Source organism: Streptomyces syringium (assembly GCF_017876625.1).
In the GTDB taxonomy this organism is placed as follows: Bacteria; Actinomycetota; Actinomycetes; order Streptomycetales; family Streptomycetaceae; genus Streptomyces; species Streptomyces syringius.
Genome location: NZ_JAGIOH010000001.1, coordinates 4,866,890 through 5,096,290, shown reverse-complemented (window position 1 = coordinate 5,096,290; position 229,401 = coordinate 4,866,890). Strand labels below are relative to the sequence as shown.

Here is a 229,401-nt window from a genome sequence, read left to right as displayed (position 1 = left end):
CAACGGCGGGCACGGGCCTGAAAACACCCATGCGGTCACCGCCTACCGTCCGGTAGGCGGTGACCGGGTAGCGGTATCCGGGACTCCCCTTCCCTGTCGACCTGGGAACGTCACGGAGGGCGACCGGCCGATGCGGCGACGGCATGACGGATACGCGCCGCCGACTCCCCCCGCGTTCCGGCCAACTCCGGCTTGATCAAGGTGACTTGATATCGACCACTCCACTTGAACACCTGGACGACAGGCCGAACTCGCCTATCTGGTCAGCGACTTGACCTGATCGGGGGCGCCGCCCATGGAGGGGGCAGTGGAAACCGCGGGTCATGAACCGTTGGGGCGACAGCGGCGTACGTAGTAGGCGTAGGTCGGCACCAGGACCAGCGGGCCCCACAGCATCCCCGGGGTGATGCACACCTTCGCCAGCAGCCCCCTTCCGTGAGCACGCTGAGCCCGAAGACGTAGGGAATGGACACCCACGGCGACGACGGCATCTCCCCCTCGACGTTCAGCCCCATTTCGGAGTGGAAGGCGAACGGCAGCCGCCACAGGCACTGGGGCAGCAGGAGGAGAGGGATCGCGTGGGCGGTGAGGTTCGCCCATCTCGGGACGGGCCGCTCGGTGCGGAGGGGGCCCCGGCCGGCTTGAGTTCGCTGATCGTGGTGGTGGTCGCGGGAACCAGCCTCTCCGGTCTCCGCCGGCCGGGCGTCGACTCCGCGGGCGATCGCCTCACCAGGGGTTCCACCGAAAGCCCTGGTCGTGGACCGCGAGTTGGGGCCGCGCCTGTCGATCACGCCAGCGCGGCCGCGATGACCTCGTCCACCAGGGCCGCCTCCGCCAGTGGGCAGACCGGGGCCCGCCCCTCCCCCGCCGCCGCGACGAAGTCGGCGATCAGCGGGAGGTGCGGGTTGGGCACCGCATCGGCGTCCAGCGGGTCGAGCACGTACGAACGCCCGGCGGCCCGGGCCTCGAAGCGGTCCCGTACCGGCCCCTCCGCCCAGGCGAAGCAGCACTCGGCCGTCACTCCCGACGCCCACTCGAGCGTCAGCCGGGCCCGTCGCTCGCACCCGTCCGGGAACCGGCGGTCCACCCGGCTCTCGACGTGCGACGGGCGCCCCAGCGCCCCGAGCAGCAGGTCCAGCCGGTGGCTGCCCGCGTCCGCGAGGACTCCGCCCCCGGCGACGGCCGGGTCGGTGCGCCAGCGCATGGGGTGCTCCGGCCCCGGGTCGAAGGGGGCACGGAAGTCGAGCCATAGGCGCGAGGCGCCGTCCCGCAGGGCCGACGCCAGCCACCGGGCCGCCGGTCCCAGCCGCCGGTAGTACGCCACCCCCGCGCACCGCCGCGCCGCGCGCGCCCGCTCAGCCAGCGCCGCGCCACCGCCCAGCGCACCGGCGAGGGGCTTCTCGACCAGGACGTGGCAGCCCGCTCCGAGCGCCCGCGCCGCCAGCGGTACGTGCGCGACGACGGGCGTCGCCACGTACACCGCGTCGACGCCCGCGAAGAGCCGGCCGGTGTCGTCACCACCGGCCGCGGCGCCCTGGGCGGCGGCCGTACGGGCCGCCCGCCCGGCGTCGCGCCCCCAGACGTACGCCACCTCCTCGCCCGACTCGCCGAGCGCGGGCAGGACGCGGCGCGTCACCACGTCCCCGTACCCGGCGACGGCCCACCTCACGGGCGGAGCGCGACCTTGAGGACCTTCGGCGGCGGCCCGGCGTACGGGGCGGGATCGCCGTCGGGGTACAAGGCGCGGCTCGCGGAGAGGAGTTCGACGGCCCGGGGCAGTTCGGTCAGCGGCAGGACGTGCGTGAGGATCTCGTCCAGGCGCAGCTCGTCGGCGCGCTCGGCGGCCAGCCGTTCGGCGACGGCCATCGCGCCGGCCCGCGCGGTGTCCGTGGGCTCGGCGGAGCTGTGCACCCGCAGGCCCTTCCGCTCCCATGTCACCAGGTCCACGGTGACCTTCGTGTCGATGTGGTGCGTGCCGAGCATGACGACCAGCCCGTTCTGCCGGACCAGTCCGACGCAGGCGTTCAGCGTCGTGGGCGTGCCGACGGCGTCGATGGCGACGTCGAAGCCCTCCCCGATTCCCGCCAGTTCACCCGCGCTGCCGTCCACCCGTCGGCACGTGTCCGCGCCCAGCCGCCGGGACCGCTCCAGCCGCCAGTCGTCGAGATCGACGGCGGTCAGGGCGGCTGCCCCGCGCGCGGCGGCCATGCGGAGCGCCATGAGGCCCACCGGCCCCTGGCCGATGACGGCGACCCGGTCGCCGAGGGTGACGCCCCTGGTGGCGTGGACGGCCAGCGGCAGCAATTGCAGGATGGCGCCCTGCTCGAAGCAGATCGCGTCCGGCAGCGCGCCGACGCTCACCTCGCGGGCGACGGCGTAGTCGGCGTATCCCGTGGTCAGGGGCGTACGGACGAAGACGCGCTGCCCGGGGCGCACCCGGGTGACGCCGGGGCCGACGCGCTCCACGACGCCGGCGATCTCGTGCCCGAAGCAGCCTTGGGCGCAGTGGTCGCGCAGCCCGTAGTAGTGGTAGTAGGCGAGGTCGCTGCGGTTGCAGACCGTGCAGGCACGCACCTGGACGAGCACTTCCAGCGGCCCGGGGACGGGTACGGGGACGTCGTCGGCGAGCCGGATCTCCCGACGGCCGACCAGGTCATAGCGGCGCATGCTCCTTCTCCTCCGCACAGGGTTCCGAGATGGTCACGGCGGTGACCCGGCCGGCGAGCAGGCACGCGCCCCCGGCCACGGTCGCGGCGACCGCGAAGACGAGGGCGAAGGCGCCCGCGTCGTGCCCGGCCCGGGTGTGCGCGGCGTTGAACGCGGCCCCGCAGGCGCCGACGAGCAGGACGCTGCACAGGTTGTCGGCCAGTTGCAGGGCCGCCGAGTTGGCGCCCTGCCGGTCGGGCGCGGAGCGGTCCAGGGTGAGGACGCCGACGCCGGGCAGCAGCAGCCCCATCCCGAACCCGGCGACGACCAGGCCCACGGCGGCGGTCGCGGCGGGCAGGGCACGCAGCACCCCGGCGATGGTGAGGGCGGCCGCGCAGAAGTGGACGAGAGCACCGATGAGGACGACGCGCTCGCGCGTCACCGGCAGGCGGGGGCGGCCCTGGAGCCAGGCGGCACCGGCCCAGCTGAGGGCGGCCCCGGTCAGCGACATCCCGGCGGCGGTGGGCGAGAGGTCGCGCTCGTTGACGAGCATGAGCGGGATGAACGACTCGACGGTGAAGTACGCGGCGGCCGCCACCCCGCGCAGCAGCACCAGGGACGGGAGCCCGCGCCGGGCGCGCAGGGTGCCGGGCGGCAGGAGGGTCCGTACGCTCACGGCCAGGAGTGCGAGGCCGAGCGCGGCGAGGGGCAGGGCCTGCCATCCCTCGGCCGAACCGGCGTAGCCGATCAGCCCCGCGCCGACGGCGACCGTCACGGCGGCCCGGACCCGCCCGGCCTGACCGTCCCGCCCGGTCGCGTCGTCGTCCGTTGCTCCGGGTGGTCCCACCTTCCGCAGGGGCCGCACCAGCACCACCATGGCCACCACGGAGAGCACGGCGATCGCGTGGAACACCCAGCGCCAGGAGAGCCGTTCGGTGACGGCGCCCGCGACGGGCGGGCCCAGCATGGACGGCAGGATCCAGCAGGCGGTGATCAGCGAGAACATCCTCGGCCGCAGCGACGCCGGGTAGGCCCGGCCGACCACCACGTACAGCGCGACGGTCACGGCGCCGCCGCCGAGGCCCTGGACGCAGCGGCCCAGCAGGAAGGGCGGCATCGCACCGGCGGTTCCGGCGAGCAGCGTGCCGGTGGCGAAGCAGAGCAGCCCGGCGAAGAGGGCGGGGCCCGGGCCGTGCCGGTCGGCGTGGCCGCCGCCGACGACCGTGCCGACGATGGACGCGGCGAGGAAGCCGCCGAACGCGAGGGCGTAGAGGGAGAGCCCGCCCAGTTCCTGCACGGCGACGGGCATGGCGGTGCTGAGGGCGAGCCCGGCGAAGGCCACGAGGACGAAGGTGCCTGCGACGGCGGTCGTACGGGCCCGGTGCGGCCGGGAGAAGAGGCCGTCCACGCACCCCACCCCCGTTGGATCAGACCAATCGGAGACTCGCACAGCCCTTCGGGGGCCGTCAACCGCCTTTGCCTACCGGGGGATGACCTCAAGCGATCTCCAACTGGGGCTCAAGAAAGGCCTATTCGAACAGCTCAGGCGTGCAGTCCGGCCTTGACACCCCCATTGGTACAGTCCAACATCCCGATTGTCCCGTCCCGTTCTCGCGGGCACCGGCACCATCGGAGGTACCCACCCATGCAGTCCCACGGTCGCGGCGAGCCACTGACCCGGCTGACGCACGCGGTGCTCCAGCCCGGCTTCGAGGGCACCGAGGCCCCGGACTGGGTCCGCCGCCGGATCGCCGAGGAGGGCCTGGCCGCCGTCGTACTGTTCGGCCGCAACATCCGAAGCCCCGAGCAGGTCGCCCGGCTGACCTCGGCGCTGCGCGCGGAGAACCCGGACCTGATCATCGCGATCGACGAGGAGGCCGGGGACGTCACCCGCATGGAGGCGTGGACGGGCGCCTCACGCCCCGGCAATCTGGCCCTCGGCGCGGTGGACGACCCGGCGCTGACCGAGTCCGTCGCCCACGACATCGGCCGCGAGCTGCACGCGGCGGGCATCTCCCTCAACTACGCCCCGAGCGCCGACGTCAACTCCAACCCCCGCAACCCCGTCATCGGCGTACGGTCCTTCGGCCCCGCCACCGATCTGGTCGCCCGGCACACCGCCGCCTGGGTCCGGGGCCTGCAGTCCGCCGGGGTCGCCGCCTGCGCCAAGCACTTCCCCGGCCACGGCGACACCGCCGTCGACTCCCACCACGACCTGCCCCGCGTCACGGCCTCCGCCGAGGAGATCGCCGCGACCGCCCTGCCGCCCTTCACCGCCGCGATCGAGGCGGGCGTCCGGGTCGTGATGACCGGCCACCTGCTCGTCCCCGCCCTCGACCCGGAGCTCCCGGCCACCCTCAGCCCCCGCATCCTGGTCGACCTGCTCCGGGGCACGCTCGGCTTCGAGGGCCTGGTGGTCACCGACGGCATCGAGATGAGCGCGGTGACCGGCCGCTACGGCATCGACGGCGCGACCGTACGGGCCGTGGCGGGCGGCGCCGACGCCGTATGCGTCGGCGGCGAGAGCGCGGACGAGACGACCACCGACCTTCTGACGACCGCACTGGCCAAGGCCGTGCACGACGGCACCCTGCCGGAAGAGCGCCTGGCCCGGGCGGCGTCCCGGGTCGCGGAGTTCGCAGCCTGGTCCGGCCGGCGCGCCCGGTCCCGCACGGCGGCCGACGGGGTGCGCTCCGACATCGGCCTGGTGGCGGCCCGGCGTGCCCTGCGCGTCGCCGGCCGCCCGGACGGCACCCTTCCGCTGCCGGCCGACCCGCATGTGGTCGAGCTCGTCCCCACCTCGACCCTGGCCATAGACCGGCAGACCCCGTGGGGCGTGGCGGGCCCCCTGCGCGAGCTGCGCCCCGGCGCCACGTCCGTCCGGCTGGCCCAGCCCGACCTCGCCGCCGACGCGGACCTCCTGGACCGCACCGCCCTGACCCCCGCCACCGGCCGCCCGCTGGTCGTCGTGGTCCGCGACGCCGCCCGGCACGCATGGATGTCGGACGCGCTGACCCACTTGCTGGCCGGCCGCCCGGACGCCGTCGTGATCGAAATGGGCGTCCCCGGCAGCACGTCCCCCGGCGCCGTCCACCTCGCCACCCACGGCGCGACCCGCGTCTCGGGCCAGGCGGCGGCGGAACTCCTCGCCGGAGTAGCCGATGTGACGCCCCCGGCGAATTGACCCGGTCAAGGAATTCCCGCAGCGGAGAGCAAGGGGGCATTACGGAAAGGACCGAATGGAATGCGAATTCGGCCGCCGTGAATCCGGTGCGGAGTGCAGGCGATGAAATGGCTGACGCCATGCGGACGCGAAATCCCGGATGCCGTCGGGCGCGACTCCGAAAGGGTGACACCCCTGCGGGAAACGCGCGCAGCTGAGGCCCGCACCCCGAGGGATGCGGGCCCCAGCTGCAAAGTACGCGCCGGCGTCAGGCGGGAACGATGTTCTCGGCTGTCGGGCCCTTCGGGCTCGGCACGATGTCGAAGGTGACCTTCTGGCCTTCGAGCAGCTCACGGAAGTCCTGAGCTGCGATGTTCGAGAAGTGGGCGAACACGTCGGCACCGCCGTCGTCCTGCTCGATGAAGCCGAAGCCCTTGGCCGGGTTGAACCACTTCACGGTGCCTGACGCCATGCCGTATCTCCTTTGGTGCCGTACGCCGGCACCCGCGATGCGCGGATACCGGGTCGCCGCGATGAAGCCCGCCCAGAAAATGACCGGCAGTACGAAAACGCTTTCCAGTGGCTGAGAGTGCCGACGGAGGCGCTTGAAGTTTGGGAACACAACTGCAACTGAGCTCGACAGTAGCATGCGGCAACAGCCCACGTATGGTACGTAATTCCACTCTTTCAGTGGCGGCAAAAACACTCCCCGCGCGACGCGCTGAACCCTCACCTCGCGGTCATAGATAGTGGTCCACCCGAAGTGCAACCTTTCAGGAAGTGCGGTCGCTCTTCGGGTGCGCACGGCCTCAGACCGCGGGCGGTGGATTCACCGACTCGGCGGCACGCCGGTATTCCGCGTTGAGGCGCTGGGCTTCCTCGAGCTGGTCCTCGAGAATGACGATGCGGCAGGCGGCCTCGATCGGGGTGCCCTGGTCGACGAGTTCGCGGGCGCGGGCGGCGATGCGCAGTTGGTAGCGGGAGTAGCGGCGGTGGCCACCCTTGGAGCGGAGCGGGGTGATCAGGCGGGCTTCGCCGATGGCGCGAAGGAAGCCCTGGGTGGTGCCGAGCAGTTCGGCGGCCCGGCCCATGGTGTAGGCGGGGTAGTCGTCGTCATCGAGACGGCCGAAGGAGTCGTCTGCTGTCATCTGCACCTCTCCGTGGAACGCATGGAGGGGCCCTGGTGCCATACGGCACCAGGGCCCCGAAGGAACTGCTACACCATCTGCCGACCCTAGTACTGCGTCGGCCTTCTGTTTCCGCGGACCCGACCGAGATGCTGTCGGGGGTGCGGGGATCGCGGTTGTCTGACCGGAGACCACCTCACTGACGATGTCCTGCGGTACCCGGGCTCAGCGATCCGCCCGGGCGATCCTGATGGCGCGGGGCTCCTCCGTTCTTCCCTCTGTACGAACCTCTGTACGAACTACTCATCAAACGGGTACTGCGTACTGCCGGCACCGCTGGGTACTGCGAACTACGGTGCTGCTGCCCGGCAGTTCATCTCTGCCGGGCCTTGCTCGATCTCGGCTACAAGAGAAACCATAACCACACCAGCACCCAATGTCTACGCTGACCGACATAGATTTTTGTGTGCTGGTCGGAGAGATAGTCGCCTTCGATCACAGACGGGGCGCGTGGCGACCGCTCCAGCCGAGGCATGACACCGCATACCGATATGCGGACAGGGGGTGACGCCCAGTAGCACCCTCCCCTAGATTTCCTGCGCATCACGCAGTGATCACACAGGGGGGAGTCACCACCATGACGGAACCACCGACCGAACCACCCGCCGAGCCGCCGGCCGGGCCGGCCGCGCGGCTGCCCGAGCAGTCGACGACGTCACCGTCCACGGTGCCGCCGGAGGGCGGCCCCAAGGGTGGGCGTACGGCATCAGCCGTCACCGTGCCCATGGTCGTCGCGGGGGTGTGCCTGGCCATTCCGTTCGGCGCGATGCTGTGGGTCGACTCCTACTCCCGGCTCACCCCCACGTTCATCGGTATGCCGTTCTTCTACTGGTACCAGATGCTGTGGGTGGTCCTCTCGACCGCGCTCACCGTCGTCGCGTACGTCATCGTCAGGCGCCAGGAGCGCGCCCGTAAGGGTGGTGAGCGGCGATGAAGGACGGCGTGAACGGCGTGGCGCTCGCCGTCTTCATCTTCTTCTTCCTGGTCGTCACCGTCATGGGCTTCGTCGCCTCCAGATGGCGGCGCGCGGAGAACGCGAACAATCTCGACGAGTGGGGGCTGGGCGGGCGCTCGTTCGGCACCTGGGTCACCTGGTTCCTGCTGGGCGGCGACCTCTATACCGCGTACACCTTCGTGGCCGTCCCGGCGGCGATCTACGCGGGCGGCGCGGCCGGGTTCTTCGCGGTGCCGTACACGATCCTCTGTTATCCGCTGGTGTTCACCTTCCTGCCCCGGCTGTGGTCGGTCTCGCACAAGCACGGCTACGTCACCTCCTCCGACTTCGTCCGCGGCCGGTTCGGCTCCAAGGGGCTGTCGCTGGCCCTCGCGCTCACCGGCATCCTCGCGACGATGCCGTACATCGCGCTCCAGCTCGTCGGCATCCAGGCCGTCCTGGACGTGATGGGCGTCGGCGGCGGATCGAACTGGTTCATGAAGGACCTGCCGCTGCTGATCGCCTTCGGGGTGCTCGCCGCCTATACCTATTCCTCCGGGCTGCGGGCGCCGGCGCTGATCGCCTTCGTCAAGGACGCGCTGATCTACATCGTGATCATCGTGGCGATCGTCTACATCCCGATCAAGCTCGGCGGCTTCGACGACATCTTCGCGAAGGCGGGCGGGGCGTTCGCGGTCGAGAACCCGGCGACCGGCAAGCCGCGCGGCTCCCTGGTGACCGGACCGGACGCGCAGTGGGCGTACGCGACGCTCGCCCTCGGTTCGGCGATGGCCCTCTTCCTCTATCCCCACTCGGTGACGGCGGTGCTCTCCAGCCGCAGCCGCAACGTCATCCGCCGCAACACCACGATCCTGCCGCTGTACTCGCTGATGCTCGGGCTGCTGGCGATCCTCGGCTTCATGGCGCTCGCCGCCGGGGTCAAGGTCAAGAACGGCCAGCTGGCCATCCCGCAACTCTTCGAGAACATGTTCCCGGACTGGTTCACGGGCGTCGCCTTCGCCGCGATCGGGATCGGCGCGCTCGTCCCGGCGGCCATCATGTCGATTGCCGCCGCGAATCTGTTCACCCGCAACATCTACAAGGACTTCATCAAGCCGGACGCCACGCCCGAGCACGAGGCGAAGGTCTCCAAGCTCTCCTCGCTGCTGGTGAAGGTCGGCGCGCTGGCCTTCGTGCTCACCATGGACAAGACGGTCGCGATCAACTTCCAGCTGCTCGGCGGCATCTGGATCCTGCAGACCGTCCCGGCCCTGGTGGGCGGGCTCTTCACGCGCTGGTGCCACCGCTGGGCGCTGCTCGGCGGCTGGGCGGCCGGAATGATCTACGGCACCTGGCGGGCGTACGACACGCCGAGCGCCACGCAGGACCACTTCGGCAACACCAATCTCATCCCGCTCATCGGTGAGAAGGGTTACATCGGCCTCACGGCCTTCGTCCTCAACGTCATCGTGGTGATCGTCCTCACCTTCGTGCTCAGGAAGCTCGGCGCCCCGGACGGCGTGGACCAGACGAAGGCGTCGGACTACACGGCCGACGCGGGCGACCCGGGCGTGGTGGAGAAGCTCCCGGCGGCCACCGCGGGAGCCCCCGGAGGCCACTGACCCCCACACCCCCGACCGCGCCTCTGAGGCCGCCGCTCCCCGACGAACAGGGGGGCGGCGGCCTTCGCCTTGCGGGCGCCGCCGAGACGCTCGCAGAGGCCCTTCGGAGGCCTTCGCGCGAGCCCCCGGAGGGCCGTGACGGGGGCTCGTACGAGAAGGGAATCGAGGTCCAACACCCGGGCGCTCTAGCACATTCCGCACCCAGCTCATTACCGCGCGACACAACATGTGGGGGCGCGTACGAGTGGCAGCACTAGATGTATGCTCGTCCTCGCTGTCGCCGCAGGGGAATCCGGTGGAAATCCGGAACTGTCCCGCAACGGTGTATGTGTGCGGTTTTACGTACCCAGAGTCCGAGGACCTGCCGACAGCGCGCCCGCTCCGAGCCTCCGCTCGGAACAGGGCGTCAAAATCGTCCGGGTCTCGCGGGTTGGGCCGATGGACGCTGCGTGGCATGCCCTGGTGCAGGGGTGTCCCCGTACGCGCCCGTCGCGCCCGTCCGCCCGGCCCACACCACTGCCGAGCGAGGGAGAGCCCCACGTGACCATCGCGCCCGCCGATCCGGTCTCAGCGACAGCGGAAGCGACCGGCGGCCCCGGGACCGCGCTGCTGCGCACCCTGACCGACCTCACCGCCGATCTGCCCGCCACCGACCCCGGCAAGGTCGCCGCCGCCGCGCTGCGCGGCCGGCACCCGGGCTCGGACGAGGCCGAGTTGCGGTCCCTGGCCACCGAGGCTGCCGCCGGGCTCATCGCCGAGGAGCCGGAGTACTCCCGGCTCGCCGCGCGACTGCTCACGCGTGCGATCGCCGAAGAGGCGGCCGGACAGGGCGCGCTCTCCTTCTCCGCCTCCGTCGCGGTCGGCCACCGCGAGGGCCTGATCGCCGACGAGACGGCCGCGTTCGTCGTGACGCACGCCGAGCGCCTGGACGCCCTCGTGGACGCCGCGCTCGCCGACGGCGCCGACGACCGCTTCGGCTACTTCGGCCTGCGCACCCTGCACAGCCGCTACCTGTTGCGCCACCCCATCACCCGCCAGGTCGTCGAGACCCCGCAGCACTTCCTGCTGCGCGTGGCCTGCGGCCTCGCCGAGGACCACTCGACGCGGGCCCTGGACGACGTGGCCGAGCTGTACCGGCTGACCAGCACGCTCTCCTACCTGCCGTCCTCCCCCACGCTCTTCAACTCCGGCACCCGGCACCCGCAGATGTCCTCGTGCTACCTGCTGGACTCGCCGCTGGACGAGCTGGACTCGATCTACGACCGCTACCACCAGGTGGCGCGGCTGTCGAAGCACGCCGGCGGCATCGGCCTGTCGTACTCGCGCATCCGCTCGCGCGGCTCGCTGATCCGCGGCACCAACGGCCACTCCAACGGCATCGTGCCGTTCCTGCGCACGCTGGACGCCTCCGTCGCCGCCGTCAACCAGGGCGGCCGGCGCAAGGGCGCGGCCTGTGTCTACCTGGAGACCTGGCACGCGGACATCGAGGAGTTCCTGGAGCTCCGCGACAACACCGGTGAGGAGGCCCGCCGCACGCACAACCTCAACACCGCGCACTGGATCCCGGACGAGTTCATGCGCCGCGTCGAGGCGGACTCCGACTGGTCGCTGTTCTCCCCCGCCGACACCCCCGAGCTGGTCGACCTGTGGGGCGACGAGTTCGACGCGGCGTACCGCAAGGCCGAGGCCGACGGCAAGGCGATCAAGACGATCCCCGCGCGCGTGCTGTACTCCCGGATGATGCGCACCCTCGCGCAGACCGGCAACGGCTGGATGACCTTCAAGGACGCGTCCAACCGCACCGCGAACCAGACCGCCGAGCCCGGCAAGGTCGTCCACTCCTCGAACCTCTGCACCGAGATCCTCGAGGTCACCGACGACGGCGAGACGGCCGTCTGCAACCTCGGTTCGGTGAACCTGGCGCAGCACCTGGGCGCCGAGGGCGAGATGGACTGGGAGAAGCTGGACCGCACGGTCCGCACTGCCGTGACCTTCCTCGACCGCGTCGTGGACATCAACTTCTACCCGACCGAGCAGGCCGGGAACTCCAACAGCCGCTGGCGCCCGGTGGGCCTGGGCCTCATGGGTCTCCAGGACGTCTTCTTCCGGCTGCGGCTGCCCTTCGACTCCGCCGAGGCGAAGGAGCTGTCCACCCGGATCTCCGAGCGCATCATGCTCGCGGCGTACGAGGCGTCCGCCGACCTCGCCGAGCGGCACGGCCCGCACCCGGCGTGGTCCGCGACCCGCACCGCGCGCGGCGTGCTGCACCCCGACCACTACCCGAACGCCGAGCAGCGCTGGGCCGACCGCTGGGACGCGCTCCGCGCCCGGATCGCGAAGACGGGCATGCGCAACTCGCTGCTGCTCGCCATCGCGCCGACGGCCACCATCGCCTCCATCGCGGGTGTGTACGAGTGCATCGAGCCGCAGGTCTCCAACCTCTTCAAGCGCGAGACGCTCAGCGGTGAGTTCCTCCAGGTCAACACCTACCTGGTGGAGGACCTGAAGCAGCTCGGCGTGTGGGACCGCACCACGCGTGACGCGATGACGGACGCCAACGGCTCGATCCAGGACATGAACTGGATCCCCAAGGAGGTGCGCGACCTCTACCGCACCGCCTGGGAGATCCCGCAGCGCGCCCTGATCGACATGGCCGCGGCCCGTACGCCGTACCTGGACCAGAGCCAGTCGCTGAACCTCTTCATGGCCTCGCCCACCATCGGCAAGCTCAGCTCGATGTACGCGTACGCCTGGAAGCAGGGCATCAAGACGACGTACTACCTGCGCTCGCGTCCGGCGACCCGGATCGCCCGCTCGGCCGGCGCCGCCGCCACCATCCCCGTACAGCAGGTCGCGACCCCGGACGCCGACGCCGTCGCCTGCTCCCTTGAGAACCCCGAGTCCTGCGAGGCATGCCAGTGACCGCCCCCGTACAGAAGAACCTGCTCGACCCCGGGTTCGAGCTGACCCTGCGCCCGATGCGGTACCCGGACTTCTACGACCGCTACCGCGACGCGATCAAGAACACCTGGACCGTCGAGGAGGTCGACCTCCACTCGGACGTCGCCGACCTCGCCAAGCTGTCCCCGGGCGAGCAGCACATGATCGGCCGCCTCGTCGCGTTCTTCGCGACCGGCGACTCGATCGTGGCGAACAACCTCGTCCTCACGTTGTACAAGCACATCAACTCCCCCGAGGCGCGGCTGTACCTGTCGCGGCAGCTCTTCGAGGAGGCCGTGCACGTCCAGTTCTATCTGACGCTGCTGGACACCTACCTCCCCGACCCGGAGGACCGTGCCGCCGCCTTCGACGCGGTCGAGAACATCCCCTCGATCCGCGAGAAGGCCCAGTTCTGCTTCAAGTGGATCAATGAGGTCGAGAAGCTGGAGCGGCTGGAGACGAAGGCCGACCGCCGTCGCTTCCTGCTGAACCTGATCTGCTTCGCGGCCTGCATCGAGGGCCTGTTCTTCTACGGCGCCTTCGCCTACGTGTACTGGTTCCGCTCGCGCGGTCTGCTGCACGGCCTGGCGACCGGCACCAACTGGGTCTTCCGCGACGAGACCATGCACATGAACTTCGCGTTCGAGGTCGTGGACACCGTCCGCCAGGAGGAGCCCGACCTCTTCGACGACGAGCTCCAGCAGCAGGTCACCGACATGCTGCGGGAAGCCGTCGAGGCGGAGCTGCAGTTCGGCCGCGACCTGTGCGGCGAGGGCCTGCCGGGCATGAACACCGAGTCCATGCGCGAGTACCTCCAGTGCGTCGCCGACCAGCGCCTCCAGCGCCTGGGCTTCGCGCCGGTCTACGGCTCGGAGAACCCTTTCTCCTTCATGGAGCTGCAGAACGTCCAGGAGCTGACCAACTTCTTCGAGCGCCGCGCGTCCGCGTACCAGGTGGCGGTCGAGGGCTCGGTCGCCTTCGACGACGAGTTCTGATCAACGCGACGCGATAGCCGCAAGGCCGCGTAGCCGAAGGGCCCCGCTCCTATCGAGCGGGGCCCTTCGTCGTACGCAGCCGTACGGATCAGTCGTTCGGGACGATCTCGTAGCGCGGCGTGCCCTCGGCCATCTGCTGGAGGGCGTCCTTGCGCTCGCGCTTGGAGAGGCGGTCGATGTAGAGCCGGCCGTAGAGGTGGTCGGTCTCGTGCTGGAGGCAGCGGGCGAAGTAGCCGGTGCCCTCGATCGCGATCGGGTTGCCCTTCGCGTCCTGGCCGCGCACGACCGCGTAGTCGGGGCGGGCCAGCGAGGCGTAGGCGGTGGGGACCGACAGGCAGCCCTCGTTGGAGTCGTCGAGGACGCGGCGGTCGGCCGGCAGCTCGTCCAGGACGGGGTTGCAGATGACACCGGTGTGCCGGACGCCCTCGTCGTCGGGGCAGTCGTAGACGAAGACCTTGAGGTCCACGCCGATCTGGTTCGCGGCGAGGCCCACGCCCTCGGCGGTCCGCTGGCTGGCGAACATGTCGTCGATCAGCTGGGCGAGCTTGTCGTCGAACTCCGTGACGTCCTTGCACTCCCGGTGCAGAACGGGGTTGCCGACGACGGTGATCGGACGGGAGGTGCCGCGCTCGCGGTACGCGAGCTCGCGTACCTCGCAGTCCTCGGTGTCCACGATGAACTCGCCGTTCACCGGCTGCTCGCTCTCTTGCTGCGCCATGTCCGCCGTATGCCTCTCTCAGAACCCGGAAAACTCGTATCCCACAGGATCTGTACAGAGTACGGGGGGCGCGGCGGCCCCAGAGGCCCCCTGGGGACCTCCGGGTCAGCAGACCTCTTCGAGATCCCGCCATTCACGGGAGTCGGGGCTGTCGGCGACCCAGCCGTCCAGCAGGCCCCGGACCAGCCCGGCGGGGGCGGCGATGCCGGCCTCGCGCTCGGGCACCCACAGCGAGCCGGAGCCCGCCGTGCGGTGGCCCAGCGGGCCCGGGTGGCCCGGCTCGCTGTGGTCGTGCGGGTCCAGGTGCTCGCCGTCGCCCTCGTCGCTGGGCATCCGACTCTCCGAACACGTGCGGCACAGCAGCCGCACCGAGGAGGACCAGTCCTCCGCGGCGAAGCCCGCGTCGGCCGCGAGCCGCTCCAGGGCGTCCCGGTCGGCCTCGGTCGCGGCCTCCAGGAGCACCACCCAGGTCGGGACGGGTGAGGGGGCCCACAGCTCGATCTCGTCGAAGACCGGGTACGAGGGGCCCGCCGCGGTGACGCGCTCGCCGTGCGGGACGCCGTCGTGCAGCACGACCTCGCCCCAGCGGCGGCCGGACGACGGCAGCGGGATCGACAGGACCTCCATCCGGGCCGGGTCCAGCCGACGGCCCCAGACGACCTCGGCCTCGCCCTCGGGGGAGAGCCGCACGGCCGCGCTGCCCAGCTCCATGCCGACCGGCTCACCGGCCGGGCTGCCCTCGCCGGGCACCCGCAGCCCGTACGCCTGCCAGGCGCGCCGGGCCAGCGGCCAGTCCTGGAGCGCCGTCGCGGCGATGCCCACGTTCCACCAGTCGGGAGCGCCCGTCTCGCGGTCGAGCAGCGCCACGGCCCGCAGCCCGGCGGCCCGGGCCTGCTCCCAGTCGTGCCGGAACTTATGGAGCAGCGCGAGGTTGAACCAGGACTCGGACAGCCACGGCTCCATGTCGGCGGCCCGCGTCAGCAGCGCGCCCGCGTCCTCGTACCGGCCGTCGCCGATGAGTGTGAACGCGCGGTCGGTGGCCTGCCGCCACGAGGCGGAAGGCCGGTGCCGTACCTTGCCGAAGATCCTCACGATTCCCGCCTGCCGGTTTCTGCGTGCAACCACGCCGGATCGCCCTGGTGGCGGCCGCCGTCCTCCCTGACGACAACCTGCCACACCTCATGTGCTGCGGGGAGCGGCGCCCACCACACCTCCTTGCCGACGGCGGCGCGCACGACACCCCCCGGTTTCCCGCAATTTCTTCGTCTCTCGCATCCAACCATGCCCCTTTGGACGCCCGCTCATTACCCGTGGGTTCAGCGGGCTAGTCAGCGTTTCCCGGACTATCGGGGGCCGGCGGGTGCAGGGGCGCACCGGGAGAGCACCCGGGCGAGCGCCTCCACCACCCGGGGCTCGTGGTCGTACGCGGTGGCCAGCCGGAGCCGCTCCAGCGCGCGCAGGGGCCCGCGCGCCTCCTCACCGGTCGGATCGTCGTAGTCGGCGGGGGTGGCGGACGGGACGGACGTGGCGAAGTCGTCGTAGGCACCGACGGTGGCGACGATCCTGGCGGCGAGCGGCTGGGACCGGTACGGCTCGGCCTGCCGCTCCACCGCCACGGCGACCGCGGCGGGCACCCGGACCCGCCGGGCCACGGCCGCGGCGAGCAGTGCGGCGCGCCGCCGCTCGGCGGGCGGAGCCACGTCGGGCAGGGCGAGCCGGCCGACGTCGCGGAGCAGGGCCGCGTGCTCCACCGCGTCGAGCTCGGCCGCGCTCAGGCCGAGTTCCCGCCCGACGGCCCGGCCGAGCGCCGCGACGCGGTGCGACCGCCCCGCGGGGACGTGGCCCGCGATCTCCGTGGCACGGGCGAGGGCGGCGGCGGTCTGGTGCCGGACGGCCCGTGCCGCCTCCGGGCGACGGGCGCCGAGCTGGACGAACAGCAGTGGCAGGCCGAGGGCCGGCAGCGCCCACAGCCCGGCGGCGCCGACGGCCGGTGCGATCACCACACCGGTGGCGTGGATCGCGGTGCCCGGCCCTTCCACGGCCCGCAGCTCGGTGCGCAGGGCCCGCCCGTACCGGCCGCCGGTGCGGGCCCGGGCGAGCGCGGCGGCGAGCAGCGCGTCCCCCAGGGTGCTGAGCACGAGGAGGGACAGGAGGTAGATCACGTAGTACGGGCCGTGGCCGGGCCACCGGTCCAGGGCGCCGGTGTGGTGCGGTGGCTGGAAACAACCGGCGACGAAGGCGGTGGTCAGCACGCGGCGGGCCAGTTCGTCGAGCGCGGGCGGCCGTCCGATCGCTCCCGCGAGGGTGGCGGCGAACACGACGGCGACGACCTGCGGCACGCCGTGCACGGCCTCCCGGCCCCCGATCCCGCCGAGCAGCGCGTACGCGAGCGCCCCGGCGGCCCCGACGGGCGCGGCCGGCCGGGGCGTCTCCTCGGCCCGCCCGCCGGTGTACGGCCGCCACGTCGCCTCACCGAGTGCGATCAGCGCTCCCCAGGCGAGCGCCACCTGCGGCTGCGCCACCCCCTGCCACGCGGTCCACCCCACCGCCAGCACGGCGACGGCCCCCGCGACGGCGTGCACCCCGCGCACGAACCGCCGGCCGGCGGGGGTGCCGCTCGCGGCGGGGGCGGCGGGCCAGACCCGGTGCCGGGCCCACGGCCCGTCGGCCGGCTTGGCCGGATCACGCCGACTGCCGGCCTCGCCGGGGCGGGGCCCGTACCCCGCGGCCGCGCCGGGGACCCGGTACGGGTCCGGCCACGGTGACGGCCACGGCTTGCCCCCGGCCCACTCCTCGGTGACGGGCCCGGGGCCCGGGGCCACGGGGTGGCCGGGCGGCGCCTTGGTCCCCTCGGCGTCGGCCGGGTGGACACCGGCGCTCGGGCCACGGGCCCCGCGACGGGTCATCGCTCTCCCCCGCGCCCCACGGCCGCCTCCGCACTACAGCCCGAAGGGACGTTTCGGCTGACGGAAACGGCCAGGTCGGAGGCGTCCGCGGGGGCCACGAGGCCCCAGCCCCGGCGGTCCAGGGCGCGCGTCAGGGCGGCGACCATGCGGGGGTCGAAGTGGGAGCCCGCGCACCGGTGGAGTTCGGCGAGGGCGGCGTGGACCGGGCGGGCGCGGCTGTAGCCGCGGTTGGAGGTCATGGCATCGAAGGCGTCCGCGACGGCGACGACGCGGGCGGACTCCGGGATGTGATGTCCCGTCAGGCCGTGCGGGTAGCCCGTGCCGTCCAGCCGCTCGTGATGGTGCAGGATCGCCGCCCGTGCCTCGTCCAGGAAGGCGATGCCGCGCACGATCTCGTGCCCGTATTCCGGGTGGAGCTCGATGACACGGCGCTCCTCGGGGGTCAGCGGCCCGTCCTTGCGCAGCAGCCGGGTGGGGACGCCGATCTTGCCGATGTCGTGCAGCACGCCCGCGAGGCGCATCGTCTCCAGCCGCTCACCGGTCATGCCCAGCTCGCGGGCGATCAGCAGCGAGGCCCGCCCGACGCGCTCGCAGTGCGCCCGCGTGTAGCGGTCCTTGAGATCGACGGCCTGCACCAGCGCCCGCACGGCGGCCTGCTGGGCGGCGCGCTCGCGCCTGCCGCTGTCCAGGAGCCGGCCGGACAGCGCCATGGGCAGCAGCACGAGCAGCGCCGTCGCCGGCCCGTACGCGCCGCGCCACAGGGCCGCGGCCAGCAGCGCGGCCGGCCCGTGGACGAGCGCGGGCCCCAGCAAGCCGGTCGGCAGACCGCTCCAGAGCTCGTGGAAGGGGCGGCGCTCGGCGGCGACCTGGATCGCCCCGTCCAGGGCGGCGAGGACAACAGCGCAGACCAGGGCGGCGACGAGGGCGGCAGGCAGCGCGTGGAGGCCGGGGAACGACGAGAACACGGCGAAGACGTACGAGGCGGCCCAGCCGGCCAGCGACTGCTGGGCCGCGTGCCACAGGCGGCGCGTGGCCACCGGGGGCCGCTCGACCCTGCCGACGAGCGCGCCCGGTACCGCGACGAGCGCGGCGGCGGCCGGTGGCAGCACGAACGCGGCGGTGAGCAGCACGGGAAAGGCGAGGGACCGTCGGGGCAGCCGCTCGGCGGCCACGCCGACCGCGGCGAGCTGGGCGACCGCCGCCCAGGGAACGCCGGCACCGGCCCGCAGCGCGGGGGCCGCGCACAGCGCCGCGGCGAGTACGGCGCCCGTGACCAGGGCGCGCGCCGTCGCCGGAAGTGCCCACATGGCGCGTCCTCCCCGTCCATCTCAGGCTTGCCTGTGGATGGGGAGAATAGGCTCATATACGGCCGGAGAACGGCGCATCGAGGGATTGCCCGGCCCGTATCTGCCGGATGCACACCTTCGGGTGATGATCCCGGGCGCGGTGGTTTGCTTCGGCCCGGTCCGGGCCCGAAGCGGAATGGGCCTCAGTCCCGGGAGACCGCTTCCGCCGCCGCCTCCGCCGCCCTGGCCTCGGCCACGACGTCCTGCTCGGGCAGGGCCTCACCGGCGCGGATCATCTCGATCCGGCCCATGACCTTCGACCGGAGGTCGGCCGGGACGTCGTCGTGGCCGCAGCAGCGCTTGACGAGCTTCTTCACGGCCTGCTCCAGCCCGTACTTCTCCAGGCACGGGGAGCATTCGTCGATGTGCACCTCGAACTTGGCGCAGTCACCGTCGGGCATCTCGTGATCGAGGAACTCGTAAAGATGGTCGAGGACTTCAGAGCAGTCCGTCTCGTGCGGGTCTCCGCAGCTCATGAGTCCGAGCCTTTCCGATTGTGCGACTCGTCGGAGCCCTTCGCTCCGGGGGTGGCCCCGGCCGGAACCAGTCCCCGCTCGCGGGCGTAGTCCTCGAGCATTCCGCGCAGCTGACGACGGCCCCGGTGCAGTCGGGACATGACCGTACCGATGGGCGTACCCATGATGTCCGCGATCTCCTTGTACGCAAAGCCCTCCACGTCCGCGAGGTAGACCGCTATGCGGAATTCCTCGGGGATGGCCTGGAGGGCCTCCTTGACATCGGAGTCGGGGAGATGGTCGAGCGCCTGGGACTCGGCGGAGCGCAGACCGGTCGACATATGCGACTCGGCGCGCGCCAGCTGCCAGTCCTCGATCTCCTCCGAGGCGCTGCGCAGCGGCTCACGCTGCTTCTTGCGGTACGAATTGATGAACGTGTTGGTCAGAATGCGGTACAGCCACGCCTTGAGGTTCGTACCGTCGCGGAACTGGTGGAAGGACGCGTAGGCCTTCGCGTACGTCTCCTGGACCAAGTCCTCCGCGTCAGCGGGATTGCGCGTCATGCGCAGGGCGGCCGAGTACATCTGGTCGAGGAAGGTGAGGGCGTCCCGCTCGAAGCGGGCATTGCGCTCGGCAGCGCTCTCCGTGGGCTGCCGCTCCTGGCTGTCATCCGTCCCCGCGTCGGTCCCAGTGACCGGACCCACCTCCTCCAGCACAGTGGCGGAACCGGATACGGACCCGCTCGAATCGGAGAATAGACGACGATCCGGTGCGCCCGCCGCTCCAGCCAGGGCCGGACGGGCCACGCGCAGCACCGACCATTCGAGGTCGGCCGACTGCGGGCGGGACGGGCAAGCGATCGAACCCATGCGGGGAACTCCCAATCCTCTGCTCTACCGGTACGTGACTACGACTGGCACAACAGCGACAACGGATGTCGCATTCCCCACAGGCCCGCGCATTGTCGATCTTTGAACGATCTTTGCCGATGCCGGCTTGGCCGACCGTGGTTCCGTCAGCCGACGAACAGTCACCGTCCGGCCGTCCGTCAGCGCGGCAGCCCGTCCAGCCATCCGCCGACGGCGTCGGTGATCACCGCGAGCGCGTCCTCCTGTGTGATGTCCGCCTTCTTCGGCACGGCGAAGCCGTGGTCACCGAACGGCACGGCGACCGGCTCGGTGCCCGGCGGGAATTCCTCGGGCCGCCCGAAGGGGTCACGGGCGCCCTGGACGACGAGCGTCGGCAGTCCGGCGCCCGTCAGCTCCTCGGCGCGGGACTTCTCCGGCTTGCCCGGCGGGTGCAGAGGGAAGCTCAGCGCGAGGACGGCGACGGCACCCAGCTCGGCGCCCGTGCGGCAGGCGACGCGGGCCCCGGCGCTCCGGCCGCCCGCGACGACCGGCACACCCGGCGCGGCGAGCGCGGGCCACAGCGCGACCCAGGCCGCGTCGAGCGCCTTCGGGGCGGGGGCCACCTTCTTGCCCGCGACCCGCCACGGCTGCTCGACGAGCGCGACGCCCACTCCACGGCCGGGCAGTGCGGCGGCGAGCGCCCGCAGGTCACGGGCCTCGACGCCACCGCCCGCGCCGTGCCCGAGGGCGAGCGTGAGCCGCGCTCCGGGCGCGGAGTACCAATGGATACGAGCGTCCCCGGCCGGGGTCGGCACCGTCTCGACAGTCGCTTCGGCCACTGGGCCCTCCGTGGTCTCTTCCGTCACCGGATCCGTCACCGAATCGATCATCGAATCGGTCACCGGCCATCCTGCCGCCCTGAGACGAGCTCCTCAGAACAGCCGGCTCCTCAGAACAGCGTCGCCTCCTCCGGCGCCTCCAGCTCGGTGAGCAGCTCCGGCCCGTTGTTGCGGACGTCGCTGACCGCCGTCGCCACCGGGTAGGCCCGTACGAGACCGGCGGGCGGGGGCGCCAGCAGCGAGCGCAGCTCGGCGGGGTCGGTGCGGGCCGGGTCCAGCCACGCGTCCCACCGGTCCGGCGGCAGCACCAGCGGCATCCGGGGGTGGATCTCGGCCAGCGAGCGCGGCCCGGCCCCGTCCTGGGCACCGCCGGTCGCGAACGGCTCCGGTTCGGCCTCGGTCGTGAGCACCGAGCACGTCACCCACCAGGCCTGCGGGTGGTCGCCGGGCAGCGTCGGGTCGCGCCAGAACTCGTACACCCCCGCCAGCGCCATGACCGAGCCGTCCGCCGGGGTGACGAGGTAGGGCTGCTTGCGGGACCGCTTCTTTCGGCCCTTCTCCTCCAGCTCGCGCTCACCGGCCCCGGTGACCCACTCGTAATAGCCGTCGGCCGGGAGCAGACAGCGCCGCGACTCGAAGGCCCGGCGGAAGGACGGCTTCTCGTGGACCGTCTCCGCCCGTGCGTTGATCATCTTCGCGGCACCCTCGGGCGATTTCGCCCACGACGGCACCAGGCCCCAGCGCATCGCCCGCAGCTGACGAACCGGACGCCGGTCTGCGGCGTCCTTCAGGGGACGCTCGAGCACCGCGTGGACGCTCTTGGTCGGCGCCACGTTCCAGTCCGGAGCCAGTGTCTCCGTCGGTTCCCACTTCTCCACCCCGAAGAGCCCGACCAGATCCTCCGGCCGCCGGCTCGCCGCATATCGCCCGCACATGAGTGCCACACTGCCACGAAGACCCAAGGAGCCGCTCGCACATGGACAGCACGCACGCCACCGACCTGTGGGACCGCGTCGTCGGCACCCAGCCCGACCCGTCGACGTGGCTGGTGGTGCTCACCGCTGTCGTGGCGCTCGCGGCGGTCGCCCCCTACGGCCTGTGGCGGGTGACCCGTAACGCGATCACCATCGCCCACGAGGGCGGTCACGGGCTCGTGGCCCTGCTCAGCGGCCGTCGGCTGGACGGCATCCGGCTGCACTCGGACACCTCGGGCCTGACCGTCTCGCGCGGCAAGCCGACCGGCATCGGCATGATCCTGACCGCCGCCGCCGGCTACACCGCCCCCTCGCTGCTCGGCCTCCTCGGTGCCTGGCTGCTGGCCGCCGGGCACATCACCGCACTGCTGTGGGGCGCGACCGCGCTGCTCGCCGCGATGCTGGTGATGATCCGCAATGCCTACGGCGTCCTGACGGTCGTCCTCGCCGGGGCGGCGTTCGTCCTCGTCTCCTGGCTGACCGGCCCGGCGGTGCAGGCAGCGTTCGCGTACGGGGTGGTGTGGTTCCTGCTGCTGGGCGGGGTCCGGCCGGCTTTCGAGCTCCAGCGGAAGCGGCGGCACGGCGGAGCGCCGGATTCCGACGCGGACCAGCTGGCGCGCCTCACGAACGTGCCGCCGGTGATCTGGCTGGGCTTCTTCCACGTGGTGTCGCTGTGCTCGCTGACCGGCGGCGGGCGCTGGCTGCTCGGACTGTGACCCGGACGAGCCACTAAGGTAAAGGCATGACCGAGAGCCCCGCGCACACCGACCTCTGGCCCGCCCCGACCGCGACCGGAGCAGTCCACGCGACCGTCACCGTGCCCGGATCGAAGTCGGTCACCAACCGCGCCCTCGTCCTGGCCGCCCTCGCCTCCGAGCCCGGCTGGGTCCGCCGGCCGCTGCGCTCCCGGGACACCCTGCTGATGGCCGAGGCGCTGCGCGCCATGGGCGTCGGCATCGAGGAGACGGTGTCCTCCGCCTCCGCGGACTCCGAGGGCGAGGCCTGGCGGGTGATCCCCGCCCGGCTGCACGGCCCGGCCACCGTCGACGTCGGCAACGCCGGCACGGTCATGCGCTTCCTGCCGCCCGTCGCCGCCCTCGCCGACGGCCCGATCCGCTTCGACGGCGACCCGCGCAGCTACGAGCGCCCGCTGCACGGTGTGATCGACGCGCTGCGCGCCCTCGGTGCCCGCATCGACGACAACGAACGCGGCGCGCTGCCGCTGACCGTGCACGGCGGCGGTGCCCTGGACGGCGGGCCGGTGGAGATCGACGCGTCTTCGTCCTCGCAGTTCGTCAGCGCCCTGCTGCTGTCCGGGCCGCGCTTCAACCAGGGGGTCGAGGTGCGCCACATCGGTGGCGTACTGCCCTCGATGCCGCACATCCGGATGACCGTGGACATGCTGCGGATGGCCGGGGCCCAGGTGGACACCCCCGAGGCCGGCGGCGAGCCGGACGTCTGGCGGGTCTCCCCCAGCGCCCTCCTCGGCCGGGACATCGTGGTGGAGCCCGACCTGTCCAACGCGGCGCCGTTCCTGGCGGCCGCCCTGGTCACCGGCGGCAAGGTCACCATCCCCGACTGGCCCGAGCACACCACCCAGCCGGGCGACGCGCTGCGCGACATCTTCACCGCCATGGGCGGCAGCTGTGAGCTGACCGAGGCCGGTCTGACCTTCACCGGCACGGGCCGGATCAAGGGCATCGACGCCGATCTGCACGAGGTCGGCGAGCTGTCCCCGGTGATCGCGGCGGTCGCCGCCCTCGCCGACTCCGAGTCCGTCCTGCGCGGCATCGCCCATCTGCGGCTGCACGAGACCGACCGGCTCGCGGCCCTCGCCAAGGAGATCAACGAGCTCGGTGGCGATGTCACCGAGACCGAGGACGGGCTGCACATCCGCCCGCGCGCCCTGCACGGCGGCGTCTTCCACACGTACGAGGACCACCGGCTGGCCACCGCGGCCGCCGTCATCGGCCTGGCCGTCGAGGGCGTCCAGGTGGAGAACGTGGCGACCACCGCCAAGACCCTCCCCGACTTCCCGGCCCTGTGGACCGGCATGCTCGGGCCGGTCGCCGGGGCGGCCCCGGCAGGCAGAGTCTGAGAGAGCGGAAGAGCACCATGCGCCGCTACGGCAAGAATCCCGACGAGGACGACATCCGCGTCCGGCCCAACCGCAAGGGCAACCGTCCCCGCACCAACATCCGCCCCAAGCACGAGGACGCCTCCGAGGGCTTCGTCCTCACCGTCGACCGGGGCCGGCTGCACGTCCTCGTCGAGGACCGCACCATCATCGCGATGAAGGCGCGCGAACTGGGGCGCAAGGGGGCCGTGGTGGGCGACCGGGTCGCCGTCGTGGGCGACCTGAGCGGCGCCAAGGACACCCTGGCGCGGATCGTCCGGGTCGAGGAGCGCTCCTCCGTGCTGCGCCGTACGGCCGACGACGACGACCCCTTCGAGCGGGTCGTCGTCGCCAACGCCGACCAGCTCGCGATCGTCACCGCCCTCGCCGACCCCGAGCCCCGGCCCCGGCTCATCGACCGCTGTCTGGTCGCGGCGTACGACGCGGGGCTGGAGCCGCTGCTCGTGCTGACGAAGTCGGACCTGGCCTCGCCCGACAAGCTCCTGGAGTCCTACGGGGCGCTGGGCGTGCCCTATGTGGTGACCAGCCGTGAAGAGCTGGCCGCCGGTGCCGCCGCCGAGCGCGTCCGGGAGCGGCTGACGGACCGGGTCACCGCGTTCGTCGGGCACTCGGGCGTCGGCAAGACCACCCTGGTCAACGCGCTCGTCGAGCGGCAGCGGGCCACCGGCCACGTCAACGCGGTCACCGGCCGCGGCCGCCACACGACGACCTCGGCGCTGGCCCTGCCCCTCCCGGGCGATACGGGCTGGGTGATCGACACCCCGGGCGTCCGCTCCTTCGGGCTGCACCACGTGGATCCCTCGCGGGTCATCCTCGCCTTCCCCGACCTGGTGCCCGGCACGGAGGACTGCCCGCGCGCGTGCAGCCACGACGAGCCGGACTGCGCGCTGGACCAGTGGGTGACGGACGGTCACGCCGATCCGCAGCGGCTCTACTCCCTGCGGCGGCTGCTCGCGACCCGGGAGCGGCGCGAAGGCGATTGATCGCCTACGTTTGCGAGTGACCGCCCGTGGCAAGGGCAGCATGCAAGGGCACCGGAGAGCCGGGGCGGTCGCGAATACGGGAGGCAATCTGATGGCGTGGCTGCTCGTCGTGGTCGCCGGACTGCTGGAGACCGGCTTCGCCGTCTGCCTCAAGCTCTCCCACGGCTTCACCCGGCTGTGGCCCACGATCGCCTTCGCCTGCTTCGCGCTCGGCAGCTTCGGCCTGCTGACGCTCGCGCTCAGAAGGCTCGACGTGGGCCCGGCCTATGCCGTGTGGACGGGCATCGGCGCGGCCGGCACCGCCATCTACGGCATGGTCTTCCTCGACGACCTGGTCTCCACCCTCAAGCTCGTCTCGATCTCCTTCGTGATCGTGGGCGTGATCGGTCTTCAGCTCTCCGGCTCCTCCCACTGAGAGCTCTCCGGCTCCTCCCACTGAACCGCCGGCTGCTGGCCGCCGGCCGTCACGCGTCGGCGAGGAGGGCGCGGGCGAGGCGTGCGACGTCGACCGCCACCACCTCGTCGGAGTCGCCCGGGGCGAGCACATAGGACAGCGTGAGGCGGACCGCGGCCGCGCAGGCCCGCCGGGCCTCCTCCGGGGCGGCCGGGGTCGTGATCGCACCGGCCACCCGGTCCGTGATCCGGTCGGCCATCGCCGTCGGGGTGGGCGCGCCCCGCAGCACCGGGGTCTCGGGCCGGGCGCGCTGCGCCGGGACGGCGGCGGGCGCGGTGGCCGGGAGCCGCTCGCTGCGGCAGCCGGTGAGCACGGCCCGTACCAGCGGGTTCGTCCGGGCCGTCCGCAGGGTCCACAGGGCCACGGCGGCGCAGTGGTCGCCGGGATCGCCGATGCCACGGGCGGCGGCGTCGGCCAGGGTGCGCTCCACGCCGGCGAGGAACGCGTCCGCCTCGCGGCGCACCAGGGCGCGCCCGAGGCCGTCCTTGCCACCGAATTCGTTGTACAGCGTCTGCCGGGACACCCCGGCGGCGGCCGCGACGTCGACCATCCGGACCCCGCTCCAGGGCCGGGCGGCGAGCGCCACGAAGGCCGCGTCCAGCAAGAGTTCTCGTGCCGCGGGCATCGTCGCCTCCCCGGCCGTGCGGCCGCACGACGGTCTGGGCTCAGAATTGACGCACCGCCAGACGGTGTCAAGACCCGGGCGGGCCGCACGGGGCTGCGGCGTACCCCCGGGTACTGTGCAGTCATGTCCGACTACCACGATGATCTGCGCCTGGCCCACGTCCTGGCGGACGCCGCCGACGCGGCGACCATGGACCGGTTCAAGGCCCTCGACCTCAAGGTCGAGACCAAACCGGACATGACGCCGGTGAGCGAGGCGGACAAGGCCGCCGAGGAGCTGATCCGCGGCCATCTCCAGCGGGCCCGGCCGCGGGACGCCGTGCTGGGCGAGGAGTTCGGGGCCGAGGGCACGGGCCCGCGACGCTGGGTGATCGACCCGATCGACGGGACCAAGAACTACGTCCGCGGGGTGCCGGTCTGGGCCACGCTGATCTCGCTGATGGTGCAGGTCGAGGGTGGTTTCGAGCCGGTCGTCGGCGTGGTGTCGGCGCCGGCGCTGGGCCGCCGCTGGTGGGCGGCGAAGGGCGCGGGGGCCTTCACCGGCCGCAGCCTGCTGTCGGCGACACGGCTGCAGGCCTCGCGGGTGGGCCGGATCGAGGACGCGTCGTTCGCGTACTCCTCGTTGTCCGGCTGGGAGGAGCGCGGCATGCTCCCGGGCTTCCTGGACCTGTCGCGCGACTGCTGGCGCACGCGCGGCTACGGCGACTTCTGGCCGTACATGATGGTCGCCGAGGGCTCGGTGGACATGTGCGCCGAGCCGGAGCTGTCGCTGTGGGACATGGCGGCGAACGTCGTCATCGTCGAGGAGGCGGGCGGGCGCTTCACCGGCCTGGACGGCCGCCCCGGCCCGCACAGCGGGAACGCCGCCGCGTCGAACGGACTGCTCCACGACGAACTTCTGGGCTATTTCAGCAAGTAGGCACACCGCCGGGAGCCGTTCACCGTCAGGGCGCGCTCCCGGTCCAAACCTCGACGCCGAAGCGCGCGGGCCGGTGATTCCACCCCCGCGCGCCCCCTTGTTGTGCCCGCGCGGGCGTGTGACGATGACAGCCCCATGCTTGTGAACTTGTGAATCCTTTCTCGGACTCACGGTCCACCAAGGAGGTGGCTCCGACCATGCTCGTCCGCGACGCCATGAGCACGGTGGTCCTCACCATCGGTCCCGCCCACACCCTCAGGCAGGCCGCGCGGATGATGTCCGCGCGCCGAATAGGAGCGGCCATAGTCCTCGATCCGGACACCAGCGGGCTCGGCATCCTCACCGAGCGCGACATCCTCAACTCGGTCGGCGCCGGCGAGGATCCGGACCGGGAGACCGCGCAGGGCCACACGACGACGGACGTCGTCTTCGCGGCCCCGGAATGGACGCTGGAGGACGCCGCGTGCGCCATGGCGCACGGCGGCTTCCGGCATCTGATCGTCCTCGACGGGCAGGGGCCCGTGGGCATCGTGTCGGTCCGCGACATCATCCGCCGCTGGGCACCCCTGCGCGCCGGACGGCGGCAGCCGGGCGTGCTGGCGGGCTGAGCGGGAAAAGCCGGAGGGACCGGAGCCCATTGGCGTCCGGTCCCTCCGGTGGGTACGGCAAGCGGCTGTTGGGACAAGCCCCGTGGCGGTCGGGCCGCCGCGGGACTCAGCCGCGCAGGGCCTGGACCGCGGCTTCGAGCCGCTTGCCGTAGTCGGGGTCCGCCTGGCGGAAGTTACTGATCGCGCGCTCGGCGATGTCGTCGCGCGAGACCTTGGCGATGAAGCCGGCGAGGTTGTCGATCAGCCGGCCCTTCTCCTCCTCCGACATCAGCCGGTAGAGGTTGCCCGCCTGGACGAAGTCGTTGTCCTCGGCGTGCGAGGGGGCCTCGGTGCTACCGGTGTAGCCGGTGACCTCGACGGGCTGCCACAGCGGCCGGCCGGTCTCCTGCGGTCCGCCGAAGCTGTTGGGCTCGTAGTTCTTGGCGCGCCCGTGCCGGCCGTCGTAGGCGTAGCCGTCACGGCTGTTCGTCCGCGCCTCGGTGGCGTGCGGACGGTTCACCGGCAGGTGGTCGGCGTTGATGCCGACGCGGTAGCGGTGGGCGTCGCCGTAGGCGAAGAGCCGGCCCTGGAGCATCTTGTCCGGGGACGGTCCGATGCCCGGCACGAAGTGCGCCGGAGAGAAGATCGACTGCTCGACCTCGGCGAAGATGTTCTCCGGGTTGCGGTTGAGCTCCAGCTTGCCGATCTCGATCGGCGGGTAGTCCTCGTGCGGCCACACCTTGGTGAGGTCGAACGGGTTGAAGCGGTAGGTCGCCGCGTCGGCCGCCGGCATGATCTGCACCTGCACGGTCCAGCTGGGGAAGTCCCCGCGCTCGATGGCCTCGCGCAGATCGCGCTGGTGGCTGTCGGGGTCCATGCCGGAGAGCTGGTTGGCCTCCGCGGTGGTGAGGTTCTTGATCCCCTGGTCGGTCTTGAAGTGGTACTTGACCCAGAAGACCTCGCCGGCCTCGTTGTTCCACTGGAAGGTGTGGGAGCCGTAGCCGTTCATGTGGCGCAGCGTGGCCGGGATGCCGCGGTCACCGAAGAGCCAGGTCACCTGGTGCGTGGACTCCGGCGACAGACCCCAGAAGTCCCAGACGTTGTCCGCCTCCTGCGAGCCGGTGTAGGGGTCGCGCTTCTGGGTGTGGATGAAGTCGGGGAACTTGATGGCGTCCTTGATGAAGAACACCGGGGTGTTGTTGCCGACGAGGTCGTAGTTCCCCTCTTCGGTGTAGAACTTCAGCGCGAAACCGCGGGGGTCGCGCACCGCGTCGGCCGAGCCGAGGTTGCCCGCGACGGTGGAGAAGCGCAGGAACGTCTCGGTCTGCTTGCCGACCTCGGAGAGGAACTTGGCCCGGGTGTACCGGGTGACGTCCGCCGTCACGGTGAAGGTGCCGTACGCCCCGGCGCCGCGGGCGTGCACCACGCGCTCCGGGATCCGCTCGCGGTTGAAGTGCGCGAGCTTCTCCATCAGCGACTGGTCCTGCACCAGGACGGGGCCGCCGAGGCCCGCGGACTCGCTGTTCTGGTTGTCCGCGACCGGAGCTCCGGACTCCGTGGTCAGCGGACCCGTTCCCGAAATGGCCTCGCCCTGAACCGACACGTGCGCCTCCGTCTTTTTCGTCCTGTCACCGGGCCCGCATCCGCCGTCTCCGGAGGCCCGAGCCGAACTCGATCCTACATTGGACATTGTCTAAGTCAAGATGGATCAGAGATAAATACGCGATCCATTGATGGACGAGGGGCGCTGCTACGCTGGTCCTATCTGACTGATAGGTGATGGCATGAGTGACCTGCTGGAACGGCTCCGGGGACGCGGCTGGCGGCTGACCGCACAGCGACGCGTCGTCGCCGAGGTCCTCGACGGGGACCACGTGCACTACACCGCGGACGAGGTGCACGCCAAGGCGGCCGACCTCCTGCCCGAGATCTCGCGCGCGACGGTGTACAACACCCTCGGCGAGCTGGTCTCCCTGGGCGAGATCCTCGAGGTGAGCACGGACGGGCGCGCCAAGCGCTACGACCCGAACGCCCACCACGCGCACCAGCATCTGGTGTGCTCGCGGTGCGGCACGATCCGCGACGTCCACCCCTCCGGGGACCTGCTCGCCGACCTTCCGGCGCACGAGCGCTTCGGCTTCCAGGTCTCGGCGGTCGAGGTGACGTACCGCGGCATCTGCCCGAACTGCTCGACGGCGTGACGCGCCGCCCGTGACAGACGGCGGCGGCCTGTGGCCGCCGCCGCTTCGCGCGCCCCGCTCCGGGCGGGCGGCGTCCGTCCGGGCACACGACAAAGGCCCGGATCCTTGAAGGATCCGGGCCTTGTCTTCGAGTAGCGGGGACAGGATTTGAACCTGCGACCTCTGGGTTATGAGCCCAGCGAGCTACCGAGCTGCTCCACCCCGCGTCGTTGACCCAACTGTAACCCGGCGGTAGCCCTTCAGGCAAACGGGTGTGCAAACACGCGTGCGAACGGCCTCCGGGCGGCCACGGCCGGGACGCCGCAGCCCCGGGCCGCGGGGCCGGTGGGGGCGCCCGCCGCCCTTACGCCGACAGTTCCTGCTGCAACGCGTCCCGCAGCCGCGCCGCCCGCTCGGCGACCTCGGCCGGGCCGAGCTCGACGGCGCGGGCGCACCAGTGCTGCCCCTCGGCCAGATTGCCGCGCCGGGCCGCCAGCAGGGCGAGCCGGAGCGCGGCCCGCCCGTGACCGGCCTGCGCGGCCCTGGCCCACCACAGCGCCGCCTCCGGCTCGCTGCCCTCGCGCGCGAGCAGCAGCCCGAGGTTGAAGGCGCCGTTACGGCTGCCGGCCTCGGCGGCCTGGCGGTACCAGTGCGCGGCCTCGACCACGTCACCCCGCGCGGCGACGAGCATGCCGAGCCGGACCTGGGCCCGCCGGTGGCCCTGCCGGGCGGCGTGCCCGTACCACTTCTCGCACTCCTCCCACGCCTCGTCGTCGCGGTCGAGCAGCGCGCCCAGCCGGAAGGCCGCCTCGGCGCTGCCGCCGCGCACGGCGACCCGCAGATGGCGCTCCGCCTCCTCGTCCTCGCCGTCCCGCAGCAGGACCATGGCGACCTGGAGGGCCGCGTCGGTGTGTCCGGCGGCCGCGGCGCGCTCGTACCACTCGAAGGCCGAGCGCTCCTCGTCCCGCCCGGCGTAGAGGATGCCCAGGTTGAACGCGGCGTCGACGCTGCCCGCCTCGGCGGCCTTGGAGAACCACGGCTCGGCCCCGGCGGAGTCGCCGCCCTGCAGCAGCAGCACGGCCAGCGCGTTGGCGGCCTCCTGGTGCCCGGCGTAGGCGGCGCGGCGGTACCACTGCTCGGCCTGCGCGGTGCGCCCCTGCTCGGCGCAGAGCAGGCCGAGGTTGTAGGCGCCGTTGACATCACCGGCGTCGAGCGCGGCGCGGTACCAGCGCTCGGCCTGCTGCGACTCGCCCCGGTCGGCGTGCAGGGCGCCCAGGGCGTTGGCGGCGTTGCCGTCGCCGTCCTGGGCGGCGCGGCGCCACCAGATCGCGGCGCTCTCGGTGTCGCCGGCGTCGCGCAGCAGGAAGCCGAGGGCGCACGCGGCGCGCGACTCCCCGTCCTTGGCGGAGGTCAGGTACCAGCGCCCGGCCTCCTGGATCTCGCCGCGCGCCTCCAGCAGCGTGCCCAGGTGCAGGGCGGCGCGCCGGTGGCCGCGGGCGGCGGCCTGCCGGTACCACTGCTCGGCCTCGCCGGCCGCGCTCTCGTCGCGGCGGCCGGCCGCCGCGGCCCGCAGATCACGGACCGAGGTGTCGACGCCGCCGGCCGAGGCGTAGCGGGTGCCGGTGGAGGGGCCGAGGCCGCCGGGGCCGTCCCCGAGGCCGTCCAGCCCGGCGAGGCCGCCGGGGCCCGTGCCGCGGCGCGGCGCCCGGCCGTCGAGGATGCGCGCGAGGCGGTAGGCGGCCTCGCGGTGCCCGCGCTCGGCGGCGGAGCGGAACCAGCGCTCGGCGCCCACGTCGCTGCGGTGCTCCAGCAGATCCGCGAGGGCGTACGCGCCGAGGGCGTGCCCGGACTCGGCGGACTGCCGCAGCCAGTACTCGGCGGCGGGCTCGTCGCCGCGCTCGCGGTGGTAGCGGCCGAGGGCGTGGGCCGCGGCGGCGGAACCGGCGACGGCGGCGACGCGCCACCAGGAGGCGGCCTCGTCCGCGTAGCCGCGCTGGTGCAGCAGGACGCCCAGGTTGTTGGCGGCGGAGCGATCGCCGTCGGCGGTCGCGGCCCTCAGGTGGCGCTCGGCGCCGTCGAGGTCGCCGCGGCGCAGCAACAGCGCGCCGAGCATGCTGAGGGCGGCGGGGTCGCCGGACTCCTCGGCCCGGCGCCGGGCGGTTTCGAGTTCGAGGTCGGCAGCATCGGTGGAGAGGTCGCCCGCGTCGGCGCTCCCGCCGGGGCCGGCCGCCTCCGAGCCGAACGCCTGCGGTTCCTGATCGCTCCCGTCACCGGGAGCCTCCACAAGCCGACGTGTCGCCAACAACCTCGTCCTGTCCCCCATAAGACCCATCGTCGCACCACCCGCAACCCGCGTACACCTGGTATACCGCAGCCGATGAGGTCACTTCAGCGTTTTGTCGACTTCCCGACTTCCCGACACGGCCGTGCTGCAAACTCTATTCAGAAGCCCCGCACACAACCCCCACAGGCCACGGCGCGCCGGGGTACGGGTCAGCAAAATTTCGGGACACCCGCCCCGGACACACGACAAGGCCCGGAGTCCGAGGACTCCGGGCCTTGTCTTTGAGTAGCGGGGACAGGATTTGAACCTGCGACCTCTGGGTTATGAGCCCAGCGAGCTACCGAGCTGCTCCACCCCGCGCCGTTGTGAAACAACCGTACCACGGCGCGGGATGGGGCCTCACCGGACTTCTCAGCTGCCCGGCTTGGCCGTCTTCTCGGCGGCCTTGGCCTCGGCCTTGGCGGCCCGGTCCAGGGCCTCCTTCAGGCTCTGCTGGGCCTTGCCGTAGGCCGTCCAGTCCTTGTCGTCGAGCGCCTTCTGGCTCGCGTCGAAGGCGTCCTGGGCGTCCTTCAGGGCCTGCTTGACCGTGGGGTCCTGGGACGGCGGCTTCGTGGGGGTGTCCGCCGGTGGCTCGGTGCCGGTGTCCGGACTCCTGACCCCGAAGACCACGTCCAGCGCCTTGGTGAGGTCGTCCTCGAAGGCGGTCTTCTCCCCGTAGGTCACCAGGACCTTCTTCAGCCGGGGGAAGTTCGTGCCGGCGCCGCGCACATAGACCGGCTCGACGTACAGCAGCCCGCCGTCGAGCGGCACGGTCAGCAGATTGCCGTACTCGATCTCGGAGTCCCCGCGCTTCAAGATATTGATCTTGTTGGCGATCTCGGGGTCACCGTTGAACTTGCTCTGCACCTGCTGGGGGCCCGACACCGTGGTCTCGGACGGCAGTTTCAGGATTCTGATCTTGCCGTAGCCGGGGCTCTTCGCGTCGGCGTCGACGGCCATGAAGGCACCGAGGTTCTCCCGGCTCTTCGGCGTCAGCGTCGTCGTCAGCGAGAACGACTGCTCCTGCTGGTCCGGCATCTTCATGCTGAGGTAGTACGGCGGCACCGCGTTCTTCGACTTGGTGGTCGGGTCGTTCGGCACCTCCCAGCGCTCACTGCCGGTGTAGAACGTGCCCGGGCTGGTGACGTGGTAGCGGGTGAGCAGCTCGCGCTGGACCTTGAAGAGGTCCTGCGGGTAGCGCATGTGGTCCATCAGGTCCGAGGAGATCTGGCTCTTGGCCTTCACCGTTCCCGGGAAGGCCTTCATCCAGGTCTTGAGCACCGGGTCCTTGGTGTCCCACTGGTACAGCTTCACCGTGCCGTCATAGGCGTCCACGGTCGCCTTCACCGAATTGCGGATGTAGTTGACCTGGTTCTGCTGGGCCACCACCGCCCGCTGTCCGGTGGTCAGCGAGTCCGCCGTCGTGTCACCGAGGGTCGTCCGGGACGCGTACGGATAGCCGTTGGTCGTGGTGTAGGCGTCCACGATCCACTGGATGCGGCCGCCGACGACCGCCGGGTAGGCGTCGCCGTCGATGGTCAGCCACGGGGCGACCGCCTCGACGCGCTCCTTGGGCGTGCGGTTGTACAGGATCCGCGAACCTTCCCCGATGGCACCGGAGTAGAGGATCTGCGGCTCGCCGAAGGCCACCGCGTAGGCGGCCCTGTTGACCGGGTTCGAGAGGTTCACACCGCTCTTGCCCCGGTAGCTGTAGCTCTTCTCGCCCCTGTCGCCGGAGTAGTCCAGCTCCTTCTGCGGCCCGCCGACGATCGAGTACTGCGTCGTCTTCTCGCCGTAGTACACCCGCTGCTCGTACGAGCCGAGCTTGCCGGTGGTCGGCAGGTTCTTCTCGGTGAAGTCCGGGTCGCCCTCACCGACGGTGGCGGTGCCCTTCGCGGTGATGGCGCCGTAGCCGTGGGTGTACTTGAAGTGGTCGTTGATCCAATTGCGCTCGGGGATGCCGTTGATGTTCAGCTCGCGCAGACCGACGACCGTGTCCGTCTCCTTGCCGTCGACCTTGTAGCGGTCGACGTCCAGGGTGGACGGGAACTGGTAGTACCCACGGACCTGCTGGAGCTGCTGGAACGTGGGCGAGACGATGTTCGGGTCGAGCATCCGCAGGCTGGCGGTCGAATCGGCCGCGTCGCGCAGCTTCTGCTTGTCCTTGCCCTTGAGGTCGCTGGTGCCCGCGTAGTCCGTCACCTTCGAGCCGTCGATGCCGTAGGCCTCGCGCGTCGCGGTGATGTTCTTCTTGATGTACGGGGCTTCCTTGGCCTGCTCGTTCGGCTGGACCTGGAACTTCTGCACGATCGCCGGGTAGAGCCCGCCGATCAGGACCGCCGAGAGCACCATCAGACCGAAGCCGATCACCGGCAGCTGCCAGGTGCGCCGCCAGAGCGTCGCGAAGAACAGCACGGCGCAGATCAGCGCGATGATGAAGAGGATGGTCTTGGCCGGCAGATAGGCGTTGGCGTCGACGTACCGCAGACCCGTCCAGCCCTCGGTGGACTTCAGCCCGCTGGACTTCACCGCCAGGCCGTACCGGTCGAGCCAGTAGGCGACGGCCTTGAGCGTGACGAAGATGCCGAGCAGCACCGACAGGTGTCCGGTGGCCGCCGCGGTGGCCCGTGAGCCCGGGCTGGTGGGCCGCAGACCGTTGTAGAGGTAGTGCACCAGGGTCGCGGCGATCAGCGACAGGACCGCGGCCGCGAAGCCGAAGCTCAGCAGGAAGCGGTACCAGGGCAGATCGAACGTGTAGAACGCGATGTCCTTGTGGAACTGCGGGTCCTTCTGACCGAAGGACACGCCGTTGACCCACATGAGCCAGGTGCGCCACTGCCCGGCCGCGGACGCGCCGGCGACCAGGCCGACGAGCGAGGCGATGGCCAGCAGCACCCACTTCTTGTAGGGCGCGATGCTCATCCGGTAGCGGTCGAGGCTCTCCTGCTCCCCCGACATCGCGCTCAGCGGCGGCCGCAGCCGGTGCGCCAGCCAGATGTTGAATCCCACCGCGAGGGCCATCAGCAGTCCGAAGACCGCGAACAGACCGATCTTGGTGCCCAGGGTGGTGGTGAAGACGGAGGAGTAGTGCACGGAGCGGTACCAGAGCCATTGCGTCCAGTACCCCGCGAACATGACGAAGAGCATGGCCAGCACGGCCAGCACTCCCAACGTCATGAGCAGGGTCCGGACACGCCGGGACGGGCGGCCGACTCTCATCCGTGGCCTCGTCGGGCCTCCGCCGCGGTCCGGCATCTGGAAAGCCAAGGTGCGCACCTCGAAGTTCGCTGTCGATGAAGCTGTCGATCAGGCCCAGCGATAGTAGGACCCAGTGTGGCAACTTACCGAGGCTTTACTCAGTTCCCGTTTTTGGTCACTCTCAGGGCACGATTGTGACCATGTCCAGCTTTCCCAGCTTCCCCAGCCCTTCCGAACCCGGCACCCCGATGGCCGCCAGCCCGCTGACCCGAGCCGTGCTCGAAATCGACGAGTACGCCTCCGGCCTCGGCTGGGACCAGCCCGCCCGCCTCTTCGCCCTGGTCGACACCGCGAAACTGCGCGCCCAGGAGCCCGGCCTGGCCGCCCAGCTCGGCCTCGACGAAACCCCCGGCAACGCCACCTCCCTCACCCCGATCGAGCAGGACGAGCTGCCGCGCGGCACCGCCCTCGACAAGTTCCTCGGCACCATCGCCTGGCCCGACGCGGTGGTCGGCTGCGCCCTGACCGTGGAGCGGCTGATGCTGCCGCCGTCCGCCGAGGGGACCGTGCCGAACGGGATGAACGAGAAGCAGCTCGCCAAGTGGGTCGCGGCGCACCCGGACCGCCAGGAGGTCCGGATGACCGTCGCGGTGCTGCGTGACGGCGCGCGCGAGTCGGCGCTGCGCCTGCGGGAGAAGGACTCACCGAACGAGGTGCTGACCGGGGCCGACCTCGTACCGGGCCTGGCCGAGGCCCTCGCGGCCACGTTCGAGGGCTGACGCCCGCCCGTCCGCCTGGGGGGTGACGCCTAGCGGCCCGTCGAGCAGCTCGGCAGGCTCGCCGCGTCACCCTTGCGGATCTTCTCCAGGGCCTTCGTCGCGTCACCTATGGTGTCGACCTTGACGAGCGTGAGGCCCTTGGGGGTGTCCCTGGCGGCCGCCGCGCAATTGTCCTTGGGCGTGAGGAAGAACCGGGCGCCCTTGGCCCGCGCGGCGACCGTCTTCATCTCGATCCCGCCGATCGGCCCGACCTTGCCGGTGTCCTCGATCGTGCCCGTACCGGCGATGAACTTGCCGCCGGTGAGGTCCTCCGGGGTCAGCTTGTCGACTATCCCGAGGGCGAACATCAGCCCGGCGCTCGGCCCGCCGACGTCCGTCAGCTTGATGTTGATGGTGAACGGGAACGTGTGGTCGATCCCGGCCTGGATGCCGACTATGGCCCGCTTGTCGGGTGCCTTGCCCGTGATGAGGCTGACCGTCCGCTCCTGCCTCGGCGCCCGCTTCTCCTTCTCCGCCGCGGCCGCCTCCTTGGCCGGAACGACCAGGAAGGAGACCTCCTGGCCGGGCTGGTGCTTGGTGACGAGCTCGGCCACGTCGCCGGGCTGCTTGATCTCCGTACCGTCGACGGCCTTGATCACATCGCCCGCGTGCAAGGCACCCTCGGCCGGGCTGCCCTTGACGACCTGCGCCACGACGACGCGCGTGCCGACCGGGATCTTCAGCTCCTTGAGCGCCGCCACCTTGGCACTCTCCTGGGACTGGCTGAATTCCTCGGCGGTCTCCTGGTTCAGCTGGTCCGGAGTCTTGTCATCCGGATAGAGCGTGCTGTGCGGGACCACCAGATTGTCGTGCGCGAGCCAGCCGTAGACCGCTTCGACCAGATTCATCCGGTACTGCGAGCCGGTGACGCGGACCGTCGTCATATTGAGATTGCCGCTGGTCGGATACGTCTTGTGGCCCGAGATCTGGAGCACCGGCTCACCGTCGTGCTCACCGAGGGTGTTGTACGTCGGCCCCGGCGACATCTCCGCGTACGGCACGGGGATCAGCACGCCTGCGCAGAGCAGCGCGATCAGCATCAGGAGGGAGGCGAGCATCGTCGCGGTGCGGCGGGGCATGGAACGACAGTACGGGACGGGTCCGACAGTCCACCCCCGGGGCGGTCCGTACGGGGCAGCGCCCGCTAGGCCGCGTCGGAGTCCGGCGAGACGCCGGACTCACGGCGTTCCATGGCGGCGCGGAACCGCTCGTAGCCCGCCAGTTCCGCGACATCGCCGACCTTGCGGTTGCGGGCCGCCCAACTCCCCCACAGGGCGGCGGCGCAGGCCGCGGCCACGGGGATCAGCAACCATGCAAGTGCCGCCATGCCGGCCTCCCGACCCCTTCCGAAGCGCAACTGACTGATGAGCAGATTAAACGTCCGCCGTCTCAACGCTTACGTCAGGGGCCCGGTTACGCAACCCGGGTCAGCCAATAGGGGTCTGGCCTGCGGGGACGAACTAAGCCCCCACCCTCCCCCAGCTACCGCTGGGAGGTGCCCCCATGCCGACGGCGCTACGCGCCGACCCATTCTTCTGTCCCGTCCGTGAACTTCTGGTGCTTCCAGATCGGGACCTCCGCCTTGAGGTCGTCGATCAGCCGGCGGCACGCCGCGAAGGCCTCGGCCCGGTGCGGGCAGGAGACGGCCACCACGACCGCCAGGTCGCCGATGGCGAGCTCCCCCACCCGGTGCACCGCGGCGAGCGCCCGTACCGGGAAGTCCGCCGCGATCTTCTCCGCGACGCGGCGCAGCTCGGCCTCGGCCGTGGGGTGCGCGGAGTAGCCGAGCCCGTCCACGTCCGCACCGCCGTCGTGGTCGCGCACCGTGCCCACGAAGAGCGCGGTGCCCCCCGCGGCGTCGTCGCCGACCGCCGCGAAGACCTCGTCCAGCGACAGCGGGGTGTCACGGACGGCGAGGAGGCGGATCGGATCCAGGGCGGCGAGCTCACCGGGGTGGCCGCCGGAGCGGTCATACGTACGGGCCATACGGTCCATCGTGCCGCACGCGGGGCGGCGGTGGTGAATGGTGTTTCACCAGGCCGCCCGGAACGCCGTATGGAGGGTCCTACAGCGGCCCCGGCGGGGTCTACAGGCGGCGGCGCGCCTTGCGGGCACGGCGGACCAGCGCGGCGGTGCCCACCAGGGCGACGGTCGCCCCCGCGGCGCCCAGCGTGGTGGCGTCCTTGCGGCCGAGCCGGCGGCCCGCGACCGTGTGCCGGCCCGCGACCTCCTCCAGCAGCTCCGCGAGGACCTCCTCGTTGGTCCAGCGCGGCCGCCAGCCGGCGTCGTGCAGCCTGCTGCCGCTGACCACCCACGGGTGCATCGTGTACTCGAGATCACCCGCGGGCGAGGGGGTCAGGCCGAGGCGGTGCAGCCGGGAGGCCGCGCCCAGCGCGACCGCCGAGGGCAGCTCCATGCGCCGGATGCCGGTCAGCTCCTCGACCTCCTCCTGCTCCAGCCAGCCGTCGCAGCCCACCGCGAGATCGCCCTCGGCCTTCTCCAGGGCGGCGAACTCCAGGGCGCTCACCAGGTCCTCCACGTGGCAGAACTGCCAGGTCGGCCGGGATCCGGCGACCACCAGGAGGCGGGGCGACTCGAAGTAGCGGGTGAGGGCGGTGTCGGTGCCGCCGACGAGGACAGCGGGACGCAGCACGGTGACGTTCAGCCCGGGGTGGGCGCGGGGCGCGCGCTTGGCGAGCCGCTCGATCTCCAGCAGGTCACCGACGCCGGTGGCCTCGGCGGTCGCGCGCAGCTCGGCGTCCTCGGCGAGCGGCACGGCGTTGTCCGGCCGGGCCCCGTAGACCATCGCGGAGGTGCACAGCACGACGCGGTGCACCCCGGCGGCCGCGGCGGCGGTCAGCACGGTCTGGGTGCCGCGCACGTTGTAGGCGGTGCGGGCGGCGGGGTCGGTCTCCAGGTCGAGGTCCAGGGCGAGGTGGACGACGACGTCGGCACCGCGCAGCTTCTCCGCGATCGCCGGGTCGCGGACGTCCAGCACATGCCACTGCGCCTCGGTCACATCGCCGCGGCGCTCGTCTATCGCCACGACCTGCTTGATCTCTTCTGATGCGGCCAGCCGCTGCGTGAGCAGCGCGCCGACGCCGCTCGCGGCACCGGTGACGGCGACGACGGGTCGGCGGCCGGGCAGGGCCGTACTGTCTCGCGCGGAACCGTTTCGCGCTGCGCGAACTTCTCGGTCGGGGGAACTCACCGGGCGTCTCCAGCGGTTGTCTTCAGTACGTAAGTGTGATGACGCGTACGTACCAGGTGACGTCCATCCTGCCGCAGGCCCCGGGTCGGCGAAGCACCAAGCCCGGATACCGCAGAGGTGTCTACGCTGGGTAGTGATGTCGGGCATTCGCCGCCGGTTCCACGCCGGCGGCCCTACGAGCCGAGGAAACCCGTGAGTGACAACCCATTCGGATTCGGTCTTCCGCCGGAGGAGCCGGAGAACGGCGACGACGGCAAGAAGAAGGGCGGCAGCCAGGGCGGCGGCCAGGGACCGGCGAATCCGTTCGGGTTCGGCGGGGCCGCGGGCGGTGGGGACAACCCCTTCGCCGCGATGTTCGGCTCCATGAACCCGGGCGATCTGGGCGCCGCGTTCCAGCAGCTGGGCCAGATGCTCTCGTACGAGGGCGGCCCGGTGAACTGGGACATGGCCAAGGACATCGCGCGGCAGACCGTCGCGCAGGGCACCGCCGACGGCGGCAAGGACGCCAGCGTCACGCCGGGCGAGCGGGCCGCCGTCGAGGAGGCCGTGCGCCTGGCCGACCTGTGGCTGGACGGCGTGACGTCGCTGCCGTCGGGCGCGGGCACGGCGGTCGCCTGGAGCCGCGCGGAGTGGGTCGAGGCGACCCTCCCGGTGTGGAAGGACCTGGTCGACCCGGTCGCCGAGCGCGTCGGCGCCGCCATGGGCGACGTGCTTCCCGAGGAGATGCAGGCCATGGCCGGCCCGCTGCTCGGGATGATGCGGCAGATGGGCGGGGCCATGTTCGGCCAGCAGATCGGCCAGGCCGTGGGCGTGCTGGCCGGCGAGGTGGTCGGTTCGACCGACATCGGTCTGCCGCTCGGCCCCGCGGGCAAGGCCGCCCTGCTGCCGGTGAACATCGCGTCGCTCGGCTCCGGGCTCGGGGTGCCGCAGGACGAGGTCCGCCTGTACCTGGCCCTGCGGGAAGCCGCCCACCAGCGGCTCTTCGCCCACGTGCCGTGGCTGCGCTCGCACCTGTTCGGCGCGGTCGAGGGCTACGCCCGGGGCATCAAGGTCGACACCTCCAAGCTGGAGGACGTGGTCGGCCAGCTCGACCCCTCGCACCCGGAGCAGCTGCAGGACGCCCTTCAGCAGGGCATGTTCCAGCCGGAGGACACCCCGGAGCAGAAGGCGGCCCTCGCCCGCCTGGAGACCGCGCTCGCGCTGGTCGAGGGCTGGGTCGACGCGGTCGTGCACGCGGCCGCCTCGCCGCACCTGCCGTCGGCCGGCGCGCTGCGCGAGACGCTGCGCCGCCGCCGCGCGTCCGGCGGTCCGGCGGAGCAGACCTTCGCCACCCTGATCGGCCTGGAGCTGCGGCCGCGCCGCCTGCGGGACGCCTCGCGGCTGTGGGCATCGCTGACCGACGCACGGGGCCTGGAGGGCCGCGACGCCCTGTGGGAGCACCCGGACATGCTGCCGACGGCCGCCGACCTGGACGACCCGGACGGCTTCGTGCACCGCGAGCACCTGGACTTCTCCGAGCTCGACAAGATGCTGGGCGAGGCGGCCGGAAGCGGGTCCGCGAAGCCGGACCTGAAGAAGGACTCCGCCGGGGACTCTCCCAAGGATGACGAAAAGGGCGAGGACAAGGGCGAAGGCGACAAGTGAGCCTCCATGAGAACGCCGTCCTCGTCCTGAAGGAGTACGGGGACCAGGAGGAGCTGCGCGATCTCTATCTGGATCACCTGGCCGAGCACCCGGACGGCACGTGGAAGCCCTGCCGGGCCGGGCACATCACGGCGAGCGCGCTGGTGATCGACCCGGCGCGCGGCAAGGTGCTGCTCACCCTGCACCGCAAGCTGCGGATGTGGCTCCAGATGGGCGGCCACTGCGAGCCGGGCGACAGCACGCTCGCGGAGGCGGCGCTGCGGGAGGCGACCGAGGAGTCCGGCATCAAGGGGCTGACCCTGCTGCCGGTCGGTCCGGTCCGGCTGGACCGGCATCCGATTCCCTCGCCCTGCAATTGGCACCTCGATGTGCAGTACGCGGCGCTGGTGCCGGAGGGCGCGGTGGAGGCCATCAGCGACGAGTCGCTGGACCTGCGCTGGTTCGCGTACCACGAGGTGGCCGCGGTGGCCGACGAGTCGGTCGTCCGGCTGATGGAGCGGACGCTCGCCCACCTGTGAGCGCGCACGCGTAAGGGGCGTCACCCCTGGGGTGACGCCCCTTACGCATCGCTCAGCGGTTGGACCAGATGTTGCCCTGGTTCTGACCGTGCGCGCCCTGCTGGCCGAGGCCGTACTGGGCCAGCGCCCCCTGGCCGATCTCCGCGCCCTGGGGCGGAAGCAGCTCGCTGGGCTGCACGAGGGCGTAGCCGTGGCCCTGGAAGTTCAGCTCCCAGCCCTCTCCCGTGCTGCCGCGCCGACGGAAGACGCTCGACGAGGACGTCGGCGCCTGCATCTGCACGACGAGCGACGTCGACCACGCCACGACGGCGTCCGCGTCGGCGTTGACGTATTTGTCCGGGGTGACCTGGAGCATCAGGGGCTGGCCGGAGGTCATGAGCGCGACCTTGCCCTGCCCGGAGATGACGAGGTTGTACGCGCCCGAACCGGAGATCCCGAACTGGCTGTCCACCGCGATGGTGTCCCAGTGCAGGGTGGAGTCCATCGCGAGGACGTAGGCGGCGTCCACGGTCAGACCGTTGTGGTCCACGTCGACGACGTGGACATACTGCGCGAGGTTGGCGAAATAGACCGTGCCCTGCCCCGAGCAGCGCATCAGGTCCAGGACCTCACCCGTGTGGGCCCGGGCGGTCTGCTGGCCCCGCGTCAGGAACTCGCCGTCGAACTCCATCATGCCCTGGTAGGCGACCATCGAGCCCTTGCGGGCGAGGATGTCGTCGTGGCCGGTGAGCAGCACCCGCAGCAACTGCGGGTTCTGGAGCGCGTAGCGGTCCTGGGACTGGGCCTCGGTGTGGCCGAAAAGCGGGCTCTGCATATGTCTTCGCTCCCCCTCAGCCCCGGGCCCGGAGCCGGTCAGTGCTGTCCTCGCTGGGCTGTACGACCACGAACCCCTGGCCCGAGAAGCCCAGCTGGTACGCCTCGCCGCTGCCCCGGCCGATCATCGAGGAAGCCTTGAAGCTGCGCTTCCCCTTCATCTTGAGGCCCGTGGACCAGGCCACGAGGGCATCGGGGTCCACATAGGTCTCGTCCTCGCCGCGACCGCAGTCGACGACGATCGGGGTGCCGCGCGAGGTGAGCGCGACCCAGCCGGTGCCGGAGATGGCCACGTTGAACAGGCCCTGGCCCGCGAACTTCGCCATGCCCTTCACCCGCTGCACACCCCACTGCAGATGCGCGTCGAAGGCGAGGATGTTGGTGCCGTTGACGGAGAGCGAGTCCCCGTTGAGCTGGAGGCAGACGACGTCCGCCCCGTAGTCGGCGAGGTAGAGCAGCCCGTCACCGTGGCACTTCATGAGCGGCATGCCCTCGCCGGTGACCCACTGGGAGGCCATCTGACGGATGGCGGGCGGATTCGCCTCGTACTGGACGAAGCCCTCGTAGGCGATCATCGAGCCCGTGCGGGCGAACAGGTCGTGGCCGGACTGCATGGCCACCTTGAGCATGCTGCTGCCGTGGTTCTCCATCCGGGCCGCGACGGGCGTCGGGGCGTAGCCCGAGATCGGAGTCTGGTTCATGGTCATTTCGGGCTCCCTCAGACCTCGTAGGGCTGGACGACGATGAAATTGCCGGGCGCGCCGCGGAATTGGAGGTTCACGGTCTCCCCGCTGTGGCCCGGGTAGGCGTTGCGGCGCAGCCGCACCTGGCTGGAGACGACCACCTGGGCGGCGGCGGACCAGGCGACGATGGCGTTGCTGTCGGCGTAGGTGGTCGGGGTGACCGGCAGGACCACGGGAACGCCGTTGGTCTTGACGACCACGGTGCCGTGCCCCTGGAACTGCATGGTGAACAGCGCGCCGCCGGGGATGCCGTGCCCCTCGATCCGGCGCACCTCGTGCTGGAGCGACTCGTCGAAGGCGAGCACCGACTCCGCGGAGACGCAGATGCCGTCGCCCTGGAGCTCGATGGGGTGCACATGGGCGGAGTTCTCCGCCAGGAACACCTGTCCCCGGCCGGTGCAGCGCATCAGCTGCATCTCCTGGCCGGTGGCGTTGCCCATGATCCGGCCGGCGAACCCGGCGCCCTTGTAGCCGAAGTCGACCTTGCCCTGGTAGAGCACCATGCTGCCCTGGCGGGCGAGCACGGGCTGCGGGTCGGTGCCGAGGTCGACGCGGATGAGCCGGGGGTTCTGCAGGGTCCACCGCTGCCCGGTGGGCGCCTCGCGGTACTTCTCGAGCGCGGCCTGGACGCCCACGGGGGTGCCGCCCTGCGGGGGCGTGCCCTGGGGCATGCCGTGCGGGGGCGTGCCCTGGGGCGCCGCGGGCGGGGGCCCGCCGTAGGGCGTCGGCTGACCGGGCTGACCGGGGTACGGCGCCGGCTGGCCGGGGAACGGCTGACCGGGCTGGCCCGGGTGTCCGTAGGGCTGCTGCTGGTTGGGGTGCTGGTTGGGGTGCTGGCCGGGGTGCTGGCCGGGGTGCCCGTAAGGGGCCGGCTGCTGCTGGCCGTACGGGGCCGGCTGACCGGGCACACCGGGCTGGCCGGGCGGCGGCGGGACCGTGCCGCCGGGCGGGGTCTGCTGGCCCGTGCCGGACTGGCCGGCGAAGAAGCCGGGCGGGGCGATCGGCGCGGCGATCGTGGCGGCCGCGTGCACCGCGGGGGCGGCGGGCGGCGGGGTGCTGCCGGGCGGGGGCGCGAAGCCCTGGGCGGGCGGCGGGGTCGGCGCGGCGGGCGCGGGCTGCGGGGTCTGCGGCGGTGCAGGGGCCTGCGGCGCGGCGAAGGCCGGGGGCGCGCTCGCCTGCGCCGCCGGGGGCGCGAAGGCGGGGGCGGGGGCGGCCGCGGCAGGGGCGGGGGCAGAAGCCTGTTCCGGCTCCTCCTCCAGGACCTCGCCGCCGAAGTTGGTGAGCAGCGCTTCCAGACCGCCGTCGAAGCCCTGGCCGACGGCGGCGAACCGCCAGACGTCCTTCATATAGATGTCGCCGAGCATCACCGCGCGCTCGGTACTGAATTCGGCGCCGGTGAAGGAGTACCGCGCGACTTCCGCACCGCCCGCGACGATACGGACGTAACCGGGGCCGATCTGCGACATCTGGCCCGCGCCGTCGAGCGTCGCCGTGAAGGAGAGCTTCCGGATGTGTGCCGGAATGCGGTCGAGCGTGACCCGGAAGGACTCCGTGTCACCGGCCTGCGCGCCGAGCTGCTGAATGGACTCCTCGGGGGACTTCGGCTGATTGAAGAAGATGAAGTACCGGTCGTCGGACAGCCGCTCCTGGGCGTCGAGCCCGAAGCAGCTGATGTCGAAGGACAGCCCGGGCCCGGAGATCTGCACACCGATGTACAGATCGGTCCCCGCTGTCAGGTCACTGATCTTGGCCTTGTGGCCGCGCTGGAATTCCCTGGCCATGCGTTACGACCGTCCCCCATCCGAACCTGCGATGAATGCGTTGCGTCAGGCTAACGGCTGACCCTCACAGCCAGCGATTCCGGGGCGTGCGGGGGCCCGGGGCGGCGCGGAGGCGAGCGGGCCCGCGCCGCCCCGGGCGCGGGCGGCCGGGGGTGTCACCCGGCCGGCGGCGTCATTCGCTGCGGGCGGCAGGGAGATGCGGCAGCCGGTCGGCGGCGACCACACCTTCGAGGTACCCGCGGGCACGCTCGGTGCGCGGATAGGCCTCGAGGAGCTCCCAGAAGCGCGGGCCGTGCCCGGGGACCAACAGATGCGCCAACTCGTGGAGCAGGACGTAGTCCACGACGTACTCGGGCATGCCCTGGAGCCGGTGGGAGAGACGGATGCTGCCCTCGGCGGGGGTGCACGAGCCCCATCGGGTGTTCTGATTGGTGACCCAGCGGACCGTGGCGGGGCGGGCCCGGCCGTCGAGGTACTGGGCGGAGAGCCGCTGCGCCCGGTCGGCCAGCTCGGCGTCGCCGAGCATCCGCTTGCTCTCCTGCGCCGCGAGTCTGTCGAGCATCACGCCCACCCACCGCTTCTCCTCCGCCTCCGACATCCGGGCGGGGATGAGGACGACGGTGCGCTCACCCTCCCGGTAGGCGGAGACCGTTCTGCGGCGGCGCGAACTCCGGCGGACCTCCACCGCGTACGCGTCCGAGCCACTGGAGAGCGGGCTCGGGGCGCTGCGCGGTGGTCTTGCGGCACTGTGCAGTGGGTCGACGGGCACGGCCCCGACGTTACCTGCTGGCGGCGCGTGAAGTCCCGCCCCTCGCTCGGTTGCCGGGGAAACACCCGCAGAGCGCACGGCTTGTATGACAATCACCCCCTGCTTGTGGACAACTTCGCACGGTGATGCGGCGGGGCGCGCATGCTGAAGGCCGACCGAGGGGGAAGCCATGCAGAAGAACTCCGCGCACCGAGCCGCCGTCCGTCACGACGCCGAGGAATTCCCCGCCCCGGGACGGGCCCGGCCCTTCGCCGTACATCCCCGCACCCGCCCGGCCGGCGAGCCGCCCGGCTCCCCCCATCCGATGCTCAAGCCCGCGCTGCGCCGGAGCTGGCGCGACCGCGAGACGGTGCAGTTCGGGGTGGCCCCGGCCCACGCGGTGGTGGTCGGTCCGGTGGACACCGCGACCGGCAGCTTTCTGGGCCTGCTCGACGGGACCCGGGGGCTGCCGCTGCTCCGTGCGGCGGCGCGCGATCTCGGGCTGCCGGACGGGCGGACGGACGCCCTGGTGGAGCGGCTGAGCCAGGCCGGGCTGCTCGACGACCCCCGGGGCGGCGGCGAGGCTGCCGCCGCCCTGCGCGGCCGGGGCGGCGGCCTGGAGCGGCTGCGCCCGGACCTGGCCTCGCTGTCGGTGCTGCATCCCGAACCCGGCGCGGCGGCGCGGCTGATGAGCGCGCGGCAGGCGACGCGGGTTCAGGTGCGGGGCGCGGGGCGGGTGGGGGCGGCCGTCGCGGCACTGCTGTCCGCGTCGGGGGTGGGCCAGGTCGACGTGCTGGACGGCGGCTGTGTCGAGCCGTGGGACGTGGCGCCCGGCGGGGTGGGCGCCGAGCGGGCCGGGGAGCGGCGGGAGGCCGCCGCCCGCCGGGTGGTGCGGCAGGCCGCGCCGCTCCCCCGCCCCCGGGCCCGCGGCGGCGAAGGCCGCGACCGGGACGCCGGTGCGGGCGAGGACGGCGGCCCGCCGGACACCGGCCCGCCACCGCTGGCGCTGGTGGTGTTCGCTCCGCGCGACGGCCTCGCGGCCTACGCCCCGGAGCCCGCCGCGGCCGAGGAGCTCATCGCGTCGGGGACCCCGCATCTGTACGCGGGGGTCCTGGAGGCCACCGGGCTGGTGGGGCCGCTGGTGCTGCCGGGCGGGTCGGCGTGCGCCGGCTGTATCGAGCTGGGTCGCGCCGAGCGGGACGCCGCGTGGCCCCGGATGCTCGCCCAGTGGAGGTCCGGCCGGGGCACGGGGGTACCGTCTTGCGACATGGCACTGGCCACGGTGGTGGCGGGGCTGACCGTGGCGAGGGCTCTGGCCTTTCTCGACGGTGGGTCCCCGGCGAGCGCGGGGGTCCGTCTGGAGCTGGCTCTGCCGGGTCCGGCCTGGTCTCCCCGGCCCGTCGAGCCGCATCCGCGGTGCCCGTGCGGCGCGGCGGGATCTTCGTATCCCGGATATGCCTCGGCCGCGGGGGCGTCGCACGGGACAATGAACGGGTAACCGCCGTCCACGGCGTGGCCGTTCAGCGAGTTGGAGGGGCGCATGTCTGATCTACCCCGCAAGGCGGTCACCCGTACCGCCAAGTTGGCCGCGCTGCCACTGGGGTTCGCGGGGCGCACGGCGCTCGGACTCGGGAAACGCATCGGCGGCCGGCCCGCGGAGCTGATCGCGGCGGAGTTGCAACAGCGCACGGCCGAACAGCTCTTCGCGACCCTCGGTCAGCTGAAGGGGGGTGCGATGAAGCTGGGTCAGGCCCTGTCCGTCTTCGAGTCGGCGCTCCCCGAGCAGATCGCCGGGCCCTACCGGGCGGCGCTCACCAAGCTCCAGGAGGCCGCGCCCCCGCTGCCGGCGAAGTCGGTGCACGCGGCCCTGGCGGAGCGGCTCGGCGAGGACTGGCGGGATCTGTTCGAGGAGTTCGACGACCGGCCCGCGGCGGCGGCGTCGATCGGGCAGGTGCACCGCGCGGTCTGGCACGACGGGCGCGAGGTCGCGGTCAAGGTGCAGTACCCAGGGGCGGGCGAGGCGCTGCTCTCCGATCTGACGCAACTGGGTCGCTTCGCCCGGCTGCTGGGGCCGTTGATCCCCGGCATGGACCTCAAGCCCCTCATCTCCGAGCTGCGCGACCGGGTGTCCGAGGAGCTGGATTACGAGCTGGAGGCCCGCGCCCAGGACGCGCACGCGACGGAGTTCGCGGGCGACCCGGATGTGACGGTGCCGGCCGTGGTGCACCAGAGCGACCAAGTGCTGGTGACGGAGTGGCTGGAGGGGGTGCCGCTGTCCGAGGTGATAGCGGACGGCACTCCGGAGCAGCGGGACCGGGCGGGCCAGCTGCTGGCGCGGTTCCTCTTCTCTGGCGCCGCCCGGACGGGGCTGCTGCACGCCGATCCGCACCCGGGCAACTTCCGTCTGATCACCGGGGACCACCCGGACGGCCCGCCGGAGAAATGGCGGCTGGGCGTGCTGGACTTCGGCACCGTGGACCGGCTGCCGCAGGGGCTGCCGGTCGAGATCGGCACCGCGCTGCGGCTGACGCTGGACGGCGAGGCGGAAGCGGTCCACGAGCTGCTGCGGGAGGAGGGGTTCGTCAAGCCGGAGATCGAGCTGGAGCCCGGCGCGGTGCTGGACTATCTGCTGCCGATCATCGAGCCCGCCCAGGCGGAGGAGTTCACCTTCACCCGGAGCTGGCTGCGCGCCCAGGCGGCCCGGATCGCCGATCACCGCTCCCCCGCGTACCAACTGGCCCGGCAGCTCAATCTGCCCCCGGCGTATCTGTTGATACACCGGGTGACGATGAGCACGATCGGAGTGCTGTGTCAGCTGGGTGCGACCGTGCGACTGCGGGAGGAGATGGAGGCGTGGGTGCCCGGCTTCGCGGCAGCCGACGAGAGCCGGGAAGCGCCCGTCTGACGGGCCGGGCCGGGGCGGGGGTCACCACCAGGAGGAGTCGAGACGGCTCTCGATCGATCTGATGTTGGCGCGAGCGCAGTCGTCGCAGAGATAGCTGCGGCGGCCGTTCTCGACGGAGCAGGTCCAGGTCGGCGGCGTACCGTCGGCGGTGGTACCACAGCGGGCGCACACGGCTTTCTCGGTGGCCTCAGGGTCCGACTGCACTGATTCATGCGTGTTCTGCTGGTCCACCTCCCAGACGATATCCCCGCGAAGAGGCCGCGAGGGCTCAACGCACCCAACGCAGCGCGGGGCCGGTCCGAATGGACCGGCCCCGCGGGTGTCTCGTGGTATAGCGGCCACTGCCGCCGCTCTTACCGCCGACCGGGCTTCCGGTCAGTGCATGACGGCCATGGCGAGGGCCCGGCGGGCGCGCAGCGAGGCGCGCTCGGCGCGCCGCTGCATCCGTCGGGCGGCGACCAGGCGAACGGCACCGCGTTCGGCCTCGGCCTCCCGGAGGCGTTCATGCATATGAGCACGGGCCAGGGCTTCTGGGATGAGTTGCATTTCGAGGTTCCTGTTCTGGCGCGAAGCGGTCGCGCTGGAGGTGTCACGGGTGGGGGTCTTCGAGCCGGCCGGCTCGTGGGACGGGCGCTGCATCGTCGGATCCTGCTTCTTGGGGTCGTGCGTGGTGGGGCGGTCGATGGTGCCGAGGAGGGTGTTCATGCGGCGACCGGGTTCTTGCGCGGACGGCCACGCGGACGCTTGCGGGCCACGACCACGCCCTGGACGAACAGCTCGCCGCCCCAGACGCCCCACGGCTCACGGCGGTCCTTGGCGCCGGCCAGACAGGCCTCGCGCAGCGGGCAGGTCTGGCAGAGCGACTTGGCGTACTCGACGTCGGCCGGGGTCTCGGCGAAGAAGACCTCGGGGTCATAGCTGCGGCACGGGACCGGGACGCCGAGGTTCTCGATGGCGTCGTCGAGCTCGGTGAGGGCGGTGAGGGGAGTCAAGGTGTCCTCCGTGGGGACAGGCGGGGGGATCAGGTCGGTCGCTACTGACGGGGTGTGTGCCTTGAGTTGCACGGGGTTGTTTCCTCGTCTGTTGTTCCGGCTGGTAGCCGGGCTGGCGCCCCGGTTCGGGGCAAACAAAAGGGCCGCGGATCCCGGTGTGGGTTCCGCGGCCCTGGAAGGTGCCGACCTGATCATGCCGATCAGGCTGGATCTCTCCAGGGTTCGAGCCCACGGAAGGCCCACATCGTGTGGTGCTGGTACTGCTGCGCGTTCAGGGATCCGGCGCCATTGATCGTCGCTACGGGGGCATAGGCCTGGGCCTGTGCCGTCCCCGCTGCCTTCATCGCAGACGCCTTGCTCGGTCGCTCCTCAATGACGATGAGTTCCGCGCCGCCGAAGGGCAGACCGGTGCCCCGGAGGGAACCGCCGAGCGGGCAGGTGGCGACGACCGAGCGATCGGTCATTTTGTTGAAGCTCATGAAGCTGATCATTGGTCTCCGCCTCCTCTCGGCGTCTCGGGGGACCGGTGAAAACCCGGTCCGGGACAGTTCAGTACAGCACGGAACCAGCGACTCTTGGAAGAACCGCGGTTTCCCTGCTCGGAAGGCTATGGGTATGCCGTCCGCGCGCGCAAACTATTTTTCGGGAGAGTCTTCGGTCGCGTCCGAAGGCGCGTCCGACGACATCGGCTCACGGCCGGAGCAGAGAGCCAGGACATCGGCACCGAACTTGTCGAGCTTCCGTCCTCCGACACCTGAGATGCAGGAAAGCTCCGATTCGGTTCCCGGAACGGCCTCGGCGATCGCGAGAAGTGTCTTGTCGGTGAAGACGCAGTAGGCAGGCTGGCCCAGCAGCTCGGCCTGTCCGGCCCGCCAGTCGCGCAGCCGCTCGTAGAGCGCCTCGTCGAGCTCCGAGGGACAGTCCTCGCAGCGCATCAGTTTGATCTCGCCCGCATCCGTCAACGTCCGCCCGCAGACCCGGCACAGGGCCGGTCCGCGTCGCTTCCGCCGGGCGGCGGCGCCGCGCTCCACACCCCCCTGGCCCGCCGCTGCGCCGGCCGCTCCCGGGCGGGGTGCGGCGGAGCCCGGCCGCAGCCCGTTCAGGAAGCGGCTGGGGCGCCGGGACGCACGGCCGCCGGGGGCGCGGGAGAGCGCCCAGGAGAGGGAGAGGTGACGGCGGGCCCGGGTGACGCCGACATAGAGGAGCCGACGCTCCTCCTCGACCTGCTCATCGGTCTTGGCGTAAGTGATCGGCATCATGCCTTCGGTGAGCCCGACCAGGAAGACGGCGTCCCACTCCAGGCCCTTGGCCGCGTGAAGTGAGGCGAGAGTCACACCTTCCACGGTCGGCGCGTGCTGGGCGGAGGCCCGCTCGTCCAGCTCGGCCACGAGATCGGCGAGGGTGGCGGCCGGCTTGGCCCGCACGAAGTCCTCGGCGAGCCGCACCAGGGCCGCGAGGGACTCCCAGCGGTCGCGGACCGCGCCCGACCCGGCGGGCGGCTCGGCCGTCCATCCACGGGTGCCGAGCACGGCGCGCACCTGGGAGGGCACGTCATCGGCGTCGGCGATCTGTGCGTCCGCACCGCCTGCGCGGGCCGCGCCGCGCAGCAGCAGCCCGGCCTCGCGCACCTCGGGCCGCTCGAAGAACCGCTCGGCGCCGCGCAGCTGATAGGGCACCCCGGCGTCGGCGAGGGCCTGCTCGTAGACCTCGGACTGGGCGTTGATGCGGTAGAGGATCGCGATCTCGCTCGCGGGCACCCCGGAGTCGATCAGGTCCCGGACCCGGCGGGCGGTGCCCTCGGCCTCGGCCGGCTCGTCCCCGTAGGCGCAGTAGTGGGGCTCGGGGCCGGACTCGCGCTGGGAGACCAGCTCCAAGCGGTGCTCGGCGGCCCGGCCGCGGGCCTGGGCCAGCAGGCCGTTGGCCAGGCGCACCACCTGGGGGGTGGAGCGGTAGTCGCGGATCAGCTTCACGACCGTGGCCTGCGGGTGGCGGACGCGGAAGTCGAGCAGATAGTCCGGGGTGGCGCCGGTGAAGGAGTAGATGGTCTGGCTGGCGTCGCCGACGACGCACAGATTGTCCCGGTCCCCGAGCCACAGCTCCAGGAGCCGCTGCTGGAGCGGGCTCACGTCCTGGTACTCGTCGACGACGAAGTGCTGGTACTGGCGGCGGACCGTCTCGGCGATGTCGTGCCGGTCCTGGAGGACGCCGACGGTCAGCAGCAGCACGTCCTCGAAGTCGATCACTCCGCGGTCGCGCTTGAGCTGCTCGTACATCCCGTAGATCCGGGCGATCTCGGCGGGATCGCGGGGGGCCTCGCGGCCGGTCTTGGCGGCGGCGGCCGGATAGTCCTCGGGGACGGTCTGGGTGACCTTCGACCACTCGATCTCGCCCGTCACATCACGCAGCTCATTGCGGTCGAGGCGGACCCGGCAGCGGGCGGCGGACTCCGCCACGAGCTGGATCTTGCGCTCGACGAGGCGGGGCACCTCACCACCGACGGCCTTCGGCCAGAAGTACTGGAGCTGCCGCAGGGCGGCGGAGTGGAAGGTGCGGGCCTGGACACCGCCCGCGCCGAGCTGGCGCAGCCGGCCGCGCATCTCGCCCGCCGCGCGGTTGGTGAAGGTGACCGCGAGCACACTCGACGGCTGGAGCAGCCCGGAGCGGACGCCGTAAGCGATGCGATGGGTGATCGCCCGGGTCTTGCCCGTACCGGCTCCGGCCAGCACGCACACCGGTCCGCTCAGGGCCGTGGCCACCTCGCGCTGCTCGGGGTCGAGCCCGTCGAGCACCGCGTCGGCAGAGTCAGGGACCTGCGGGAAGAGAGAGGAGTGCGTTGCTGCTGTCACCCCGCCATGCTGCCAGGTCGGCGGAGGCGACCGGGAATGTTGTCCACAGGCGTGACCTGGCAGTCGTACTAATGCCGGGAATGGTCGGGGGTAGGTGCGCGTTCTACCACCGGAAAAGCACCCATGAACGAAGGAGCGCGAGGTCGAATGTCGGGCACCGTGACGATGTACAGCACCACCTGGTGCGGCTACTGCCGCCGGCTGAAGAGCCAGATGGACCGCGAGGGGATCACCTACAACGAGGTCAACATCGAGCTCGACGCCGACTCGGCGGCCTTCGTGGAGAAGGCGAACGGCGGCAACCAGACGGTCCCCACCGTTCTGGTCGTTCCCCCGAACGGTGGCGATCACATCGTCATGACGAACCCGAGCCTCGCCCAGGTGAAGCAGGCCCTCGCGGTCTGACGCCCCGCGCGTCAGCTCCAGCTCTGGCCCTGCGGCAGCGGTTCGCCGTACCAGAGCTCGATCAGGCGGGCCGCGATCGAGATGCCCGTCGGAGGGAGCACCTCCCCGGACTCGAACGCGGCCCGCAGGTCCGCCCGTGAGAACCAGCGGGCCTCGTGGATCTCCTCGCCGTCCACCTGGATGTCGGAGGACGTGGCCCGGGCCATGAAGCCCAGCATCAGGCTGGACGGGAAGGGCCACGGCTGGCTGGCGACGTACTCCACGTCACCGACCACCACGCCCGCCTCCTCGGCGACCTCGCGGCGCACGGCCTCCTCGATGGACTCGCCCGGCTCGACGAAGCCCGCGAGGGTCGAGAAGCGGCCCTCGGGCCAGTGCATCTGCCGGCCCAGCAGCGCCCTGTCCTCCTTGTCCGTGACCAGCATGATCACGGCCGGGTCGGTGCGCGGGTAGTGCTCGGCGCCACAGGCCGGGCAGCGGCGGATGTGGCCCGCGGCCGCGACGACCGTGCGCTCGCCGCAGCGCGAGCAGAAGCGGTGCAGCCGCTGCCAGTTCTCCAGGGCCACCGCGTGCACCAGCAGCCCGGCGTCGCGCTGCGACAGCAGCAGGCCCGCCTCGCGGAGCCCCGCGGCGCGCGCCGACTGGTCCATCCGGCCCGGCAGGGTGTCCTTCTGCAGGGCGAAGTAGGCCACGCCCTTCTCGTCCTGGCCGAGGAAGTAGCGGTGCGTCTCGGTGACCGGCGCCTCGAAGGCCGGGGTCATCACCAGCTCGGTGCGGCCGTCCGGGGTGTCGTCGATCAGGACCTGGCCGCCGGAGACCACGAAGACCCGTGTGGACGGGTGGCTCCACGCGGCGGAGAGCCACGCCTCGTCCAGACGGTGGTGCGCGGCACGGTCGATGCCGCTCGCGCCACTGAGCGTGATGGGCCGGACGGCTGAGAGATCGGTCCAGGTGGTCACTGCTGCTTCCAACTCCCCCTACGAATGGTGGTGTGCATCACGGACGCGAGCGAAAGCCGGAGCTACCGCGCGCGCCCGTGCTCGGCGAGGTCGCCCCACAGGTAGGCGGCGGTCTCGACGCCCTTCATGAGCAGGTCCAGCTCGACCTTCTCGTTCGGCGCGTGCCAGCCGTCCGAGGGCACCGAGATGCCGAGGAACAGCACCGGGACGCCGAGCACGTCCTGGAGGTCGGCGGCCGGTCCGGAGCCGCCCTCGCGCGTGAAACGGACCTGCTGCCCGAAGGCGCGGCCCATGGCGCGGGCGACCGACTGCAGAGCCGGGTGGTCGAGCGGGGTCAGGCAGGGGCGGGTCGCGCCCCAGAAGGTGATCTCGTGCCGGATGCCCTCCGGCAGCCGGCCGGTGACCCAGTCGCGCACGGCCTGCTGGACGCGGTCTCCGTCCTGGCCGGCGACCAGTCGGAAGGACAGCTTGAGCTGTGCGGCGGACGGCACGATCGTCTTGCCGCCGGGGCCCTGGTAGCCACCGCCGATGCCGTTGACCTCGGCGGTGGGCCGGGCCCAGATGCGCTCCAGCGTGGTGTAGCCGCTCTCGCCGAGGGCGCCGTGCGAGTGGGCGGTGCGCAGCCACTGCTTCTCGTCGAAGGGCAGCTCGGCGAAGAGTTCGCGCTCGCGGTCGGTGAGCTCCACGACACCGTCGTAGAAGCCGGGGATCGCCACGCGGCGGTCCTCGTCGTGCAGGGCGGCGACCAGCCGGGCGGCCTCGGTCGCCGGGTTGGGCACGGCGCCGCCGAAGGAACCGGAGTGGATGTCCTGGTCCGGGCCGAAGAGGTCGATCTGGCAGTCCGTGAGGCCGCGCATGCCGGTGCAGACGGTCGGGGTGTCCTCGGACCACATGCCGGTGTCGGAGACGATCACGGCGTCGCAGGCGAGGCGGTCCGCGTGGGCGCGGACGAGGTCGGGGAAGTGCGCCGAACCCGACTCCTCCTCACCCTCGATCAGCAGCTTGAGGTTGACGGCCGGTGCGGTGCGGCCGGTCGCCGCCAGGTGGGCGCGGACGCCCAGGGTGTGGAAGAAGACCTGGCCCTTGTCGTCGGCGGCGCCGCGCGCGTACAGCCTGCCGTCCTTGACGACGGGCTCGAAGGGCTCGGTGTGCCAGCCGTCCTCGACGGCGGCGGGCTGGACGTCGTGGTGGCCGTAGACCAGGACCGTCGGGGCGCCCTCGTCACCGGAGGGCCACTCGGCGTAGACCGCCGGGGCGCCGTCGGTCTCCCAGACCTCGGCGGTGGGGAAGCCGGTCTCGGTGAGCTTCGCGGCCAGCCAGTCCGCGCTGCGGCGGACGTCGGCGGCACGGCCGGGGTCGGCCGACACCGAGGGGATGCGGAGCCATTCGACGAGATCGTCGAGGAAGGCGGCGCGGTGGCCTTCGATGTACGCGCGGACGGCGCTGTCCGGGGTGTAGCTCATGGCATCGAGCCTAACCGGCCACGCGGTGTGGCCATGACCGGGTTTCTCACCCGTCCTCCCCGAGGAGGAGCCGCTCCAGGCCCGCGCGGTCCGGGAGTCCCGCGGGGCGGTGCGTCTCGCCGTCGCGGACGTACACGAAGGCGGCGGCGACGGCGGACAGCGGCAGGCCGTGCTGTTCGGCCCAGGCGAGGCGGTAGATCGCGAGCTGGAGGGGGTCGGCGTCGTGGTCGCGGTTCGTCTTCCAGTCGACGATCTCGTAGGTGTCGCCCTGCGGGCCGCGCTCGCGGTACACCGCGTCAATCCGCCCGCGGATCACTCGGCCCGCGAGGGTGAGCTGCACGGGCACCTCCACGCGGTAGGGGGTGCGCCGGGCGTAGGCGGTGCGCTCGAAGGCCTCCTTGAGCTCGGCGAGGTCGCGCTCGTCAGCGATCTCCGGGGCGAGGCCGTCGGCGTCCTCGTCGTCGGCGCCGCCCGGCAGCTCCTCGGGGCCGAGCAGCGGGAGCGGCAGCTCCTCGAAGCGGGACTCCACCCAGGCGTGGAAGCGGGTGCCGCGGCGCGCGGCGGGCTGCGGCGGGCGCGGCATGGGGCGGGCCAGCTCCCGCGCGAACCCGTCCGGGTCGGCGGCCAGCCTGACCAGCTGCGAGGCGCTCAGCGACGACGGCACGACCACGTCCCGCACGCTCGCGCGGGCCCGCCGCAGCTCGCCCGCGAGCGCGTCCAGGTCGCGGTCCCAGGAGCCGACGAGCCGGGCTTCCTCGGGCAGCAGCCGCGGCGGTCCGCCGCGGCTGGGCGTCTCTTCACCGGCGTCATCTTCGCCGGCGTCACCGTCCGGCTCCGGGTGGGGGCGGCCCCCGGCCGGGTCGGGGCGGGAGGCGGCGTGGTCGGGGCCGCCCGGTGCCCGCCGGGGTCCGGGCAGCACGCCGTGCGCGGCCGGGTCCTCGGAGCCTTCGGCGCCGGACGGCTCGTCGGCCGCCGCCGGGCGCGTGGTGGGCAGCGTGTCCCAGGCCGCGAGGTCGTCGTCAAGAACCTCGTCGAAAGCGGCCTCGTCGAAGGGCTCGTCCTCCGGCGGCGGTGGCCAGTCGGGGTCGTGGGCGGTGGTGGCCGGGTGCGGGGCGTCGTGGACGGCCGCGGCGGGGTGGTCCTCCGGGTGGTCCGCCAGGCGGGCGAGGTGGGCGAGGACCGCGTCCGCGGCGGTGCGGCGGCGGGCGAGGGACGCGGAGTCCAGGGGCAGCGGCCAGGAGCGCTCCGCGGCCGACTCCTCCAGGGCCGGGTTCTCCTCGCCCTCCTCCGGTTCCTGTGCCCAGGCCTCGATCTCGCCGTGGCCCGACTCGCAGTGCTCGCGCAGGGCTTCGAGGAAGGCGGACGGGCCGCGCGGCTTCTTCTGGCTCGGTCCCCACCAGTGGCCGGAGGCCAGGAGCAGCGACCGGGGCCGGGTGAAGGTGACGTAGCCGAGGCGGAGCTCCTCGATGCGCTGGTGTTCCTTCATGGCCGCCTTGAAGGCGGCGAGCCCCTTGGCGTCCCAGGCGCCGACGTCGGGGAGGGTGTCCGCGTCGCCCCGCAGCGCGTGCGGCAGCACCTTCGCCTGGGCCGTCCAGGACTCGCGGGACTGCTCGCTGGGGAAGGTCTTCGTGACGAGGCCGGGGACCGCGACCACGTCCCACTCCAGGCCCTTGGACTTGTGGGCGGTGAGGACCTTGACGGTGTTCTCCCCGCCGGGCAGGGAGCTGTCGAGGCCCTTCTCGTACTGGGCGGCGGTGCGCAGGAAGCCGAGGAAGGCGAGCAGGGTGGCCTCGCCGTCGACGGCGGCGAAGCCCGCGGCGATGTCCAGGAACGAGGAGAGCGTCTCGCGGCGGCGGGCGGCCAGCGCCTGCGGCGACGCGGAGAGCTCGACCTCCAGGCCGGTGGTGGCGAGCACCCGGTGGAGGACGTCCATGAGCGGGTCGGCCAGGGAGCGCCGCAGCTCGCGCAGTTCTCTGGCGAGCCGGGCGAAGCGGACGCGGGCCGCGGCGGAGAACGGCAGTCCGTCGTCCGGGCCGGCGGTCAGGAAGGTGTCGAGGGCGTCGGCGAGCGATACGGCCTCGGCCGGGTCGACGCCTTCGACCGCCTCGGCGAGGCGCCGGTCGGGGTCCGAGCCCGCGCTGCCGTAGGGCACGAGCGTCCGCGCGCGGCGCCCGAGCAGCGCCAGGTCACGGGGGCCGATGCGCCAGCGGGGGCCGACCAGGAGCCGGACGAGCGCGGCGTTGGCCGTGGGGTCCTGGAGCACCTCGCAGACGGCGACGAGGTCGGCGATCTCCGGCAGGTGCAGCAGCCCGGACAGGCCGACGACCTCCACGGGCACGTCCCGCTCGACGAGGGCACCCTGGATCTGCGCGAAGTCGACGGCGGTGCGGCACAGCACCGCGATGTCACCGGGCCGGGTGCCCGTGCGCACCAGATGGGCGAGGGAGTCCGCGAGCCAGTCCAGCTCCTCGGCGTGGGTGGGCAGCAGGGCGCAGCGCACCACGCCGTCGCGCTCGGCGCCGGGGGCGGGCCGCAGGGCCTCGACTCCTTCGTGGCGCTCCCGCAGCGGGGCGGCCAGGCCGTTGGCCAGCTCCAGGAGCCGGCCGCCGCTGCGGCGGTTCTCGCTGAGCGCGAAGCGCTGGGCGGGGCGCCCGTCGGCGTAGGGGAAGTGGTGCGGGAAGTCGTCGAGGTTGGCCACGGAGGCCCCGCGCCAGCCGTAGATGGCCTGGCAGGGGTCGCCGACGGCGGTGACGGCGTGCCCCGTGCCCCCGCCGAACAGGCCCGCGAGCAGCAGCCGCTGGGCCACGGAGGTGTCCTGGTACTCGTCGAGGAGGACGACCGCGAACTGCTCGCGCAGGATCCGGCCGACCTCCGGCCGGGTGCCGGCCAGCTCGGCTGACAGGGCGATCTGGTCGCCGAAGTCGAGGAGGTCGCGGGCCCGCTTCTCCTTGCGGTAGGCGGCCACCAGGCCGAGGAGTTCGAGGCGGGCGCGGGCGGTTCCGGGCACCTGGCGCAGCTCGGCGTTGGAGAGCTTGGCGCTCTCGAGGGCGGTCAGCAGCTCGGTGTCGTACGCCCGGAGCTTCTCGGGGCGTACGAGGTGCTCGGCGAGTTCGCCGTCGAGGGCGAGGAGGTCGGAGACGAGATCGCCGAAGGAGCGGGTGAGCGCGGGGTACGGGCCGGGTGAGGTGCGCAGCACGCGGGCGGCGAGCTGGAAGCGGGTGGCGTCGGCGAGCAGCCGGGAGCTGGGCTCCAGGCCGATGCGCAGGCCGTGCTCCTTCAGGAGCCGGCCGGCGAAGGCGTGGTAGGTGGAGATCTGCGGGTCGCCGGGCGCCCGGTCGGGGTCGCTCGGCTCCGGGTCGGTGACGCCCGCCTCGACGAGGGCCTTGCGCACCCGCTCGGACAGCTCGCCCGCCGCCTTGTTGGTGAAGGTGAGGCCGAGGACCTGCTCGGGTGCGACCTGTCCGGTGCCGACGAGCCAGACCACGCGGGCGGCCATGACGGTGGTCTTGCCCGAACCGGCTCCGGCCACGATGACCTGCGGGGCGGGCGGCGCGGTGATGCAGGCCGTCTGCTCCGGGGTGAACGGAATGCCGAGCAGCTCCTTGAGCTGCTCGGGGTCGGTCAGGCGCGGGGTCACACGAAAACGCTAACGGCCCGCACTGACATCCTTGAACTCCGCAGGTCAGGGCCCTCGCCCCCGCGCTGGACCGTCCTCACCGGCCGCACGTGCCGGACCTCACTCGACGATCTGGCGGCCCTCCGGCCGGGCCGTGCAGGAGGCGCGGAAGGAGCAGTGGGTGCAGTGCCGGCCCGGGCGGGGGGCGAAGCGCTCCTCCAGGACCCGGCCGGCCGCCTCGGCGAGGAGACCGCTGATCCACTCGCCCTCCCCCAGCGGGTCCTGCGCCTGCACCTTGGGCAGGGCGTCGCCGCCTTCCTTCTTCGCGGCCCCCTGCCGCAGCTGTACGAGTTCCGCGCCGCCCGCCGTCGGGCGCACCCCGTCGAAGAGGTCGTCGACGGCGCCCTGCTCGACCGCGAGCTGGTAGACGGCGAGCTGGGGGTGGCGGGCCACGTCGTTCGTGGAGACCGCGCCCTTGCCGGTCTTGAAGTCGACGACGTAGGCGCGGCCGTGCGCGTCCGTCTCCACCCGGTCCATGGAGCCCCGGACGCGCACCCGGTAGTCCCCGGTGGCCTTCAGGGTGACGTCGAAGGAGTGCTCGGTGGCGACGGGGGTGCGGCCGCCGCGCTCCATCACGTGCCAGCGCAGGAAGCGTTCCAGGGCGGCGCGGGCGTTCTCCTTCTCCTGCGTCGACTTCCAGGGCGCGTCGAAGGCCAGCGCGTCCCACACGGAGTCGAGGCGTTCCATGAGGACGTCGAGGTCGGCCGGGGTGCGCCCGGAGGCGACCTCGTCGGCCAGGACGTGCACGACGTTGCCGAAGCCCTGGGCGGCGGTGGCGGGGGCGTCCGCCTTCACCTCGCGGCCGAGGAACCACTGGAGCGAGCAGGTGTTGGCCAGTTGGTCGAGGGCGGAGCCGGACAGGGCGACGGGGTGTTCCCGGTCGCGCAGCGGTGCCTCGCTGTGCGTCGGCTCGTCCAGGCCCCACCAGCGGTAGGGGTGGGCGGCGGGGACGAGGGGCTGGCCCTCGTCGTCGCTCAGCGCCGCGAGCCGGGCGAGCCGCTCGGCCGCCGCGGCCCGCAGGGCGTCCGAGGCGTCGGGGTCGACGGTGGTGGCGCGCAGTTCGGCGACGAGCGCGGCGACGGCCAGGGGGCGGCGCGGGCGCTGGGTGACGTCGACGGGCTCGGTGCCCAGCTCGGCCAGGAACCGGGAGGGCTGGTCACCGTCCTCGGCGGCCGCCTTGACGGCGGTGACGACCACGCGCTCGCGCGCACGCGTGGCGGCCACGTAGAACAGGCGGCGCTCCTCGGCGAGCAGCGCGCCGGGGCTGAGCGGCTCGGCGAGGCCGTCGCGTCCGATGCGGTCGGCCTCCAGGAGCGAGCCCCGGCGCCGCAGGTCCGGCCAGAGGCCTTCCTGGACCCCGGCGACGACGACCACCCGCCACTCCAGGCCCTTGGAGCGGTGCGCGGTCATCAGGCGTACGGCGTCGGGCCGCAGGGCGCGGCGGGTGAGGGTGTCGGCGGCGATGTCCTGGGCGTCGAGCTCGTCCAGGAAGTTCAGGGCGCCCCGGCCGCCGGTGCGCTCCTCCGCGCGGGCAGCCGTCTCGAACAGCGCGCACACCGCGTCCAGGTCGCGGTCCGCGTTCCGCCCACCGGCCCCGCCGCGCCGGGCGGCCCGCTCCAGCCGCTCCGGCCAGGTGGTGCCGTTCCACAGCGCCCAGAGCGCCTCTTCGGCGGTGCCGCCGCCTTCGAGGAGCTCACGGGCGGTGCGCAGGAGCGCGCCCAGGCGCTGCGCGCCCCGCGCGTAGGACGGGTCGTGCGCCACGAGACGCTCCGGTTCCGCGAGCGCCTCCGCGAGGAGGACGTCCGAGGGGCGCGGCACGGCATGGCCCGCGGCGCGTTCCTCGTCCCGCAGGGCGCGGCCCAGCCTGCGCAGGTCCGCGGCGTCCATGCCGCCGAGCGGCGAGGTGAGCAGGGTGAGCGCCGTCTCGGGATCGAGCCGGGCCGGCCGGCGGGAGGTGTGGGAGGCACCGGACGGGCCCGAGGGTTCGGCGACCGCGCGCAGGGCCGTCAGCAGCGGGGAGACCGCGGGTTCGTGGCGCAGCGGCAGGTCGTCGCCGTCGACCTCCACGGGGACGCCCGCCGAGGTCAGGGCGCGGCGCAGGCCCGGTATGGAGCGGGCCCCCGCGCGGACGAGGACGGCCATGTCGTGCCAGGGGACGCCGTCCTCCAGGTGGGCGCGGCGCAGGATGTCGGCGATGTTGTCGACCTCCGCGCCCGGCGTCGGGTAGGTGTACGCCTCCACCCGGCCGCCCTCGCGGACGGCCGTCAGCTCCCGGTGGGCGCGCACGGCCCGGGCCGGCAGGCGGGTCAGCGGCATCCGGCGGGTGAGCAGCCGGGTCGCGGCGAGGAGGGCGGCGCCGGAGCGGCGGGAGACGGTGAGGACCTCGACCGGGGCGGCGGAGCCGTCCCGGCGGGGGAAGGCGTCGGGGAAGTCGAGGATGCCGTTCACGTCGGCGCCCCGGAAGGCGTAGATCGACTGGTCGGGGTCGCCGAAGGCGACCAGGGTGCGCCCGCCGCCCGCGAGCGCGCGCAGCAGGCGCACCTGGGCGGCGTCGGTGTCCTGGTACTCGTCGACGAAGACCGCGTCGTAGCGCAGGGCCAGCTCGGCGGCGACGTCGGGCTGCTCCGCGAGCAGCACGGCCCGGTGCACGAGTTCGGCGTAGTCGAGCACTCCGCGCATGTCGAGCACGTCGAGGTACTCGGCGAGGAAGGACGCGGCGGCCCGCCAGTCGGGGCGGCCGGTGCGGGCGGCGAAGGCGCCGAGGGCCCCGGGGCCGAGTCCCAGCTCGCGGCTGCGCGCGAGGACGGCGCGGACCTCGTCGGCGAAGCCGCGCGTGGTCAGGCACGCGCGAAGCTCGTCGGGCCAGCGCACCGCCTCGCGCCCGGCGCGCTCCAGCTCGGCCTGTCCGGCGAGCAGCTCGCGCACGACGACGTCCTGCTCGGGTCCGGACAGCAGCCGCAGGGGGTCGATGAAGAGGTCGACGTCCTGGTGGGCGCGGACCAGGGCGTAGCAGTACGAGTGGAAGGTCGTGGCCCGCAGGCCGTGGGCGGCGCCCAGCCGGGCGGCCATCCGGTCCCGGAGTTCGACCGCGGCCTTGCGGCTGAAGGTGAGGACGAGGATCCGCTCGGGGTCGGTGCCCCGCCGCACCCGCTCGGCGACCGCCTCGACGAGCGTCGTCGTCTTGCCCGTGCCCGGTCCGGCGAGCACCAGCAGCGGCCCGTCCCGGTGGTCAACCACGGCGCGCTGTCGTGCGTCCAGCTCAGGAGGGCCCACCGGGCCCGGCCGGGTGCGCACGAGGCGGTACGCGCGCGAAGAGGGCCGTCTCAGCTGCTGCTGCGGCGGGCGGGACGATACGGAGGAGCTCACGTGGGTTGCCGGTCCTGGTGGAGGTGCGGGGTGACGTACGGCCGTACGGGCCGGGAAGCGGCCTGGGGGTGAGGCGGGGCAGACGACGGAGGGCGGCCCCCGACGCTACGCCAGGAGGCACCCCGGGCGCAGGGCGTCCCGGGTGCCGCCGAGCCGCCGCAGCCACCTCATCCGTTCGGATTACGCCCAGGCGTCACGGGCTCCGGCGGGGTCGGGCGGTGCCCGGACGGGCGGGGCCGTCAGGTGTGCGGATTCACACCCGGCGCGGCGTCGTCGGCGCCGGTGCCGTCCCAGCGGGCCCGTCGCATGTCGAGCCGGGGCAGATGGCCGTCGGCGCCGCGGCCGGCCTCCCGCAGCGGGGTGCCTTCGTCGCGGTAGTGGTCCAGGGCGCGCAGCTCGTGGCCGGGCAGCAGCGCGCCGTCCGCGCGGACCACCCGCCACCAGGGCACCGGCCCGCCGTAGAGCGCCATGACACGCCCCACCTGCCGGGGCCCGCCCTCCCCGAGCCACTCGGCGACGTCCCCGTAGGTCATCACCCGGCCGGGCGGGATCAGCTCGGCGACGGCCAGCACCCGCTCCGCGTACTCGGGAAGCCCGGCGGCCGGCCCGTGGTCCGTCGTCACGTCCTCGCTCATCCGGTCCATACTGCCGCACCGCACCGACAACGCCGGGGCCCTCTTGCGCGGACCCCACAAGATCACCGAGAGTGCGTCTTTGCACTACAGGGCGTACGATCCGGAGTCCGCGCCCCCGAAATGCACCCTGATGCCCCCTTGCCCGGCGGGGTCATGCCACCATCTTCCGGGCGGTGAACTGGTGATACGAGACCAAGAAGAGACGGACGAGCAGGGCGCGCAGCCTCCCGAGGGGGCCCGCGCCCCCAAAGAGCTGCCCCGCCACGGCGGCGACCCGGGTGACCGCCCCGGCGTGAGCCTCGGCAAAACGCCGCCCTCCGGCCCCTACGGCTGCGAGAGCGGCGAGACCGGCCGCGGCTGCGAGGCGCACATCGACCAGGTCTCCGGCGACGAACCGCTGCTGCCCGCCCGTGTGCACCGGCCCGCCGACCTGGTCCGGCTCTTCCTCGGCATCCTCGGCATCGCCCTGGTGCTCGCCCTCGCCGCCTTCGCCCACGGCACCACCGCCGGCCTGTCGAAGGACATCGGCGACAGCACGGGCCGGGCACCGCAGCTGCTGGCGAACTTCGCGGGGCTCGCCGCCAACATCGCCATCTTCATCGTCCCGGTGGCCTTCGCCATCGAACGACTCATCAAACGGGACGGACTGCGCATCGCCGACGGCGTCCTCGCGGCCGTCCTCGCGCACGGCGTCTCCCTCGCGACCGACCTGTGGGTCGCCGAGACCGCCCCGGAGACCATCCGCGCGGCCCTCACCCGCGCCGCCCCCACCGGCGGCCTCACCGACCCCGTGCACGGCTATCTGGCCCCCGTGATCGCCTATATGACGGCCGTCGGGATGTCCCGCCGGCCGCGCTGGCGGGTCGCGATGTGGGCCGTGCTGCTGCTGGACGCCTTCGCGGTGCTGGTCAACGGCTACACCACGCCGTTCTCGATCGTCACCACCGTGCTGATCGGCTGGACCGTCGCCTACGGCACGCTCTACGCCGTCGGCTCACCGAACGTCCGCCCCACCGGCCAGAACCTCCTCGCCGGGCTGCGCCGCGTCGGCTTCAAGCCGGTCACCGCGCTGCGCTCGGAGGACCCGGCGGACACCGAGCCGGACCGCCACCACGACCGGGGGCGCCGCTACATCGTCACCCTGGAGGACGGCCCGCCCCTCGACGTCACGGTCGTCGACCGCGAGCAGCAGGCGCAGGGCTTCTTCTACCGCCTGTGGCGGCGGCTCGCGGTGCGCGGCATCAACCAGCGCCGCAGCCTCCAGACCCTGCGCCAGGCCCTCGAACAGGAGGCGCTGCTCGCCTACGCGGCCATCGCCGCCGGCGCCAACGCCCCCAAGCTCATCGCCACCTCCGAACTCGGCCCGGACGCCGTGATGCTCGTCTACGAGCACATCGGCGGCCGCACCCTCGACGCCATCCCGGCCGAGGAGATCACCGACGAACTGATGGCCGGGGCCTGGCGTCAGGTCCGGGCGCTGCAGTCGAGGCGGATCGCGCACCGGCGCCTGGACGGTGACGCCCTGCTGGTGGATCGTTCCGGCAACGTCGTCCTGACCGACCTGCGCGGCGGCGAGATCGCCGCCGGCGACGTGGTGCTGCGGATGGACGTGGCACAGCTGCTCGTCACGCTCGGCCTGCGGGTCGGCGCCGAGCGGGCGGTGGCCGCGGGCGTGGCCGTCCTCGGGCCGGACGCCGTCGCGAACAGCCTGCCGCTGCTCCAGCCGCTCGCCCTCACCCGCGTCAGCCGCGCCACCTTGCGGCAGCTGGCGCGCGAGCGCGCCCAGCGGGAACGCGAGAAGGTCCTGGAGGCGGCGCGCGCCGCCAAGGAGAACGCCGCGAACGGGGCCGAGGCCGAGCCCGCCGAGTCCGAGAGCGCGGGCCGCAAGGCGCTCAAGGCCGAGCGGCAGGCGGAGAAGAAGGCGATCGGCGAGGCGCTGGAGGAGGCCCGCGAGGAGGACCTGCTCGCGCAGATCCGCCAACAGGTGCTGCTGATCCGGCCGCAGGCGCCGATAGAGCCCGTGCGCCTGGAGCGGATCAAGCCGCGCACCCTGGTCACCTTCGTGGCGGGCGCGTTCGCCGCGTACTTCCTGCTCTCCCAGCTCACGCACATCCAGTTCGGCGATCTCGTCGACAAGGCCAACTGGGCGTGGGTGGCGGTCGCGGTGGGCTTCCAGGCCCTCACCTACGTCGCCGCGGCGCTGAGCCTGCTGGGCTTCGTCCCGGAGAAGGTGAAGTTCGGGCGGACGGTCCTCGCGCAGGTCGCGGGCTCCTTCGTGAAGCTCGTCGCCCCGGCGGCGGTCGGCGGCGTGGCCCTGAACACCCGCTTCCTGCAGCGCGCGGGCGTCCGCCCGGGCCTGGCCGTGGCGAGCGTCGGCGCGTCCCAGCTCTTCGGCCTGGCCTGCCACATCATGCTGCTGCTGTCCTTCGGCTATGTGACCGGCACCGAGCGGAGCTCGTCGATCGGCCCCTCCCGGACGGTCATCGGCGGGCTGCTGACGGCGGCGGTGCTGGTGCTCGTCGTGGCCGCGATCCCGGTGCTGCGGAAGTTCGTGGCGACGCGGGTGCGGTCGCTGTTCGCGGGCGTCGTACCGCGCATGCTGGACGTGCTCCAGCGCCCGCAGAAGCTCGCCTCCGGCATCGGCGGCATGCTGCTGCTGACGGCGGCGAACGTGATGTGCCTGGACGCCTCGATCCGCGCCTTCGGCGGCGAGCTGAGCTACGCGAGCATCGCGGTGGTCTTCCTGACGGCCAACGCCCTGGGCTCGGCGGCCCCGACCCCCGGCGGCGTCGGCGCGGTGGAATTCGCCCTCACCGGCGCCCTGACCTTCGCCGGCCTCCCGGCGGAACAGGCGGCCCCGGCGGTACTGCTGTTCCGCTTGATGACGCTGTGGCTGCCGGTGCTGCCGGGGTGGGTGTCGTTCTCGCATCTGACCCGCAAGGGAGCGATTTAGCAGGCTGCTGCCCCTGCCACGGGGGGTGGCGGCCTGTTGGCCGAGTGCGGCCCGGCCACCCAGGGGTCGCCCTGCGGGCGGGGTCGCCGGCGCCCGGCGGGCGGGGGCTGTCACGCCGATGGCGGGGCGTTTGCACCCTGCGGGCGGTCGCGGGCCACCACGCCGGAGGGCTTCGTCCTACGGGCGCGTGCAGGCCGCGACCCCGACGGCGTTGGCGCCCTGCGGGCGGGGCCCGTCGCGTTGGCGGCGGGGTGCTTGCGCACCCTGCGGGCGGGCGGGAGAGACGCCCTTGGGGGTTGGCCCCCGGCCTTGAGCGTCGGCCCCGGCCACGGAGTGCCGGCCTGCTGGTCGGGTGCGGGCCGGCACATCGACGGTCGCCCTACGGGCGGATGCGGGGCGTCACGCCGGAGGGCTTCGTCCTACGGGCGCGTACAGGCCGCGACCCCCACGGGCGCCCTGCGGGCGGGGGGTACGGCGCGCACCGACTGCGTCGCGCCGCCGCGCCCGCCGAGCCAGGCGAGACCTCTGCCCCTGGCCCTGACCCCCGACTCCTGTGAGCCAGCCCCGGCCGCTGGCCCTGCGCAGGGCCAGGCGCGCCCGCCCACTGCCGGGGCCACAGCCCCAGGTCGCCGCCCGTGCCGTGTGGCCGGGCCCAGGCCACAGCCGCCCGATCAAGCCCGCCCGGCGATTGAGGGCACACGTACCGCAGCCGACGCGGGGCCCGAGGGCACGGACAACGCCAACCCGCCCAGGCCAGGGCACCGCATCTGCCAGGCAAACGACAAAAACCACCTTGCATCTGCGGGCTGCATGGCCATACCGTGCCGCGTATGCGGTCATACACCATCGGGCGGGCGGCCCGGCTCCTCGGCGTCAGTTCCGATACCGTCCGGCGCTGGGCCGACGCCGGGCGGATTCCCACCCGGAGGGACGACGCGGGCAAGCGGATCATCGACGGCCCCGACCTCGCCGCCTTCTCCGTCGCGCTCGCCGCCGAAGCGCAAACGCACAGCGCCGAGGGCGACGACGGGACGTACACCACCGCCCGTAACGCCTTTCCCGGCATCATCACCGCCGTCAAGCTCGGCGACGTCGCCGCGCAGGTCGAGGTCCAGGCCGGACCGCACCGCCTCGTCTCGCTCCTGACGCGCGAGGCCGTGGAGGAGCTGGGGCTCGTCGTCGGCATGGAGGCCGTGGCCAGGGTGAAGGCCACCAATGTGCACATCGACCGCGTCTGACCGCCCGGCCCGTCTGGAGACCCCGATGCACCGCAGTTTCGTACGCCGCGCCGCCCTGCCCGTTCTGGCCGGTGCACTGCTCGTCCCTCTGGTCACCGCCTGCGGCAGCGGCGACAAGAACAACGACAAGGGCAACGGCGAGAAGAAGCCGGCCACGCTGACCGTGCTCGCCGCCGCCTCCCTCACCGATGTCTTCAAGAAGGCCGGGGCCGCATACGAGAAGGGGCACCCGGGCACGAGGGTGCGGTTCTCCTTCGCCGGGTCCCAGGAGCTGGCGGCGCAGGTGCGCCAGGGCGTGCCCGCCGACGCGCTCGTCACCGCCGACACCAAGACCATGGACGGTCTCAAGGCCGACACCGGCGCCCCCACCGTCATCGCGAAGAACCGGCTCACGATCGCCACCGCCAAGGGCAACCCGAAGAACGTCAAGGGGCTCGCGGACCTCGCCAAGAGCGATCTCAAGGTCGTCCTGGCCGCTCCCGAGGTGCCCGTGGGCCGCTACAGCCGCAAGGTCCTCGACCAGCAGCACGTCACGGTGAAGCCGGTCTCCGAGGAGCCGAACGTCCGGGCGGTGCTCAGCAAGGTCACGCTCGGCGAGGCCGACGCCGGGATCGTGTACCTCACCGACGCGGCCTCGGCCAAGGACAAGATCACCACCGTCACCGTCCCCGACGCGCAGAACGCGGTCGCCTCCTACCCCGCCGCCACCCTCAAGGGCTCCAAGAGCGCCGGGCAGGCCGGTGACTTCGTGAAGTGGCTGGCCTCGGACGAGGCACAGAAGCTGCTGCGGGCAGCGGGATTCCAGCAACCGTGACAGCAACCACGACCGGAGCCCGTACGCGCCGGGGGCGCACGCCCCTGGCGCTCGGGCTGCCCGCCGCGCTGGGGATGGCCTTTCTGCTGCTGCCCCTGGCGGGCATTCTCGCCCGTACCCCTTGGGGCACCCTCCCCTCCCGCCTCGGATCGCACGAGGTCACCGAGGCGCTCGGGCTCTCGCTGCTCGTCTCCGGCTGGGCGCTGCTGCTCTCGCTGGCGCTCGGCGTGCCGCTCGCGTGGCTGCTGGCCCGGGTGAACTTCCCCGGCAAGGCGGCGGTGCGGTGCCTGGTGATGCTGCCGATGGTGCTGCCGCCGACGGTCGCCGGTGTCGCGCTGCTCCAGGGGTTCGGGCGGCGGGGGATCCTCGGGCCGTGGCTGGAGTCCTGGTTCGGCGTCACCCTGCCGTTCTCCACGGCGGGGGCCGTGCTGGCGTCGGCGTTCGTGTCGATGCCGTTCCTCGTGATCAGCCTGGAGGGGGCGCTCGCGGGGCTCCACCCGCGCTACGAGGAGACCGCGACATCACTCGGCGCCGCCCCCTTGCGGGTGTTCCGCACGATCACCCTGCCCATGGTCGGGCCGGGACTGATCGCGGGCGCCGCCCTGTGCTGGGCCCGCGCCCTCGGCGAGTTCGGTGCGACGATCACCTTCGCGGGCAATCTGCCGGGGACGACGCAGACCCTCCCGCTCCAGGTCTATCTGCTGCTGCAGGAGGACCCCGAGGGGGCGACGGCGGTCTCGCTGCTCCTGCTGGCCATCGCCACGGCCGTCCTGCTGGCACTGCGCGGGCGCTGGCTGACGCCCGGACGGGACGACACAGGGCCGGCGGCCGGTGTCCCCGAGCCCACAGCACCGAATGAGCCGCAGGCAACCGCGCCCGCACCGGCGGGCCCGGCGGACGGGCCACGGCCCCTGCGCGCCACCGTGACCGGCGCGACCACCGCGGACCTCGACGCGCCCGCCGGCACCACCATCGCCGTCGTCGGCCCCAACGGCGCCGGCAAGACCACGCTCCTGCGGGCCCTCCTCGGCCTCACCCCCCGCGCCACCGCGGCCGCCTTGACCCTCGGCGGGACGGACGTGTCCGACGTCCCCGCGCACCGGCGCCGCATCGCCTGGGTCCCCCAGGACGGCGCCCTCTTCCCGCATCTGACCGCTCTCGCCAACACCGCCTACGGTCTGCGCGCCCAGGGCGTGCCCAAGAACGAGGCGCGCCGCGAGGCGCGGCGCTGGCTCGACCGGCTGGGCGTCGGACAGCTCGCCCACCGCAAGCCCGGCATGCTCAGCGGCGGCCAGGCGCAGCGAGTGGCATTGGCGCGCGCCCTTGCCGCGCGCCCCCGACTGCTGCTGCTCGACGAGCCGCTGGCCTCGCTCGACCCGTCGACGCGGGCCCATGTCCGGCACACCCTGCGCACCCACCTCGCGGACTTCCCCGGCGTCTGCCTGATGGTCACCCACGACCCGGTGGAGGCCGTGTCGCTCGCCGACCGGATCCTCGTGCTGGAAGACGGCCGGACCGTCCAGTACGCGTCACCGGCCGAGCTGACCCGGCACCCCCGCTCCCCCTGGGTGGCCCGCATGCTCGGGCGCAACGCCTGGCCGGGCAAGTCCACGGGCGGGCCGACGCTGCTGCTCGACGGCGGCGCGAACCTGGTCGTCGCGGACCCGGTGCCCGGGGAGGCCACCGTCGGGCTGGCCGTCGTGGGTCCCGAGGCGGTGTCCCTGCACACCGCCCGGCCCACCGGCAGCCCCCGTAACGTCTGGCGGGGCACGGTCCGGGAGATCACCGCGCAGGGCGGCCGGCTGCGCGTCCTGGTGGACGGCGAGCCGGACGTGGTCGCCGAGATCACCCCGTCCGCCGCCGCCGACCTGTCGTTGGCCGAAGGCGTGCCGGTGTGGGTGAGCGTCAAGGCGACCGAGGTCACGTTCGTCGCACTGTGACGGCGGCAGCCGAGGCCGTACGCCCCGCACCCCTGCCGGCTGAGCCCAGCCGGAACAAGCGGCGTTTGAGGACGTGCCCGCAGGGCGCCCGCCGCCGCAGGCGGCAAGACGGCCCGCAGCCGGCAGGACGAGCAGCCGTCGGCAGGACTACCCGCCGGACACGGCTAACCCGTACGCCCCGCACGCCGCGCGCCCCTCTCACCCCCGGCCGGAGGATGGAAGCACCCGCTTCCCCCGAGCTCCGGGAGTGCCACCGTGTCCAGACCGCTGAGGGCCGGCGCCCTGCTCTGCGCGGTACTCCTGACGGGCGTGGTGACCGGCTGCGACGGCGGCGGCGCCGACCGTGCGGAAGCCGCGTCCGCGTCGGCCGGGCAGCGGCTGGACTGGAAGACCTGCCCGGCGCCCAGCACCAGCCAGGGCACCGGCAAGGCGCCGGGCCCCGACTGGGAGTGCGCGACGCTGCGCGCTCCCCTGGACTACGGCCGCCCCGACAGGGGCAGCCTCGGCATCGCCATGATCCGCGCCAAGGCCACCGACCGGGCCCGCCGCATCGGCTCGCTCGTCTTCAACTTCGGCGGCCCCGGCGGCTCCGGCGTCGCCTCCCTCCCGGCCTTCGCCGACGACTACAAGACGCTGCGCACCCGCTACGACCTGGTGAGCTTCGACCCGCGCGGCGTCGGCCGCAGCGACGGGGTGACCTGCCTGGGCGACAAGGACCTCGACGTCTACTACGCGGCCGACGGCACACCCGACGGCAAGGACGAGGAAAAGGCCCTGGTGGAACGGGTCGGGAGATACGCCTCCGGCTGCGAGAAGAACTCCGGGAAGATCCTGCCGCACGTCGGGACGCAGAACGCGGCCCGCGACATGGACCTGATGCGCCAGGTGCTCGGCGACGACAAGCTGCACTACTTCGGCGTCTCGTACGGGACCGAACTGGGCGGGGTCTACGCCCACTTGTTCCCCAAGAAGGTCGGCCGGGCCGTCCTCGACGCCGTCGTGGATCCGTCCGACGACCCCGTGCAGGGCGCCCTCGGCCAGGCCAAGGGCTTCCAGCTGGCCCTCGGCAACTACATGGACGCCTGCGCGGTGACCTCCGACAACTGCCCCACCGAGGACCAGATCACCGATCTGCTCAAGCGCCTGGACAGCGATCCGGTGCCCGCCGGGGACACCCGCGAGCTGACCGAGTCCCTCGCCACCGGCGGCATCGCCCAGGCGCTGTACTCCAAGGACTTCTGGGACTACCTCACCGAAGGCGTCGAGGACGCCGAGAACGGCGACGGCAAACTCCTGCTCGCCCTCGGTGACTCCATGAACGGCCGGGGCGAGGACGGCCGCTACAGCTCGCTCCAGGCCTCCCTCGCCGCCGTCAACTGCGCCGACTTCGCGCAGCGCTACACGGCCGCCGAGATCGAGGAGAAGGTGCCCGAGTTCCGCAAGGCGTCCCCGGTCTTCGGGGAGTTCATGGCCTGGAGCCTCACCCAGTGCACCGGCTGGCCCGCCAAGGGGACCTGGCAGAACCCCGACGTGAGCGCCAAGGGCTCCGCGCCCGTCCTCGTCGTCGGCAACACCGGCGACCCGGCCACGCCGTACGAGGGGGCACACGAGATGGCGCGCGAACTGGGCCCGGGCGTCGGCGTGGAGATGACCTTCCGCGGCCAGGGGCACGGCGCCTACGACAGCGGCAACGCGTGCGTCACGAGGGTGGTCGACGCGTATCTGCTGGACGGCACGGTGCCCACGTCCGGCACGGTCTGCTCATAGCACACATAGCACATCACACCGGCGCTTCGGACACACCGGATCGAATGTCAGTGGCCCGCACTACGATTCCCCGCACTGAAGTTCCGCACTGGGCAGGCGAGTCGACGAGCGGGGTGACGAGATGCCGTACAGCACGTCACGGACCACCGGGCGCACGACACGGCTGCTCACCGGGGCCCTGGCCATCGCGGCCCTGGTGGCCGCCCTGGTGGCCCTGTGGCAGACGCAGTTCAGACCGATCGCACCGCCCGGGTACTGCTGGGGCACCTGGCCCGGGGATGCACGGGACGGCGGCCTCTTCCAGCGCGGCGTCCGCCACCGTACCGCCGACGAGCGCGCCCCCACGCCCGGACGGCCCAGCGGCCACTGCACCTTGAGCTGGCGCGGCGGCCGGGGCCCGGAGGCGTACCGGCAGCGCGTCACGGTCCGGCTGGACACCGGACCGCGCGGCGCCGACCAGCGGCGGAGCTGGCTGGACGGGCTGTTCGCGGGCGGCGGCACGGCCCTGCCCGGCGGGCTCCCCGGGTTCGCCACGGCGGGATCCGGCGCGCTGGTGCTGCCCGAGAGCTGCGATGTGGGCGGCCGCCCCTCCGTCGTGTCCCTGACCGGCACCTTCACCGGCTCCGCCGCCCGCGTCGGCCACCCCGGCTTCCCCCAGGGCTCGGCACCGGAGATAACCGGAAAACTGCTGATAGAAATAGCCAATCGAGCGATAAACGTGAGCAGTTGCGCTTCCGGACCACCCCTGCGGTTACCGCACGCCACAGCCGAGGACGGACCGGGCGGCGCGGGCGGGGGCGCGGACCCGGGGGCGGGTGACGACTGCGCCATACCCTCGCTCGCGGCCGGGGAGGCCAAGGGCACCGGGCGCCCCGCCAGAGCGGCGGGCGGCTCCCGCGGCACCCTGCGGACCTGCGCCGTCCCCGCCGCCGACGGCCGGCCGGCGATCCGGTGGGCGGCGATCGGCATCCCCCGGCTCGTCACCCTCTTCGACGGCCTCACGGGCGACCGGCCGCCCGCGCCCGGCTGGCGGGCCACCGGCCGTATCGAGGCGACGCGCGCCCTCGTGCGCGCCGACTGCGCCGGCCGACCCACGGTCTTCGCCCTGCGCACCGGCCCGGGCCGCACCCACACCCGGCTCGACGACGCGCGCGTCGCCTTCCCGGCCCTCGTCGAGGGGGCGGCCGAGCGGGCGGGCTGCGCGCGCCTGCGCACCTGACCCGGCTCGCCACCGGTGCCGCGCTCCCCCGCCTGCGGCGTTTCCCGGCGGCCCCGCCACCTCCCCCTCGGCCGGTCCGTAGAGTTTGGGCCATGAGTCCCATACGGCTACGGGCCACCGCCCTCGCCTCCGCCGCCCTCGCGATCGTCCTCGCCGCCACGGGGTGCGAGAACGGCAGGCCCATCGACGGCAAGAACGGCTCGGAGGACCGCGCCTCCGGAAACAGCTCCCTGCGCTGGCAGAAGTGCTCCGCCCCCACCGCCATCCAGGGCGGCGACGGCAAGGCGCCCGGCAGGGCGTGGGAGTGCGCGAAGCTGCCCGTACCGCTGGACTACGCCAAACCGGACGGCGAGAAGATCGACCTGGCGCTGATCCGGATCAAGGCCAAGGACACCTCGCGCCGTATCGGGTCCCTCGTCTTCAACTTCGGCGGCCCCGGTGGCTCCGGCGTGGCGACCCTGCCGGGTTTCGCCGACAGCTACGACAAACTGCGCGGCCGTTACGACCTCGTGAGCTTCGACCCGCGCGGGGTCGGCGAGAGCGCGGGGGTGCGGTGCCAGAGCGACGCGGAGCTGGACGCCGCCGCGCAGCTCGACTTCACCCCCGACGACGACGCCGAACTCCGCACGGCCCTGGCCTCCAACAAGGCCTACGTGGACGCCTGCCGACGTAATTCGGCCAAGGTGCTCCCCCATGTGACCACGACGAACACCGCCCGCGACCTGGACCGGCTGCGGGCCGCCCTCGGTGACGCCAAGCTCCACTACTTCGGTATCTCCTACGGCACGGAACTGGGCGGCGTCTACGCCCACTTGTTCCCGAAGAAGGTCGGCCGCGCCGTCCTCGACGCCGTCGTCGACCCGACGCAGGACCCGGTGGGGGGCGGCCTCGGCCAGACGAAGGGCTTCCAGCTCGCCCTCGGCAATTACCTGAAGGACTGCGCCTCCCAGGGCGCCCCGGGCTGCCCCACGCAGGACCAGATCACCGATCTGCTGAAGAAGCTCGACACGAAGCCGCTGCCCACCTCGCAGGGCGGCCGCAGGCTCACCCAGGACGAGGCCGTGAACGGCATCGCGGCCGCGCTGTACTCCAAGGAGACCTGGAAGTACCTGACAGCCGGGCTCCAGGAGGCCATGGGCAAGGGCACCGGCGACACCCTGCTGCTGCTCTTCGACTCCCTCGCCGGCCGTAACCCCGACGGCCGCTACAGCAACCTCCAGGCGGCCAACAGGGCCATCTCCTGCGCCGACGCCGAGCAGCGCTACACCGTGGACGACGTGAAGGCGAACCTGGCGGAGTTCCGCAAGGCGTCGCCGGTCTTCGGGGAGTCGGCGGCCTGGTCGCTGCTCGGCTGCTCGGACTGGCCGGTCAAGGGGCAGTGGAAGTCGCCGGACGTGCGCGCCGAGGGCGCCGCCCCGATCGTCGTGATCGGCAATACGGGCGACCCGGCCACGCCGTACGAGGGCGCGCGGAAGATGGCGCGGCAGCTCGGCGAGGGGGTCGGCATCGAGGTGACGTACCGGGGCGAGGGCCACGGCGCGTACAACAGCGGCAACGCCTGCATGACGCGCGCGGTCGACGGCTATCTGCTCGACGGCAAGGTCCCGGCCGCCGGCTTGAGCTGTTCGTAAGGACGCGAGCGAAGGGCCGGTCCGCGTCAGCGGACCGGCCCTTCGTCATCAGTGCCTGAGTGCGTCTAGTAGACGGGCTTCTCGGGCTCGATCTGGTGGACCCAGCCGATCACGCCGCCGCCGACGTGGACCGCGTCGGCGAAGCCCGCGGCCTTGAGGACCGCGAGGACCTCCGCGGAGCGGACACCTGTCTTGCAGTGCAGGACAATCTTCTTGTCCTGCGGGAGGCCCTGGAGGGCGCTGCCCATCAGGAACTCGTTCTTCGGGATCAGCCGGGCGCCGGGGATGGAGACGATCTCGTACTCGTTCGGCTCGCGGACGTCGATGATGTCGATGTCGTCGCCCTCGTCGATCCACTCCTTGAGCTGCTTGGGAGTGATCGTGGACCCGGCGGCGGCCTCCTGGGCCTCCTCCGAGACGACGCCGCAGAAGGCCTCGTAGTCGATGAGCTCGGTGACCGTCGGGTTCTCGCCGCAGACCGCGCACTCGGGGTCCTTGCGGATCTTGACCTGGCGGTAGCTCATCTCCAGGGCGTCGTAGATCATCAGTCGGCCGACCAGCGGTTCGCCGATGCCCGCGAGCAGCTTGATGGCCTCGTTGACCTGGATGGAGCCGATCGAGGCGCAGAGCACCCCGAGCACGCCGCCCTCGGCGCAGGAGGGCACCATGCCCGGCGGCGGGGGCTCGGGGTAGAGGCAGCGGTAGCAGGGACCGTGCTCGCTCCAGAACACCGAGGCCTGGCCGTCGAAGCGGTAGATCGAGCCCCACACGTACGGCTTGTTCAGCAGCACGCACGCGTCGTTGACGAGATAGCGGGTGGCGAAGTTGTCGGTGCCGTCCACGATCAGGTCGTACTGGGAGAAGATCTCCTTGACGTTGTCCGCCTCCAGGCGCTCCTGGTGGAGGACGACGTTCACGTACGGGTTGATGCCGAGGACCGAGTCGCGGGCCGACTCCGCCTTGGAACGGCCGATGTCCGCCTGGCTGTGGATGATCTGGCGCTGCAGATTCGACTCGTCGACCTCGTCGAACTCCACGATGCCCAGCGTGCCGACACCGGCCGCGGCGAGGTACATGAGGGCGGGTGAGCCGAGGCCGCCGGCCCCCACGCAGAGCACCTTGGCGTTCTTGAGGCGCTTCTGCCCGTCCATCCCGACGTCCGGGATGATCAGGTGGCGGGAGTACCGACGGACCTCTTCGACGGTGAGCTCGGCAGCCGGCTCGACCAGGGGTGGCAGCGACACGGGGTCTCCAGGGTCATCCCCGCCAAGCGCGGGGAACATGCAGGCGACGTACGTACTTCCCCTGTAACCCTGCCACGCCCCGTCTCATTCCGAGAGACCCGGTCCGATGCGCGAGACGATTTCGTCCCAGTAGCCGGGCATGGACTCCCAGGGGTCCGCTTCGTCGCGATCCGTCCGGTCGGTGAGGTAGACGGTGCCCGCGCCCTGCCAGCGGGCGATCCGCAGGGCCTCGTCCAGGTGCGGGCGCGGCACGCCGTGCACGAGGTGGCAGAAGCGCTCCGGCGGGTGGTCGGCGGTCCACTCGGCGACCTGGGACCAGCGGTAGCGGGACCAGGGCCCGGCGAAGGTGACGAGTTGATCGGCGAGGTTGGCGTAGCCGGAGCACGGGTGCGTGCCGTGGACGAGGACGACGTAGGCGCTCTCGCGCAGGGTGCGCAGGGTGGTGACCACCCGCCGGATGCCGGGGAGGGCGCCGGCCTCGGTCGGCGCGCGGTCCAGCGAGAAGCCGTCGACCTTGTACCAGTTCAGGAAGCGCTGGGCCTCCGACACCAGTTCACCGAAGGGGCGCGAGCCGAACCCCACGTCCAGGTGACCGAGGACGCGGACCCCCGCCTCGCGCAGCCGGGTGGCGGCGGTCAGGCAGTACGGGTCGGGACGGCTGCCGGGGCCGCTCGCGACGTTGAGCACCGTCCAGTCCAAGCGGACCTCGGCGCGGGCCAGTTCACCCCATTCGAGGGGGGCGACCAGGGGGTGGGCGAAGCCGGGGACGCCGAAGCGGAGCGGTGATTCGCCCGGCGGCGCGGAGCGGCGGTGCCCCGAGGAGATCAGATGCGACATGCCGCCTCCATCCAGATGTCGGCGAGCGACTCCTCCAGGCCGATCCGGGGCCGCCAGCCGAGCCGGTCGCGGGCGGTCCGCACGTCGGCCTGCTGCCAGGTGCCGCAGCCGTCGGGATAGGGGTACGCGGGCGGGCTGCCCAGATGCGGGTCGTCCAGCTCGTGGAGGGCGCCGCCGAAGCCCGCGACCCGGGCGAGGAGCGAGGCGGCGTCCCGTAGCCGGACGGCGCGGCCGGTGCCGATGTTGACGGCGCCCTGGGCGGCGGAGAGGGAGGCCGCGTGGACGGCCCGGGCGATGTCGCGGACGTCGACGAAGTCGCGCTGGACGCCGAGGCCGCTGAGCTTGAGTTCGTTGTCGCCGCTCTGCATCGCGCGGCGCATGGACTCGGCGAGCCGGCCCAGCGGCGAACCGGCGGGGGTGCCGGGGCCCACCGGGGAGAAGACCCGCAGCACGATGGCGTCCAGACCGGAGCCGAGCACCAGCTCGGTGGCGGCGAGCTTGCTCACCCCGTACGGGCCGCCGGGGCGCGGCACGGCGTCCTCGGCCGTGGAGGAGCCGGGCTGCGAGGGCCCGTACTCCGAGGAGCACCCCACCTGCACCAGGCGGGCGCCGCAGCCGCTGCGGCGCAGCGACTCGCAGACCGTGGCGACGGCGACGGTGTTGTGCCGCGCCAGGTCGCGGGCGCCGCCGCGGGTGGCGCCCGCGCAGTTGATCACCACGCCGGGGTGGACGGCGTTCAGGAACCGGGTGAGCGCACCGGGGCTGCCGGTGGCCAGGTCGAAGCGGACGTCCGCCTCGTCGCCCCGGCCGAGGGCGGTGAGCTGGACGGCGGGGTCGGCGAGCAGCCGGTCGGCCACGTAGCGGCCGAGGTAGCCGTTGGCGCCGAGAAGAAGGACCCTCATCGGTCGCGCCCTCGCTCTCGCCCGGCGGTGCTGAGGGGGTGAACGGTCATCTTTCTTGCTCCTCTAACGGGGTGTGCGGCGTGCCGCGTGGCGGCGGATCGAAGGTCACCGGGCGAGGGCTCCTGCGCTATGCCTCCGGCGCGGGGGCGTAGGGGGAGGAGCCTGGGCGGATGTGACCCGGCGCGTACGCGAGATCCCCGCGGCCATGGGCGCAGGCGCGGGACAGAGCGGAGAAGGAGTAGGCCAGCAGGGCGAGCGCGGGGACGGCGCACGCCGCGAGGGGGAGGGCGGCGGCCCCGTACGCCTCAGCCGCCCGGGCGACGGGTTCCTCCAGGCCCGCGCAGCCGGGCAGCCGTGCCGCCAGGAGCATGCCGAGCGGGGTGGCCTCCGCCGCGCAGGCGGCGAGCGCGGCGGTGACGGCCGCCCTGCCGAAGCCGTGCGCCGCCAGCAGCCGGCCGACGAAGAGGAGCACGCCGAGGGCGGCCACGGCGCCGTAGGCGACGGCGGGCGGGGTGGTGGGCGCCGGGGCGGCGAGCTGCCCGGCGGACTCCAGGGCGGCGGCGAAGGGGCCGCCCAGCCGGGTGCCCGGCGCCGTGACCCCCGAGGGCACCGCCGTGCGCGCGGCCCACAGGAGCGCGAGCAGCAGGGCGACGAACGCACCGACCGCCGCGAGGAGCAGCGGCCGCACCCGCGCCCCGAACTCCGCCAGCCCCCGGCTGGTCGCGAGCGCGCGGCACGCCCGCGTGCCGAACCAGTAGCCGCACCAGGCCGCCGGGGCGACGGCACAGGCCAGCGCGACGGCGGTCGGCGCGGCGGCCGCGGCGACGCTGGGCGGGGTGAGTCCCCGGTGGCTGCCGAGCAGTTCGATGAGCAGGCGCTCGCCGACGAGGCCGTACGCGACCAGCCAGAGGCAGCAGAGCCAGCCCAGGAAGCCCCAGCCGTACGGGCTGCGGTCGTACGCCCGCCGGTCGAACGCACCGGGGCCGCGGGCGTCCGATCCCTGGACGTCAGATCCGTCGGCGGCCGGTGCCGCGGACTCGACCGGCAGCGGGCCGTCGGCGCGCTCCACGCGTGCGTGGATCTCTTCCGCCAGGGAGAACACATCGCGGTGCCGGCACTCCGCCGCCACCCGGTCCGTGACGCCGCGCGCCTCGAGGGCGGCGGCGAGTTCGACGGGGTCCGCGGCACGGGCGCACAGGAGGTGGTGCCGTTGGATGAGCGTCTTGACCGGATCGGCGGGACCGGCGGGGGCTGCGGGTATGCCGGCGGCGGCGGTCGGGGAGCCGTCGCCGGTGAGGGGATTCGTCATGGGCGGCCCGCCCAGGTGGGTGCGGCGGAACGGCTCCAGGGCAGCGGCGGGTGGGCGTCGGCGGCGTGGGCGAACGGCACGGAGGGGTCCGGGGTCTCCTGCCGCACCGGGGCGCGGGAGAGGACTTCCAGATAGATCCCGTGGTAGGCGGCCACGTTCCGCTCGACGGTGAAGAGTTCGAGCGCCCGGGCCCGGGCGGCGGCCCCGAGCCGCGCCCGCCGCTCGGGGTCGCGCAGCAGCGCGAGAGCGGCCTCGGCGAGCGCCCGGGCGTCGCCCGGCGGGACGACCGGGCCGGTCCCGCCGATGACGTCCCGCACCACGCCGATGTCGGGCGAGACCGTGGCCCGGCCGCAGAGCATCGCCTCCACGAGCGGTGCCGGAAAGCCGTCCGCGGACCCGGCGAGGAGAACGACACTGGCGGAGGCGTAGACGTCCGGGTCGCCGGCTTCGTCGAACGAGGCGGTCTCCTCGAAGGAGACGGCCGGGGCCAGCTCCGCGGGGGGCCTGGAGCCCGGTGGCGGCCCCGGGTCCGGGGGGCCGACGACGCGGAGTCGGACATCGGGCTCGGCCTCGCGCAGCTCGGCGAGCGCCTGCCACAGGGCGGGTTCGGGGCGGCCCCCCACCCAGACCAGGGTGCGGCCGTCGTCCGTGCGGGCCGCGTCGGCCCGGCCCACGCCCTCGCCCACCGTGTCGTAGCGGCTCGGGTCGACGCCGGGGTGGACCGTGCGCAGCCGCTTGCGGTCCGCGCCGCAGTGCTCCTGCCAGCGCCGGTCCCGGACGTCGCCGTGGGTGACCAGCGCGGCCCGGTCGTAGATCTCGGCGGTCAGCCGCCGGTGGAAGGCGGAGAGCAGCGTCCGGACGGCCAGGGACAGACCCGCGCCCCGCTCGCCGGCCGCCTCGCCCGCCCCGTCCGCGGCAGGACCCGCGCCGCCCTCCAGCAGGTAGTACGCCCGGAGCCGGACCCCGTACTCGGTGACGAGGAGCGGGGTCCCGAAGAAGCGTTTGGCCAGCAGGCCCGGCAGCGCGGCGGCGCCGCCCGAGCTCGCGTGGCACAGGTCGACGCCGGCCAGCCCCCGCTCGTCGTCCGCGCCACTGCCGGACGCGCCGTACCAGTCGAGGGACAGCGGTCTCAGGGCCCGCTCCAGGAGCCCGGAGACGAGGAGGAGGTCCGCGACACGGGTGCCGTAGGCGGCGGGGTGCGCGCCCGGTGCCCGGCAGGCTCTCTCCAGGGCGCGCAGGGCCTGTTCGGAGCGGAGCGCGCCCGCCAGGCCGCCGACGTCACGGGCCAGCTCGGCGAGTCCGTACAGACCGTCGGCGAAACGGTACGCCAGATCGGCCGACGAGGGCTCCCCCGGCGAGCTGACCGCCGCGATCAGGTCCCCGAAGTGCGCGTCGAAAGCGCGCCGTTCGCGCCGACCGTACGCTCCGTACGCACGCCCCCCGGCCCGGGGCGCCGGTTCGCCCCACAGCGGGGCCGTCCGTACCCGCCGCACCTGGCCCGGGAGTTCACAGGGCCCGCCCTGTTCCTCGCGCTGTGCCTCACGGGCGCCGCGGCTCAGTGCGTAGATCTCGAAGTCGTGCCCGTCGAGCTCGCGGACCAGTCGCTCGCACCACCGGCCGCCCTCGCCCGCGCCGTACGGGTATCCACCCTCGGTCAGCAGTCCCACGCGCACGAGCGCACCCCCGTCTCTCCCTGATGGCCACGTCGGCAACCGCCGAACGGCAGCGGGAGCACGCTATGCGCGGTCCCCGGTGGCGCGATGGACGGTTGTCCGTCGCGCCACCGGAAGGGGTGAACGCACGTGACTTTCCAGGAGATGCGGCGTTACTCCGCGCTATGCGACGGCTTCCGCCGGTTCGAGCAGGGGTACGGCCGCCAGCAGACCCTGGGTGTAGGGGTGCCGGGGCTGCTCGTAGACGGAGTCGGCGGGGCCCTCCTCGACGATCCGCCCGCCGCGCATCACGACCAGCCGGTCGCTGACCTGCCGCACCACGGCGAGGTCGTGCGCGATGAAGACGAGCGCCAGCCCCAGGTCGCGCTGGAGCTCGCCGAGCAGCCGTACGACCTGCGCCTGGGTGGTGACGTCCAGGGCCGAGACGGGCTCGTCGCAGACGATCAGCCGGGGCTCGGGCGCGAGCGCCCGGGCGATGCCCACGCGCTGGCGCTGGCCACCGCTGAACTCGTGCGGATAGCGGTGGTACGCGCCGGGATCGAGCCCCACCCGCTCCAGCAGTTCCCGCACGCGCGCGACGATCTCCGCGTCGCCCAGCTTCCCGGCGGCCCGCAGCGGGTCGGCGATCGACTCCCCGACGCTGCGCCGGGGGTTGAGCGAGGAGACCGGGTCCTGGAAGACCATTTGCAGCTCGCTGCGGAAGGTCCGCAGCTCCCGCTCGCGCAGCGCCCCGATGTCACGGCCCCGGTAGCGCAGCTCCCCGCCGGTGGGCTCCAGGAGCCGCACCAGCATCCGGCCGAGCGTCGTCTTCCCGCTCCCGGACTCGCCGACGACACCGACCGTCTCCCCGGCGCGCACGGTCAGCGACACACCGTCCACGGCGGTGACGGCCCGCTTGCCGCGCCCGAACTCACGGCGCAGTCCAGTGGCCTCGAGCAGCGGTGTGTCGTCTGAAGAGCCGTCGGAAGGCCCGTCGGCGGACGGCTTGAAAAGGCCCGTCCGCCGTACGTTTATCCGCGGGACGGCGGCCAACAGGTCACGCGTGTACGGCTCGCGCGGCGCGCCCAGCAGCGCGCGGACCGGGCCGCGCTCGACCGCGCGGCCGTCCTTCATCACCAACAGGTCGTCGACGCTCCCGGCCGCCACGCCCAGGTCATGGGTGACGAGGAGCAGGCCCATGCCGGTCTCCTCGCGCAGCTCGCGCAGCAGGCCGAGGATCTGGGCCTGGACGGTGACGTCGAGGGCCGTGGTGGGCTCGTCGGCGACGAGGAGGCGGGGCTCGCAGGCGAGCGCCATGGCGATGAGGGCGCGCTGACGCATGCCGCCGCTGAACTCGTGCGGGCGGGAGCGGGCGCGGCGGGCCGCGTCCGGGATGCCGACCCGGTCCAGCACCTCGGCCGCCCGCGCCCGGGCGTCCCGCCGGGAGGCACCCGGGCGGTGGACGCGGTAGACCTCGGCGATCTGGTCGCCGATGGCCTGGTACGGGTCGAGGGAGGAGAGCGGGTCCTGGAAGACCATGGCCGCCACCCCGCCCCGCACCCGGCGCAGTTCTGCGTCGTCCGCGGCCGACACGTCGTGGCCGGCGACCCGCACCGAGCCGGTGACCTGGGCGCCCGTACCGCGGTGCAGACCGAGCAGCGCGTACGCGGCCGTGCTCTTGCCCGAACCGGACTCGCCGACGATGGCGAGCGCCCCGCCGGGGGCGAGCTCGAAGGAGAGACCGTCGACGGCCCGTACGACGCCGTCCCCGGTGGGGAAGACGATGGACAGGTCGGCCACGGACACCAGGGGCTGGAGGTCGGCGGTCATCGCAGGGCCACCCTTCGGTCGGCGACGGCGTAGAGCACGTCCGCCACGATGTTGGCGATCACGACGGCGGCACCGGTGATCACCACGACGGCCACGACGACCGGCAGGTCGATGGTCTGCGTGGAGCGCACCAGCAGCTGGCCGATGCCGGGCAGGCCGAACATCATCTCGGTCAGCACCGCGCCGCCGAAGATCGACCCGAAGTCGGCGGCGGTCAGGGCGATGACCGGGGCCAGCGCGCCCCGCAGGGCGTGCCGCGCGACCAGCGACCGCTCGCGCACCCCGTAGGCGCGGAAGGTGCGGATGTGGTCCTCGGCCAGCGTCTCCAGGGTGGAGCTGCGGGTGAGGCGCGCGTACTTGGCGGATTCGAGCAGGCCGAGCGCCACCCAGGGCAGCAGCATGTTCCAGGCCCACTGCTCGGGGTCCTCGGTCAGCGGCACGTAGGACGGGAAGGGCAGCCATTCCAGATACGCGCAGAAGATCATCAACAGCACCAGGCCGCTGATGAAGACCGGGGTGGCGGTGCCGGCGAGGGTGAGCCAGGTCAGGACCCGTTCGGTCACCCCGCCGCGCCGCAGCGCGGACAGCAGGCCGGTGCCGATGCCCACCACGAGCCAGACGACCATGGCGCCGACGGCCAGCGAGGCCGTGGCGGGCAGCCGCTCGACGAGCAGGTCGGTGACCTGCTGGTTGTTCTGGTACGAGAGGCCGAAGCAGGGCGCGTCGCAGTGCAGCACGGCGGTGCCGGCGGAGTAGTCCGAGCCGACGAAGACGCCCTGCAGGAAGTGCCAGTACTGCACCAGGAGGGGGTCGTCGAGCGCGAGCTGCTCGCGGACCTGCCGGATCTGCTCGGGGTTGCAGCGCGGGCCGCACGCCAGGCGCGCGGGGTCGCCGGGCGCGACGTAGAACGTCACGTAGACGACGGCCGAGAGCACGAGGACGACGGCGACCGCGCCCAGTGCGCGGCGCAGGAAGTAGGTGATCACGCCGGGCCTCCCGGACGGGTCTTGCGGGAGGTGCGTCCGCCCCTGCCGACCCGCAGCCGGGACGCCTCGCGCGGGTCGAGCGCGACGCGCACGCCGTCGGCGAGCACGGTGAAGGCGAGCGTGGTGACGAACAGCAGCAGCGCGGGCAGCAGCACGTACGCGGGGTCCGAGCGGAACCACGTGGTGGCCGTGGAGAGCATCTGCCCCCAGGAGGGCGTCGGCGGTTTCACGCCCACGCCGAGGAAGGACATGCTCGCCTCGATGACGATGTTGCTCGGCAGCAGGATGGCCGCATAGGTGATCACGGGCGCGGCGAGCGCGGGCAGCAGCTCGCGCCGGGCGACCCGCCAGGACGAACCGCCGGTCAGCCGGGCGGCCGAGACGTAGTCGAGCTTCTTCAGGCTCAGCGTCTGGCCGCGCACGAGCCGCGCCATGGGGCCCCAGGCGAGCAGGCCGATGGCGAAGACGAGCAGCAGCGGCCGCGGGAAGTCCGCCGGCACGACGGCCATCAGGGCGATGGCGAAGACGAGCAGGGGCATCGCGACCATCACATCGGTGAGGTGGCTGAGCGCGCTGTCGACGAACCGGTTGCCGAGCGCGGCGGCCAGGCCCACGGCGAGGCCGATGAGCACCTGGACGACGGTGGCGCCGAGGGCGACGAGCAGCGAGACGCGGGCGCCGTAGAGGAGCCGTACGAACATGTCGCGGCCGGTGCCCGGTTCGACGCCGAGCCAGTGCTCGGCGCTGATGCCGCCGAAGTCACCGAGCGGCACGCCGCCGCGTGCGGAGTCCACGAGCGTGTCGTGGTACGTGTTCGGGTCCTGGCCCTCCAGCGCGGCCAGCAGGGGCGCGGCGAGGGCGAGGAGGACGAGAAGGCCCAGCACGGCGGCGGCCGCGACCGCGGACTTGCGCGCCCTCAGCCGCCGCCAGACCTGCCGGGCGCCGGAGGCGGGAGCGTCTCCCGCCTCCGGTTCCGAGGTGATGAGGAGGTCCGTCACTTGACCGCGACCTGCGAGACGTCGAGGACGCCGGTCCAGTCGCTGATGACGACGTTCTTGACGCTCTTGCCGTAGAGGCGCTTGTAGACCGGGTGGAAGAGCGGCACCGTCAGCGCCTGCTCGCCGATCTTGCGGTCGAGGGCGCCCCAGCGCTCGGCCGCGGCACCGTGGTCGGTGACCTTGTTGATCGCGTCGATCTCGTCGTTGACCTTGGAGTCGTCGAGGCGGGAGGCGTTGTAGTTGCCCGCGCCCTCCTTGACGATCTGCCGGCCGTCGAAGATCGGCGCGAGGAAGGGGCCGCCGGAGGGCCAGTCGGCACCCCAGTGGGCGAGGAAGAGGCCCGGCTGCTTGTCGAGGCTGTGGGTCTTCTCGTCGTAGTCGTTGATCTCCAGACCCTCGAGCTTGACCTTGATGCCTGCCTCCTTGAGCGCGGCCTGGACGGCGGTGGCGATCTCGGGGCTGGTCTCGAAGTCCTGGGCGGTGGAATGCGTCAGCGTGATCTCCAGGCCGTCCTCGTGACCGGCCTCCTTCAGCAGCTCCTTGGCTTTGGCCGCGTTGCCGGTCTTCCCCGCCGGGAAGTGGTCGTAGGGCGTGAAGCCGAAGGACTTCTGGTTCGGCAGGAAGGTCGTCGCCGGCTCGGCCAGCGAGGAGCCGCCCGCCGCGTTCACCACGCTGGTGCGGTTGATCGCGTAGGAGATGGCCTCGCGCACCTTCGGGTCGTCGAAGGGCTTCACCTCGGGGTTGAAGGCCAGGTAGTTGGTGTAGCCGAAGTGGCCGGTGCCGACCCGGCCGGCGAGCTTCTTGTCGCCGGTGACCTGGGCGAGTTCGGCGGGGCCGAGGTTGGTGTCGGTGGTCACGGCGGCGGCGTCCGCGCCCTGGCCGCTGGAGAGGCGCTGGTTGATGACCGCCGAGGACAGACCGGACTTGACCTCGATCCGGTCGGGGTAGGCGTGCCGCTCCTTGTCGGTCTCCTCGGACCAGTGGGTGTTGCGCTCCAGCACCATCTGCTCGCCGTCACCGACGTTCTTCACGACCCTGTAGGGGCCGGAGGAGACGGGGTGCTCGGCGTACTTGACGCCGGTGTCCTTCGCCTTGGGCACGGGGGCGAACTGGGTGGAGGTGGCGAAGTAGGGGAAGTCGCCCACGGACTTGCGCAGCTTGAAGACGAGGGTCTTCGCGTCGGGCGTCTCGATCGAGTCGAGGCCCTTCTTCTCCTTGTACGGACCCTGGTAGGTGTCACCGCCGATCAGCCAGTCGCGCAAGTAGGGCGCGCTGCCGGAGAGTTCGGCCGCGAAGGAGCGCTCGACGCCGTACTTGATGTCGGCGGCGGTGATGGGCGAGCCGTCCTCGTACTTCAGCCCGTCCTTGAGCTTGTACGTCCACGTCTTCGCGTCGTCGCTCGGCGTGCCGGTGTCCGTGGCGAGGTCGGGGACGACCTCGGTGCCCTTGGCGCCGTCCTCGCGGTTGCGGGTGGTGAGGGTGCGGTAGACGAGCGAGGGGATGTTGCCGCCGCCGGAGGTGTAGAGGCGGGCGGGGTCGAACTGCTTCTGCGGCTGCCGGTTGAGGACGGTGAGGGTGCCGCCCTTCTTCGCGGAGCCCTGGGCTCCGCCGTCGCCCTCGGCGCCGTCGTTGCCCTCCGGGCCGCAGGCCGCCGCGCCTCCGATCAGGACCACACTGACGGCGGCCGCGGCCACGCGGCGGGATATGACGGACATGTGACGCATGACGGGGTATGCCTTTCGCGGAAGCGAGAAAAGGAGAGCGGAAAGCACCCACGGAAGGCGGTTGGAAGAGCGCAGCGGAGCGCGGGACCGCCCCCGGCGGGCGCGGCCCCGGAGGGCAACGCGGAAGTACGCGGGGGAAGGGCGGTCTCAGCGACAGAGGATGTCGGCGACTGCGTGCGCGGCCACGCCGATCAGCGCCAGCTCGAAGCCGGCGATCTCGGAGGCGTGGTGGTGCGACATGGCCAGAACACTGAACGAATTTTCGGCCACTGGCAAAGGTGTCTCAGCATCAGAGACCGAATGTCTCACCACGTGAGAAAATAACGGGACGGTATACCTGCCCGCTCCCGGTCACTCCCGGTCCGTCACCCGCCCTTGGGGAAGGGCCAGGCGTTGGGGCGGCACGTCACGCCGTCGGTGGTCAGGAACTTGGTCTGCTGCATCATCACCGGCGCCAGGGCGCCCTGCGTCTCGCAGGACTCGTGGTCGCGCCCGAGGCGGTGACCGACCTCGTGGTTGATCAGCATCTCCCGGTAGGCGTGCATCTGGTCGCCGTACGTCTGTGCGCCCTGCGCCCACCGATAGGCGTTGATCATCACGCGGTCGGTCGCGGCGGAGTCGCAGGAGACGTTGTCCTGCGTGGTGTCCAGGCTCGACTTGGCACACCACGTGTGCGTCGTGCCGGGGCTGGCCAGGGTGATGACGAAATCGACGTCCTTGGAGGGGACGCGCTCGAACGTCCGCTTGCCGCCGTGGCCCCAGCTGCGGTCGTCGTTGAGAGTCCGGTGCACGGCCTCGGCGAAGAGCGCCCCGTCGAGCGGCAGCCCCTTCTCCACGTCAACGCGGTAGCGCAGGACTTCACCCTTACCGGGGCCCCGGTCATGGCCGCCCACGGCCTCGAACGTGCCGGACGCCTTCGCCTTCGCGTCCAGCGGGTACTTCTTCGCCATCTTCTGGTCGTACGAGAGGGGGACGGCCGCGCCGCCGTTCGGCGTGGGCCGGCTGTCGGAGCGCGAGGCTGCCTCGGATCTGTGCCGCTCGACGTCAGCGGACCGCGCCTGGGCCTTGTCCTCCGCCGTGTCCTCGACCTGTCCCCCGACGACGACGGCCAGCACGGCCGTCACCACGGCCGCGGCCACACCGGTCACGGTCCGCGCCGGTCCGCCGGTTCTCGGCGCGGCGACCCGTCGATTGCCGCCGCCACCCGTGCCCCGCGGCGTGGGCAGCGAATTCCGGTCGGGGTCGTCGGAGCCGTAGTCCCCGGAAGGGACGTACACCGGGGGGACGTACGCGGCGGCGGGAGCGGGTGCCTGGCCGGAGGGGCCGTACCCGGAAGTCTCATACACATCTGGATCATGCCCGGAAGATCCATGGCCATGGCCGCCGAACACAGTGGAGCCGTACCCGGGCGGCGCATAGCCGTGCCCCGCGCCCCGGGTGCTCTCCCCGCGCTGCGGGCCGATGAAGCCCCATCCGAGGCCCGGCTCGGCGGGAGCGGGATGCCCGCTTCGGGCGGACGGCCGAATGGCCTCATCCGCCGGGCCGCCGCCGCCCGCCGCACCCTGATCGGGAGCGGCACGGTGGCGCGCCCGGTCCGGGCCCGGCGTCTCCGAGCGCGGGGCCGGCGGGCCCTGGCCGGCCGGTGCGCGCCTGCGGCCCGTACCGGGGCCGGCCGACGCCGCGGGCTCCTGTGCGGCCTGGGGGGCGCGTGCGCTGTGTTTACCCACGGGGCGGGGCGCTCCGTTCAGACGTGCTCGCGGGGACCGCGAGGAGTTCGCGGAAGGCACGGGCCACCGCGTCCGGATCCTCCATCATGGCGACGTGACCCGCGTCCAGCAGCGTCAGCAACCGCGAGTCGCGGAAAGCCTTGGCCGCGCGGTGCGCCATGCGGTAGGAGACGAGCTGGTCGCGCGTTCCGTACACGAGCAGCGTAGGGGCAAGGACCTTCTCCGCCTGGCGCCACAGCGAGTGCTGGCCGCCCAGGGTGTACGCGTCGACGATGCCGCGCGCCGAGCGGGCCATGACGTCCCAGAAGTACGGCAGCTCCAGCCGGCGCTCGTACTCCGCGACCGCCAGGGCGAACCCCTCCGGCGACACCCGCGCGGGGTCGCCGTAACAGAGCGCGAGCACCTCGCGGGTCCGCCGCTCGGGTGTCCAGTCCTTGGTCATCCGGGCGAAGAGCGAGACGATGCCCGGCACCGCGAGCAGCCCGGTGGGCACGGCCGTGCGCTGCGGGCGGAGCTCGGGCAGGGCGGGCGAGACGAGCGTGAGGGTGCGGACGAGGTCCGGTCTGACGGCGGCGACCCGGGTGGTGATCGCGCCGCCCATCGAATTGCCGACCAGGTGCACCGGGCCGCGGCCGGCCGCGTCGAGGTGGCGGATGACCACGCGGGCGTACGCGGTGATGGAGTAGTCGCCGTCGTCCGGCGGTGGCGAGTACCCGAAGCCGGGCAGGTCCAGCGCCTCGCCGTCGACGGTGTCCGTGAGCCGCTCCATGAGGGCGGACCAGTTCTGCGCGGAACCGCCGAGTCCGTGGACGTAGAGCGCGGGCGGCAGCCCCGGCCGTGCGGCGGGCCGGGAGCGCACGGCCAGCGTGGCCCCGGGCAGGGTCACGGTGCGCAGTTCCTCGCCCTCGCTGACCTGCGAGGACCGCGTGGGTGGCACCACGGGTACGGCGCGGGCGTCCGGCGACTGGGTCGATGACATGCGGGCAATGTTACGAGACGATCACGCCCGACCCCCTATGGCGGCCGTCACAGATCGCCTGGCGGCGGGAAGCCGCCTCTCCTAGGCTCATAAGCACAAGGGCATGAGGGACCCTTGAAGGGCACGGCAAGAGCGCGGCAAGAGCACGGCAGGCCACGGAGAAGCAGCAGCGCAGCCCGGAACATCGCACGGGACACCACGAACGACAAGGCTCGATCAGGCAGACCGGGAAAGAGGCTCCGCATGACCATCGACCCGTCCGACCCCGCGACGTTCGAGGACGACGAGGAAGTCACGGAATTCGATGTCGAGGCACCGGAGGCCGACGCCGCGGAACAGCACGCGGACATCGCACCCCGCCGGGACGACCCACAGCCGCCCCCCGACCCCGACTCCGCCAATGAGGCGGACCTCCTGGAGCAGGCGCGGATCGTGGAGGAGGACGAGGACGACTACCGGTGACCGCGACCGCCATACCGCCAGGTAACCCGGGGTCACCTGGGGTGACCTGCACCGATTGTCGGGTATTTGTCGGCTTCCCACAGCGTCCGGTACGTGAAATTCTCCGCTCCGACCACGCACGGCCCGGTTACCCAAAAGTACGATGGCGGGCGCGGTGCACACCGTGCACGGAACAATCATGGGAGGCGGCGTGACAGCCATCGAGCAGACCGAGGCGCGCCCGCGAGGCACGCGCCTGCCGCGCCGAGCCCGACGCAATCAGCTCCTGGGCGCGGCCCAGGAGGTCTTCGTGGCGCAGGGGTACCACGCGGCGGCGATGGACGACATCGCCGAGCGCGCCGGCGTCAGCAAGCCGGTGCTGTACCAGCACTTCCCCGGCAAGCTGGACCTCTACCTGGCCCTGCTGGACCAGCACTGCGAGTCCCTGCTGCACGCGGTACGCACCGCGCTCGCCTCCACCTCGGACAACAAGCTGCGCGTGGCGGCCACCATGGACGCCTACTTCGCGTACGTGGAGGACGAGGGCGGCGCCTTCCGGCTCGTCTTCGAGTCCGATCTGACCAACGAGCCGGCCGTGCGCGAGCGGGTCGACAAGGTCTCCCTGGAGTGCGCGACGGCCATCAGCGAGGTCATCGCCGAGGACACCGGCCTGTCGAAGGACGAGGCCATGCTGCTGGCCGTGGGCCTCGGCGGCGTCTCCCAGGTCGTCGCCCGCTACTGGCTCTCCAGCGAGAGCACGGTCCCGCGCGAGACGGCCGTCCAGCTCCTCACGTCGCTGGCGTGGCGCGGCATCGCGGGCTTCCCCAAGAACGCCCCCGAGCTCTGAGGCGGCTCCGGCCGGTCTTCGGTGATCCACCCCTGTTCGCTGCGAGCGAGCGGAGACCGGCTCGGCTCGTCCTCGTACCGGGCTAATGTGTGGAAGGTACGGCGCGGTTGACCGCGTACCCCTCCCCTGGGCTCTGCCCTGGGGGACCCACATCTTCGGAGGGACATAAGCCGTGGAGGTCAAGATCGGCGTGCAGCACGCACCCCGCGAGATCGTTCTGGAGAGCGGGCAGTCTGCCGAAGAGGTCGAGCGCCTGGTCGCCGACGCCCTCGGCGGCAAGACGCCGCTGCTGAGCCTGGTGGACGACCACGGCCGCAAGGTCCTGGTGCCCTCCGAGCGACTGGCGTACGTGGAGCTCGGCGAGCCGACCGCCCGTCGGGTCGGTTTCAGCGCGCTCTGAGTCCGCAGTCGGACGGCAGTGACGAACGGCGGGGCCCCGGTGCGGAATTCACCGGGGCCCCGCCGTCGTCGTACCCGGCGTCGCAGCCGTCGTCGTACCCCGACGCGGCCACCGGGACGAGGGTTGCCGCGGACGGGCATGGGGTAAGACCGCTACGACCGATTTGCACCTGCTCCTCGGCCCCCGCACGGGAGGGAAGTGACCATGATCCTCTGGGAAGCGCTCGGCTCGGTCCTCATCGGCCTCGCCGTCTCCTACGGAGCCCTGCGCTGGCTGCCCGAGCGTTACGGGCAGTTCCGCTCCCGGCTCCTGGCGCTGACCACCGGACCGGTCTCCGCGCTGTTCGGCGCCCTGCTGACCCATTCGGTCCTCGGGGCCGGCCACGCGGTGGCCACCCTGATCGCCTCCCTCTGCGTGGCCGTCGCCCTGCAGTCCCTGCTGCTGCGCCCGGCGAACCGGGCGCCCCGCCGATCAGCCACTGCTTGAAGCGGAGCCGCCCGGAGCCGCGCGCACCGGCCGGCGCACGCGCACCGGCCCGCGCGCGTGCGCCGATGGCGCGCGAAGCCGCCGCTATGCCGCGAGGCCGAGCGCGGCCATCCGCTTGGTGTGCGCCTCGGTGATGCGGGAGAACATCTTCCCGACCTCCGCGAGGTCGAAGCCGTCGGCCACCCCGCCGACCAGCATCGTGGAGAGCGAGTCACGCTCGGCCACCACGCGCTGCGCCTGCGAGAGCGCCTCGCCCATCAGCCGCCGGGCCCACAGCGCCAGCCGCCCGCCGACCCGCGGCTCGGCCTCGATCGCGGCCCGGACCTTCTCGACCGCGAAGATCGCGTGGCCGGTGTCGTCCAGCACGGTCAGCACCAGGGCGCGGGTGTCGGAGTCCAGCCGGGCCGCCACCTCGCGGTAGAAGTCACTGGCGATCGAGTCGCCGACGTAGGCCTTGACCAGGCCCTCCAGCCAGTCCGAGGGCGCCGTCTGGCGGTGGAACTCGTCCAGGGCCGCCGCGAAGGGCTGCATGGCGCCGGTCGGCTCCACATCGATCGCGGTGAGCCGGTCACGCAGCCGCTGGAAGTGCTGGAACTCGGCGGTGGCCATCTTGGCCAGCTCGGCCTTGTCGTCGAGCGTGGGCGCCAGCTTGGCGTCCTCCGCGAGCCGCTCGAAGGCGGCCAGCTCGCCGTAGGCGAGGGCGCCCAGCAGGTCCACCACGGCGGCGCGGTACTGCGGGTCGGCGGAGGCCTGGGCCCAGTCCTGGGCGGCGATTCCGGTCAGTGCTTCGTCGGCGGGCTCGTTGGCCTTGTCGGGCGTCTCCATGAAAGGCACCCTAGCCCGCCCCGCTACAGGGGGAAGGCCCTGGTCAGCCACTTCATCCACATCCGTCCGAAGGATTGTCCGGACACACATGCGCGTTTCCGGGGTACAGTGGTAATGCGCCTGCCGAGTATTCGGTGGGCTGTTCCAATGCTGTGTCTTCTGGAGACGCCACTCATCAGTCCCCAGAGTTCCAGCGGATGCCCGGTCGGTGGCCCGATCGGCTTCCACAAAACCGACCGCCCTCCGCGCGGTGTGTACGAGACGTACGCACATCTGGAGGGATCCGCTCGCGGCACGAGAGCTCGAGCGAAGGCAGTGGTCCCGCGTCTTCCGGCTTCCCCAGGCCGGACAGTACCCCGGCGCGGTACGTACGACCCCCTTCGCCGCCTCGCGCCGCGTCTCACAGAAGAGGCAATCCGCTGACATCTCAGCCCACTTTCCGAGACCTCGGGATTCTCCCCGAAATCGCCGAAGCCCTCGAAGCCGTCGGCATCGTGCACCCCTTCCCGATCCAGGAGATGACGCTCCCGGTGGCCCTGTCGGGCTCCGACGTCATCGGCCAGGCCAAGACCGGCACCGGCAAGACGCTGGGCTTCGGCCTGCCCCTGCTGGAGCGCGTCGTCGTCCCCGCCGACATCGAGTCGGGCCGGGCCAAGCCCGAGCAGCTGACCGACGCCCCGCAGGCCCTCGTGGTCGTCCCCACCCGCGAGCTGTGCCAGCAGGTCACCAACGACCTCCTCACCGCCGGCAAGGTCCGCAATGTGCGGGTCCTGGCGATCTACGGCGGCCGTGCCTACGAGCCGCAGGTCGAGGCGCTCAAGAAGGGCGTCGACGTGATCGTCGGTACGCCCGGCCGTCTGCTCGACCTCGCCGGCCAGCGCAAGCTCGACCTCTCGCACGTGAAGGCCCTCGTCCTGGACGAGGCCGACGAGATGCTCGACCTGGGCTTCCTGCCCGACGTCGAGCGGATCATCACGATGCTGCCGGCCAAGCGCCAGACGATGCTGTTCTCGGCGACCATGCCGGGCGCGGTCATCAACCTCGCCCGCCGCTACATGACGCAGCCCACGCACATCCGCGCCACCGCGCCGGACGACGAGGGCCAGACCGTCGCCAACATCACGCAGCACGTCTTCCGCGCCCACAACATGGACAAGCCGGAGATGGTCTCGCGCATCCTCCAGTCGGACGGCCGCGCGCTCGCGATGATCTTCTGTCGGACGAAGCGGACGGCGGCGGATATCGCCGACCAGCTCGCGCGTCGCGGCTTCGCCTCCGGCGCGGTCCACGGCGACCTCGGTCAGGGCGCCCGCGAGCAGGCGCTGCGCGCGTTCCGCAACGGCAAGGTCGACGTCCTGGTCTGCACCGACGTCGCCGCCCGCGGTATCGACGTCGACAACGTCACCCATGTGATCAATTACCAGACCCCCGAGGACGAGAAGACCTACCTGCACCGCATCGGCCGCACCGGCCGCGCGGGCAAGTCGGGTACGGCCATCACGCTGGTCGACTGGGACGACATCCCGCGCTGGAAGCTGATCAACAAGGCGCTCGACCTGCCGTTCGACGAGCCGGAGGAGACGTACTCCACCTCCCCGCACCTCTACGAGCTGCTGGGCATCCCGGCCGGCACCAAGGGCATCCTGCCGCGTTCCGAGCGGACGCGCGCCGGGCTCGCGGCCGAGGAGATCGAGGACCTCGGCGAGACCGGCGGCCGTGGTCGCGGCCGCGGCCCGAAGCAGGCGTCGGCGCCGGTGGCGGAAGAGCGCCCGGCCCGTACCCGCACCCCCCGTCAGCGCCGTCGCACCCGCGGTGGCTCGGACGCCGTCGCCGAGACGCCCGCCCCGACGCAGGCCCCGACCTCCACGGAGCAGTCCGCTCCGGAGACGCCCGCGAAGCCGCGCCGTCGCCGTCGCACCCGCAGCGGTTCCGGCTCCGGCTCCCCGGCCGCCGTCACGCCCGTGACGACCGAGGCCGCCTCCGCCCCGTCCACCGAGGCCCCGGCCGCGAAGGCCCCGGCCTCGGAGCAGCAGGCCGACCGTCAGCAGCGCCGTCGTCGTACGCGTGGCACCCGGCCGCAGGGCGCCCTCGCGCCCCTCGCGCCGCTGGAGGCCGTGCGGAAGGACCCCGAGCCCGACTTCCAGACGGTCCAGACCGTGGTCGCGGCGGCCGCCGCCCCGGTCATTCCGGCCCAGGCCACCGAGGCGGCTCCGGTCGCCCCGAAGCGGACCCGCGCCCGTAAGGCCGTCGTGGCCGAGCCCGAGGCCGACTTCCAGACGGTCGCACCGGCACCGGCCGCCGAGGCCGCCCCGGCCAAGCCGGTCCGCCGCACCCGGGCGAAGAAGGCTGCCGCTCCGGTCGAGGCCGCTGCTGTCGTCGAGGCCCCTGTGGCCGAGGAGACCGCCGAGGTCAAGCCGAAGCGCACCCGCGCCAGGAAGGCCGTCGCCCCGGCCGCCGAGGCCGTCGTCGAGACGGCCCCGGTCGCGGAGGCCGTCGAGGTCGCCGAGGTCGCGGAGACCAAGCCCAAGCGCACCCGCGCCAAGAAGGCCGTGGCCGCGGTGGAGACCGTCGCCGCCCCGGCCGTCGAGGTCGCGGAGGTCGCCGAGGTCACGGAGACGAAGCCCAAGCGCACCCGGGCGAAGAAGGCCGCCGCTCCGGTCGAGGCCGCTGCTGTCGTCGAGGCCCCTGTGGCCGAGGAGACCGCCGAGGTCAAGCCGAAGCGCACCCGCGCCAGGAAGGCCGCCGCCCCGGCCGCCGAGGCCGTCGCCGAGACGGTCGAAGCCGCTGAGGCCGAGGTCAAGCCCAAGCGCACGCGTGCCAGGAAGGCCGTCGCCGCCGAGCCCGTCGCCGAGACGGCCCCGGTCGTCGAGGAGAAGCCGAAGCGGACCCGCAAGGCCGCCGCCGCGAAGGCGGAGGCCGTGGTGGAGACCGCCGAGGCGGCCGAGGCCAAGCCCAAGCGGACCCGTGCCAAGAAGGCCGTCGCTCCGGTCGCCGAGGCTGTCGTCGAGGCGGCCGAGGTCACGGAGGCCAAGCCCAAGCGCACCCGCGCGAAGAAGGCCGTCGCCGCCGAGCCCGAGGCCGCCCCGGCCGCCGAGGCGAAGCCGAAGCGCACGCGCGCCACGAAGGCCGCCGCCGCGAAGCCCGCAGCCGAGGTGACGGACGAGGCCCCGGCCAAGCCGAAGCGCACGCGCACCACCAAGCCCAAGGTCACCACCGAGGGCTGACGCACCACCACCGACGGCCGGACACCCCACACGGGGTGGCCGGCCGTCGGCGTATCCGGGGTCGGGCCGGGCATCCCCCGGCCACGGGTCGTCCTCGCGAACCCGCGGGTCCGGCCGCTGTCGGACGTGGCGTTAGCCTCGTGCCATGAGCCGGCCGCCCTTTTTCACCCTCCCCGTGTGCGCACGCGCGTACCGCCTCGCCACCTCGCGCGGAGAGTTCGCCGTGCACGACGCGCAGCCCTCGTCGCGGGCGCGCGGCACGGTGTTGCTCGTCCCCGGATTCACCGGCAGCAAGGAGGACTTCGTCGCACTGCTGGAGCCCCTCGCGGACGCCGGGTACCGTGCCGTCGCCGTCGACGGCCGGGGGCAGCACGAGAGCGGCGGGCCGCGCGCGGAGGGTGCGTACGAGCAGGGCGAGCTGGCCCGGGACGTCCTCGCGCAGGCGGCCGCGTTGGGCGGTGACGTCCATCTGCTCGGGCACTCCCTCGGCGGGCTGATCACGCGCGCCGCCGTGCTCGCGGACGCGTCGCCGTTCCGCTCGCTGACCGTCATGAGCTGCGGTCCCGCCGCGATCTCCGCGGTGCAGCAGGACCGGACCCGGATGCTGATCCACGCCCTGACCACGCTGGACATGGAGGCGGTCTGGCAGGAGATGCGGCGGGTGGACGCGGAGAACGGTCCCGCCGAGGACACGTCGCCGGAGCTGGACGCGTTCTTGCGCCGGCGCTGGATGGGCACGACGCCGGAGCAACTCATCGCGACCGGGCGCCAGTTGATCAGCGAACCGGACCGCACGCAGGAGCTGGCCGGGGTGGCACTGCCCAAGCACGTGATCTCCGGGGCGCTGGACTACGCCTGGCCGGTGCCGTCGATCGACGCGATGGCCAAGGAGCTGTCGGCGGTGCGCACCGTCGTCCAGGGCGCGGGCCACTCCCCCAACGCCGAACGCCCGGCCGCCACGGCGGAGGCGCTCATCCGCTTCTGGGACCTGGCGGACTGAAGGCGCGGTGCCGCCGCGGGCGATGTCTGGCCGTCGTTGCCGCCTGCGGCGGCGAGCGCCCTGCGGGCGCGTCCTCAATCTCCCCCAGCTACCGCTGGGAGGTGCCCCCAGCGGGCTTGTACAAGCCCGTCCGGCGATTGAGGACACAGCACACCAGCCCGTCGGCCTAGCAATCGGCCTGCGCCGTCACCGTGAAGAGTCCGCCCTCCGGGTCGCGCAGGGTCGCCTCGCGGCCCACCGCCGAGCGGCCGGGCTCGGCGGCGACCGTGCCGCCCGCCGCGAGGGCCGCCTCCACGGCCTTCTCGACGTCGTCGACGCAGAAGTAGACGTGCCAGCGCGGCCGGACCCGGGGGTCGGGGGCGGCCTCGACGCCGCCGCCGCGCAGACAGGCCACCGTCTGCCCGCCGGCCAGCACCATGACCGCGTCGTCCTCGTAGCGGACCTCGATGCGGCCCGGCCGGTCCGTGGCCCATTCGAAGACCTCGCCGTAGAACATGGCGGCGGCGAAGGCGTCCCGGGTGCGCAGCTCCAGCCAGGCGGGCGCGCCGCCGTGGCCGATGTGCCACCCGGGCAGGAGCTGGCCCTCCCAGAAGCCGAACACGGCCCCCGCCGGGTCCGCCGCCAGCGCGGCCCGGCCGCGGCCGACGGCGATCGGCCCGACCGCGACGGTCGCGCCGCGCTCGCGGATCCGCGCCGCCACGACGTCGGCGTCGTCGACGGCGAAGTAGGAGGTCCAGGAGACGGGGACGCCCATGGACTTGGCGACGTTGCCGAGACCGGCGACGGGCTTGCCGTCGGCGAGCGCCACCGAGAAGGCCTCGCCCAGGCTGCCCGGCCGGAACGTCCAGCCCATCACCGCACTGTAGAAGTCCTGGGCCGCGGTGAGGTTGCTGGTCAGCAGGCTCACCCAGCAGGGCGCCCCGCGCCCGGCACGGTCGGAGGCCGACATGGCCGATCGCCTCGTTTCTCTTCCGCACTTCGCCGACGGTCATGGGCGGCCGCGACCTCCGCGACCGTGCCCCTAGTCAGGGTTCCACTCGCTTCCCCCGCGCGCATTCCGGCACGCGCGGGCACGCACGGTGATGTCACCGGGCGCGGGCCCTACCTACGACCGTACGACTGTCTCCCGGCGACCGCGGTTCAGTACTGGGTGCGCAGGTGATCCCAGAAGCCGTCCCGCAGCGCCCGGCGCAGATCCGCGTGGCCGCGCAGGGACAGGCCGAGCAGCGCCTCCGCCTCGACCAGCAGCTCCTGGTCGACGGAACCGGGCAGATAGGGGTGGCCGGGCAGCAGCTCGGCGAGCGTGGCCCGGCCGCGCGAGCCGAGCCACTGGGCGGCGACCCGGGCGCCGACGAACCGCACGTCGTCGCGGGTGGGGGCGGGCCCCTGGTGGACGGGGGCGTCGCCGAAGGGCTCGTAGACGGCGCGCCGGGTCACGTAGGGCTTGCAGAAGTCGAGGTCGAAGGTGCGCTGGCTGTCGACTTCCCACAGCAGCGGCTCGGCCTGGTTCCGGCCGCCGACGGCCTCGATGCCCCAGAGGTGGACGCGTGCGCCGTAGCCCTGTGCGGCCTCGACCGCGGAGACGAGGTCCTCGTCGCCCCCGATGAGCGCCGCGTCGCTGATGGCGCGGTGCCGGGCGAGGGATTCGAGGTCGGTGCGGATGAGGGAGTCGACGCCCTTCTGCTGGTTGTTGGCGTTGAGGTTGCCGAGCCGGACCTTGACGTCGGGGAGCTCGGCGATGCTCTGCTGCTCGGTGGTGTGGATCCGGCGGCGGGCCCCGTCGTACCAATAGACGCGCAGCAGCCGGCTGTCGGGGAAGATCGTGCGCGCCCGGTCGATGAAGGCCTCGATCAGCCCTTCCGCGTCGAGGTCGAAGGTGCGCCGGTCCTCGGTGCCGGTGACGAGCCGCCCCGCCGCGGCGTAGACGTAGCCGGCGTCGACGAAGATCGCGTGGGTGGAGGGGGTGGTCGCAACCTCGGCCAGCACCCGGGTGAGCAGCTCGTTCGTCCGCTCGACACCGGCGGCGAGCGCGGCGAGGTCCAGGGGGCCGGGGTGCTCTTGGGGGCCGGTGAGGCCCTGCGTGTCATTCATACACATCTCATTGTCGTGGTGGTCACACAGCGGACACAAGCCGTCACGCTACTGACCGGTAATTAGTCAAGTTAAAAATTTCCTTAGCGTAGGGAATGTTTGCAGGTACCACCTCGTTGGACACATGTAGAACGCGCCGCACTGTCGCCGCGCGCGTCACTACTCATTGAAGTTCTCCTCAGGAGGATCAGACGAAGGGAGAAGCCTTGCGCTTCGAGATCATGCGCCTGGACGACGTCGACGGCTCCGCCGTGGACAGCACCGTCGTGGACGCCGCCTCCGTCAACCGGATCGTGCAGCAGGCCGCCCAGATCGGCCAGCGCATCTACATCCGCCCGGCCAGTACCTCGGTCCGGTAACGCCTTACGTTCGGCAACGGCCGACGCCCCCGTACGCTCGATCGTACGGGGGCGTTTCGTATGTCCGGGGCGGTTCGGCCGAGACGTCAGGTGCCGTTGATGACCTGGGTGACACCGTTGATGATCTGCTGCACGGCGAGCGCGGAGAGCATCATGCCCGCGAGCCGCGTCACGAGCACCACGCCGCCGTCCTTGATGACCCGGATGATCAGCAGCGAGTAGCGCATCACGAGCCAGAGCACGATGTGCATCGCGGCGATCGCCGTCCACACCGACACCTGCCCGGCGAAGCCGTCCGCGTGCTGCACCGCGAGGATCACCGAGACGATCGCACCGGGGCCGGCGAGCAGCGGCATGCCCAGCGGCACGAGCGCGACATTGACGTCCTTGGTCTGCGTCGGCTCCTCCGACTTGCCCGTGAGCAGGTCCAGGGCGATGAGCAGCAGGAGCAGACCACCGGCGATCATCAGCGCGGGCGTCGTGATGTGCAGATAGTCCAGGATCTGCTGACCGCAGATGCCGAAGACGGCGATCACACAGAACGCGACCGCCGCCGCCTGCCAGGCCATCTTCCGCTGGATCTTGGCGGGGCGGCCGGAGGTGAGGGCGAGGAAGATCGGCGTGATGCCGGGCGGGTCCATGATCACGAAAAGCGTGAGGAAGAGGGATCCGAAGACAGCGATGTCGAACACAGTGAGGGCCTTGCAGGAGTGGTGCGAGCGGGGAGGTGGGGAGCGCGAAGGAGCGCGGGTGCCGATGGCGTAGGGGTGGGTACGGGCGTACGGACACGGTCGGGTCCGTACGGGAACCCGGAGGGCAGGAGGGCGGGCCGGGGGGGCGGCGAGGGCCCGGGGTGGGTCAGCCGCCCGCGCCGGGGACGGGGAACGCGCCCGTCGCGCGACGCGTGATCTCGCCGTAGATTTCCGGGTCGGTCGTGTACTCGCCGAGCTCGCAGGTCTTGCGGCTGCCGTGGTAGTCGCTGGAACCGGTGGTCAGCAGACCGAGGTCGGCGGCGAGGCCGCGCAGCCGGGCGCGGGTCGGCTCGTCGTGGTCCATGTGGTCCACCTCGATGCCGTCCAGACCGGCCGAGGCCAGGTCGGCTATCGCGCTCTCCGACACGCACCGGCCGCGCTTGATGGCCAGCGGGTGCGCGAGGACGGTGACCCCGCCTGCCGCCTTGACCAGCCGGATGGCGTCGAAGGGGTCGAGTTCGTGCTTGTCGACGTAGGCCCGGCCGTCATTGGCCAGCCAGTCGGAGGTGAAGGCGTCCGAGACGGTGTCGATCACACCGAGCTCGACCATGGCGGTGGCCACGTGCGGCCGGCCCACGGCGCCGCCGGCGGCGAGCTCCGCCACCCGCTCCCAGGTGACCGGCACGCCCAGCTCACGGAGCTTGGCGACCATGCCGCGCGCGCGGGGCACCCGGTCGTCGCGCACCAGCTCGCGCTCGCGGGCCAGCTCCGGCTCCAGCGGATCGAAGAGGTAGGCCAGCATGTGCACGCCGACGGCGGCTTCCCCGGACGGGGAGGGGGCCAGACGGCAGGAGAGCTCGGCGCCGGTGACGAGGGTGAGGCCCGCGGGGAGGGCCGCGATGGCCTCCGCGTGGCCGCCGACCCCGTCGTGGTCGGTCAGCGCGACGACGTCCAGCCCGGCGGCGGCCGCGTTGCGGACCAGCTCGGCGGGGGTGTCCGTACCGTCCGAGGCCGTGGAGTGGGTGTGCAGATCGATGCGCACGACACGGCTCCCCACGGCAAGCGGTATGGACAGGACCGGTTCAGGATAGCCGTCGTTTGAATACGGCCTGAATACGACCGGGTCCGGCCCGGTCAAGGGACATGCGCGATCACTTACGGAAGCTTGGCGTGCGTCGGGGCGTCCGGACGGATCTCCTCGGCGCGGCCCGGATCGAGCCTCCGGGCCTCAGCGGGGCCCCGGCGACAGGATGCGCGGCGACAGCGCGCCGCACGGCAGCAGATCCACCTCCGCGCCCGCGTCGCGCAGATCGGTGAGCACCAGCTCGTCGTACATCAACAGCCCCGACCGCTCCGGCCAGACGACGGCCCACAGCCACAGCCCGCGCGCCTCGCCCGCGAACACGGCCCGGTCGTGGGGCGCGCCCTCGACGTGCCAGAGGGGGGTGGGACGGCCGGCGGCGTGCACTTTGGCGGCCGGCGGGCGGTCCACACACATATGGGGGCCGGGGTCCGGGCCGTCGATGCCCGCGTAGCGCGCGCCGAGGCCGACGCCCAGCTCCTCGGCGACGAGCAGCAGCTCACCGGGGCCGCCCAGCGGGCCGGGGCCGGAACAGGCGACGGCGGTGGCCCGCCCGCCACTGCGGTCGTCGCCCGCGCACGCCACGCCGGTGAAGAGCCAGCCCACCGGCAGGGGCCAGGGCATCCACACCGGGACCCGGGCCCGGTTGACCACGACGGCCAGTGCCTCGACGCTCGGCGGGACGACGGGCTGCAAGGGGTGCACAGCTCCGTGCACGCCGCACTGCCAGGAGTCGGCGAAGAGACCGGGCGCCCGCACCCGGCCACCGCACTTCGGGCAACTGGGTTCGCCCCTCATAGGGTCCAACGGTCCTCCGCGGTCGGCGCCGCGTCAAGGACGATCACCCGTCCGGGCGGAGTCATGGCGCATTCCCACGGGCGGCCCGTCGCTCCGGTCACGTCCGAGTCATATCCGGCACCGGGGCGGGGCGCGGAAGCCGCCGCGCGCCCCACGGCGGCCGCGGTCGGTCGCGCGTCGCGGAGAGCCTTGATCAGCCCAGCGGGACCCCGGCGCGCAGCGGATCGCGCAGATCGGTCCCGTGCCGAAGCCACCGCTCCTCCAGGGCCGCCGCGCCCTGCACCCGCTTCCACGCCGCCTCATTGGGTGTCATCGGCAGCAGCGGGAGGAAGCGGACCGGCTCCATCGGCTCGTCCAGCTCCAGATCCTCGACCAGCCCGCCGGACTCGGCGACGAGCACGGACGTGAAGGGGGCCTCCGGCCAGAGCGGCTCACCGGTGTCCAGCGACGCGCCCGGCGCCACGATGACGCCCTCCACCTGCGGGGACGCGGCGAGCACGGCGAGCGGACGGAGCACCTTGTCGGTGTCGGCCCGGCCCTTGCGGACCGTGAGGACCAGCTCGGCGCGGGGGCCGCGCAGCGGGTCGACGAGGGTGGCCGTCGGGTCGGCCATGGGCTGGGCGGACATCCCGAGGGTGGCGTAGCGGACGACCTCGCCGCCGGCGTCGGAAGCGGTGAAGCGCAGGACCTCGATGCGGTCCGTGCCCAGGAAGGTGACCGCGGCGCGTGCGTCGGGCTCGCCCAGGGCCGTCCGCAGCCGGGCCTCGACCAGTGCGAGAACGTCTGACATGCAGCGAGCATAGAACGCGTATCGAACGGGCAAAGGCGGGGTCCGGTACGCCACGCGGCTGCTAGCCTTGACCTCTGGTCAGGGAATTACGTTCGTCCCTCAGCGGGGACCGGCCGGAGGAGGTGGGGCTGCGGTGGATCCTAGTCGACCGTGCAGTACCGACAGTTCTCCCGTCCCTCCGCTCCGGACGCGCCCTGTGTGACCCAAGAGCCTTCTGCGACCCGGCCGCCCTATCGGCCGTCCCGGCCCCGGAAGTCCTTTCGCGCCCGCAGTACTTGACGGAAGAGCGCCTTCGTCTCGCTTTGTTCCGTGTTCTCTGCGAAGTTCTCTGCGAACTGCCGTCAGCCTCCACGCACCGCACGAAGCGCCGCCCGATTCGCGGACGTAGCCCCCTGCCCAGGCACTCACGTCCACGTTCCCGGCCGCGTTGCGCCCGCGCCCATGGCTGACGGCCGGCCCGTGAAGGAGCCAGCCATGTCGATGATCCGCGACCTGCGTGCAGCCGTCCGCCCCGCCCTCCGCCGGGGGGACACCCCTTACACGTACGACACGACCCGGGACCCCGCCACCAACAGCGCCGTGGTCGACTGCGCCGTCTACCGCGACGGCAAGCGCGCGAGCGCCCACATCAGCCCGGCGGAGGCCATGCGGCGCGTACGGGCCGACGGAGGCTTCGCGTGGATCGGGCTGCACGAGCCGACCGAGCGTGAGTTCTCCGGTATCGCCCGGGAGTTCGGGCTCCACCCGCTCGCCGTGGAGGACGCGATCCACGCCCACCAGCGGCCGAAGCTGGAGCGCTACGACGACACCCTCTTCACCGTCTTCAAGACCATCCACTACGTCGAGCACACCGAACTGACCGCCACCAGCGAGGTGGTGGAGACCGGCGAGGTGATGTGCTTCACCGGCCGGGACTTCATCATCACGGTCCGGCACGGCGGCCAGGGCTCGCTGCGTGCGCTGCGCCACCGCCTCCAGGACGACCCGGTGCTGCTCGGCAAGGGCCCCTCGGCCGTTCTGCACGCGATCGCCGACCAGGTGGTCGACGGCTACATCGCGGTCGCCGACGCGGTGCAGGACGACATCGACGAGGTGGAGATCGATGTCTTCTCCGCGCCCAGCAAGGGCACTTCGCGCGGTGGCGACGCGGGCCGGATCTACCAGCTCAAGCGTGAGGTGCTGGAGTTCAAGCGGGCGGTCACCCCGCTGATGCGGCCGATGCAGCTGCTGAGCGAGCGGCCGATGCGGCTGGTGGACCCGGACATCCAGAAGTACTTCCGCGACGTCGCGGACCACCTCGCGCGCGTGCACGAGCAGGTGGTCTCCTTCGACGACCTGCTCAACTCCATCCTCCAGGCCAACCTCGCGCAGGCGTCGGTCGCGCAGAACGAGGACATGCGCAAGATCACCTCGTGGGCGGCGATCTTCGCCGTGCCGACGATGATCGCGGGGATCTACGGCATGAACTTCGACGTCATGCCGGAGCTCCGCTGGAAGTACGGCTACCCGACGGTCCTGGCCGTCACGGTCACGATCTGTGTGGCGATCCACCGGGGGTTCAAGCGGAACGGGTGGCTGTAGGGCGGACATGGCGGGCGGCACCGGCCGGGGGTCCGGGGGTTGCCCCCCGGGAGACACAGCAAGCGGAACGGGTGGCTGTAGGACGAGCACGGCGGGCGGCACCGGCCGGGGGTCCGGGGGTTGCCCCCGGGAGACACAGCAAGCGGAACGGGTGGCTGTAGGGGCCGTTGCGGCCTTGCGTCAGACGCCCGTTTCCACCGGCGGCTTCCGGGTGCGGTCCGCCATGATCACCAGGGCCAGGCCCGCCATGATCACCGCGAGTGCAGGGTAGGCCGCGGCCGACGGTGTCTGGCCCAGCCAGACGGCCGCGATCAGGGCCGCGCCCGGCGTCTCCAGCAGGATCGCCGTCGAGGTGACGGACGGGCCGAGGCCCTTGACGACCCGGTTGATGAGGGAGTGCCCGAGCAGTTGGGCGCAGACGGTCAGCACGGCCAGCTTGAGCCACGTCCCGCCGCTGTAGCCGCCCAGGGCGGAGCCCGAGACGAGACAGGTGACGAGCAGCAGCACGGTCGTCGTGGCGTAGCAGACGTACGTGTACGCGAGGGTGCCCACCGTCCGCCGCACCTCCGCTCCCAGCAGCACGTACCCCGCCGCCGCCATGCCGCCCGCCAGGGCCAGGGCGTCCCCGGCAAGGGCGCGCGGGGAGAGGGACAGGTCCACGCCCGTGAGGATCACGACGCCGAGGAAGGCGAGGGCGGTGCCCGCCCAGACGAGCGCCGGCGGCCGGTGGCCGCGCAGGCACAGCAGGAGCGTCGTCCAGATCGGGGTGGTGGTGACCAGCGCGGTCGAGGAGGCGACCGAGGTCATGTGCAGGCTCGGCAGCCACACCGCGAAGTGCACGGCGAGCAGCGCCCCCGCGGCGACGGCCAGCAGCAGCGCGCGACGGCCCATGCCGAACAGCTCCGCGCGGTGCCGGAACAGGGCGAAGGGGGTGAGCGCGCCGACGGCCATGGCGTTGCGCCAGAACGCGATGGCGAGCGCGGGGGCCGCGGTGGCGGCGATGAGCGGGGCGGAGAGCGAGACACCGGCGATGGCTGTCGCGAGCAGCACCAGATCCGTACGCATCCCGGGTCGCATGCCTTGCCCTTCGGGCCCCCGCGGGTCGGTGGATATCGCGGGGGACGGGTCGCCACGACGGGCACGGGCTGCTCTCACGCTTCTCAGCGTATGCGCTGCGCTTGGCTGTTTCTCCGACTGTTCGCCCCGGCGGGCTCGGTGCGGCTCGGGCCGTCGGCCCCTGTGCGGGCCCGGCCGGAGGCCGGGCCCGTGGGCCTGCGGCGCCTCCGCCCCTGGGAGGGGAGGGAAGACAAGGACCCGGCATGCCTCCACGCCAGTGGACCGGTGTGCCCGCCGCTTAAGGTAATCGCATGACGCTGACGCAGGCCCTGATCGAAGAGGCCACCAAGAAGTCCGGTCTCATCTGGGTGGAAGGGCCCACCGGGCCCAGCCGTGCGCTGTGGCATGTGTGGCACGAGGGTGCCGTGCATCTCGTGGGCGGGCCCGGGGAGCAGCCGTTGGACGGGCTCGCGCTCGAGGACGGCGGTGTGGCGACCGTGACCGTGCGCAGCAAGGACAAGGGCGGGCGGCTCGTCATGTGGGCCGGGCGGGTCACCGTGCTGGAGCCCCGGGGCGAGGCGTGGGACGGGGCCGTGGCCGAACTGAAGGGCAAGCGGCTCAACGCGCCGGACGCCGAGTCGATCGAGGAGCGGTGGGCCCGCGACTGCCGGGTGCTGCGGATCGAGCCGAACGGGGCGACCGGTGAGCTGCCCGACGGTTCGCTGGCCGCCAGGCCGCTGCCGACGTCCGCCACGACCCGGCAGCCGATGCCCGCGGCCCTGCCCAAGCTGTTGCGCAAGGGCCTGGGGCGCAAGAAGCGGCGTTAGCCGGTCCGCGGGATCTGCTTCCCGTAGTCGACCATCTGCTTCTTCTCGGGCACGGCCAGCGCGAAGTCCTGGCCCCAGCCGCCCAGTTCCAGCTGTCCCCCGCCACCCGCGCGCTGCACGCGCAGCGGGTAGGGGGTGCCCTTGAGCGAGACGTCGAGCTGGCCGCCGTTGCCCGCGCCGCCGCTGATGCGGATCGTCCGGACGCCGCCGACGGTGCCGTGCTCGCCGCGGGCGAGCTTGCCCTGCAGGCCGAGGAGGCCGTCGAGGAGGACGTCCTTGTCGGTGAAGCCCTTGAACTGCTGGTAGGAGGGGTCGCCGGCCGGGACCTTCACGTATTTGTCGTCGAGCTTGTCGGCCGCGGCCGCGGCGTCGCCCTTGGCGGACGGCTTCGGCGTGGCGGCCCCCGGGGTGCCCGTCGCGCCCTGGCCGGGGACGGCGTCGTGCGACCAGAACGCCTTGTTCGCCTTCAGGAACAGGGCGTCGCCGACGCGCAGCAGCTCGAAGGTGCTGCCGTTGGAGGAGACCCGGCCCATGCCGCCGTCCTTCTTCAGCCGCATGTCGAGCTTGTACGTGCGGCCCTGGCTGACGACGTTGCCGGAGAGGTGGACCGCGGCGGCGCTGCGGGCGGCCGCGCGGGCCTTGGTCTGGATGACCGTGGCCTCGAGCTTGCCGACACCGTTGGTCCCCTTGTCGGGGTCCTCGGGGGTGCCACCGCCGCAGGCCGTGAGCGTCGCGGCCAGGGCGGCGCACACCATCCCGACGAGGGCCGCGTTCCGGGTTCGCACCTTGGCTCCTGCCTCCTGTTACCGATGGGAGTACGGCAGCGTACCCGCGCCGCCCGGAGCGTACGCGCGGAGACCGTACGGGCGCACCCTCGCGGCGGGGCGCAGCCGGTCACGTTAGCCTGAATCGCAGATCGGCCGGTGACCGGCCGGGGAACGGCCAGGGTCAGGAGGTTCGCGGCATGGCAGCAGGCCCCCGGGTCTTCGTCTCGCACCTCTCGGGTGTGGCCGTCTTCGATCCGAACGGCGACCAGGTGGGCCGGGTGCGCGACCTGGTGGCGATGCTGCGGGTCGGTGGCCGCCCCCCGCGTGTCCTCGGGCTGGTCGTGGAGGTCGTCAGCCGGCGCCGGATCTTTCTGCCGATGACCCGGGTGACCGGGGTCGAGTCCGGCCAGGTCATCACCACAGGCGTGGTCAACATGCGGCGCTTCGAGCAGCGGCCGACCGAGCGGCTGATCCTCGGCGAGCTGCTGGACCGGCGGGTGCGGCTGGCCGACGCGGATCCGAAGGACGCCGAGGTCACGGTCCTCGATGTGTCGATCACCCAGCTGCCGGCCCGCCGCGACTGGGAGATCGACAAGGTCTTCGTGCGGCGCGGCAAGGGCGGGGCGCTGCGCCGCAAGGGCGAGACGCTGACCGTCGAGTGGTCGGCCGTGACGGGCTTCTCCATGGAGGAACAGGGGCAGGGCGCGGAGAACCTCCTGGCGACCTTCGAGCGGCTGCGCCCGGCCGACCTCGCCAATGTGCTGCACCACCTGACGCCCAAGCGGCGCTCGGAGGTGGCGGCGGCGCTGGACGACGACCGGCTGGCGGACGTGCTGGAGGAGCTGCCGGAGGACGACCAGATCGAGATCCTCGGCAAGCTGAAGGAGGAGCGCGCCGCCGACGTCCTGGAGGCGATGGACCCGGACGACGCGGCCGATCTGCTCTCGGAGCTGCCCGAGGAGGAGATGGAGCGGCTGCTGACGCTGATGCAGCCGGGTGACGCCGCCGACGTCCGGCGGCTGCTGGCGTACGAGGAGCGGACGGCCGGCGGGCTGATGACCACCGAACCGATCGTGCTGCGCCCGGACGCCACCGTCGCCGACGCGCTGGCCCGGGTGCGCAACCCCGATCTGTCCCCCGCGCTCGCCGCGCAGGTCTACGTCTGCCGGCCGCCGGACGAGACGCCGACGGGCAAGTACCTGGGCACCGTGCACTTCCAGCGGCTGCTGCGCGACCCGCCGTTCACGCTCGTCGGCTCGATCGCCGACACGGATCTGCGGCCGCTGCCGCCGGGCACCCCGCTGCCGGCCGTCACCAGCTATCTGGCGACCTACAACATGGTCGCGGCGCCCGTCGTGGACGAGAGCGGCTCGCTGCTGGGCGCGGTGACCGTCGACGACGTCCTGGACCACCTGCTGCCCGAGGACTGGCGGGAGACCGAGCTGCACCACGGCGCGCTGGACATGAGCGACCTGCGGGAGAGCGTCGATGGGCACTGACCGCGGCCGCGACTTCGGGCTCACCCCGCGCGGGGAGCGCGGCGAGTCCAAGGACCGGGCCAAGGAGCGGGCCAAGGCACAGTCCGCCGCCCCGCAGCGGGTGCGGCTGGACCAGCCCCGGGTCAAGCGGCGCAGCTGGCTGCCGACGTACGACCCGGAGGCCTTCGGCCACGCCTCGGAGCGGATCGCCCGGTTCCTGGGCACGGGCCGCTTCATCGTGTGGATGACGATCGTCATCATCCTGTGGGTGGTGTGGAACACATCCGCGCCCCCTCATCTGCGGTGGGACACGTACCCGTTCATCTTCCTGACCCTGATGCTGTCGCTCCAGGCCTCGTACGCGGCGCCGCTGATCCTGCTGGCGCAGAACCGGCAGGACGACCGGGACCGGGTCAATCTGGAGCAGGACCGCAAGCAGAACGAGCGGTCCATCGCGGACACCGAGTACCTCACGCGGGAGATCGCGGCGCTGCGGATGGGGCTCGGCGAGGTCGCCACGCGGGACTGGATCCGCTCGGAGTTCCAGGACCTGGTGAAGGAACTGGAACAGCGGCGGATATTCCCGGAAGAGAGTGAGGAACGCGACCGCTGACAGCCCTTTCCGCGGCCCGGGTCGGGCGCCGTACCATCGACCGTATGGCTACCGACACTGCACCGGGCTCCGCGCCGAGCGAGGACGCGATCCGCGCCGCGCTCGCGACGGTGAACGACCCCGAGATCCACCGGCCGATCACCGAGCTGGGCATGGTCAAATCCGTCGGGATCGCCGCGGACGGCACGGTCGCCGTGGTCGTGTACCTGACGGTGTCCGGTTGCCCGATGCGCGAGACGATCACGAAGAACGTACGGGACGCGGTCGCGGGCGTCGCCGGCGTCACGGGCGTCACCGTCGAGCTGGACGTGATGAGCGACGAGCAGCGCAAGGAGCTGGCCTCCGCGCTGCGCGGCGGCACCGCCGAGCGCGAGGTGCCCTTCGCCCAGCCCGGCTCGCTGACCCGTGTCTACGCTGTCGCCTCCGGCAAGGGCGGCGTCGGCAAGTCCTCGGTGACGGTCAACCTGGCGGCGGCGATGGCGGCCGACGGGCTGAAGGTCGGCGTCGTCGACGCGGACATCTACGGCCACTCGGTGCCGCGCATGCTGGGCGCCGAGGGCAAGCCCACCCAGGTCGAGAACATGATCATGCCGCCGTCGGCGAACGGCGTGAAGGTCATCTCGATCGGGATGTTCACCCCGGGCAACGCCCCGGTGGTGTGGCGCGGCCCGATGCTGCACCGCGCGCTCCAGCAGTTCCTCGCGGATGTCTACTGGGGCGATCTCGACGTCCTGCTGCTGGACCTGCCGCCGGGCACCGGCGACATCGCGATCTCCGTCGCGCAGCTCGTGCCGAACGCCGAGATCCTGGTGGTGACGACCCCTCAGCAGGCCGCCGCCGAGGTCGCCGAGCGCGCCGGTTCGATCGCCGTGCAGACCCACCAGAAGATCGTCGGCGTCGTGGAGAACATGTCCGGGCTGCCCTGCCCGCACTGCGACGAGATGGTCGACGTGTTCGGTTCGGGCGGCGGTCAGCGCGTCGCCGACGGGCTGACCCGGACCACGGGCGCGAACGTGCCGGTGCTGGGTTCCATCCCGATCGACGTGCGGCTGCGCGAGGGCGGCGACGAGGGCAGGCCCGTCGTCCTGACCGACCCGGAGTCCCCGGCGGGCAGCGCGCTGCGCGCCATCGCCGGCAAGCTGGGCGGCCGCCAGCGCGGTCTGTCGGGCATGTCGCTGGGCATCACCCCGCGCAATAAGTTCTGACCGGTCGCAGAGCCGGACGGTAAGGGGCGGCCTCCCTCGGAGGCCGCCCCTTACTCATGCCCGGATGCCGGACTCATGCCCGGATGCCGGTCAGTGCTCGTAGGAGGTGATCTCCTTGATCACCGAGAAGCCCATGCCGTACGCGCTCATGCCGCGCCCGTACGCGCCCAGGTGGACCCCTCCTTCGGCGGATCCCGCGAGGACCCAGCCGTACTCGGACTCGCGGTAGCGGAATGCGGTCGGCACACCGTCCACCGGGAGCGACAGCGTCGACCAGGACGCGTCGTCCAGATGGTCCGCGAGCTCCCAGGCCAGCGCCGTCTGCTGGTCCAGCCAGTCCTGCCGCAGGGCCCGCTCCATCTGCGCGGGCCACGTGCACGACAGCAGCCCCGAGCCGGCGAGCCAGGCCGCCGAGGAGACCGAGGTGGCCTCCAGCACGCCCGTACCGTCGGCGCTGCGCCGCAGCGGGCGGCTCGCGACGGTCACCACGACCGCGAAGCGCTGCCGGGAGCCGTGGCCGCCGGTCTGCTCGCCGCGCAGTGAGGGCTCCTCGCCGTGGCCCGTCGCCCCGTGTTCCACCGTGCCGTCGGCGGCGGCGCCCACCTGCATCAGCCAGCGCCGCCCGGTGTACGCCTCGTCCAGGCCGTACCACGGGAACGAAGCCATCAGATAGCCGTCGACCGACCGCCGGGTACCGGTCCCGCCCTGTGCCGCTTCCTGCACCGCGGACGCGGTGTCCACGGCGGACGCATCGGTTGTACCGGCCCCCTGGGCCCCTACCCGACTCGTCGTCTCCATCTGCGTGGCGCCTCCTTGTTGCCCTGCCGGCCCGGGCGAGCACGCCCCTCAAGGACGACTTCACCCCAAACACAGGGAGGATAGCCACCCCCGTCAATGGCGCCCGGCATACGCGGACTCAGGTGGCGTCGGAATCGAACGGCGGCGGTGTGCCGGCATCCCGCGTGGCCTGCTTCTTCAGCAGGTCCGGGGTGCCCGGGGCGCCCGCGGAGGGGGCCGGCCGGGTGGATTCGCGGCCGTGCACGGCGTCCGTGACCTCGGCCATCTCCGACTTGAAGTCGAAGCCGCTGCGGATCTCCTTCAGTCCCAGCTCGTCCTTGTCCAGGACGTGCTTGCGGACGAAGGTCTTGGGGTTCAGGTCCTCGAACTCGAAGTCCTTGAATTCCGGGCCCAGCTCGGAGCGGATGTCCTCCTTGGCGCTCTCGGAGAACTGCCGGATCTTGCGCAGGGTGCGGGACACGTCCTGGATGACCTTGGGCAGCTTGTCCGGGCCGAAGATGAGCACCGCCAGCACGGCGAGCGCGACCAGCTCGAAGAATCCTATGTCGAGCACGTTGCAGCTCCTTGATGCGTCAGTGGCCGACGGGCCAGGCCATCTATCACGGTACCTGGCCCGGGGTGGGCCGAGGGAACAGCCGGACCAACATCGGGCCAAAGCCTGTCAGCCCGCGTCCGCCGATCCCAGGGTCAGTCGCACGGTGCGCTCCCGGCCGTCGCGCTCGACGGTCAGGCCGAGCCGGTCGCCCGGGCGATGACTGCGGATCTTGACGATCAGCTCCTGGCCGCTGTGCACCGGAACGCCGTCCACCTTGGTGATCACGTCCCGGGGCTCGATGCCCGCCTTGTCGCCCGGCCCGCCGGGGGTCACGGCGGGGCCCTTGGCGCCCTTGGTGTTCACCCGCGCGCCGTCGCCCGTGTACTCCATGTCGAGCGTCACGCCGATGACCGGGTGGGTGGCCTTACCGGTGTTGATCAGCTCTTCGGCGACCCGCTTGGCCTGGTTGATCGGTATGGCGAAGCCCAGGCCGATGCTGCCGCCCTGGCCACCGCCGGGGCCGTCCTCGCTCCCGGCGGAGCGGATGGCGCTGTTGATGCCGATGACGCGGGCCTGGGCGTCCACCAGGGGGCCGCCGGAATTGCCCGGATTTATGGGCGCATCGGTCTGCAGCGCGTCGACATAGCTGACGTCGCTGCCGTCGCGCTTCTCACCGCCCGCGGTGATCGGGCGTTCCTTGGCGCTGATGATGCCGGTGGTGACCGTGCCCGCGAGGTCGAACGGCGCCCCGATGGCGACGACGGAGTCGCCGACCTGGACGGAGTCCGAATTGCCCAGGGGCAGCGGGGTCAGCCCGGAGACGCCGGTGACCTTGATGACGGCCAGGTCGTAGCCGCTGTCCCGGCCGACGACGGTGGCCTTGGCGGTCTGGCCGCCGTTGAAGGTCACGGATATGGCGCCGTCGGCCCCGGCGGGCTCCACGACGTGGTTGTTGGTGAGGATGTGACCCCGCTTGTCGAGCACGAAGCCCGTGCCGGTGCCCTGGTCCTCGCCGCCGCGCACATGGATCGTCACCACACCGGGCAGCGCGCGGGCGGCGATGCCCGCGATGCTCCCGGGGGCGCGGCTCGCCTTCTCCGCGGACGCCTGCGGCAGCGTCACGTTCCCGCCGATGCCGCCGTCCCGCTCCAGGTGGGCACCGATCGCGCCGCCGACGCCGCCGGCGGCCAGGGCCACCAGGGCGGCCCCCGCCACGAGCCTGCCGCGCCGGGCCCGCCGCACCGGCGCCTCGACGGTGTGGGAGCCCGAAGCGCCGTGCGGGCGGGGTGCCCAGGGGTCGTACTGCCAGGGACCCGGCTGGGGCCCGGCCGGGGGCGCCGCGGCCGGGAAGGGAGTGCCGTGCGCAGGGGTGACGGCCGCCTGCGGCAGCTGGGTGCCGTGCGCCGGGGTCACCGGGCGCTGGACGGGCGGCGCGGGGGCCCAGGGGCCCGGACCGCCGTACGGGGGCGTCCCGTACGGATCGGGGGCGTGCAGGGGGGCCGGGGCGCCGTCGTGGCCGGGGGCGGCGGTGACGGGCGGGGCCGCCGCGTCCGCGGGGGCCTGCCCGGCCGGGTGCGCGGGGTACGCCTGCCGCGGTGCGTCCTGCGGCAGGGGCGGCGCCACGGGCCGCGTCCCGGCGGCGGGCGTGCCCTCGGTGCCCGCACAGGGCTCCGCCCCCGGGGGTACGGGCTGCTCGCCCGCTCCGTCCGGCCGGCCGCCCTGCGCCCGGCGCGGACGGCTCCACCACTGCGGCTTGGGCCCGAGAGCCCCCGCCTTCCCCTCGTCCATCTTCTCCCCACGGTTCGCCTGAGGGCGCGCGGCATCGCCCGAGGCATGCGCGGCCCACTATGGATTCAACCAGGTCTGCCCGGTTGTGCGCAGAGGGCCTCGGCTGTCAGTGCGAAGTGGAGGAGCCTGCCGCGGGCGGGGACGGGAGCGCCGTCGGGACGGCGAGCGTGGTGCGGATCAGCGGCGGCAGCAGCGGCGCCCCGGAGGGACGCAGCAGGGCCACGCTCAGCGAGGTGGGCACCACGGGGGCGCTCATCGCGGTGGGCCGGTCCTGCGAGGCGGCGGCCATCCCCCGCTCCCGGCGGGTGTCCTCACGGACCCGGCCGGGGGCCATGGCGAGCGGGCTCGCGACCCGCCGGGCGTTCTCCGCACGGGCCCGGGGGCTGTCCACGGTCGTCTCCAGCGGCTGGGAGCCGCCGAGGGCGAACGCGGCGAGCGACACGGCACCGGCCGCGGCGAAGGCGAACCGGCGCCCGCGCACGCTGCCGCGCTCCACGTCGTGGGTACGGAAGCCGCGCTCAAGGGGCCGGTGGTCGACGCCCGGGAGCAGAGCCAGCTCCTCCGCCCGTACGCCGAAGGCGCCTTTTCCCGGACCGCCCGGGCCCTGCCGTCCGTCCTGCGCGTCATCGCCCCCGGTGGCCGGCAGGCCCTGGAGCCGCGCGAGCAGGCTGTCGGACAGCGGCGGGGGCGCCGCCTGGGCGAACACGTTTTTGAGCCGGCGCTGAGCGTCGGCTTCCGCTTTGCATGTCCAGCAGGTCGCCAGGTGCGCGAGCACCCGCTCCCGAGAGTCGTGTCCCAACTCCCCGTCGACCAGGGCCGCGAGGCGGTCGCCGAGATGGTGCTCGGCGGGGGACTGACCGCCTGAACCGGTCACGCGATCCCGACCTCCCTACCCAAAGGAACGCCGGGAGCCACCCCCGCCACCGCGCGCTGCTCGGCCCGGGCGGCGGGCGAGCGGTGCTGCAGTGCCTTGCGCAGATGGGAGCGGCCGCGGTGGATACGGCTGCGCACGGTGCCGAGCTTCACGCCGAGGGTCGCGGCGATCTCCTCGTAGGACAGTCCTTCGATGTCGCACAGGACCACCGCGGCGCGGAACTCCGGGGCGAGGGTGTCCAGCGCCTGCTGGACGTCCGCGTCGAAGTGCGTGTCGTTGAAGTGCTGCTGCGGGGAGGGCTCGCGGCTGGGCAGCCGCTCCGCGGCGTCGTCGCCCAGCGCGTCGAAGCGGATGCGCTGACGGCGCCGGACCATGTCGAGGAAGAGATTGGTGGTGATGCGGTGCAGCCAGCCCTCGAACGTGCCCGGGGTGTACGTGGACAGCGAACGGAAGACACGGACGAAGACCTCCTGCGTGAGGTCCTCGGCATCGTGCTGGTTCCCGGTCAGGCGGTAGGCGAGACGGTAGACCCGGCCGCTGTGAGTGCTGACGATCTCCTCCCAGGTGGGAGGGGTCCACGCCTGAGCATCCGCATCGGTGGCGAAAGCCGCGGTGGATGCGTCTGCGGTGCGGGTGGGGTTGTCAGCAGTGTTGGTCACGGATTTCGGCTCGACGGCGGACCTGCGAAAGCGCCGCGGCGCTCTCCGACGGTCTCCGGCCGCAGCCGCACCTCCCCTGTCGGCTCTGGCGGTCTCCAGTAGAGCCCCTACCATATCCACCCCGCCCGTTAGCTCCGGATAAGTATTTTTGACCTGCTTTTGGTCTTGGTCCGCCAACTGCCTCTGCTCCTCCCAACGCCCGGTCCCATCTGCGGGTTCCCGTGGTCAGCGGATACAGTCACGGGTGCGTCGACTACGGGGACAGGAGAGGGCCATTACCGGCAACCGGCAGACGAGCTGGGCGTTCGCCGATGCGTTCGTCGCCGAGGACGAGGCGTTGCGCTGGGCCCGTGACCGGGCCCGTGAGGCAGGTCTCCGCTCGGTGTCGTCCGGCACCGGCGCCGCGCTGCGCCTGCTCGCCGCGGCGGTGGATGCCAAGGCCGTCGCCGAGATCGGCACCGGCACCGGGGTCTCCGGCATCCACCTCCTGCACGGCATGCGGCCCGACGGCGTGCTGACGACGGTGGACAGCGACCCCGAGAGCCAGCAGTTCGCCCGGCAGGCGTTCCGCGCGGCGGGCTTCGCCGGCAACCGGGCGCGCTTCATCCCCGGCCGCGCGCTGGAGGTGCTGCCGCGCCTCGCCGACGGCGGGTACGACCTGGTCTTCTGCGACGGCGACCGGCTGGAGTGCCTCGACTACCTAGCCGAATCGTTGCGCCTGCTGCGGCCCGGCGGCCTCGTCTGCTTCGAGGGCGTCTTCGCCGACGGCCGCACCGTGGACTCCGCGGCGCAGCCCGCGGAGGTCCAGCGGCTGCGTGAACTGCTCCGGGCGGTACGGGAGTCCACCGTGCTGCTGCCGTCCCTGCTGCCGGTCGGCGACGGGCTGCTGTGCGCGGTGCGGCGCGGCTGAGCGGCTGAGCTACGGGGGCGGCGGCGCGGCAGGGCGGGGCGGGTCCTGCCCTGACGTGCCGGGCTCCGGACATGCCACTGCCCCGGTGCCGGTGGTCCGGCTGCCGGGGCAGTGGAAAGAATCGTGGGCCTGCGTCAGCCGACGACCTTCTTCAGGGCGTCTCCGAGGGCCTCGGCCTCGTCCGGTGTCAGCTCGACGACGAGACGACCGCCGCCTTCGAGCGGAACCCGCATGACGATGCCCCGCCCCTCCTTGGTCACCTCGAGCGGGCCATCGCCCGTCCGCGGCTTCATGGCCGCCATGCTCGTTCCCCTTCCTGAAACCAGCTCATCGTCAGCCGACGGGTCCCTGGCAGGGCTCCGCATCACCGGCATCGAACACATTGCTTCCAGGCCATTATCCCGCATCGCGCGACCCGATGACCAACATCGGTCCGCATCCCTTCGACAACGCTCTCGCGCAAAACCACCCAATTCGGGGATCCGGCTGCGATACTGCTCCGCCACCACACCCGCACAGAGTCCCGATTCTTTGACGCAGGTCACATATCGACTGCGGATGATCTCCGGCATGCTGAGCCCTGACCACAGCCGACCGAGGGAGGGACCGCACCATGGCCGACACCGTGTTGTACCAGGTGAACGACGGGCTCGCGACGATCACATTGAATCGTCCCGACGCCATGAACGCGCTGAACATCGAGACCAAGGTCGCGCTGCTCCGGGCCCTGGGCGAGGCGGCCGGCGACCCGGCCGTACGGGCCGTACTGCTCACCGCCACCGGCCGCGCCTTCTGTGTCGGCCAGGACCTCAAGGAACACGTCGAGCTGCTCGGCCGGGACGCCGAGAAGGTCATGAGCACGGTCGCGGAGCACTACAACCCGATCGTCACCGCGATCACGGGCATGCCGAAGCCCGTCGTCGCCGGGGTCAACGGGGTCGCGGCGGGCGCGGGCGCGGGCTTCGCCTTCGCGGCGGACTACCGCGTGGTCGCGGACACCGCGGGCTTCAACACCTCTTTCGCCGGGGTGGCGCTCACCGCCGACTCGGGCGTCTCCTGGACCCTCCCCCGCCTCATCGGCCAGAGCCGCGCCGCCGATCTGCTGCTCTTCCCGCGCAATGTCAGCGCGCAGGAGGCGCAGGAGCTGGGCATCGCGAACAAGGTCGTCCCGGCCGCCGAGCTGGCCGCCGAGGCGAGCGCCGTGGCCCGCCGGCTGGCGGACGGCCCGACCTTCGCCTACGCGGCGATCAAGGCGTCCCTGGACTTCGCCGCCGGCCACTCGCTGACCGAGGCACTGGCCAAGGAGAACGAGCTCCAGGGCAAGGCGGGCGCCTCCGACGATCACCGGATCGCCGTGGACGCCTTCCTGAAGAAGGAGAAGCCGAAGTACGTGGGGCGCTGACGCCAGGCGTCTCGGGCGCCGGCGGTGTCCTCAAACGCCGGACGGGCTGGTGGTGGCTGAGCTCAGCCCGATCAAGCCCGTCCGGCGTTTGAGGACGCGCCCGCAGAGCGCCCGCCGCCGCAGGCGGCAAGACCAAGCGGCCCGTCAGGCCGTCGCGGACCCCGGCGGCGGCAGCCGCCTGGCGTGGCAGTCCGCCAGGTGGTCGTCCACCAGGCCGCACGCCTGCATCAAGGCGTACGCGGTCGTGGGGCCGATGAAACGGAAGCCGCGCTTCTTGAGTTCCTTGGCCAGTGCCGTGGACTCGGGGGTCGTCGCGGGTACGTCGGCCCACGTGCGCGGTACGGGCCGGTCGGGCCCCGGGGCGTAGGACCAGATGAGCGCGTCCAGCTCGCCGGGCTCCCACTGCGCCGCGACCTTGGCGTTGCCGATCGCGGCCGCGATCTTGGCGCGGTTGCGGATGATGCCCGGGTCGGCCAGCAGCCGCTCCGCGTCCGCGTCCGTGAAGGCCGCCACCGCGGGGATGGAGAATCCGGCGAAGGCCGCCCGGAAGCCCTCCCGGCGGCGCAGGATCGTCAGCCACGACAGCCCGGACTGGAACGCTTCCAGGCACATCCGCTCGTACAGCGCGTCGTCACCGCGCACCGGGAGGCCCCACTCGGTGTCGTGATAGACGCGGTAGTCCGCCATGGACTCCGCCTCCAGGCCCCACGGACAGCGCGCCAGCCCGTCCGGACCGGCGACCGCACCCACGCTCATGATCCCGATCCCCCGTTCCGGTCGTCCGCCGTCGCGTCACCGTCCGCACGCCCGTCGGCGTACCGCCCCGTCTCCTGGCCACCGCCTTCGCGGGCCGGGTGACCGGACTCGCCCTTCAGCAGTCCGGGCCCGCTCATGGCCGACGCCTGCGCTCCCGCGAGCGCCGCCTCCAGCTCGGCGATCCGGGCGTCGCGCTCGGCCAGCTCGGCCGCGAGCCGGTCCAGGGCGTCGTCGGTCTCGACCATGCGGTAGCCGCGCAGGGCGACCGGCAGCCGCAGCGCGTCGACGTCGGCCCGGCCCAAGGGGCGCTCGGCGGGCAGCTGCGGGCCGATCCGGTCGGGCGCCGCGTCGGCCAGGGCACCGCCGCCGCTGCCGCCGCCGACGGCGAGCGTCACCGCGGCGACCACCACGAGCAGCGTGATGAGAAAGAACCAGAACACGACCATCTCCCCGAGGTGCGCCCGTCACGCGGTGCGTCGGTATTCCGCAAGCCAAACCGTGCTCCACGATCGTGCCATGCCCCACTGACAGTTAAGGTCGCTGGCGGACCACGGAGAGGGAGTACGGAAAATGCTGCGGCTTGGACGACGCGAGTTCGACGAGCGTGAACCGGTGATCATGGCGATCGTCAACCGGACGCCGGACTCCTTCTACGACCAGGGCGCCACCTTCCACGACGAGCCCGCGCTGGACCGGGTCGAGCAGGCGGTGTCGGAAGGTGCCGCCATCATCGACATCGGCGGCGTGAAGGCCGGTCCCGGCGAGGAGGTGACCGCCGAGGAGGAGGCGCGCCGCACGGTCGGCTTCGTGGCCGAGGTGCGCAGGCGCCACCCGGACGTGGTGATCAGCGTGGACACCTGGCGGCACGACGTCGGCGAAGCGGTCTGCGAGGCCGGCGCGGACGTGCTCAACGACGCGTGGGGCGGGGTCGACCCCAAGCTCGCCGAGGTCGCCGCCCGGTACGGCGCGGGGCTCGTGTGCACCCACGCGGGCGGTGTCGAGCCGCGCACCCGGCCGCACCGGACGGAGTACGACGACGTGATGGCGGACATCCTGCGGGTGACCCTCGGACTGGCCGAGCGGGCCGCCCGCCTCGGGGTCCGGCGCGACGGCATCATGATCGACCCGGGCCACGACTTCGGGAAGAACACCCGGCACTCGCTGGAGGCCACCCGGCGGCTCGGCGAGATGACGGAGACCGGCTGGCCGGTGCTCGTCTCCCTGTCGAACAAGGACTTCGTGGGCGAGACGCTCGACAAGCCGGTGAAGGAGCGGGTGCTGGGCACCCTCGCGACGACGGCCGTCTCGGCGTGGCTGGGAGCCCAGGTCTACCGCGTCCACGAGGTCGCGGAGACGAAGCAGGTGCTGGACATGGTCGCCTCCATCGCCGGTCACCGGGCACCTGCGGTGGCCAGGCGCGGACTCGCCTAGGCCAAATCAAGCGCCGGACGGGCTCGGAAACGAGCCCGTCCGGCGCCCCGGACCGCGGTCCGGGGCGAAGCCCCCGTTACGTCCCCGCTTCCTTCGTCACCAAGCCGATCGCCTCGTCGACGTCATCCGTGATGTGGAAGAGCTGGAGGTCGTGCGCCCCCGCCTTGCCCTGCGCGATCAGCGTGCCGCGCAGCCAGTCGACCAGGCCCTGCCAGTACTCGGTGCCGAAGAGCACGATCGGGAAGCGCGTGACCTTCTTCGTCTGGACGAGGGTCAGTGCCTCGAACAGCTCGTCGAGCGTGCCGAGGCCGCCGGGCAGGACGACGAACCCGCTCGCGTACTTCACGAACATCGTCTTGCGCACGAAGAAGTAGCGGAAGTCGACCCCGAGGTTCACATACGGGTTGAGCCCCTGCTCGAAGGGCAGCTCGATGCCGAGGCCGACCGAGACGCCGCCCGCCTCCGTCGCGCCCTTGTTCGCCGCTTCCATCGCCCCGGGCCCACCGCCCGTGATCACCGCGAAGCCCGCCTCGACCAGGCCGCGTCCGATCGCGACCCCGGCCTCGTACTCCGACGAGTCACGGGGTGTCCGGGCCGAGCCGAACACGCTGATGGCCGGTGGCAGTTCGGCGAGGGCCCCGAAGCCCTCGACGAACTCGGACTGGATGCGCATGACCCGGAAGGGGTCCTCGTGCACCCAGTCCGCGGTCCCTCTCGTGTCCAGCAGGTGCTGGTCGGTGGTCCCCTGCTGCATCTGACCGTGCCGGCGTGTGACCGGCCCCCGGCGCTGTTCCCGCTGCGCGCGCCTGCCGTCGGGACTGTCCATACCGTGCTCCCTCCGCATGGGGCCTCCCCGCCGGAAGCGGGGGAAGGATCTTCCGATCAGCCTAGGCCCCCGCACGGGGCGAGCAGCGGAATTCGCGATTGCGGAGGGCGCTCGTGACCAGCGGGGTCCGAGGAAGCGTCAGCTCGTCAGCCAGGCGCGCAGCCGCTCCGCGCAGTCGTCGACCAGGGAGGCCAGCACCCGCTCGTCGCGCTTGTGCGCGAGCAGCGGGTCGCCGGGGCCGTAGTTCACCGCTGGCACGCCGAGGGCGCTGAAGCGTGAGACGTCCGTCCAGCCGAACTTCGGCTTCGCCGTTCCGCCGACGGCCGCCATGAAGGCGACGGCGGCCGGGTGGGACAGTCCGGGCAGTGCGGCGGCCGAGTGGTCGTCCACCACCAGCTCGGCCACCCCGCAGTCCGCGAAGAACTCGCGGACGAAGCCGAGCGCCTCGGCCTCGCTGCGGTCGGGCGCGTAGCGGAAGTTGACGGTGACGGTGCAGGCGTCGGGGATGACGTTGCCCGCGACGCCGCCCTCGATGCGGACGGCGTTGAGCCCCTCCCGGTACTCCAGTCCGTCGATCACCGGGCGCCGCGGCTCGTAGGCCGCCAGCCGCGCGAGGATCGGCGCCGCCGTGTGGATGGCGTTGCTGCCCATCCAGGAGCGCGCCGAGTGGGCCCGCTCGCCCTGGGTGTGCAGCAGCACCCGCAGGGTGCCCTGGCAGCCGCCCTCGACCTGGCCGCTGGAGGGTTCCAGCAGGACGGCGAAGTCTCCGGCGAGCCAGTCGGGGTGCGCCTCGGCGATGTGGCCGAGGCCGTTGAGGTGGGCGGCGACCTCTTCGTTGTCGTAGAAGACGAAGGTCAGGTCGCGGTTCGGCTCGGGGACCGTCGCGGCGATGCGCAGCTGCACGGCGACGCCGGACTTCATGTCGCTGGTGCCGCAGCCCCACAGATAGCCGTCGTCGTCCAGCCGGGAGGGGACGTTGTCGGCGATCGGAACGGTGTCCAGGTGGCCGGCCAGCACGACGCGCTCGGCGCGGCCCAGGTTCGTACGGGCCACGACGTTGTTGCCGTACCGGTCGACCGTGAGGTGGGGCAGGGTGCGCAGCGCTTGTTCGACGGCGTCCGCGAGGGCTTTCTCGTCACCGCTCACCGACGGGAAGTCGACGAGCCGAGCGGTCAGAGTGCTCGCGTCGAGGGACAGGTCAAGTGCGGCATGGTCCATGCCGCGACTCTAACTCTCGCGGTCGTGTTCGAGGAGTCCCGGGGCGATTTCGGGCACTTCGGGAAAGGAGCTCGAAAGGCATGGGACCGGGAAAGGCACGGTCCGGCTCAATCGATTCTTATGTCTCTCCAGTAACGTGGCCCGCATGTCCCGGATCTCCCTCGCCCGCCGTGGCCGACTGCTGCGTACCGTGGCCGCCTGTGCCGTGCTGCTGGCATTGATCGGGTATCTGGTGGCGCATTTCATGACGGCCGGTCCGGGTGCGCCCCGGTGTGTCGTCCGGGACCACGGCGAGGAGTACGCACTCGATCCCGAACAGGCGGTCAACGCCGCGACGATCTCCGCTGTGGGCACCTCCCGCGTCCTGCCGGAGCGGGCGGTGACGATCGCGCTGGCGACTGCCATGCAGGAGTCGGGGCTGCGCAACATCCACCACGGCGACCGCGATTCGCTGGGTCTGTTCCAGCAGCGGCCCACCCAGGGCTGGGGCACCGCGCAGCAGATCACCGATCCGGTGTACGCGTCGGGGAAGTTCTACGCTCATCTGGTCGAGGTGCCGGGCTATTCGCGGCTGCCGCTGACGGTGGCCGCGCAGAAGGTGCAGCGCAGCGGGTTCCCGCAGGCGTACGCCAAGCACGAGCCGCGCGCGGCGCTGCTCGCCTCGGCGCTCACCGGCCGCACGGCGGCCGCGTTCAGCTGCACGAGGAGCCCCGGCGACGGGAAGCCGGGCGACCCGTCGGCGGTACAGGCGAAGCTGACGCGGGAGTTCGGCGCGCTGGTGCGCCCCGTCGTGGGCGCCGGGGCCGGCGGCGGCGCCAAGGGCGCCGCGGGCGCCCGCACGGTGACGGTCCCGCTGCGGGCGGCGTCGACGGAGGACGATCTGCCGCGGCGCGGCTGGGCGTTGGCGTCGTGGGCGGTGGCGCACGCCGCCGAACTGCGTATCGAGCGCGTCTCCTTCGACGGCCGGGTATGGACGGCCGAGGATTCCGCCGCGGGCTGGCGGAAGAGCGCGGCACACGCCGGGGAATCGGGTGCGGATACGACTCCCACCGTCCGGATCACCACCGATCAGTAGTGCGACAGCACCCCCTTGCGGGGGATGCCCGACGTACGCGAATGCCGTGCTCACCGCATGCCCGGGAGGGCGGCGGGATTTACCCGAATCCCTTGTGACTAAAGGCTTGTAAGCCTTCCGCACTGCACTGCGGACCGTCACGTTTGCCCGGATTTTCACAGAGCTGATAATGCGACGCATTACGAACTCTTTACCCTGGGGCACCGCAACCTTCAGGGGATTCGCGCGGTAGTCACTGCGTCCGCTCGCCAGCCAGCGAGCCGGACAGCAAACCTCCTCTCACTCCGTCAAAGGAGCAACATGTCCCTCCCCCTCACGCGTCGGATCGCCCAGGCGGCACTCCTCGTCGCAGCGGGTGCCGCCGGCGCCGTCGGCGCGGCCGGCGCCGCGAGCGCCGCGGACGTGACCCAGGCCCCCCTGAGCGCCCTGGACACCGCGAACGTGACCAACAACGTGAGCGCGGTCACCGACCAGGCCGGTGGCACGGCGACCAACCTCGGGGGCAAGGCCGTCGAGGGCGTACCCGCCGCCACCAAGACCGTCGGCAAGGTCAGCAAGGAGGCCACCCCGGTCGTCCAGAAGGCCGCGGGCCAGGTCGGCTCCTCCGCCGGCAAGGTCGTGGGCGAGACCGCCAACTCCGCGACCAAGGGCGGGCTGCCCAGCACCCCGCTGGGCGGCTGATCCAGCAGCGCGCCGCTCACGCGAGAGGGCCCGGGAGTCGCCTCCCGGGCCCTTTCGCATGCCTGCCGCGTCGGATCCGCCGCTCGGGCGGATCCGCGCGGGACCGGCTATTCCGCGAGCCGGCTGACCGCCGCCGCGACCCGCTCGTCGGTCGCGGTGAAGGCGATCCGCACGAAGCGCTCGCCCGCCGTTCCGTAGAAGTCCCCGGGCGCGACGAGGATGCCGCGCTTGGAGAGCTCGCCGACGGTGTCCCAGCACGGCTCGTCGCGCGTGGCCCACAGGTACAGCGACGCCTCGCTGTGCTCGATCCGGAAGCCCGCGCCCTCGAAGGCCGCGCGCAGGGCGGCCCGGCGGCGGGCGTAGCGCTCGCGCTGCTCGGTGACGTGCGCGGTGTCGCCGAGGGCGGCGACGGTGGCGGCCTGGACGGGGGCGGCGACCATCATGCCGCCGTGCTTGCGGATCTGGAGCAGCTCGCCGAGGACGGCGGCGTCACCGGCGAGGAACGCCGCGCGGTAGCCCGCCAGGTTCGAGCGCTTGGAGAGGGAGTGGACGGCGACGATGCCCTCGTAGGAGCCGCCGCAGATCTCCGGGTGCAGCACGGAGACCGGGTCGGCCTCCCAGCCCAGCTCCAGGTAGCACTCGTCGCTGAAGAGCAGCACGCCGTGCTCGCGCGCCCAGGCGACCGTGCGCCGCAGCTCGTCCGCCGACAGGACGCGGCCCGTCGGGTTGGACGGGGAGTTGAGCCAGAGCAGCTTGAGGCCGGTGGGGTCCAGCTCCGTCGGGTCGTCGTAGACGACGGGCTCGGCGCCCGCGAGCCGCGCGCCGACCTCGTACGTCGGGTAGGCGAGCCGCGGGTAGCCGACCTTGTCGCCGGCAGTGAGGCCGAGCTGGGTCGGCAGCCAGGCCACCAGCTCCTTGGAGCCGACGACGGGCAGCACATTGGTCTCGGCCAGTCCCTCGGCGCCCAGGCGGCTCGCGGCCCAGCCGGTCAGGGCCGCGCGCAGCGCGGGCGTCCCCCACACCGTGGGGTAGCCGGGGCTGTCCGCCGCATCGGTCAGCGCCCGCCGGATCAGCTCGGGGACGGGGTCGACGGGGGTGCCCACCGACAGGTCCACGATGCCGTCCGGGTGGGCCGCGGCGGTGGCCTTGTAGGGCTCGAGGCGGTCCCAGGGGAAGGCGGGGAGGCGGGAGGAGACTGCGCCCACGATTCTCTCTCTTACGTCAGTCCGAAGTCGGTCTTGTGTCGGCGGTCCGCCGTGGAAACGCCGCGGCCCCGTACGGCGGAAGTGCCGTACGGGGCCGCGGCGGCGCTGCGCGGGGCGATCAGTGCTCGCCCTCGGCCTGCGGCGGCAGCGCCGCGATGAAGGGGTGATCACGCTCGATCAGGCCGAGCTTGGAGGCACCACCGGGCGAACCGAGCTCGTCGAAGAACTCGACGTTCGCCTTGTAGTAGTCCTTCCACTCCTCAGGAGTGTCGTCCTCGTAGAAGATCGCTTCCACGGGGCATACCGGCTCACAGGCACCACAGTCGACGCATTCGTCCGGGTGGATGTACAAGGACCGGGAGCCCTCGTAGATGCAGTCGACGGGGCACTCCTCGATGCACGCCTTGTCCTTCACGTCGACACAAGGCTGCGCGATGACGTAGGTCACGCTGTCGTTCCTCCTCGGTAGGGCTCATCTCGCGCGGGAGCGCGGCGTCGTCGATGCCCACACCTAGTATCTCCGTTTCCGGGCACATGACGAACAAGAGGGGTGGGGAGAGCTGTGGAATTCACCACGGGCGGACGACTGGAAGTCCGGATCAATGCCGCTGATGTAGGAAAAAGGGTATCTGTACGTCTCCTGAACGACCGCGAGCGTTCACCGGAGCGCTTCACCGACGCGGTGGGGGTGCTCTCCTCCTGGGACCACGGTGTGTTGCGGATCACACGCCGGAACGGGGAAACGGTCGAGGTCGAGGAGTCGGCGCTCGTCGCGGGGAAGGTCGTGCCGGACACCCCCGCGCGGCGGCGCGGCCCGGCCACGAGCACGCGCGAGCTCCAGGAGGTCGCGGCGCGCGGCTGGCCCGCGCGGGAGACCGGGCGGCTGGGCGACTGGACCCTGCGGGCGGCGGGCGGCTTCACCGCCCGGGCCAACTCGGTGCTGCCCCTCGGTGATTGCGGACTGCCGCTGCCGGCCGCCCTGGACCATGTCACCGCGTGGTACGCCGAGCGCTCACTGCCCGCGTTGGTGCAGGTCACCACGGGTGACGCGGCGACGGACGCGATGCTTGACGCCGAGCTCGCCGGCCGTGGCTGGACGGCCGAGCGGCACGCCGTGATGCGCATCGCCGGGCTGGCGCCGATCGCCGACCGGGCGCCCCGCACGGCCACGGACGAGGCCCTGCTCTCCCGCGAGCCGTCCGAGGAGTGGCGGGGAGCGTACGGGAGGGCCGCGACGGCCGCCGGGAGCGCCGACGACGCGCTGGCGGTGCTGTCCGGCGGGCCGTCGGTCTGGTTCGCGACCGTGCCGGGCGGGCCGGGCGAGACCGGTCCGGCGGCGATCGGCCGCTGTGTGGTGGACGGCCGGTGGGCGGGTTTCGCCGCGCTGGAGGTCGGCCCCGCCCACCGCCGGCGGGGGCTGGGCACCCTGGTGATGGCACGGCTGGCCCAGCGCGCCCTCGACGAGGGCGCCTCGGCCGCGTACCTCCAGGTCGAGACGGACAACGGCGCCGCCCACGGCCTCTACGACGACCTCGGCTTCACCACGCACCACACCTATCACTACCGCCGCGAGCCCCAGCGCTAGGAACCGTCGCGGCCGCATCATGGAAACCGGCGATGGGCTTGTCGTCCACCGCCCCGAGCGGGTACGAGGCACGTATGCACGAGACGACCGGCCGACGGCAGCGGTTCACGGAGGCGGCCCGGGAGGTGCGCCCGGACCTCGCCCTGCTCTGTCTGCTGGTCGCCGCCGAAGCGCACGCCGGGTCCGGGTCCCGGGCGAAGGCCCCGCCGGAGGAGGCCCCCTCGGAGGAGGACCGGATCGACGCCGCGCAGATAGAGCTGGACCGGCTCGCCGGCCTGCTGCCGGCGCTCGGCCGCCAGGCCGGGCCGGGGCGGTGGGCGGAGGCGCTCGCGCAGCTGCTCGGTGAGCGCTGCGGCTTCCACGGCTCCCCCGCGGACTACCGCAGGCTGGAGTCCTCGCTGCTCGACGAGGTGCTGCTGCGCCGCCGCGGCCTGCCGATCCTGCTGTCCGTGGTGTGGCTGGAGGTGGCACGGCGGGCGGGCGCGCCCGTGTACGGGGTGGCGCTGCCCGGCCACTTCGTCGTCGGCTTCGGCGACCCGTACGGGGAGAAGGTGCTGGTCGACCCCTTCGACGGCGGCCGTCCGCTGTCCGACGAGGACGCCGGGCTGCTGGTCGCGGGCGCGACCGGGGCCCCGCTGTCACCGTCGATGTTCGCCCCCGCGGAGCCGCTGGACATCGTGCTGCGGGTGCTGAACAACATCCGTGCCTGGGCCGCCGCCCGGCCCGAGCGCAGCGACGTCCAGCTGTGGGCCCTCGAACTCTCCCTGCTGCTCCCCCGCCACCCCGCCCGGCTGCGCTACGAGCGCGCCGAGCTGCTCGTGGAGCGCGGGGACTTCCTGCGCGGCGCGCGGGAGCTGGAGGAGTACGCGGAGGTGATCGCGGCGGTGGAGCCGGGCACGGCCAGGACCGTGCTGGGCCAGGCGCGCGCGGCGCGGGCGATGCTCAACTGAAAGCCGCGCGTCCACCGGTCAGAGCCAGCCCTTGTCCCGGGCGATGCGGACGGCCTCCGCGCGGTTGCGGGCGCCGGTCTTCTGGATGGCCGTGGAGAGGTAGTTGCGGACCGTGCCCTGCGAGAGGTGCAGGGCCGTGGCCAGCTCGGCATTGGTCGAGCCGTCGGCGGAGGCGTGCAGGACGGCCCGCTCGCGGTCGGTCAGCGGATTCGCGCCCTCGGCGAGCGCGGCCGCCGCGAGCGTCGGGTCGATGACCCGCTCCCCGCGCAGCACGCGCCGTACGGCGTCCGCGAGCTGGGCGGCGGGCGCGTCCTTGACCAGGAAGGCGTCCGCCCCGGCCTCCATCGCCCGGCGCAGATACCCGGGCCGCCCGAACGTCGTCAGGATCACGATCTTCAGGCCGGGCAGTTCACGGCGCAGCAGCGCGGCGGCCTCCAGCCCGGTCATCCCCGGCATCTCGATGTCGAGGAGCGCCACGTCGACGGCCGTGCCCCGGGCGGCGTCCAGCACCTCGTCGCCCCGGGCCACCTGGGTGACGACCTCGATGTCCCCCTCCAGCCCGAGCAGCGCGGCGAGCGCCTCGCGGACCATGGACTGGTCCTCGGCGAGGAGCACCCGGACGGGGCCGGCGGGGCTGTGGTCGTCGGGGCGCGCGGGAAGATCGTTCACAGCGACAGGTTAGGCCGTTCGCCAGGGGCCGTGGCCGGCCCCGCGGGGTGCGGCTCGGCGGGCCCGGGCGCCGGGCTGCGGGTGAGCGGTACGCGCGCCCGCAGCCGGAAGCCGCCCCGCGGTCCGCGCCCGGTCTCCAGCCGGCCGCCGGCGAGGGCCAGCCGCTCGGCCAGGCCCGTCAGGCCGTTGCCGTGCGGCCGGGCGGGGCCGTGGCCGTTGTCGGTGACGGTCAGGCACAGCTCGTCCCCCTGCTCCTCGAGCGTCACCTCGCAGCGGCTCGCGCCGCTGTGCCGCACCACATTCGTCACGGCCTCGCGCAGCGCCCACGCCAGCGCGCCCTCCTCCTCCGCCGGCAGTCCGGCGTGGCCGCTCGCGCCGCCGACGGCGGCGGCGACGCCCGCGGCGGCCAGCGCGGTACGGGCGCCCGCGATCTCGGCGTCCAGCGTCGGACGGCGGAAGCCGCTCACGGCCTCCCGGACGTCCACCAGCGCCTGCCGGCTGACCCGCTCGATGTCCGCGACCTGCTGGGCGGCCTGTCCGGGCCGGTCGGGCAGCATCCGTCCGGCCAGCTCGCTCTTGAGCGTGATCAAGGACAGCGAGTGCCCCAGCAGGTCGTGCAGGTCACGGGCGAGCCGCAGCCGCTCCTCATTGGCCGCGAGATGGGCGACGGTGGCGCGGGCCTCGCGCAGCTCGCGCATGGTGCGCCCCATCTGGACGATGCCCATCATCGCCGCGCCGCCCAGCAGCGTCGGCAGCACCAGCGTCAGCTGGCGCGAGATGTCCGCCCCCTCCGCCAAGCCGATCACCAGCTCGGAGGCGGCGACGAACGGGATGACCCGCAGCGCCCATTTCGTGGGCAGCATGACGCCGGCCGAGACGGCGACGTACACCAGCAGCACCAGCCACACCGACCCGAGCGCCAGTGCCAGCACCACGGCCAGCGCGTACAGCCCGGCGAGGGTGCCGAGCTGACGGCGGGAGAGACGGCCGCAGGGGCGCCGGCCGAGGACCATGAAGAGGTACACGAGGACGAAGACGGTCAACCCCGCCCAGCCCAGCACCGTGGCGGGGCCCGTGTGGTGGCCGTCGGTCAGGTCCCCCACCACGACGGCCAGGTACAGCATGTAGAGAAGGGTCCAGCAGCCCTTGGCCAGCATCTGCCGCCAGTCCTCGGGTGCCTCGCCGATCCGGATGAATCCCCTGTCCACGGCGTGGTCCTCGCGCTCCGTCATCCTCGCAGTGTCTCCCGGCCTTCGGGCACCGCCCGTTCCCTCATGCCTTGTGGGTGTCCTTGTGGTACAGCCAGGTGGCCGCGCCGGTGAACAGCACCAGGTAGCCGACCAGGATCACCACGTCCTTGGCGTGCGGCGCGCCGCCCAGCTCGATGGCCTGGCCGAGGGCGGCATAGGCGTGGGTGGGCATCCACTCGGCGATGTCCTGCAGCCACCCGGGGAACTCCGCGGTCGGCATCCACAGGCCGCCCAGCATCGACAGCCCGAAGTAGATGATCATCGTGATGGGCCGTACGGCGTCCCCCGTGGCGAGGTAGCCCACCGCGACGCCGAGGGCGGCGAAGACGATGCTGCCGGCCCAGATCGCGCCCGTCAGCGCGAACCACTGCCAGGCCGCGTCCATCCGGACGTCCTTGACGGCCGCGGCGATGACGAAGACGAAGACGATCGACGGCAGCGACACCACGGCGGCCGAGGCGATCTTCGACAGGACGTAGCCGCGGCCCGGCAGGGCGGTGAGCCGCAGCTGGCGCACCCAGCCCTTCTCCCGCTCCTTGGCGATCTTCTCGCTGTTGCCGACGAGGACGGCGGTGATGGCACCGAAGGAGGCCATGGAGACCATCATCAGCAGCGGCAGCGTCAGCTTGCTGTCGCCCACGATCTCGGTGCTGCTCGCGCCGCCCGCGATCAGCAGATAGAGCGCGGCGGGGTAGACCACCGAGAAGAACATGAACTTCTTGTTGCGCAGCGTGCGCTGGATCTCGAGCTTGATCAGGGTGTTCATGCTGCCGCCTCCTCGGCGGTCGCGGCGTCGGTGATGGCGATGAAGGCCTGCTCCAGGCCGAGGCCCGCGACCTCGAGGTTGCGCGGGAAGAGACCGAGCCCGTACACCGCGTGCACGGTCGCGTCGGCATCGTGCGACTGGATGCGGACCGTGCGGCCCGATATCTCCAGGGCGGCGAGGAAGGGCAGCTCGCGCAGCGCGGCCTCGGAGATGTGCCCGTCGAGGTCGAAGACGATCCGCCGGGCCCCGGCCTTCGCCTTGATCTCGGCCGCCGAGCCGTCCGCGAGCACCCGGCCGCGGTGCAGCACGACGACACGGTCGGCGATGGCGTCGGCCTCCTCCAGATAGTGCGTGGCGAACAGCACCGCGCGGCCCTGGCGCGCCTGCTCGCGCATCACGCTCCAGAACGCCTGGCGGGAGGTGACGTCCATGCCGGTCGTCGGCTCGTCCAGCACGATGAGGTCGCTGGCGCCCGCGGTCGCCATCGCGAACCGCACCCGCTGCTCCTGGCCGCCGGACAGCTTGTTGACCAGGCGGTCGGCGATCTCGGCGATGCCCGCGTGCTCCATGACCTGCTCGACGGGGTACGCCTGCGGATGCAGATCGCACGCGAGCCGCACGAGCTGACGGACCTTCACATCCTCCATGAGGCCGCCGGTCTGCAGCATCGCCCCGACCTTGCCGCGCGCGATGGCCTGCTGCGGGGTGGTGCCGAACAGTTCGACGCGGCCCGCGTCGGGGTTGCGCAGCCCCAGGAGCAGATCGAGGGTGGACGACTTGCCGGCACCGTTGGGGCCGAGCAGGGCGACGGTCTCGCCCGGGTAGAGCCTGAGGTCCAGATCGGCGACCGCGCGCACATCGCCGTAACTCTTGCTGACGTTCTCAAAACTGACCACGGGGGCGCCGGTGCGGCGCCCGTCCCCCGTGAACATGTTGCCTGTGGTGGTCATGACGGCAATCCTCGCTGGCCGGGCCGGTCCGGCGGCAGTGTCAGCCGTCGTGAACCTCGAATGACAGATGTCATGGGTGCCGCGGAACATGCGGGAGCCCCCGCGCCGGATGCGGCGCGGGGGCTCCCACGGGCCTTGCGAGGATGTGCGCGATCAGCTCGGGTTGAGCGGGATCACGCCGACGCGCTCGGCGGGCGTCTTGCCGATCAGCGCCTTGCGGAGGGCGCCGACCACGTCCTGGGGGGTGACGGCGGTCTTCGTGCCGTTGCCCCGCTGGATGAGGACGCCGTTGAAGCGGCTGCCGTACAGCTCCTTCAGCGCTTCCAGGTTGTAGTTCTCGACGAGCTTCCCGTCGACCTCCTTGACCGAGAGGATCTTCGGCAGCGAGAGGTCCGGACCGAACTGGATCCGGTGCGCCGCGTCGGTCTGGACCGTGACCAGGCCGGACATCGCGGGCTTCGCGAAGGCCGCCATCATCCGGTCGACCTCGGCATTGCCGACCTTGGGCGTCTGGGGTGCGCTGGGCAGCTCGACGGTCTTGCTCGCACCGCCCGCCGCGCGCTCGCGGTAGGCGTCCGAGACGGCCTTGACCGCCTTGGCGTTGTCCAGGCCCTGGTACGGCTTGCCGTAGACGGGGACGGCCTTGCCCGGCTCGAACTTGATCGTGCCGTCCTTGGCCGCGCCGCTCTCACCGGCCAGCGTCTTGAGCGCGGCGGCGACCTTCTCCTCGTCCACGTTCAGCGTGGGCTCGGCCTCGCGGGTGCCGCCGATCAGCGAACCGAGGACGGTGACCGGGTTGTAGTCCCGGCCGGCCGCGGCCCGCACCGTGGCCTGGGTGTCGATGGACAGGCCCGCCACGGACGGCTTGAGCTGCGCCTCCTTGCCCGCGATGGACACCGTCAGCGGCGCGCTCGCCCGCTCGCCGAGGGCGGAGTCGAGCTTCTTGACGGCCTCCTCCTTCGAGGTGCCGCCGATGTCCACGCCGAGCACGGTGGTGCCGTTCGGCACGTCCGCGTGGTCGAGCAGCAGCCCGGCGCCGTACGCGACACCGACCAGCGCGACCAGACCGCCGCCCAGCAGGACGAGCTTCGAGCGGCCCTTCTTCTTGGGCGCGCTCTTCGCCGCTGCCTTGGGCGCGCTCTTGGCCGCGGGCGCGGCCGGCTTCGGCGCCGGAACGCCCGACTTGGGCTTCGGCACCGGCACACGGGGCGCGCCGCTGTCGACGGGCTTGGGGACCGAGCCACCGGGCGACACCGGGGGCACGCCGCTCACCAGCGTCTCGCCGGGCATCTGGCCGACGGGAGGCGTGGGCGCGGGCACCTTGGCCTTGCGCTTCTTGGACTGCTTGCCCGGCGTCGCCTGCGGAGCCTGCTGGGTCTGACCCGGCCGGCCCTGGCCCTGCTGGGGCTGCTGCTTGCCCTGGGGCGGCCGTGGGGCACCACCGACCGGAGGCGGGGTCTGTATGGCCGGGAAGCCCTCGCGCGGGGTGTCCGTACGACCCGGTGCGAACGCGCCCGCGGCCGCGCTGCCCTGGGGGTACACGAACGGGTCGTCGAGGCTCGGCGCCTGGAACTGCTGGGTGGTCTCGGGCTCGGCCCACGGCGGTGCGCCGACGGAATTCTGCCCGGGGACGGTCGGCTGCGCCATGGCACCCGTGACGGAGGACTCGCCGGGCCACGGCGCGGCGGAGTTCTGCCCGTCCTGCCAGGGGGCGGCACCGGCCGGGGCGGTGGTGCCCGACGTGTCGCGGACCCACGGCGCGGAGCCGCTCGCGGCGGGGGCGCCCTGCCACGGAGCCGAGCCCGTCATGGACCCCTGGCCCGGGGCGGGCGGCTGCGCGGAGGCGTCGGCCGAGGTGTCCCGCACCCACGGCGCGCCGCCACCCGCGGCGGGCGGCTGCGGCGTCACCGGCGGCGGGGCGCTCTGGCCCACCTGACGGCGGGGCAGGCCCGGCGCGGGAGCCGCGGCGGGGGCGGCCGGGCCCGACTTGCGCGGGGCGAACCAGTCGCTGGTCTTCTCGCCCTTGCCGTCCCCTCGGTCCGCCTCCGGCGCGGCCGGCGGCGTGGCCGACGGCTCCGGGCGGCGGGGCAGGCTGGGCTTGGTCCTCGGGGGCTCGGCCCCCCGGTCCGGGCCGGCGGCCGACGACGCGCCGGGACCGGCAGCGGGGTCCGGGGCGGCGGATGCCTTCCCGGCCGTGCCGTCCTCGACGGGCGTGCGCATGATGACCGGCGGAATGGGTCGCGAGCCCGGGATGTTGATGCGGATCCGCGTCGTCATCGTGGTCTCGGTCTTGGGCTCTTCCGGCGTGGGCGGCCCGGCGGGCTCGTCTGTGCCGGCGGCGCCGGGCGGCACATCGCGGGTGCCGTAGGGCGTGGTGCCCGACGGGTACGCGGCGCCACCGCGCCCCTGGGGCCCAGAGGACGAAGTGTCAGATTCACGGCTCAAAGCAGGTTCTCCCGGTTACTCTCCGCCGCCCTCGATGACCTCGCTCGGGGTCGCCCATGCCGAAGGCCAGGGGTAGCTCGGCGGCGCGCACCACCATACTGGGCACCACCGGCACGCACTTGACGACCGTCGGATCAGCCCGGCGGGCGGGAGCGCGGTGCGCGCCTTCGTGCCTCGGACGCGTCAGGCAGAAATCGTCACGTCACTTCCCAAGTCGGACCGACGGTCCGCCCGGTTGCGACAGTTTGGGCACCGTGGCGCAGATCACAGCCACGACCATTCCGCCCAGCAGAAAGGCGTACGAGCCGAGTCCGGCCCCGAAGAGGAAGTCCCCCTCCGGGCGGCTCGCCGTCAGCATCAGCACGGCGAGCAGCCAGCCGACCCCGGGTGCCACACCGCCGGATCTGCTCCCGGTGGCCGTCACTCCGCCGTAGCAGAGCGCGGCGATGCCGAGCAGCGCGAGCAGCAACCCGCCGGGGAACCAGCCGCCTTGCACCAGCGACCCGGCGACGCCGACCAGGGCCCCTAGCACGGCAAGTCCGGCGAACGCCGCGATCCGGCCGAAACCGAGCTGTGGAGTGAGACCCTTCATCAGGCCACCCCCGCGAAGAGGTCGTCCTCGCGGCCGGCCGCGGACGAGCCGCGGACGAGCCGGTAGTACTCGTCGCCGAGCAGCGGCTGCCCGAGGTCGTTGGAGAGCGCGAAGAAGGGGCCGTCCACGGCGATCTGCGTGGCGTGGGCGCGCATCGCGGCCGCCTTCGCCGCGGCGTAGGGAGAGCTGTCGACCGCGGCCGTCACCTCGTCGTCGGGCACGACACCGGGCACGTCGGCGGGCGAGGCGATGCCCGGGAAGGGCATGTCCTTGCCCTGCTCGCGCAGCCGTGCGAAGCCCGCCTCGACGACCGAGAGCGGGACGCAGTTCCAGTAGACCTTGGGGACGGCGTGCGGATCGCCGAGGTCCCGGCGGAAGACCGGCTCCGCCGCCAGCTCGACGGCGCGCATCGCGACGCGGTGGGCCTGGATGTGGTCGGGGTGGCCGTAGCCGCCGTCCGGGTCGTAGGTGACGAGCACCTGGGGCCGGATCTCGCGGATCACCTCGACGAGGTGCGCGGCGGCCTCGTCCACCTCGGCCCGCCAGAAGCAGCCGGGGTGCTCGTTCTGCGGGGCGCCCATCATGCCGGAGTCTCTGTACCGCCCGGGTCCGCCGAGGAAGCGGTGGTCGGTGACGCCCAGCTCCTTCATCGCGGCGGCGAGTTCGGCGACGCGGTACGGGCCGAGGGTGTCGTCGCGATCGGCGGCGAGGTGCGCCAGATCGGGCGGGATCACCTCGCCCTCTTCGCCGAGCGTGCACGTCACGAGCGTGACATGGGCGCCCTCGGCGGCGTACTTGGCCATGGTCGCGCCGTTGTTGATCGACTCGTCGTCCGGGTGCGCGTGCACCAGGAGCAGCCGGCGGCCTGGCAACAAGGAGCTGTCGGTCATGGGACCAGCCTACGAGCCCGGCGGCGCGTGCGGGGCGCCGCCCGGACACCGAACGTCAGAACTTGATGTTGCTGATCATCCCGGTCACGCTCGTGGTCAGGCTGTGCAGCGTGGGGGCTACCGACGAACTCGCGAGGTAGAACCCCAACAGCACACAGACCGCGGCGTGGCCCGCCTTCAGTCCGGACTTCCGGACCAGCAGGAAGACGATGATCGCCAGCAGCACCACCGCCGAAATCGAGAGTGCCACAGCGGTTCACCTCCAGTACGCGCGGTCGGATGGATCACATACAGATGCCTCAGAAGCCATACCCACTATGCGCGAGTGATCATAACTTTCCGTACGTGCCAAGACTCGGTGCACAGGAGCAAATGTGGGGCGCACGGCGAGATCTCGCCGCCCCCGGCCGTAGGCTCCCGGCATGACCGGACAGCTTTCGTTTCCACGTCAATACGCCCGTACCCAGCGCTTCTCCCTCGGCGCGCCGCGCGCGTTCACGGTGTCGCCGGACGGCTCGCGTGTCGTCTTCCTGCGCTCCCGATCCGGCACCGATCGGGCGAACGTCCTGTGGGTGCTCGACCTCGACGCGGGCCGGGAGTACCCGGCCGCGGACCCGGCGGTGCTGCTGGGCGGCGCCGACGAAGAGCTGTCCGCCGAGGAGCGGGCCCGCCGCGAACGCAGCCGTGAGGGGTCGGCCGGCGTCGTGGGATACGCGGTGGACAACGCGGTGGAGTTGGCGGCGTTCGCCCTGTCCGGGCGGCTCTTCGTCGCCGAACTGCGTGGTGGTACGGCCCGCGAGCTGACCGTGCCGGGCCCGGTCGTCGACCCCCGCCCCTCCCCCGACGGCCGCCGGGTCGCGTATGTCGCGGGCGGCGCGCTGCGCGTGGTGGAGGCGGACGGCAGCGCCGACCGCGCCTTGGCCGAACCGGAGAACGACACCACCACGTGGGGGCTCGCCGAATTCATCGCCGCCGAGGAGATGGACCGCTCGCGCGGCTTCTGGTGGTCGCCGGACGGCACCGCCCTGCTGGCCGCCCGCGCCGACGACGCGGCCGTCGACCGCTGGTGGATCGCCGACCCGGCCAACCCCGCCCGGGAGCCCGCCGAGGTCGCCTACCCGGCGGCGGGCACGGCCAACGCGTCGGTGTCGCTGTCCCTGCTGCGCCTGGACGGCACCCGGACGGACATCCAATGGGACCGTGAGCGCCGCCCCTACCTGGCACGTGTCCACTGGTCGGCGGACGGCGCACCGCTGCTGCTGGTCCAGTCGCGCGACCAGCGCTCCCAGGTTTATCTGGCCGTGGACACCGATTCGGGCGCCACCCGGGTGCTGCATGTTGACGAGGACGCAATCTGGCTTGATCTTTTCGCTGGTGTGCCCGCATGGTCGCCGCAGGGCGATCTCGTACGGATCGCCGAAGAAGACGGCGCCCGCGTGCTGGTGGTCGGCGACCGCGCCCTGACCGGCCCGCACACACATGTGCGGGCGGTGCTCGACGTGGGCGACGACGACGTGCTGGTCTCGGCGTCCGCCGGGCCCGGGGCGACGGATCCCGAGACGGGCCAGGCGCACGTGTACCGCGTCGACGAGCGGGGCGCGGAGCGCCTTTCGGAGGGCGAGGGCTGGCACTCGGCGGTGCGTTCGGGCGCGGTCACCGTGCTGGTGTCGGCGTCGCTCGGCCGCGCGGGCTCCGAGGCCCGGGTGCTGCGGGACGGCAAGCAGATCGCCGTCGTGGCCTCGTACGCGCAGGAGCCGGTGCTGACCGCCCGCGTCACGCTCACCGAGGCGGGCGAGCGGCGCGTGCCGTGCGCCGTCCTGCTGCCGACCGGCTACACCGAGGGCGACGGCCCGCTGCCCGTGCTGATGGATCCCTACGGCGGTCCGCACGGCCAGCGGGTGGTCGCCGCGCACAACGCCCACCTGACCTCGCAGTGGTTCGCCGACCAGGGCTTCGCCGTCATCGTCGCCGACGGGCGGGGCACCCCGCACCGCTCCCCCGCCTGGGAGAAGTCCATCCGCGACGACTTCGCGGGGGCCACCCTGGAGGACCAGGTCGAGGCCGTACGGGCGCTGGCCGGGCGCTACCCCCTGGATCTGACCCGGGTGGGCATCCGCGGCTGGTCGTACGGCGGTTATCTCGCGGCGCTCGCCGTGCTGCGCCGCCCGGACGTCTTCCACGCGGGCATCGCGGGCGCGCCCGTCACCGACTGGCGGCTGTACGACACGCACTACACCGAGCGCTACCTCGGCCACCCCGACGAGCAGCTGGCGGTGTACGCCCGTAATTCCCTGGTCACGGACGAGGGCCTGTCCGAGCCGGCCGAGCAGGTCCGCCCGCTGATGATCGTCCACGGTCTGGCGGACGACAACGTGGTCGCCGCGCACACCCTGCGGCTCTCCTCGGCCCTGCTGGCGGCGGGCCGCCCGCACGAGGTGCTGCCGCTGTCGGGGGTCACCCACATGACGCCGCAGGAGCAGGTCGCGGAGAATCTGCTGCTGCTCCAAGTCGACTTCCTCAAGAGGAGCCTGGGCATGGCCTGACCCACGTCGTCGGCGAGCGCCCTGCGGGCGCGTCCTCAATCGCCGGACAGGCTGGATTTGGCTGAGCCCGGCCCCATCAAGCCCTCTGGGGAGAGGCTGATTTCGGCTGAGCTCAGCCCAACCCAAGCCCGTCCGGCGATTGAGGACACCGCCGCGCAGCGGCAGGTGCACACGAGAGCGGCCCGAGGCAGATGCGGAGGGACGCCCCGTATTTCACCCAGGCCCTCTTGACCGCGCCGTGAGTCCATTGCCACAGTCCGCTCAACCCACCGCGTGCGCGCCCTGTGCGCCGGGTTGACGAGACGACAGTGCGGGGGATCCACGCGATGACGAGTCCTTCCCCGGCCGCGACGGCCGAAGCCGGGCCGGTGGGCCGGTCGCCCGGACAGCTGATGTGGCGCCGCTTCCGACGCGACCGCTCGGGGGTCGTCTCCGCATACGTCGTGGCCTTCTTCTTCACCGTCGCGATCGCGGCGCCGGTGATCTCGAAGCTGTACGGGAAGAGCCCGACGACGACCTACGGCCTGAACGAGCAGGGCCTGCTCAACGAGTTCGGTTATCCCGTCGCGCCCAACGGCGGCATCTCCGGCCGGTTCTGGTTCGGCATCGAGCCCACCCTGGGCCGGGACGTGCTGACCCAGCTCGTCTTCGGCATCCGCACCTCCCTGCTGATCGCCGTGGCCGCCACCGTGCTGTGCGTGCTGACGGGCGTGGTGGTCGGAGTGACGGCCGGCTACATGGGCGGCCGGACCGACTACTTCCTGGGCCGGTTCATCGATCTGCTGCTCGCCTTCCCCTCCCAGCTGTCCTTCATCGCCTTCACCCCCGTCGTCTACTCCCTCTTCGTCAGCCCGGAGAAGGAGACCCCCACGTATCTGCGGGTGGTGACCCTGATCCTGGTGCTGTGGGTGCTGGGCTGGATGGGACTCGCGCGACTGCTGCGCGGCCAGGTGCTCAGCCTGCGGGAGCGGGAGTTCATCGAAGCCGCGAAGGTGACCGGCGCCTCGCCCTGGCGGATCATCACCAAGGAGCTGCTGCCCAACCTCTGGACCCCGATCCTGGTCCAGTCGACGCTGATGCTGCCCTCGTTCGTGACCATCGAGGCCGGGCTCTCCTTCATCGGGGTCGGCATCCTGGAGCCCACGCCCGACTGGGGCCGGATGTTCGCCAACGGCGCCCAGTACTACGAGAGCGACATCACCTACATCTTCTTCCCCGGCCTCGCGATGATCATTTTCGTGGTCGCCTTCAATCTGCTCGGGGACTCCGTCCGGGACGCCTTCGACCCCCGGACCGCACGCTGAACCACACGCTGAACCGCACGCAGCCGCACGTCATCGTCACAACGGACAGGCAGGTGCATCGACCCATGACCCCCAGGACGAGAACTCCCAGGAGAAGGGCATCCTTCGCGGCCACGGCCCTCGCGGCCGGTGCGCTGGTGCTGGCCGCATGCAGCGACGGAGGCGGCGGGAGCGGCAAGGACAAGGACAGCGGTCCGGGCGACGACAAGACCACGGCCTCGAACTACTCGATCGGCACCAAGGCCGACTCGGCCGGCCCCGCCCCGGAGGTGCCGGGCGCGAAGAAGGGCGGCACGGTCGGCGTTCTCCAGCGGGACGCCTTCAACCACCTCGACCCGGGCCAGATCTACTACGCCGACGTGCTGGCCAACCAGATGCTCTACAACCGTTCCCTCACCTCGTACAAAGTGGACGACAAGGGCAGGGTCAAGGTCGTCGGCGACCTCGCGACCGACGCCGGCACCGCCTCGGACGGCGGGAAGACCTGGAAGTTCACCCTCAAGGACGGACTCAAGTTCGAGGACGGCTCGCCCATCACCGCCAAGGACGTGCGGTGGGGCATCGAGCGGCTCTACGCCCCCTTCGAGACCGACGGACCCCTCTACATCCCGCAGTGGCTCTCCGGCGACGGCAACGACTTCCGCAAGGCCCTGCCGGACGGCCCGTACAACGGCAAGCACCTGCCCTCGTCGGTGCTCGACACCCCCGACGACAAGACGATCATCTTCCACTTCCGTCAGCCGCACGCGGACACCCCCTTCGCGACCGCGATGCCGAACATCGGCGCGGTCAAGCAGGCGAAGGACACCAAGCAGAAGTACGACAACGCCCCCTTCTCCTCCGGCCCGTACAAGGTCGGCACGTACAAGGTCGGCAAGTCGCTGACGCTGGTGAAGAACGAGAACTGGGACCCGAAGACCGACCCGATCCGCCACCAGTACGCCGACCGGTTCGAGATCAGCTTCGGCCACCAGTTCGCCGACTCCACCCGGCGCTTCCTCGCCGACCAGGGCGGCGACAAGAACGCCCTGTCGTTCAGCAACGCCGTGGCACCGGAGATGACCGAGAAGGTGCTGAAGCAGACCGACACCAAGGCCCGCCGCTTCGTGGAGATCCAGCCCTACGTCGACTACATCAGCTTCAACACCGACCGCCTGAAGGACGCCAAGGTCCGCAAGGCGCTCGCGTACGCCATGCCCAACGGGCAGATCCTCCAGCAGAACGGCGGCGCGACCGCCGGGGTGGTGGCCACCAACTACCTCTCGCCCGCGATGGACGGCTACCGGCCGACCGACCCGTACAAGAAGAAGGCGAACCCGGCCGGGCAGCCCGACAAGGCCAAGGAGCTGCTGAAGGAGGCCGGCAAGCTCGGCCAGGAGATCGTCTACGCCTACGCCAACACCGACGTCCAGCAGAAGGTCGCCGTCGTGGTGACGCAGGCGCTGGAGCGGGCGGGCTTCACGGTGCAGAAGAAGGAGATCGACTCCAACACCTACCGGACGGCGATCGCCGAGGTGAAGAACAAGTTCGACATCTACCGCTCGTCGTGGGGAGCGGACTGGCCGGTCTCCTCCACCGTCGTGCCGCCGCTCTTCGACGGCCGGCAGGTCGCCGACGGTGCCCAGAACTACGGCCATTTGAAGAATTCCGGGGTCGACTCCGAGATCGACCGGATCAACGCCATCCCGGATGTGAAGAAGGCCGCGCCCGAGTGGCAGAAGCTGGCCGACAAGATCCTCGAGGAGGACGTCCCGGGCGTGCCGGTCTTCTACAACCGGCAGTTCTCGCTGTGGGGTTCGAACCTCGGCGGCGTCCGCTACCACCCCGTCTACGGGACCGTCGACCCGACCTCCGTCTACGTCAAGTAGCGCCGACGGGTGAGGGCGGGTCAGCGCGCCCGCCCTCACCCCGCGCCCACGTCCGGCCGGGCCGCCACGGCCCGGCCGGTCCCCGCCGCCCGGCCGGAACCTCCGTCCGCCCGGCCGCTGCCTCCCGCTACCCGGAAGACCGCGACGACATGCTCAGATTCCTCGTCCGCCGCTCGCTCGGCGCGATCGTCATCATCCTGCTGATCAGCGCGATCACCTTCTTCCTCTTCTTCGCCCTGCCCTCCGAGCCCGCCCTGATGTCCTGCGGCAAGAACTGCACACCCGACGCCCTCGCGGTCATCAACAAGAACCTGGGCCTGGACCAGCCCGTCCCCGTCCAGTACTGGCACTACATGCAGGGCATCTTCATGGGCCGCGACTTCACCGTCGGCCACTGCCCGGCGCCCTGCTTCGGCTACTCCTTCTCCAACCAGCAGCCGGTCTGGGGCACGATCGTCGACCGCTTCCCGACCACCTTGTCCATCACCCTCGGGGGCGCGGCCGTCTTCCTCGTCGTCGGTGTGGGCATCGGCATGATCGCGGCGGCCTTCCGGGGCACGTGGATCGACAAGTTCTTCAGCTCCCTGTCGCTCGTCGGCGGGGCCCTGCAGATCTACTTCGTCGGCGTCATCGCCCTCGCCGTCCTGGTCAGCGGGCTGCACTGGATGGACAACCCGGCGTACCACCCGATCACCGAGGACCCCGTCAAGTGGTTCACGGGCATGCTCATCCCCTGGCTGGTGCTCTCCATCATCTTCATCGCCAACTACAGCCGGATGACCCGCTCCCAGATGATCGAGCAGCTGGGCGAGGACCATGTGCGCACCGCGCGCGCCAAGGGCCTCGGCCGTCGCACGGTCTTCTTCCGCTACGCCTGGCGGGGTGCGCTGGCGCCCATCGTCACCATCTTCGGCATCGACCTCGGCTCGCTCTTCGGCGGCGCGATCATCACGGAGTTCACCTTCAGCCTGCACGGCCTCGGCCGGCTCGCCGTCTCCTCGGTGAGCGAGACCGATCTGCCCACCCTCATGGCCGTGATGCTCGTCGGCTGCACGGCCATCGTCATCGCCAACATCGTGGTGGACGCCGCCTACGCCGTCATCGACCCCCGCGTACGCCTCGCCTAGCAGCCGGGAGAACCACCGCCGTGACCGCGACCACCACGCCCTTTCTGTCCGTGCGCGATCTGTACGTGCGCTTCGCCACCGAGGACGGCACGGTCAAGGCCGTCGACGGGCTCTCCTTCGAGCTGGAGCGCGGCCGTACGCTCGGGATCGTCGGCGAGTCCGGCTCGGGGAAGTCCGTCACCAACCTCGCCGTCCTCGGGCTGCACGACCCGCGCACCACCGAGATCGAGGGCGAGATCCTGCTGGACGGGCAGGAGCTGACCGGTGCCCCCGAGTCCACGCTGGAGAAGCTGCGCGGCCACAAGGCGGCGATGATCTTCCAGGACTCGCTCACCGCACTCTCCCCGTACTACACCGTCGGCCGCCAGATCGCCGAGCCCTTCCGCAAGCACACCGGGGCCACCCGGCGCGAGGCCCGGCTGCGGGCGGTCGAGATGCTGGGGCGCGTCGGCATCCCCAACCCCGCGCTGCGCGTGGACGATTACCCGCATCAGTTCTCCGGTGGCATGCGCCAGCGCGCGATGATCGCGATGGCGCTGGTCTGCGACCCCGAGCTGCTGATCGCCGACGAGCCGACGACCGCGCTGGACGTGACCGTGCAGGCGCAGATCCTCGATCTGCTCAAGGACCTCCAGCAGCAGACCGGTTCGGCGATCATCCTCATCACCCACGACCTCGGCGTCGTCGCCCACACCGTCGACGAGCTGCTGGTGATGTACGCGGGCCGGGCCGTGGAGCGCGGCACGGTCACCGAGGTGCTGGGGGCGCCACGGCACCCGTACACCTGGGGGCTGCTGGGGTCGATGCCCCGGCTGACGTCGGACGTCGAGGAGCCGCTGAACCCGATCCCGGGCGCGCCGCCGAGCCTGCTGGCCCCGCCGCCGGGCTGCCCCTTCCACCCGCGCTGCGGCCAGGTCGCGGCCGTCGGGGGCGACCGGTGCCGCACCGAGCGGCCGGAGCTGCCGGGGGGCCGGGGCGCGGCCTGTCATCTGACGCCCGAGCGGCAGCGGGCCACCTTCGCCGAGCAGATCAAACCCCGACTGGGCTAGGGCGTGTGAGGAGTTCCCACCATGAAGGACAAGGTTTCGCTGCCCGCGCCGCGCGAGGCGGCCCCGGACGGGGGCCGGGGCGAGCCCCTGCTCGTCGCCGAGGGGCTGACCAAACACTTTCCGATCATGGGCGGCTTCCCCGTGAAGCGGCGGATCGGGGCCGTCCAGGCCGTGGACGGCCTGGATCTGACCGTACGGGCCGGGGAGAGCTTCGGGCTGGTGGGCGAGTCCGGGTGCGGCAAGTCCACCACCGGCCGGCTGCTGACCCGGCTGCTGGAGCCGACCGCCGGGCGGATCGTCTACCGGGGGCGGGACATCACGCACGCGGGGCGGCGGGAGCTGGCGCCGTTCCGCGCCGAGATCCAGATGATCTTCCAGGACCCGTATGCCTCGCTGAATCCCCGGCACACCGTGGGGAAGATCGTCTCCGGGCCGATGGAGATCAACGGCATCGATCCGCCGGGCGGCCGGGAGGCGCGGGTGCGGGAGCTGCTGGAGACCGTGGGGCTGAGCCCCGAGCACTACAACCGCTTCCCGCACGAGTTCTCCGGCGGCCAGCGCCAGCGCATCGGCGTCGCCCGCGCGCTCGCCCTCGAACCGAAGCTGATCGTCGCCGACGAGCCGGTCTCCGCGCTCGATGTCTCCATTCAGGCCCAGGTCGTCAATCTGCTCCGGGACGTGCAGCGCGAGTTGGGCATCGCGTTCGTCTTCATCGCGCACGACCTGGCCGTCGTACGGCACTTCTCGCAGCGTGTCGCCGTGATGTACCTCGGCAGGATCGTCGAGGTCGGCGACCGGGACGACATCTACCGCCGGCCGCGCCACCCCTACACCCACGCCCTGCTCTCCGCTGTGCCCGAGGCCACGGACCTGATGAACGAGGGGGCCGGCTCCCCGGGTGCGAGCCGTGAGCGCATCCGGCTCGCGGGCGATGTGCCGTCGCCGATCCGGCCGCCGTCCGGCTGCCGGTTCCGCACGCGCTGCTGGAAGGCGCAGGAGGTGTGCGCCACCGAGCAGCCGCCCCTGCTGCGTGCCGAGGGCAGCGGGCCTGGCCATCTGTCCGCGTGCCACTTTCCCGAGCCGCCGACGGTGGAGCGGGCGACCGAGGTCATTCTCGATCCGGCCCTTCGGGCGGCGGAGGGACATACGGAATCCCGGCCGCCGAACCATGCGCCGTGAATTCTGTCAACTCTTGTGATTACAGGGGCACATGCCTACTGTCAAATCCACGCGACGCGGTAATCGCACCGCGGGCGGACCTGACGAGAAGGAGGTGTTTGCCATGCGCAAGATGATCCTGACCGGTGCGCTTTTCGCCCGGCTGACTCGCAAGGACCGACTCACCCTGCCGTACTCGTACTACTAAACCGGCACGGTGACGCACCCGGTGGCCGCGGCAGCGATGCCGCGGCCACCGTCGTTCCCCCGCCCGAACCCCTGCCCGTACGAACCCCTGCGAGGCATCCGTGACCGCCACCGCCCAACCGCGCAATGATCTTCCCGGCCCGTCCGGTGACAAGTACTTGGGCAATCTGCACGCGTTCAGCACCGACCCGCTCGGCTTTCTGACCGCTTGCTCCCGGAATTACGGTGACGTGGTGCGGCTCGGCGCGAACAATGTGCTGCTGACCTCCCCCGGTGACGTCGAGAAAATGCTCGTCGACCGGAACGCGAAATTCTCCAAGGCCAGCGCCGACACCCGGCGCGGTTCCCGGCGGCAGGGCTTTCCGCGCTCGACCATGAACAGCGACGGCGCCGAGTGGCAGGCCAAACGGCACCGGATGCAGCCCGCGTTCGGCCGGTCCCTGGCGACCAGGGCCGCCGAGATCGTCGACGCGCAGGGCGAGCGGATGCTCGCCCCCTGGCAGCCCGGTCAGGCCCGCGACCTCCAGGACGACGTCTCCGTACTGACGCTGCGACTGGTCACCTCGCTGATGTTCGGTGACGAGTTCAGCGACGCGGACACCGCCGAGGTGGCCCGGCTGGTCGCGCCCATCATGGACCTCTCCACCTCACCGGTGCTGCTGCCCGAGTGGGTGCCCACCCTCCGCAAGCTCCGCATCCGGCGCTCGATGCGCCGCGTCGACCGCACCCTGCACGCCCTCGCCGCCTCGCCCGCCGCCGGTGACCCGCAGCGCGCGCCCGTGCTGCACGCCCTCGTGCACGGCGACCCGGCCCCCACGCCGGACGAACTCCGCGACGAGCTCGCCACGTTGATCATGGCCGGGTTCGAGACGACCAACGACTCCGTCGTCTGGGCGAGCGTGCTGCTCGCCCAGCACCCCGAGGCCGCCGAGCGGGCCCGGGCCGAGGCCGAGGCGGCCTTCGCCACCACCCCGGCCGGGCTGGCCCGGATGGAGGCCCTGTCGTACACGAACGCCGTGGTCCGCGAGGCCCTGCGGCTGTACTCGCCGGTCTGGCTCACCAGCCGCGACGCCACCGAGGACATGGAGTTCGGCGGCTATCTCATACCGGCCGGCACCACGGTCACCGTCAGCCAGTGGGTCAACCACCGCGACCCCCGCTACTGGGAGGACGCCGAGGAGTTCCGCCCCGAGCGCTGGCTCGGCAGCGGACCCAAGGCCGTACCGCGCGGCTCGTACTTCCCCTTCGGCCTCGGCCCCCGGGTCTGCGTCGGCGCCGCCGTCGCGACCACCGAGACCGTGCACATCGTCGCCGACATCTGGCGCCGCTTCCGGCTGGAGCTGATCCGCCCCGAGCGCATCACCCCCCGCCCGGCCCTCGCCCTCCAGCCGATGGGCGTGGAGGTCGTGCCGCGCGCCTGGTGATCAGGCGCCGTCCCGGCCCTCCGCGCCCTCCGGCGGCACGACCCGCCGCTCCTCGGCGAAGTGACAGGCCGACGGGTGCGCGGGCGAGCCGCCCTCCTGACGGAACCACTCCGGCACCGCCAGCTCCGGCACCTCCACCACGCACCGCTCCTGCGCCTTCCAGCAGCGGGTGCGGAAGCGGCAGCCCGACGGCGGATGCGCGGGCGAGGGCACGTCCCCCGACAGCAGGATCCGCTCCCGCCGCGCCCGCGCCGCCGGGTCCGGCATGGGCACGGCCGACAGCAGCGCCTGGGTGTAGGGATGCGTCGGGTGCTGGTAGATCTGGGTGTCGGTGCCGATCTCGGCGAGCCGCCCGAGGTACATCACCGCGACCCGGTCGGAGATGTGCCGCACCACGGACAGGTCGTGCGCGATGAAGACGTAGGACAGCTCGAACTCGTCCTGGAGCTTCTCCAGCAGATTGACCACCTGCGCCTGGACGGAGACGTCCAGCGCGGAGACGGGCTCGTCGCAGATGATGATCTCCGGGTTGAGCGCCAGGCCGCGCGCGATGCCGATGCGCTGCCGCTGACCGCCGGAGAACTGGTGCGGGTAGCGGTTGATGTACTCCGGGTTCAGACCGACGACGTCCAGGAGTTCCTGGACCTTCCGCCGACGGTCGCCCTTCGGGGCCACCTCGGGGTGGATCTCGTACGGCTCCCCGATGATGTCGCCGACCGTCATCCGGGGGTTGAGCGAGGTGTACGGGTCCTGGAAGACCATCTGGATGTTGCGGCGCACGGCCTTGAGCGCCTTGCCCGACAGATCGGCGATGTCCTCGCCCTTGTACAGGATCCGCCCGGCCGTCGGCCGCTCCAGATGGACCAGCAGCTTCGCGACCGTCGACTTGCCGCAGCCGGACTCCCCCACGATGCCCAGCGTCTCGCCCCGCCGCAGCCCGAAGGAGACCCCGTCGACCGCCCGGACCGCGCCCACCTGCTTACGGAAGACGATCCCCCGGTTCACTGGGTAGTGCTTGACGAGGTCCCGTACCTCCAGAATCTCCTCGCCTTCAGCTCTCATCGAGGGTGTCCTTCCAGAAGTGGCAGGCGCTGGCCCGGCCCGGGCCCACGGTGAACAGCGGCGGCCGGTCCGTACGGCAGACGTCCTGGGCGCGGGGGCAGCGCGGGTTGAACGGACAGCCGGGCGGGATGTCGGTCAGGCTGGGCGGCAGGCCCTTGATCGCGTAGAGCTCCCGGCCCTTCTGGTCCAGGCGCGGGATCGAGTCCAGCAGGCCACGGGTGTACGGATGCGCGGGCGCCGCGTACAGCTCGTGCACGGGCGCGGTCTCCACGATCCGGCCCGCGTACATCACCGCGATCCGGTCGGCGACGTCCGCGACCACGCCCAGGTCGTGGGTGATCAGGATCAGACCCATGTTGTACTCGCGCTGGAGCTCCGCGAGCAGATCCATGACCTGCGCCTGCACCGTCACATCGAGCGCGGTCGTCGGCTCGTCCGCGATGATCAGGTCCGGCTCCAGGGCCAGCGCCATCGCGATCATGATGCGCTGACGCATACCGCCCGAGAACTGGTGCGGATAGTCCCGCAGCCGTTCCTGCGCGGCCGGGATCCGTACCCGGTCCATCAGCTGCGCGGCCCGCGCGCGGGCGTCCTTACGGGTCATCCCCTGGTGCACCACGTACATCTCGGCGAGCTGCGCCCCCACGGTCATCACGGGGTTCAGGGACGACAGCGCGTCCTGGAAGATCATCGCGATCTTCGCGCCGCGCAGTCTGCGCCGGGACTCGGCCCCCATCGTCAGCAGGTCCTCGCCCCGGAAGAGCACCTCGCCGCCGGTGACGAACCCCGGCGGCGAGTCGAGGATGCCCATCACCGCCTGGGCGGTCACCGACTTGCCCGAGCCCGACTCGCCGAGCACGGCCAGCGTCTCGCCCGCCGCCACGCTGTACGTCACGCCGTTGACCGCCTTGGCCACCCCGTCCCGGGTGCGGAACTCCACCCGCAGATCGCTCACGTCCAACAGATTCTTCGGCTGCGCCGGGGTCTCCTGGGTCAGCTGCTGATCCATCCGTCGCTCCATCCCGCCGGGTCTCAGCGCAACTTGGGGTCGAGGGCGTCGCGCACCGCGTCGCCGAGCATGATGAACGCGAGCACCGTGATGCTCAGGGCTCCCGCCGGCCACAGCAGCATGTGCGGGGCGTTGCGGATCTGGGTGGAGGCGTTGGAGATGTCGATCCCCCAGGAGACCGTTGGCGGCTTGAGGCCGACGCCCACGAACGACAGCGTCGCCTCCAGGGCGATGTACGTGCCCAGCGCGATGGTCGCCACGACGATGACCGGGGCCACCGCGTTGGGCGCGATGTGCCGCAGCAGCATCCGTCTGTTGCCGGCCCCGAGCGCCCGCGCCGCCTGGACGTAGTCGTGCTGCTTGGCCGTGACGACCGAGCCGCGCGCGATCCTGGAGATCTGCGGCCAGCCCAGCAGCACGATGAAGCCGACCACCGGCCACACCGAGCCGCTGGTGACCACGGAGAGGAAGACCAGCCCGCCGAGGATGATCGGGATGCCGAAGAAGATGTCGGCGATCCGGGACAGCAGCCCGTCCCACCAGCCCCCGAAGAACCCGGCCAGCCCGCCCAGCACACTGCCGAGCAGCGCCGCCCCGGTCGTGGCGCAGACCCCGACGGCGATCGAGGCGCGCGCGCCGTGGACCGTGCGGGTGTAGACGTCGCAGCCCTGGGTGTCGAAGCCGAAGGGGTGGCCGGGCTGTGAGCCCTGGCCCGCCTTGGCCAGGTTGCAGCTGAGGGGGTTGCCGCTCGCGATGAGGCCGGGCCAGATCGCGATCAGCACCAGGAAGACGATGACCAGCCCGGAGACGAGGAAGACGGGGTTGCGCCGCAGGTCGTGCCAGGCGTCGGACCACAGGCTGCGGGCCCTGCCGTCGGCGCCGCCGGGGGGCGGCTCCTTCTCCAGGGACTCGCCCTCGCTGGTGGCCAGCGTCATGGCGCCGCCGTCGCCGGGGGTGATGGCCGCCTGGGGATCGAGCTTCGGGTCGAAGGGGTCAGGCATAGCGGATCCTCGGGTCGAGCACGGCGTAGAGGAGATCGACGAGCAGGTTCGCCAGCAGGAAGACGATGACCAGGACGGTCACGAAGCCGACGACGGTCGGCGAGTTCTGCCGCAGGATGCCCTGGTAGAGCTGGTAGCCGACGCCGTGGATGTTGAAGATCCGCTCGGTGACGATGGCGCCGCCCATCAGCGCGCCGATGTCGGTGCCGATGAAGGTGACGACGGGGATCAGCGAGTTGCGCAGCAGATGCCGGGTCACCACCCGGCGCCGGGGCAGCCCCTTGGCCACGGCCGTACGGACGTAGTCGGCGCGGGAGTTCTCGGCGATGGACGTGCGCGTCAGCCGGGTGACGTAGGCGAGCGAGGTCAGGGCGAGGACCAGGCCCGGCAGGATCAGCTCGTCGAACGGCGCGGCCGGGGAGACGGACGGGGAGACCCACGCCCATTTCACGCCCAGCAGGTACTGGAGCACATAGCCGCTGACGAAGGTGGGGATGGACACCACGATCAGGGTGAGCAGCAGCACGGAGGTGTCCACCGAGCGCCCGCGCCGCAGTCCGCTGAGGACACCGAGGGTGATCCCGACGAGGATCTCGAAGAGCAGCGCGACGACGGTCAGCCGCAGGGTCACCGGGAAGGCGCTCTTCATCAGCTCGGTGACCTTCATGCCGTTGAAGGCGGTGCCGAAGTCACCGGTGAGGATCTGCCCCATGTAGTGCAGGTATTGCTTCCACAGCGGCTCGTCGAGGTAGAGGTCCTTGCGGATCCGCGCGGCGGTCGCTGGGTCGGGGGCCTTGTCGCCGAACAGCGCGGCGATGGGGTCACCGAGGGCGTAGACCATGAAGAAGATCAGGAACGTGCTGCCGATGAACACCGGGATCATCTGGAGCAGCCGCCGGATCACATACCGTCCCATGGGGGCTCCGGGGGGTTCGTACGTAAGGAAGGGGCGTCCGGGCTTCCGGGTACGGTCAGCCGACCTTGATCCGGTCGTAGACGGGCACGCTGAACGGATTGAGCATCACATCGGAGAGATTGGCGGAATAGCCGGCGCTGCCGTTCTGGTACCAGAGCGGGATGGCCGGCATCTGCTCGGCGAGGATCTTCTCCGCGTCCTGGAACTTCCCGACCGCCTTCTCCTGGTCGCTCTCGGCATTGGCCTCGTCGACGAGCTTGTCGAAGTCCGGGTCGCTGAACTTCCCGTAGTTGGACGAGGCGTTGGAGTAGTAGAGCGGCTGGAGGAAGTTCTGGATCAGCGGGTAGTCCATCTGCCAGCCCGAGCGGAACATCCCGGTCATCCGGTGCTGGGAGATCTGGTTGCGGAAGTCCGCGAAGGTGCCGACGGGGTTGACGACGCAGGCCTTGTCCATGGCGAGGGCGTTGTTGATGCTGTTGCAGACGGCGTCCATCCACACCCGGTGCGAGCCGGTGTCGACGTTGGAGGTGATGGTCACCTGCCCGCCGGGCAGCCCGCCGCCCTCCTGGATCAGCTTCTTCGCCCGCGCGGCGTCGAAATCGCAGGCGTCACCGCACACACCTTCCTTGTAGCCGCCCTCGGACTTCAGGACGGGCGAGGACCAGTCGGTCGCCGGGGTGCGGGTCTTCTGGTAGATCTGCTCGGTGATCTCCTTGCGGTTGATCGCCATGGAGATGCCCTTGCGGACCTTCTCCATCCCGGCCTTGGACCACTTCGCGTCGTACATCGGGAAGACGACGGTCTGGATGATGCCGGCGGGCTGGTTGATGTACCGGTCACCGAGGTCGTTCTTGACGTTCTTGAGCTGGGCGGCCGGGACGTCGTCGACGAGGTCGAGATTGCCCGCCTGGAGGTCGGTGTAGGCGGTGTTGTTGTCGGTGTAGACGCGCAGCTCGACGCCCTCGTTCTGCGCCTTGTCGTCGCCCGGGTAGCCCTCCCATTTCTTGAGGTTCAGAGCGGACCCCTTGGCGTAGGAATCCACCATGTACGGGCCGTTGCCGACCGGCTTCTTCAGCCAGTTGTCGTGGTCGTCGAAGAACGCCCGGGGCAGCGGGGAGAAGGCCTGGTAGCCGAGGGTCTGCGGCCAGGTGGAGAACTTCTGGTTGAGCTTGACGGTGAAGGTCCGGTCGTCCTTGACCACCAGCCCGGACATGGTCTTGGCCTTGGCCGAGCCGCTGTCGGGGTGGACCTCGTCATAGCCCTCGATGGTGGCGAAGAAGGGGGCGTTGTTCTGCTTGTTGTCGACGAGGGCCGCGTAGTTCCACGCGTCGACGAAGGATTTGGCGGTCACTTTCTCGCCGTTGGAGAAGGTCCAGCCGTCCTTGAGGGTGACGGTGAAATTCTGCTGGTCGGACGTGTCGATCTTCTCGGCGAGCACGTTCTTGGCGGCGCCGGTCTTGGGGTCGTACTCCTTGAGCCCCCGGAAGATCATGGCCAGCACCTTGCCGCCCTGCACCTCATTGGTATTCGCCGGCTCCAGCGGATTCTGCGGATCCCCCCAGGAGGCCCGCACCACCCCGGCCCCACCGCCGCCACCCCCGCCGCATCCCGACGCCACGAGCGCGACCGCGAGCGTCGTCGCCGTCGCACAAACGGCCCACTTGGCGCGCCTGCCTCCACGCATGGAGTGCCTCCCTCAAGGTCCCGAGCCAAATCCCAGCCATATCCCAAGCCACGCTTAGGCCCACATAACACCCCATGAGGTGACGAAAAGCGCCCTTCTGGCGGCCGTCCGCGCGCGATCCGACGCGGAATCCGCCCGAATGCGCGAGCGCTCGCCGCGCCGGGGCCGCGTGCGCGGTGCCGAGCCGCCGAGGGGGCGGGGCCGGGGCGTCCACCGGGAGCCGGTGGGGCTGCTTTCAGCCTGTCGATTCGCAACAGTGCGGTCCCCGTTCTGCCACAGGCTCGTGACACCTGCCGCCTCTGAACTGCACTTTCTTTACTTCTCGCACACAACTCCGATAGACATGCGTACTAGTGACGGCGTGACAGTCGGCCGAATCACGTAGGGCCGCTGACACGTCAGCAACGGGGGCAGGGGGAACTTTCGTGACGGCTTGGGACATCAAACCGTCCGCGGTGAGTGGCGTGCTCACCAAGTGCGGAACGGCTGCCGAGGGGTTGTCGAAGGCGGGTCAGGCGGTGCAGAAGTCACTGCCGGCCGCCGCGACGGCAGCGGGCACGATCAGCGGCATGTACTGCGGTGAGGCACCGAGCGGACCGGTCGCGGGGGCGCTGGCCGAGTTCGCCAACGCGTGGGGCAAGGACGTCGCCTACGTGGCCCAGCGCACTGCCAACTCCCTGACCGGGGCCAAGACGGCCACTGAGGAGTACATCAAGGGCGACCTGAAGATGGCGGCGGACGCGCACAACGAGGCGCTCAAGGAGCCCAAGATCGACATGCCGGGTCAGGGGAAGAAGTGAGCGACAAAGACCTCATCGTCCCCTCGGGCATACCCCAGTTCACGGGCGATCTGGAGACCCTGGAGACCGAGTCCAAGTCCCTGGCCACCAACGCCAAGCTCTTCCGTGACTCCGGCGCCGCCGTCCACACCCAGTTCCAGGGGCTCTCGGCCTGCTACAAGGCGCCCGAGGCGGACAAGCTGTTCGCCACCACCCAGCCCGTCGCGACCAAGTCCGACGGCTTCGCGGACGACCTCGAAAAGGTCTCCTCGGCGCTGACCGCCTACGCCGGCGAAGTACGCCCCCTGAAGGACAAGCTCAAGAGCCTCAAGGACGACGCCTTCGCGTTCGTCGACAGCCTCGAGGGCGATGACGACTGGCGCGAGGACCAGAAGAAGGTCGACCGCAACAACAACCTCTGGCACAGCGTCAACGCCACCGTCGCCGCCTTCCACGCCGCCGAGCGCGCCTGCCACGACAAGATCGTCGCCCTGGTGAAGGGCACGCCCCTCATCGCCGACGACGGCTCCCACAAGCCGAACATGTACGGCTACAAGGCGAGCGACCTCGACCACGCCGAGGAAACGCCCTGGGGCAAGTTGGCCGAGCGCGAGTACACCGGCATCGAGTGGCTGGGCCACCAGATCAAGAGCTTCGTCTGGGACGGCTTCATCGTCGACGGCGTCTGGGGCACGATCAAGGGCCTCGGCACCCTGGTCGGCACCGACGGCTGGGACGCCGCGGGCCAGGCCTGGACGGGCCTCGCCAAGCTGGCCACCGGTCTGGCCATCACGGCCACCCCGCTCGGCGCCGCCTACTGGATGGCCCCCGAGGACAAGCTGCCGAGCTGGCTGCGGGACTCCCGCACGGCGGTGAAGGAGACCGGCAAGGCCCTCATCGCCTACGACCAGTGGGGCAAGAACCCCGCCCGCGCGGCCGGTGGCGTCACCTTCAACGTCCTCACCACGGTCTTCACCGGGGGCGCCGGAGGAGTCGCGAAGGGCGGAGCCGCCGCGAAGGCGATCTCCGTGGCCGGCAAGGTGAGCCGTGTGGTCGACCCGATCACCTATATCGGCAAGGCCGGGAAGTTCACCTTCGTCAAGGTCGGCGACCTCATGGCGAGCCTGAAGTCGCTGAACCCGGGTGCCTCGTTGCGCATCGCGGGCGACACGTTCAAGCTGGCCGACGAGCTCGCGGCGGCCAAGCTGCCGGAACGCCCCGCCGGCGTGCCCGACGAGGCGGCGGCCTTCGTCGACAGCAAGGGCCGCCCGGTCTACCTGAACCCGAAGACCGGCGAGCTCTTCGACGAGACCGGCAAGGTCAAGCAGCCCGCCGAGGACGTCCCGAAGGAGGGCTCGGCAGCGGAACGCGCCGCCGAGGCGGAGAAGGCCCGTACGCCCGAGGCGGAGAAGGTCCTGGTGGGCGCGGGTGCCCGCGCGGGTTCCGACGTCACGGCCTCGGCGGGGCGCGTCGGCGACAACGCGGCGGGCGGCGCGGCACGCGACGTCCCGGGTGGAACGGGCAGCCGGGTCCCCGGCGGTACTGCTCACGACCTGGGGCAGGGCCCCTCGGCGAGCCACGGGTCGCCGGGCACGGGTGGGGGTGGTGGCGGTGGTGGGCACTCCACGCCGCACACGGGTGGCGGCGGTGGCCACGATGTGCCGGGCTCCGGTACGGGTGGGCATGCCTCCGGTGGGCACGGTTCCAGTGGGCACGGCGACACCCCGCCGCGCGACGGCGACCACGGCAACGGCACCGGTCACGACGCACCCTCGGGCAACCCCCACGAGCCGGACGGCGCACACGGCTCCAAGCCGGAAGGCACGGACAACGCCGGTCCCGGCGGTGCTCACGGCGCCGACGGCGGTACGCCGCCGCACACCCCCGCACCGGCCCGCCGGCCGGTCGGTGACTTCGTCCCCGGCTCGGGAAAGGATCTCACTCCGGAGCAGCTCCAGGAAGGGCTGCAGAAGGCCCTCGACGGCGACTACGCAGGGCTGAGGATCAAGGTCGACGGCGTATTCCCCATGGACAACCAACTGGGCTGGAGCGCACAGATAGTCGACCAGGCCGGGAACCCGGTGGGCAGGATGGACCGCGACTTCATCCGCAAGGAAGACGGTACGCTGGCCGTCAAGCACAACATCATGAAAATCGACGACCCCGCCTATCGCGGAAAGGGCGTCGGGTCGGCCATCAGCAGGGACCTGGAGAACTGGTACCGGAAGTCCGGTGTCTCGGAAATCCAGCTCACGGCGGCCAAGGAGAACGGCGCCTACACCTGGGCCCGACGGGACTACGACTGGGTGCAGGAGAAGTCCGCAAAGAAGATCTTCAACCGCATCAATGTAAAGATGAAGGACCCCGAGTGGGACCTCTCCCCGGAGGAGCTCGCGGCCGCACAGGACATTGTGAACCGCGCGCGCAACAACCCGTTCGGAAGCCCCGACTACCCCACCCCGCGAGAGATCGCGAACATCGGGCGTGGGAGCGGCCGGGAGAACCCCTTCGGGAAGCGTGTACTCGTGGGTCAGCGTTGGGAAGGTAGGAAGCTGCTGTGACGGAGCGCGAGCCCGGCAAGCTGGAGCCGTCGGAGCCGGTGCACCCTCTGGTGACCAAGCGGCACCGGCTGTCATCGGAATGGTTCTACGAATTCTGCGCCAAGTACGGCGTGGACTATCCGGACGAGGCCACTCCCGAGCAGGAGGCGGAGTACGAGGCGGGCCTGGACGCGATCCACGCGCAGATCCGCGCGGAGTACGCCGCCGAGAAGGCGAAGCAGGACGACTGATGGTTGTCGGGCGCGGCTCGATCGAGCCGCGCCCGACGGCTCAGGGGTTGATCACGGGGACTCGTGCGTCACGCGCAGATGCACCCCCATGGCGGCGGTCAGCGCGGCGGCTTCCTGAACATCCCCGGCAGCCAGCGCGCGGGCACGCTTGCGCTTGATGTCCCGGCAGCCTTCACATTGGCGATCCGCCTTCGCAGACGCCGTCGCGACGGCCTCCCCGCTCACAGTCGACTCCGCGCGGCTTGGTCATTGACGTCGGCCACGCGTGCGCGCAGCGCGTCACTGGCGGTCGCCGGCGTCAGGTCGCACGGAAAGGCCTCCCACTCGCGCCCACCGGCGGGGTCTCGCAGTAACACCCGTCCGCAGATGACGTCCATGACCTCCCCGACCCGATCCCGCCGGGCGTCCAGCATCAGCGCCCCAACGGCGGGAAGCGGCGGCTGATCGTGCACGGTCACCGGGCGGCCACCTGCGACACTGGCCGTAGCGCTCAACGAAGGGGTGTTGAGACGGCCGATCGGCGGGAACAACGTGATGGCAGGGCAACTCGCACACTTGTTGGAGGTTGGCGAGCTGCCCAACGTCACGGTGAAGGTGGTCCCGTTCAACGCGGGACTGCACCTCGGCGTCATGTCCGGACCGTTCGGCATCCTGCGGTTCCCGATGAACGGGGACGGCAGCGAGTCGGAACCTCCCACCGTCTACGCAGACGGGTACACAGGAGACCTGTACCTGGACAAGCCCGGCGAGGTCGCACGCTATGACGCGGCGTTCCAGAACATCTGGGCCAAAGCGCTCAACGAGCAGGACTCAAGACATCTGATCTCTGAAGTGGCAGGAACTTATGGGCATAGATGATGGATCGGGCACGACATGGATCAAGTCCAGTCACAGCAACGGGCAGTCCGCTTGCCTGGAGGTCTGCTTCCTGGCCGGAGGAAGATCCCTCCCTGTCCGCGACAGCAAAAACCCCCACGGCCCAACCCTCCTCTTCGAAGCCGCCGCCTGGTCGGCGTTCATCGCCAGCCTGAAGGGCGGCTCCATCCCAGCGGGATGAAGCCCCCGTGCCCGTAACCCCGTTACAGGGGGGCAGCCCCCCGACCGCACACGGGGGATCAACCCATAGCGGGGAGCGCCCCCGCTCCCTAGCGTCGGGGCATGAGAAAACGGAATGCACTCACCGCCTTCACCCTCGCCCTCACCACCGCCGCCACAGGGACCGGCTTCGCCGCAGGTCCCAAGGGACCGGCTCCCGCGCAGCGGGACGGGTTGGAACGGTTCAAGGAGCAGAAGGTCGTCTGGGGCGCGTGCCAGGACGAGGAGCTGGCGGCGAGCGGGACCGAGTGCGCGCGGGTCACCGTGCCGCTGGACTACCGCGCCCCGGGCGGGCGGACGTTACAGATCGCGATCTCGCGCGTCAAGGCCGACGACAACGGCAAAGCGCGACGCGGGATACTCCTGACCAACCCGGGCGGCCCCGGCGGTCCCGGCCTGTCCATGCCGGCCACCCTGCGGAAGCAGCTCGGCGCCGAGGTGGCGGCGGCCTACGACCTCATCGGTATGGACGCCCGTGGGGTCGGCGAGAGCGGCCCGTTGGACTGCGGGCTGACCCGGGCGTCCTGGATCCGCTCGTCCGGAAGCGACCGGGCCGGATTCGACGCGAGCGTACGGCTCGCGCGACAGGACGCCCGTAAGTGCGGCGAGAAGTACCCCGACACCCTGGCTCACTACTCGACGCGCAACACCGCCCGCGACGTCGACATCGTCCGCGCCGCGCTCGGCGAGCGCCGGACCTCGTGGTTCGGCCAGTCGTACGGGACGACCCTCGGCTCCACCTACGCGCAGATGTTCCCTGAGAGAGTCGACCGTCTGGTCCTGGACAGCGCCCCGGACCCGGCCAAGTACGGCATGGGCATGATTCAGGACATGGGGCCCGCCAACGAGAAGGCCCTGGACGACTTCGCCGCATGGGCCGCGGCCCGCCACGCGCAGTACGGCCTCGGCGCCACGCCCGCCGCCGTCCGCGCCACCGTCGAAGGGCTCGCACGGCGGGCCCTGGGCGAGCCGATCAAGGTCGGCCCGTACCGGCTGGACGGGCACGACCTGCCCTTCCTGCTCCTCGACTTGGGCACGGACTCCCAGGACAACACCCGGTACGCCGAGGTCGTACGGAGCCTGCTCGACGCCGCCGACGGCAAGCCGGGCACCCCCCACCCGTACCTGCTCGACATGGTCAAGGAGCTGTCCGGCCCGGGGACCGCCGGGAGGAGCGCCGGCCTCTCCGCTCAGGTCGCGATTCTCTGCGCCGATGCCGCCATGCCCCGCGACCCCGACTGGTACTGGCGGGCCGTCGAACGCTCCCGCGCCGAGCAGCCGGTCTTCGGCCCGGTCGTCAACGGGCCCCTGCCGTGCGCCTTCTGGAAGGAGCGCCCCCGCGAGAGGCTGACGGAGATCGACAACAAGGTCCCCGCGCTCCAGCTCCAGGCGACCGGTGACACCCGCACCACCTATGAGGAGGGTCTCGCCATGCACCGGGCCATGCGTGGCTCGGTCCTGGTGACCGTTCCGACCCGTGCTCACGGCGTCGTCCGCTCCCGTACCGGGACCTGTGCGCACCAGGCCGTCGCCGACTACCTGGTGCGGGGCGCCCTGCCCGCGCGGGACATGACCTGCCGGCCCGCCGCCTGACCCGAGGCGCCTTTCCCCCTGGTCACGGACTCGCTCGCCCCATGTGCACCCATCACGCCACATGGCACGTAACCGCTTTGCACATACAACATGTTTTCGATAGACATGGATGCCATTCAGTGGGGGCTGTGTGGCAAGAGTGCACATTGGTGCGGGGAACGGGGATCTGGGGGATTTCATGACGGCTTGGGACATTGTTCCGTCCGAAGTGGGCGCGGTGCTCACGAGGTGCGGGAAGGCCGCTGAAGGGTTGTCGAAGGCAGGCCAGGCTGTGCAGAAGTCGCTGCCGGCCGCCGCGATCGCCGCCGGCACGATCAGCGGTATGTACTGCGGGAACGCCCCGAAGGGCCCGGTGGGCGCGGCGCTGGCCGAGTTCGGCTCGAAATGGGGCAAGGACCTGACCTATATCGCGAAGCGCACCACCATGTCTCTCACCGGAGCCCGGGAGGCCGCTCAGGCCTACATGGAGGGTGACTTGAAGATGGCGGCGAACGCACACAATGCGGCGCTCACGGAGCCCGTCATCAGGATGCCCGGGCAGGGGAAGAAGTGAGCGACCTCATCATTCCGACGGGCATACCGCAGTTCGTCGGCGAGTTAGGCACGCTGGAGAAAGAGGCCAAGTCCCTGGCCTCGAACGCCAAGCTGTTCCGGGACTCCGGCGCGAGCGTGCACTCCTCCTTCCAGGGTCTGTCGGCCTGCTACAAGGCCCCGGAAGCGGACAAGCTCTTTGCCACCACCGTCCCCGTCGCGACCAAGTCCGACGGGTTCGCTGACGACCTGGAAAAGGTCTCCTCCGCGCTGGACGCCTACGCGAGCGAAGTGCGCCCGTTGGTGGCCAAGCTCGCGAGCCTCAAGGAACAGGCCATCGCCTTCGTCGCAAGCGTCGAGAACGACGACGACTGGCGCAAGGACAAGAAGAAGACCGACCGCAACGACGAGCTCTGGCACAGCGTCAACGCCACCGTCGCCGCCTTCCACGCCGCCGAGCGCGCCTGCCACGACAAAATCGTCACGCTCGTCGCGAACGGCACGCCGCTGATTCCCGATGACGGCTCCCACAAGCCCAACATGTACGGCTACAAGGCCGGCGACCTCGACCGCGCCGAGGAGACCCCCTGGGGAAGCCTGGCCGAGCGGGAGTACACGGGCCTGGCTTGGCTGCGACACCAGGCCAAGAGCTTCCTGTGGGACGGCATCGTCATGGACGGGATCGTCGGCACCGCCAAGGGCGTGGGGACCCTGTTCGGCTCCGAGGGCTGGGGCAAGGCCGGTGAGGCATGGACGGGACTGGCCAAGCTGGCCACGGGCGTGGCCATCACCATGACGCCCCTGTCGGGTGCCTACTGGATGGCCTCCGACGACCAGCTGCCGGGCTGGTTCCGTGACTCCCGCACCACCATGAAGGGCGCCGGTAAGGCGTTCGTCGCCTACGACCAGTGGGGGAAGAACCCCGCACGTGCGGCCGGCGGGGTCACCTTCAACGTCCTCACCACCATCACCGGCGGCGCCGGGGCAGCCGCGAAGGGCGGAGCGGCGGCGAAGACGTTCGCCGCGGCGGGCAAGGTGGGCCGGCTCATCGACCCGATGACGTACGTCGGCAAGGCCGGGAAGTTCACCTTCGTCAAGGTCGGCGATCTGATGTCGAGCCTGAAGACGTTGAACCCCGGGGCGTCTTTGCGTGTCGCGGGGGAAACGTTCCGTCTTGCAGACGAGGCCACGACGGCCAGGCTGGCGGAGCGGCCTGCGGGCCTGCCCAAGGACGTGGCGGAGTTCGTCGACAACAAGGGCCGCCCGGTCTACCTGAACCCGAAGACCGGGCAGCTCTTCGACGAGCACGGCAAGGTGAAGCAGCCGGCGGAATCCGTTCCGAAGGAGGGGTCGGCGGCGGAGCGGGCTGCGGAGGTCGAGCGCACCCGCGCGCCCGAGCAGAAGCGGGTCGGGCAGCAGCCTGCCATGGCCGGGGCACATGCGGGATCCGATGGCGCCGCATCAGTGGGCCGCAGCGGCGGCCACACCTCAAGCCACGAACCGCCTGCCAGGTCGGGGCGCGGCGGCATCCCTGAGCGCAATGGTCTGCCTGACCGCGGTGGTCATTCCCATGCCGCCGACAACGGGACGGATGCAACAAGGTCTGGGAGCCCCGGGGCGGGTGAAGGACGCGGAGGCGGTCGCGCAAACGGCCCCGGTGCCCACGACGCGGGTCACGCCCCCGACAACGGAACCGCCGGTGCAGCCGACAGCGGCACGCATGTCAGTCGACCAGATCGCGGTGGCAGCGGGGCTGAGGCTGGCCACGGGCATAACAGGGCCAGCGGTGGACGTGGTGACGGAAGCAACCCGTACGCCGGAATGACCGATCACGAGATCATGCGCAAGCAGGTCGACCGCGCCAACAACGAGCCGGGGTACTACGAGAAGTACTACAGGAAAGACACCGGATACCGGAAGGACCAGTACCTCGCTGACGAGAGCGGCAAGGTCCCTCCGCAACTGGTGGAGGATCCGACCGCAGTGGGGAGATCGGTTGGGACTGAAGGTAACCGAGTGCGCTGGATACCCAAGTCGGACGCGCCACCCCCTATTCCGCCGAAACGGCTCGGGGACGCCATCCCCGGGACCAGATCAATGGTCCCGCCCGAGAATCTCCCCAAACTCGACGATGCCGCCAAGTCTCGCCATGACGCCATTCAATTGGACACGGCCGCTAGAAACGAACTGGCGGCAGCCGAAAAGGCACATGACGGCAATCCGACTTCGGATACCAAGCATGCCCTACAAGAGGCAGATAAGATCTACAAGCTGCACCACAACGAGATGGGGAATAAAAGCGAGAAATTTGGCGAGGCCGTGGCGGAGCACGGCGTAATAGCCAAGCATTACCCAGGCTATTCAAAAGAAACGCTACACGGCCCCAAGAACGGAAACGACCAGTTCGATCAAGTATGGAGACGTCCGGACGGCAGATTCGTCGTGGTCGAGGCAAAGAGCAGCTCGACAACCCCAATAAACAGCCGCCGACTACCCGACAAGCGGAGAGCGGAACAGGGGAGCCGAGAATACTTCGAGGACATCCTAGCAAAAATGCAGGAACGGGGAGCCACTATCGAGAGCGAGGCTAGGCTCGCACGTGATTTGCGTCGCGCCTTGAAGGCGAACAAGGTAGAATACATCATGGTCAAGGGGAAGCCCAACGGCGACACATTCAACGGCTACATCCTACAGAAATTCGACATCGGCCAATAATCGAGGAGCCTGGTGGTCACACACGTAAGTCGTCACAATTTCCCCGCGATCCCTCCGGCCAGTGTGGAATTTCTACAGGAGGATGTCAGGGAATCCATTGACGACCTCGAGCAGGCGCCGCGCATGTTCGGCATGGCCCTAAACTCCAGCCTGACGTACCTGCGGACCCGTTGCGCCCTGGACCCGGACGCCCAGTACATCGACACCTGGGAAGCCACGGTGACGGCCATGCAGGTGGGATCTGCGCTGTTCGCTTCGGCAAGTGCAACCGAAGGGGCTGCAACGTACCGCATCGATCACAAGTTGCGGACCATTCCTGCCACCGGACCCCAATTCTACAGTGACGCGAGCAATTGGCTCACCGCATTCTGGCTTGCTATCGTCTGCCGCGACCAGGACCGCATGACTCAACTGTGTGAGATTCCCGTCGACCTCCTGCGCGCTGCGGGGGAATACGACGAGTACATCTACCACTGGGTCGATTCGCTTCAAACATACTGGCTCGAAAATCCGGGGCTGGTCGAAAAACTCACCATAGCGATCGATACCTCTCATCCGGACGTCGCCCAGATTGCTGACCGAGACCTACTGAACAAGGTCCTATACCAACCGATCGCCCTTTTCCACCGCTTCCTGCGCCAAGACCACGAAGGCTTCAACCGAACCTTGGTGGAGGCCCTCGAATTGCACAGGGATTACTGGACTGCGGATGAGGAACGAGAGCGTAGCGTCAGCGGCATGCTTGCGCTTGGCCCGTTGGCCATCGCGTGTCTGGCATACGACGCCGGCCGCCCGATCGAGGTTGAGTCCGGCTATCTCCCTAACTGCCTCCTCAAGCGGAATTGGCTCGGCGAGTTCCCCACATAGCGACAGTCGGCTGCCTAGCGCCATACGACCAGAGAGGGAAGCGAAGAACTGGCCGGGAGCCGGCGAGACAGCGTCGCGCTGCCTCGTCTCGTGGCCCTGAAAGATTTCCAACAAGGCGCATCACCTGGCAAGGCGCGGGCCTGAACGGCCTTGTAGGGCGCAGGAGCAGCTGCAGCCTTCACCAAACGGTTGCATACACGGCCCGCAGCTCAGAGACCCCTGCTACTCATTCGCGCACAATTGGACGAAACTTGAAAGACGTCATAGCCCTCACCCCCAACATGCCCGACTCCTGGGCCGTGTTGGCCGGGCTCTACGCGGGTGGGCCCGAACTCCAGGCCAGTAGCGGGCACGACGGTGCCGTCATCCAGTTGCACACCGCGGACGGCCGGCCGCTCGTCTCGCTGGAGGCGCCGCTGCTCGTGCACGTGGCCGGCGAGGCCGAGCGGCTGCTCGGGGGTGAGGTCAAGGCACCCCCCGTGCCGTACTGGTGGTCCGAGGTGCGGGCCTCCACCGCCGTGCCGGAGGCGGGGCCGCTGGCCGGGTCCGTCGCCGGGCGGCTCACCGCGCTGCTCGGTGGGAGCGTGTGGCCCGCCGAGGCCGCCACCACCGACGTCGTCAGGACGGCCACCGCCGCGGAAGCCGTCGCCGCCACCGGTGACGACGACGCCCTCACCGTGGACGTCCTCACCGACTCCACCGCCGTGGTCCTGGCCGACCGGCCCGTTCTCGCGCTGACGGCCTGGCTGTCCGCGATCCTGCGGAAGGTCACCGACGCCGGGCTCGCGCTGCACATCGTCACCCCGGCCCACGTGCGGCTCAGCCTGCCCCTGCGTACCGCTCTGGCCGGGGCTCCCAACCGCTGGGTCGTGCAGGATCCCGAGTGCGGTTACTACGACGGGCTCTCCGGTGCCGTCCTGCACTGGCAGCACGGCACCTTCACCCCCGTCGTCGACGAAGCCGGGGAGCGGTCCGCGGCCAAGGTCTTCACCGAGAACGCCCCCGCCACCGAGCGACAGCTCGGCGTCGCGTTCCGCGTCACGCACCGGCCCGACGACAGCCTCGTGCTCGGCCGTTCCCTGGAAGCCGCCTGGGCCGCGCTCACCGGGGCCGCGCCCGCCGGGTGGGGAACCGCCGAGCCCGTCAACCTCCGGTGGTCCACCGGGCAGTTGACGGACCTCGCCCGGGGCCGTGCGCCCGAGCCCACCCATCTGCTGGCCGTCGGGCATCCCGACCGCCCCGCCATCGCCACCCACCGCGTCACCCGCACCCCCGACGGCGTCGCGGAGGACATCACCCTCACACTCGGCTACGGCGAGGACGAGGCCCCGCCCCTCGACGCGATCGAGCCTCTCGCCAGGGCCCTCGCCGCCGAGCACGGCCTCACCTCCATGCTCGTCACGCTGCGCCGGGCCCGCCGGGACCTCGCCGTCCCGCCGCACTTCGAGGCACCGCCCATTCCCGTCTCGTTCACCCTCGGCGCCGACGACGTCCACACCATCGGCCTCGACCACGCCCGCCGCCCGCCCGTCGAGCTCCGGCCCGTACCCCTCGGCCCGACGGCCCGGCCCGCCCTGTACTACCCGCTCGGTGACGGCACCGACGCTCAGGCCTGGACCGTCCTCCAACAGCTCGGCACCCACCTCCAGGTCGACCCGGCGAACTGACGAGGGCGCCCGGGCGCCCCCGCGCAACGACAAAGCGGGGGCTCCCCCGGACATGACATCCGGAAGAGCCCCCGCCCCGGCCGAGCGCCGAGCCAAACGCCGAGCGCGAGCGACTACGCCGCGCCCACCACCTGCTTCTCCTCCGCGAAGTGGCACGCGGATTCATGCGCCGCCGGAGTCTGCTTGCCCACGAAGACCTCGGGGATCGCCAGCAGCGGGGTCTCCTCCGCGCAGCGGTCCTCGGCCTTCCAGCAGCGGGTGCGGAAGCGGCAGCCCGACGGCGGGTTCGCCGGGGAGGGCACGTCGCCGGTCAGGATGATCCGCTCCCGGTGCTGGCGGGCGTCGGGGTCGGGGACCGGGACGGCCGACAGCAGCGCCTGGGTGTAGGGGTGCGTCGGGTGCTCGTAGATCTCCGTGTCCGTGCCGATCTCGGCCATCTTGCCGAGGTACATCACGCCGACCCGGTCGGAGATGTGCCGCACGATGGACAGGTCGTGCGCGATGAAGACATAGGAGAGGTTGAACTCGTCCTGGAGCTTCCCCATCAGGTTGATGACCTGTGCCTGCACCGAGACGTCCAGCGCCGAGACGGGCTCGTCGCAGATGATGATCTCCGGGTTGAGGGCCAGGCCGCGCGCGATGCCGATGCGCTGGCGCTGGCCGCCGGAGAACTGGTGCGGGTAGCGGTTGATGTACTCCGGGTTCAGACCGACGACGTCCAGGAGTTCCTGGACCTTCCGCCGGCGGTCGCCCTTCGGGGCCACCTCGGGGTGGATCTCGTAGGGCTCCCCGATGATGTCGCCGACCGTCATGCGGGGGTTGAGCGAGGTGTACGGGTCCTGGAAGACCATCTGGATGTTGCGGCGCACGGCCTTCAGGGCGCGGCCGGACAGCTTGGTGATGTCCTGGCCCTTGTAGAAGACCTCGCCCGACGTGGCCGTCTCCAGCGTCATCAGCAGCTTGGCGACCGTGGACTTGCCACAGCCGGACTCGCCGACGATGCCGAGCGTCTCGCCCTGGTAGAGGTCGAAGGAGATCCCGTCGACCGCCTTGACCGCGCCGACCTGCCGGCGGAAGAGGATGCCCTGCGTCAGCGGGAAGTGCTTGACGAGGTTGCGGACCTGGAGGATCGGCTCGCCGCGCTCGACCGGGGCGTCGAGGACGGCCTCGACCTCGGCGGTGGTGCTGGCGTCGGTGTGCACGACCTCGGTGACGTTCGGCGTCGCGTCGGCCACGGCCTCGCCCTTCCCGCCGGAATTCCCGCCGGACACTCCGCCGGGCTTGTTGCCGGACCCGCCGGTGGACTCAGCCATGGATCGTCTCCTTCCAGAAGTGGCACGCGCTGCCGCGGCCCGGCATCGCCGCGCCGTCCGGCTCCGCGACCTGGTGCAGCTGCGGGACGTCGGTGCGGCAGACGTCCTGCGCCTTGACGCAGCGCGGGTTGAAGGCACAACCGGCGGGGATCCGCGTCAGGTTGGGCGGCAGGCCCTTGATCGCGAAGAGCTCCTGGCCCTTCTGGTCCAGGCGCGGGATCGAGTCCAGCAGGCCACGGGTGTACGGGTGCGCGGGGCGCTTGTACAGCTCGTGGACCGGCGCGGTCTCGACGATCCGGCCCGCGTACATCACCGCGATCTTGTCGGCGACGTCCGCGACGACACCGAGGTCGTGGGTGATGAGGATCAGGCCCATGTTGAACTCGCGCTGGAGCTCCGCGAGCAGATCCATGACCTGCGCCTGCACCGTCACGTCCAGGGCCGTCGTCGGCTCGTCCGCGATGATCAGGTCCGGCTCCAGGGCCAGCGCCATCGCGATCATGATGCGCTGACGCATACCGCCCGAGAACTGGTGCGGATAGTCGCCCACCCGCTCCTTCGCGGCCGGGATGCGCACGCGGTCCATCAGCTCGATGGCCTTGGCCTTGGCGTCCTTCTTGGACAGGCCCTGGTGCACCCGGTACATCTCGCCGAGCTGGTAGCCGACGCTCAGGACGGGGTTGAGCGAGGACAGCGCGTCCTGGAAGATCATGGCGATCTTCCGGCCGCGGATCTGCCGCCGCTCCTCGCCCGACATGGTGAGCATGTCCTGGCCGCGGTAGAGGATCTGGCCCTGCGGGATCTTGCCGGGCGGCATGTCGAGGATGCCCATGATCGCCTGTGCGGTCACGGACTTGCCCGAGCCGGACTCGCCGAGCACGGCCAGGGTCTCGCCGGCGTCGACGGTGTAGTTCACACCGTTGACCGCCTTGGCGACACCCTCGCGGGTGTGGAACTCCACGTGCAGGTCGCGGACTTCGAGCAGCGGTGTGCTCGCGTCGTCGGCCGAACGGGGTTCGGGGACGTTCGCGGTCTTCTCAAGAGTGGTCACGGTTACGCCTCCCTCAGCGCAGCTTGGGGTCGAGGGCGTCGCGCACCGCGTCGCCGAGCATGATGAACGCGAGCACCGTGAGGCAGAGCATGCCGGCGGGGAAGAACATGACGTGCGGGGCGTCCCGCAGTGCGTCCTTGGCGTCCGAGATGTCGATGCCCCACGAGATCGTCGGGTCGGCGAGGCCGAGACCGAGGTACGACAGCGTGGCCTCGGCGGCGATGTAGCCGCCCAGGGCGATCGTGGCGACGACGATGACGGGGGCGATCGCGTTCGGCAGGATGTGCCGGAACAGGATCCGCCCGGTGCCCGCGCCGAGCGCGCGAGCGGCCGTCACATAGTCGGACTGCTTGGTGGTGATCACCGAACCGCGCATGACGCGGGCGATCTGCGTCCAGCCGAGGAAGGCCATGGACCCGGCCACCACCCACAGCTCCCGGTCGGTGAACGAGGTCAGGATGACCATGGCACCGAGGAAGAAGGGGATGCCGAAGAAGATGTCGGTGAAGCGGGACAGCACCGAGTCGATCCAGCCGCCGTAGTAACCGGCGAGCATGCCGATCAGTCCGCCGAGGACCGTGACCGCGATGGTGACGAGCACACCGACGCTGATCGAGGCGCGGGCGCCGTAGATGACACGCGCGTAGATACTGCGGCCCTGCTTGTCGTAGCCGAACCACTCGGGCGAGAAGACGTGGCCCCACTCCGGCTTGGACATGAAGTGGTTCGTCAGGTCGCCGCTGCGCGGGTCCACGCTGGTGAACAGCGTGGGGGCGATCGCCATCACCAGCAGCAGCACGATCAGCAGCGCGGAGATGACGAAGAGCGGATTGCGGCGCAGCTGCTGCCAGGCGTCGCTCCACAGGCTGCGCGGCTTCCCGGTGGAGGGCACCGCGGGCACGTTCGCCGCGACCGTCTCGTCCGAGGTGAGGACGGTGTCGGAGGCGGCCGGGGTCTTGGTCACGTCAGGCATACCGGATCCTCGGGTCCAGGACCGCGTAGAGCAGGTCGACGATCAGGCTGGTGAACAGGAAGACGATGACCAGGACGGTGACGATCCCGACGGTGGTCGTGCCCTCGCCCTGGCTGACCGCCCGGTACAGCTGCTGGCCGATGCCCTGCACATTGAAGATGCCCTCGGTGACGATCGCGCCGCCCATGAGGGCGCCGATGTCCGTACCGAGGAAGGTGACGACGGGGATCAGCGAGTTGCGCAGCAGGTGCACACCCACGATGCGCCGCCGGGGCAGGCCCTTGGCGAGCGCGGTGCGCATGTAGTCGGAGCGGACGTTCTCGCTGATGGTGGTGCGGGTCAGCCGCGCCACGTAGGCGAGCGACAGTGAGCCCAGCACGGCACCCGGGAGGATCAGTTGGGTGAAGTCCTCGGAGTCCTGGACGCTCGGTGTCACCCACCCGAGTTCGGTCGCGAAGACCGTCTGGAAGATGTAGCCGAGGACGAAGACCGGCACCGAGATCACCAGCAGGGTGAAGATCAGTACGGCGGTGTCGACGGCCTTGCCGGCCTTGAGCCCGGCGAAGACGCCGAGGGTGATGCCGAGGACCACCTCGATGACGAACGCGACGAGTGCCAGCCGGATCGTGACCGGGAAGGACTCGGCCATGAGGTCGGAGACCTGACGGCCGCCGAAGGTCTCGCCGAACTTCCCCTGGAAGAGGTCGGCCATGTAATTGGTGTACTGCTGCCACAAGGGCAGGTCGAGCCCGAACTTATGGCGCAGCACCGCGACCTGGGCGGGGTCCGCCGCCTTGTCGCCCCACAGCGCCTTGATCGGGTCGCCGGGCAGCACATGCACCATGAGAAAGATCAGCAGAGTGGTCCCGATGAACACCGGGATCATCTGGAGCAGTCGCCTCGCGACGTAGCGCCCCATGTCGCCTCCATGTCAGTCGCATCCGCGGCGTCGGACGCATGTGCCCCTGCGGGTGGAGGAGGATGGCGCTAACGCTCGCGGGTGCGCCGGTGCCGCCGACGTATGCGGCGGCACCGGCCTCAACGGTTGTCCCTGGGTTACTTCTGCTTCACCTGAACGTCGGTGAGGATGGGGTCACCGTCCTGGCCGTACGGCATCTTGCCGTAGACCTTCGTGGACTGACCGGCGTTGGTCGCGTAGTACCAGAGCGGGATCACCGGGAGCTTCTTGGCCAGGGTCTTCTCGGCCTCCTGGTAGAGCTTCACGGTCTCGTCGAGGGTGTTCGCCTGGTCGGCCTTGGCGGCCAGCTCGTCGAACTCCTTGTTCTCGTAGGCGCCCTGGTTGCCGTCGGCCTTGGAGCCGTAGAGGTCACGCAGGAAGTTGGCGTTGACCGGGTAGTCCAGCACCCAGCCGGACCGGTACATCGACTTGACCTGCTTCTTCTCACGCTGGTCGAGGTCGGCCTTGAAGTTCGGCTTGGAGTCGCCGACGCACTCGATACCGGTGGACTTGCGGATGCTGTTGCACACCGCGTCGACCCAGGTCTTGTGCGGCTGGTCGGCGTTGTACTGGATGGAGATCTTGTTGCCGGGGACGCCGCCGCCGTCCTTGATGTACTGCTTGGCCTTCTCGGGGTTGAACGTGCAGGCCTCGCCACAGGAGTTGGCCTGGTAGCCGATGACACCCTTGGCGACGAAGCTGGTCGCCGGGACGCGGGAGCCGTGCAGCGTGGTCTTGGTGATGGTGTCGCGGTCGATCGCCATCGACAGGCCGGTGAGGACCTTCGGGTCGATGCTCTTCCACTGGTCGGTGTAGAAGGCGAACGCGACGTCCTGGATCGCCGAGTACTCGTTGGTGATCGCCCGGTCGCCGAGGTCCTGCTTGTAGTTGGTCAGCGACGTGTCGGGGATCTGCTCGATCCAGTCGAGGTTGTTCGACCGCAGGTCGTTGTAGGCGGCGTCGGCGGTCGTGTAGTTCTTGAAGGTGATGCCGCCGTTCTTCGCCTTGTCCGGGCCCTGGTAGCCGTCGAAGCGCTTCACGACGATCTTGTCGTTGTGGTCCCAGGACTCGAACTTGTACGGGCCGTTGCCGACGGGCTTCTGGCCGTACTCCTTGGGGTTCTTGAAGAACGCGTCGGGCAGCGGGTACCAGACCGAGTAACCGAGCTTGTAGTTGAAGTACGAGACCTTCGACTTGAGCGCGATGGTGAACTCGGTGTCGCTGACGACCTTCAGGCCCGACATCTTGTCGGACTTCGGGTCACCCTCGGCCGGGTGGACGTCGTCGTAGCCCTCGATGTCGGAGAACCACTGCGAGTTGATCTGGTTGTTCTTGGTGTTGGCCGACCAGTTCCAGGAGTCCACGTAGGACTTGGCGGTCACGGGCTCACCGTTGTGGAACTTCCAGCCCGGCTTGAGCTTGACGGTCCAGTGCTTGGCGTCCGAGGAGGTGACGGACTCGGCGTTGATGTTCTTGATCTTGCCGGTGCCGGGTTCGTAGGTCACCAGGCCGGAGAAGAGGCTCTTCAGGACGCGGTGGCCCTGGCTCTCCTTGGCGTTGGCGGGCTGCAGCGGGTTCTGCGGCTCACTGGTCTGAACGACCAGCGTGCCGTTGGGGTCGACCTTGCCATCGGTCAGACCGCTTCCGCTGTCGCTCTTGTCGCCGCCGCAGGCGGTCGCAGCCATGGCCACGACTATCGCGCCCGTGACCCACTTGGCGCTCTTGGCACCGCGCATGGGAATGCCTCCTCAGGAGTCCACTTATCACTACAAGAGAGGCACCGGCCCCACGCTGACACCCCTGACAGCGGAGACGGAACCGGCACCCCGAGTGTGCTCGTGAGTCGGCGCTCCCCACAGCGCGTGACCCGTTGACCCGAGCTCAGTGAACCCAACTATTAAGTAGGTCCGCCTTGTAAACCACACTTAAAGGGTCTCGCTTTGGTCACATCGATCACCTCCGGAGGCTTTAAATCCGGACAAAGTGATCACAGACAGACACACGCGAAACGGACTGTTAACACGAGTTACGGATTTTCCCGTCCGCTCACCGGACGTCCCGAGGGGTAAACCTGACGGATAATCCGTTGCCAACCGGCCCCGAGCATGCCAGAGGCCCGGGGCCACCGCTACGAGTAGCGGGGCCCCGGGCCTCCAGGTCACCCGGCGGACCGGGCGTGGTTCACAAAGCGTCAGCGCTTGGCGCGCGAAGCCGTGCGGCCGCGCTCCTTCTGGTCCAGGACGACCTTGCGGATGCGGACCGCCTCCGGGGTCACCTCGACGCACTCGTCGTCGCGGCAGAACTCCAGGGACTGCTCCAGCGACAGCTTGCGCGGCGGGACGATCGCCTCGAAGGAGTCGGCGGAGGAGGAGCGCATGTTGGTGAGCTTCTTCTCCTTGGTGATGTTGACGTCCATGTCGTCGGCGCGCGAGTTCTCGCCGACGATCATGCCCTCGTACACCTCGGTGCCCGGGTCGGTGAAGAGCACACCGCGCTCCTGGAGGTTCGTCATCGCGAAGGCGGTGACGGCGCCGGCGCGGTCGGCGACCAGGGAGCCGTTGTTACGGGTCTTCAGCTCGCCGAACCACGGCTCGTGGCCCTCGTGGATGGAGTGGGCGATACCGGTGCCGCGGGTGTTCGTCAGGAACTCCGTACGGAAGCCGATGAGGCCACGGGACGGGACGACGAACTCCATGCGGACCCAGCCGGAGCCGTGGTTGGACATGTTGTCCATGCGGCCCTTGCGGGTGCCCATGAGCTGCGTGACCGCGCCCATGTGCTCCTCGGGCACGTCGACCGTGAGGCGCTCGACGGGCTCGTAGGTCTTGCCGTCGACCTGCTTGGTGACGACCTGCGGCTTGCCGATGGTCATCTCGAAGCCCTCGCGGCGCATCTGCTCGACCAGGATGGCCAGCGCCAGCTCACCGCGGCCCTGCACCTCCCAGGCGTCGGGGCGCTCGGTGTCCAGGACGCGCAGCGAGACGTTACCGATCAGCTCGCGGTCCAGACGGTCCTTGACCTGGCGGGCGGTGACCTTGCGGTCCTTGACCGCGGACTTGGCGTCCGCGCCCTTGCCCGTGCCGCCGCGGCCGACCAGCGGCGAGGTGTTGGTGCCGATGGTCATGGAGATCGCCGGCTCGTCGACCGTGATCAGCGGCAGCGCGATCGGGTTCTCCGGGTCGGCCAGGGTCTCGCCGATCATGATGTCGGGGATACCGGCGACGGCGCAGATGTCACCCGGGCCGGCCACCTCGGCGGGCTTGCGGGTGAGGGCCTCGGTCATCATCAGCTCGGTGATGCGGACGTTGGAGACCGTGCCGTCACGCTTGATCCACGCGACGGTCTGGCCCTTGCGCAGCTCGCCCTGCTCGACGCGGAGCAGCGCGATACGGCCGAGGAAGTTGTCGGCGTCGAGGTTGGTGACGTGGGCCTGGAGCGGCGCGTCGTCCTCGTACGTCGGGGCCGGGACGTGCTCCAGGATGGTGGAGAAGAACGGCTCCAGGTTCTCGCTGTCGGCGGGGACGGTGCCGTCCTCCGGCTTGGTCAGCGAGGCGATGCCGTCACGGCCGCAGGCGTAGACGATCGGGAACTCGATCTGGTCCTCGTCGGCGTCCAGGTCGAGGAAGAGGTCGTACGTCTCGTTGACGACCTCGTCGATGCGGGAGTCCGGACGGTCCGTCTTGTTGATGCACAGGATGACGGGCAGCCGCTTGGACAGCGCCTTGCGCAGCACGAAGCGGGTCTGCGGCAGCGGGCCCTCGGAGGCGTCGACCAGCAGCACGACCGCGTCCACCATCGACAGACCACGCTCGACCTCGCCACCGAAGTCGGCGTGGCCGGGGGTGTCGATGATGTTGATCGTGATCGGGTCGCCACCGTCCTTCGGGTGGTACTTGACCGCCGTGTTCTTGGCCAGGATCGTGATGCCCTTCTCACGCTCCAGGTCGTTGCTGTCCATCATGCGGTCGTCGAGGGACTCGGCGGCGTGCGCGGCGAAGGCGCCGGCCTGCTTGAGCATGGCGTCGACGATGGTCGTCTTGCCGTGGTCGACGTGGGCGACGATGGCGACGTTACGAATGTCGTGGCGGGTGGGCATACTTGCGGCGCTTCTCCCGGGTTGAGGATGGCGTCGCGTACGGTCCGGTACGCGAGCCCGCCGGGCAGAACACGCCACGGCCACTCTCCATGGTACGGGGCCGAGCCGAGTACAGCCTCCCCAGCCCGCTCGCAGCACCTCTGACCTGGGGTTACTCGGGGAAAGAAGGTATCTACCCAGCCGCTTGTGCCCGGAAACCGAGGTCCTGGTACCGGGGAGTGGCGAGCCCGAAGGCACCCGCGTTGACCACCGTCTTGCGGACCCCCGTCAGCTCGGGGCGCTGGAAGAGGGGGATCGACCCGGCCGCGGCCCAGATCCGGGCGTCGGCGCGGGCGATCAGATCACGGGAGGCGTCGGCGTCCAGCTCGGTGGAGGCCTGGTCGAAGAGCTGGTCGATCTGGTCCGTGCCGACCCGGGTGTAGTTCTGCTCCACCAGCAGCGAGCCGTCGGCGGCGGGCTGCGGCTTGGCGAAGACCGGGCGGGCGTCGGTGGCCGGGAAGGCGGAGGCGGGCCAGGAGTAGAGGGCCAGGTCGTAGTCGCCGGCCGCGATGTGGTCCTTGAAGTAGCTGCCGCCGTCGACCTTGGAGATCTTCGTGTCGACGCCGACGGCGGCCAGCTGCCGGGCGATGCCGTCGGCGACGCCGTGCAGCGGCTCGGTCCCGGCGCCGTCCGGCACCATGAAGCGCAGGGTGAGCTTCTTGCCGTCCTTGATCCGGGCCGGGGGCGCGGGGGCCGCCTTGCCGCCGTCCCGGTCGCTCTTCGGGTCCTCCTTCTTACCGGCCGTGTCCTTACCGGCCGCGTCCTTCCCCGCCCCGTCCTTACCGGCCGCGTCGGCCGGGGTGCCGGACGCCTTCGTGCCGCGCCCCGCCCCCTTCTCCCGCCAGCCCGCGTCGGCCAGCAGCGCCCGGGACGCCCGGTGGTCCTTGCCGCCGATGGCGTCGCTGTTGTCCTCGTAGCCGTCCTGGCCGGCCAGCAGCACATGGCTGCCGAGCGGCTCGGCGGGCAGCCCCAGGGGGCCCAGCACCTGCTCGGCCAGCGCCTTGCGGTCGATCGCCCGGGCCACCGCCTTGCGCACCCGCTCGTCGGCGAGCGGGCCGGTGGAGCCGTTGAGCGCGAGCTGGGTGTAGGCGGGCTCCAGGGACTTGCGGACGGTCACCTTGCGCAGCCCGGCGGTCGCGGCGTCCCGGGGCTGGTCGTCCAGGGCGGGCTTGCCCTTGGACGCCGCCGTGTCCTTCTTCGGCGGTTTGTTGGCCAGGGCGATCCGGGCGGCGTCCGCCGGGGTGATGTCGGCCAGGTCGAGCAGGCCCTTGGCGAGCGCGTCGGCCCGCTCCCCGCGCGGCACGGCCCGCAGGACGAGCTTGTCCAGCCGGGCCCGGTCGCCCCACCACTTCGGATTGCGTTCGAGGGTGAGCGTGCCCTCCTTGTTGTCCCGCGCGCCCACCTTGAAGGGGCCCGCGACGATCTTCAGATCATTGCGGGCGCCGTCGTTGAAGGCGTTGCCGTTGCCCATGACGCTCTTGGGGTAGAGGGGGGTGAAGAGCGCGGGCCAGTCGGCGTAGGGCTTGGCGAAGGTGACCTTGACCTCGTGGGCGTCCGCGCCCCGCTCGACCCGGTCGATCCGGTCGTAGCCCGCGTTGCGGGCCGTCCAGTACGCGCTGTCCTGGCCGCGCAGGGCCTTCCACTGCGCCTCGAAGTCCGGGGCGCCGATCGCCCGCCCGTCGCTCCACACCGCGTGCGGGTTGAGCTTGTAGACGACGACCTGCCGGGGCTCGCGCTGGATGACCTCCGCCGACCTCAGGAAGTCCCCGTCGCGCTGCGGGCGCCCCCGCTCGTCCATGGTGAACAGGGCGGGCAGCACGGCCCCCGCGACCCGCTGGGTGGCGTCGTCCGCGTCGGCCTGGAAGGTGTTCAAGGTGCCGGGCAGGGCGTCCACGGCCCAGTTCAGCGTGCCGCTGCCGGCGGTCTGGGCGGGCGGGAGCGCGGCGATGTCCCGCGGCGCTCCCGCCCGGTCGTCGTCCCGGTCCCCCGCGCCGCAGCCGCCGAGGACGGGCAGCGGGAGCAGCATGCCCGCGAGCAGAACGACGGAGCGGCGGGGACGGGACCGGGGGCGGGTCGAGAGGGGGGCCATGGTGATACCTCCGCCGGACGGGGCCGGGATCGTTCATTCGGCGTAATGCGCCGCTGATCGCATCTACTGCCCACCACTGAAGGCGACGGTCCGCGGGAAGCCGGGCCGACACGGCGCCGTCGGCGGACACGCCACTCGCCTGGTCGAACGGCTCGGCGAAGGGCGGCCGCACGGCGAATGGTCCCGCGAAGGGCCGATCGGGGCGGCTATCTTCCCCTGGAGGGCTGTGACGCGCGACACTCTCAGTCGCATCAGCGTCTCCACCCGCAACAGCCGACCGCCGACCGTGGAAGTGAGGGCAAAGCATGTCCTTGAATGACGACTTGACGGCCGTTCAGCGCTCATTGGACGATCTCGACCGCTCGCTCGGGATGCTGGAGAAGGACCTGGACCCGGGCGGCCTGGACATGCGCCGGGTACGCACCGACGCGAGCCATCTACGGGAGAGCTTCGCGCTGCTGCGCGGCACCCGGCCGGCCGAGCGGCCGGCCCCGGAGAAGGTCACGATCCCCGACACCCCGTACGACCGCTCGCTGTGGTCGGACGCCGAGGACGACGAAGGTCTCGGGGCCCGCGACCGGCGCGCGCCCTGACGGCCGCGGTCCATCCCGGCACGGAAGGCACCGACCACCCCTCGCTCCTCCCCGGAGTCCCCCTTGGCCACTGGTACCGAGCCCGAAACCAACGCGGCCCCCGCCGTCACCGACGGTGACCGCGGGCGCGGCGGCGTCCACCATCCCTCGCGCGCCGCGATCCCGGCCCCCCATCTGCGCCGTGACCGCTGGTGGCTGGCGCCCGCCGGCACGGCCGCCGGGCTGTTCGCCTTCATCGTCTACTCCACCTGGCGCGCCTTCGCCGACACCGACTACTACGCGGCGCCCTACGTCTCGCCGTTCTACTCGCCCTGTCTGGCGGAGAACTGCGTGCCCATGCGCGGCGGCCCCAACTGGGAGGTCTTCGGCGCGTGGTGGGGCCTGTCCCCCGCCCTGCTGATCCTGATCTTCCCCCTCGGCTTCCGGCTGACCTGCTACTACTACCGCAAGGCGTACTACCGGGGCTTCTGGGCCTCACCCCCCGCCTGCGCCGTCGCCGAGCCGCACCGGACGTACAGCGGCGAGACCCGGCTGCCGCTGATCCTCCAGAACGTCCACCGCTACTTCTTCTACTTCGCGGTGCTGGTCGCCGGGATCCTCACCTACGACACCGTGCTCGGCTTCCGTGACGAGCACTACGCCTGGGGCCACATGGGCCTGGGCACCCTGATCCTGCTCGTCAACGTCGCGCTGATCTGGGCGTACACCCTCTCCTGCCACTCCTGCCGGCACATCGTCGGCGGCCGGCTCAAGCACTTCTCCAAGCACCCCGTCCGCTACCGCCTGTGGGGCTGGGTCTCGAAGCTCAACGCACGGCACGCGCTGCTCGCCTGGGCATCCCTGATCAGCGTGGCGGTGGCCGACTTCTACGTCTATCTGCTCGCCACGGGCGCCTTCGACGATCCGCGCTTCTTCTAGGAGAGGGACACATCTGATGACGCAAGTCGACCGGCAGTCCTGGGACGTCGTCGTGGTCGGCGCGGGCGGCGCCGGCCTGCGCGCGGCGATCGAGGCCCGCGAGCAGGGCGCGCGGACGGCCGTCATCTGCAAATCGCTGTTCGGCAAGGCCCATACGGTGATGGCCGAGGGCGGCATCGCCGCCAGCATGGGCAACGTCAACGCGGGTGACAACTGGCAGGTCCACTTCCGCGACACGATGCGCGGCGGGAAGTTCCTCAATCAGTGGCGGATGGCGGAGCTGCACGCGCAGGAGGCCCCCGACCGGGTCTGGGAGCTCGAGACCTGGGGCGCGCTCTTCGACCGCACGCCCGACGGGCGGATCTCCCAGCGCAACTTCGGCGGCCATGAGTTCCCCCGGCTCGCGCACGTCGGCGACCGCACGGGCCTGGAGCTGATCCGCACCCTCCAGCAGAAGATCGTCTCGCTCCAGCAGGAGGACGAGCGGGAGTTCGGCGATCACGAGGCGCGGCTGAAGGTCTTCCAGGAGTGCACGGTCACCCGGGTGCTGAAGGAGGAGGGCGGCGAACGGGTCTCGGGGGTCTTCGGCTACGAGCGGGAGTCCGGACGCTTCTTCGTCATGGAGGCGCCCTCGGTGGTCCTGGCCACCGGCGGCATCGGCAAGTCCTTCAAGGTGACGTCCAACTCCTGGGAGTACACCGGCGACGGGCACGCGCTGGCGCTGCTCGCCGGGGCGTCGCTGGTCAACATGGAGTTCGTGCAGTTCCACCCCACCGGGATGGTCTGGCCGCCGTCGGTGAAGGGCATCCTGGTCACCGAATCGGTCCGCGGCGACGGCGGCGTGCTGCGCAACAGCGACGGCAAGCGCTTCATGTTCGACTACGTGCCGGACGTCTTCAAGGAGAAGTACGCCCAGTCCGAGGAGGAGGGCGACCGCTGGTACGAGGACCAGGCGAACAACCGCCGGCCCCCCGAGCTGCTGCCCCGTGACGAGGTGGCCCGCGCGATCAACTCCGAGGTCAAGGCCGGGCGGGGGTCACCGCACGGCGGGGTGTTCCTGGACGTGTCGACCCGGCTGCCGGCCGAGGTCATCAAGCGCAAGCTGCCCTCCATGCACCACCAGTTCAAGGAGCTGGCGGACGTGGACATCACGGCCGAGCCCATGGAGGTCGGCCCCACCTGCCACTACGTGATGGGCGGCGTCGACGTCGATCCGGACACCACGGCCGCCGTCGGCGTCCCGGGGCTGTTCGCGGCGGGCGAGGTCGCGGGCGGTATGCACGGCTCCAACCGGCTCGGCGGGAATTCCCTCTCCGACCTGCTGGTCTTCGGCCGCCGGGCGGGACTGCACGCGGCGGAGTACGCCACCGGACACGCGAGTGCGGACCGCCCCGCACCCGGCGGGTTGGACATCGACCTCGCGGAGGCGGAGGCGCTGCGCCCGTTCAGCGCGGAGGGCTCCCCGCCGGGCACCGAGCCGGGCCGCCCGCCGGAGAATCCGTACACCCTGCACCAGGAGCTCCAGCAGACGATGAACGACCTCGTCGGCATCATCCGGCGGGAGGCCGAGATGCGGCAGGCGCTGGAGAAGCTGGCGCAGCTGCGGGACCGGGCCGGGCGCGCCGGGGTCGAGGGGCACCGGCAGTTCAACCCCGGCTGGCACCTGGCCATCGATCTGCGGAACATGCTGCTGGTCAGCGAGTGCGTGGCGCGGGCGGCCCTGGAGCGCCGGGAGAGCCGTGGCGGGCACACCCGCGACGACTACCCGGACATGGAGCGGCGCTGGCGCCGGGTCAATCTCGTGTGCCGGCTGTCCGGCGACCCGGTGGCCGGTGAGCCGGCGCTCGGCCGGATCCGGCTGGAGCGCCGGGAGACCCGGCCCATCCGCCCGGATCTGCTCGGGCTGTTCGAGAAGGACGAGTTGGCGAAGTACCTGACGGACGAGGAGCTGACCTGAGTGAGCTCGTACAAGGCCCACTTCAAGGTGTGGCGGGGCGACGCGGAGGGCGGCGGACCGGCCGACTTCACGGTGGAGGTCAATGACGGCGAGGTCGTCCTGGACATCATCCACCGCATCCAGGCCACCCAGGCCCCGGACCTGGCCGTGCGCTGGAACTGCAAGGCGGGCAAGTGCGGTTCCTGCAGCGCCGAGATCAACGGCAGGCCGCGGCTGCTGTGCATGACGCGGATGTCGGTCTTCGACCGGACGGAGACGATCACGGTCACCCCGCTGCGGGCGTTCCCGGTGGTGCGGGACCTGGTCACGGACGTGTCCTTCAACTACGCCAAGGCGCGGGAGATCCCGTCGTTCGTCCCGCCGGCGAAGCTGGCGCCGGGCGAGTACCGGATGCGGCAGGAGGACGTGAACCGCTCACAGGAGTTCCGCAAGTGCATCGAGTGCTTCCTGTGCCAGGACACGTGTCACGTGGTGCGTGACCACGAGGAGAACAAGACCGCCTTCGCCGGGCCGCGCTTCCTGATGCGCGTCGCCGAGCTGGACATGCACCCGCTGGACGCGGCGGCGGAGGCGGGCCTCGACCGCAAGCGGACGGCGCAGGACGAGCACGGGCTCGGCTACTGCAACATCACCAAGTGCTGCACGGAGGTCTGCCCCGAGCACATCAAGATCACCGACAATGCGCTGATCCCGCTGAAGGAGCGCGCGGTGGACCGCAAGTACGATCCGCTGGTCTGGCTCGGGAACAAGATCCGCCGGCGCGAGGCCTGAGGGAGCCGCGCGAGCGGGGCGGCACCCGCCCCGCTCGGCGGCCCCGCCACGGTGCGTGGACGGCCCGGACCTCCCGGTAGCGGGCCGGACGATACGGCCATACGCTCCGAAATGTGACGCAGCTTTCGAGGCGGGACGGGCCGAGGGCGGCAGGCTGGGCCGTCGTCGGTGCCCTCCTCGCGCTGTGCGTCCTGCTGCTCCCGCCGATGGCGTCCGCACGCGCCGACACCCCTCTCGACCTGGACTCCCCCGGGCGGATCACCGACACCGTCGGCGCCCTCGGCCAGCGCCGCCACCAGGTCGAAGCGGCTCTGGGCCGGCTGCACGCCGAGCACCGGATGCGGCTGTACGTGACCTACGTACGCGACTTCTCCGGCCGCGACGGCCACGACTGGGCGGACGCCACCGCCGACCGCAACGGCCTCGGCCCGCGCGACGTACTGCTCGCCGTCGGCACCCATGTGCGCCGCTACGCCGTCTCGGCCGCCACGGACTCCGGCTTCCGCCAGGACCAGCTCTCCGAGGTCGCCGACACCGCCATCGCTCCCGCCGTCAAGGGCCACGACTGGGCGGGCGCCGCCATCGGCGCCGCGGACGGCTACCGTGCCGTGCTGCGCGGGGAACGGGTACGGGCGCCCGTCATCGTCCCCGGCAGCAGCGACCCCGGCGGCGGCCTCGTCCCCGGCAACCACCGGGTGTGGCTGCCGACGGTCCTGGCCGCCGGGATCTGCCTGGCCGGCCTGTACGTCTGCTCCCGGCGCGCGGCCCGCCGCCGCGCCGCCCGGCGGCCACCGACCCTCGCCACGAGCACCCCGCCCGGCCTCGCCCGAATGGCCCAACCGCTGACGCCGCTGCCGGAGCTGGATGCGGAGGCCGCCCGGAACCTCGTCGGGACGGACGACGCGGTCCGCACCAGCGCCGAGGAACTCCTCTTCGCCAGGGCCCAGTTGGGGGTCGCGGTGACCCGCCCGTTCGCCGAGGCCGTGGCCTACGCGCGGAGCGAGCTGGCCGACGCCTTCCGGCTGCGGCAGTGGCTGGACGACAACCCGTACGAGGAGGAGGAGATCCGCCGCCACGCGCTGGACGAGATCTGCTCCCGCTGCACCAGCGCCAACCGCCGCCTCGACGCCGAGTCCGACTCCTTCGACCGGCTGCGCGACATCAAGGTCAACGGCGCCGGGATACTCGCCCGGGCCGAGGCCGCCGCCACGGCCCTCACCCCCCGCCTCGACGCCGCCGAGGCCGCGCTCGCCGCCCTCGCCGACCGCTGCGCCGACCGTGCGATCGACACCGTCGCCCGCCACCCCGCCGAGGCCCGTGACCGCCTCGCCTTCGCCACCGCCGCCCTCACCGAGGCCCGCGACGCCCTGGCCGACCGGGACGGCGACCGGGCGGCCATCTCCCTGCGGGCCGCCGAGGCCGCCCTGTCCCAGGCCCGCACCCTCGCCACCGCCGTGCTGCGCCGGGCCAACGAGCTCACCGGCGCGACCGCACGGCTGCACGCCGCCCTGGCCGACGCCAAGGCCGCCCCCGTCCCCGCGGGTGACCTCGACCTGCAGACCGCACGGGCCACCGAGGTGCTGGCCGAAGCGGAACGGGAGATGGCGACCGGCCGCTACGACCCGGGGACCCTGCTGCGCCGGGTCGAGGAGTCGGCGGCGCTGCTCGACGCGGCCTCCGGCATGCCGCCGGGCCGCAGCGAGCAGCGCCGACGGGCACGGCTCGCGCGGGCGATGCCCGCCACGCGGGGCGAAGTGGCGGCGGCACGGGACTTCATCAGCACCCACCGGGGCGCGATCGGCAGCCGCGCCCGCACCCGGCTGGCCGAGGCCGAGCGCCATCTGTCCCTGGCCGATTCCCTGGCCGGAACGGACGGGGCCGCCGCCCTGCGCGAGACGGGGGAGGCCGACTCCCTGGCCCGCCAGGCACGGGCCCTGGCCGAACACGACGTCGGCAGCTACGGCACCCCCTACGATCCGGCGACCCCGCGCCCCACCCGCGCCCTGGGCGGGGCCCTCCTCGGCGGCATCATCCTCGCGGGCCTCCTCCCCGCGTCCTTCGGCGGCGGGGCGACACGGGGACGGCTGGCGGGCTGAGACGGCGCGCGGGGCGGTTGCTCTCAGTACAGGCTCAGCAGGGCCTCCACCGCGTCCGGCGGCGGGGAGTCGCCGTCGGGGAGGGCGAGTTCGAACCAGACCGTCTTGCCGATCGGGGTGCGGCGGCTGCCCCAGGCCGCGCTGAGGAGGCCGACGAGCTGGAGGCCCCGGCCGCCCTCGTCCGTGTCGCGGGCGCGGCGGCGGCGCGGCTGGACGAGGCCGCCGTCCCACACCTCGCACACCAGGGTGCGGTCCAGGAGCAGCCGGAGGCGGATCTCCCCCTCCCCGTACCGCAGGGCGTTCGTGACGAGCTCGCTGACCAGCAGCTCGGTGGTGTCCACCAGGTCTTCGAGGTCCCACGCCTGGAGCATGTCGCGGGCCATCTCGCGCGCCCGCGCCACCGAGCGGGCCTCGGGCGGGAGCGTCCAGTCACCCACATGGGTCCCGGGCAGCCCGCGCAGCCGTGCCATGAGGAGCGCGATGTCGTCCTCGCCGTGGTGGGTGTCCAGCGCGCTCAGTACGTGGTCGCAGACCTCCTCCAGCGGGCGGGCCGGGTCGGTGAGGGCGTCGCGGAAGGCCTGGAGGCCCTCGTCGAGGGGGTGGTCACGGGACTCGACCAGGCCGTCGGTGTAGAGGGCCAGCAGCGCGCCGTCCGGCAGCTCGATCTCGGTCTCCTCGAACGGCTCGCCCCCGACGCCGAGCGGCATGCCCGGCAGCACGTCCAGCAGCCGGGCGGGCCGGCCCGCCTCGACCAGCACCGGCGGCAGGTGCCCGGCGTTGGCGACCGTGGCCCGCCGGGTCACGGGGTCGTACACGGCGTAGACGCACGTCGCCAGGTACACCTCGGAGAGGTCGGCGGCGCGCACGCTGCCCCGCACCCCGCGCGAGGCGGACTGCTTGCCGCCGGGTGTGCCCAGGCCGTGGGCGATCTCGTCCAGCGCGGAGAGCACCTCGGCCGGCTCCAGGTCGAGCATGGCGAGGGTCCGTACGGCCGTCCGCAGCTCGCCCATGGCGACGGCGGCCCGCAGGCCGCGCCCCATGACGTCGCCGACGACGAGGGCCGTGCGGTGCCCGGGCAGCTCGATGACGTCGAACCAGTCGCCGCCCACCTCGGTGGCCGTGTTGCCGGGGAGGTAGCGGGCGGCGATCTCCAGCCCGGCCGCCTCCGGGGCGCCGGGCGGCAGCAGGCTGCGCTGGAGGATCAGCGCCCGCTCGTGCTCGCGCCGGTACAGCCACGCGTTGTCGATGCAGACCGCCGCGCGCGCCGCCAGCTCCACGGCCAGCGCGGTGTCCCGCTCGCCGAACGGCTCGCTGCCCTTCGTCCGGGCGAACTGCACCAGCCCCACGACCGTGTCCCGGGCGACCATCGGCACGACCAGGGTCGACTGCACGACCGCCCCCAGCTCCGGCCCCTCCTCGCTCTCCCGGCGCGGCACGGTCTGGACGTGCGCGGTCCGCAGCGCCCCGGCGCACGGCGAGTGGAAGGGGTAGCGGTGCACCTCGCCGACCTGGATGGGCTTGTCCGTCCCGTCGACCGGCGCCCCGGACACCGCGCTGGCGTACGCGACGCGCCGCAGTTCACCGCTGCCGTCGGCGAGGCCGGGCGGCGCCTCGTCGCCGACGAGCAGGCCTTGGTAGAGGTCGACGGAGGCCAGATCGCAGAACTGCGGGACGGCCACGTCGAGGAGTTCGCGCGCCGTGGTCTCCAGGTCCAGGGAGTTGCCGATCCGCGCCCCCGCCTCGTTGAGCAGCGCCAGGTTCCGGCGGACGCCCGCGGCCTCGCGCTCCGCGCGGCGGCGGCCGGTGACGTCCGTGGCCAGCGCGGCCACGCCGATCGGCCGCCCGCTGCCGCTGTGCAGCCGGTACAGCGACACCGACCAGCGGCGGCGCTCACTGCGCCCGGGCACGGGCCCGACGAGCTGAATGTCCGACACCGGCTTGCCGGTTTCGAGGACTTGGCGCAGCGCGGAGGTCAGCCGGTCGGCCTCGTTGCGGGGCAGGAAGTCGTGCGGGGTACGGCCACGGTGCCAGCCGGCCGGGCGGCCGAAGGTCTGGGCGAAGCTCTCGTTGACCCGAAGAAGCGTCAAATCCGTACCGAAGAAGAAGAAGCCCAGGGGAGATTGGCCGAAAACGGCCTCCGACGCGGCGATGTCGGTCTCTATCGCCCGCAGGGCTCGTACATCAACGGCCACACAGAGCGCGGCCCGCTCACCGCGCTCGTTCTCGGTGGGCATCACATAGATCTCGGCAAGGCCCGGCTCCTGGCCGTCGCGCCGGTAGGGGACGAGGCCGGTCCACTCGCGGCCGTCGAGACCCCCCTCGCTCAGGAAGGGGGCGGCGGGCTCGCTCCGCTGCCCCGGTACGGCGGGGGTGAACACGTCGAGGGGGTCCCTGCCGACGGCCTGCCGGGCGTCTATGCCGAAGAGCTCGGCCGCGCGCTCGCTCCATTGCTCGATCCGCCCGTCGGGCCCGAGGGAGAAGGACGCCACGCGAATGTAGTCGTAGAGGGATCCGGGCGGACTGTTCTGCCACATCGCTGCGGCGTCCGTTCCCCCCGGCGTGTCCGCTCCCGCCGTACCCGCTGGCTTTTCGCTCACGTGCCCGTCCCCTCCGGCTCATGTGCTCGCACCGGCATCAGAAGGCCGAGTATCCAGCACAGGGGCCCTTCGGAACACGGACTTCACGATCACAGCACGGTCTCAACCCGCTATGTCTCCTCCCCGGGTTCCTAACCGGGCAAGCTCAGTTCGAACCACACCGTTTTGCCGGTGTTTCCGCGGCGGGTCCCCCAGCGGCGGGAGGCGAGTGCCACCAGTTGCAGTCCCCGGCCCCCCTCGTCGTCGGGTTCGGCGACGCGCTCGCGGGGCGGGTCGGGCAGCGGGTCGGAGACCTCGACGAGGAGGACGGGGCCCGCGTGCGAGTACATCCGTACACCGATCGGGCCGCTCGCGTACCGCAGGGAATTGGTGACCAGCTCGCTGACCAGCAGGACCGTCACATCGGTGACGCCCTCCATCCCCCATTCCTCCAGGGTGTCGCGCACCAGGGTGCGGGCGGTCCGTACGGCGCCCGGCTCGGCGGGGAAGCTCCACTCGGCGAATCCGGGCGTGGATGCCAAGGTCCCTGCGCTGTCGCTCACGCCGACCACTTCCCAGACCGCTGCGACCCCACCGGTATGCCCGGATTAGGGGAGAATAATCAGCACATACCCGCATCTGGGGTCTGACTATCTTCCTCAGTGGTCCCGGACCGTCTCCTGTGGCACGGATGGCGTATCGGAATCGGTCACTCCAGCAGTGAGCAACCGGGCGGCGGCGGCCACCGCGGGGCGATCCGCCTCGAGCCAGTCCACCTCGTCCACCCGGTCCGGAGTGAGCCAGCGCAGCTCGTCGTGGTCCTGGAGCGGACGGACCTCGCCCGCCAGCAGCCGGGCCGTCCAGACGTGGAGCACGTACGGCGGCTTCAGGGGCCACTCACCGTCGATGCGCGCGAGCGGCTCGACCTCGACGCCGAGCTCCTCGCGCAGCTCCCGTACGAGCGCCTGCCGGGCGCTCTCGCCGGGCTCGAGCTTGCCACCGGGCAGCTCCCACCGGCCTGCCAGCTCGGGCGGGGCGCTGCGCCGCGCGGCGAGCAGCCGCCCCCGGTCGAAGACCGCTCCACCCACCACCACACGTACCGTCGTCATGGGCGGAGCCTATGTGCCGGGCGACCACGCGCGTTCTTCGGGAGACGGCGCGCGACGCGCCCTTACGAGACCGCCCGCCCCACGCGCTCCACTATGTAGAGCTGGGGGTGACCGTGGGTGTCCAGCCGGTCGGCCACCTTCTCGGCCTCGGTCTTCGTGGCGTAGCGGCCGACGCGATAGCGGTTGCCGTTCTCGTCCTGGCGGATCACCAGCCAGGGCAGGACCGGTCCAGTCTCATTCATCGTCCCGCCCTTCCGCTGTGGCGTCGCACACCGGCGTACGCCCGTCGGCGCCTTCCGAAGAAACCGCAGTCCGCATATGCCCGAGCGTACGCCCGACCTTTACGCAGCGGATACGGGTTTTCACGAAGAGGTACGCATTTGGCCACCCACGGGCGACCGTGGGTGGCCAAATCAGCGTTCGGCAACGGGAAGGCTACGCCTTCGCCGCCTCCTTCTCGGCCGCCTTGGCGAGTTCCGCCTCTTCGCGCTCCTCGGCCTCGGCCATGGCCGTCATCTCCTTCTCGACCTCCACCAGGGTGGGGTTGCGCCAGGCGCTGCGCACGCCCCACGCGTAGAAGACGAGGGCGATCAGGGCGACCACGACGATGTCCCAGCCCTGGGCGAGGTAGCCCTTGCCACCGAACTCGGTGCCGCCGGCCCACGACACGAAGGCCATGACCAGCAGGTAGGTGACCATCCAGGCGCCGGCCATCAGGTGCGGCTTGAGCTCGGCCCACGGCTTGCGCAGCTCGTACCAGGCCCAGATCGGCAGACCGATGGCCATGATGAAGATGACCTTGCCCGTCAGCGGCCAGCGCGCCCAGTACATGACCAGGGAGCCGAAGATCATCGCTATGGGCGCGATGACCGGCATGGCCTTCAGCTTGACCGGGCGCTTCATGCCGGGCGCGATGCGGCGCAGCGACATCACGGCGACGGGGCCGGTGATGTACGAGATGACCGTGGCCACACCGACGATCTCCGCTATCGAGCCCCAGCCGCGGAAGACGGCCAGGAAGATGAACGAGATCACGAGGTTGAGCAGCAGCGCCGGCTTCGGCACACCGGTCTTGGGGTCGACCTTGCCGAAGACCTTGGGCAGGTGGCCGTTCTCCTGGACGCCGTTGATCATGCGCGAGGTGGTGGCCGCGTAGATCATGCCGGTGCCGGAGGGGGAGACGAAGGCGTCCGCGTAGAGCAGCAGCGCCAGCCAGTTCAGGCCCCAGGCGATGGAGAGGTCCGCGAGCGGGGACTTGTAGCCCAGCGCGTTCCAGCCGCCGGCCGCGGTGAGGTCCTGGGCCGGGACGGCCATCAGGAACGCGACCTGGAGGGCGATGTAGATCACCAGGGCGATCAGGATCGAGCCGATGACGGCCTTCGGCAGCGACTTGCCCGGGTTACGGGCCTCGGCGGCCATGTTCAGCGGCGACTGGAAGCCGTTGAAGGCCCAGACGATGCCCGCGACGGCAACGGCGCTGAAGACGGCGCTCCAGCCGTTCGGCGCGAACCCGCCGTGGTCGGTGACGTTGCTCGTGTCGAAGTGGGCGAAGATCAGCGCGCCCGCCGTGAGCACCGGCACGACGACCTTGAACACGGTGATCGCGTTGTTCGTCTTGGCGAACAGGGTGATCGCGAACCAGTTCAGGAAGAAGTAGAAGACCACCAGGACGCTGGCGCACGCCAGACCGGTGCCGGTGAGCTCCTTGCCGTCGAACAGGCCCTGCGCCCAGCCGAAGTCCCACGAGCTCATGTACTGGATGGACGCGGTCGCCTCGCCGGGGATGACGGAGACGATGGCGATCCAGTTGGCCCAGGCGGCCATGTACCCGGAGAGCGAGCCGTGCGAGTACTGGCCGAACCGCACCATGCCGCCGGCCTTCGGGAACATCGAGCCGAGCTCGGTGTACGTCAGGGCTATGGTCAGCGCCACGACGGCGCCGATGACCCAGGCGAGGATCGCGGCCGGACCGGCCAGCGCGGCGGCTCGCTCGGCTCCGAAGAGCCAGCCGGAGCCGATGATCGACCCGAGACCGACGGCCGTCAGGGCCGCCGTGCCCAAGCTCCGGCGGTAATTCGAGTGGGAACCCTGTTCGGTACTCAAGCCCCGGATCTCCTTTTCTTCCTACTCCCCCACGGCACGACACAAACCGCGCCATCGTACGAGCGAATTGGCACGGTCCGTTCCGCAAAAACGCTCTGACCTGGGCGTATGTGAGGTTTGCAACACAAAGATCCACCTTGCCTAATCAGGACAAGCTGGGGCGAAGTGCGCATATTCTTCCGGGGGCGCAAGCCGACGTAGGGCACATATCCGGACGTCAACTCTCCGCCGCCGCCTTCGAATCGCTATCGAGACGGCGGCGTCACTTTCACGTCATCTTCACTTCACCGGCAGGTGGTAAGCGACCCGGTGCCGCTCGGCGAGCATGACGATGTCCGCCGTCTCGACCGGGCAGCCCCCCGCGAGATAGGTGCGCGAGACGACCAGCACGCAGTGGCCGGGCACCCCGCCGAGCGCCAGCGCCTCCTCGGCCAGCCCGGGGCGCGCGCTGACCTCCTCGGTGACGTTGTCCACGATCAGATCGATGGCGGCCATCCGCTCGACCACCCCCTTGCCGGCCAGCGGCCCCTCCTCGGGCAGCATCACCGGCGTCCGCCCGGTGACGGCCAGCGGCTCCCAGGAGGTGGAGAGCATGGCCGGCTCCCCCGCGGCCCGGAAGAGATAGCCCGTCCGCATCACCCGGTCACCGACCGCGATCCGCAGCCGCCGCGCCACATCGGCACCGGCCGCCACCTGCTCACTGCGCGACTCCCAGGTCCCCTTGACCCGGTCGTCGGCCTGCTCCTGCCGGAACGGCGTGGAATCCCCCACCGACCGGTACCCCGTCCGCACGAGCGCCCGCGGCACGGGCTGCTCCCGCACATACGTCCCCGACCCGGACCGCCCCTCGACCAGCCCCTCGGCCATCAGCACCTTGCGGGCCTCCAGGGCGACGGTGTCCGAGACCCCGTACTGCTCGCGAATGCGCGCTTGGGAGGGAAGTCGGGTATGCGGCGGCAACTCGCCTGCGACGATCTTCTGGCGAAGATCACCGGCGACGCGGAGATATGCGGGCTGGTCACCGAAGGCCACGTCCACTCCCATCAAGTTGACAGTCCGCAACAGCTTGGCAACCGATGGTTGTGGTCCGCAACTCAAGGCCAAGGATTCACTAGATGTGGTGAATTGCAGCTCAGCGGCGCGTGATCGGGCGACGCGCGCACATGCACGCAGCACTGCCCCGGGGCACATCTCCTCATACCTCGCGGAACACCCGGATACGGAGCGTGACCCCGCGCGGGGCGGGGTCGGTGGTGCGGCAACCAAGGAAACGCGTCGGCGCGATCCCCTGACCGGTCGTCCTGCGCCTCGCTACGGTGGAGCCATGACCGCACTGCCCGACTGGATGATTCCGCCCCGTCCCGAGGGATGGTTCGCGGAAGATCTGGACCGCCTGCCGGACGCCCCTCGCCACACCGAGCTGATCGACGGGGCCCTCGTCTTCAGGATGCTGCCGCAGCGGGCATGGCACAGCCACCTTGTCACCATGCTCACCGTCGCCCTCATGGAGCGGGCGCCGGAAGGACTCGAAGTCGGCCGGGAGATGACCATCCGGCTCGACGAACGCAACCGCCCCGAGCCCGACCTCCTGGTGGCCACGACCCCTTTCGACCCTGACCGCACCTGGTTCGCGGCGAAGGACGTGCAGCTCGTGGTCGAAGTGGTCTCCCCCGAGTCCGCGCACCGCGACCGCACGGTCAAGCTGCGCAAGTACGCACAGGCCGGGATCCCGCACTACTGGTGCATCGAGGACGAGGACGGTGCGCCTGTCGTCCATGTCTACGAGCTGGACGAGCCGACCGGGGTCTACGCCCCGGCGGGGATCTTCCGCCATACCCTCCAGCGGGAGCTGCCGTTCGAGATCGGCCTCGACCTCGACAAGCTCACGCCGCGCAAGGGCGGGTGAATCGACGCGAGAAGGGGCCGCACTCCTGGGAGTGCAGCCCCTTCTGACGTATGCGTTCGCGATCAGACGTTGAAGCGGAACTCCACCACGTCGCCGTCCGCCATCACGTACTCCTTGCCCTCCATGCGGGCCTTGCCGGCCGCGCGGGCGTCGGCTACGGAGCCGGTGGCGATCAGGTCGTCGAAGGAGATGACCTCGGCCTTGATGAAGCCCTTCTGGAAGTCGGTGTGGATGACACCGGCCGCCTCGGGGGCCGTGGCGCCCTTCTTGATGGTCCAGGCGCGGGTTTCCTTCGGGCCGGCCGTCAGGTAGGTCTGCAGGCCGAGGGTGGCGAAGCCGACGCGGCCGAGGGTGGCCAGGCCGGGCTCCTCCTGGCCCATGGACTGCAGGAGCTCCAGCGCCTCGTCGTCGTCCAGCTCGATCAGCTCGGACTCGATCTTCGCGTTGAGGAAGATCGCCTCGGCCGGGGCGACCAGGGCGCGCTGCTCGTTCTTGAAGTCCTCGTCGACCAGCTCGTCCTCGTCGACGTTGAAGACGTAGAGGAACGGCTTGGTGGTCAGCAGGTGCAGCTCGTGCAGCAGGTCGCCCTGCTCGGTGCCCTTGGTGATGCCGGCCGAGAAGAGCGTCTGGCCGGACTCTAGGATCTTCCGGGCGGACTCCACGGCGGCCAGGACCGCGACCTTCTCCTTCTGGAGACGGGATTCCTTGGTCAGGCGCGGGACGGCCTTCTCGACGGACTGGAGGTCCGCGAGGATCAGCTCGGTGTTGATGGTCTCGATGTCGTCCTTGGGCGAGACCTTGCCGTCGACGTGGACGACGTTCTCGTCCTTGAAGGCGCGGATGACCTGGCAGATCGCGTCGGACTCACGGATGTTCGCGAGGAACTTGTTGCCCAGGCCCTCGCCCTCCGAGGCGCCGCGCACGATGCCCGCGATGTCCACGAAGTCGACCGTGGCGGGGAGGATCTTCTGCGAACCGAAGATCTCCGCGAGCTTCTGCAGCCGGGGGTCGGGGACACCGACGACACCGACGTTGGGCTCGATGGTGGCGAACGGGTAGTTGGCCGCCAGTACGTCGTTCTTGGTCAGGGCGTTGAACAGGGTCGACTTGCCGACATTCGGCAGGCCGACGATTCCGATCGTGAGCGACACGTGGCGACTTCCCGTAGCGAGATTCCCGTAGCGGCGCGGGCGGCGGTTCGCCGCGCGTCGTCCGGGAATGGTGTGAAGGGTCCCGGCCCCCGGGGGCCGGTCAACCAGTCTACGGGTCCGCGCCGCGACCCCGCCCCGAACGGGCAGTCCTTCGAACGCTTGGGCAAGGTGGCCCAAAGCGCGTGTCCAACGCCGGATTCCTCCCGCTTCCCGACCTACTTTGGTCGGGTGGAGCAACCCAGCACACGTACCCCGCAGCGCAAGGCCCGCCGCACGCCCCCCGTGCCGCGCCCCGCTGCCCCCGTGGGACAGGGCGAGCACGCGACGGTCTACCGGTCGGGGCCCGGGCCCGGGGTGCCGCCGCTGCGGCGGGCGCTGGACCGGATGCCGGCGGCCCGGCTGACGGGGCTCGGCAGCGGGCTGCTCACCGCGCTCGGGATGCTGGCCATCGGCGCGGGCGACGCGGCGCTGCTGGACGGCTCCCCCGCCGTCTACGGCGTGTTCTTCATCATCGGCAGCGCGGCCTGCGCGCTGTGGGTGCGGCCCGCCGACCTGGTGACCGCGCCGATCAGCGCGCCCATCGCGTACGCCGTCGGCGGGGTGCCGATCAGCGGCGGCGGGGGCGGCTTCGGCACCCAGCTCATGGGGCTGATCACCCTGCTGTCGCTGAACGCCGGATGGCTCTACGCCGGCACCCTGCTGGCCGCGCTGATCGCCCTCGTCCGCAGGATCGCGCTGATCAGAGCGCGAAGGCGGGAGCGGAACCGGCAGCGGAAGCGGCCATCGCGGCCCCCACGATCCCCGCGCTGTTCTCCAGCCGGGCGGGAACGATCTCCGCGCTGACCCTCTTGATCAGCGGCAGGAACTTGTCCGCCTTGCGGCTGACGCCGCCGCCGATCACGAACAGCTCGGGCGAGAAGAGATTCTCGACGTGCAGCAGATACTTCTCGACGCGCTTGGCCCAGCGCTCCCAGCTCAGGCCCTTGTCCTCCTTGACCCGCGTCGAGGCGCGGGTCTCCGCGTCGTGCCCCCGCAGCTCCAGATGGCCGAGCTCCGTGTTGGGCACGAGCCTGCCGTCGATGAACACGGCGCTGCCGATGCCGGTACCGAAGGTGAGGACGATGACGGTGCCCTTGCGGCCGCGGCCCGCGCCGTAGTGCATCTCGGCGAGCCCGGCGGCGTCCGCGTCGTTCAGCAGCGTCACCGGCGCCCCGAGCCGCTCGCCCAGCAGACCCGCCGCGTCCCGGTTGATCCAGTCCTTGGAGACGTTCGCGGCCGTGCGCGTCGTCCCGTCGACCACCACACCGGGGAAGGTCGCCCCGATCGAACCGCCGGACCAGCCGAAGTGCTCCACGACCTCGCGGACGCAGTCCGCCACCGCATCCGGGGTCGCCGGATGGGGGGTGAGGACCTTGAAACGCTCCTCCGCCAACTCACCCCGGGCCAGATCGACCGGTGCGCCCTTGATGCCCGATCCGCCGATGTCCACGCCGAATACGTCCATGACGACCACGCTAAGGGGTGCCGCCGCGCGACACCCCCCGTACGGTCCGGGCGGACCGGCTCAGGCGGATTCAGGCGGTCTCAGGCGGTCTCAGCCGACTCGGACGATGCAGCCGACTCCGCCGACAGCTCCGCCGCCTCGGCCCGCAGGTCCCGGCGCAGCTCCTTGGGGAGCGAGAAGGTGATGGACTCCTTGGCGGCCGTGATGACCTCGACGTCGGCGTAGCCGCGCTCGGCGAGCCACTCCAGGACGCCCTCGACGAGGATCTCGGGCACCGACGCGCCGGAGGTCACACCGACCGTCCGCACGCCCTCCAGCCAGGCCTCGTCGATCTCGTCGGCGAAGTCCACGAGGTGGGCGGCGCGGGCGCCCGCGCCGAGGGCGACCTCGACGAGACGGACCGAGTTGGAGGAGTTCTTGGAGCCGACGACGATCACGAGGTCGGCGTCCGCGCCCATCTGCTTGACCGCGATCTGACGGTTCTGCGTGGCATAGCAGATGTCGTCGCTGGGCGGGCTGATGAGCTGCGGGAACTTGGTCTTCAGCGCGTCCACGGTCTCCATCGTCTCGTCGACGGAGAGGGTGGTCTGGGAGAGCCAGACGACCTTGGACTCGTCACGGACCTCCACGTTGGCGACGTCCTTGGGGCCGTCGACGAGCTGGATGTGGTCCGGGGCCTCGCCGCTGGTGCCGATGACCTCCTCGTGGCCCTCGTGGCCGATGAGGAGGATGTCGTAGTCCTCGTTGGCGAAGCGGACGGCTTCCTTGTGGACCTTGGTGACCAGAGGGCACGTGGCGTCGATCGTGGCGAGCTTGCCGCGGGCGGCCTCGTCGTGGACGACCGGCGCGACTCCGTGCGCCGAGAAGATCACGATGTTGCCCTCGGGGACCTCGGCCGTCTCCTCGACGAAGATGGCGCCCTTCTTCTCGAGGGTCTTGACCACGTATTTGTTGTGAACGATCTCGTGGCGCACATAGACCGGCGCACCGTACTGCTCCAGAGCCTTCTCGACGGCGATCACGGCGCGGTCGACACCCGCGCAGTAGCCACGGGGGGCGGCGAGCAGGACCTTACGGGCGGGCGTAGCAGTCATGCCGTCCATCGTACGGGCCCGGCCCACCGGCGCGTCCCGGCCGGGCGGACCGGCGTGGTGGCCGAAGCTGGGGGAACGATCCGCCGCACCAGCGAGGGGGCCTCCATGTCCGCACCACCCTCCGACGGTGACGGCACGCTCCGCCGGACGCTGTCCTTCCGGGACCTCGTCGTCTACGGCCTGCTCTTCATCGCCCCCATGGCACCGGTCGGCGTCTTCGGCACGCTGGACGCGAAGTCGCACGGGGCCGTGGCGCTCGTCTATCTCGTGGCGACGGTCGCGATGGCCTTCACGGCCTTCTCGTACGCGCAGATGGTGCGGGTCGCCCCGCAGGCGGGGTCGGTGTTCACGTACGCGCGTCTGGGGCTCGGCGAGGGTGCGGGGTTCGTCGCCGGGTGGATGGCGATGCTGGACTATCTGCTGATCCCGGCGGTCGCGTATCTCTTCTCCGGCATCGCGATGCACGCGCTGGTGCCGGGCGTCCACCAGTGGGTGTGGACGGCGATCGCCGTGGTCGTGACGACCGCGCTGAACCTGTCGGGCGTACGGGCCGCGGCGCTGGTCGGCTTCCTGGTGCTGGCCATGGAGATCGTCGTGCTGCTGGTCTTCCTGGTCGCCGCGGTCGTCGCGCTGGCCCAGGACGGGGCGCGGCGCGGCTGGCTGTCACCGCTGACCGGTGAGGGCGGCTTCTCCATGACGGCCGTGCTGGGGGCGGTGTCGGTCGCGGTGCTCTCCTATCTGGGCTTCGACGCGATCGCCTCCTTCGCGGAGGAGGCGACGGGCGGTTCGGAGCGGGTGGCCCGGGCGGTGCTGACGTGTCTGGTGGTGGCGGGCGTGCTGTTCGTCGCGCAGACCTACCTCGCCGCCCTGCTCGCGCCGATGTCACCGGCGGAGCTGGCGGCGAAGCCGGAGAACCAGGGGTCGGCGTTCTACGACACGGTCGACTCGGCGACGGGGACCTGGCTGCACGACCTGGTGGCCGTCAGCAAGGCGATCGGCGCGGCCTTCGCCGCCCTGGCGGGCCAGGCGGCGGCCGGCCGGCTGCTGTTCGCCATGGCCCGTCAGCGGCGGCTGCCGAATCTTCTGGCGAAGGTGGACCGGGGGTCGGGGGTGCCGCGCCTGGCCCTGCTGGCCGCGGCGGCGGTGACGCTGGTCGCGGCGGTGTGGGCCGCCCGACGGGACGACGGGCTGGACCGGCTGGTGTCGGTCGTGGACGTCGGCGCGCTGGTGGCCTTCGCTCTGCTGCACCTGTCGGTGATCGGCTGGTTCGCGGTCCGCAAGCGGGGCGGGACGCCCCGCTTGGTGCGACATGTGGTGCTGCCGCTGCTGGGACTGGTGGTGACGGTCGCGGTCATCGTCGAGGCGGCGGCCACGGCCCGCTTCGTCGGTGCGGTGTGGCTGGCCGCCGGCTTGGGCGTGCTGGGCGCGCAGGCGCTGCGGCGTACGACGCCGGAGTGAGGCTGTCTGCCGACTGCGGGCCGTCTGCCGCCTGCGGCGGCGGGCGCCCTGCGGGCGCGTCCTCAATCGCCGGACGGGCTTGATGTGGCGACACCGCTACCCTCACCCCATGGCTCTCAACACCTCCCCCGAGGCCCCGATCCCCGTCGGTCAGGTGTCCCGGCTGATCGGCGGCTGGATCGACCGGCTGGGCGCCGTGTGGGTGGAAGGGCAGATCACCCAGCTCTCGAGACGGCCCGGCGCGGGCGTCGTGTTCTTGACGCTGCGTGATCCCTCGCACGACATCTCCCTGTCCGTCACCTGCTACCGGAGCGTCTTCGACCAGATCGCCGACGTCGTCTCGGAGGGCGCGCGCGTCGTCGTGCACGCCAAGCCGGAGTGGTACGCGCCGCGTGGCTCGCTGTCGCTGCGGGCGACCGAGATCAAGCCGGTCGGGGTCGGGGAGCTGCTGGCGCGGCTGGAGCAGTTGAAGAAGTCCCTGGCGGCGGAGGGGCTGTTCGCCGCCGAGCGCAAACGGCCGCTGCCGTTCCTGCCGCAGCTCATCGGGCTGGTCTGCGGGCGGGCCTCCGCGGCCGAGCGGGATGTGCTGGAGAACGCCCGGCACCGCTGGCCCGCCGTGCGGTTCGAAGTGCGCAACGTCCCCGTGCAGGGCGTGCACGCCGTGCCGGGCGTCGTGGCGGCGATCGAGGAGCTGGACGCCGCGCCGGACGTGGACGTGATCATCGTGGCCCGCGGCGGCGGCAGCGTGGAGGACCTGCTGCCGTTCTCGGACGAGCAGCTCGTGCGGACCGTGGCCGCGTGCCGTACGCCGCTGGTGTCGGCGATCGGCCACGAGCCGGACTCGCCGCTGCTCGATCTCGTCGCCGATCTGCGCGCGTCCACGCCCACCGACGCGGCGAAGCGGGTCGTGCCCGATGTGGGCGAGGAGCTGACCCGGGTCGGGCAGCTGCGGGAGCGCGCGCTGCGCTGTGTCACCGCGCACCTGGACCGCGAGGAGCGCGGCCTCGCGGCGGCGCGGGCGCGGCCGTGCATGGAACGGCCGCAGCGGATGGTGGACGAGCGGGAGCAGCAGATCTCCGCGCTCGCGGAGCGGGGCCGGCGCACGCTCGGGCATCTGCTGGACCGGGCGGACTCCGAACTGGCGCACACCCGGGCGCGCGTGGTCGCGCTGTCCCCGGCGGCGACCCTGCGGCGCGGCTACGCGGTGCTCCAGCACGCGGACGGCTCGGTGGTGCGCGACGCCGGCGAGGTGACGCCGGAGGAGGAGCTGCGGGCCCGGGTCGCGGAGGGCGAGTTCACGGTGCGGGCCGTTGCCGCGCCCCCCGCCGTCACACCGCCCGCATAGGCTGGGGCACATGGCGAAGACGGGTGCGATGGACGGGAACGAGGGTGCTCCGGGGGCGGAGGACGACGCCCTGGGGTACGAGCAGGCGCGGGACGAGCTGATCGAAGTCGTCCGCCGTCTGGAGGCCGGTGGTACGTCGCTGGAGGAGTCGCTGGCCCTGTGGGAGCGGGGCGAGGCGCTGGCGAAGGTGTGCCGCCGCTGGCTGGACGGTGCGCGGGCGCGGCTCGACGCGGCACTGGCGGAATCCGAGGGCGGACCGTCCGCCGAGGAGAGCTGAGAGCGACGATCGCCCACATCGGCAGGGTCATGTGAGGCCCGTCACGGATCCCCACTTTTTAGTTGAAACTTCATACACCTCGCGTACAGTGGTGCCATCAGCTCGAACAAGCCCGAAACCCTGTTCGCAACAGAAGGTGTGTCCCGCATGACTCTCGCACTCGACGCCGCCGCCCAGGACCTGCTCTTCCGAGCGGCCCACACGGCCAACGCCTTCACCGACGAGCCGGTGTCCGACGAGCAGGTCCAGGCCATCTACGACCTGGTCAAGTACGCGCCGACCGCGTTCAACTCGACGCCGCTGCGCGTGGTGCTGGTCCGTTCCGAGGAAGCCCGCGAGCGCCTCGTGTCGCACATGGCCGAGGGCAACCGCCCCAAGACCCGCACCGCGCCGCTGGTCGCGATCCTCGCCACGGACAACGAGTTCCACGAGGAGCTGCCGCACCTGATGCCGCACTTCCCGCAGGCGAAGGACCTCTTCTTCTCCGAGCGCCCCGCCCGCGAGGGGTCCGCCGCGCTGAACGGCGCCCTCCAGGCCGGTTACTTCATCCTGGGCGTCCGCGCCGCCGGTCTGGCCGCGGGCCCGATGACCGGCTTCGACTTCGCCGGTGTCCAGAAGGAGTTCCTGGACGACGACCACACGCCGCTGATGGTGATCAACATCGGCAAGCCGGGCGTCGACGCCAGCCACCCCCGCTCGCCGCGCCTGGCCTACGACCAGGTCGTCACGACCGTCTGACCGTCTCCCCCCGACGGCAGACCCGCGCCCGTCCGCCTACCCCCCCAGGCGGGCGGGCCGCCGGCCGTCGCGCTCAGTTCGAAGGCCCGGAGCCCGATGCCCCGGCCTTCGGGGCCTTCTCGGCCTTGAGCGCGGCGGCCATCTCCATGAGCCGCTCGTGCGAGGCGGTGCCCGTGACCACCGTGGTCACCCCGTGCTCCTCGCGCACCAGGGCGTTGTACTTCTCGCCCTCGTAGCGCTGCCAGGTGGCGTTCCCCACCCGCTCCGACTTGCCCGTCTTCTCGGCACGCTGGCTGACCTTGCTGATGAAGCCGCGCGCCGGGCCGTCGCTCTGCTCGACCGCGACGTACTGCCGCTGCGGGTCGAGGAAGCCCAGGTGCCAGACCGAGCCGTCCTCGGTGCGCGCCTGGTACGAGACCGAGGTCGCGCGCCAGTCCTTGTCGAGCCCCTCGGGAGCGGCCACCGCGTACGGCGCCGCACGCCGGGCCTGGTCCAGCTCCACGTGGTAACCGACCGTCTTGATGGGGTCGTGGTCCTCGTTGTGCGGGATGAAGAGATAACTGACTACCGCCACGGGGATGACCACCGCCATCGACAGCATCATGTTCCGGATGGTCTGCGTCTTACCGTTCCTACCTGCCACGCCCCCTATCGTCCCCCATGCCCCCGCCGATCTTGACGGCGGTGCCCGGCCGGGCGCGCGGTGGCGGTCGGCCCGGCGAGGGCCGGCGGCGTAGCGGATGCGTGTCGCGCGTCATCCGGCCATCGTTCGCAACCGCATCGCCACCTTGACGCCGCTCATGCGTGGGGCGCTCTGCTCACTCTCGCAATGAACCGATAAAGTCATCAGCACCCTCACCCTCCTGGCCCTTACGGGACAGAGGTCCCACGGCCGTCGCCGTACAGAAAGGTGCGTTCCGATGACCGATCATCACCTGCCGTCCCAGCTCGAGGTCAGCCCCGAGGCCCCCGACCGCAACCTCGCACTCGAGCTCGTCCGGGTCACCGAGGCGGGCGCCATGGCGTCGGGCCGCTGGGTGGGCCGCGGTGACAAGAACGGCGCCGACGGCGCCGCGGTCAAGGCCATGCGGGCCCTGATCGGCACTGTTTCCATGAACGGTGTCGTCGTCATCGGCGAGGGCGAGAAGGACAACGCCCCGATGCTCTACAACGGCGAGCGGGTCGGTGACGGGACCGGCGCGGAGTGCGATGTCGCCGTGGACCCGGTCGACGGCACGACGCTGACCGCCAAGGGCATGGCCAACGCCGTCTCCGTCATGGCCGTCGCCGACCGCGGCTCCATGTTCGACCCGTCCGCCGTGTTCTACATGGACAAGCTGGTCACCGGCCCCGAGGCGGCCGACTACGTCGACATCAACGCCCCCGTGGCGGTCAACATCCGTCGCGTCGCGAAGGCAAAGCACTCCTCGCCCGAGGACGTGACAGTCGTCGTTCTGGACCGCCCGCGTCACGACGGCATCGTCAAGGAGATCCGCGAGGCGGGCGCCCGCATCAAGTTCATCTCCGACGGCGACGTGGCCGGCGCGATCATGGCCGTCCGCGAGGGCACCGGCATCGACCTGCTGCTCGGTGTCGGCGGTACGCCCGAGGGCATCATCGCGGCCTGTGCGATCAAGTGCCTCGGCGGCACGATCCAGACCAAGCTGTGGCCCAAGGACGACGAGGAGCGTCAGCGGGCGCTCGACGCGGGCCACGACCTCGACCAGGTCCTGCACACCAACGACCTCGTCAGCGGCGACAACGTGTTCTTCGTCGCCACCGGCATCACCGACGGCGAGCTGCTGCGCGGCGTGCGCTACCGCGCGGAGACCGCGACCACGCAGTCGCTGGTCATGCGCTCCAAGTCCGGCACCATCCGGCAGATCGACTCCACGCACCGGCTGTCGAAGCTGCGCGCGTACAGCACCGTGGACTTCGAGCGCCCGAGCTGATCGCGGCGGGCCGACCGGGCCCGCCATCCCCGCGCACATACGGGCCGGGCCCCGCCGCTTCCGGCGGGGCCCGGCCCGTATGTGTCCGCGCTCAGCCCGCGGCGGCGACCCGTGCGGAACGCTGGAGCTCCGCGTCCCGCCGCCGGCGCCTCGCGAGCACGACCCTGCGCTCGGCCGCGGTCAGCCCGCCCCACACCCCATAAGGCTCGGGCTGGAGCAGCGCGTGCTCCCGGCAGGCGACCATCACCGGGCAGCGGGCGCAGACGCGTTTCGCGGCCTCTTCCCGTGACAGGCGCGCGGCCGTGGGTTCCTTGGATGGTGCGAAGAACAATCCGGCTTCATCCCGGCGGCACACCGCCTCCGAATGCCAGGGGCCGGCCTGATCCCGAGCGGCGATCCGCTGAGACGGTACGGCGGCTTCCTGCCGGGGCTGATGCGGTAGCAGCACGGTCTACTCCTGACGACGGCTTTGCTGGGCCGATTGAGTCACCTTTGCCCGTCTCACTGCGCACGACCATTCGCACCCGCAGCCGTACGAGAGACGATGCACCAAGCTTTACCCGCTGTGCGCGCTCTTATTCACACCGTTGTCATGACCGGAACGCGATAAGCCGCGTAGCGCGCCCGCCGACGCCTGTCGCCCCACGTCACAGGGCACGCAGGGGCGGCGCGACCAGGTCGTGCGATCAGCCGCGCGCGAGGAGGTTCCTGACGCGCCTGCCGCGTCGCGCCCTGGCCTCCACCGCGCCGAAGAGGGCGAAGCCCGTGACCAGCACGACCGGCGCGTCGGGGTCGTCGGCCTCGTGGGTCCGCACGTCGAAACCGCCGAAGACGCCGGTGCCGGCGGAGCGCACCGAGACGTTCTCCGGGACCTTGATGTCGACGCCGCCGAAGACCGCGGTGGCGTTGATCACGATCTCCCGCTGGGTGAAGAGCGCCTCGGACAGGTCGATCTCCACCTCGCCGAACAGCGCGAAGGCGTTCGTCCGGGGCCCGACCCGCCAGCGGCCCTTGCGGGCCGCGCCGCCGAAGACGGCGACGAGGTTCTCGGTGGCGGCCGACGGGACGGGGTAGGGATAAGGCAGCGGGCCGCCCGGCGCGGGACGCCGCCCCTTGGGCAGGTCGCGCACCAGCGGCTCCAGCTCGGCGTGGGTCCTCGCCCGGTACACCGCGCCGATCCGCTCGGCGTGCTCCTCCGCGGTGAGCCGCCCCTCCGCCAGCGCCTCGCGCAGGATGTCCGCGGTCCGGTCCCGGTCCGCGTCGGAGGCGCGCAGCGCGGGGGCGGGCTCGGCGCCCTTGGTCACTGACACCGGCTTTTCGGCAGACTCGTCCACGGCCGCCACCCTAGCCACACGCGATAGGTCGCGACAGGGGCGCACGAGGGCGGGCCCGCGCCGCGCACCGCGAAGTGAGCCTTACCTCACCAACCGGTCACCGGCGGAGCGTCCTAGGCTGGAGGGCGCTGTCGAGGATGCCAGCCACCGTTGCCTGCCCAGTGAGGAATCGCCGCAATGTCTGCCCAGTCTGAGTTCGCCTATACGGATCTCCTGCCCCTGGGCGAGGACGACACGCCGTACCGTCTGGTGACCGCCGAGGGTGTGAGCACCTTCGAGGCCGACGGCCGTACGTTCCTCAAGGTCGAGCCGGAGGCGCTGCGGAAGCTGGCCGCCGAGGCGATGCACGACATCTCGCACTACCTGCGCCCGGCGCACCTCGCGCAGCTGCGCCGGATCCTCGACGACCCCGAGGCGTCCCCGAACGACAAGTTCGTCGCGCTCGACCTGCTGAAGAACGCGAACATCGCGGCCGCGGGCGTGCTGCCGATGTGCCAGGACACCGGCACCGCGATCGTCATGGGCAAGCGCGGCCAGAACGTGCTGACCGAGGGCGGCGACGAGAAGGCCCTCTCGCACGGCATCTTCGACGCCTACACCAAGCTCAACCTGCGGTACTCGCAGATGGCCCCGCTGACCATGTGGGACGAGAAGAACACCGGCTCGAACCTGCCCGCGCAGATCGAGCTGTACGCGACCGACGGCGGCGCGTACAAGTTCCTCTTCATGGCCAAGGGCGGTGGCTCGGCCAACAAGTCCTTCCTCTACCAGGAGACGAAGGCGGTCCTCAACGAGGCCTCCATGATGAAGTTCCTGGAGGAGAAGATCCGCTCGCTGGGCACGGCCGCGTGCCCGCCGTACCACCTGGCGATCGTCGTCGGCGGCACGTCGGCGGAGTTCGCGCTCAAGACCGCGAAGTACGCCTCCGCGCACTACCTCGACGAGCTGCCCGCCGAGGGCTCCCCCACCGGTCACGGCTTCCGGGACAAGGAGCTGGAGGAGAAGGTCTTCGAGCTGACGCAGAAGATCGGCATTGGCGCCCAGTTCGGCGGCAAGTACTTCTGCCACGACGTCCGCGTGGTCCGGCTGCCGCGCCACGGCGCCTCGCTGCCCGTCGCCATCGCCGTCTCCTGCTCGGCCGACCGCCAGGCGGTCGCCAAGATCACCGCCGAGGGCGTCTTCCTGGAGCAGCTGGAGACCGACCCGGCGCGCTTCCTGCCCGAGACCACGGACGAGCACCTGGACGAGGCCGGCGAGGTCGTCAAGATCGACCTGACCCGTCCGATGGACGAGATCCTCGCCGAGCTGACGAAGTACCCGGTCAAGACCCGGCTCTCGCTGACCGGCCCGCTGGTCGTGGCGCGCGACATCGCCCACGCGAAGATCAAGGAGCGGCTGGACGCGGGCGAGGAGATGCCGCAGTACCTGAAGGACCACCCGGTCTACTACGCGGGCCCGGCCAAGACCCCCGAGGGCTACGCCTCCGGCTCCTTCGGCCCGACCACGGCCGGCCGCATGGACAGCTACGTCGACCAGTTCCAGGCGGCGGGCGGCTCCAAGGTCATGCTCGCCAAGGGCAACCGCTCCAAGCAGGTCACCGACGCGTGCGACGCGCACGGCGGCTTCTACCTCGGCTCGATCGGCGGCCCGGCGGCCCGCCTGGCGCAGGACTGCATCAAGAAGGTCGAGGTCCTGGAGTACCAGGAGCTCGGCATGGAGGCGGTCTGGAAGATCGAGGTCGAGGACTTCCCGGCGTTCATCGTCGTGGACGACAAGGGCAACGACTTCTTCGTCGACCCGGCCCCGACGACGCCGACGTTCACGGCGATCCCGGTGCGTCAGCAGTAACCCTGCGGGACTCGAGCGCCGGACGGGCTGAATGCCGGCCCGTCCGGCGTTTGAGGACCGGGGCCCGGGGCGGAGCCCCGGTTTCGGGAAGGGGCGGGGTGGGGCTACGCGAAGCGCTGGTTCGCCGCACCGTCACACTTCTGCAGACGCAGAGCGTCCTTGGCCGACCCCAGCGTCAGACACAGGTCCTGCGCCGCCGCCGGGCGGATCGACTCGGCGGACCGTACGAACTGCTGGTTTCCACCACCGTGGCAGTTCCACAACGCCAGCGCCGTACCCGCCCGATACGCGCCCCCCGGCACATCCACGCACCGGTCGTGCGTCAGCGCGGAGTGCAGTGACTTCTGCCCCGCGTCGTACCACCACTCCTGGTTGCGGCTGCCGCTGCACGGCCAGCCGCCCACCTGGGTGCCGTTGGCCGTGGCCGCACCGTAGGCGTCCACGCACGCGCCCGTCGCCGCGTTCTTCAGTGGCCGGTATGCGTCGTCCCAGCCGCCCGGGTACAGCGCGGGCGTCCCCGTGCTCGCCGGGTCCGCGCAGCCGGCCTCCCGGAGACCGGACCGGTAGAGCTGGGTGAGGCAGGACGCGAAGGCGCCGTGACCGCGCGCGTTGGGGTGGAAGGACTGCCGTACGGAGTTCGCGTTCGGCGGGAAGGGGTTGGCGAGGTCGACGTAGAGGCCGCGCGCCCAGGTGTCCTCCATGCACACCTCGTGGCCGTGGAAGAGACGGGAGTTGTCGAGGTAGAGCGCGCCGGTGTTCTTGGCGACGCGCCGCATGCCGCGCTCGAAGGCGGGGACGGCGGTGTTGCGGCCCCAGGCGGAGTCGGAGGTGTAGCCGACGCAGCCGCCGGGGAGCTTGCCGGGGAAGTTCGGGTTGTCCTCGATGTCGGGGCCGATGGGGCTCGGGTAGCCCATGACGACGAGCTTGTAGTCACTGTCGGCGTAGCCCGCGTCCTTCATGACGGTCCGCAGGTCCCGTACGGTCTGCTCGACCTTGGGCACGAGGGCGTCGACGCGGGACTGCCAGCCGGGGGCGTACTTCGGCTCGCAGGGGCCCTGGAGGGTCAGATAGCGGGTGACGCAGTCGGTGATGACGGGCCCGAACTGCAGGTCGTCGTTGGCCCCGGCGACCAGCAGCACCACCTTCACGCGCGTGTTGCGGGCCTTGACCGCGAGGTTGTCGCTCTGGACCAGCTCGTCCGCGTACTGCTTGCTGCCGCCGATCCGGATGTTGCCGGTGTAGGCGCCGGAGCAGGCGACGTTGTAGGTGACGTCGGCGGGTATCGCCGTGCGGTGGATGGCGGCGTCGGGCGAGCGGTGGCACCAGTTGTCGGGGCCGTTGGTGCCGGGCTCGTACGTGCCGACCCCTTCGCCGGATATCTCGCTGTCGCCCAGCGAGACGAGTGACGTCTTGCGCTGTTCGAGCGGCCGCTCGGCGGCGCTGCCGTAGAGCTTCGTGGCCTCGGCCGCGCGGACCTTCTCGAGCTCGGGCGTGAGGGGGGTCGAGGCGGTGGTGCGCGGGGCCGCTTGCGCGGCGGGCCCGGTCGCGGCCACCCCGCCGAGCGCCGCGGCGAACGCGGCGACGGCGGCGAGGGTACAGCGCAGGGTGGGTCTGCGTGTCATGAAGCCTCCCCGGTTTCAGTTGTTACTCGCGGTATTTACTAGTCGGTAAGTGCTTTTGGGAACACTGTGAACGAGACAAACGCTTTGTTTGTCAGGAGGTAAGCAACGATGACCGACAGTGATCAGTACCGGATCGAGCACGACTCCATGGGAGAGGTCCGTGTCCCCGCGCACGCCAAGTGGCGGGCCCAGACACAGCGGGCGGTGGAGAACTTCCCCCTGAGCGGACAGCGGCTGGAGCGCTCGCACATCGAGGCGCTGGCCCGGATCAAGGCCGCCGCGGCCAAGGTCAACGCCGAGCTGGGCGTGGTCGACAAGGACGTCGCGGAGGCCATCGAGGCGGCCGCCGCCGAGGTCGCGGAGGGCCGTTGGGACGACCACTTCCCCGTCGACGTCTTCCAGACCGGCTCGGGCACGTCGTCCAACATGAACACCAACGAGGTCCTCGCCACCCTCGCCACCGAGCGGCTCGGCCGTGATGTGCACCCCAACGACCATGTCAACGCGTCGCAGTCGTCCAACGACGTGTTCCCCTCCAGCATCCACATCGCGGCGACGGCGGCCGTCACCGGTGATCTCGTCCCGGCGCTCGACCACCTCGCGGCGGCGCTGGAGCGCAAGGCCGCGGAGTTCGCGGAGGTCGTGAAGTCCGGCCGCACCCATCTGATGGACGCCACCCCGGTGACGCTCGGCCAGGAGTTCGGCGGTTACGCCGCCCAGGTCCGCTACGGCGTCGAGCGGCTGCGCTCCTCGCTGCCGCGGCTGGCCGAACTGCCCCTCGGCGGCACGGCCGTCGGCACCGGCATCAACACCCCGCCCGGCTTCTCCGCCGCGGTCATCGCCGAAGTGGCCCGCACCACCGGTCTGCCGCTGACCGAGGCCCGTGACCACTTCGAGGCGCAGGGCGCCCGTGACGGTCTGGTGGAGACCAGCGGCCAGCTGCGCACCATCGCCGTCGGCCTCACCAAAATCGCCAATGACCTGCGCTGGATGGCCTCCGGTCCGCGCACCGGCCTCGCCGAGATCAACCTCCCCGACCTCCAGCCGGGCTCCTCGATCATGCCGGGCAAGGTCAACCCGGTGGTTCCCGAGGCCGTCCTCATGGTGGCCGCCCAGGTGATCGGCAACGACGCGACCGTGGCCACGGCGGGCGCCGCGGGGAACTTCGAGCTCAATGTGATGCTCCCGGTCATGGCGAAGAACCTCCTGGAGTCCGTACGGCTGCTCGCGAACGCCTCCCGGTTGCTCGCCGACCGCACGGTCGACGGCATCACCGCCAACGCCGAGCGGGCCCGCGCCTACGCCGAGTCCTCGCCGTCGGTGGTCACCCCCCTGAACCGCTACATCGGATACGAGGAAGCGGCCAAGGTGGCCAAGAAGTCACTGGCCGAACAGAAGACGATCCGGGAGGTCGTCCTGGAGTCCGGCTACGTCGATCGCGGACTGCTGACGAGGGAACAGCTCGACGCGGCGCTCGATGTGCTGCGGATGACGCGCCCGTAGCCCCCACCTGCCACGATGTCCCCGCGCCAGGCGTCAACCCGGATGCTTGGACCGGACCTTTTGCGGCGCACATCACGGCGCATCGGTGGGCGAGGCACCTAAGATCTGCGCATGACAGCGGACACGGTGGAAACGACGGGCACGGCAGGCACCGCCCCCTGGGCGCCGGGGGACCACATCCTCTGGCGCTATCGGGGCAATGCCACCGACCGTGTCCACATCTGCCGTCCGGTGACCGTCGTCCAGGACACCGAGGACCTGCTCGCCGTCTGGATGGCCCCCGGCACCGACTGCGTCAAGCCGCTGCTCGCCGACGGCACCCCCGTGCACCGTGAGCCGCTGGCCACCCGGTACACCAAGCCGCGCACCACCACGACGTCCCGCTGGTTCGGCACCGGAGTCCTCAAGCTCGCCCGGCCCGGCGAGGCCTGGTCGGTCTGGCTCTTCTGGGATCCGGGCTGGCAGTTCAAGAACTGGTACGTGAACCTCGAGGAGCCCCTCGCCCGGTGGGCCGGCGGAGTCGATTCCGAGGACCATTTCCTGGACATCGCCGTCTACCCCGACCGCAGTTGGGAATGGAAGGACGAGGACGAGTTCGCGCAGGCCCAGCGAGCGGGCCTGATGTCCGCCGCCCAGGCCGAGCGGGTGCGGGCGGCCGGGCTGGCGGCCATCGAGCGGATCGAGACCTGGGGCGCGCCGTTCGCCTCCGGCTGGGAGGACTGGCGGCCCGACCCGGCGTGGACGGTGCCGACGCTCCCGGACGACTGGGACCGCACCCCGGCGCGTCTGGGCGCGTGAACCGCTTGATGTCTCCCCGTGGGACAACCGTAGGATCGGCCTCCGCGATACTGCACAGCAGCACGGCACGATCAGAGCACGGCATGTGACAGCTGGTCACAGACGACAGTCGCAGAAAGGGCGGAGCCGTGAGCGGTGACGACGAGCGGGACTACGACGGTTACGCCCGGTTAGGGCTGGACCGCAGCGGACAGGCCGAGGCGTTCGACAACATCGGCGTCCGCTACGACGATGCCTTCCCGCACAAGGAGGGCCAGCTGGAGGCAGGTGCCTGGCTGGCGGCCGAGCTTCCGCCCGGCTCCCGGATCCTCGACCTCGGCTGCGGCACGGGCCTGCCGACCGCCCGCCAGCTCACCGACGCCGGTCACCACGTCCTGGGCGTCGACCTCTCGCCCGGCATGCTCAAACTCGCCCGCGACAACGTCCCCGGCGCCGACTTCCGGCTCGGCGACCTGGCCGAGCTGCGCGACGGACGGCTCGGCACCTTCGACGGCATCGCCGCCTTCTTCGCCCTGCTGATGCTGCCGCGCCCCGAAATTCCGCACGCGCTGCGGATGCTGTACGGAATGCTGAGGCCCGGGGGGCTGCTGGCGCTCTCGATGGTGGAAGCGGACGTGGACGACTTCGCGATTCCGTTCCTGGGCAACACGATCCGGGTATCCGGTTACCTGCGGGACGAATTGCGCCAGGTCGTGTGCGAGGCGGGTTTCGAGATCACCGGGGAGAGCTCGCCGGCGTACGCCCCCGCGAGTACGGACGTACCACCCGAGATCCAGCTCTTCCTCAATCTGCGACGCGCCTGATCCACGGTGCGCCCCCTGCGATTGGGCGTACGGCCCCGACGGATGGAACCCCACACGTGACGGAGCATCCCAACTCCCACGGAGGACAGCGGACCGCGCAGGTCCGGCAGTCCGCCGTCCCCGCCCCGGAACCGGGCCGCGCCCGGGCGGTCGCGGACGAGCCGGAGGGCACGCGCCGCGCGGAGTCCCCCGCGCTCGACCGGCTCCCCGGCCACGACGGCCCCGAGCCGGCCTCGCCGCGCCCGGCGCGCGACCCCGGCGCGGCGGCCTCGGCCCCACGCGCCAGGGCGCGCGGTGAGGCGCACCCCGAGCCGGGTGCGCCCCGCCGCGCCGTGCCCCGCCCCGGCGGCCCGGAGGCGGCCCGTGGGGCCGCCGCACAGGGCGGCACGGACCGGGGCACCGCCCTGCCCGGCGGCCCCGAAAGACCGGCCTCCGGCGGCGCGGACGGGGACGGGGGTGCCGGCAAGGGACCCGCCGGGACGACCGGCGGGGAGCGGCTGCGGTTCGTGGGCGCCGCCACCCGGCGGATCGCCCGCGGCATCGACCTGGACGAGATCGTGCTGGGGCTGTGCCGGGCGACCGTGCCGACCTTCGCGGACGCCATCCTGGTCTATCTGCGCGACCCGCTGCCGGTCGGTGACGAGCGGCCCGTCGGGCCCGTCGTGCTGCGGCTGCGCCGCACCGACCAACTGCCCGAGCATGTGCGCGGCCCGGAGGACCCGGACGCCCCGCAGGAGCGGGCCGAGCCCGTCCCCGACCTCGCGGGCGGCGCGGCCGAGCGCTGCGAGGTGCGGATAGGCGGGCCGCTCGCGGAGGTGCTGCGAGGGGTCAGGCCCGTATTCGGTGACTCCTCCGCCGCCCGGGCGGCGCTCCCCGAGCTGCTGGGCGACGAGCAGGACGTCCCCGACCGGCAGCGCACGATCCTCGCGCCGCTGCGCGGCCGCCGCCGCGTGATCGGCGCGGCGGTGTTCATACGCCGGGCGGACCGGGCCGCCTTCGAAGGCGACGATCTGCTGGTCGCGGCCCAGCTGGCGACCCACACCGCCCTCGGTGTGGACAAGGCCGTGCTCTACGGCCGCGAGGTCTACATCGCGGACGAGCTCCAGCGCACGATGCTCCCCGACTCCCTCCCCCAGCCGACCGGGGTCCGGCTCGCCAGCCGCTATCTCCCGGCGGCCGAGACCGCCCGGGTCGGCGGCGACTGGTACGACGCGATCCCCCTCCCCGGCAACCGGGTGGCGCTCGTCGTCGGTGATGTCATGGGGCACTCCATGACCTCCGCGGCGATCATGGGCCAGCTGCGCACCACCGCGCAGACCCTCGCGGGGCTGGATCTGCCCCCGGCCGAGGTGCTGCACCACCTCGACGAGCAGGCGCAGCGCCTGGGCAGCGACCGCATGGCCACCTGCCTGTACGCGGTGTACGACCCGGTCGCCCACCGCATCGTGATCGCCAACGCCGGTCATCCCCCGCCCATCCTGCTGCACCGCGGCGGGCGGGCCGAGGTGCTGCGCGTCCCGCCGGGCGCGCCCATCGGCGTGGGCGGGGTGGACTTCGAGGCCGTGGAGCTGGACGCGCCGGCCGGGGCGACGCTGCTGCTGTACACGGACGGCCTGGTGGAGTCCCGGATCCGGGACGTGTGGACGGGCATAGAGCAGCTGCGCGAGCGGCTGATCGACACGGCCCGGCTGACGGGTCCGAACCCGCCGCCGCTGGAGCCGCTGTGCGACGAGGTCCTCGGCATGCTCGGCCCCGGCGACCGGGACGACGACATCGCGCTGCTCGCGGCCCGCTTCGAGGGCATCGCGCCGAGCGACGTGGCGTACTGGTTCCTCGACCCGCGCCCGCAGACGGCCGGCCAGGCCCGGCGGCTGGCGCGGCGGGCGCTGACCCGCTGGGGGCTGGAGGAGCTGACCGACAGCGTGGAGCTGCTGGTCAGCGAGGTGGTCACCAATGCCGTGCGGTACGCGGAGCGGCCGGTGACCCTGCGGTTGCTCCGTACGGACGTGCTGCGCTGCGAGGTCGGTGACGACGTGCCGCAACTGCCACGGCTGCGGCAGGCCCGGCCCTCGGACGAGGGCGGCCGGGGGCTGTACCTGGTGAACAAGCTGGCCCGCCGGTGGGGGGCCACCCGGCTGAGCACGGGCAAGGTGGTGTGGTTCGAGCTGGCGCTGCCGGGCCATGCGCGCTGAGCCGGTGGCGGTGGAGTTCTGGACAGTGTCCAGACTCCTGTTGCCGACAGGTCGTCGGCGGGGTTGACTGCTGAGGTGGAGGGCGGAACGACGCCCTCACCATCTGGCATCGCCCCGCGATGGGAGGCGTCGCATGACCGACTCCGCGCAACAGGTCCCGTACACCACCAACAACGCAGGCATCCCGGTGGAGAGCGACGAGCATTCGCTCACCGTCAGCCCGGACGGCCCCATCCTGCTGCAGGACCACTACCTGATCGAGAAGATGGCCCAGTTCAACCGCGAACGGGTCCCCGAGCGGGTGGTGCACGCCAAGGGCGGCGGCGCCTACGGCGTCTTCGAAGTCACCAATGACGTGAGCCAGTTCACGAAGGCCGATCTGTTCCAGCCCGGCAAGCGGTGCGAGATGCTGGCCCGCTTCTCGACCGTGGCGGGCGAGCAGGGCAGCCCCGACACCTGGCGGGACCCGCGCGGCTTCGCGCTGAAGTTCTACACCGAGCACGGCAACTACGACCTGGTCGGCAACAACACCCCCGTCTTCTTCGTCCGCGACCCGCAGAAGTTCCAGGACTTCATCCGCAGCCAGAAGCGCCACCCGCAGACCGGGCTGCGCAGCAATGACATGCAGTGGGACTTCTGGACGCTGTCGCCGGAGTCCGCGCACATGGTCACCTGGCTGATGGGCGACCGCGGCATCCCGAAGACCTGGCGCCATATGAACGGCTACAGCTCGCACACCTACATGTGGGTGAACGCGGGCGGCGAGAAGTTCTGGGTCAAGTACCACATCAAGACCGACCAGGGCATCGACTTCCTCACCCAGGCCGAGGCGGACGAGCTGGCGGGCTCGGACGCCGACAAGCACCGCCGCGATCTGTTCGAGGCCATCGACAGCGGCAACGCCCCCTCCTGGACGATGCACGTCCAGGTCATGCCCTTCGAGGACGCTCCGGACTACCGCTTCAACCCCTTCGACCTGACCAAGGTGTGGCCGCACGGCGACTACCCCCTGATCGAGGTCGGCCGGATGACGCTCAACAAGAACCCCGAGGATTTCTTCGTCCACATCGAGCAGGCCGCGTTCGAGCCCTCCAACCTCGTCCCCGGCATCGGCCCGTCCCCCGACAAGATGCTGCTCGGCCGGCTGTTCTCCTACCCGGACACCCACCGCTACCGCATCGGCCCGAACTACGCCCAGCTCCCGCCCAACCGGCCGCACTCGCCGCTCGGCTCGTACGCGAAGGACGGCCCGATGCGCTACGAGCCGGCCCGTACGGGCGCGGTGTACGCCCCGAACTCCTACGGCGGCCCGGCCGCCGACACCGCGCGCTTCGGTGAGCCGGCGGGCTGGGAGACGGCGGGCGAGATGGTCCGCGAGGCGTACCGGCTGCGGCGCGATGACGACGACTGGGGCCAGCCGGGCACAATGGTCCGCCAGGTCCTCGACGACGCCGCGCGCGCCCGGCTGGTCTCCAACGTCTCCGGTCATCTGCGCCAGGGCGTGAGCAGGCCCGTACTGGACCGCGCACTGCAGTACTGGCGCAACATCGACAAGAACATCGGCGACCGGATCGCCACCGAGGTCAACGGCGGCTGATCTCCTCCGGCCCCTCGGAAACACCACCGGCCGCCGACCTCTTCACGAGGTCGGCGGCCGGTGGTGTGTTTCCGCTGTGGAGGGGCCGGATCAGGGCTTGACGCCCTCGGTCTCCGTGCCGCCGTTGGGGCGGGTGCCGCCGCCGCTGGGCGTCGACGTCGGGGGCGTCGTCGGCGGCCTCGGCGGAGTCGGGGTGATCTTCGTCGGGTTCGGTGTCGGCTTGCCCGTGGACCCGCCGGTCTTCGTCGGGTTCGGCGTGGGCTTCCCCGTGGCGCCGCCGGACTTCGTCGGCGTCGGGGTCGGCGTCGCGCCCTTGGTGGGCGTCGCCGCGGGAGCCGTGGCCGGCGCCTGGATCGATCCGGCGCTGATGTCGGTGTCCAGGTCGAACTCCTCGTCGCCCTCGCCACCGAGCACGGCCGCCGTGTAGGCCGACCAGATCTGGGCCGGGTACTTGCCACCGTTGACACGACCGCCGCCGCCGGTGCCCTGGAGGGTCACCTGCTTGCCGCCGGGGCCCTCACCGAAGAGGCCGACGGTGGTGACGAGGCTCGGGGTGTAGCCCGCGAACCAGGCCGACTTGTTGTCGTCGGAGGTACCGGTCTTGCCCGCCACCGGGTAGTTGGCGCTGGCCACCACGGTCGCCGTACCGTCGTTGACCACGCCCCGCAGGACGCGGGTGACGCCGTCGGCGGTGTTGCGGGAGACGGCCTGGTCGCCGACCGCGCTGTCGCGCTTGAGCTCCACACCGTTCTGGGACGCGGACTTCAGGATGGTCGGGGTGACCCTCTTGCCGTGGTTGTCCAGGGTGGCGTAGACCGCGGCCATGTCGAGCGGGCTCGCGCCCATGGAGCCCAGCGACATCGCGGGGGCCTCCACGAAACCGGCCTGCTTGCCGTTCATGCCCAGGTCGACGGCGGTCTGCTTGACCTTGTTGAGCTTCACGTCGATGGCCATCTGCGCGAACACGGAGTTGACCGAGTCGTTCATCGCCTTCTGCACGGTGATGGCCTTCTCGGAGTACCCGTCCTCGTTCTCCGGGGCGAAGTGCACATCGCTGCCCACGACCGGCCGCTCACTGGTGCCGTCGTAGATGGTGCTCGGCGTGATCGGCTCGTTGTCCTGCGTCCTGGACTTGTTCTGCAACGCGGACGCGAGAATGATCGGCTTGAAGGTCGACGCCGGCTGGAAGTCCTCGCGGGTGGCGTTGTTGGTGTAGTGCTTGAGGTAGTCCGGACCGCCGTACAGCGCCTGGACGCGACCGTTCTTCGGGTCCACCGACACGGCGCCGACCTGGACGTTCTTGTCCACCTCGCGGCTCTTGGTGTCCAGGTCGTCGAGCAGCTGCTCCTTGACCGCCTTCTCCAGCGCCGCCTGCTTCTTGGGGTCGATGCTGAGCGTGACGGTCCAGCCGCCGGCGGCGAAGTCGCTCTCCTTGCGGCCCTGCTTCTCCAGGGCCTTGATGACCTCGCGCTTGGCCGCGTCGATGAAGTAGCCGTTCTGGCCCGACAGACCCGGGGCCGCCTTCGGCGCCTTCGGGTCCTTGAAGGACATGCCCTGCCGCTGGTCCTTCTTCAGCCAGTCCTTCTCGACCATCTTGTCGAGGACGTAGTTCCAGCGCCGCTTGGCGTTCTCCTTGCCGGCGTCGGTGGCCGCCGGCCCGAAGTCGTACTGGCTCGGGGCCTGGAGCAGCGCGGCCAGGTAGGCGCCTTCCTCGGTGGTGAGGCTGCCGACGTCCTTCTGGTAGTACGCACGGGAGGCGGCCTGGATGCCGTAGGCGCCACGCCCGTAGTAGCTCGTGTTCAGGTAGCCCTCGAGGATCTCCTCCTTCGAGGTCTCCTTCTGCACCTTGAGCGAGATGATCAGTTCCTTGACCTTGCGGGTCACGGTCTGCCGCTGGTCGAGGTAGTAGTTCTTCACGTACTGCTGGGTGATGGTCGAACCACCCTGCTTGCCGCGCCCCATGACGGTGTTGAAGATGCCTCGGGCGGTGCCCTTCACATCCACGCCGGGGTCGGTCCAGAAGTTCTTGTTCTCGGCGGCGACCACGGCGTGCTGCACATGCTCGGGGATCTTCGCGAGCGGAACTTCCTCGCGGTTGACCTCGCCGATGCGGGCCAGCACCTTGCCGTTGCTGTCCTTGTAGACGTTGCTCTGCAGCTTGGCCGCGCCGTTACCGTCCTTCGGCACGTCGACGTAGAAGTAGAGCGCCAGGAAGGCGCCCATCCCCAGCCCGATGACCGCCACGAAGTAGGCAAGCAGCATCTTCCATGTGAAGAACCGGCGTATGCCGGTCTTCTTGGGCTTCTTGCCCTTTGCATTGCGGGTGCTGTCCTGCGCCCGTCGCGCTTCCGCTCGGCCCATCTCTCCCGTAGCTCCAGTCTGTCCGCCCCCAACCCAGCTCACGAAGCTAACACCGCAACTGGCACCAAACGCCCATCGATCACGGCTTCGACACACGTGACATACAGCACCCCGGATGGCGGGAACCCGGGCACGGTGTAGTGCGGGAAACCGTACAGGGCGCTAAAGTGATATCACTTTGCTAGACAGCGTTAACCGCGCGCCGAGCCGGCCTGGGCCGTGCGCGCGCCATCAGATACGGGGGACCCACCCATGACCGACACCATCGGCACCACCGAGACCGCCCCACCCGAGGCGGCGCCCGCCATGGTCAAGCCGCTCGTGCGGGAGACCCCGGCACACGACATCGGCGGCGGGCTCGCCCTGCTGCTCGGCCTGGTGGGACTGCTCATCGGTGCGGGCGCGGTGGCCCTCGGCGTCGTCTTCGGCAACGACGGCAAGTCGGGCCTGTGCGCCGCGTTCGTCGCGGCCGGCATCCTCATCGGCCTCGGCGCGATCATCGCGATGAGCGGGCTGAACACGATCTCCCCCGGTGAGACCCGCGTCGTCCAGCTCTTCGGCCGCTACCGCGGCACGATCCGCAACGAGGGCCTGCGCTGGGTCAACCCCTTCACCAGCCGCGAGCAGGTCTCCGTCCGGGTGCGCAACCACGAGACGGCCGTACTGAAGGTCAACGACGCCTACGGCAACCCGATCGAGCTGGCGGCCGTGGTCGTGTGGCGGGTCGAGGACACCGCCCAGGCGACGTTCGCGGTCGAGGACTTCCAGGAGTTCGTCGCCACCCAGACCGAGGCGGCCGTGCGGCACATCGCCATCGAGTACCCCTATGACGCGCACGAGGAGGGCGGCCTCTCCCTCCGGGGGAACGCCGAGGAGATCACCGACATGCTCGCGGTGGAGCTGCACGCCCGCGTCGAGACCGCCGGTGTCCACATCATCGAGTCGCGCTTCACGCATCTGGCCTACGCTCCGGAGATCGCTTCCGCGATGCTCCAGCGGCAGCAGGCGGGCGCGGTCGTGGCCGCCCGCAAGCTGATCGTGGAAGGCGCCGTCGGCATGGTCGAGCAGGCGCTGGAGCGGATCAGCGAGCAGGGCATCGTGGAGTTGGACGAAGAGCGGAAGGCGGCCATGGTGAGCAATCTGATGGTGGTGCTGTGCGGTGACCGGGCCGCCCAGCCCGTCCTCAACACCGGCACTCTTTACCAGTGACGGACGACGCACCGCCCAAGGGCCGGCCGCGGCAGCGCAAGCAGGTGCTGCTGCGGCTGGACCCCTTGGTCCACGACGCGCTGGCGCGCTGGGCGGGCGAGGAACTGCGCAGCGCCAACGCGCAGATCGAGTTCCTGCTGCGCAAGGCGCTCGGTGACGCGGGACGGCTGCCGAAGGACACCGGCGCGATGCCCCGCCGGGGCCGCCCGCCGAAGTCCGACCGGCCGCCGGAGGGCACCGACGGGCGGTAGGGGCCCGTCCTCAATCGCCGGACGGGCTGGTTGCGGCTGAGCTCAGCCGCAACCAGCCCGCTGGGGGGCACCTCCCAGCGGTAGCTGGGGAAGATTGAGGACACCGACGCGCAGCGGAGGTGCACACCGCCCGGCCGTCAGCCGACGATCCGAACCGGCAGGCCCCGCAGAGCCATCCGCAGCGCGACCGCGAACTCCTCGAACTCGCCCTGCCGCGCCGCCCCGGCACGCATGGCCAGGGCGATGCGCCGGGAGGGCGCCGGGTCGGCGAAGTACCCCGTGGAGAGCTGGTCATTGCGCCCCGTCTCGACCCGCAGGGCCGTCCGCGGCAGCAGCGTGACGCCCAGGCCGCCGCCCACCAGCTGCACCAGGGTGGACAGGCCCGCGGCGCTGGTCGTCACCGGGGCGCCCTCCGTGCGGCCCGCCTCCCGGCAGACATCGAGGGCCTGGTCGCGCAGGCAGTGCCCCTCGTCCAGCAGCAGCAGCTCCAGCTCACGCAGCGCGGCCCGCGGTATGTCCCCGCGCCCGGCCAGCCAATGGTCACTCGGTGTGACGAGCACGAAGTCCTCGTCGAAGAGCGGGATCTCGGTGACGCCGGGCGCGCCGAGCGGCACGGCGAGCAGCAGCAGGTCCAGCCGCCCCTGGGTGAGCCCGTCCAGCAGCGAGGAGGTCTGCTCCTCGTGGACCTGGAGATCGAGGGCGGGATAGGACTCGTGGACCAGGCGCAGGACGGTGGGGAGAAGATAGGGCGCCACGGTCGGGATGACGCCGAGCCGGAGCACCCCGGTGAAGGGCGCGCGGACCGCGTCGGCCTCCTCCATGAAGGCGCCGACCGCTTCGAGGACGGTCCGGGCGCGCGCCGCGAGTCGCTCACCCGCGGGACTGAGCAGCACCTTTCTCGTCGTACGCTCGAGGAGCTGCACTCCGAGCGCGTCCTCCAGCGCCGAGACGGCGCCCGAGAGAGCGGGCTGGCTCATGCCGATGGCGGTCGCCGCGTCACGGAAGTGGAGCTGCTCCGCGACGGCGGCGAAGGCCCTCAGCTGGGCGAGGCTGGGCTGCCGGGGCCGCGCCTGCGGCACCTTCCCGGGGCCCCTCGTGGGTCCGCCGCCGGGGCCGCGCGACGGGCCTCGGCCGCCGCCGGACGGCTGGGATATGGGCTTCACTGATAGCCACCTCCGATCAACACCACTCAGTCTAGCTATTTCCGCTATCAATGCCTCCTGTGGCACTGTGGAGGCCGTCCAACCCCGCAGGAAACCCCTGAGTGGGATTTCCCGTTGCAAGGAGAGCGCGTGCTCACTGTCGGTGACAAGTTCCCCGAGTTCGACCTGACCGCCTGTGTGGACCTCGACGCGGACAAGGCCTTCGCGCAGATCGACCACAAGACCTACGAGGGCAAGTGGAAGGTCGTCTTCTTCTGGCCGAAGGACTTCACCTTCGTCTGCCCGACCGAGATCGCCGCGTTCGGCAAGCTGAACGACGAGTTCGCGGACCGCGACGCCCAGATCCTCGGCGTCTCCGGCGACTCCGAGTTCGTCCACCACGCCTGGCGCAAGGACCACGCCGACCTGCGTGACCTGCCCTTCCCGATGCTGGCCGACGCCAAGCACGAGCTCATGCGCGACTGCGGCGTCGAGGGCGAGGACGGCTACGCCCAGCGCGCCGTCTTCATCGTGGACCCGAACAACGAGATCCAGTTCACCATGGTGACCGCCGGTTCCGTCGGCCGTAACCCCAAGGAGGTCCTCCGGGTCCTCGACGCCCTGCAGACGGACGAGCTGTGCCCCTGCAACTGGAGCAAGGGCGAGACCACCCTTGACCCGGTCGCGCTGCTCGCGGGCGAGTGATCTGACATGGCCCTCGACGAGCTGAAGTCCGCGATACCGGACTTCGCCAAGGACCTGAAGCTGAACCTCGGCTCGGTCATCGGCAACTCCGACCTCCCGCAGCAGCAGCTGTGGGGCACCGTGCTCGCCTGCGCGATCGCCTCGCGTTCGCCGCGCGTGCTCAAGGAGCTGGAGCCGGAGGCCAAGGCCAACCTCTCCCCGGAGGCGTACACCGCCGCCAAGTCCGCCGCCGCCATCATGGCGATGAACAACGTCTACTACCGGACCCGGCACCTGCTGTCGGACCCGGAGTACGGCAACCTGCGCGCGGGCCTGCGGATGAACGTCATCGGCAACCCGGGCGTGGAGAAGGTCGACTTCGAGCTGTGGTCCCTGGCCGTCTCGGCCATCAACGGCTGCGGCATGTGCCTCGACTCGCACGAGCAGGTGCTCCGCAAGGCCGGCGTGGACCGCGAGACGATCCAGGAAGCCTTCAAGATCGCCGCCGTCCTCCAGGCCGTCGGCGCGACCCTCGACTCCGAGGCCGTGCTGAACGGCTGAGGCCGTCACGCGTCATCGCACGACGAAACCGCCCGCCGACCTTCTGGTCGGCGGGCGGTTTCGTCATGTGCGGCAGGCCCGGGGGTCAGACCCGGCCCTCCCCCGGTGGTCCGGAGCTTCCGGCCGGGACGTCCTGCCCGGCGGCCTCGGGCGAGGGCTCCCCGGCGGCGGTCCGCAGCGCGTTCTCCCGCGCGTACGCCCGGAGGTATCCCACGACGGCGTTGGTGACCGCGACCAGCGGGACGGCGACCACCGCGCCGCCGATGCCCGCGATGAGCGAGCCGGCGGCCACCGAGAGGACCACCGCGAGCGGGTGGACGCGCACGGCCCGACCGAGGATGAAGGGCTGGAGGACGTGGCCCTCGATCTGCTGCACCGCGAGCACGACCGCGAGCACCATCGTCGCCGTGAACATGTCGCGCGTCACCAGCGCCACGACGACCGCGAGCGCGCCGGAGACGACGGCACCGACAAGCGGGATGAAGGCGAAGAGGAAGATGAAGACGGCCAGCGGCACCGCCATCGGTACATCGAGGAAGAACAGCCCTATACCGATGAAGATCGCGTCGATCAGAGCCACTATCACCGTGCCGCGCACATAGGCGGTGAGCGTCGCCCACGCGCGCGGGCCCGCGCCCGCGACGCCGTCGCGGGCCGCCGCCGGGAACAGCTTCAGCAGCCAGCCCCAGATCTTGGGGCCGTCGTAGAGCAGGAAGAGCGTCGAGAACATCGCCAGCAGGATGCCGGTCAGCACCTCGAGGATGACCGTGACGCCCTCGATGCCGGCCGAGGTGATGTCCTTGGTGTTGGTGCCGATCGCCTTGCTGAGGTTGTCGGCGATGTTGTTGATCTGGTCCTCGGTGACATGGAACGGGCTGTTCAGCAGCCAGTGCTTCAGCTCGGTGATGCCGTGCTGCACGTTCTCGGTCAGGTCGTCGAGGTTCTCCGTCACCTGCCAGACCACGAACCAGCAGACCAGCCCCATGACGACGAAGCCGGAGATGAAGGTCATCGCCGTGGCGAGGCCCCGGGGCACACCGTGCCGCCGGAGCAGGGCGACGGTGGGCTGGAGCAGCGCCGTGATGAGCAGGGCCGCGACGAAGGCCAGCACCACCAGCTGCACGGCGCTGATCATCCGCATCAGCACCCACAGCGAGGCGGCGAGTATCAGCAGTCGCCAGGCCACCTCGGCCGCGACCCGTACGCCCCAGGGGACGGCGGCCACGGGATCGGGCCGGGGCGCGACGGAGGGTGCGTAGCCGGGCGGCGGCGGCACGTGCTCGTGCTCGGAGACGGCCGCGCCGACACCGACGGGAGCCTGCCCGGCCGCGGCTCCAGCCGTACCGGATGACATGGCCGTACCGGATGAACCGTGCGTATCAGAGGAAGCGCTCATACCCGCCGGAGTCGGCGCATGCGTCTCCTCCGACGCGTCCGCGGTCCCCGACGTCTGCGCTTTGCGTTCGTCGAGCCGCTGGGCGAACCGCGTCAGGCCCGCCCCCAAGCCGCCGACCCATTGTGGCAATCTGGACATTTCTCTTCCTCTACCCCACTCCCCCGTGGTCATCGTGACGACGTTACCTGTGCCCGGCCACGTCGAACGCGCGGCCCGTCGTCGGGCAAGACACACAAAGCCCCCGACCGGTTGAGGTCGGGGGCTCGGTGAAAGTGAAGCTGCGGCCTAGTACCACTGGTTGGCTTGCCAGAACGACCAGGCGCCGCAGGGGCTGCCGTAGCGCTCGTTCATGTAGCCGAGGCCCCACTTGATCTGGGTGGCCGGGTTGGTCCGCCAGTCGGCGCCGGCGGAGGCCATCTTGGAACCGGGCAGCGACTGCACGAGGCCGTACGCGCCGGAGGAGGGGTTCTCCGCGGTGTAGTCCCAGGTGCTCTCGTTGTTCACGATGTTGCTGAAGCACTGGAACTGGTCGCCGGGGACCATCTGCCGGGCCATCGCCTGGACCTCGGCGGTGGTGTAGGAGCCCTTGGCCTCGAAGCTGGAAGCGTCACGCGTGGCCGAACGGCTGCTGACCTCTTCCTTCTTCTCGCGCTCCTTCTCGGCCTTCTCCTCGGCCTCTTTCTTCTCCGCCTCCTCGGCGGCTTCCTTCTTGGCGGAGGCGTCCTCGGCGGCCTGCTTGCGCGCGGCCTCCTCGGCTTCCTTCTTCGCCGCCGTCTCGGCAGCGGCGGACTGCGTGTCCGCCTGCTCCGTGAGGGATGCGGTCTGGGCCTGGAGCTTCTGTCCGGCGGGGATCTCCGCGAGGATGGTCGCATCGGCGGCAGTGGCCTCGACCTGACCGGTCGTGCTGCCCTGCTCATTGCCCGAGGCGACGCCAACGACGGCGCCGACGGTGGTGACCGCGGTGGCGGATGCCACGGCGAATCCCCGGACCGAAATCCGGCTCACACGGTTTCCTTCCAGCATCGCCCGCATAGGTGACCTCGCGGGCGCAATCGTGCCCCTGGCACGGGCCTCCACTCGGACCGGCCCCGGGAACGAGGGACCGGATGGTCACGGAAGGCACTGACCCGGTGGGCCCTCCCGCGAAGGAGGTCCGCATGGTGCTCGGGTGGCATACGACAACGCTGTTGAGTTCTGTGGTGCCGCATCCCTGAGGATGCAGGTGTGCCGTATGCGGGGCCTGACAGGCCCCAGACTTTGCCCGACGGGGACGCCCCGAAGCAATTCTTCGTTGCGTGGGAAAGCTCACACGCCGTTTACTCCAGGGGTTTTACGGAAACCTTGGCGCCGCGCCACAGCGCGCGGCTAAGCTCTGTCGCTTTGCCGCGCACTGCCCTGGGCGGGAACGCACACCGGGTTGTACGGGCTTGGGCCGGGATGCACGGAGATCCTGCCGCGCGCCCCATCCGTACAACTACCGACAGGCGCCTCAGATACGGCCGTCCTCCAGCATTTCGGTCACCAGGGCCGCGATGGGCGACCGCTCCGAACGCGTGAGGGTGACGTGCGAGAAGAGGGGATGCCCCTTCAGCTTCTCGACCACGGCGACCACACCGTCGTACCGCCCGACGCGCAGATTGTCCCGCTGGGCCACGTCATGGGTGAGAACCACCCGCGAATTGGCGCCGATCCGGGACAGAACGGTCAGGAGAACGTTCCGCTCGAGCGACTGCGCCTCGTCGACGATCACGAACGCGTCGTGCAGGGACCGGCCGCGGATGTGGGTGAGCGGCAGCACCTCCAGCATGCCGCGCCCGACGACCTCCTCGATCACCTCGGCGCTCGTCACTGCCGAGAGCGTGTCGAAGACGGCCTGGGCCCACGGGCTCATCTTCTCCGACTCGCTGCCCGGCAGATAGCCCAACTCCTGCCCGCCCACCGCGTACAGCGGCCGGAAGACCATCACCTTCCGGTGCTGGCGGCGCTCCAGCACCGCCTCCAGCCCGGCGCACAGCGCCAGCGCCGACTTGCCCGTACCCGCCCGGCCGCCCATCGAGACGATCCCGATGTCGGGGTCCAGCAGCAGATCGAGCGCGACGCGCTGCTCGGCGCTGCGGCCGTGGATACCGAAGGCCTCCCGGTCGCCCCGCACGAGCCGCACCGAGCCGTCGGCGCAGACCCTCCCCAGCGCCTTGCCGCGCTCGGACTGCAGCACCAGACCGGTGTGCACGGGCAGTTCGGCCGCTTCGGGCACGTAGGTCCGCTCGTCGGCGAAGAGTTCGTCGACCTGCTCGGCGGTGATGGCCAGCTCCGCCATCCCCGTCCAGCCCGAGTCGGTGATGGCGAGCTCGGCGCGGTACTCCTCCGCGAGCAGCCCGACCGCCGACGCCTTGATCCGCAGCGGCAGGTCCTTGGAGACGACGGTGACGTCATACCCCTCGGCCTGGAGATTGCGGGCGACCGCGAGGATCCGCGAGTCGTTGTCACCGAGGCGGAAGCCGGCGGGCAGTATGCCCGGATCGGAATGATTGAGCTCGACCCGCAACGTTCCGCCGAGCTCACCGATCGGAATCGGTGAATCGAGACGGCCGAATTGCACCCGGTATTCGTCCAGCAGGCGCAGTGCCTTCCGGGCGAAGTAGCCGAGCTCCGGGTGGTGCCTCTTGGCCTCCAACTCCGTGACCACCACGACGGGCAGCACGACCTCGTGCTCCTCGAAGCGGGCCATGGCTCCTGGGTCGGCCAGCAGGACGCTGGTGTCGAGGACATACGTGCGCCGGTCGTTCTCACGGCGATTCTTGCTGGTCACCACGGGTGGACGAACCCCCTCGGGGAGAGGTCGGGGCGCGACGGCGTCGCGGCGTAAGGGGCCGGGTGCACGCCCTTCGAGGGCCGGACACCGGCCCTCCGCGTCGACCGCGCGACCGCGAGGGTCCGCTCGATCCGCACGGTCGTCGTCCGTGTGCAAAGGGCCTCCCGGGCGGGCGGCCCCATGCCGCCCGCTGGCAGAGCGACGGTCTTAGGACAGACCGTCGGCCTGGAGGGGATATTCCCTTCCAGGCGCTTGCCCATGCAACGGCATATGCGACGACCAAGTGAACGATCGATCCGTCAGCCGCCGTACCCCGAGCGGCGCGCCGTGCGGCCGCGCGCCGCCGTTCCCGCCCGGACCCCTGCCCCGCCCTTTCCAGGGCTCAGAACCCGTACCGCCGGTGGCGGGCCGCGTAGTCGCGCAGGGCCCGCAGGAAATCGACCTTGCGGAAGGCGGGCCAGAAGACCTCGCAGAAGTAGTACTCCGAGTGCGCGCTCTGCCAGAGCATGAAGCCGGACAGCCGCTGTTCACCGCTCGTTCGGATCACGAGGTCCGGGTCGGGCTGGCCGCGGGTGTAGAGGTGCTTGGAGATGTGCTCGACGTCGACGGTCTCGGCCAGCTCCTCGAAGGAGCTGCCGTTCTCCGCGGCCTCCAGCACGAGGGAGCGCACCGCGTCCGCGATCTCCTGCCGGCCGCCGTAGCCGACGGCGACGTTGACGAGTATCCCGGCGATGCCGTCGGTCGCCTGCTCGGCTTCCTTCAGTACCCGCTGGGTGCGGGCCGGGAGCAGATCGAGCGTGCCCACGTGGTGGACGCGCCAGCGGCCGTCCTCGGCCAGACCGCGCACGGTGTTCTCGATGATGCCCAGCAGCGGGTTGAGCTCCTCGGCCGACCGGTCCAGATTGTCGGTGGACAGCATCCAGAGCGTCACGACCTCGACGTCGGTCTCGGCGCACCAGCCGAGCAGCTCCTGGATCTTGTCGGCACCCGCCTGATGACCCTGTTCCGTCGTACGGCCGTCCGCGCGCGCCCAGCGGCGGTTGCCATCGAGGATGACACCGATGTGCTTGGGCACCTGCTCATGGTCGAGGCGGCCTTCCACCCGGCGTGCGTAGAGCCTGTACACCAGGTCGCGCAACTTCACGTCTTCCCAGCCCCTCCATGTCATGGCGGTCGCCCCGAAGGCGCCACCCTACTGCCCGCGTGTCACCGGGACCCAACTCGGTCTGTCACAAGAGCGTGATAGTCAGGTGGACATGACCGATTCCACGCATTTCCGCGCGGCCGAAAGCCGATACGACTCCATGGAGTACCGGCGTACGGGCCGCAGCGGACTCAAGCTTCCCGCCATTTCCCTCGGACTGTGGCACAACTTCGGCGACGACCGCACCCTGGAGTCGCAGCGCGCCATCCTGCGCCGCGCCTTCGACCTGGGTGTCACGCACTTCGACCTCGCCAACAACTACGGCCCGCCGCCGGGGTCCGCCGAGCTGAACTTCGGCAAGCTGTTCGCCCAGGACTTCCGCCCCTACCGGGACGAGCTGATCCTGTCGACCAAGGCCGGCTACCTCATGCACCCAGGCCCGTACGGCGAGTGGGGCTCGCGGAAGTATCTGTTGTCCTCCCTCGACGCGTCCCTGGGCCGAATGGGTGTGGACTACGTCGACATCTTCTATTCGCACCGGTTCGACCCGGAGACCCCGCTGGAGGAGACGATGGGCGCGCTCGCGTCCGCCGTCCGCCAGGGCAAGGCGCTGTACGCGGGCGTCTCCTCGTACAACGCGGAGCAGACCCGCGAAGCCGCCCGGCTGCTGCGCGAGATGGGCGTCCCGGCGCTCATCCACCAGCCGTCCTACTCCATGATCAACCGGTGGACGGAGGACGACGAGCTGCTCGACACCCTGGAGGCGGAGGGCATGGGGTGCATCTCCTTCGCACCGCTCGCGCAGGGGCTGCTGACCGACAAGTACCTGAAGGGCATCCCGGAGGGCTCGCGCGCGGCGCAGGGGAAGTCGCTGGACCCGGGGCTGCTCACCGATGACGTCGTGCGCCGGCTGCGCGGGCTGAACGAGATCGCGCAGCGCCGCGGCCAGTCCCTCGCCCAGCTCGCCCTGACCTGGGTGCTGCGCGACGAGCGGATGACCTCGGCGCTGATCGGGGCGTCCGGCGTGGGACAGCTGGAGGCGAATGTGGCGGCGCTCGGCGCGGCGAAGCTGACCGAAGAGGAGCTGGCGGAGATCGACGCCCTCGCGGTGAGCACGGAGGGCGTCAATATCTGGGCCCGGCGCTCCTAGATCAACTTTCGGTCAGCCGTTGATCGACTTCCCGGTGACCCGGTGCGTGGCACATGAATGCACACGGAGAGTAAGGGCCGGGAAAGAAAAACGGGCCGGTCCGTGGGGGGGATACGGACCGGCCCGAGGGGGGGTTTCCACCATAACCGGTCGGAGGGCATGCTTCGCGCATCCTCGGGGGTGACAATGCGTGGCGTGCTGACGGGCAACAGCCTTATTGATCTTGAACAGTTCGTCGGGCGCGGGCCCGGGAAATCCCCCTGGGCCCACCAGCACTGGGCATACAGCGTAGAACGCCCCGGGCGTTCCAGCCGGAATGGCGCCCGCCGCACCTTCCCCGAACGTCCTACAAATTCGTCACCGGTTTGACGTCATTGACGCCACACGGGCGACACCTTCCCGGATCGGCTCCCGCCGGGGCTCCGACGGCACCCCCTCGCGCGGCCCCCGCCCCGGTCCGGTCGGGGCGTCGGCGCCCCCGCGCCGCTCCAGGGCGGCGGCCAGGGCGGTCGCGAGCAGACCGGCCACGCCGATCGCCGCACCGACCCAGGCGACGGAGCGGTAGCCGAGGCCCGCGTCGATGGCCAGGCCGCCCAGCATCGGTGCCACCGTGATGCCGACGTTGAACGCCGAGGTGTTCACCGCCCCGACCAAGGTGGGCGCGTCGCCGCCGAGGGCGAAGACACGGGACTGCACGGCCGGATTGGTCACGAAGCCCACGAGGCCGAGGAAGAAGACCAGCACGACGGCCAGCACGGTGTTGCCCGCCGCCCACCACAGCGCCAGGGAGAAGGCCACGACACCGGCGAGGCCGAGGAAGAGCGTCGGGAACGGCCGGGCGTCGGCGGTACGGCCGCCGATCGTCAGGCCCACGAGCGCACCCACCCCGTACAGCGACAGCACGGCCGGGACCCAGCTCTCCGGGACGCCGCTCACCTCGGTCAGGAGCGGGGCGAGGTAGCTGAAGGAGACGATGACCCCGCCGATGCTGAGCGCGGTGATGCCGTACGAGAGCCACAGCCGCGGCCGGACGAACGCCACCAGTTCCTGCCGGACGGTGCGCGCCGGACCGCCCGCGCCCAGGCTGCCCGGCAGGAACAGCACCACACTCACCAGGCTCGCGGCGGTGAGCACGGCCACCGCCCAGAACGCCGCCCGCCAGCCGGCGTGCTGCCCCAGCACGGTCCCGGCGGGCACACCGAGCACGGTGGCAAGACTGAGCCCCGTGGCGACCACGGACATCGCCTTGGCCCTGCTCTCCACGGGCACCATGCTCACGGCCGTGACGGCCGCGACCGCCCAGAACCCGGCGTAGGCGACGGCGGTGACGACGCGGGTCGCGAACAGCAGCTCGTAGGAGGGCGACAGCGCCCCCACCACATGCCCGGCGATGAAGACGGCCTGGAAGGCCACGAGGGCGGTGCGGCGCGGCACGCGCAAGGTGGCCACGGCCAGCAGGGGCGCACCGACGAGCATGCCGACGGCGAAGGCCGAGATCAGCAGCCCGGCGTCGGGGATGGACACCCCCAGGTCCTCGGCCATGGTGGGCAGCAGGCCGGAAAGCATGAACTCCGAGGTGCCTTGGGCGAATATGCCCAGAGACAGGATGTATACGGCGACGGGCACAGCGGGTCCCCCTGTGAGTTCTCGTTGACGTCAGTGGTTTTGTATTGATCAGTTCAAAACGCGCCCATGCGGAAGCCGTCCGGATGCCGCGTGGAAGCCCGGACGGCACACCGATGCGGCGGGAGGTTCGGGCCGTCCGGGGCTCAGAGCGCGTCGAGCGTGGTGCGCACGACCCCTTCGAGCGCGTCGCGCCCCGCGCCGGCACGGGCAGAGACCCGCATGCCGCCGACGGACGCGATCAGGAAATGCGCGAGGGTGCGGGCGTCCTTGGCGCGGCCGATATCGCCGTCCCGCTGCCCGGCCTCGATGGCGGCGGCGAGCGCGTCGAGCCGCCGCCCGTAGTCCCGCTCCAGGTCGTGCGCCACCTCACGGTCGCGCGCGGCCAGCTCGATGGCGGTGTTGACAACCAGACAGCCGCGGCCGTCGTCGACGTGCTCGGACTCCTCGTCGACGATGCGGACGAGCGCGGTCCGGAGCTTCTCCCGGACGGGCAGGTCGCTCTCCAGCAGCTCGATCAGTTCGCCGGTCTTGCGCTCCATATAGAGGAGAAGGGCGCGCTGGAAGAGATCACGCTTGCTCTTGAACGTGTTGTAGATGCTGCTCCGGCCGAGACCGGTGGCGTCACACAGATCCTGGGTCGAGGTCGCCTCGTACCCGGCGGTCCAGAACGCCTCCAGCGCGGCGTCGACCGCCCGCTCCTCGTCGAACTTCCTCGGTCGGGCCATGGTGTGACCGTAGCATGTTTTGGATCGCTCGGTACATAAACTTCTGCGGGGCATGACGCCTGCGGACCGGCCTCGCTGACCGAGCTCACGGACCGGAGAGGCTCGCACGGGGCTCGCGCGGGCTCAGCCGCTCGTCGCCCCGCCTATCAGCACCCCCAGCCATGCCCCCGCGATCATGAACGGCCCGAAGGCCAGCGCCTCCCCGCGCCGCGCCCGCCGCGTCACCAGCAGCGCCGTCCCGTACAACGACCCCAGCAGCAGCCCCGCGAACGCCCCGAGGAACAGCACCGCCCAGCCGTACCACCCCAGCACGCACCCCAGCCCGACCGCCAACTTCGCGTCACCGAAGCCCATCCCGCTCGGATGAACGAGGAACAGCCCGAAATACCCACCCCCCATCGCCAGCCCGCCCCACAACGCCCCCCACCACGACCCCGCCGCCCCGGGGATCAGCGCCGCCACCCCGAGCAGCCCCGCCACCCCCGCCGCCAACGGCAGCGTCAGCACATCCGGCAGGCGGCGCACCGCCATGTCAACTCCCGCCAGCAGGACGGCTGTCGGCGCCGCCGCAAGCCACACCACCAGCTCGGGACGTATCCCCACCACGGCCGCGAGACTCGCACACACCAGGGCCGTCAACGCCGCGGAAGACAGTGCCCCCACCCCGTATCCCCCCGCGCACACCGCACACCGCGCCCGCCCGAGCCACCCGCCGACGGCATGCCCGCACGGGCCCGCCGACCGCCATGCCTCCTCGGGCTCGACGGACAGCCGATACCGGGCGCGCGGCATCAACAGCCCCGCCACACAGCCGAATACGGCGGCGAGGACGATCAGCAGCGAGTACATGCTCCGAGGCTACGCATGCTTCCAAAACCCCGCTGAAGCCTGTGGATAAAGTGGCCGAGGACGCGCCGGACACCCGGCACGGACGACCGGTCGAAGGGAGCGGCACATGCCTCACCTGCGGGACGGCAGGGCCCAACTCCGGGTAGTGCACGGCACGGTCGCGAGCGGGACGGCATCGGACGACGACAGGTCGCGGGAGACGCTCGTCCCGCTGGAGATCGCCGCCTCCTACCGGGTCCGCACCCGGGGGCTGCTCGGCCGGGACGGCATCGAGGGCGCGCTGCTGCTCACACCCGCCGGCAGCGTTCACACCTTCCGGATGCGCTTCGCCATCGATGTCGCCTACGTGGACCGGCACCTGACCGTCCTGGCGGTACGGACCATGGCACCCGGCCGCCTCGGCCGGCCGCGGCTCGGGGCCCGCCATGTGCTGGAAGCGGAAGCAGGCACCATGGCCCGCTGGGGGCTGCGCCCGGGGGGCCGTGTGGAGATCTCGCCCTGACCCGGCAGCCGGCCGCCCGTCCGCCGGCCTTCCGTCAGTTCTTCCAGCGGCGCGCGGCCAGCGACCATCCGCCGAGCCCGAGCAGCAGCACGGATCCCGTACCGACACCGGCGTATCCCACCAGCCGCAGCCGGTCGCTCCGGCCGGAGCCGCCGTCCCGGACCCCGCCGGGCACCGTTCCGTCACCCGCGAGGGGCAGCATGCTGCCCCCGAACTCCCCCGGGTCCTTCACATATTCCGGGCCCTTGGCAGGCTCGCCCTCCACACCGATGCGCAAGGTGAACGGCACACTTCCGGAGACCTTTCCGGCCACGGCCGGATGGACGCTGACCTGGAGGTAGTAGGCGCCCGCGAAGCGCATCGCCTTGGTGGCCGCGTCCAGGCCCGCACCGAGACGGTTGGCGTAGGCGACCGGGGCCGTCTCCAGGGAGAGGGACTTCGGCTTGCCCTGATAGCCGCCGTTCCGGTTGGCGACCAGGCCGCGCGCGGTGTTGCTCAACGCCAGCCGCACCCCGTTCGCCGCGTGGAACGCGGAACCCGACGGCGCTGCTCCGAAGTCCGCCGTGACCCGCAGCCGTTGCCCCCAGCCGACCGGCACACGGTAGAACCGCGTGTCGCCGGGCTCCACCGATCCCTTCACCGAGCCGGCCCGCACCTCGGCGGCGTCATTGAAGCCCGTGCCGCCCTCGGCGCTCTGCTCGGCTCCGCCCGAGGCCGCGGGCCGGGACGCCGCGGACTCCTGGGCGGCCCCGGGCGTGCTCTTGCCGCCTGCCGCCGGGGAGCCTTCGGTCCCCTTGCGCACGGCGGGCTCGGACATGTACGCCAGCTCGATCGGCAGCGCCGCCGTGCTCCCGCCGGTGGCCTCCCCGCGCGTCACGGTGACGACATAGCGCCCGGCGCCGCGGCACACACCCCGCGGCTCGACCACCCGCTCCGCGTAGTCCCCCGTCGGATACGCACCGCCCTGCGCCGCGAAGGTGCGCTGGTGCCCGAGGCCACAGCGCCTGCCGTCCGCGGTCCGCATCGACACTCCGATGCCGTCCTGGGCCCCCGGCACACTGCCCTCCCGGGGCACGGCGATCGCCGAGACGTACGCGCTCGACGCGTCGTCCAGCTCGACGCCGTAGTACTTCGTCGCACCCGGCTTGAGGCTGTCCGTGTACATCCCTTCGGCGAGCAGGGGCGCGTCACCCGCGGTCGCCGCGCCTTTGACGGGGTTCGCACCGGGCGCCATCCGGTACGCACCCCCGTCCTCGGCATTCCCGACCGCTCCCGCAGGACCGGCCGTCATCAACGCCCCCATCGCGGCCATTCCGACGAGCCCGCCCCTGGCTGTCCGCCGGCCCCTCATCTCCCGCCTCCCTCAGCTCTCCCCCGACCTTCGGGCTGCTCCATCCTGCCCCGCCGCACACTCCCGCACACCGGCCCGGAGCGCGGGGGTCGATGCGCGGGGCGCGGCGCGCGCCTCTTGGCCGGAGACTCGCGCTGCACCGCGGGCGCGGTACGGGGGGTGCCGCACCGCACGTCCGGCCGTCGCCCTACGGCCGGCGGGGGAAACTGACCTCCACGCGGCGGTTCTTCCTGCGGCCCTCTTCGGTGGAGTTGTCGGCGATCGGGTACTGCTCGCCGTAGCCGCGGATCTGGTAGCTGATGCGCGACGCCCCCGCCGACGACCCGACGTTCTGGGCGAGTTGGCGCTGCACCGCGTCGGCCCGCTGCTTGGAGAGCACCATGCCGTGGCCCGAGGAGCCGAGGCTGTCGGTGAAGCCGAAGACGCGCACGATGGTCGCGCGGTGTCTGGTGGCCTCGTCGGCGATGGTCCGGATCCGGGCGTTGGCTTCGCGGTTGAGCGTGGCGCTGTCCTTGTCGAAGAGCACTTCGGCCTGGAGGGCGAAGGTCACGTTGACGTTGGTGACCTCGCGGCGTTCGTCGCCGTCGTCCGTCTCGATCACCGATTTGATGTCGAGGACCCGGCCCGGCGCGAGCTTCGCCCCGGCCCGCATCTTGAGGTCCGGGTCATCGCTGTCGACCTTCACCGGCGGCGCGGTGTCGGCGGGCCCCCCGGGGCCGCCCACGGCGCGGGCGGGCGTGGGGGACGGCGCGAGGACTACGAGCGCGGCGAGCACGGTGGTGGCGACGGCCGCGCCGCGGCGGGTCCGATGCGTCGGCATGGGACGGTCACCCCGAGATCTTGATGCGGACGGTCGGCATGGTGGGCAATTGGAAGTCGATGTCCGTGACGCTCTCGGGCGGCGCGGGGAACTGCGCGAAGACGGGTCTGCTCTCGTCGGGCCGGATGTTGACCAGGCCCGTGGTGCACAGGCACTCGCCGTCCGTGTCCCGGAGCACGAGGTACCGCTTCTTGCCGGCCCGGTCCACGAGCGACGCCCCGGACACCGACGACTGGGACTTCATCTCCGTCTCCTTCGAGCGCCAGGTCAGCGGGGTGTAGGGCTTCGAGCCGCGGTTCGCGACGACCCCGCTGACCGTGACGAACCCCCCGGTGTCCCGCACGGCGGAGTGGAGCACGACGACCACCCCCTCGGGCCCCTTGATCTCGCCGATGGTCTCCCTCGGCGCCGGCGCGGGCTTGTCCCCGGCCGTGCGGGGGGCACCGGACGCGCGCGGGGCGCCGGCGTCGTCCTTCTTCTCGCCGTCGCTGCCGCAGCCCGCCACGGCGAGGGCTATGACGGCCGCCAGCACCGCACCGGCCGCGCCCCTCCGGGCCGTCGACGTCTGCCGAATGCTCATGGGCAACTTTTCCTTCGCTGGTCAGTCGGCGAGGTGCACGGCGAACAGCTCCGCCGTGTCCGGAAGCCGGTCGGGGTGACCCGGGTCGATCGTCACGTGCTTGCCGTCGCAGTCGAGGAAGAGGACGGCAGGCCTATCGGGGGGCTTCTCACCGCCCTTGCCCTCGTCGCTCCTGCCCCCGTCGTCCTTGCCCTCTCCCTCCTTGCCCCCGTCGCCCTTGTCGCCTTTCTCCTGGGACGGTGAAGGCTTCGGCTCCGGCGGTGCGGCACCCGGCACACAGAGCGGTGTGACGACCGCCGTCGCCGTCGCGGTGGCCTTCTTGTCCTCCGTCCCGGGGATCACCGACTTGCCCACGCCCTTCAGGGACTCGACCGCGACGGTGAAGGACGGAGGCGGGTGCGCCGGGGCGCAGTCGCGTACCGAGGCGCCGTTGCTCTTCGCGAACCTCAGCGCCGCGCCGCAGACATCGACCGCCGTCGTCACCTGCCCGTCGAGGACGATGCCCTGCCACGCCGTGCCGGTGCGGAGGGCGTGCAGGAAGCTGGTGCCCAGCTGATCGCGGTAGCTCTGCGCCGCCGCGAGGGCAGCGGCGTCCGCCGCCGTCTGCGCGCCGTTCTTCGTGGCGCCCGCCCGGCCGACCGTGAAGAAGGCCAGGGCGATGAAGAGCAGGCCCGCCACCGCCGTGATGTAGAGGGGGAAGGCCTGCCCGGCGTCGGTCGCCTGACGCGCGGAGGGCGCGCGCCTCACCCGGTGATCTGGGAGATCTGGTTGGTGATGGCCGTCGCGATCATCGTGCCGAAGTCGGTCGTCGTCAGCACCAGGATGATCGCCACGACCACGGCGATGATGCCCAGGTACTCGATCGAGGTCTGCCCCCGGTCGCCGTACCGGTCGCCACTGGGCCCATGGCCCCCCGCGCCGCTGCGGCCCGTCCTCCGGCCGGCGTCCCGGCCCGCGTCCCGGACGTCTCCCGGGCGGTGCCCCAGGCCGTCTTCCCAGAACCGCTTTCCCATCGTCTTCCCCTCCGTGGGCAGCCGGGCCCGTCCGGTCCGGCGGGTGGATCTCCGTGATACGACCCGCGTCCCCGTTCGCGGCATCAGAAAAGTACGCCGATTCGGCGGTGGCGGAACAGGTCACGTGGCACCAATCCCTTCCCCCGTGGGGGAGTTGGGACACCATGTGCCTCCTGAACCTCGCCCACCCCGGGCGGCCCATGAGCCTCACCACCGTTCGGTCAGGCCACCGGAGGACCCGTCGGCGGGACCTTCCGGGGACCCGTCAGGGGATGGCCATCCCCGATCCGATGGCAGACGCGAAGGCTCCTCGCGTATCCCGAACCGGGTGCCGAGCCGCTCCCCCACCGCCCCCGCCCCCTGTTCGGCCTCCGTCGGGCGGGCCCGCTCCGAGCACGGGGCGGCGTGGTGCGGAGAGGTGTGCTGGGAGGCGTGCCGGGAGGAGCCGGGGTCGTACGGGGGCCGCTGGGGAGTGCCCTCCGGGGGCCGGGAGGGGCGGGGCGGGGTGTCCATGGGGTCTCCTTGTGCGGTGGTACGGGCGAGGTGTGCGCGGCTCAATCCCCCGTGATGGAGCCGAAATCCGTGCCCGAGCCCAGGAAGAACCCCGCGATCAGCAGGATCATCGTGCCCGGAACCATGAAGGTGGTGACGACCATGGTCGCCTTCGGTACGGCCCGGGCCGCGCGGCGGCGGGCCTGCTGGGCGTCGGTGCGGCGCATGTCATTGGCGATGTCGATCAGCGTGTCCACGATCGGGGCGCCCAGCTCCTCGCCCTGCTGCAGGGCCGTGACGAACTGCGCCACCTGCTCCGAGTCATTGCGCTTGCGCAGCTCGTCGAACGCCTGGCGGCGGCTGACGCCCATGTCCAGCTGGCGCAGGGTGATCCGCAGCTCGTCGGCCCACGGCCCCTCATACTTCTCCGAGACGCGGTCCAGGGCCTGCCGGAAGCTCAGCCCCGCGCTCACCACCACCGCGAGGACGTCGAGGAAGTCCGGCAGGGTGCGCTCGATCGCGTCCTTGCGTTCACGCACCGCCACCCAGATACCGACCTCGATCCAGAAGAGACCGAAGGCAATCAGCAGCAGCGCCATGAGGACGCGTCCTTCGAGCAGCATCACCAGCGCGCCGCCGAAGCCGAGGAAGCCGTAGACCGCACGGCGTGCCGCGTACCGGTCGACCGTGAGGCCGCCGGGGTTGCCGGCCCGGTCGATGCGGGTGCGGACCTTCGCGACCCGTTTGCCGCCCATCATGCGCAGCACGAGCGGTGCGTAGCGCATGCCGAGCCGGTCGACGGCCGAGCCCACGGCGGTCGTCCGGGTCGCGCCGACCTCCAGGGCCAGCGCCAGGTCGGCGGGCAGCTTGGCCTCGCTGCGGCAGAGGGCGATGCCGTAGCAGGCACCCGCCACGGACAGCCCGACCAGCAGCGCCAGCAGAAGTCCCATTCCCGGCCGCCCCTCAGACGTCGATCTTGGACATGCGGCGGATGAGGAAGAAACCGAGCCCGTAGAGCCCGAAGGCGGCGACCACGGCCGCCCGCCCCGGGAAGCCGTCGGTCATCCGCTCGATCGATCCCGGTGCGATGCGGTCCATGAGCAGCAGCGTGCCGATGCCCATCAGGGGCACGACGTACGCCGTCACGGTCACCTGGGAGAGCTGGGTGCGGACCTCCCGCCGGGTCTCCTTCCGCTCCTCCAGGGTCGTCGTGAGGTTGCGCAGCGAGCTGACGACCGTACCGCCCGCCTTGTGCGACAGCACCAATGTGGTGACCAGGACGACCAGTTCGCGCGAGGGCAGCCGGTCGGCGAGTTCGTCGAGTGCCGCGTCGACGGAGTGGCCGACGGCCAGTCTGTCGGCGACCTTGGCGAGTTCCTCGCCCGCCGGGGCCTCCATCTCGTCCGCCGCCATGCCGAGGGCGGTCCGCAGGGCGAGTCCGGCCTGGGTCGCGTTGGCGAGGATGCGGGACAGCTCGGGGAGCTGGTTGATGAACCTCTCGATGCGTTTGCG

205 protein-coding genes, 2 tRNA genes and 1 riboswitch (1 of these 208 running past the window's edge) are annotated in these 229,401 nt (G+C 71.6%); of the genes, 86 read left to right on the top strand and 121 right to left on the bottom strand.

Going from position 1 to position 229,401, the window contains the following annotated elements:
- Nucleotides 1-787: 787 nt before the first annotated feature.
- From JO379_RS22795 to JO379_RS22785, 3 genes are read right to left on the bottom strand one after another with little or no spacing between them, the layout of a single operon-like run.
- A complete protein-coding gene (locus tag JO379_RS22795) occupies nt 788-1,669 on the bottom strand; it encodes a Gfo/Idh/MocA family protein (protein ID WP_209516700.1) in 882 nt (293 codons plus the stop codon).
- Nucleotides 1,666-2,667, bottom strand: coding sequence for a zinc-dependent alcohol dehydrogenase (locus JO379_RS22790; RefSeq protein ID WP_130879821.1), 1,002 nt, complete (start codon nt 2,665-2,667; stop codon nt 1,666-1,668). Before JO379_RS22790 ends, JO379_RS22795 begins: the two co-directional genes overlap by 4 nt.
- Nucleotides 2,654-4,054, bottom strand: coding sequence for an MFS transporter (locus tag JO379_RS22785; RefSeq protein WP_209516697.1), 1,401 nt, complete (start codon nt 4,052-4,054; stop codon nt 2,654-2,656). Before JO379_RS22785 ends, JO379_RS22790 begins: the two co-directional genes overlap by 14 nt.
- Before the next feature lie 237 nt (nt 4,055-4,291).
- Between JO379_RS22785 and JO379_RS22780 the strand changes: the two genes are divergently transcribed.
- A complete protein-coding gene (locus JO379_RS22780; protein WP_209516694.1) occupies nt 4,292-5,830 on the top strand; it encodes a glycoside hydrolase family 3 protein in 1,539 nt (512 codons plus the stop codon).
- A 247-nt stretch (nt 5,831-6,077) separates the two neighbouring features.
- Here the strand turns inward: JO379_RS22780 and JO379_RS22775 are convergent, their stop codons facing one another.
- Together JO379_RS22775 and JO379_RS22770 are read right to left on the bottom strand one after the other, a co-directional pair.
- Nucleotides 6,078-6,281, bottom strand: coding sequence for a cold-shock protein (locus tag JO379_RS22775; protein WP_130879819.1), 204 nt, complete (start codon nt 6,279-6,281; stop codon nt 6,078-6,080).
- A gap of 337 nt (nt 6,282-6,618) precedes the next feature.
- Complete coding sequence (locus JO379_RS22770; protein WP_130879818.1) at nt 6,619-6,957, bottom strand: MerR family transcriptional regulator; 339 nt, start codon at nt 6,955-6,957, stop codon at nt 6,619-6,621.
- A 616-nt stretch (nt 6,958-7,573) separates the two neighbouring features.
- On the opposite strand from JO379_RS22770, the gene JO379_RS34205 reads away from it, so the two are divergent.
- The 4 genes from JO379_RS34205 to JO379_RS22750 all read left to right on the top strand — a co-directional run bounded on the left by JO379_RS34205 (nt 7,574) and on the right by JO379_RS22750 (nt 13,487).
- On the top strand, nt 7,574-7,930 hold the full coding sequence (locus tag JO379_RS34205) for a DUF3311 domain-containing protein (protein WP_372449104.1): 357 nt from the start codon (nt 7,574-7,576) through the stop codon (nt 7,928-7,930).
- Complete coding sequence (gene mctP, locus JO379_RS22760; RefSeq protein ID WP_209516691.1) at nt 7,927-9,552, top strand: monocarboxylate uptake permease MctP; 1,626 nt, start codon at nt 7,927-7,929, stop codon at nt 9,550-9,552. The genes JO379_RS34205 and mctP overlap by 4 nt, the downstream gene beginning before the upstream one ends.
- Before the next feature lie 274 nt (nt 9,553-9,826).
- Nucleotides 9,827-9,923, top strand: a riboswitch (adenosylcobalamin-variant (AdoCbl-variant) riboswitch).
- A 169-nt stretch (nt 9,924-10,092) separates the two neighbouring features.
- Nucleotides 10,093-12,474, top strand: coding sequence for a ribonucleoside-diphosphate reductase subunit alpha (locus JO379_RS22755; RefSeq protein WP_209516688.1), 2,382 nt, complete (start codon nt 10,093-10,095; stop codon nt 12,472-12,474).
- Entirely contained in the window at nt 12,465-13,487 is a 1,023-nt protein-coding gene (locus JO379_RS22750) for a ribonucleotide-diphosphate reductase subunit beta (RefSeq protein WP_130879815.1), read from the top strand. Before JO379_RS22755 ends, JO379_RS22750 begins: the two co-directional genes overlap by 10 nt.
- 88 nt (nt 13,488-13,575) lie before the next feature.
- On the opposite strand, the gene def is transcribed toward JO379_RS22750, so the two are convergent.
- The 8 genes from def to JO379_RS22710 all read right to left on the bottom strand — a co-directional run bounded on the left by def (nt 13,576) and on the right by JO379_RS22710 (nt 21,534).
- On the bottom strand, nt 13,576-14,205 hold the full coding sequence (gene def, locus JO379_RS22745) for a peptide deformylase (protein WP_209516685.1): 630 nt from the start codon (nt 14,203-14,205) through the stop codon (nt 13,576-13,578).
- 105 nt (nt 14,206-14,310) lie between these two features.
- A complete protein-coding gene (locus JO379_RS22740; protein WP_184732785.1) occupies nt 14,311-15,297 on the bottom strand; it encodes a tetratricopeptide repeat protein in 987 nt (328 codons plus the stop codon).
- Between the two features lie 251 nt (nt 15,298-15,548).
- Nucleotides 15,549-17,111, bottom strand: a complete 1,563-nt coding sequence (locus tag JO379_RS22735; RefSeq protein WP_245381524.1) for an HD-GYP domain-containing protein — start codon at nt 17,109-17,111, stop codon at nt 15,549-15,551.
- On the bottom strand, nt 17,108-18,418 hold the full coding sequence (locus tag JO379_RS22730) for an HD-GYP domain-containing protein (protein WP_209516682.1): 1,311 nt from the start codon (nt 18,416-18,418) through the stop codon (nt 17,108-17,110). Before JO379_RS22730 ends, JO379_RS22735 begins: the two co-directional genes overlap by 4 nt.
- Nucleotides 18,419-18,600: 182 nt before the next feature.
- Nucleotides 18,601-18,933: a mycothiol system anti-sigma-R factor gene (gene rsrA / locus JO379_RS22725; protein WP_130879811.1), complete on the bottom strand. Its 333-nt coding sequence runs from the start codon at nt 18,931-18,933 to the stop codon at nt 18,601-18,603.
- Complete coding sequence (locus tag JO379_RS22720; RefSeq protein ID WP_207303976.1) at nt 18,930-19,616, bottom strand: sigma-70 family RNA polymerase sigma factor; 687 nt, start codon at nt 19,614-19,616, stop codon at nt 18,930-18,932. The genes rsrA and JO379_RS22720 overlap by 4 nt, the downstream gene beginning before the upstream one ends.
- Before the next feature lie 344 nt (nt 19,617-19,960).
- A complete protein-coding gene (locus JO379_RS22715; RefSeq protein ID WP_209518816.1) occupies nt 19,961-20,575 on the bottom strand; it encodes an alpha/beta hydrolase family protein in 615 nt (204 codons plus the stop codon).
- Between the two features lie 134 nt (nt 20,576-20,709).
- Nucleotides 20,710-21,534, bottom strand: a complete 825-nt coding sequence (locus tag JO379_RS22710) for an SOS response-associated peptidase (RefSeq protein ID WP_130879808.1) — start codon at nt 21,532-21,534, stop codon at nt 20,710-20,712.
- Between the two features lie 41 nt (nt 21,535-21,575).
- On the opposite strand from JO379_RS22710, the gene JO379_RS22705 reads away from it, so the two are divergent.
- The 4 genes from JO379_RS22705 to JO379_RS22690 all read left to right on the top strand — a co-directional run bounded on the left by JO379_RS22705 (nt 21,576) and on the right by JO379_RS22690 (nt 25,108).
- On the top strand, nt 21,576-22,289 hold the full coding sequence (locus JO379_RS22705) for a M50 family metallopeptidase (RefSeq protein WP_130879807.1): 714 nt from the start codon (nt 21,576-21,578) through the stop codon (nt 22,287-22,289).
- 26 nt (nt 22,290-22,315) lie between these two features.
- Nucleotides 22,316-23,671 (top strand): 3-phosphoshikimate 1-carboxyvinyltransferase, encoded by a 1,356-nt coding sequence (gene aroA, locus JO379_RS22700; RefSeq protein WP_130879806.1) that lies wholly within the window; start codon nt 22,316-22,318, stop codon nt 23,669-23,671.
- A 17-nt stretch (nt 23,672-23,688) separates the two neighbouring features.
- Nucleotides 23,689-24,693, top strand: a complete 1,005-nt coding sequence (rsgA, locus tag JO379_RS22695; RefSeq protein ID WP_130879805.1) for a ribosome small subunit-dependent GTPase A — start codon at nt 23,689-23,691, stop codon at nt 24,691-24,693.
- 91 nt (nt 24,694-24,784) lie between these two features.
- Nucleotides 24,785-25,108 (top strand): DMT family transporter, encoded by a 324-nt coding sequence (locus tag JO379_RS22690; protein ID WP_130879804.1) that lies wholly within the window; start codon nt 24,785-24,787, stop codon nt 25,106-25,108.
- A 49-nt stretch (nt 25,109-25,157) separates the two neighbouring features.
- Here the strand turns inward: JO379_RS22690 and JO379_RS22685 are convergent, their stop codons facing one another.
- The gene (locus tag JO379_RS22685; RefSeq protein WP_130879803.1) at nt 25,158-25,772 is read right to left on the bottom strand and encodes a TetR/AcrR family transcriptional regulator; all 615 of its coding nucleotides are present in this window, start codon (nt 25,770-25,772) and stop codon (nt 25,158-25,160) included.
- A gap of 123 nt (nt 25,773-25,895) precedes the next feature.
- On the opposite strand from JO379_RS22685, the gene hisN reads away from it, so the two are divergent.
- Both hisN and JO379_RS22675 read left to right on the top strand, forming a co-directional pair.
- On the top strand, nt 25,896-26,690 hold the full coding sequence (hisN, locus tag JO379_RS22680) for a histidinol-phosphatase (RefSeq protein WP_130879802.1): 795 nt from the start codon (nt 25,896-25,898) through the stop codon (nt 26,688-26,690).
- Between the two features lie 197 nt (nt 26,691-26,887).
- Nucleotides 26,888-27,298: a CBS domain-containing protein gene (locus tag JO379_RS22675; RefSeq protein ID WP_130879801.1), complete on the top strand. Its 411-nt coding sequence runs from the start codon at nt 26,888-26,890 to the stop codon at nt 27,296-27,298.
- A gap of 106 nt (nt 27,299-27,404) precedes the next feature.
- Here JO379_RS22675 and JO379_RS22670 read toward each other — a convergent pair whose 3' ends face one another.
- Nucleotides 27,405-28,880, bottom strand: coding sequence for a catalase (locus tag JO379_RS22670; protein ID WP_130879800.1), 1,476 nt, complete (start codon nt 28,878-28,880; stop codon nt 27,405-27,407).
- A gap of 181 nt (nt 28,881-29,061) precedes the next feature.
- Here JO379_RS22670 and JO379_RS22665 point away from each other — a divergent pair, with 181 nt between their 5' ends.
- Nucleotides 29,062-29,478 carry a Fur family transcriptional regulator gene (locus tag JO379_RS22665; RefSeq protein ID WP_130879799.1) on the top strand — a complete coding sequence of 139 codons (417 nt, stop codon included), beginning with the start codon at nt 29,062-29,064 and terminating at the stop codon, nt 29,476-29,478.
- A 132-nt stretch (nt 29,479-29,610) separates the two neighbouring features.
- Here JO379_RS22665 and JO379_RS22660 read toward each other — a convergent pair.
- The 4 genes from JO379_RS22660 to JO379_RS22645 form a co-directional block, all read right to left on the bottom strand.
- A tRNA-Met gene (locus JO379_RS22660) sits at nt 29,611-29,684 on the bottom strand.
- Between the two features lie 137 nt (nt 29,685-29,821).
- The gene (locus JO379_RS22655) at nt 29,822-31,789 is read right to left on the bottom strand and encodes a tetratricopeptide repeat protein (RefSeq protein ID WP_130879798.1); all 1,968 of its coding nucleotides are present in this window, start codon (nt 31,787-31,789) and stop codon (nt 29,822-29,824) included.
- Between the two features lie 238 nt (nt 31,790-32,027).
- Nucleotides 32,028-32,101: transfer RNA gene (locus tag JO379_RS22650), tRNA-Met, on the bottom strand.
- A 51-nt stretch (nt 32,102-32,152) separates the two neighbouring features.
- Complete coding sequence (locus JO379_RS22645; RefSeq protein WP_130880300.1) at nt 32,153-35,035, bottom strand: UPF0182 family membrane protein; 2,883 nt, start codon at nt 35,033-35,035, stop codon at nt 32,153-32,155.
- 143 nt (nt 35,036-35,178) lie between these two features.
- Between JO379_RS22645 and JO379_RS22640 the strand changes: the two genes are divergently transcribed.
- Entirely contained in the window at nt 35,179-35,757 is a 579-nt protein-coding gene (locus JO379_RS22640; protein ID WP_130879797.1) for a PPA1309 family protein, read from the top strand.
- A 29-nt stretch (nt 35,758-35,786) separates the two neighbouring features.
- Here the strand turns inward: JO379_RS22640 and JO379_RS22635 are convergent, their stop codons facing one another.
- From JO379_RS22635 to JO379_RS22620, 4 genes are all read right to left on the bottom strand, one after another.
- The gene (locus tag JO379_RS22635) at nt 35,787-36,875 is read right to left on the bottom strand and encodes a YlbL family protein (protein WP_130879796.1); all 1,089 of its coding nucleotides are present in this window, start codon (nt 36,873-36,875) and stop codon (nt 35,787-35,789) included.
- A 65-nt stretch (nt 36,876-36,940) separates the two neighbouring features.
- The gene (locus JO379_RS22630) at nt 36,941-37,123 is read right to left on the bottom strand and encodes a hypothetical protein (RefSeq protein WP_130879795.1); all 183 of its coding nucleotides are present in this window, start codon (nt 37,121-37,123) and stop codon (nt 36,941-36,943) included.
- Nucleotides 37,124-37,311: 188 nt separating this feature from the next.
- Complete coding sequence (locus tag JO379_RS22625; protein WP_130879794.1) at nt 37,312-37,791, bottom strand: molybdenum cofactor biosynthesis protein MoaE; 480 nt, start codon at nt 37,789-37,791, stop codon at nt 37,312-37,314.
- A 91-nt stretch (nt 37,792-37,882) separates the two neighbouring features.
- A complete protein-coding gene (locus JO379_RS22620; RefSeq protein ID WP_130879793.1) occupies nt 37,883-39,007 on the bottom strand; it encodes an SDR family oxidoreductase in 1,125 nt (374 codons plus the stop codon).
- Nucleotides 39,008-39,199: 192 nt separating this feature from the next.
- Here JO379_RS22620 and JO379_RS22615 point away from each other — a divergent pair, with 192 nt between their 5' ends.
- Both JO379_RS22615 and JO379_RS22610 read left to right on the top strand, forming a co-directional pair.
- On the top strand, nt 39,200-40,651 hold the full coding sequence (locus tag JO379_RS22615) for a zinc-dependent metalloprotease (RefSeq protein ID WP_209516679.1): 1,452 nt from the start codon (nt 39,200-39,202) through the stop codon (nt 40,649-40,651).
- Complete coding sequence (locus JO379_RS22610) at nt 40,648-41,169, top strand: NUDIX hydrolase (RefSeq protein ID WP_130879791.1); 522 nt, start codon at nt 40,648-40,650, stop codon at nt 41,167-41,169. The genes JO379_RS22615 and JO379_RS22610 overlap by 4 nt, the downstream gene beginning before the upstream one ends.
- A gap of 52 nt (nt 41,170-41,221) precedes the next feature.
- Here the strand turns inward: JO379_RS22610 and JO379_RS22605 are convergent, their stop codons facing one another.
- The 4 genes from JO379_RS22605 to JO379_RS22590 form a co-directional block, all read right to left on the bottom strand.
- On the bottom strand, nt 41,222-41,983 hold the full coding sequence (locus JO379_RS22605) for an AIM24 family protein (RefSeq protein ID WP_130879790.1): 762 nt from the start codon (nt 41,981-41,983) through the stop codon (nt 41,222-41,224).
- 16 nt (nt 41,984-41,999) lie between these two features.
- Nucleotides 42,000-42,683 (bottom strand): AIM24 family protein, encoded by a 684-nt coding sequence (locus JO379_RS22600; RefSeq protein WP_130880299.1) that lies wholly within the window; start codon nt 42,681-42,683, stop codon nt 42,000-42,002.
- Nucleotides 42,684-42,700: 17 nt separating this feature from the next.
- Nucleotides 42,701-44,506: a TerD family protein gene (locus tag JO379_RS22595; protein ID WP_209516676.1), complete on the bottom strand. Its 1,806-nt coding sequence runs from the start codon at nt 44,504-44,506 to the stop codon at nt 42,701-42,703.
- A gap of 172 nt (nt 44,507-44,678) precedes the next feature.
- Nucleotides 44,679-45,275 carry a M48 metallopeptidase family protein gene (locus JO379_RS22590; RefSeq protein ID WP_130879788.1) on the bottom strand — a complete coding sequence of 199 codons (597 nt, stop codon included), beginning with the start codon at nt 45,273-45,275 and terminating at the stop codon, nt 44,679-44,681.
- A 304-nt stretch (nt 45,276-45,579) separates the two neighbouring features.
- Between JO379_RS22590 and JO379_RS22585 the strand changes: the two genes are divergently transcribed.
- Both JO379_RS22585 and JO379_RS22580 read left to right on the top strand, forming a co-directional pair.
- The gene (locus JO379_RS22585; protein WP_130880298.1) at nt 45,580-46,752 is read left to right on the top strand and encodes a ThiF family adenylyltransferase; all 1,173 of its coding nucleotides are present in this window, start codon (nt 45,580-45,582) and stop codon (nt 46,750-46,752) included.
- Nucleotides 46,753-46,794: 42 nt separating this feature from the next.
- Nucleotides 46,795-48,159, top strand: a complete 1,365-nt coding sequence (locus tag JO379_RS22580; protein WP_209516672.1) for an ABC1 kinase family protein — start codon at nt 46,795-46,797, stop codon at nt 48,157-48,159.
- Nucleotides 48,160-48,180: 21 nt separating this feature from the next.
- On the opposite strand, the gene JO379_RS22575 is transcribed toward JO379_RS22580, so the two are convergent.
- From JO379_RS22575 to JO379_RS22555, 5 genes are all read right to left on the bottom strand, one after another.
- Complete coding sequence (locus tag JO379_RS22575) at nt 48,181-48,390, bottom strand: hypothetical protein (RefSeq protein ID WP_245382758.1); 210 nt, start codon at nt 48,388-48,390, stop codon at nt 48,181-48,183.
- Nucleotides 48,391-48,534: 144 nt separating this feature from the next.
- Entirely contained in the window at nt 48,535-48,864 is a 330-nt protein-coding gene (locus JO379_RS22570) for a putative WhiB-interacting protein (protein WP_130879786.1), read from the bottom strand.
- Nucleotides 48,861-49,223 (bottom strand): WhiB family transcriptional regulator, encoded by a 363-nt coding sequence (locus JO379_RS22565; protein ID WP_130879785.1) that lies wholly within the window; start codon nt 49,221-49,223, stop codon nt 48,861-48,863. The genes JO379_RS22570 and JO379_RS22565 overlap by 4 nt, the downstream gene beginning before the upstream one ends.
- 128 nt (nt 49,224-49,351) lie before the next feature.
- Entirely contained in the window at nt 49,352-49,642 is a 291-nt protein-coding gene (locus tag JO379_RS22560; RefSeq protein WP_209516670.1) for a hypothetical protein, read from the bottom strand.
- 144 nt (nt 49,643-49,786) lie between these two features.
- The gene (locus JO379_RS22555; protein WP_209516669.1) at nt 49,787-51,997 is read right to left on the bottom strand and encodes an ATP-dependent DNA helicase UvrD2; all 2,211 of its coding nucleotides are present in this window, start codon (nt 51,995-51,997) and stop codon (nt 49,787-49,789) included.
- Between the two features lie 147 nt (nt 51,998-52,144).
- On the opposite strand from JO379_RS22555, the gene JO379_RS22550 reads away from it, so the two are divergent.
- The gene (locus JO379_RS22550; RefSeq protein ID WP_130879783.1) at nt 52,145-52,402 is read left to right on the top strand and encodes a glutaredoxin family protein; all 258 of its coding nucleotides are present in this window, start codon (nt 52,145-52,147) and stop codon (nt 52,400-52,402) included.
- Nucleotides 52,403-52,413: 11 nt separating this feature from the next.
- On the opposite strand, the gene nudC is transcribed toward JO379_RS22550, so the two are convergent.
- The 5 genes from nudC to JO379_RS22525 all read right to left on the bottom strand — a co-directional run bounded on the left by nudC (nt 52,414) and on the right by JO379_RS22525 (nt 62,501).
- A complete protein-coding gene (gene nudC / locus JO379_RS22545) occupies nt 52,414-53,361 on the bottom strand; it encodes an NAD(+) diphosphatase (RefSeq protein ID WP_130879782.1) in 948 nt (315 codons plus the stop codon).
- Between the two features lie 62 nt (nt 53,362-53,423).
- Nucleotides 53,424-54,824, bottom strand: a complete 1,401-nt coding sequence (locus JO379_RS22540) for a dipeptidase (RefSeq protein WP_209516666.1) — start codon at nt 54,822-54,824, stop codon at nt 53,424-53,426.
- 46 nt (nt 54,825-54,870) lie between these two features.
- On the bottom strand, nt 54,871-58,461 hold the full coding sequence (locus JO379_RS22535; RefSeq protein WP_209516663.1) for a UvrD-helicase domain-containing protein: 3,591 nt from the start codon (nt 58,459-58,461) through the stop codon (nt 54,871-54,873).
- 99 nt (nt 58,462-58,560) lie between these two features.
- Complete coding sequence (locus tag JO379_RS22530) at nt 58,561-61,866, bottom strand: ATP-dependent helicase (RefSeq protein ID WP_209516660.1); 3,306 nt, start codon at nt 61,864-61,866, stop codon at nt 58,561-58,563.
- A gap of 239 nt (nt 61,867-62,105) precedes the next feature.
- Nucleotides 62,106-62,501 (bottom strand): MGMT family protein, encoded by a 396-nt coding sequence (locus JO379_RS22525; RefSeq protein ID WP_209516657.1) that lies wholly within the window; start codon nt 62,499-62,501, stop codon nt 62,106-62,108.
- 181 nt (nt 62,502-62,682) lie between these two features.
- Between JO379_RS22525 and JO379_RS22520 the strand changes: the two genes are divergently transcribed.
- From JO379_RS22520 to JO379_RS22490, 7 genes are all read left to right on the top strand, one after another.
- Nucleotides 62,683-65,454, top strand: a complete 2,772-nt coding sequence (locus JO379_RS22520) for a lysylphosphatidylglycerol synthase transmembrane domain-containing protein (RefSeq protein WP_209516654.1) — start codon at nt 62,683-62,685, stop codon at nt 65,452-65,454.
- Between the two features lie 830 nt (nt 65,455-66,284).
- The gene (locus JO379_RS22515) at nt 66,285-66,692 is read left to right on the top strand and encodes a TOBE domain-containing protein (RefSeq protein WP_130879777.1); all 408 of its coding nucleotides are present in this window, start codon (nt 66,285-66,287) and stop codon (nt 66,690-66,692) included.
- Between the two features lie 25 nt (nt 66,693-66,717).
- The gene (gene modA / locus JO379_RS22510) at nt 66,718-67,506 is read left to right on the top strand and encodes a molybdate ABC transporter substrate-binding protein (protein WP_209516651.1); all 789 of its coding nucleotides are present in this window, start codon (nt 66,718-66,720) and stop codon (nt 67,504-67,506) included.
- A gap of 74 nt (nt 67,507-67,580) precedes the next feature.
- Nucleotides 67,581-69,446: an ABC transporter permease gene (locus JO379_RS22505; RefSeq protein ID WP_209518814.1), complete on the top strand. Its 1,866-nt coding sequence runs from the start codon at nt 67,581-67,583 to the stop codon at nt 69,444-69,446.
- Between the two features lie 255 nt (nt 69,447-69,701).
- The gene (locus tag JO379_RS22500; RefSeq protein WP_209516648.1) at nt 69,702-71,213 is read left to right on the top strand and encodes an alpha/beta hydrolase; all 1,512 of its coding nucleotides are present in this window, start codon (nt 69,702-69,704) and stop codon (nt 71,211-71,213) included.
- A gap of 121 nt (nt 71,214-71,334) precedes the next feature.
- A complete protein-coding gene (locus tag JO379_RS22495) occupies nt 71,335-72,432 on the top strand; it encodes a hypothetical protein (RefSeq protein WP_130879773.1) in 1,098 nt (365 codons plus the stop codon).
- A gap of 92 nt (nt 72,433-72,524) precedes the next feature.
- On the top strand, nt 72,525-74,063 hold the full coding sequence (locus JO379_RS22490) for an alpha/beta hydrolase (protein WP_209516645.1): 1,539 nt from the start codon (nt 72,525-72,527) through the stop codon (nt 74,061-74,063).
- A gap of 65 nt (nt 74,064-74,128) precedes the next feature.
- On the opposite strand, the gene moeZ is transcribed toward JO379_RS22490, so the two are convergent.
- From moeZ to JO379_RS22435, 12 genes are all read right to left on the bottom strand, one after another.
- Nucleotides 74,129-75,307 (bottom strand): adenylyltransferase/sulfurtransferase MoeZ, encoded by a 1,179-nt coding sequence (gene moeZ, locus JO379_RS22485; RefSeq protein ID WP_130879771.1) that lies wholly within the window; start codon nt 75,305-75,307, stop codon nt 74,129-74,131.
- 84 nt (nt 75,308-75,391) lie between these two features.
- A complete protein-coding gene (locus tag JO379_RS22480) occupies nt 75,392-76,144 on the bottom strand; it encodes a spherulation-specific family 4 protein (protein ID WP_209516642.1) in 753 nt (250 codons plus the stop codon).
- On the bottom strand, nt 76,132-77,046 hold the full coding sequence (locus tag JO379_RS22475) for an NAD-dependent epimerase/dehydratase family protein (RefSeq protein WP_130879769.1): 915 nt from the start codon (nt 77,044-77,046) through the stop codon (nt 76,132-76,134). The genes JO379_RS22480 and JO379_RS22475 overlap by 13 nt, the downstream gene beginning before the upstream one ends.
- 127 nt (nt 77,047-77,173) lie before the next feature.
- A complete protein-coding gene (locus JO379_RS22470) occupies nt 77,174-78,355 on the bottom strand; it encodes a hypothetical protein (protein WP_209516640.1) in 1,182 nt (393 codons plus the stop codon).
- Entirely contained in the window at nt 78,352-80,022 is a 1,671-nt protein-coding gene (locus JO379_RS22465) for a DUF3492 domain-containing protein (protein WP_372449103.1), read from the bottom strand. Before JO379_RS22465 ends, JO379_RS22470 begins: the two co-directional genes overlap by 4 nt.
- A gap of 168 nt (nt 80,023-80,190) precedes the next feature.
- Nucleotides 80,191-81,837 (bottom strand): ABC transporter ATP-binding protein, encoded by a 1,647-nt coding sequence (locus tag JO379_RS22460; RefSeq protein ID WP_209516634.1) that lies wholly within the window; start codon nt 81,835-81,837, stop codon nt 80,191-80,193.
- Complete coding sequence (locus JO379_RS22455; protein WP_130879766.1) at nt 81,834-82,823, bottom strand: ABC transporter permease; 990 nt, start codon at nt 82,821-82,823, stop codon at nt 81,834-81,836. The genes JO379_RS22460 and JO379_RS22455 overlap by 4 nt, the downstream gene beginning before the upstream one ends.
- Nucleotides 82,820-83,821 (bottom strand): ABC transporter permease, encoded by a 1,002-nt coding sequence (locus JO379_RS22450; RefSeq protein ID WP_130879765.1) that lies wholly within the window; start codon nt 83,819-83,821, stop codon nt 82,820-82,822. The genes JO379_RS22455 and JO379_RS22450 overlap by 4 nt, the downstream gene beginning before the upstream one ends.
- Nucleotides 83,818-85,545 (bottom strand): ABC transporter substrate-binding protein, encoded by a 1,728-nt coding sequence (locus JO379_RS22445; RefSeq protein ID WP_130879764.1) that lies wholly within the window; start codon nt 85,543-85,545, stop codon nt 83,818-83,820. The genes JO379_RS22450 and JO379_RS22445 overlap by 4 nt, the downstream gene beginning before the upstream one ends.
- 147 nt (nt 85,546-85,692) lie before the next feature.
- On the bottom strand, nt 85,693-85,785 hold the full coding sequence (locus tag JO379_RS34200) for an Ms4533A family Cys-rich leader peptide (RefSeq protein WP_311775271.1): 93 nt from the start codon (nt 85,783-85,785) through the stop codon (nt 85,693-85,695).
- Nucleotides 85,786-85,910: 125 nt separating this feature from the next.
- Nucleotides 85,911-87,272: a DUF3152 domain-containing protein gene (locus tag JO379_RS22440; RefSeq protein WP_130879763.1), complete on the bottom strand. Its 1,362-nt coding sequence runs from the start codon at nt 87,270-87,272 to the stop codon at nt 85,911-85,913.
- Nucleotides 87,265-88,251, bottom strand: a complete 987-nt coding sequence (locus JO379_RS22435; RefSeq protein WP_130879762.1) for an alpha/beta fold hydrolase — start codon at nt 88,249-88,251, stop codon at nt 87,265-87,267. The genes JO379_RS22440 and JO379_RS22435 overlap by 8 nt, the downstream gene beginning before the upstream one ends.
- Before the next feature lie 243 nt (nt 88,252-88,494).
- Between JO379_RS22435 and JO379_RS22430 the strand changes: the two genes are divergently transcribed.
- From JO379_RS22430 to JO379_RS22415, 4 genes are all read left to right on the top strand, one after another.
- Entirely contained in the window at nt 88,495-88,713 is a 219-nt protein-coding gene (locus JO379_RS22430) for an Rv3202a family protein (protein ID WP_130879761.1), read from the top strand.
- 190 nt (nt 88,714-88,903) lie between these two features.
- The gene (locus JO379_RS22425; RefSeq protein WP_130879760.1) at nt 88,904-89,539 is read left to right on the top strand and encodes a TetR/AcrR family transcriptional regulator; all 636 of its coding nucleotides are present in this window, start codon (nt 88,904-88,906) and stop codon (nt 89,537-89,539) included.
- Between the two features lie 172 nt (nt 89,540-89,711).
- The gene (locus tag JO379_RS22420) at nt 89,712-89,939 is read left to right on the top strand and encodes a DUF3107 domain-containing protein (RefSeq protein WP_130879759.1); all 228 of its coding nucleotides are present in this window, start codon (nt 89,712-89,714) and stop codon (nt 89,937-89,939) included.
- 204 nt (nt 89,940-90,143) lie between these two features.
- A complete protein-coding gene (locus tag JO379_RS22415; protein ID WP_209516631.1) occupies nt 90,144-90,425 on the top strand; it encodes a hypothetical protein in 282 nt (93 codons plus the stop codon).
- A gap of 84 nt (nt 90,426-90,509) precedes the next feature.
- Here JO379_RS22415 and JO379_RS22410 read toward each other — a convergent pair whose 3' ends face one another.
- A complete protein-coding gene (locus JO379_RS22410; RefSeq protein WP_130879758.1) occupies nt 90,510-91,250 on the bottom strand; it encodes a ferritin-like fold-containing protein in 741 nt (246 codons plus the stop codon).
- A 518-nt stretch (nt 91,251-91,768) separates the two neighbouring features.
- Between JO379_RS22410 and JO379_RS22405 the strand changes: the two genes are divergently transcribed.
- Complete coding sequence (locus tag JO379_RS22405) at nt 91,769-94,474, top strand: DEAD/DEAH box helicase (RefSeq protein WP_209516629.1); 2,706 nt, start codon at nt 91,769-91,771, stop codon at nt 94,472-94,474.
- 145 nt (nt 94,475-94,619) lie between these two features.
- Nucleotides 94,620-95,474 (top strand): alpha/beta fold hydrolase, encoded by an 855-nt coding sequence (locus JO379_RS22400; RefSeq protein ID WP_209516626.1) that lies wholly within the window; start codon nt 94,620-94,622, stop codon nt 95,472-95,474.
- Nucleotides 95,475-95,640: 166 nt separating this feature from the next.
- On the opposite strand, the gene JO379_RS22395 is transcribed toward JO379_RS22400, so the two are convergent.
- Complete coding sequence (locus JO379_RS22395) at nt 95,641-96,423, bottom strand: VOC family protein (RefSeq protein WP_130879755.1); 783 nt, start codon at nt 96,421-96,423, stop codon at nt 95,641-95,643.
- A 191-nt stretch (nt 96,424-96,614) separates the two neighbouring features.
- Entirely contained in the window at nt 96,615-97,565 is a 951-nt protein-coding gene (locus tag JO379_RS22390) for an NYN domain-containing protein (protein ID WP_130879754.1), read from the bottom strand.
- Nucleotides 97,566-97,771: 206 nt separating this feature from the next.
- Between JO379_RS22390 and JO379_RS22385 the strand changes: the two genes are divergently transcribed.
- A complete protein-coding gene (locus JO379_RS22385) occupies nt 97,772-97,924 on the top strand; it encodes a DUF8834 family protein (protein ID WP_165451601.1) in 153 nt (50 codons plus the stop codon).
- 86 nt (nt 97,925-98,010) lie between these two features.
- Here JO379_RS22385 and JO379_RS22380 read toward each other — a convergent pair whose 3' ends face one another.
- From JO379_RS22380 to JO379_RS22365, 4 genes are all read right to left on the bottom strand, one after another.
- Complete coding sequence (locus JO379_RS22380; protein ID WP_130879753.1) at nt 98,011-98,616, bottom strand: MarC family protein; 606 nt, start codon at nt 98,614-98,616, stop codon at nt 98,011-98,013.
- Nucleotides 98,617-98,782: 166 nt separating this feature from the next.
- Nucleotides 98,783-99,658: a PHP domain-containing protein gene (locus JO379_RS22375; RefSeq protein WP_130879752.1), complete on the bottom strand. Its 876-nt coding sequence runs from the start codon at nt 99,656-99,658 to the stop codon at nt 98,783-98,785.
- 186 nt (nt 99,659-99,844) lie between these two features.
- Complete coding sequence (locus JO379_RS22370) at nt 99,845-100,495, bottom strand: DUF6758 family protein (RefSeq protein WP_130879751.1); 651 nt, start codon at nt 100,493-100,495, stop codon at nt 99,845-99,847.
- Nucleotides 100,496-100,688: 193 nt separating this feature from the next.
- On the bottom strand, nt 100,689-101,285 hold the full coding sequence (locus JO379_RS22365) for a suppressor of fused domain protein (protein WP_130879750.1): 597 nt from the start codon (nt 101,283-101,285) through the stop codon (nt 100,689-100,691).
- 474 nt (nt 101,286-101,759) lie between these two features.
- Here JO379_RS22365 and JO379_RS22360 point away from each other — a divergent pair, with 474 nt between their 5' ends.
- Nucleotides 101,760-102,866 carry a magnesium and cobalt transport protein CorA gene (locus JO379_RS22360; RefSeq protein WP_130879749.1) on the top strand — a complete coding sequence of 369 codons (1,107 nt, stop codon included), beginning with the start codon at nt 101,760-101,762 and terminating at the stop codon, nt 102,864-102,866.
- Nucleotides 102,867-103,046: 180 nt separating this feature from the next.
- Here JO379_RS22360 and JO379_RS22355 read toward each other — a convergent pair whose 3' ends face one another.
- Complete coding sequence (locus JO379_RS22355; RefSeq protein ID WP_242626239.1) at nt 103,047-103,943, bottom strand: DMT family transporter; 897 nt, start codon at nt 103,941-103,943, stop codon at nt 103,047-103,049.
- A 290-nt stretch (nt 103,944-104,233) separates the two neighbouring features.
- On the opposite strand from JO379_RS22355, the gene JO379_RS22350 reads away from it, so the two are divergent.
- On the top strand, nt 104,234-104,749 hold the full coding sequence (locus JO379_RS22350; RefSeq protein WP_130879748.1) for a hypothetical protein: 516 nt from the start codon (nt 104,234-104,236) through the stop codon (nt 104,747-104,749).
- On the opposite strand, the gene JO379_RS22345 is transcribed toward JO379_RS22350, so the two are convergent.
- A complete protein-coding gene (locus JO379_RS22345; RefSeq protein WP_242626238.1) occupies nt 104,746-105,534 on the bottom strand; it encodes a hypothetical protein in 789 nt (262 codons plus the stop codon). The two genes, JO379_RS22350 and JO379_RS22345, sit on opposite strands and share 4 nt — an antisense overlap.
- 179 nt (nt 105,535-105,713) lie before the next feature.
- Here JO379_RS22345 and JO379_RS22340 point away from each other — a divergent pair, with 179 nt between their 5' ends.
- Genes JO379_RS22340 through JO379_RS22330 form a run of 3 tightly spaced genes read left to right on the top strand, consistent with a single transcriptional unit; the run spans nt 105,714 to nt 108,812 of the window.
- On the top strand, nt 105,714-107,015 hold the full coding sequence (locus JO379_RS22340; protein WP_130879747.1) for a magnesium transporter MgtE N-terminal domain-containing protein: 1,302 nt from the start codon (nt 105,714-105,716) through the stop codon (nt 107,013-107,015).
- Nucleotides 107,005-107,607: a DUF1003 domain-containing protein gene (locus JO379_RS22335; protein WP_209516623.1), complete on the top strand. Its 603-nt coding sequence runs from the start codon at nt 107,005-107,007 to the stop codon at nt 107,605-107,607. The genes JO379_RS22340 and JO379_RS22335 overlap by 11 nt, the downstream gene beginning before the upstream one ends.
- A gap of 44 nt (nt 107,608-107,651) precedes the next feature.
- Complete coding sequence (locus tag JO379_RS22330) at nt 107,652-108,812, top strand: Mrp/NBP35 family ATP-binding protein (protein WP_130879745.1); 1,161 nt, start codon at nt 107,652-107,654, stop codon at nt 108,810-108,812.
- A gap of 90 nt (nt 108,813-108,902) precedes the next feature.
- Here JO379_RS22330 and JO379_RS22325 read toward each other — a convergent pair whose 3' ends face one another.
- The 5 genes from JO379_RS22325 to sigE form a co-directional block, all read right to left on the bottom strand.
- Entirely contained in the window at nt 108,903-109,610 is a 708-nt protein-coding gene (locus tag JO379_RS22325; protein ID WP_207303971.1) for a hypothetical protein, read from the bottom strand.
- Nucleotides 109,611-109,728: 118 nt separating this feature from the next.
- Nucleotides 109,729-110,163: a sec-independent translocase gene (locus JO379_RS22320; RefSeq protein WP_130879743.1), complete on the bottom strand. Its 435-nt coding sequence runs from the start codon at nt 110,161-110,163 to the stop codon at nt 109,729-109,731.
- Between the two features lie 108 nt (nt 110,164-110,271).
- Nucleotides 110,272-111,933 carry a trypsin-like peptidase domain-containing protein gene (locus JO379_RS22315; RefSeq protein WP_209516620.1) on the bottom strand — a complete coding sequence of 554 codons (1,662 nt, stop codon included), beginning with the start codon at nt 111,931-111,933 and terminating at the stop codon, nt 110,272-110,274.
- A gap of 106 nt (nt 111,934-112,039) precedes the next feature.
- Complete coding sequence (locus JO379_RS22310) at nt 112,040-112,807, bottom strand: zf-HC2 domain-containing protein (RefSeq protein ID WP_130879741.1); 768 nt, start codon at nt 112,805-112,807, stop codon at nt 112,040-112,042.
- Nucleotides 112,804-113,580, bottom strand: a complete 777-nt coding sequence (gene sigE / locus JO379_RS22305; RefSeq protein WP_209516617.1) for an RNA polymerase sigma factor SigE — start codon at nt 113,578-113,580, stop codon at nt 112,804-112,806. Before sigE ends, JO379_RS22310 begins: the two co-directional genes overlap by 4 nt.
- A 130-nt stretch (nt 113,581-113,710) precedes the next feature.
- Here sigE and JO379_RS22300 point away from each other — a divergent pair, with 130 nt between their 5' ends.
- Nucleotides 113,711-114,376, top strand: a complete 666-nt coding sequence (locus tag JO379_RS22300; RefSeq protein WP_130879739.1) for an O-methyltransferase — start codon at nt 113,711-113,713, stop codon at nt 114,374-114,376.
- Nucleotides 114,377-114,510: 134 nt separating this feature from the next.
- Here JO379_RS22300 and JO379_RS22295 read toward each other — a convergent pair whose 3' ends face one another.
- On the bottom strand, nt 114,511-114,678 hold the full coding sequence (locus JO379_RS22295; protein WP_009997451.1) for a DUF3117 domain-containing protein: 168 nt from the start codon (nt 114,676-114,678) through the stop codon (nt 114,511-114,513).
- A 311-nt stretch (nt 114,679-114,989) separates the two neighbouring features.
- On the opposite strand from JO379_RS22295, the gene chcB reads away from it, so the two are divergent.
- Complete coding sequence (gene chcB, locus JO379_RS22290) at nt 114,990-115,778, top strand: 2-cyclohexenylcarbonyl CoA isomerase (protein WP_130879738.1); 789 nt, start codon at nt 114,990-114,992, stop codon at nt 115,776-115,778.
- Nucleotides 115,779-115,922: 144 nt separating this feature from the next.
- On the opposite strand, the gene JO379_RS22285 is transcribed toward chcB, so the two are convergent.
- Both JO379_RS22285 and JO379_RS22280 read right to left on the bottom strand, forming a co-directional pair.
- Nucleotides 115,923-116,534, bottom strand: coding sequence for a DNA-3-methyladenine glycosylase I (locus JO379_RS22285; RefSeq protein WP_130879737.1), 612 nt, complete (start codon nt 116,532-116,534; stop codon nt 115,923-115,925).
- Nucleotides 116,531-116,980 carry a DivIVA domain-containing protein gene (locus tag JO379_RS22280; protein ID WP_245381520.1) on the bottom strand — a complete coding sequence of 150 codons (450 nt, stop codon included), beginning with the start codon at nt 116,978-116,980 and terminating at the stop codon, nt 116,531-116,533. The genes JO379_RS22285 and JO379_RS22280 overlap by 4 nt, the downstream gene beginning before the upstream one ends.
- A 124-nt stretch (nt 116,981-117,104) precedes the next feature.
- Between JO379_RS22280 and folP the strand changes: the two genes are divergently transcribed.
- Entirely contained in the window at nt 117,105-117,965 is an 861-nt protein-coding gene (gene folP, locus JO379_RS22275; protein WP_130879735.1) for a dihydropteroate synthase, read from the top strand.
- Between the two features lie 76 nt (nt 117,966-118,041).
- Here folP and JO379_RS22270 read toward each other — a convergent pair whose 3' ends face one another.
- Nucleotides 118,042-118,791 (bottom strand): LOG family protein, encoded by a 750-nt coding sequence (locus JO379_RS22270; protein WP_130879734.1) that lies wholly within the window; start codon nt 118,789-118,791, stop codon nt 118,042-118,044.
- 138 nt (nt 118,792-118,929) lie between these two features.
- Nucleotides 118,930-120,009, bottom strand: coding sequence for a succinyl-diaminopimelate desuccinylase (gene dapE / locus JO379_RS22265; protein WP_130879733.1), 1,080 nt, complete (start codon nt 120,007-120,009; stop codon nt 118,930-118,932).
- Nucleotides 120,010-120,154: 145 nt separating this feature from the next.
- Here dapE and JO379_RS22260 point away from each other — a divergent pair, with 145 nt between their 5' ends.
- Complete coding sequence (locus JO379_RS22260) at nt 120,155-121,084, top strand: VldE C-terminal domain-containing protein (RefSeq protein ID WP_130879732.1); 930 nt, start codon at nt 120,155-120,157, stop codon at nt 121,082-121,084.
- A gap of 300 nt (nt 121,085-121,384) precedes the next feature.
- A complete protein-coding gene (locus JO379_RS22255) occupies nt 121,385-121,765 on the top strand; it encodes an ATP-binding protein (protein ID WP_130879731.1) in 381 nt (126 codons plus the stop codon).
- 107 nt (nt 121,766-121,872) lie between these two features.
- Here JO379_RS22255 and dapC read toward each other — a convergent pair whose 3' ends face one another.
- On the bottom strand, nt 121,873-122,970 hold the full coding sequence (gene dapC, locus JO379_RS22250; protein ID WP_209516610.1) for a succinyldiaminopimelate transaminase: 1,098 nt from the start codon (nt 122,968-122,970) through the stop codon (nt 121,873-121,875).
- A 118-nt stretch (nt 122,971-123,088) separates the two neighbouring features.
- Nucleotides 123,089-123,418 carry a ferredoxin gene (fdxA, locus tag JO379_RS22245; protein ID WP_087926433.1) on the bottom strand — a complete coding sequence of 110 codons (330 nt, stop codon included), beginning with the start codon at nt 123,416-123,418 and terminating at the stop codon, nt 123,089-123,091.
- Between the two features lie 114 nt (nt 123,419-123,532).
- On the opposite strand from fdxA, the gene JO379_RS22240 reads away from it, so the two are divergent.
- Nucleotides 123,533-124,555, top strand: a complete 1,023-nt coding sequence (locus tag JO379_RS22240; RefSeq protein ID WP_209516605.1) for a GNAT family N-acetyltransferase — start codon at nt 123,533-123,535, stop codon at nt 124,553-124,555.
- Nucleotides 124,556-124,629: 74 nt separating this feature from the next.
- Nucleotides 124,630-125,505: a transglutaminase-like domain-containing protein gene (locus tag JO379_RS22235; protein WP_209516602.1), complete on the top strand. Its 876-nt coding sequence runs from the start codon at nt 124,630-124,632 to the stop codon at nt 125,503-125,505.
- 18 nt (nt 125,506-125,523) lie between these two features.
- Here the strand turns inward: JO379_RS22235 and JO379_RS22230 are convergent, their stop codons facing one another.
- From JO379_RS22230 to JO379_RS22195, 8 genes are all read right to left on the bottom strand, one after another.
- On the bottom strand, nt 125,524-126,174 hold the full coding sequence (locus JO379_RS22230; protein ID WP_278046339.1) for a response regulator transcription factor: 651 nt from the start codon (nt 126,172-126,174) through the stop codon (nt 125,524-125,526).
- Nucleotides 126,171-127,406, bottom strand: a complete 1,236-nt coding sequence (locus JO379_RS22225; RefSeq protein ID WP_209516599.1) for a sensor histidine kinase — start codon at nt 127,404-127,406, stop codon at nt 126,171-126,173. The genes JO379_RS22230 and JO379_RS22225 overlap by 4 nt, the downstream gene beginning before the upstream one ends.
- A gap of 40 nt (nt 127,407-127,446) precedes the next feature.
- On the bottom strand, nt 127,447-128,190 hold the full coding sequence (locus JO379_RS22220) for an ABC transporter permease (protein ID WP_209516597.1): 744 nt from the start codon (nt 128,188-128,190) through the stop codon (nt 127,447-127,449).
- Entirely contained in the window at nt 128,187-129,140 is a 954-nt protein-coding gene (locus JO379_RS22215) for an ABC transporter ATP-binding protein (protein WP_245381519.1), read from the bottom strand. Before JO379_RS22215 ends, JO379_RS22220 begins: the two co-directional genes overlap by 4 nt.
- Nucleotides 129,141-129,293: 153 nt before the next feature.
- The gene (locus JO379_RS22210; RefSeq protein ID WP_165451580.1) at nt 129,294-131,585 is read right to left on the bottom strand and encodes a peptidoglycan binding domain-containing protein; all 2,292 of its coding nucleotides are present in this window, start codon (nt 131,583-131,585) and stop codon (nt 129,294-129,296) included.
- Between the two features lie 202 nt (nt 131,586-131,787).
- On the bottom strand, nt 131,788-132,177 hold the full coding sequence (locus JO379_RS22205; protein WP_130879724.1) for a DUF6113 family protein: 390 nt from the start codon (nt 132,175-132,177) through the stop codon (nt 131,788-131,790).
- The gene (gene mshB / locus JO379_RS22200) at nt 132,177-133,067 is read right to left on the bottom strand and encodes an N-acetyl-1-D-myo-inositol-2-amino-2-deoxy-alpha-D-glucopyranoside deacetylase (RefSeq protein ID WP_130879723.1); all 891 of its coding nucleotides are present in this window, start codon (nt 133,065-133,067) and stop codon (nt 132,177-132,179) included. The genes JO379_RS22205 and mshB overlap by 1 nt, the downstream gene beginning before the upstream one ends.
- Before the next feature lie 55 nt (nt 133,068-133,122).
- Nucleotides 133,123-133,317, bottom strand: a complete 195-nt coding sequence (locus tag JO379_RS22195; RefSeq protein ID WP_130879722.1) for a hypothetical protein — start codon at nt 133,315-133,317, stop codon at nt 133,123-133,125.
- Between the two features lie 172 nt (nt 133,318-133,489).
- Here JO379_RS22195 and JO379_RS22190 point away from each other — a divergent pair, with 172 nt between their 5' ends.
- The 8 genes from JO379_RS22190 (at nt 133,490) to JO379_RS22160 (ending at nt 143,747) form a co-directional block, all read left to right on the top strand.
- Nucleotides 133,490-135,610: a S9 family peptidase gene (locus JO379_RS22190; RefSeq protein WP_209516593.1), complete on the top strand. Its 2,121-nt coding sequence runs from the start codon at nt 133,490-133,492 to the stop codon at nt 135,608-135,610.
- Between the two features lie 326 nt (nt 135,611-135,936).
- Nucleotides 135,937-136,914: an ABC transporter permease gene (locus JO379_RS22185; protein ID WP_130879720.1), complete on the top strand. Its 978-nt coding sequence runs from the start codon at nt 135,937-135,939 to the stop codon at nt 136,912-136,914.
- A gap of 65 nt (nt 136,915-136,979) precedes the next feature.
- Nucleotides 136,980-138,782, top strand: coding sequence for an ABC transporter substrate-binding protein (locus JO379_RS22180; protein ID WP_209516590.1), 1,803 nt, complete (start codon nt 136,980-136,982; stop codon nt 138,780-138,782).
- Between the two features lie 149 nt (nt 138,783-138,931).
- A complete protein-coding gene (locus JO379_RS22175; protein WP_130879718.1) occupies nt 138,932-139,909 on the top strand; it encodes an ABC transporter permease in 978 nt (325 codons plus the stop codon).
- A gap of 20 nt (nt 139,910-139,929) precedes the next feature.
- Nucleotides 139,930-140,958, top strand: coding sequence for an ABC transporter ATP-binding protein (locus JO379_RS22170; protein WP_130879717.1), 1,029 nt, complete (start codon nt 139,930-139,932; stop codon nt 140,956-140,958).
- Nucleotides 140,959-140,979: 21 nt separating this feature from the next.
- Nucleotides 140,980-142,137, top strand: coding sequence for an ABC transporter ATP-binding protein (locus JO379_RS22165; RefSeq protein WP_130879716.1), 1,158 nt, complete (start codon nt 140,980-140,982; stop codon nt 142,135-142,137).
- 31 nt (nt 142,138-142,168) lie between these two features.
- Nucleotides 142,169-142,324: a cittilin family RiPP precursor gene (locus JO379_RS34195; protein ID WP_372449102.1), complete on the top strand. Its 156-nt coding sequence runs from the start codon at nt 142,169-142,171 to the stop codon at nt 142,322-142,324.
- A gap of 100 nt (nt 142,325-142,424) precedes the next feature.
- Entirely contained in the window at nt 142,425-143,747 is a 1,323-nt protein-coding gene (locus JO379_RS22160; RefSeq protein ID WP_209516587.1) for a cytochrome P450, read from the top strand.
- Here the strand turns inward: JO379_RS22160 and JO379_RS22155 are convergent, their stop codons facing one another.
- Genes JO379_RS22155 through JO379_RS22135 form a run of 5 tightly spaced genes read right to left on the bottom strand, consistent with a single transcriptional unit; the run spans nt 143,748 to nt 149,419 of the window.
- On the bottom strand, nt 143,748-144,809 hold the full coding sequence (locus tag JO379_RS22155) for an ABC transporter ATP-binding protein (RefSeq protein ID WP_209516584.1): 1,062 nt from the start codon (nt 144,807-144,809) through the stop codon (nt 143,748-143,750).
- On the bottom strand, nt 144,799-145,818 hold the full coding sequence (locus JO379_RS22150) for an ABC transporter ATP-binding protein (protein ID WP_209516581.1): 1,020 nt from the start codon (nt 145,816-145,818) through the stop codon (nt 144,799-144,801). The genes JO379_RS22155 and JO379_RS22150 overlap by 11 nt, the downstream gene beginning before the upstream one ends.
- 23 nt (nt 145,819-145,841) lie before the next feature.
- Nucleotides 145,842-146,819 carry an ABC transporter permease gene (locus JO379_RS22145; protein ID WP_130879712.1) on the bottom strand — a complete coding sequence of 326 codons (978 nt, stop codon included), beginning with the start codon at nt 146,817-146,819 and terminating at the stop codon, nt 145,842-145,844.
- Nucleotides 146,812-147,735 (bottom strand): ABC transporter permease, encoded by a 924-nt coding sequence (locus tag JO379_RS22140; RefSeq protein WP_130879711.1) that lies wholly within the window; start codon nt 147,733-147,735, stop codon nt 146,812-146,814. The genes JO379_RS22145 and JO379_RS22140 overlap by 8 nt, the downstream gene beginning before the upstream one ends.
- 55 nt (nt 147,736-147,790) lie before the next feature.
- Nucleotides 147,791-149,419: a peptide ABC transporter substrate-binding protein gene (locus tag JO379_RS22135; RefSeq protein WP_209516578.1), complete on the bottom strand. Its 1,629-nt coding sequence runs from the start codon at nt 149,417-149,419 to the stop codon at nt 147,791-147,793.
- Between the two features lie 425 nt (nt 149,420-149,844).
- Between JO379_RS22135 and JO379_RS22130 the strand changes: the two genes are divergently transcribed.
- Genes JO379_RS22130 through JO379_RS22120 form a run of 3 tightly spaced genes read left to right on the top strand, consistent with a single transcriptional unit; the run spans nt 149,845 to nt 152,989 of the window.
- Nucleotides 149,845-150,219, top strand: coding sequence for a DUF6507 family protein (locus JO379_RS22130; protein WP_130879709.1), 375 nt, complete (start codon nt 149,845-149,847; stop codon nt 150,217-150,219).
- Complete coding sequence (locus JO379_RS22125; protein ID WP_209516573.1) at nt 150,216-152,759, top strand: GNAT family N-acetyltransferase; 2,544 nt, start codon at nt 150,216-150,218, stop codon at nt 152,757-152,759. Before JO379_RS22130 ends, JO379_RS22125 begins: the two co-directional genes overlap by 4 nt.
- Nucleotides 152,756-152,989: a hypothetical protein gene (locus JO379_RS22120; protein ID WP_130879707.1), complete on the top strand. Its 234-nt coding sequence runs from the start codon at nt 152,756-152,758 to the stop codon at nt 152,987-152,989. The genes JO379_RS22125 and JO379_RS22120 overlap by 4 nt, the downstream gene beginning before the upstream one ends.
- A 51-nt stretch (nt 152,990-153,040) precedes the next feature.
- On the opposite strand, the gene JO379_RS22115 is transcribed toward JO379_RS22120, so the two are convergent.
- Both JO379_RS22115 and JO379_RS22110 read right to left on the bottom strand, forming a co-directional pair.
- Nucleotides 153,041-153,214 carry a hypothetical protein gene (locus JO379_RS22115; RefSeq protein ID WP_209516570.1) on the bottom strand — a complete coding sequence of 58 codons (174 nt, stop codon included), beginning with the start codon at nt 153,212-153,214 and terminating at the stop codon, nt 153,041-153,043.
- The gene (locus JO379_RS22110) at nt 153,211-153,447 is read right to left on the bottom strand and encodes a hypothetical protein (protein ID WP_307842105.1); all 237 of its coding nucleotides are present in this window, start codon (nt 153,445-153,447) and stop codon (nt 153,211-153,213) included. Before JO379_RS22110 ends, JO379_RS22115 begins: the two co-directional genes overlap by 4 nt.
- Before the next feature lie 43 nt (nt 153,448-153,490).
- Between JO379_RS22110 and JO379_RS22105 the strand changes: the two genes are divergently transcribed.
- From JO379_RS22105 to JO379_RS22075, 7 genes are all read left to right on the top strand, one after another.
- Nucleotides 153,491-153,847 carry a DUF5753 domain-containing protein gene (locus JO379_RS22105; protein ID WP_242626234.1) on the top strand — a complete coding sequence of 119 codons (357 nt, stop codon included), beginning with the start codon at nt 153,491-153,493 and terminating at the stop codon, nt 153,845-153,847.
- The gene (locus tag JO379_RS22100; protein ID WP_209516567.1) at nt 153,834-154,046 is read left to right on the top strand and encodes a DUF397 domain-containing protein; all 213 of its coding nucleotides are present in this window, start codon (nt 153,834-153,836) and stop codon (nt 154,044-154,046) included. The genes JO379_RS22105 and JO379_RS22100 overlap by 14 nt, the downstream gene beginning before the upstream one ends.
- A gap of 101 nt (nt 154,047-154,147) precedes the next feature.
- Nucleotides 154,148-155,677, top strand: a complete 1,530-nt coding sequence (locus tag JO379_RS22095; protein ID WP_209516565.1) for an alpha/beta hydrolase — start codon at nt 154,148-154,150, stop codon at nt 155,675-155,677.
- A 178-nt stretch (nt 155,678-155,855) separates the two neighbouring features.
- Nucleotides 155,856-156,230 carry a DUF6507 family protein gene (locus JO379_RS22090; protein WP_209516563.1) on the top strand — a complete coding sequence of 125 codons (375 nt, stop codon included), beginning with the start codon at nt 155,856-155,858 and terminating at the stop codon, nt 156,228-156,230.
- Nucleotides 156,227-158,923, top strand: coding sequence for a hypothetical protein (locus tag JO379_RS22085; protein ID WP_209516560.1), 2,697 nt, complete (start codon nt 156,227-156,229; stop codon nt 158,921-158,923). Before JO379_RS22090 ends, JO379_RS22085 begins: the two co-directional genes overlap by 4 nt.
- Nucleotides 158,924-158,935: 12 nt before the next feature.
- On the top strand, nt 158,936-159,790 hold the full coding sequence (locus JO379_RS22080) for an immunity 49 family protein (protein ID WP_307842103.1): 855 nt from the start codon (nt 158,936-158,938) through the stop codon (nt 159,788-159,790).
- A gap of 281 nt (nt 159,791-160,071) precedes the next feature.
- Nucleotides 160,072-161,457, top strand: a complete 1,386-nt coding sequence (locus JO379_RS22075) for a DUF6177 family protein (RefSeq protein WP_209518806.1) — start codon at nt 160,072-160,074, stop codon at nt 161,455-161,457.
- A 113-nt stretch (nt 161,458-161,570) separates the two neighbouring features.
- Here the strand turns inward: JO379_RS22075 and JO379_RS22070 are convergent, their stop codons facing one another.
- From JO379_RS22070 to JO379_RS22040, 7 genes are all read right to left on the bottom strand, one after another.
- Entirely contained in the window at nt 161,571-162,770 is a 1,200-nt protein-coding gene (locus tag JO379_RS22070; RefSeq protein WP_242626233.1) for an ABC transporter ATP-binding protein, read from the bottom strand.
- On the bottom strand, nt 162,763-163,821 hold the full coding sequence (locus JO379_RS22065) for an ABC transporter ATP-binding protein (protein ID WP_209516558.1): 1,059 nt from the start codon (nt 163,819-163,821) through the stop codon (nt 162,763-162,765). Before JO379_RS22065 ends, JO379_RS22070 begins: the two co-directional genes overlap by 8 nt.
- A gap of 13 nt (nt 163,822-163,834) precedes the next feature.
- Entirely contained in the window at nt 163,835-164,794 is a 960-nt protein-coding gene (locus JO379_RS22060) for an ABC transporter permease (protein ID WP_209516555.1), read from the bottom strand.
- Nucleotides 164,787-165,713 (bottom strand): ABC transporter permease, encoded by a 927-nt coding sequence (locus JO379_RS22055; RefSeq protein ID WP_130879697.1) that lies wholly within the window; start codon nt 165,711-165,713, stop codon nt 164,787-164,789. The genes JO379_RS22060 and JO379_RS22055 overlap by 8 nt, the downstream gene beginning before the upstream one ends.
- A 137-nt stretch (nt 165,714-165,850) precedes the next feature.
- Nucleotides 165,851-167,488, bottom strand: coding sequence for a peptide ABC transporter substrate-binding protein (locus JO379_RS22050; RefSeq protein ID WP_130879696.1), 1,638 nt, complete (start codon nt 167,486-167,488; stop codon nt 165,851-165,853).
- 455 nt (nt 167,489-167,943) lie between these two features.
- The gene (gene typA, locus JO379_RS22045; protein ID WP_130879695.1) at nt 167,944-169,848 is read right to left on the bottom strand and encodes a translational GTPase TypA; all 1,905 of its coding nucleotides are present in this window, start codon (nt 169,846-169,848) and stop codon (nt 167,944-167,946) included.
- 172 nt (nt 169,849-170,020) lie between these two features.
- On the bottom strand, nt 170,021-171,976 hold the full coding sequence (locus JO379_RS22040; protein WP_130879694.1) for an ABC transporter family substrate-binding protein: 1,956 nt from the start codon (nt 171,974-171,976) through the stop codon (nt 170,021-170,023).
- A 305-nt stretch (nt 171,977-172,281) separates the two neighbouring features.
- Here JO379_RS22040 and JO379_RS22035 point away from each other — a divergent pair, with 305 nt between their 5' ends.
- From JO379_RS22035 to JO379_RS22015, 5 genes are all read left to right on the top strand, one after another.
- The gene (locus JO379_RS22035) at nt 172,282-172,569 is read left to right on the top strand and encodes an Rv0250c family protein (RefSeq protein ID WP_130879693.1); all 288 of its coding nucleotides are present in this window, start codon (nt 172,282-172,284) and stop codon (nt 172,567-172,569) included.
- A gap of 63 nt (nt 172,570-172,632) precedes the next feature.
- Nucleotides 172,633-173,487, top strand: a complete 855-nt coding sequence (sdhC, locus tag JO379_RS22030) for a succinate dehydrogenase subunit SdhC (RefSeq protein ID WP_130879692.1) — start codon at nt 172,633-172,635, stop codon at nt 173,485-173,487.
- A 16-nt stretch (nt 173,488-173,503) separates the two neighbouring features.
- Complete coding sequence (locus JO379_RS22025) at nt 173,504-175,444, top strand: fumarate reductase/succinate dehydrogenase flavoprotein subunit (RefSeq protein WP_130879691.1); 1,941 nt, start codon at nt 173,504-173,506, stop codon at nt 175,442-175,444.
- Nucleotides 175,445-176,215, top strand: coding sequence for a succinate dehydrogenase/fumarate reductase iron-sulfur subunit (locus JO379_RS22020; protein WP_209516552.1), 771 nt, complete (start codon nt 175,445-175,447; stop codon nt 176,213-176,215).
- Between the two features lie 113 nt (nt 176,216-176,328).
- Nucleotides 176,329-178,311, top strand: a complete 1,983-nt coding sequence (locus tag JO379_RS22015; RefSeq protein ID WP_307842102.1) for a TPM domain-containing protein — start codon at nt 176,329-176,331, stop codon at nt 178,309-178,311.
- 23 nt (nt 178,312-178,334) lie between these two features.
- On the opposite strand, the gene JO379_RS22010 is transcribed toward JO379_RS22015, so the two are convergent.
- From JO379_RS22010 to JO379_RS21985, 6 genes are all read right to left on the bottom strand, one after another.
- A complete protein-coding gene (locus tag JO379_RS22010) occupies nt 178,335-180,845 on the bottom strand; it encodes a SpoIIE family protein phosphatase (RefSeq protein ID WP_130879689.1) in 2,511 nt (836 codons plus the stop codon).
- A gap of 194 nt (nt 180,846-181,039) precedes the next feature.
- Nucleotides 181,040-181,459: an ATP-binding protein gene (locus JO379_RS22005; RefSeq protein WP_130879688.1), complete on the bottom strand. Its 420-nt coding sequence runs from the start codon at nt 181,457-181,459 to the stop codon at nt 181,040-181,042.
- An 87-nt stretch (nt 181,460-181,546) separates the two neighbouring features.
- Nucleotides 181,547-181,996 carry a (deoxy)nucleoside triphosphate pyrophosphohydrolase gene (locus JO379_RS22000; protein WP_130879687.1) on the bottom strand — a complete coding sequence of 150 codons (450 nt, stop codon included), beginning with the start codon at nt 181,994-181,996 and terminating at the stop codon, nt 181,547-181,549.
- Nucleotides 181,997-182,058: 62 nt separating this feature from the next.
- Nucleotides 182,059-182,238 carry an SPOR domain-containing protein gene (locus JO379_RS21995; protein ID WP_130879686.1) on the bottom strand — a complete coding sequence of 60 codons (180 nt, stop codon included), beginning with the start codon at nt 182,236-182,238 and terminating at the stop codon, nt 182,059-182,061.
- A gap of 193 nt (nt 182,239-182,431) precedes the next feature.
- Nucleotides 182,432-184,099: an APC family permease gene (locus tag JO379_RS21990; protein WP_130879685.1), complete on the bottom strand. Its 1,668-nt coding sequence runs from the start codon at nt 184,097-184,099 to the stop codon at nt 182,432-182,434.
- A gap of 279 nt (nt 184,100-184,378) precedes the next feature.
- Nucleotides 184,379-185,131, bottom strand: coding sequence for a GntR family transcriptional regulator (locus tag JO379_RS21985; RefSeq protein ID WP_130880285.1), 753 nt, complete (start codon nt 185,129-185,131; stop codon nt 184,379-184,381).
- A 292-nt stretch (nt 185,132-185,423) separates the two neighbouring features.
- Here JO379_RS21985 and JO379_RS21980 point away from each other — a divergent pair, with 292 nt between their 5' ends.
- Nucleotides 185,424-186,005 (top strand): Uma2 family endonuclease, encoded by a 582-nt coding sequence (locus tag JO379_RS21980; RefSeq protein WP_209516549.1) that lies wholly within the window; start codon nt 185,424-185,426, stop codon nt 186,003-186,005.
- Nucleotides 186,006-186,067: 62 nt separating this feature from the next.
- Here the strand turns inward: JO379_RS21980 and ychF are convergent, their stop codons facing one another.
- Nucleotides 186,068-187,156 (bottom strand): redox-regulated ATPase YchF, encoded by a 1,089-nt coding sequence (gene ychF / locus JO379_RS21975; RefSeq protein ID WP_130879681.1) that lies wholly within the window; start codon nt 187,154-187,156, stop codon nt 186,068-186,070.
- Nucleotides 187,157-187,384: 228 nt separating this feature from the next.
- Between ychF and JO379_RS21970 the strand changes: the two genes are divergently transcribed.
- Nucleotides 187,385-187,999: a DUF6542 domain-containing protein gene (locus JO379_RS21970; RefSeq protein WP_130879680.1), complete on the top strand. Its 615-nt coding sequence runs from the start codon at nt 187,385-187,387 to the stop codon at nt 187,997-187,999.
- Here the strand turns inward: JO379_RS21970 and ppgK are convergent.
- Entirely contained in the window at nt 187,896-188,660 is a 765-nt protein-coding gene (ppgK, locus tag JO379_RS21965) for a polyphosphate--glucose phosphotransferase (RefSeq protein WP_209516546.1), read from the bottom strand. The genes JO379_RS21970 and ppgK overlap by 104 nt on opposite strands.
- Before the next feature lie 80 nt (nt 188,661-188,740).
- Nucleotides 188,741-189,763: a 4-hydroxy-3-methylbut-2-enyl diphosphate reductase gene (locus tag JO379_RS21960; protein WP_207303969.1), complete on the bottom strand. Its 1,023-nt coding sequence runs from the start codon at nt 189,761-189,763 to the stop codon at nt 188,741-188,743.
- Nucleotides 189,764-189,859: 96 nt separating this feature from the next.
- Here JO379_RS21960 and JO379_RS21955 point away from each other — a divergent pair, with 96 nt between their 5' ends.
- From JO379_RS21955 to JO379_RS21940, 4 genes are all read left to right on the top strand, one after another.
- Complete coding sequence (locus JO379_RS21955) at nt 189,860-191,212, top strand: APC family permease (RefSeq protein WP_130879677.1); 1,353 nt, start codon at nt 189,860-189,862, stop codon at nt 191,210-191,212.
- A gap of 109 nt (nt 191,213-191,321) precedes the next feature.
- Entirely contained in the window at nt 191,322-192,557 is a 1,236-nt protein-coding gene (gene xseA, locus JO379_RS21950) for an exodeoxyribonuclease VII large subunit (RefSeq protein ID WP_209516543.1), read from the top strand.
- Between the two features lie 10 nt (nt 192,558-192,567).
- Nucleotides 192,568-192,834, top strand: coding sequence for an exodeoxyribonuclease VII small subunit (locus JO379_RS21945; RefSeq protein WP_209516540.1), 267 nt, complete (start codon nt 192,568-192,570; stop codon nt 192,832-192,834).
- Nucleotides 192,835-192,981: 147 nt separating this feature from the next.
- Nucleotides 192,982-193,572: a malonic semialdehyde reductase gene (locus JO379_RS21940; protein ID WP_130879674.1), complete on the top strand. Its 591-nt coding sequence runs from the start codon at nt 192,982-192,984 to the stop codon at nt 193,570-193,572.
- A 73-nt stretch (nt 193,573-193,645) separates the two neighbouring features.
- Here the strand turns inward: JO379_RS21940 and JO379_RS21935 are convergent, their stop codons facing one another.
- Complete coding sequence (locus JO379_RS21935; protein ID WP_245382374.1) at nt 193,646-194,176, bottom strand: DUF4245 domain-containing protein; 531 nt, start codon at nt 194,174-194,176, stop codon at nt 193,646-193,648.
- Between the two features lie 316 nt (nt 194,177-194,492).
- Between JO379_RS21935 and glpX the strand changes: the two genes are divergently transcribed.
- Complete coding sequence (gene glpX, locus JO379_RS21930; protein WP_130879672.1) at nt 194,493-195,524, top strand: class II fructose-bisphosphatase; 1,032 nt, start codon at nt 194,493-194,495, stop codon at nt 195,522-195,524.
- A gap of 91 nt (nt 195,525-195,615) precedes the next feature.
- On the opposite strand, the gene JO379_RS21925 is transcribed toward glpX, so the two are convergent.
- Both JO379_RS21925 and JO379_RS21920 read right to left on the bottom strand, forming a co-directional pair.
- Nucleotides 195,616-195,972, bottom strand: coding sequence for a WhiB family transcriptional regulator (locus JO379_RS21925; protein ID WP_130879671.1), 357 nt, complete (start codon nt 195,970-195,972; stop codon nt 195,616-195,618).
- Nucleotides 195,973-196,210: 238 nt separating this feature from the next.
- Complete coding sequence (locus JO379_RS21920; protein ID WP_209516537.1) at nt 196,211-196,858, bottom strand: DUF1707 SHOCT-like domain-containing protein; 648 nt, start codon at nt 196,856-196,858, stop codon at nt 196,211-196,213.
- Between the two features lie 177 nt (nt 196,859-197,035).
- On the opposite strand from JO379_RS21920, the gene JO379_RS21915 reads away from it, so the two are divergent.
- Complete coding sequence (locus JO379_RS21915; RefSeq protein ID WP_130879669.1) at nt 197,036-198,706, top strand: fumarate hydratase; 1,671 nt, start codon at nt 197,036-197,038, stop codon at nt 198,704-198,706.
- A gap of 104 nt (nt 198,707-198,810) precedes the next feature.
- Here the strand turns inward: JO379_RS21915 and JO379_RS21910 are convergent, their stop codons facing one another.
- Nucleotides 198,811-200,328, bottom strand: coding sequence for a ricin-type beta-trefoil lectin domain protein (locus JO379_RS21910; RefSeq protein WP_209516535.1), 1,518 nt, complete (start codon nt 200,326-200,328; stop codon nt 198,811-198,813).
- 108 nt (nt 200,329-200,436) lie between these two features.
- On the opposite strand from JO379_RS21910, the gene JO379_RS21905 reads away from it, so the two are divergent.
- The 5 genes from JO379_RS21905 to JO379_RS21885 all read left to right on the top strand — a co-directional run bounded on the left by JO379_RS21905 (nt 200,437) and on the right by JO379_RS21885 (nt 207,221).
- Nucleotides 200,437-201,831 carry a class II fumarate hydratase gene (locus tag JO379_RS21905; RefSeq protein WP_130879667.1) on the top strand — a complete coding sequence of 465 codons (1,395 nt, stop codon included), beginning with the start codon at nt 200,437-200,439 and terminating at the stop codon, nt 201,829-201,831.
- A 111-nt stretch (nt 201,832-201,942) separates the two neighbouring features.
- Entirely contained in the window at nt 201,943-202,629 is a 687-nt protein-coding gene (gene fomD, locus JO379_RS21900; protein WP_130879666.1) for a cytidylyl-2-hydroxypropylphosphonate hydrolase, read from the top strand.
- 128 nt (nt 202,630-202,757) lie between these two features.
- Nucleotides 202,758-203,432, top strand: a complete 675-nt coding sequence (locus JO379_RS21895) for a class I SAM-dependent DNA methyltransferase (protein WP_130879665.1) — start codon at nt 202,758-202,760, stop codon at nt 203,430-203,432.
- Nucleotides 203,433-203,488: 56 nt separating this feature from the next.
- Nucleotides 203,489-205,624: an ATP-binding SpoIIE family protein phosphatase gene (locus tag JO379_RS21890; RefSeq protein WP_209516532.1), complete on the top strand. Its 2,136-nt coding sequence runs from the start codon at nt 203,489-203,491 to the stop codon at nt 205,622-205,624.
- Nucleotides 205,625-205,757: 133 nt separating this feature from the next.
- The gene (locus JO379_RS21885) at nt 205,758-207,221 is read left to right on the top strand and encodes a catalase (RefSeq protein WP_130879663.1); all 1,464 of its coding nucleotides are present in this window, start codon (nt 205,758-205,760) and stop codon (nt 207,219-207,221) included.
- Nucleotides 207,222-207,311: 90 nt separating this feature from the next.
- On the opposite strand, the gene JO379_RS21880 is transcribed toward JO379_RS21885, so the two are convergent.
- Nucleotides 207,312-209,582: a transglycosylase domain-containing protein gene (locus JO379_RS21880; protein ID WP_130879662.1), complete on the bottom strand. Its 2,271-nt coding sequence runs from the start codon at nt 209,580-209,582 to the stop codon at nt 207,312-207,314.
- A 252-nt stretch (nt 209,583-209,834) separates the two neighbouring features.
- On the opposite strand from JO379_RS21880, the gene JO379_RS21875 reads away from it, so the two are divergent.
- Complete coding sequence (locus tag JO379_RS21875) at nt 209,835-210,791, top strand: SPFH domain-containing protein (protein ID WP_165451600.1); 957 nt, start codon at nt 209,835-209,837, stop codon at nt 210,789-210,791.
- Nucleotides 210,788-211,042 carry a type II toxin-antitoxin system antitoxin gene (locus JO379_RS21870; RefSeq protein WP_209516530.1) on the top strand — a complete coding sequence of 85 codons (255 nt, stop codon included), beginning with the start codon at nt 210,788-210,790 and terminating at the stop codon, nt 211,040-211,042. The genes JO379_RS21875 and JO379_RS21870 overlap by 4 nt, the downstream gene beginning before the upstream one ends.
- A 137-nt stretch (nt 211,043-211,179) precedes the next feature.
- Here the strand turns inward: JO379_RS21870 and JO379_RS21865 are convergent, their stop codons facing one another.
- On the bottom strand, nt 211,180-212,121 hold the full coding sequence (locus JO379_RS21865) for a LysR substrate-binding domain-containing protein (protein WP_209516526.1): 942 nt from the start codon (nt 212,119-212,121) through the stop codon (nt 211,180-211,182).
- Between the two features lie 213 nt (nt 212,122-212,334).
- Here JO379_RS21865 and JO379_RS21860 point away from each other — a divergent pair, with 213 nt between their 5' ends.
- The gene (locus JO379_RS21860) at nt 212,335-212,889 is read left to right on the top strand and encodes a peroxiredoxin (RefSeq protein WP_130879659.1); all 555 of its coding nucleotides are present in this window, start codon (nt 212,335-212,337) and stop codon (nt 212,887-212,889) included.
- 6 nt (nt 212,890-212,895) lie between these two features.
- Nucleotides 212,896-213,429, top strand: coding sequence for an alkyl hydroperoxide reductase (locus JO379_RS21855; RefSeq protein ID WP_184733101.1), 534 nt, complete (start codon nt 212,896-212,898; stop codon nt 213,427-213,429).
- A gap of 85 nt (nt 213,430-213,514) precedes the next feature.
- Here JO379_RS21855 and JO379_RS21850 read toward each other — a convergent pair whose 3' ends face one another.
- The 4 genes from JO379_RS21850 to JO379_RS21835 form a co-directional block, all read right to left on the bottom strand.
- A complete protein-coding gene (locus JO379_RS21850) occupies nt 213,515-214,963 on the bottom strand; it encodes an AI-2E family transporter (protein WP_130879657.1) in 1,449 nt (482 codons plus the stop codon).
- Nucleotides 214,964-215,110: 147 nt separating this feature from the next.
- The gene (locus JO379_RS21845; protein WP_130879656.1) at nt 215,111-215,830 is read right to left on the bottom strand and encodes an aggregation-promoting factor C-terminal-like domain-containing protein; all 720 of its coding nucleotides are present in this window, start codon (nt 215,828-215,830) and stop codon (nt 215,111-215,113) included.
- A gap of 484 nt (nt 215,831-216,314) precedes the next feature.
- Nucleotides 216,315-217,637 carry an RNA 5'-3' helicase PhoH2 gene (gene phoH2 / locus JO379_RS21840; protein WP_130879655.1) on the bottom strand — a complete coding sequence of 441 codons (1,323 nt, stop codon included), beginning with the start codon at nt 217,635-217,637 and terminating at the stop codon, nt 216,315-216,317.
- A 382-nt stretch (nt 217,638-218,019) separates the two neighbouring features.
- A complete protein-coding gene (locus JO379_RS21835) occupies nt 218,020-218,781 on the bottom strand; it encodes an isoprenyl transferase (protein ID WP_130879654.1) in 762 nt (253 codons plus the stop codon).
- A gap of 112 nt (nt 218,782-218,893) precedes the next feature.
- On the opposite strand from JO379_RS21835, the gene mgrA reads away from it, so the two are divergent.
- A complete protein-coding gene (gene mgrA, locus JO379_RS21830) occupies nt 218,894-219,931 on the top strand; it encodes an L-glyceraldehyde 3-phosphate reductase (protein ID WP_209516522.1) in 1,038 nt (345 codons plus the stop codon).
- 357 nt (nt 219,932-220,288) lie between these two features.
- Here the strand turns inward: mgrA and JO379_RS21825 are convergent, their stop codons facing one another.
- The 3 genes from JO379_RS21825 to JO379_RS21815 form a co-directional block, all read right to left on the bottom strand.
- Complete coding sequence (locus tag JO379_RS21825; protein ID WP_130879652.1) at nt 220,289-221,557, bottom strand: Cmx/CmrA family chloramphenicol efflux MFS transporter; 1,269 nt, start codon at nt 221,555-221,557, stop codon at nt 220,289-220,291.
- Between the two features lie 143 nt (nt 221,558-221,700).
- The gene (locus tag JO379_RS21820) at nt 221,701-222,282 is read right to left on the bottom strand and encodes a TetR/AcrR family transcriptional regulator (protein ID WP_209516520.1); all 582 of its coding nucleotides are present in this window, start codon (nt 222,280-222,282) and stop codon (nt 221,701-221,703) included.
- 123 nt (nt 222,283-222,405) lie between these two features.
- Entirely contained in the window at nt 222,406-223,131 is a 726-nt protein-coding gene (locus JO379_RS21815; protein WP_130879650.1) for a prepilin peptidase, read from the bottom strand.
- Between the two features lie 106 nt (nt 223,132-223,237).
- Between JO379_RS21815 and JO379_RS21810 the strand changes: the two genes are divergently transcribed.
- A complete protein-coding gene (locus JO379_RS21810) occupies nt 223,238-223,633 on the top strand; it encodes a DUF192 domain-containing protein (protein WP_209516517.1) in 396 nt (131 codons plus the stop codon).
- 34 nt (nt 223,634-223,667) lie between these two features.
- Here the strand turns inward: JO379_RS21810 and JO379_RS21805 are convergent, their stop codons facing one another.
- The 7 genes from JO379_RS21805 to JO379_RS21775 form a co-directional block, all read right to left on the bottom strand.
- Complete coding sequence (locus tag JO379_RS21805) at nt 223,668-224,867, bottom strand: hypothetical protein (RefSeq protein WP_209516514.1); 1,200 nt, start codon at nt 224,865-224,867, stop codon at nt 223,668-223,670.
- A gap of 304 nt (nt 224,868-225,171) precedes the next feature.
- The gene (locus JO379_RS21800; RefSeq protein WP_130879647.1) at nt 225,172-225,804 is read right to left on the bottom strand and encodes an OmpA family protein; all 633 of its coding nucleotides are present in this window, start codon (nt 225,802-225,804) and stop codon (nt 225,172-225,174) included.
- 7 nt (nt 225,805-225,811) lie between these two features.
- A complete protein-coding gene (locus JO379_RS21795) occupies nt 225,812-226,384 on the bottom strand; it encodes a hypothetical protein (RefSeq protein WP_130879646.1) in 573 nt (190 codons plus the stop codon).
- Between the two features lie 21 nt (nt 226,385-226,405).
- Nucleotides 226,406-227,131 (bottom strand): pilus assembly protein TadG-related protein, encoded by a 726-nt coding sequence (locus JO379_RS21790; RefSeq protein ID WP_209516511.1) that lies wholly within the window; start codon nt 227,129-227,131, stop codon nt 226,406-226,408.
- Nucleotides 227,128-227,397 (bottom strand): Flp family type IVb pilin, encoded by a 270-nt coding sequence (locus JO379_RS21785; RefSeq protein WP_130879644.1) that lies wholly within the window; start codon nt 227,395-227,397, stop codon nt 227,128-227,130. The genes JO379_RS21790 and JO379_RS21785 overlap by 4 nt, the downstream gene beginning before the upstream one ends.
- Before the next feature lie 554 nt (nt 227,398-227,951).
- Nucleotides 227,952-228,839, bottom strand: coding sequence for a DUF5936 domain-containing protein (locus JO379_RS21780; protein WP_130879643.1), 888 nt, complete (start codon nt 228,837-228,839; stop codon nt 227,952-227,954).
- A gap of 13 nt (nt 228,840-228,852) precedes the next feature.
- Nucleotides 228,853-229,401, bottom strand: partial view of a type II secretion system F family protein gene (locus JO379_RS21775; RefSeq protein WP_372449147.1) — the 3' portion only. 390 nt of this gene lie beyond the right edge of the window; 549 of the gene's 939 nt are visible here — the last part of the coding sequence; the start codon falls outside the window, past its right edge; it ends in the stop codon at nt 228,853-228,855.

Bases quoted from the DNA above. Each gene is read 5' to 3' on its own strand.
- JO379_RS22790 (WP_130879821.1), bottom strand. From the start codon at position 2,667: ATGCGCCGCTATGACCTGGTCGGCCGTCGGGAGATCCGGCTCGCCGAC.
- JO379_RS22780 (WP_209516694.1), top strand. From the start codon at position 4,292: ATGCAGTCCCACGGTCGCGGCGAGCCACTGACCCGGCTGACGCACGCG.
- JO379_RS22775 (WP_130879819.1), bottom strand. From the start codon at position 6,281: ATGGCGTCAGGCACCGTGAAGTGGTTCAACCCGGCCAAGGGCTTCGGC.
- JO379_RS22770 (WP_130879818.1), bottom strand. From the start codon at position 6,957: ATGACAGCAGACGACTCCTTCGGCCGTCTCGATGACGACGACTACCCC.
- JO379_RS34205 (WP_372449104.1), top strand. From the start codon at position 7,574: ATGACGGAACCACCGACCGAACCACCCGCCGAGCCGCCGGCCGGGCCG.
- mctP (WP_209516691.1), top strand. From the start codon at position 7,927: ATGAAGGACGGCGTGAACGGCGTGGCGCTCGCCGTCTTCATCTTCTTC.
- JO379_RS22750 (WP_130879815.1), top strand. From the start codon at position 12,465: ATGCCAGTGACCGCCCCCGTACAGAAGAACCTGCTCGACCCCGGGTTC.
- def (WP_209516685.1), bottom strand. From the start codon at position 14,205: ATGGCGCAGCAAGAGAGCGAGCAGCCGGTGAACGGCGAGTTCATCGTG.
- JO379_RS22735 (WP_245381524.1), bottom strand. From the start codon at position 17,111: ATGACCCGTCGCGGGGCCCGTGGCCCGAGCGCCGGTGTCCACCCGGCC.
- JO379_RS22730 (WP_209516682.1), bottom strand. From the start codon at position 18,418: ATGTGGGCACTTCCGGCGACGGCGCGCGCCCTGGTCACGGGCGCCGTA.
- rsrA (WP_130879811.1), bottom strand. From the start codon at position 18,933: ATGAGCTGCGGAGACCCGCACGAGACGGACTGCTCTGAAGTCCTCGAC.
- JO379_RS22710 (WP_130879808.1), bottom strand. From the start codon at position 21,534: ATGTGCGGGCGATATGCGGCGAGCCGGCGGCCGGAGGATCTGGTCGGG.
- JO379_RS22705 (WP_130879807.1), top strand. From the start codon at position 21,576: ATGGACAGCACGCACGCCACCGACCTGTGGGACCGCGTCGTCGGCACC.
- aroA (WP_130879806.1), top strand. From the start codon at position 22,316: ATGACCGAGAGCCCCGCGCACACCGACCTCTGGCCCGCCCCGACCGCG.
- rsgA (WP_130879805.1), top strand. From the start codon at position 23,689: ATGCGCCGCTACGGCAAGAATCCCGACGAGGACGACATCCGCGTCCGG.
- JO379_RS22690 (WP_130879804.1), top strand. From the start codon at position 24,785: ATGGCGTGGCTGCTCGTCGTGGTCGCCGGACTGCTGGAGACCGGCTTC.
- JO379_RS22685 (WP_130879803.1), bottom strand. From the start codon at position 25,772: ATGCCCGCGGCACGAGAACTCTTGCTGGACGCGGCCTTCGTGGCGCTC.
- hisN (WP_130879802.1), top strand. From the start codon at position 25,896: ATGTCCGACTACCACGATGATCTGCGCCTGGCCCACGTCCTGGCGGAC.
- JO379_RS22675 (WP_130879801.1), top strand. From the start codon at position 26,888: ATGCTCGTCCGCGACGCCATGAGCACGGTGGTCCTCACCATCGGTCCC.
- JO379_RS22665 (WP_130879799.1), top strand. From the start codon at position 29,062: ATGAGTGACCTGCTGGAACGGCTCCGGGGACGCGGCTGGCGGCTGACC.
- JO379_RS22655 (WP_130879798.1), bottom strand. From the start codon at position 31,789: ATGGGTCTTATGGGGGACAGGACGAGGTTGTTGGCGACACGTCGGCTT.
- JO379_RS22645 (WP_130880300.1), bottom strand. From the start codon at position 35,035: ATGCCGGACCGCGGCGGAGGCCCGACGAGGCCACGGATGAGAGTCGGC.
- JO379_RS22640 (WP_130879797.1), top strand. From the start codon at position 35,179: ATGTCCAGCTTTCCCAGCTTCCCCAGCCCTTCCGAACCCGGCACCCCG.
- JO379_RS22635 (WP_130879796.1), bottom strand. From the start codon at position 36,875: ATGCCCCGCCGCACCGCGACGATGCTCGCCTCCCTCCTGATGCTGATC.
- JO379_RS22630 (WP_130879795.1), bottom strand. From the start codon at position 37,123: ATGGCGGCACTTGCATGGTTGCTGATCCCCGTGGCCGCGGCCTGCGCC.
- JO379_RS22625 (WP_130879794.1), bottom strand. From the start codon at position 37,791: ATGGACCGTATGGCCCGTACGTATGACCGCTCCGGCGGCCACCCCGGT.
- JO379_RS22605 (WP_130879790.1), bottom strand. From the start codon at position 41,983: ATGCAGAGCCCGCTTTTCGGCCACACCGAGGCCCAGTCCCAGGACCGC.
- JO379_RS22600 (WP_130880299.1), bottom strand. From the start codon at position 42,683: ATGAACCAGACTCCGATCTCGGGCTACGCCCCGACGCCCGTCGCGGCC.
- JO379_RS22595 (WP_209516676.1), bottom strand. From the start codon at position 44,506: ATGGCCAGGGAATTCCAGCGCGGCCACAAGGCCAAGATCAGTGACCTG.
- JO379_RS22585 (WP_130880298.1), top strand. From the start codon at position 45,580: ATGCTCAAGCCCGCGCTGCGCCGGAGCTGGCGCGACCGCGAGACGGTG.
- JO379_RS22580 (WP_209516672.1), top strand. From the start codon at position 46,795: ATGTCTGATCTACCCCGCAAGGCGGTCACCCGTACCGCCAAGTTGGCC.
- JO379_RS22570 (WP_130879786.1), bottom strand. From the start codon at position 48,864: ATGAACACCCTCCTCGGCACCATCGACCGCCCCACCACGCACGACCCC.
- JO379_RS22560 (WP_209516670.1), bottom strand. From the start codon at position 49,642: ATGATCAGCTTCATGAGCTTCAACAAAATGACCGATCGCTCGGTCGTC.
- JO379_RS22550 (WP_130879783.1), top strand. From the start codon at position 52,145: ATGTCGGGCACCGTGACGATGTACAGCACCACCTGGTGCGGCTACTGC.
- JO379_RS22540 (WP_209516666.1), bottom strand. From the start codon at position 54,824: ATGAGCTACACCCCGGACAGCGCCGTCCGCGCGTACATCGAAGGCCAC.
- JO379_RS22525 (WP_209516657.1), bottom strand. From the start codon at position 62,501: ATGAGCGAGGACGTGACGACGGACCACGGGCCGGCCGCCGGGCTTCCC.
- JO379_RS22515 (WP_130879777.1), top strand. From the start codon at position 66,285: ATGCGGTCATACACCATCGGGCGGGCGGCCCGGCTCCTCGGCGTCAGT.
- modA (WP_209516651.1), top strand. From the start codon at position 66,718: ATGCACCGCAGTTTCGTACGCCGCGCCGCCCTGCCCGTTCTGGCCGGT.
- JO379_RS22505 (WP_209518814.1), top strand. From the start codon at position 67,581: ATGGCCTTTCTGCTGCTGCCCCTGGCGGGCATTCTCGCCCGTACCCCT.
- JO379_RS22495 (WP_130879773.1), top strand. From the start codon at position 71,335: ATGCCGTACAGCACGTCACGGACCACCGGGCGCACGACACGGCTGCTC.
- JO379_RS22490 (WP_209516645.1), top strand. From the start codon at position 72,525: ATGAGTCCCATACGGCTACGGGCCACCGCCCTCGCCTCCGCCGCCCTC.
- JO379_RS22480 (WP_209516642.1), bottom strand. From the start codon at position 76,144: ATGTCGCATCTGATCTCCTCGGGGCACCGCCGCTCCGCGCCGCCGGGC.
- JO379_RS22475 (WP_130879769.1), bottom strand. From the start codon at position 77,046: ATGAGGGTCCTTCTTCTCGGCGCCAACGGCTACCTCGGCCGCTACGTG.
- JO379_RS22470 (WP_209516640.1), bottom strand. From the start codon at position 78,355: ATGACGAATCCCCTCACCGGCGACGGCTCCCCGACCGCCGCCGCCGGC.
- JO379_RS22460 (WP_209516634.1), bottom strand. From the start codon at position 81,837: ATGACCGCCGACCTCCAGCCCCTGGTGTCCGTGGCCGACCTGTCCATC.
- JO379_RS22445 (WP_130879764.1), bottom strand. From the start codon at position 85,545: ATGCGTCACATGTCCGTCATATCCCGCCGCGTGGCCGCGGCCGCCGTC.
- JO379_RS34200 (WP_311775271.1), bottom strand. From the start codon at position 85,785: ATGTCGCACCACCACGCCTCCGAGATCGCCGGCTTCGAGCTGGCGCTG.
- JO379_RS22435 (WP_130879762.1), bottom strand. From the start codon at position 88,251: ATGTCATCGACCCAGTCGCCGGACGCCCGCGCCGTACCCGTGGTGCCA.
- JO379_RS22430 (WP_130879761.1), top strand. From the start codon at position 88,495: ATGACCATCGACCCGTCCGACCCCGCGACGTTCGAGGACGACGAGGAA.
- JO379_RS22415 (WP_209516631.1), top strand. From the start codon at position 90,144: ATGATCCTCTGGGAAGCGCTCGGCTCGGTCCTCATCGGCCTCGCCGTC.
- JO379_RS22410 (WP_130879758.1), bottom strand. From the start codon at position 91,250: ATGGAGACGCCCGACAAGGCCAACGAGCCCGCCGACGAAGCACTGACC.
- JO379_RS22405 (WP_209516629.1), top strand. From the start codon at position 91,769: ATGACGCTCCCGGTGGCCCTGTCGGGCTCCGACGTCATCGGCCAGGCC.
- JO379_RS22400 (WP_209516626.1), top strand. From the start codon at position 94,620: ATGAGCCGGCCGCCCTTTTTCACCCTCCCCGTGTGCGCACGCGCGTAC.
- JO379_RS22395 (WP_130879755.1), bottom strand. From the start codon at position 96,423: ATGTCGGCCTCCGACCGTGCCGGGCGCGGGGCGCCCTGCTGGGTGAGC.
- JO379_RS22390 (WP_130879754.1), bottom strand. From the start codon at position 97,565: ATGAATGACACGCAGGGCCTCACCGGCCCCCAAGAGCACCCCGGCCCC.
- JO379_RS22370 (WP_130879751.1), bottom strand. From the start codon at position 100,495: ATGAGGGGCGAACCCAGTTGCCCGAAGTGCGGTGGCCGGGTGCGGGCG.
- JO379_RS22365 (WP_130879750.1), bottom strand. From the start codon at position 101,285: ATGTCAGACGTTCTCGCACTGGTCGAGGCCCGGCTGCGGACGGCCCTG.
- JO379_RS22360 (WP_130879749.1), top strand. From the start codon at position 101,760: ATGTCGATGATCCGCGACCTGCGTGCAGCCGTCCGCCCCGCCCTCCGC.
- JO379_RS22355 (WP_242626239.1), bottom strand. From the start codon at position 103,943: ATGCGACCCGGGATGCGTACGGATCTGGTGCTGCTCGCGACAGCCATC.
- JO379_RS22350 (WP_130879748.1), top strand. From the start codon at position 104,234: ATGACGCTGACGCAGGCCCTGATCGAAGAGGCCACCAAGAAGTCCGGT.
- JO379_RS22340 (WP_130879747.1), top strand. From the start codon at position 105,714: ATGGCAGCAGGCCCCCGGGTCTTCGTCTCGCACCTCTCGGGTGTGGCC.
- JO379_RS22335 (WP_209516623.1), top strand. From the start codon at position 107,005: ATGGGCACTGACCGCGGCCGCGACTTCGGGCTCACCCCGCGCGGGGAG.
- JO379_RS22330 (WP_130879745.1), top strand. From the start codon at position 107,652: ATGGCTACCGACACTGCACCGGGCTCCGCGCCGAGCGAGGACGCGATC.
- JO379_RS22325 (WP_207303971.1), bottom strand. From the start codon at position 109,610: ATGGAGACGACGAGTCGGGTAGGGGCCCAGGGGGCCGGTACAACCGAT.
- JO379_RS22315 (WP_209516620.1), bottom strand. From the start codon at position 111,933: ATGGACGAGGGGAAGGCGGGGGCTCTCGGGCCCAAGCCGCAGTGGTGG.
- sigE (WP_209516617.1), bottom strand. From the start codon at position 113,580: ATGGTAGGGGCTCTACTGGAGACCGCCAGAGCCGACAGGGGAGGTGCG.
- JO379_RS22295 (WP_009997451.1), bottom strand. From the start codon at position 114,678: ATGGCGGCCATGAAGCCGCGGACGGGCGATGGCCCGCTCGAGGTGACC.
- chcB (WP_130879738.1), top strand. From the start codon at position 114,990: ATGGCCGACACCGTGTTGTACCAGGTGAACGACGGGCTCGCGACGATC.
- JO379_RS22285 (WP_130879737.1), bottom strand. From the start codon at position 116,534: ATGAGCGTGGGTGCGGTCGCCGGTCCGGACGGGCTGGCGCGCTGTCCG.
- JO379_RS22280 (WP_245381520.1), bottom strand. From the start codon at position 116,980: ATGGTCGTGTTCTGGTTCTTTCTCATCACGCTGCTCGTGGTGGTCGCC.
- folP (WP_130879735.1), top strand. From the start codon at position 117,105: ATGCTGCGGCTTGGACGACGCGAGTTCGACGAGCGTGAACCGGTGATC.
- JO379_RS22270 (WP_130879734.1), bottom strand. From the start codon at position 118,791: ATGGACAGTCCCGACGGCAGGCGCGCGCAGCGGGAACAGCGCCGGGGG.
- dapE (WP_130879733.1), bottom strand. From the start codon at position 120,009: ATGGACCATGCCGCACTTGACCTGTCCCTCGACGCGAGCACTCTGACC.
- JO379_RS22260 (WP_130879732.1), top strand. From the start codon at position 120,155: ATGTCCCGGATCTCCCTCGCCCGCCGTGGCCGACTGCTGCGTACCGTG.
- JO379_RS22255 (WP_130879731.1), top strand. From the start codon at position 121,385: ATGTCCCTCCCCCTCACGCGTCGGATCGCCCAGGCGGCACTCCTCGTC.
- JO379_RS22235 (WP_209516602.1), top strand. From the start codon at position 124,630: ATGCACGAGACGACCGGCCGACGGCAGCGGTTCACGGAGGCGGCCCGG.
- JO379_RS22225 (WP_209516599.1), bottom strand. From the start codon at position 127,406: ATGACGGAGCGCGAGGACCACGCCGTGGACAGGGGATTCATCCGGATC.
- JO379_RS22220 (WP_209516597.1), bottom strand. From the start codon at position 128,190: ATGAACACCCTGATCAAGCTCGAGATCCAGCGCACGCTGCGCAACAAG.
- JO379_RS22215 (WP_245381519.1), bottom strand. From the start codon at position 129,140: ATGACCACCACAGGCAACATGTTCACGGGGGACGGGCGCCGCACCGGC.
- JO379_RS22205 (WP_130879724.1), bottom strand. From the start codon at position 132,177: ATGAAGGGTCTCACTCCACAGCTCGGTTTCGGCCGGATCGCGGCGTTC.
- mshB (WP_130879723.1), bottom strand. From the start codon at position 133,067: ATGACCGACAGCTCCTTGTTGCCAGGCCGCCGGCTGCTCCTGGTGCAC.
- JO379_RS22190 (WP_209516593.1), top strand. From the start codon at position 133,490: ATGACCGGACAGCTTTCGTTTCCACGTCAATACGCCCGTACCCAGCGC.
- JO379_RS22185 (WP_130879720.1), top strand. From the start codon at position 135,937: ATGACGAGTCCTTCCCCGGCCGCGACGGCCGAAGCCGGGCCGGTGGGC.
- JO379_RS22180 (WP_209516590.1), top strand. From the start codon at position 136,980: ATGACCCCCAGGACGAGAACTCCCAGGAGAAGGGCATCCTTCGCGGCC.
- JO379_RS22175 (WP_130879718.1), top strand. From the start codon at position 138,932: ATGCTCAGATTCCTCGTCCGCCGCTCGCTCGGCGCGATCGTCATCATC.
- JO379_RS22165 (WP_130879716.1), top strand. From the start codon at position 140,980: ATGAAGGACAAGGTTTCGCTGCCCGCGCCGCGCGAGGCGGCCCCGGAC.
- JO379_RS34195 (WP_372449102.1), top strand. From the start codon at position 142,169: ATGCCTACTGTCAAATCCACGCGACGCGGTAATCGCACCGCGGGCGGA.
- JO379_RS22155 (WP_209516584.1), bottom strand. From the start codon at position 144,809: ATGAGAGCTGAAGGCGAGGAGATTCTGGAGGTACGGGACCTCGTCAAG.
- JO379_RS22150 (WP_209516581.1), bottom strand. From the start codon at position 145,818: ATGGATCAGCAGCTGACCCAGGAGACCCCGGCGCAGCCGAAGAATCTG.
- JO379_RS22145 (WP_130879712.1), bottom strand. From the start codon at position 146,819: ATGCCTGACCCCTTCGACCCGAAGCTCGATCCCCAGGCGGCCATCACC.
- JO379_RS22140 (WP_130879711.1), bottom strand. From the start codon at position 147,735: ATGGGACGGTATGTGATCCGGCGGCTGCTCCAGATGATCCCGGTGTTC.
- JO379_RS22135 (WP_209516578.1), bottom strand. From the start codon at position 149,419: ATGCGTGGAGGCAGGCGCGCCAAGTGGGCCGTTTGTGCGACGGCGACG.
- JO379_RS22100 (WP_209516567.1), top strand. From the start codon at position 153,834: ATGGGCATAGATGATGGATCGGGCACGACATGGATCAAGTCCAGTCAC.
- JO379_RS22095 (WP_209516565.1), top strand. From the start codon at position 154,148: ATGAGAAAACGGAATGCACTCACCGCCTTCACCCTCGCCCTCACCACC.
- JO379_RS22090 (WP_209516563.1), top strand. From the start codon at position 155,856: ATGACGGCTTGGGACATTGTTCCGTCCGAAGTGGGCGCGGTGCTCACG.
- JO379_RS22075 (WP_209518806.1), top strand. From the start codon at position 160,072: ATGCCCGACTCCTGGGCCGTGTTGGCCGGGCTCTACGCGGGTGGGCCC.
- JO379_RS22070 (WP_242626233.1), bottom strand. From the start codon at position 162,770: ATGGCTGAGTCCACCGGCGGGTCCGGCAACAAGCCCGGCGGAGTGTCC.
- JO379_RS22060 (WP_209516555.1), bottom strand. From the start codon at position 164,794: ATGCCTGACGTGACCAAGACCCCGGCCGCCTCCGACACCGTCCTCACC.
- JO379_RS22055 (WP_130879697.1), bottom strand. From the start codon at position 165,713: ATGGGGCGCTACGTCGCGAGGCGACTGCTCCAGATGATCCCGGTGTTC.
- JO379_RS22050 (WP_130879696.1), bottom strand. From the start codon at position 167,488: ATGCGCGGTGCCAAGAGCGCCAAGTGGGTCACGGGCGCGATAGTCGTG.
- typA (WP_130879695.1), bottom strand. From the start codon at position 169,848: ATGCCCACCCGCCACGACATTCGTAACGTCGCCATCGTCGCCCACGTC.
- JO379_RS22040 (WP_130879694.1), bottom strand. From the start codon at position 171,976: ATGGCCCCCCTCTCGACCCGCCCCCGGTCCCGTCCCCGCCGCTCCGTC.
- JO379_RS22035 (WP_130879693.1), top strand. From the start codon at position 172,282: ATGTCCTTGAATGACGACTTGACGGCCGTTCAGCGCTCATTGGACGAT.
- JO379_RS22025 (WP_130879691.1), top strand. From the start codon at position 173,504: ATGACGCAAGTCGACCGGCAGTCCTGGGACGTCGTCGTGGTCGGCGCG.
- JO379_RS22010 (WP_130879689.1), bottom strand. From the start codon at position 180,845: ATGTGGCAGAACAGTCCGCCCGGATCCCTCTACGACTACATTCGCGTG.
- JO379_RS22000 (WP_130879687.1), bottom strand. From the start codon at position 181,996: ATGACGACGGTACGTGTGGTGGTGGGTGGAGCGGTCTTCGACCGGGGG.
- JO379_RS21995 (WP_130879686.1), bottom strand. From the start codon at position 182,238: ATGAATGAGACTGGACCGGTCCTGCCCTGGCTGGTGATCCGCCAGGAC.
- JO379_RS21980 (WP_209516549.1), top strand. From the start codon at position 185,424: ATGACCGCACTGCCCGACTGGATGATTCCGCCCCGTCCCGAGGGATGG.
- ppgK (WP_209516546.1), bottom strand. From the start codon at position 188,660: ATGGACGTATTCGGCGTGGACATCGGCGGATCGGGCATCAAGGGCGCA.
- JO379_RS21960 (WP_207303969.1), bottom strand. From the start codon at position 189,763: ATGGACGGCATGACTGCTACGCCCGCCCGTAAGGTCCTGCTCGCCGCC.
- JO379_RS21955 (WP_130879677.1), top strand. From the start codon at position 189,860: ATGTCCGCACCACCCTCCGACGGTGACGGCACGCTCCGCCGGACGCTG.
- xseA (WP_209516543.1), top strand. From the start codon at position 191,322: ATGGCTCTCAACACCTCCCCCGAGGCCCCGATCCCCGTCGGTCAGGTG.
- JO379_RS21945 (WP_209516540.1), top strand. From the start codon at position 192,568: ATGGCGAAGACGGGTGCGATGGACGGGAACGAGGGTGCTCCGGGGGCG.
- JO379_RS21940 (WP_130879674.1), top strand. From the start codon at position 192,982: ATGACTCTCGCACTCGACGCCGCCGCCCAGGACCTGCTCTTCCGAGCG.
- JO379_RS21935 (WP_245382374.1), bottom strand. From the start codon at position 194,176: ATGATGCTGTCGATGGCGGTGGTCATCCCCGTGGCGGTAGTCAGTTAT.
- glpX (WP_130879672.1), top strand. From the start codon at position 194,493: ATGACCGATCATCACCTGCCGTCCCAGCTCGAGGTCAGCCCCGAGGCC.
- JO379_RS21915 (WP_130879669.1), top strand. From the start codon at position 197,036: ATGTCTGCCCAGTCTGAGTTCGCCTATACGGATCTCCTGCCCCTGGGC.
- JO379_RS21910 (WP_209516535.1), bottom strand. From the start codon at position 200,328: ATGACACGCAGACCCACCCTGCGCTGTACCCTCGCCGCCGTCGCCGCG.
- JO379_RS21905 (WP_130879667.1), top strand. From the start codon at position 200,437: ATGACCGACAGTGATCAGTACCGGATCGAGCACGACTCCATGGGAGAG.
- fomD (WP_130879666.1), top strand. From the start codon at position 201,943: ATGACAGCGGACACGGTGGAAACGACGGGCACGGCAGGCACCGCCCCC.
- JO379_RS21885 (WP_130879663.1), top strand. From the start codon at position 205,758: ATGACCGACTCCGCGCAACAGGTCCCGTACACCACCAACAACGCAGGC.
- JO379_RS21880 (WP_130879662.1), bottom strand. From the start codon at position 209,582: ATGGGCCGAGCGGAAGCGCGACGGGCGCAGGACAGCACCCGCAATGCA.
- JO379_RS21875 (WP_165451600.1), top strand. From the start codon at position 209,835: ATGACCGACACCATCGGCACCACCGAGACCGCCCCACCCGAGGCGGCG.
- JO379_RS21855 (WP_184733101.1), top strand. From the start codon at position 212,896: ATGGCCCTCGACGAGCTGAAGTCCGCGATACCGGACTTCGCCAAGGAC.
- JO379_RS21850 (WP_130879657.1), bottom strand. From the start codon at position 214,963: ATGTCCAGATTGCCACAATGGGTCGGCGGCTTGGGGGCGGGCCTGACG.
- mgrA (WP_209516522.1), top strand. From the start codon at position 218,894: ATGACCGATTCCACGCATTTCCGCGCGGCCGAAAGCCGATACGACTCC.
- JO379_RS21820 (WP_209516520.1), bottom strand. From the start codon at position 222,282: ATGGCCCGACCGAGGAAGTTCGACGAGGAGCGGGCGGTCGACGCCGCG.
- JO379_RS21815 (WP_130879650.1), bottom strand. From the start codon at position 223,131: ATGTACTCGCTGCTGATCGTCCTCGCCGCCGTATTCGGCTGTGTGGCG.
- JO379_RS21810 (WP_209516517.1), top strand. From the start codon at position 223,238: ATGCCTCACCTGCGGGACGGCAGGGCCCAACTCCGGGTAGTGCACGGC.
- JO379_RS21805 (WP_209516514.1), bottom strand. From the start codon at position 224,867: ATGGCGCCCGGTGCGAACCCCGTCAAAGGCGCGGCGACCGCGGGTGAC.
- JO379_RS21800 (WP_130879647.1), bottom strand. From the start codon at position 225,804: ATGCCGACGCATCGGACCCGCCGCGGCGCGGCCGTCGCCACCACCGTG.
- JO379_RS21795 (WP_130879646.1), bottom strand. From the start codon at position 226,384: ATGAGCATTCGGCAGACGTCGACGGCCCGGAGGGGCGCGGCCGGTGCG.
- JO379_RS21785 (WP_130879644.1), bottom strand. From the start codon at position 227,397: ATGGGAAAGCGGTTCTGGGAAGACGGCCTGGGGCACCGCCCGGGAGAC.
- JO379_RS21780 (WP_130879643.1), bottom strand. From the start codon at position 228,839: ATGGGACTTCTGCTGGCGCTGCTGGTCGGGCTGTCCGTGGCGGGTGCC.